Raw genomic sequence first — 230,686 nt, forward strand, 5'->3', positions numbered from 1 at the left:
ATGTCACCACAGGCATAAGCATCAACAACTTTCTGACGCAAGTCGAGAGAGTAGGCTTTCATAGCGACCAGTTATCAGTAGAATTGCTCTCTCCTAAGTGTACTGGACTGGACTGATAACCGCTATAACTATATATATTATTAAGAGCATAATTGTTGCAGAGCTTGTGGTTTAAGACTCCTATCCTACAGGTTATGCTTATATCGGCATTTACACCATAGCCATGACTACGTTCGCGGAGCGTTTGGAGGAGAAGATAGGCGTTACAGTGAGTCTAGGGCTGTTGAGGGACTTCAAAATTTATAATGAATTTTTGAGAAAAAACTAAAAACTAGACTAGGCAATAAATACAGATGATCCGACCGCGTAAGGTCTTTGCTCAACATTGGCTCAAAAGTGAAAAGGCGCTCGACGCAATTATTAAAGCAGCAGAGTGTACAGAAAACGATCGCTCCGCCAAAGGTGATCGCATCTTGGAAATTGGCCCCGGAACCGGGATTCTGACTCGTCGTTTATTACCCTTAGTGCAATCTCTGGTTGCAGTTGAAATAGACCGCGACTTATGCCATCTGTTGTCAAAGCAGCTTGGTAAGACTGAAAATTTTTTACTGCTACAAGGTGATTTTCTCACTCTAGATTTACCATCTTATCTGGCAGCCTTTCCAAATTTTCAAAAGCCTAATAAGGTAGTAGCCAACATTCCCTACAACATTACAGGGCCAATCATTGAGAAACTACTGGGTACGATCGCTAACCCCAACGCTGAACCATTTGACTCTATAGTGTTGCTGGTACAAAAAGAAGTCGCAGAAAGGTTGTATGCTAAACCAGGATCAAAAACCTTTGGGGCGTTGAGCGTGCGGGTACAGTATTTGGCTGAGTGTGAGTTAATCTGCACAGTTCCAGCGGCCGCATTCCATCCACCGCCAAAAGTCGATTCAGCAGTGGTGCGATTGCGCCCCCGAAAAATAGAAATACCAGCCCTTAATCCTCGACAGTTAGAGAATTTCTTAAAGTTGGGGTTTGGTTCCAAGCGCAAAATGTTACGAAATAATTTGCAATCAGTTATAGAACGCGATCGCCTGAGCCACTTACTGGAACAATTAAAAATAAATCCCCAAGCTAGAGCCGAAGACCTCGGTGTTCAGCAATGGGTAATTCTAGCAAACGAATTGGGAGTAGGGAGTAGGGAGTAGGGGACAAGGCAAATTTTTTCCCATTCTCGATTCCCCATTCCCCATTCTCCATTCCCCATTCCCAGAAAATGCATTCCTACAGCCTAATCGCCCCTGCCAAAATTAACTTATATCTGGAAATCATTGGCGATCGCCCCGATGGTTATCACGAGTTAGCCATGATACTTCAAAGTATTAGTCTTGCTGACCAAGTTGATGTGCGTTCCATTAGCACTGACAACATCCGTGTTCACTGCAACCACCCACAAGTACCAGCAGATAACAGTAATTTAGGATACCGGGCAGCAGAATTAATGGTGAGGCAATTTCCCGAAGCCTTTGCTAAATATGGGGGTGTGGAAATTACCGTTAATAAACAGATTCCTGTAGCTGCTGGGTTGGCTGGGGGTTCTACGAATGCAGCAGCTGTCTTGGTAGGAATAGATTTACTGTGGAAGTTGGGGCTAACTCAGTCCGAATTAGAGGAGTTGGGAGGTACACTTGGTTCAGATGTGCCGTTTTGTGTAGCGGGTGGAACTGCGATCGCAACAGGTAGAGGTGAGCAACTTTCTCCTCTGCCAAGTTTGGATAATATTTATATAGTGTTGGCAAAATACCGTAGCCTCGAAGTTTCCACCGCTTGGGCATACAAAACTTATCGAGAGCAGTTTGGTCATTCTTATATTAGAGATAGTAACAACTTGGCAGTGCGTGCTAATGCAGTTCATTCAGGAGCAATAGTAAAAGCTGTCGTAAATAAAGATGCGGGAGAAATTGCCCAAAAACTGCACAATGATTTAGAGCGCGTGGTATTGCCAGCCTATCCCCAAGTCTTGCAACTGCGAGAAGTTTTTGCAAATCAAGAAGGCGTTTTAGGAACAATGATGTCTGGCTCTGGGCCAACAGTATTTGCTCTTTTTGAGTCTCAACAGCAGGCAGAACTAGTTTTGCTGAAAGTGAGAGAATCAATTCTTGATGAGAACTTAGAATTGTTTGTAACTCGGACAATCACACATGGTATTAAAGTGGCATCGTCTGTTTAAATAATTTTTTTCGTTGATGAAGCATAGGGGATAGACAAGAATTATTCTTAATGGCCCAATCCAAAATCTAAAATACAAAATCGTATGAGTGACCAAAATTTAACGCCACAAACGGATACTAAAATACAGGCGGCAGCAAGTCCTTTACGCTGTTTAACTGGGGCGGCGATTTCTGGAGGAATGGGATATGCAATGTATTCGCTGATGATTGCGATCGCTACAAATTTTGCTACTAAACCTCTCCATTCAATTAATCCATTAGTAATTAGGATTTCTTCTGCTGTTAGGACTCTGGTTGTTGGTGTAGTTGCTCTGGGAAGCGGAATATTTGGTATAGTAGCAATTGGTTTATTGGCTTTGGGAGTGCAATTATTAGTACAGGAGTTGAGCAAGCGGAAAAGTAGTGAAAACTAATAATTTACTTTTAATGAGCAACTTAAAAACGCAAGTTTTTCTAACGGATCACGATTTTTAAGCAATTGTAGGTTCGCGCTTCTGAAAGGCTGAAGTCGAAAATAGCTTGTAGTTGGGGAACAGATAGAAAAATTGATTCAGAGTTAAACGATGAAGGTAATGATTAGGCGATTTGATAAGAGTTAGTAACGTACCAGTACCTTAAGAAAACTTACTTTTTTATCGGACAGCGATCGTTCTGAGCAAATCCTCTATAGTAGAGGATTTAGGTAAGATAATCATCTGCTCAAACTTACAGCTATTTTTTGATAAATAAACCACAATGATCAGTATATTTTTGTTTCCTGCACCTCTGCTTATTCTGCTTAAGCTTTTTGGAATTGGCATAGACGCATTCGCACAGCGTCTGTCTGCGACACGCTGCGCGAACGTAGAGAAGCGGCTTGTTGTCAGAGATCACTCCTTGAACAGCAGATGTTGTAATTTTGGTGTATGGTATAGCCCTCGACTTGAACAGATTTCGGGTTGACACTTTATAAACTGGCTCAATATTCACAAATTTATGTGGAATTGATACCAGCTACACTGAAGTTGATAGCAGCAACATCACTTATGAGCAAAATTATGAGCATAACCAAGAGATATTTTTTACCATTTATTTTTGTGACAATTGTTGTCAGCCTCAGCAGTTGTAGTTCTAACCCTACCGCTCGTAATATTGACAGTGGAACCCCATCCCTTACCACAACACCGACCAATAGGGCATCGTCTCAGACTCCCAGCCAAATTCCTAGCGTAGCTCAATTAAGAGAAAAATCTCCTAATCAGGAACTTCCTAAGGAAAATACGCCTTCCTCATCAACTCCTAAAACTGCCACTAGCAAAACTACTAACGTTACGATGTATACAAGTGATACCCAATGTCAAGAACTCATTCCACAAAAGGTTTCAGTACCAGCTGAGGAACCAGTAACAAATGTAGTGAGCAAAATTTTAGAAAAACGAGATACAAGCGACTTTAGTTTGTCTGGGTATCGTGTCAACATCAAAAATGGCATTGCTACAGTTGATTTGCGAATATCCCCTGATTCAAAGCGACAAATAGCTTCTCTTTCTAGTTGTGAACAGTTTGCTTTGTTTGGCAGTCTCCGGAAAACCCTAACAAGTAATGCTCAATGGAATATTAAAGAGGTTCGCTTCACCGAGCGAGGTGAAGACATTGTTCTTTAGTTAAAGATGGTAGTTAGTACCCTCATCAGCTAGCTAAAAGATTTCCCAATCTGAACAGCCACAGGACTTATGCATCAGTAATTGCCAAAACAGTGCATGTTTTAGTCAGTTTCAAACAGCTATAAATAGTGATATTATTGATTTTAGCCCTAAGTTTATGGCAGCAATTCGCGGGTGTAATTCAGTGGTAGAATGTCATCTTCCCATGGTGAACGTCGTGGGTTCGAGTCCCATCGCCCGCTTTTGTACATTCGCAGATTAAATGTCGGTGTTCGCAAATTAATGTCGTTTTTCGCAAATTAATGTCGTTCGGGCTATTTTTTAGAGTCAATTTAATTATGCTAGTTTTTCGCAAATTAATGTCGTATTAGATTGTGGTCTAATTGGCACACTAGCTTCTATATTAAACTGACTCACCAATATTCTGCTAAACCAAGTTTCAATGGGTAATTTTCTTACTCCGCTCTCAGCACTACCCTTACCCATTAAACATAATTATGATGAAGCAACTAATCAGTGAAAGTAACCGGTAGCATATTGTCTTTACAAGAAAATACTCATTTATTTCAACCTTCCATTAGCCACTATGGATTTTGACACTTTAGATGATTTCCAGAATAAAAATTACCACTCAACATCATTCCATCGTAGAGGAGAACGGCTGTTGGCTCTTCTAATCGGTAAATTCTTTCTTGTAAATCACCTTAGTATTGGGAAGATGACATTCCTTTCAACCCTCTTAGGCAACTTTTAGACGAGATGGTTCTTGAGCATCAATAGCTAGTACTAATTGGAACAGACGCAAATACTTTAAACCCACCCCTAGCCAGGATGGTTGTTGAAATTCAAGCAAACAAACTGCCCCAGCAAATTCCAAGGCTCTTTCAACCCACCCCTAGCCGGGATGGTTGTTGAAACTTTGCTAAACAAGATACCCTAATAACTTGGTCAACTTTCAACCCACCCCTAGCCGGGATGGTTGTTGAAACCCAAGCTTTTTTCAATGCTTGGAAGCTTTTGTAAAACTTTCAACCCACCCCTAGCCGGGATGGTTGTTGAAACTCTACCCGTCTAGAACCCTTGCTATAAAAGCTTTCCATACACATAATTTGGCAGGTCTGCTTAAAAAGTCTCGAATTGCAAATTAAAAAACTAAATGCATTGACATACTAGTTTCTTAAGGCAAGACTGGATAAGGGTTTCAAAGTTTTGGCGGGACTCCAGGGATTTTGCCCCCGCTTTGACACGCCAAAAAAATATTTGGAGGGTTCCCCCGACGAAGGGGGTGATTCAGTAGCCACCACTGTGGTAATCCACACCGTTATGAATAACGACTATGGCTAAAAGCCTTACTTCTTATTGCTGGGAGCGCACCTATCCTGTCTTGCGACAGCAGCATCAGAAGCGGGCAGCTACCAGGGTCAGAAAGCATGACGATCCTCCAACCGCCAAACTAACCCAGATTTTTCACAGTACATTGGCTCAAAGGAGCATGAACTGCGGCGCTGTTATAAAAATATTATATTTTCTAGGTTCGGATTAGTAAATTAAATTTAAGCGGCTTGACGTTCTTGGTAAGCAAAGACGGCTAAATTTCCCGCTTTTTCTTGTGGACTACCTTTGATTGGCTGTGTACCAATTTCAGTAGAAATTCCGACTTTTGCAGCTTGGGATTTAATACTCTCAATTAATCGACCGTAACTCCAGCGATGAATGCTTATGCGATATTCTTTGGCATATTTTTGTTGAGCTTCCTTGTAACCAGGACATTTCTTTTCTGCTCTGGATTGGATTTCGCTACTGATTTGCTCACGCATATCGCGGAGTTTTGGGATAACTATGCTATCTGCTTGATAGGTTTTGGCGATCGCAATAATTGCATCTGCTAATAATCTATCTATATATTGCCCTAACTCTGATTCACCAAAGGAGTTTGGCGCATTCTGTTTCTGAGCTTTGTGTCGTTCGTGAGATAGGCGTTGCTGTTGTTGTCGCTGACGATTGAGAAGATTGTAGTTTTCACCAAGTAGTTGTTTGACGCTGCGATAAGCTAGAACTTCATTTTTAACAACATCTACCACCGCTACTGTGACTGGCTTTTTTAGACCAAAACTAACGCTAACTAGGATTGAGGGTTGACCTTGATAATTAGGCTTGCTGGGGCGAGGGAAAGGGTTATTAATTCGATCTAGCGTGGATTGCTGACGAGTGATAAAAGCTTGCTGTTTATCTTTGAGGTCACCTTTCTGTTTTACCTTCGTTAAAGTGTTGGTAATTGTGGTGGCTTTCTCTTCAACCACCTGTTGAGTTCCTTCAGTAGTCCACATCCGAGTATCTAAAGAGCAGTAGAGATTTAGCTGATTTACTTTCCAGACTTCACCTTTTTCCTCACCTGGCAACCAAGCAAGCCTCCCTGAACGCAGAGTGAACAAACTGCTTGAATGTTGGTTTTTACTATTGCGTTTAATTTCTTGATCCTCTAAAAAGCGTTGAAAGTATTGCAAATGATGCTTATCACAGTAAATCTCAAAGGTCAGTTTTCCCAAGCCATTGAACCGAACAAAGAGACGACCTTTGTCATTTTTTAACCATGTCATATCTTCGTTAGATTCGTAAGCCACAGGAAAGGGGACATCAGCAGTTTTTCTTAAAAGTGCTGCTTGCCAAGCTTTTGCCTCTTTTTCATTTTGAGCTACATTAGCTGTAGCAATTTCTAAAGTTTCTAACCACTCTTCTCCTGTCAAATCTCTACCTTTCGGTATGCGGCTTTGAAGTTGGTCTTTTAATCGCTCAATTTCTATTTCCTTTTTGCGTCTATTTCTAGTAAATTCTTCTGGGTCTTCGTCGAGTTCATTGATTTTACACTTATTTTTGAGCAGATATGCGAGAGCGCAACGAGTAAGAGGGTCTTGTGTTGCTCCGTAAGTGTTTAAGAGAATTTGGAAAAGTGAAGATTTTTTGGACTTTGTAGATTTTTTAGTGTTTTTGCCCTTTTTCTGGTTGCTATTCTGCTCGGACTGGGGGGCAAATTTGGTAAGAATTTCGGTGGCTTTAGTACGAATTACGTTTAAGCTACATTGACTTTCTTGTTCGAGTTCTAGATCGCTTTTGAGCATTTTCAGCCAACGCTCTTTCCCTTCTATTTGGTACTTTCTGCGTTTTTGTAACGCAAACCAGGATTTATATACATAATCCACTAAAGCGATCGCATGGGGTGATGCTAAAGCTTATTGGGCAGCATTTCAACGGCAAATAGACAGGTTAGATGCAGATGATACCGCTACCAGCGTCACCCGCGAACTGTGGGTAGTTCCCTTGCTACGCAGTCTCGGATATAACCCTGTTTACACTGCTAAAGCCGAAGTCGTGGAGGGACAAACTTATGCAATTTCTCATCGTGCGGAATTAGGCGAAAACAAGCCACCTATCCACATTATTGGTTGTCGAATCAAGGTAGATCATCGTCCTCCCAGTGGCACACCCAGGTTATCAGCACACGCACTGGTGCAGGAGTATCTTAACAAGACGGAACATTTGTGGGCGATCGCAACCAATGGTTTTCGCTGGCGGTTACTGCGCGACTCTTCCTTGATGACTCGTCTTACCTACGTTGAATTTGACTTAGAACAGATTCTCAACGGTGAGAACTTTGCCGAATTTGGGCTATTTTATCGGTTGTTTCACCGTTCCCGCTTGCCTGAAGGTATGGATGATGCCGATAAGTGCTTGCTGGAATATTACCACCAAGAAGCACTGCAACAGGGCGGACGGGTACGCGACAGACTCCGAGATGGGGTAGAAAAAGCACTAATACAGCTAGGCACTGGTTTTCTACAACATCCCAGTAATGAAAACTTGCGGCAGAAGCTTGCTGCTGGTACAGAATTAACAGATATCGGATATTATCGCCAACTGTTGCGGTTGATTTATCGCCTGCTGTTTTTGATGGTGGCAGAGTCTCGTAATTTATTAATTGGTGAGGATGTAGAGAAAGCGCGAATCTACCGAGAATATTACAGCATTGAGCGACTGCGAGAGTTAGCCGAGCGTCCCCATTGGCGGCGGGAAGGCTTTCAAGATTTATGGCAGGGTTTGCGGGTTACATTCTTGCTATTTGATGAAAATTGGCGGGGAAAATATTTAGGATTATCACCATTAAATGGCGATTTATTTGGTTCGTACACTCTACCAGCTTTAGATGATTGTGCTATTGATAATCACGATTTGCTAGTAGCGATTCGGGAGTTATCATTATATAAAGATAAGGGGCAATTACGACGGGTAAATTATGCTGCCTTAGATGTAGAAGAACTGGGCAGCGTATATGAAAGTCTGCTTGATTTTCACCCAGAAATCTCTCCTAAAAATTACGAATTCAAATTAGTCTTTGGTAGTGAAAGGAAAACTACTGGTTCTTACTATACGCCACCGCAGTTAGTAGGACAACTGATAAAAACAGCTTTAGAACCTGTAATCGAAGAAAAACTTCGCAGTACGAAAGAAAAGCTTCGGAATGCAGAAAGCAATTACGAATTAGAAAAGGCACTTCTCGACCTCAAAATTGTAGACCCCGCCTGTGGTTCGGGTCATTTTCTCTTAGCCGCAGCACGTCGGGTAGGAAAGGAATTAGCTAAAATTCGTACTGGAGAAGCTGAACCAGGTAGTGAACCTTTAAAGTTAGCGATTAGAGATGTTATTCAAAATTGCATTTATGGGGTGGATTTAAACCCCTTAGCTGTTGATTTGTGCAAAGTAGCCTTATGGATTGAAGGTTTTTCTCGCGGCTTCCCTCTTAACTTTTTAGACCACAGGATTAAGTGTGGTAATTCCCTTGTGGGAGTGATGGATTTGAGTTGTTTGAATGAAGGAATACCTGATGAAGCGTTTAAGGCGGTAACTGGCGATGATAAAAAACTATCTACACAGCTTAAGAAACGGAATAAAAACGAACGAGAGAAAACAGGACAACTATCAATTGGTGAGAAGTTAGAAACTGATAGCGTAGATTATGCAGAAATGTGGCGACAGTTGGGGGTAATTCCTGAAACCACGCCACAACAAGTTAAAGATAAGCAAAAGCAATATAAAGAAAATCTGCAAGAATCTAGTTGGTGGTTGAAACATTCTGCTTGCAATTTATGGACAGCAGCGTTTTTTATGTCGCTAACTGAGCATCATTTGCAGTTATTACCTACGACCGAAGCATTAAACCGTTTAAAGCGTGAAAAAGTAGAAAAAATTCGTAAATCAGAGGATAATTACGAATTGCGAATTACGAATTACGAATTAAGTAAGGTTGTAAATGCAGCGAATAAGTTAGCTGAAGAAAAACACTTTTTTCACTGGTGTTTAGAGTTTCCTGAAGTATTTGAACAAGGTGGATTTAATTGTGTATTGGGTAATCCACCTTGGGAACGGATTAAGTTACAAGAGAAAGAATTTTTTGCTTTTCAAAGTACAGAAATTGCTAACGCTATAAATAAAGCGGCGCGGGAGAAGTTGATTAAGGAATTACCTAAGAAAAATCCTGAGTTAGCACAAGCTTTTGAAGATGCGAAACATGATGCTGAGGCGCAGAGTAAGTTTATTAGAGAGTCGGCTAGGTTTCCTTTAACTGCGGTGGGAGACATCAATACTTATGCTATTTTTGCAGAGACTACGAAAAAGTTGATTGCATCTAATGGGAGAATTGGGGTTATTGTACCCATTGGTATTGCTACTGATGACACAACTAAAAACTATTTCAGTAATTTAATTAAATCTCAGTCTTTAGCGAGCCTAACAGGTTTTGAAAATGAAGCTTTCATTTTCCCGTCAGTACATCACGCTTTTAAATTCTGTACTTTAGCAGTTACAGGAGGGGATGTAAAAGTTAGAAAAGCAGATTTTACCTTTTTCTGCCGTTACTTTGCCGATACGAATAAACAGCAACGTCATTTTAATTTATCCTCGGCAGAAATTGCCTTAATTAATCCCAATACTTTTACTTGTCCTATTTTCCGCACTCGTGCTGATGCAGAATTAACTACGAAAATTTATCAGCTTGTTCCTGTTTTAGAAAATGAGGCAACTGGGAATAATCCTTGGGATATTTCGTTTATGGCTATGTTTCACATGGCAAATGATAGCAGTTTATTTAAAAACGAACCAGGTGAAGGTTTAGTTCCGCTTTATGAAGCTAAAATGTTTCATCAGTTTGATCATCGTTACTCAACTTATGAAGGTGCAACACAAGCTAACCTAAATGCAGGCATTTTACCTCAAATACCAGATGAAATCAAACAAAACCCAACTTTTACTATTAAAGCTCGTTACTGGGTGAGTCAAATTGAGGTAGAAAATCGACTAGCTGATAAATGGAATAAAGATTGGCTTTTAGGTTTTAGAGATATTACAAATTCTACAAGTGAAAGGACTTCTATCTTTAGCTTCTTACCGAAAGTAGGTATTGGTAATAAAGCACCCTTACTTATATCAAATAAATTTGAAGCGAGATTTGTATCCTGTTTTTATGCTTCTATCAATAGTCTAGTTTTTGATTTTGTAACTCGTCAAAAATTAGGTGGAACAACAATGAACTTTTTCATCGTCAAACAACTCCCCGTTCTTCCCCCAGAATTATACACCCCAGAAGATATCAAATTTATTAGCGATCGCGTACTCGCATTAGTTTACACTGCCTGGGATATGCAACCCTTCGCCAAAGATATGGGATACGACGGCGAACCCTTCATTTGGAACCCCAACAGACGCGCATTATTAAGAGCAGAATTAGACGCATATTACGCCAAACTCTACGGACTCACCCGTGATGAACTGCGATATATCCTCGACCCTGCTGATGTCTACGGCGCAGACTTCCCCAGCGAAACATTCCGCGTGTTGAAGAATAACGAAATTAAGCAATTTGGTGAATACCGTACACAAAGGTTAGTGCTAGAAGCATGGGATAGAATGTTTAAATAATTCGTAATTCGTAATTATGAAAACAGATACAATTTTCTATGAGATATTTAAAGAATTACCCAATATCTTCTTTGAAATTATTGGTAAGCCAGATATTAGCACCAATACTTACGAGTTTACCGCACCAGAAATTAAGCAAACAAGCTTCCGATTAGATGGATTATTTTCTCCCTTAAAAGAATTCCCTAATCAACCACTGTACTTTGTAGAGATTCAGTTTTACAAAGATGAAGAATTTTATGACCGACTATTTACAAGTATTTTTCTTTACTTTACACAATATCAGCCACCTAACCCTGACTGGTTTGCAATAGTTATCTATGACAAACGCAGCAATGAACGTAGCTATCCCCAACGTTATCGTTCCTTGCTAGAACCTCATCTACGTCGCTTTTACCTAGATGAACTTGACGACGCACCAGATGATTCTCTGGGAATAGGAATTGTACGCTTAGTTATAGAGAGTGAAAACAAAGCCGGAGAATTGGCCAAAAACCTAATTGACAAAGCTAAAGAGGAATTGACAGACACTCTTATTCAAAGAAAAGTTCTAGAATTTATAGAGACAATCGTAGTCTACAAGTTTCCTAACTTAAGCCGCGAGGAGATAGAAACCATGCTGAACTTAAACATACTTAAAGAAACTAGAGTTTATCAAGAAGCAAAAGCAGAAGGTAGAGAAGAAGGTAAGGAAGAAGGAAAACTAGAAACCAAATTGAAAATGATACCGATTTTCCTCGAACTAGGATTAACTGTTCAAGAAATTGCTGAACGTTTAGAACTAGATATGGAGGAAGTAAGGAAAGTTTTGGAAGAGATGTAAAAATATCAATACGTATTTTGTTATTTCTCGTGTCTATAACGGGAAATATAGTAGATAGGGTGCGTTAGTTCATTAACGCACCCTATCTACTAAAATCTAGAATCAAATTTTATGAAAATTACTATAAAGCTACAAGAATTATTACAGCAACCTGAAAATGCGATTTTATCTATTAGCAATTTATTAGGTCAAAAATTAGCATTCCTAGATTGTACAGGAGTGATAGCTGTTACGCCAGAACAATTAACTTTGCTATTTACAAGTATCCGTCAAAATTGGGATATACAAGAAATTGCAGAAATTTTTGACTTTTCTACTATTACTCAAACTTTTAATTACCAACTTCAAGAATGGATTGACCAACGCTTAGGTCGAACAACTCATCAAGTACCAGTAAAGAGTAATTCATCCTCTCTCACCAATTCTCAATTTCTTGATATATTTAATTTCCGCAACGAAGTAATTGGCGACTACCGCCGCTATATTGAAAGCTTCCTCAAAATCCGCGACGAAAAAGTTAAAGCATTTGTCGATAATGAGTTAGAAAAAGGTCAACTCTGGACTGACCCTTTAGTGCAACTTAACCCTAAATATCGTCCTGGCGCATCTGTCACTACATTAGTACAGCAACGTGTTCTCCATCCAGACTCTACACGCTACTTCTCACAAGATGGTGAAGCTTTTACCTTCCACCACCACCAAAAAGAAGCCTTTGAAACAGCACAACGTCAAGAACCCTACGTTGTCACCACAGGAACGGGTTCGGGTAAAAGCCTAACTTATGTTGTACCCATCATTGATGATTTGCTACACCATCCTGAAATCAAAGGAGTTAGGGCTATTTTGGTTTATCCCATGAATGCCCTAATTAATTCTCAGGAAGAAGAATTAAGAAAATTTCTCAAACAAGTCCCTAACACCCATATTCGCGTTGAAAAGTACACTGGGCAAGAAAAACTAGAAAAGAAAACCGAAATTCAAAACAACCCGCCCCAAATCTTGCTCACAAATTACGTGATGCTAGAGTTAATGCTGTCTCGCACACACGAAGATAAATTAGTAGCATCCCCCGATTTAAAATTTCTCATATTAGATGAACTGCATACTTACAGAGGACGGCAAGGTGCAGATGTCGCCATCTTAATTCGCAAACTTCGGCAACGCTGCGGCCAGAAACTTCTGTGTATTGGCACTAGCGCCACCATGTCTTCGGAAGGTTCCCGCCAGCAACGCCGTCAGGTAGTCGCAGATGTTGCTAGTAAATTATTCGGTGTAGAAATTCAACCAAGCAACGTCATCGATGAAACTTTAGAACGTTCTATCAAAAGTGCTGCACCCACCACAGAAAAATTGCAGGAAAGCATTATTCAAGGTTTACCCCCAAAGTCCGAACAAACCTTAGACGCTTTTAAACAGCATTCCCTTAGCCACTGGGTAGAGATGAACTTTGGTTTAGAAGACAAACAAGGACATCTCGTCCGTCGCACACCCATCACTCTAGAAACAGGTGCAAATCAACTCGCAAATGAAACCCAACTCAACGAGGAAACTTGCTTAAATATCCTCAAACAGATATTTCTTTGGGGAAGCAAAACAAAGGGGTTAGCATTCCGTCTGCATCAGTTTATTTCCCAAGGGGGTAGTGTTTACGCCACGATTGAAAATCGAGACAAACGACTTCTCACTCTAGAAGGCCAGTACACAACCACCGAAAACCGCCTGCTTTATCCCCTCGTCTTTTGTCGGGAATGCGGACAAGACTATTATGTAGTACGCTACGATTCTGAAAAAGATATTGTACTGCCCCAATTACCCACAGCCTTAGATAGTCTTGAGAATGAAGATATCAAGGAAGGCTACCTAACCCTTGATGAACCCGGACTTTGGGATAAAGAAGATGAAGAGAGACTTCCTGACTCATGGTTTAAAGAAACTAAAAGGCAAGGGCGTATTCCCGAAAAAAAATATGCACCTTTTATTCCCCACAAACTGCAAGTTCTACCCAACGGTAAAGTCATAAACTCTGTATTACAGGGAACTACCTGTTGGTTTATTCCTAAACCCTTTCTTACTTGTCTCCACTGCGGTGTATTGTACGACCAAAAGAAAAACGAATTTACCAAACTCTCTCGTCTAAGTAGTGAAGGACGCAGTACCGCAACTACTCTACTTTGTCTTTCTACCGTCAGTCGCCTCAAGCAAGTTTTCACTGGCGAGAAAGCCAAAGCCGCAAAAATCCTCAGCTTTACTGATAACCGTCAGGATGCTTCATTACAGGCAGGACATTTCAATGATTTTGTCCAAACCAGTTTCTTACGGGCAGCTTTGAATAGTGCTATTCAAGAAAATGAAAAGTTAACTCACAAAGCACTTGCAGCGGAAGTTGTCAAAAAAATGGGTTTATCTCAAGCAGATTATGCAATTCAAATTGCAGAATTTGGCATTGGTAAACGCAAAAATGAAGAAGCTTTTAGCAATTTAATTGAATATCGGCTATACGAAGATTTACGTCGCGGTTGGCGAATTGTTCAACCTAATCTAGAAGGATGCGGTTTATTAACTATAGAATACGCTGAACTATTAGCAACTTGTGAAAATACTCAACTCTGGCAAAAATACCGCCATCCAATTTTACTGCAAGCTTCACCTGCACAAAAATATTTTGTAATCAAAACCTTTCTTGACCACTTGCGAAAAAAACTGGTAATTGATGCGGAAATTCTCCAAAAAAATGGCATAGAACAACTGAAGAAGGAAGTATCTCAAGCATTAAAAGACCCTTGGACTATTGATACTTTTGAATATTTACACGAAGCTTTTTGGGCAAGCCTCAGTCCGACGGAGAAAAAAGGTAAATCAAGAACAATTAGACTGACATTTCGTGGTGAAATCGGGCGCTTTCTGCGTTCTAATTGGGCATGGAATTGGTTGCAAAAACCATTACCAGGGTCAGATTATAACGAATTAATTAATGCTCTAGTCAATGCTTTAGCAGATGCAGGTTACTTACACAAGAACGAAGAAGAAGTCCAACTAAAAATTAATTCAATGGTCTGGGTCGCCTCAAAATTAAGTGAAATTCCCGCCGACCCTCTAATCTCGCGTCGCTTGCAGGGTAGCGAAAGAAATACTTCTGTAAATCAATTTTTTCAAGACTTCTACCAAACTAACGCTCATCAAATTAAAGCACTAGAAGGGCGAGAACATACCGGACAGGTAAAAAACGAAAACCGCCAGAAACGAGAAGACGCATTCCGTCATGGCAAATTAGCAGCTTTATTTTGTTCCCCGACAATGGAATTGGGGATAGATATTTCCGACCTCAGCGTTGTCCATCTGCGGAATGTTCCCCCCAGTCCAGCCAACTACGCCCAACGCAGTGGTCGCGCCGGCAGAAGTGGACAGGAAGCTTTAGTAATTACTTATGCCTCCATTGGTAGCGGTCACGACCAATATTTCTTTAAACGTCAAAGTCAAATGGTTGCTGGTGTCGTCGCCCCACCTAAATTAGAACTAGCAAACCAGGATTTAATTAAATCTCATGTGTATTCAATTTGGCTGGCACACACTGGCTTATATCTGGAAAATTCCATGAACCAAATTCTGGAGTTAGATTCGCCGGACTGTCCGCTAAAAGAAGATGTAAGTCAGGGAATCACTATGAGTCAGGAAAAATTAGCCAAATGTCTGGCAGCTACAAAACTGATTTTATCTGATACTTTCTGCCAAAACGATCTGAACAAAACTTCTTGGTATTCTGAAAATTGGTTACATTTTACCCTAGAAAATGCACATAATGCCTTTGATCAAGCGTGCGATCGCTGGCGTAGACTATACAAAGACGCAGTTGAACAATTAGAGAAAGCCCGCGACAGCACAAGTCGTTATACCAGAGGCTATGCGACTCAAGAAGAACGGGATATCGCTAAAGCCCAAGAAAAAGAGGCACTGCGACAAATTGACCTGTTAGTGGGACAAGTGCAAGGTAAAAGCAATAATCAGTTTGAATTTTACCCCTATCGTTACTTTGCTGCCGAGGGATTTTTACCTGGGTTTAACTTCCCCCGCTTACCAGTTCGGGCATTTATTCCCACAGAAGAAAGTGGCGAATTTATTTCCCGCCTCCGCAGCGTGGCTTTGAGAGAATTTGCCCCTGGTAATGTTATTTACTACGAGGGTAGTAAATTTATGGTGGCTAAAACCAAAATGCCTGTTAGTGGTGCTGACTATCAACGGGCAAATGTTTGCTTTAAATGTGGTTATTTCCATGAAGGGGCAGCCAGTAACCGCGATACCTGTGAGAACTGTGGGGCAAAACTTGTCGATAGTAACAATAATAAGGCTTTACTTACTCGCTTATTATCAATGGAAACTGCGATCGCCTGGAGACGAGAACGCATTACCTGCGATGAAGAAGAACGCCTGAAATACGGTTACAACATCACCACCCATTTCCGTTACGACCAGCAAAAACGCCAATCAGCAACGGTACAGACTGCCGATGGTACAGAATTATTACGTTTAACCTATGGCGCTACAGCAGACATCTGGCATATTAATCGCGGATTGAATAAGAAAAAAAGCGAGGAACGAGGATTTAAACTCGATATCAAAACTGGTATTTGGGGCGATGCCAAAAATGACTCAGCAAAAGATAGCATTCATGCCGACGTTAATTTAATGGTGAAAAACACCTGCAATATTCTGGTTGTTGAACCATTAAGTGTACCCACAGACGAAAGAGAAGCTTTTATTGCCACCCTGCAATATGTCTTGGAAACTGCCATCCAAGCAGTGTACAAATTAGAAGCCGATGAACTCGACTCCGAACGCCTGGGAGACGGAAAATATTTGCTGTTCTGGGAGGCTACGGAAGGCGGTGCAGGTGTCCTTTCTCAACTATTAGAAAAACCTGATTCTTTTCAAAAAATAGCCGATGCAGCTTTAGATATTTGCCATTTCAAAGAAATTAAAGATAGCTGTGTCCAAGCTTGCTATGAATGCTTACTTTCTTACCGCAACCAGTTCGACCATGCTTTGATAAATCGCCATCTCATCAAACCCTTACTTGACGAACTGCAAAAAAGTACAGTGCAGATAGAAGGAATATGTCGTGATGAACAGTATCAACAATTACTGCAACAAACAGACCCTAATTCCGAATTTGAACGGGTAGTTTTACATGAAATTTATCACGGTGGATATAAATTACCCGATACTGCACAGGAATTGATTCCAGAGTCAAACTGTAAGCCAGATTTTCTTTATAAAGAAAATTGCATTGCTGTTTTCTGCGACGGTTCAGTTCATGACAGCCCTGAAAAACGCAACCAAGACCAAATAGAACGGGATAATCTCAAGCACAATACCAGTTACCATATCCTTACTCTACGGCATGATGAAGATTGGCGAATAGAGTTGACAAAACTAGCAAGTTTGTGAATTTTAGAGTGCAATCTTACTTCCAAAATTAGAACTTAAGCATCAATCAGTAACTAAATTTTTTGCTGATTGTGCATAAGTTTTTTTCATTATAATCACTCATTTAAATATTACTCGCCATTGTTGTTACAACCTCATAAATGGGAATACTTAGAGTAGTGTATAAATGAGAATCTTATGTTTAATAAATCAAAGGAATCTTTACCGCTAGCAAAAGTCAAGCGGGATTTAGCAGACAATTGCGAACAGCAGAGACTCATAGCTTTAGAACAAGCACTAACTTTGGGTCATTGGAATTTACATACAGGTCAATTACTGCATCCGCTAAAAGGTTGTGCTGAATCAAGATTAAGCCACATATCAATTTTTCCCCTTCAAGTACAGCTTGAGTGTGGTCAGTGCCAAACCTTTAGTATCAAAGGAATCGACCAAAATGGTTTAGACATTAGTGTTCAAGAATTATCATGGCAGGCAGAGGGAGGCAATATTGATAACAGTGGCTTATTTATAGCAGGTAAAGAAGAGGGAGAATTTACAGTTAGAACTACAGCAGGAAGCTTCCAAACCTCTGCATCAGTTACTATTATCGAACCTGCCAAATTGACACAATTAATTATTACACCTCAAAAAATAAAGCTGGAGTGTGGTCAAGTTCAAGCTTTCAATATCAGAGGGTTAGATCAACGAGGTTCAGAAATTGGTGTAGAAAAATTATTGTGGCAAGCTACAGGTGGCACTATTGATGATCATGGAACTTTCCATGCTGGACAAAATCCTGGGGAATTTGCAATTACAGCAAATTTAGAAGCAGTCAAAACCTCTGTTTCAATCACACTAATTGAACCAGCCAAACTCAAAACATTAATTATTTTTCCTTTAAAACCCACATTGACGTTCGGTGAGAGTTTGCACTTTACTATCAAAGGTGTGGATCAGTATGGTAGTGATATCAAGCTTGAAGAAGTAACTTGGAGTGCAACAGGCAGCACAATTTTTCCTGACGGTAGATTACAAGCAAGTTATCAAGAGCAAGAAATTACTGTCACTGCCAGTGTTGGAGAGATTAGCACCTCTACAATAATTAATGTCATTGAACCTGCGAGATTAACTACACTCGTCATTTCTCCCCAAAAAGTTGAAATGAAGCCTGGGGAACACCAACACTTTAGCATTCAAGGTTTAGATCAACGGGGTAATGCGATCGCAACTGAGAAAATAGGTTGGAACGGCACAGGTGGAAAAATTGACCAAGATGGGAATTTTATAGTTAATCAAAATGCCAAGGGTGAGTTTAGCATATCAGCTTGTGCAATTGAAAAAAATGTAAGTGCTTCTGCCAGAGTTGTTGTACCTGTAGTTTTACAACGCCTAGAAATTTTTCCCAAGGACATACAAATTGAACCTAATGAAATCCAAACCTTTACTGCCAAAGGATTTAACCAGGAAGGAGATGAAATTGGCATAGGAAGAGTTGATTGGCAATCTACAACTGGAGGATTGATTGATGATGATGGTATGTTCATTGGTAGTTACGACATAGATACAGTTGACATCATTGCTACTGTTGGAGATGTCCGCGATGTAGCTTGTGTAGGCTTGCTTCCAGTTCTGAGAAGTTTAGAAATTGAGCCACAAAGAACGCAACTTAAACCGAATGAACAGCTTAATTTAAGGGTTAGGGGATTTGACCAATTTAGAAATGAAGTAAAAATTCAAAACATCCACTGGCAAACAACAGACGGCAAGATTTACCCAGATGGAACTTTTGTAGCAGTTGACAGAGATGCAAATATTACAGTAAGTGCAACGGTAGGAAATATTAAAGGTACAGCCCATTTTAAAGTCATTGAACCTTCGAGGCTAACTGAAGTGGTCATTTCTCCACAGCAAGTTGTGATGAATCCTGGAGAATGGCAGCATTTTGAGGTAATGGGTCTGGATCAGCGCGGAGATGCGATCGCTATCAGTGGAATAAATTGGGAAGCAACAGGCGGCACAATTGATCGAGATGCTTATTACTTTACTGACAGCAGCCAAAAAGGTCAATTTACCATTACTGCCACTATTGGAAGATTCAGTGTCTCTGCTTATGTCAGTGTTCCTCCAGTATTAAGGCGATTAGAAATCTTTCCTCCTCAAATACAGCTAGAACCTGAAGAAAATAAAACTTTTACGGTCATTGGATTTGACCAACAAGATAGTCAGATAGCACTTGAAAAAGTAGATTGGAAATCAACCAAAGGAGGTTCAATTAGCCGTGATGGATTGTTCCAAGGCGGTTATAGCCAACGAGAGGTTACTGTTACTGCCTCAGTTGGCAATATTCGGAAATTAGCTTATGTTACTTTACTAGCAATCTTAAGAAGATTGCATATTTCTCCACCTGCTGTACACCTCAAACCTAATGAAAGCCAAACTTTCACCGTCATTGGTTTTGATCAGTTTGGTGATGAGATTGACCCCGGAGCAATTCTTTGGGAAGCATCTGGGGGAGATATTGACCAAAATGGTAATTTTATTGTTGATTTTAATGCTAAAGGCCAGTTTTTAGTAACTGCAACCTCTCGTTTAACCCCTAAGTTAACCAAAAAGTCAAGAACGTTGCTCTTTAACGTTGGAATTTCGAGTAAGATTTTGTCTTATTTTCTCCGTTTTTGGGCACAGGTTCAAGATGAATTTATTACTGAGTCAAATACCGAAGATACATCTGAAGTTAGCAGCACGATTACAGAAACAGAAATAGACAACTTCGAGCTAGAGTTACAAACTTGGATAACCAAGACTCTTATAAAACTAGCTTCTCGTCTTTTTAGATTTATTAGTAGTTTATGTTTAAACCAAGCAACAGCTAATCTAAGCGCTTCAGCAGAAATTACAGTTTTACCTGTTTTAAGACGATTAGAAATTTATCCTGCTAAAGCACATGTAAGACCCTATGAAAATATTAATTTTACTGTTAAAGGTTTAGACCAACACTGCTATGAGATAGAGGTTAATAATGTAAATTGGAAAGCAACAGAAGGTAATATTAACTTGCATGGTACTTTGTCTATAAATGAAAAATGCACTAACGTTACTATTACTGCCACTGCTGAAAAAATTAATAGTATTGCTTATGTTAATGTAGTAAAAACACTACAAAATATCTCAAGCCAAGACTCTCCTACAATAGCAGATGTAAAACTTGGAAAATCCTTAGATATCAAAATTCTTACTCCTATTCAAAGAATTAATCCTAATTCAAAGAATACATTTGTTCCAAATAAAACTTTAGAAGTAACTCTATAGGAAGAAATATCTAACGCAGAATCAGGAGAATTAGATTTTGGCTATAAAGATAGATACGAACGTAAATATGAATTGTCTTCTCGGCATAACTATATTGATAATTCCTATAGAAATTGGGGAAAATCTTCTTGGTTTTACCGCAGTCAACTGTACTATGATGGATTTACTATCAATGAATTTAGTGGCGATTATAATGATTATTTAAGTTACCAAGATCAAATTAGCTATATAGAGTTTTTAATGTAAAAATATAATCTACATCCGGCTGATATTTCAAAAACTCATCAGGCTAACAATCCGATGGTTTGCAAATGCCGTTTAACCATAGTGCTTCTGACGTTTCGCCATTTTTGCAAAAGGCAGGGAACAATGAGTGCATTGCCCTACCTCCCAATCGGCAGGGATTGGAAATGGTGTCCCACAGTTAGTGCATTTTGTTAACAAACCTAACTGGTGGCGATCGCACTTCATTTTCTTCTTAAACTGCCACTCAATGCGGTGACAAGGAACTTCTGCATAGCAAGCACCACATAACCGAATTGGTCTAGGTTTCATAGTTACACCGTTGGGTGGCAGCATCTCATATAACCTCTCGACCTCCACACCAATCAGCTTACTTAAAGCTTTTAATTCCTCAAGACTCGGAAAGGGATTGAAATAAAACTTCTCCCATCGCGTTGTGATAGCACCAAGACCAGCAATTTTTCCTAAAGAATATCCTGAAGGAAGACTGTTAGCCTTAAATCGGCGCAAGCGTCCCAGATAATGACTGATGCTTTCATTTGGGTATGGCTCAACATAGCCCAACCTTGGCAGAATGTCATAATCTTCATTTATTGCTATTTCTGTTTTCTGGGGGAATGTATTTTCTGCCATACCGACTAGCGATTTTTTCTAAAATGCCTTGATCAACTTTGCCAAAGCCATTCTTGAGTGAATGTAAAACTGCCTTAGTGAGTATTTTGACTAGCAGTCCTATCCGCGCACCTGTACTTTCAGCTAGAATCTCGAATATAGGACTGCAAGATAAATTAGAAGCTTCAGGCAGAGCCAGAATATCGAATTCAATTGTACTTAGTGTTTTCTTAAAATCATCGTATTCTAGGCGGTCAAACTCATACAGTGTTGGAAAGCTAGTCAACAAATCAAAATCGGCCAAGATTTTATCTAGCTCCTGTCCTCCAACTAAGACGACAGGAACATGACATTCGTCAAAAAGTTGCTTGAGGTCTAGCAGTGCTTCTCTTTGGAGATTTTCAGCATTGTCAATAATGACCTGTTCTATCCCAAATAATTCAAGACTACCAGCCAATCTTGGACGTAAATCTACCCGTTTACCTGTTGGTGCTGCGTGGTTAATATCCTTAAGAATTTGCGAAAATAGACGCTTGGAACTTGATGCTGACCAAGCTCTTACATACGAAAGTTTTTTCCTATCCTCTTCCCGATAGTGACGAGACGCTCGACTTTTCCCTACATCTCTGGGGCCAATTACTCGACCGCATTGTTTCAGTATCCGCAACTCATCTAACCATCTGAAATATTCTGAAGCACGATCAGTTGGTATGAAGCAATTATTGAATATCTCTTCAACTTCAACGGCTTTAGCAAGTTGAGCATTTAAATCTAGCTCCGGAGCTAAGGCTTCAACGGAGGACTGAATAGCAAGTTGCGATCGCGCCATAAATTACCAAATCTTTTTCAAATGTTGTTTACGGTTAGGGACAAGCAGCTTGTGTCTCTCCTGCTCTTGAGTGTCAACTTGACCAGATAGTTCTGGTTGCAATTCTGTTGTCTGAAGCTGTATTTCTTCCCTTGAAACTCTCTCTGGCAAGAGTTCCAGTTTTTCATCTCTCTTTGAAGAAACATTAGCTCTACTTTTCCTCAGTTCAACAACATTTGAGGTTTTCTTGGAAGCTGAACGTAGACGCTTTTGTTCTGAGCGTCTTTTTTCCTTTTTGTCTTCTTTACGTTCCTCTACAAGTTCCTTCCGTTTACCTAATGCTAATAAGGCATCATAGTTAAAATGCTCTTTACGAGCTTGACTTCGCTCTTTATTCAAGGCTTTCAATTCTTCTATACTCAAATCATGGGTATCCATGTTGACGGCATGAGCATAGCCCAAAAAATCTTCTAAATTATCATTAGTTTCGCAACTGTAGATATATAAAGTCAGGATATGGTCTGGATCATATCTAAGCGTTACAAATTCACCTCTATATGCATTGAGTGATTCTCCTCGATAAATCAGGTTCTCAAACTGTATAGATCCATGCGCTTGAACAACTCGTTGCGCTTCTTTCATCAAACAGATATCTAATTCTCGCTCATCCAAAGGTTCAGGTAGTTTTCTTCCCATTCCTGTAAACCAGCGCTCAAATCTTGTTTCGCGGGGATCTTTGGGATATGGTTCGTGGTTATAAATCTCACAAAAGAAACTAGCTAGGATCTTGTCTATATCTTGTATTGTCAAACACGCTTCTTTCTCTGCATTTTTGGGGCGTTCCTGAACATTTGCCCCTGTATAACCAGGTAAATCTTTGAGAACTTGAGTATTAATAGTTTTAAAAATGCGTTCTACAATACCGCCTTCGGGAGGGCGATCACGTAGTTCACATTGAAATCCTAGTTTTTTACCAATAGCTTTAAGATGTTTTGAGCGAAAATCTTTTCCACCATCAGTAAAAAAATATTGAAGAGGAGTCCCGCATATTTCCCAAACTTTATTTAACTTATAATCATCAGGATAGCTTTTGGGCAAAATAGCGTGTCTTAAAGCTAAAGCCACCTCTGTAGAACCTGGTTGTTTGATCCATAAGCGGAAACCAACAATACAGCTTGAATAAGTATCTACAATAGTGGTTAGCCAAGGACGGTCAGACAATAAATTACCATCACTATCAACTATGCAAATATCCAGCTTAGTATGGTCGCATTGAATAATTTGGTTACTAAAGTCAGCCTTCAGTAGCTGTCCATCTCGTGTTACAACTGTCATCCAAGATCCCGAACCCGGATTTCTGACTTTTGTCTTCTGTTTATGTTGTGCGATTAAAGGATCTAAAATCCTATAAACAGTAGCTTGATGAGGATAATCTCCTGGTTTCAGCTTAAGGTCAACGATCGCGTGTCGCTTTACTTCGCGAACTATAGATGCTGGTGAAATTGGATGTTTGTTTTTAATACTTTCTTCATAAATTGTTTTGATAAATTCTTGCCAGTCTTCGCTGACTCGATGTTTTCCCTTATCTGAGCGTTGTATTCCTGCTGATTCTGATAACTTGTCATCCTGGTATTGCTTGAGGAGGCGTTCCACCTGACGAGTAGAAATACTAAGAGTATTTGCAACAGCCTGCTTTCTCTGAGACTTAATCGTGCGATTCGGTGATTCAGCAAGCCACTGGATCAGATTAAATGTCAGTTTATGCCTATCTGATGTTTCCAGAATAATTTGGGATGGATCTACAACAAAATTACTCTTGTCAAGAAAAATAGCATCTGGAGCTTGCGTTAATTCTTCCGTGAATTCAAATTGTTTGTCTGCCATTGGAGTGAAAAACACTCATGAATAATTAAGGTACTAATGTACCATTAATTGGCTAAGAATGCGACATACAATTTGATAAATGTCTAAATCTTAACAAACGACATTTAATTTGAGAATCTAGGATTTACGACATAGAAAATGCGAATTAAGCAAATTTATTTTTTTGTCATTAAATAGTCTATAATCCTTACCGAGTAAAGGTTTCAGGTATTTAGATGCGGTTGCGACACTATCTGCGAATTGCGACATATAATTTGCGAAAGTACAATCGCAGCCTTGCTTTGGTTAATCTCAGCATCTGTACCCATCCCTTGGCGGTTCGGATTTTGGACACTGGGAATCATTATTGATTTTGCTACACCCTTAACAGTACGTAAGTTTCAGATCGAGTTACTTCCCCACGCCTCCCACTTACCAGAACGTTTCGGGCTGTTTACCATTATTGTTTTGGGTGAAGCAATCATTGCAGTGGTCAACGGTGTTTCTGAGCAGAAATGGGACACTCTAACTGTAATTTCTGGCGTGTTTGGTCTAATTATCGCCTTTAGCTGGTGGTGGGTCTATTTTGATAACTTGGGTGGTAAACCTATTGAGATGGCGCGGACTCATGGAAAAGTTGGTCTTGTCTATATCTGGCTCTACACCCATTTACCGCTAGTGATTGGGATTGCTGCTGCTGGAGTCGGCGTAGAACAAATTTTATTGAGTAAGCAAACTTTAGCATTACCCGATTCCCAGCGATGGCTCATCTGTGGTTCAGTAGCATTATGCTCTCTAGCTGTCAGTATTCTCCACAGATTTGGGGTGATCCGTTATTGCAAAATCCGTTCCCAGTATCGACTTGGAAGTGCAGTCCTGTTCCTAGCGATCGCTATCTTTGGCAAAGGTTTGTTACCTGTTGCAGTCATTGGCCTTGTAGCTGTAGTTTCTGCTGTCCAAGTCGTTCAAGATTTATATCAGAGTCGCCCTACTACCCGCTTGGTTGACCCTCAAATCTAGCTCATAGCGTAGTAGTAGCCCATATATGTGCGCTACTACTATGTATCTACGCAATATAAACATGAGGATTTATCTGTAAAGCATCTATCCTATGGAGGATTTTAAACAAAATATCAATAAATATTCATATAGTTATTTAAAGATTATGTAATCTCAGTATTCAAACATGACGTTGTAAGGCTGATAACTCAACACATTACCGTCTATCGGAGGTGACACAACCAAAAAAGGAATGTCATCATTAGGAGATGTACCTTTGGGCAGTGAAGTCAAGTAGACGAAATATTTATTAATATTATTAATAGGAAGTGTAAATTTAGCGTCAGGAGTCAGAAAAAATTCTTCATGGCAGGTATTTCGCATCAATCATCAAATTTTTCACCAATAGAACAGAAGATAATGAAAGACAAAGAACCATCAGACTCTAAGGAATTCGTCGGAAATCTCAAGAATGGAATCTGGCTGTTTGGCTTGTCATCCTGGGTATTCGGCATTACTGATCGCAGTATTGCTTCATTTGCGGATGGCTATCTATCTGCTTTGGATTTGACGCAAATATTCACAGCCGCTACGTTCTTTGTGGCGTGGCTATTTTTGAAACCGGCATCTAGAGTTTAAGAGCGGCGACTGGTTGAATATCGGGTCACTTTTAACGCTAGTCATGTCAAGATTCGGAAACTTATCTCCAGTAACAATATGGGGAATTTTTCTTCTTCGCAAATTTCGTAAGAGAGGCAGAGATTTTCACCAAAAAATTGCTTGACTCCCAGACTTAAAAATCCATCTGGCACGTAGGCGTAGCCCGTCGTAGACATTGCTGGTATATTCGGGTCATACTAAACTGCTATATCAGCCCCGAAAACCAGTCCATTCGATCTGCCCATGACATAGCTAGTAAGGCTTTAAGCAAACTAGGGTGATTTTTTTTACCATGCAGACTTATTAAATTGTAGCTAGATTGGATCTTTTTCCTTTTGAAGTCAGAGTTCTAGCTTTTTTATTTTGGTGTATCTAAAAAAATTTTCTAATTTTCCGGAATTGATTATGCTCAGGTGGTAGTCTCTATCAGACAAGCGATTTATACTGAAACTCTATAACGAAACCTTCGGGGTATATAACCCCATATTAAAAGCCCAGTCTTCATGACCGGGCTTTTTTGACAATTACGAGTTAGAAATTATTTTTAACTCCTAACTACTGATTAAATTAGGCAAAGGCAGCAGTTGTCACATCGTTATTCGACAGAATTTCTTGCAACTCTTCAGCGTCTACCGTTTCTTTATCAACTAGCATTTGCGCTATCTGATCTAAAATGTGGCGGTTGCCGATTAACACTTCTTTAGCGCGTGTATAGGCTACATCCACAAGTTTACGGACTTCTTCATCAATGGCGGCGGCGGTTTCTTCAGAGAAATCACGCTCTGACATGATATCTCGTCCGAGGAACATGTTACCTTGTTGACGACCAAGAGCAACAGGGCCTAAGCGATCGCTCATCCCAAATCTGGTGATCATCTGACGCGCAACCCGTGCTACTTGTTGGAGGTCATTAGAAGCACCAGTGGTAACTTCTTCTTCACCAAAGATTAATTCTTCTGCAATTCGACCACCCAAAGCCACAGCCATCTGATTTTCCAGATAAGCGCGGCTGTATAAACCTGTGTCCATCCGGTCTTCGCTGGGGGTAAACCAAGTTAAACCACCTGCACGACCACGAGGAATGATGCTAATCTTTTGCACAGGATCGTAGTCTGGCATTAAAGCACCAACTAAGGCATGACCAGCTTCGTGATATGCTACCAAGGTTTTGCGCTTTTCGCTCATTACCCGGTCTTTCTTCTCTGGGCCAGCTAATACGCGATCAATAGCATCGTTGATTTCATCCATCGAAATCTCAGTCAAATTCCGGCGGGCTGCCAGAATTGCGGCTTCATTCAGCAGGTTGGATAAATCTGCGCCAGTAAATCCAGGGGTACGACGGGCGATTTTATCCAAATCCACATCTTTTGCCAAGGTCTTGCCACGGGCGTGAACCTTGAGAATTTCGCTACGTCCGGCATAGTCGGGACGGTCTACCACAACTTGACGGTCAAAGCGACCAGGACGCAATAGGGCTGCATCTAGAACATCAGGACGGTTGGTAGCAGCAATAATGATGATGCCAGTATTACCTTCAAAGCCGTCCATTTCTGTGAGCAACTGGTTGAGGGTTTGTTCCCGCTCATCGTTACCACCACCTAAACCTGCACCACGTTGACGACCTACGGCGTCAATTTCATCGATGAAGACGATACAAGGAGCATTGGTCTTAGCTTGTTCAAATAAATCGCGGACGCGGGATGCACCCACACCTACGAACATTTCGACAAATTCTGAACCGGAGATTGAGAAGAAGGGTACACCTGCTTCACCAGCTACGGCACGAGCTAGGAGGGTTTTACCTGTACCAGGAGGGCCAACTAACAGTACACCTTTAGGAATTTTTGCACCAACGGCAGTAAAGCGATCAGCGTTTTTCAGAAAGTCTACAACTTCGTTTAATTCCAACTTGGCTTGGTCAATACCAGCTACATCGCCAAATGTCACCTGAGTTTGTGGTTCCATTTGGACTCTAGCTTTGGATTTGCCAAAGTTCATCGCTTGGCTACCTGGGCCACTTTGAGCGCGACGTAGCAAGAAGAATAAGCCAACCAAAAGCAATACAGGGAAAAATAAGCTGCTCAGTGCCTTAAACCAAAATCCTTCGTCGGTTTGGGGCAAAACAGAAATATCAACGCCTTTAGAAGTCAGAGTATTAATCAAGTCTGGATCGTTGACTAAGGTAACAATCCGTTTAGCTGGGTCATATTTGGGTGTAACCAGTGCTGTAGAGCGGTCTGCACTCAAACTGACTTTTTCTACTCTGCCTTGCTGAACTTCTTGAATAAAGCGACTATATCGCCATGTCTCTCTGCTTTGGGGTTGTTTGTCAAAAAATGCTGTTCCCAGCGCAATGACGACAATAAACAGCAGCGCGTACAGCCCTGCATTTCTCCATCTTTTATTCACTAAGGTCTATCCTCCGGTATTTTTCGCGCGGTCGCCTAGCGTCTCTGATCACAAAGGTGATTATTAAGAATTATGTTAACTTATCTTAAGATATAACAAATTTGGCGTGGCTGTCATGCTAAAAAAAGCTCCCTTATTAGCTGAAAACTTTGATGGTAGGGATTATATTGTAGCGACCCTGAAGGCTGATGAACGGTATGAATGGGAATAATTTCTACCACACTATTAGTGTAGGCGATCGCTTCAAAGCCCTGCACTAACTCCAGGCTCCAAGGTTCTTCCTGCACTGGCATCTGGTGGTTTTGCAACCAGTTTACAAGTTGCGATCGCACAATTCCCGGCAAAATTCCGGCCTTTATTGGTGGCGTATACCAACTGCGATCGCGCCATCCCCAAAGGTTGCCTGTGCTAGTTTCTAGCCAATTTCCTTGAGCATCAACTAATATTGCTTCTTGAGCATCTAAACTAGTTTTTGCTAACCAAGCACTCAAATAGTTTCCAGTTTTATGAGAGGGGAGAGAACGATAAAATTCCGAACTTGCAACAGCGCAGTATATACCATTATTTTGTTTTTCTGTCAAATCTTGTGGTAATAATCTGCCAGTTATCCACTCCCGTCCATCGGGAAAGAGGGTAATTCTGAGAACGGGGAAGTGTCTGAGGAGAATTTGAGCGCCTTGGCGTAGACGCTTCCAATCTGGTTGCTGCCAATTAAAAGATTGTACTGAGAAAAGTAAGCGATCGCAGTGTGCTTGCCAATTAGTTAAATTACTATCTAGCGAGTTCTGATAAACCCGCAATGTTGTAAAAACAGTCGCCCCATAAAGTAAGCCCGGATCATTAATGTTTAACTCTAGGGTTTGGGAGTGAATTAATTTACCGTCATACCAAAAAATATTATTTGTCACAACCAGATTGCTTCGTCGCTACAACTCTATTGAAAAGTGATGACTTGTAATGTTCATACGCTGCATGAGGTAAAACCTGTGGGCTGCAAATCGCTGAACACCAGAATCAAGACTCAGGTATTTACACTCATGATTTCTTGCATATTCAATTAGCCACTGAAATAACTGTTGACCATAGCTATGTGACCGATTAAACTCATCAACGACTAAATCATCAATGTATAAAAACTTTCCCAATGCTAAACAACTAGAAATGCGAAATCCAGCCACTGCCAGAGTCTGCTCCTCTATTTTTAAGAATGCAAGTTGATATCTTTCTTTCATTTGATATCGAACTTGTTCTAGAAACTTATCTTGCTCAAGTTGAGGGCGCAACTGGGAAATAACAGGAAAACACCCTAATATTTGAAAGTCAGATTCTGCCAATTGTATTGACATCAGTGTTAACCTGCTCAATCATGTGTGAAAAATTTGAACCCTATTGGGCGAATATAATTTGCTACTACACTTGCACCAATCCGTCAGTCCCTTCCCTACGGGATGCTGCGCGAACGGTGAAGTCAAAATTCAAAATTCAAAAGTCATAACTAATAATTTAATCTTTGGGGGGAAATACAATTTTATGATTACCTTCAGGAATTGTAATTACTTTTCCTCCCAAAGCTTCGATTTCCCTAATTGCGCGTTTCTGAGTTCTTTCATCAACGTGATTATTTAAAACCATTGCCCAAGTGGAAATTTGAGCATATTTACTATTAGGATTTCGACCCAGAAATTCAGCAGTTTTTTGGGAAGTATTAGCGATCATCTGACTCTCTTCATCTGAAAACTTACTAGCCCAGTTTGCCGCCGTTGCAAAAGACTGTTCGGCAGCTTTAGCGTTGCCTAAAAATAATAACTCATCAACTCCTTTATAACGCCATATATAATAAGACTTTTCGGGAACCGAGGGAGATAGGGATTTTAAGCCTTTCTCTGATAGTGCGATCGCACGTTCTGGCATAGCAGCATACAATGAAGTACTGATAGAAAGACTGCGATACGCTGCTAAAAATCGTGGGTCACGTTCTAGGATGATTTCAAAATACTCTGGACTTAAACTGTAACCTGTTTTATCTCGAACTTCATCATCTCCGAAATATTGGAGAAAATTGAGATATACCAAATCTGCAATGAAATTATTATAACCAAAAGTAGGCGTTTTTTTGAGAAAATTAAGACGGATATTTTCAGACTGTATTTCTTTTTTTAAAGTTTCTAAAGACGCAGATTGCTTGGTATTTATTAGTTTTTGCAATTGGGGGAATTGAATCAAGCCAACTCCTAAAATACACATACAAATTACAAAAGGTGTAGCAATGGCTTTACGCGACAACAACATATTTTTCTTGTCTTCCCAGGCATAAGCAACTCATTGTATACAATATACTTCTTGTAAAATTACTCAGCCATATAATCACAGGAGAACATACATCAAGGCACTACCCTACCCTTTAAAAGACCAAGTAAGAGTAAACAAGCCTATCTTTCCTCAAGAAAAACCGAAAACAGGTAAATCAGCAAACTCCGCATAAGATTTAGTAATATATTATACTTGATTTTAATAAGTGATATAGCGCAGAATTTACACTTACTTATTCGGAGCATCTAGTAAATTATTTTCTTTTTTGAGATGAAATTAGTTTCTAGAAATTCTGCTTTGCTTTTCTTGAGCAACAAGTTCTGGTTCTTGCGTTAATTTTATGGTAAAAATCAAAATAGCTTTTAAATTATTGAAGCATGAAACTCTTTATAGACAATAATTTTCAGAGTTTTAGATATGTTGAAATATGGGAAACGATATAGTTGTATTTATAAAATGCAAAAGTTTTAGCGATAATTATGAAATTTGCCGTAGCTCAAATTCTTAATCTTCCAGAGATGAAAGTGTTGGATTTTCAAGAAGTTGAAGGAGTAGGAATAATTATAACGATTAGGTTTATTGATGTTAATGCCTTATTATTGCCGTTTATGTCGCTGATCACACCAAAACTTGGCGAGTAAATTTTAAGTTTTATAGGGCCCCGAGTTGGGAAACTCATCATACGTGGGTTACTGTAATGATGAGTATTTAACAATTCAAAATTTAAAAATAATTTTTCACGTAAGTGTATAAATTTTATTTTTACTGTTTAAAAATTTGCTAACACTGTTGAGCGATCGCTCAATTTTATTGAGTATTTATCACTAATATTTGCACTGCTAAATCCGGTAGCGCTAATTTTTTGTTAGTACACAAACAAGCTTGTCGAGAATGAATAAGTTTAGTGATCGCACGCAGTACTTATTCGCTGAAACCCTGCCAGAGTAGCAGCCTTGATGCAGGAGGTCTATTTTACTGAGTATAAAAAATATTAAAGAAGTTTAATTAATCTATCATAAGCTTAGTATTTTCTGGACTTTGTAAAAAATTGTAACAATAACTAATGCTTCGCGTAAAACTCACGGTCTGAACCCGATATAAAACTATAGCTATGTTGGTGTTTCATATATGGTCAACCATGATTTACAGATGTTCATAGGGAGTTCATCAAGTTAAAAATGCTTTTGATAGTTCAAACACTCACTTTTTTCTGCAACATTACTGCTAGATAAAATTAGCTCTGTCTTAATCGAGTAAAAATAGTTCTGTCATCGGCAAAGGTCTCTTGCAACAATCCCGGATGGTACGGCTGAGGACAAGGGCATTGCGATCGGAAACAAGGTTGCCCAGCAGATACTGAATAACCGGAAAAATGATGGTTCAAGTACTGCACAAGTGCCATACACGCCGGGAACTGGCTTTGGGGATTGGAAGCCAACTTTTAGCGATGGTGAAACAACAAATAATACTACTAATTTTGCACCAGCATTATTGCCCCAGTGGGGTCTAGTAACTCCCTTTGCTATAGACAGTGTTATCCTGTTTCGTCCGGATACTTTCCCTGAGTATGGTAGCCCTCGCTATACAAGAAATTTTAATCAAGTTAAGGCGCTTGGCGCTGAAAACAGCACTGTTCGCACCGCAGATCAGACAGAAATTGCCCAATTTTGGGCTTACGATCACGGCGATACTTTCAGGCCACCAGGTCAGTTGAACGAACTTGCACAAGAAGTAGCATTGGCTCAAAACAATACTCTGGAGGAGAATGCCCGTTTATTTGCGTTGCTGAACATTGCCCAAGCTGATGCGGGTATTGTTGGGTGGGATGCAAAGTACGTCTATGAGCAATTGCGCCCAATTACTGCAATCCGCAATGCCGATCAAGACAATAATCCAAATACGATTGCCGATCCTAATTGGGAACCTCTACTAGATACCCCACCATTTCCAGATTACATATCTGGGCATTCTGTATTTAGCGGTGCATCTGCCGAAATTCTGAAACTTTTCTACGGCGCTGATAACATCAGTTTTGACATTCCTTCACAAGAATTACCTGGCGTTGCTCGCTATTACGGTAGCTTTTCACAGGCAGCCCAAGAGGATACTGATAGTCGGCTTTATGGTGGCGTCCATATCGAAACGGCGACTATAGACGGGGTGCAAGTGGGTAGAAATATCGGCAGCTTCGTGTTTAATAACTTTTTGACTCCGGTTTAAATATACTCACAGAATTTTAGATTTTAAATTTTGGATTTTGGATTAAAGATTCAAAATCCAAAATTTAAAAAGGTCTGAGAGCAAGTGAATTTAAACACGAGAATGAATCTGCCAACATTGCCTAGCGATCGCCCAATCTTCTTGAGTATGAATAACTAATACCCGTACTGCTGAATCGGGTGTGGCAATATCCTCATCAACAGGCTGCTGCTGATTTTTTTCAAGGTCAAGTTTCAGTCCTATAAATCCAAAAGCTTCACAGGCGGCTTGGCGAATTTCCGCAGAGTGTTCACCTACGCCTGCTGTGAACACTAAAGCATCTAATCCGCCCAAACTGGTAAGCATTGCACCGATACTAGAACGTAGGCGATGTACGTAGATATCCCACGCTAGTTGAGCGCGGGAATTGCCTTGAGCGTTGGCATTGCCCGTCGTAGACATCGCTTCTCTTACCTCACGCATATCGCTAGATACACCTGAAATTCCCTTTAACCCAGAAGCTTTATTTAATATATGATCCAACTTTTCGACGGAATAATTGCAGTAACGCAACAGATAAATCAGAATCCCTGGATCAACTGAACCAGAACGACTACCCATCATCAATCCTTCTAGGGGCGTGAATCCCATTGTGGTATCAATGCTGCGACCGTTTTTAATTGCCGCCAAAGAGCAGCCATTGCCCAGATGACAGGTAATTAACCGCTCAGGGGGAACATCTTGACCGAGAATTTGGGCAGCACGTTGAGAACAGTATTGGTGACTGATACCATGAAACCCATAGCGACGAATTCCTTGTTCTACCCACTCATAAGGACCGGGATAGATTGCTGCTGCATCGGGTAGGGTGGCATGAAATCCGGTATCAAAGACAGCTATTTGGGTGACATCTTTTAAGATTTTTTCAATTGCTTCTATGCCTGATAAAGCGGCTGGATTATGTGCTGGAGCTAGGTTAGATGAACGAGCGATCGCCTGTTTAACATCCTCATTAATTACCACACTATCTCGATAATCCTCTCCACCATGTACTATCCGATGCCCCACCACATCAATTTCTGACAACTGATCAATTACCTTGGTATCACCATCACTAAGTGTATTGAGCATATAGGTGAGGTGTGCCTGTGGAGAATCACCAGAGATTGATTCTTGTAGTGTTGCACCCGTACCAGTTTTCACATCAATTTCTGCCACACCGCGATCTTGAGTCCAGTTGATTTTCCCTTCCCAAAGGGGTTGGGCTGCTTGGGTAAAGAAAGCCTCATCTGCAATCTCATACAAACAACTCTTTTGGCTGCTCGATCCGGCATTCAGCACCAATATTTTCATATAACAACATAAATATATGACCTCATTTGATCATGTCAGCAAGTGTAACCTTATGCTTCTACCTTCCCTATAGGCATAATAATATGTCGCAAAGGTGCGCTTCCATCGCTAAAATTTTTTTGAATCATTTTTTAAAGCGATCGCTCACAGATTTTCTACGAGGCAGCTACCTCCTGATTAGCGGCACATTTTCAGCCAGAAGACTTTGATATTCTTTTTCGGAGGTGTCTAATACTCATTAGATTCAAGGTTTTGTTTCATCTCAATACCAACACCACGAGCAGCCGGATCTGAACTTTGTAGCAGTGTACTTGAAACATTCTGCTGCTCAACTTGGCTTCGGTTTTGACTAAGCTTATACTTACCTTCCAAGCGTGTAACAGTTATTTCAAATCCTACAATGCCATTCATCATACCTTCACGAAATCCCTCAGATAAACTGTGCCAATGCGATTTGTAGTTAGCTTCGTAGGTATCTATCATATCGTTTATCATTTGGTTCATTGATTCTGGAGATTCATTGAGCATGATGACTTTGGGAATACCATACGCGTGAACGGCAATATAGTTCCACGTTGGTACACTCTCATACTTTTCATACAAGGTAGGAGAAATGTAAGCGTGCGCTCCGGTGAAGATAACAAGTAACTCAGTCCCAAGAGCTTGCGATTGAGGATTTTGCTTTGCCAGATGACCAATTAATTTAACAGCATCCCCTTGCATTACAATGACGAGAGGAACATGTGAAGCATAAGGTACACCGTCTATAATCGATACCAACGTAGCGAAACTATTGGCTCTCATAAAGGCGATCAATTTATCAACATTATCTTCTTGAAAAGCAATTGGTCTATACATGGCGACTTAAGGTTATTATCAACTCATAAAAATCCTCTAGCTCTCATTCGTATAGCAAGCGGAGAATGCTCAACTCTCACTCCCTCTTTTGTCAATTCGGCAAACCATCAACCCGCATCAAATCCAATTCTCGTTCAAATATTTCATCAATTGGCAACATTTGACCATCAATAGTCATAAATTCATGGTCTTTTGTTGCCCGAATCAATGAACCATCTTCCAAACAATACTCAAACACCTCTTGTTGTCCGCGATCATGCCACTGTGCTATAGGTTGGGTGTAAATATTTCCATTATTATCAACGCTGTACACAGTACATTCAATGCGTTTTTCTACAATCTCTCCAATGGGCAACAATCCATATTCTACTGTCAATATTTCCGTGTCATAGCTTAGACAATATTCAGCAAACTTCAACATTTGCTCAAATAATTCATCCGCAACTTTTTTCTGTACACCATTTTTAGCTGCGCCATCCACGAATTTCTCTCGCTGCTTTTGCATCTCAGAAACTTTCTTTTTACCCATCGCCCGACGTAGCAAATCAGCTTGTCCTAAAGAATACCCAGCCATATCCTGAGCAATTTTCATGATTTGCTCTTGATAGACCATAATTCCATAGGTTTCGTCTAATATGGGTTCTAAAATGGTGTGTTGATAATCAATCTTTTCTCGACCGTGTTTGCGGTTAATAAACTTAGGAATCAGCCCTGCATCTAATGGTCCCGGTCGATAGAGTGCCAAAATTGAAGAAATATCTTCTATATTAGAAGGCTTCAAATCTCGCACAATCTGACGCATTCCAGAAGATTCTAATTGAAATATTCCTTCTAACTCACCGGCTTCTAATAATTCATAAGTTTTTTGGACATCTTTAGGTAGACTGCTATGTTCACCTTTAGCTAATATCTTCTGGGCTTTTCTTTCCTGGCGGGGAATTTCATCAGGATCAACCCGATATCCTCTGGTTTCTTGAATCAAATCAACGGTCTTTTGAATTAGCGTTAGGTTCCGTAAACCCAGAAAATCCATTTTCAACAAACCCATTGATTCCAAGTCTTCCATGAAATATTGGGTAATTACGGAACCATCATTATTCTTTTGTAGTGGCACAATCTCATCAAGTGGATCGGCAGAAATCACCACACCTGCTGCATGAACACCAAAGGTTTTGTTAGTTCCTTCAATTCGCATCGCCATATCAAGCCAATGGCGAACATGGGGTTCTTTATCATATTTCTCTTTAAACTGCGGTTCTGGAGTTTTATCGGAAACCATCACCTTGAGTTTAGTTGGTTTCCCCCGCACTACAGGAATTAATTTCGCCATTTTGTCAGCTTCCCCATAAGGAATATTTAATACTCTGGCGACATCTTTCAAAACGGCTTTAGAAGTTAGGCGGTTAAAAGTAATAATTTGGGCAACTCTATCTGCACCATATTTCTCAGTTACATATTCAATAACTTTATCCCGTTGTTCAATACAAAAATCCGTATCAATATCAGGCATGGATTTCCGCTCTGGGTTCAAAAAGCGCTCAAATAGTAGCCCATGATGCACAGGGTCTATATTAGTAATTCGCATCGCATAAGCAACTAATGAACCAGCCGCAGAACCGCGGCCTGGCCCTACAGGAATGTTATTATCTCTAGCAAATTTGATGTAGTCCCATACAACTAAAAAGTATTTGGAAAAACCCATCTGCTGAATCATTTTCAGTTCGTATTCCAATCTTTCTTTATAGACGGAATCAACTTCCTGACGAGATTTGCGATTTAAACGTTCTAAAAGTCCACTCCATGCAACATCTTCGGCGTAAGTGTCAGCAGTATGACCAGAGGGGATCGGGGGAGTAGGAATTTGTGGCTCACCCATAATATGGTAAGGCTCGACTTTATCGGCTACTTCTTCAGTGGTAGCGATCGCTTCGACAATTACATCATCCGGCAAATGGTCACGAAATAGCTGCTGCATCTCCTCACCAGATTTGAGATACTCTGTGCCGCTATAACGCATCCGCTTATCTTCAATAATTAGTTTGCCAGTTTGAATACATAGCAACGCATCGTGGGCTTCAACGTCAAAACAAGAGATAAAATGCGAATCATTGGTAGCAACAATTTTAATCTCTAGTTCCCGCGCAATTTTGACGATTTCAACATTCACAATCCGGTCTTCTTGGGAACCGTGGTCTTGAATTTCTAGATAATAATCATCACCAAATACATCTTTATACCATTGGGCAACTTTCCGGGCTGCATCTGGTCTATTACTGAGAATCGCTTGGGGAATTTCTCCACCCAAACAAGCGCTGGTGACAATCAAGCCTTCATGATATTGTTTTAGTAAATCTTTATTAATACAAGGACGAGAAAAAATTCCTTTGCCTTGAACACCTTTAAGGTGAGAAATTGTGGTTAATTTGACTAAATTTTTGTAACCTTTAGTATTTTTAGCTAAAACGACTTGGTGATATTTGGGACGGCGTTCTTGTTTTTCAATATCGCCGTTAATGATATACATTTCATTGCCGATAATCGGCTTAATATTTTGACTACGGCAGATTTTGATTAGTTCAACAGCTCCATACATGACACCATGATCGGTAAGAGCGATCGCTTTCATTCCCAGTGCGATCGCTTGATCTACCAACTCTGGTAGCTGACTTGCCCCATCGAGTAGACTGTAGTCACTATGAATATGTAAAGGCACAAAGGACATAAGCATCTCCAACCACAAACCAAGATATCTTTAGGGGCCTACCTTGTGGTGTACCCTTCTGAGCTAGATTTTGCAAACCAACGGAATCTTAGATTAACAGTTTTTACCTAAAATTAAAGCTGTTCTTTTTCCGAAATTATCACTGTCATAAGTGTTGTTTTAATAGTTACAGCAGTTCATCAGCATCTAACTAATGAGTCAAACAGAGAGTACTACTTCGGCTAAAACCAAAGCTAGCCCTTGGTGGCAGCGTATCCCTCTCACATTGCAAATTCTCATCGCCCTAGTAGCCGCAGTCAGCGTTGGAATTGCTCTTGGTGCGGGGAATCCCAATCCAAGCAATGCTACCTTAATCAACAATTTAGCAATTCCGGCCGAGTTAGTGCTAAAAGCTCTCCGCGCCCTAGCTACGCCCCTGATTTTGGTAGCGGTGCTGCACACCTTAATGACTACGAATATCCCTGGTACAGCTGGACGGCGGTTGGCAGTACTACTTTTAACTAACACTACTGTAGCTATTTTAATCGGGCTTCTCGTAGCAAATGTGCTGCGTCCGGGCACTTGGGGCAATGTAGCCACCTCAACAACTACAGAAATAACTACTCAAAGTCTTGATCCTTGGGGAATACTCAAAGATGCTGTACCGGAAGCTGTTCTGAAGCCATTAGTTGATAATAATGTAATTCAACTAATTGTGATTGCCCTGAGTTTTGGCATCGTTCTGCGGGGATTAAAATCTGAACAAATTGCCCAAGGTAAGAACGCATACCAGCCGATAGAGGATGTCATCGGGATTTTGTTTGAAGCGGTAGTCGGTGTCCTCAACTGGGTAATTGCCTTAGTACCTTTCGCAGTCTTTGGGATTGTTGCTAAAACAGTTGCTCTGCAAGGATTTGCACCGTTTAAATCTTTGGGCGCATTTATCGTGGCGGTGCTGTTAGCACTGGCATTGCAGGCGTGCTACTATCTCACCAGAGTAAAATTTGGTTCTTGGGTACACCCGCTAAAATTCCTAGCTGGTGGTTCTGATGCTTTTTTGGCAGCTTTCTCAACTTCTTCCTCTGCGGCGGCAATGCCTATAACCTTTGAGGTTTTGCAAACAAAAGTCGGTTTAAGAGAATCTTCTGCTGCCTTGGGGTCATTAGTAGGGGCAAATTTCAATAATGATGGCACTGCCCTCTATGAAGCAATGTCTGCGTTGTATATTTCCCAACTGATTGGGCAACATCTAAGTCTGGGGCAGCAGTTAATTGTCATCCTTACCTCAATTTTTGCATCTGTAGGTGCGGCGAATATTCCCAATGCTGGACTGGTAACGATGACACTGGTGTTCACTTCTGTAGGCTTACCTACTCAATACATTGCTTTGCTAGTTACTATCGACTGGTTTCTGGATCGCTGCCGCACCGCAATTAATGTTATGGGAGATATGACTGTCAGTGCTTTACTTGATGGCAAAAAGCCTCGTTCTATAGACGAGGCTTAGTTTTACGGCTTTTGAGGTATCTAATGCTGTTGAGGCCCTTTGGCATCACATTCTTTAGCCCAGCAGCGTTCTAGAAGTCGAAGATGCCAGATCAATGCAAAGCGTTGAGGATTCAATATTAACTTTGTATCCTGACTAAATAAAGGCTGATTTAGATACTGCCAAAGGGGAAATTGAATTTTGGTGTGTTTTGGATTTGGAGTCATAAGAACAACAAATATTATAAAAGTTTAGTGCTGAGAGTTGGCATTTTGTTTAACAATTGCCTGATGCTGTTTTTCTAGTTAAAGGCTACACTGTGTTTTTGCAGTTGTCCTGGTGACAATTGCGGAATTTCACTAAGTAAATTTATGTTGTTTCCGCTTTAATACTGAAATTGCACACACTATTTTTCTGATTTCCCATCCCGTGACAAGTCATACCATTTCACAACATTCGTGGTACAGCGTTGATTAAAAGCGTACAAATCTATGCCCCTACAGTCAATTCATCTGTTACAAAGATTTTTAGAAGCGATCGCATTGCCATCCAGAATCTTAACTCGGTAGCTTGTTAATAAATCGGGTAGTGTGGCGTTAAGGTGTCGAATTATAGCTTATAAAAGACTTGTAATTTGTGTTACTAACTGTGAATTTATAGTCAATTTGCTCATCAGGTTAGTTCAATTGATTATTTTTTTATTTAGAAGTCCCTTATCCCACCGTTACCACCCGCCGAATTTCGTCGCTGCGAAACCCGATCGCCATTGGACGACGTACCCCCAAAAGTGCTACCACGTCGTACAATTCCAGTACTACCCCTTCCATTCGCAGGGAATGGACAATATCGCCACTTCTCAGATCAATCACTAGTAACCCACAGCGAGGCTCAACGTTTTTCTGTTGCAATTTATCGTCTAGGGGCAAGCCGCTAAAAGTCTTGTTATGCCTGGGTTGAGAAATTCCCACAACTGCAAAGTCGCCATGAAATGCACAACCGCGCAGATATCCCGGACAAAAAGCCACTGCCTCAAACACTCCCCGCTTTAAATCGACAAAGCCAAACTCTCCCGCGCCTGAGTTGAGCAGCCAGAGTTTTTCCTGATGCCAGCGTGGGGAATGGGGCATAGACAACCCCTGCAACACGATTTCATTGCTTTCTACGTCAATGACACAGCCACCATTTGCCCGATGCTCCCGCCAGCCTTCTGCTATATCTGACTGGCTGACGACAGTAACATATTTAGGTTTTCCTTGCTGCATTGCCAACCCATTCAGGTGACATCGATCTTCCGCCGCTAGTTTGCTGATAAAGGTTGGCTGCCACAGAGGAAGGAAACTGTGGGTTTCGCTGACTGTTGCCAAACAACTAAATAAGGTATTGACAAATACTAATTTTTGTGGAGCTAAATCTTTTTCTTCTGCTCTACTCAAAGCAATGTCGTGAATATCCAAATCTCCCGTCACATAACTCATCTGGGGCAGATAAAGAGCATCGTAGCCTTGGTGGTTTTGTCCGGGTTGGATGATGTTTTCAAATCGCCACAGTTGATACAGGGAACTCATGTAGAGGCTGTTGCCATTGGTATACAAACCCATGCACCGCTCAAAGCTACGTTCAAATACAGATAATTTGCCGTTTGGTTGCAAGCCGATGAAAAATAATTTCCCCGCTTGATAGGTTGTGAAGGACAAACTCAGGTTTTGCTCATACAGCCAAGAGGTAAACTGGCGAGAAGCATTGATTTCTAGAGATGGTTTGTTAATGTTGCTGTCATTAGGATTCACTTAGTTTTGACTCCTTGATAACTCTGGTGTTCGATAAGTGATAATTTCGCCGCAGGGCACGGATGCTCCTATTCTTGGACGTAAGCTAGGCAATACAACAGCAACAGCGTTTCTGTCATCTGCTTTGAGCGATCGCACTCGACACATTTCCTAGCCAGTGGTTCCTCATTTCAGAAATCTACCAGAGTATTCTCGGAGTCCTTTTAAAACATCCTTTTAAAACAATAGATGGTTTTGTAATATAAAAGTATATCGTGTGTAATCTAAAACTTAAAACTTCCAATATCTGTCTAAAGATAGATGGCTTAGTGCAGCTTTGCGTAAAATTGTAGCGTTTTTAATGCAAGGGGACACATTGCCATTGTCAGCCGATGCATTGGCATTGTCAGTCGATGCATTGGCATTGTCAGCCGATGCATTGGCATTGCAGGGTATTGCCAAATTTAATTTGCTACGAATTAATAAAATGCTGTACTTAGTCAATAACTAAAATTCTCTTGGGCGGACTCTGCATCTTGACAAAAAAAATGAGATGGACATCTTGTCCATCCCACAATAAAAAAGAGAATTTTTGTCATAAAACGCTTTGCCTTGCGTATATAGCGGTTCTCGTGAAATACAGACCTAACCCCCAGCCCCTTCCCTGCAAAGGAAGGGGAGTGAGCATCAAAGCCTCTCTCCTTTTAGGAGAGAGGTTGGAGAGAGGTCAAAATGTATTGCATCCAAACGAAAAGCGCTATATTTAAGCTAAAGCGCTTCCCCTAAGTTAAATGTCTCACTATTTAATAATGAGTGCCGGTTTTGCGATGGTTAATGGCAGTCACAGCATCAGGCTTGAGTAATTTACCTTCATCTACAGTTGCATACACAACCCAATGGTCGCCACATTCCATACGTTGGTTGACTGAGCATTCCAAATATGCTAAAGCATCGGTGAGGACGGTACAACCGTTATCTGCAACTGCTGTACTAAAGTTGGCAAATCGATCTTCTCCAGGTGCAAAAGATTTACGAAAATGCTTCATGTAATCTTGATGATTGCCTTCAGGTAGAATATTTAAGGCAAACTTACCGCCTGGATACATCAAAGATTCGATCGCTCGGTCTTTGGCGATCGCAACAGTTAGTCCAGGTGGGTTAAAGGTGGCTTGAGAAACCCAAGCGCCTAACATTGCGGTAGACACTTCTCCAAGTTTCGCTGTCACCACGCAGACGGAACCAACAATCCGACCAACAGCCTGTTCTACTGGAGTAGCGGCTTGTTGTGGTACGCGTACCTTTTTAGCCTTTTTCAGTGCTTGGGCAAAGTCTGTGCCTAATTCTTCACAAAACTTGAGAGTGACATCATCAGGTTTAAACTTCACCTTCAGGGTGTCAAAGCCAAAGCGATATCCAGCATCCCGGAGTTTACCTTCAATTAAGTCAAAGGCTTCGCCACTCCAGCCGTAGGAACCAAAAACCCCAGCGAGTTTGCTATTGTCACCGCTTGATAGCACAATACCTAAAGCTGTATGAATGGGAGTTGGCGCATGACCACCGATGGTAGGAGAACCAATGATAAAACCCTCTGACTGTGCTAGGTTGATACGAATTTCATCAGGAGTAGCAAATTCGCAGTTAATCGATTTGACTGCAACTCCACCTTTAGTTAATCCCAGAGCGATCGCTTGTGCTAAAGTCGCTGTATTGCCGTAAGCTGAAGCGTAAAGTAAGGCTACAGAAATCTCGCGATCGTTGTGAGAACGGCTCCACTCTGCATAAGCTTTAGTGAGTTCGATTAAGCTGGTGCGTACCAAGGGCCCGTGACCCACAGCATACATTCTCACCTGCAAATCTGAGATTTTCTCCAAAGCTGCTTGCACATGAGGAATTTGGGGAGCCATCAGGCAGTTAAAGTAGTAACGTTGGTCTTCTTTAAGCGCTTCCCAGTTATCATCAAACAGTTCATCACCACAGAGATGAGTTGCAAATAACTTATCTGTGTAGAGAATTTGGGTTTGCTGATCGTAGGTACAAAGCCCTTCCGGCCAACGCGGACTGGGAGTGGGCAAGAATTTTAAAACATGACCCTTGCCTAAATCCAGAGTTTCTTTCCCCCGCATCACCAAGACTTTCAAATCATGATCTAAGAAAGCAGCACGCAAATTGTTCGCACCGGGAAGAGAACAGACAAAAGTTACCTGTGGTGCCAGTTCTAAAATTGCTTTGAGGGTTGCAACTCGATTGGGACTAAAATGACCCAGGATTATATAATCCAAACTTTGCAAATCTAAAGTCTGCCGCAATGCCTCTAAATAAATTTCGGTAAAGCTTTCTGGCGGTGGATCAAGAAGTGCGGTTTTATCAGCTTCAATTAAATAGCAATTAGAGGTAGTACCTCTTTCAAGTGCGTATTCAATTTCAAACCGCAGACGTGACCAACTACGTGCTTTGATCGCCTTAGTATTTGTAGCAATTGGTAAAACTTGGACGTCGCGTGGCTTGGAATTGGTCATAGCTGTTGGGTAAAGTTAGGGAACAGGGAATAGGGAATAGGTTATAGGTATGGATCATAGGAAACAGGGGATAGTTTTCTTTTCTGTCCCCTGTCACCTGTTACTTTTTCACTCTTTCTTAGTAGTAATTACCTACTTTGCGATGGCGAACGGCTGTCAATCCATCGTTTTTGGAGACACGGCCTTCTTGAACGGTGCAATATAAAATCCAGTGGTCGCTGCATTCCATGCTGCTCTGTATTTCACATTCCATGTATGCCAGAGCATCTGCCAGAATCGGGGAACCGTTTTTCGCGGTTTGAGTTTTTACCCCAGCAAAGCGATCAGCACCAGGATGCAAGCGCTTGAGGAAGTGCTTTTTAAGTTCTTGATAATTGCCTTCTTCCAAAACGTTGAGGACGAAGCGATCGCCTATTTGCATTAAGGAATCAATGGCGCGGTCTTTAGCAACGGCAATTGTTAATCCCAAAGGTTGCAAACTCGCTTGCGTTACCCAGGATGCCAGCATTGCACTTGAGGCATTATCTTTTTTAGTAGTGACTATATACAGTCCACTGCTAATCCGACCCAGCGCCTTTTCCATGTTGACATCAAGAGACTTGATTTGCTTGATGTTGCGATCGCGCACCAGCAATTGTCCGATGTCTTTACCCGCTTCTTCACACAACTGGAATGTTGATGCGCTGGGAACTTCTTTAATCCGAATGGGTGGGAAAGCTTCTTTGATGCCAGAGTTGATAAATTGTCTGCGGAGTGTATCAATGGGTTCATCATCCCCACCATAACATTCAAACAGCCCAATCAATTGCTTGTTCTTGGCGACAGCTAGCACCGAACTGATACCAGCTTGAGCTGCGGCAGAAGTAGTCGGAGGCATACCAATAATAATGCCAGCTGCTCTCCCGGCTAGTTCTTGAATTTCTTGGCTCTCAGCAGTACTTAGATCCAGTACTTCTACGCCAATGCCTGTTTTCAGTATACCTTCGGCAATTGCGTGACCAAGGCGTTCGCCATATCCGTAATCTGAAACAAAAAACAAGCCGACGGTTGTTTCTGCTTTAGCTTGCTTTTGGCTCCAATTTTCGTAGCACCCGGTTAGAACATCTAAATGGTGGTATAATAGTGGACCGTGACCGTTGGCAATAATATTAATCTTCCCAAGATCGCCCATGCGCTTCATCGCATTCAGCAGCGAACGAGCGTTAGGGCCCATTAAGCAGTCGTAGTAAAATCTAAAGTCAGCTTCGATCGCTTCTAAATCTTCATCGAAGGTGCGATCGTCACAAAAATGCATCCCAAAAGCATCACAGGTATAGAGAATTTGGGTTTTGCGGTCAAAGCTAAAGATTGTATCCGGCCAGTGCAGGTTAGGCGCACTCACGAATTCCATTTCGTGTCCTTTACCAATATCTATGCGATCGCCAGTTTTGACAACTCGCTTAGAAAATGGATCGTGTACCAAGCCTTCTAAAAACTGAAGCGCAACTTTTGAGGCTAAAACGGTAGCTCTAGGAGCTAACTGAAGAACATCTTCCACCAAGCCGCTATGGTCTGGCTCTGTGTGGCTGACAATTATGTAATCAATTGTTTTAGGGTTAACAAGACCTTTTAGAGTCTCTAAATACAGATCGCGAAACTTCTGGTGAGAAGTATCAATCAAAACTGTTTGTTCACCCCTAATTAGATATGAATTGTAGGTTGTGCCGTTTTGCAGTCCGAATTCGATATCGAAGCGATCGCGATCCCAATCAAGAGAGCGAATCGCTGTTGTGTTAGGAGCAATTTCTACAGTTTGTATAGTTAACCGATGCTGAACGTTCTCTGCGATCGCTACCATTATTCGTCTCCGAGCGCAAATTAACAGGTTTTTCTTCTGCCTCCTATTGTCCCTATTATTTTTTGTTTAAGTTGTAATAAATATCAGTTTTTGAAAAATTTAACTTGTATCAATTATTGCTGTTTTTCAGCAATAATTATGACTCAAAAAATCTACTAATTATTATTTTATTCTTCAGACTTTACTGAGTATTTGATTTTGCTATTTATTTGATTTTATCCTAATTAAAAAACATTCGTTTTTATTATATTAAAAAATAATAAGAACATACCCATAACTTTTATTGTAACCTTTTTTTTGAGATGACGTATGGATACTAAGGAGATAACAGCGTTTACAAGTATATTTTCTAATTGTGGTATAAAATATTTATATGTTGCAAAATAGAGGTATTAAAAGAATAGATTTAGATGTTGATCATCAAAAGTTACTTTTTTAAACCCCTCTATTATTAAGTAGGAAAAGTAGGAAAAGTAGGAAAGGTAGGAAAAGTGGGAAAAGTAGGAAAAGTAGCAAAGGCAAGATAAGTTCTGTTTTCACTTCGCATCGAATAATCTGTCAGCACTGTTTTTTATAATGGATATCGCATAGATTTTTTTTCTCAACTAAAATATCTTCATGGGAAATATAAACTTTATGTAAAGAGGAGAAAACAAATATTTTTATGGAGATAACCAAGACAAATCCCCAGATACGAGTATGAGAAAAAGGAACTAAGCTTGTATACCTTTTTCTGGGCATTCAAATGCAAACTAGCGTAAAAATCATTTTTAAAGTTTCGATAAATCTCTCTAACCATACGAATAATCTAATAAATTTAATGATACAGTCCTTTATCATGGACTTTAAACATTAATCAGGACAACACCAATAAATTCTTATTGTCATAACTGAAAGCTACAGCTTTTAGCTATCTAATAAATTTACCTATGCAGGTTAATGGTGTCATTTATGATTTACCTAACTTTTTATAAAAATCCATTCTTGATGAAAAATTGCAAACTTTGATAGTGTTCTCAAGCCAATACTTCTCACGTAGCAGACTTTTAAACGCCGACATCCTTAATACTTATAGTTCAGCTTTTTCAGGGTGCTATTAAATACGTAAGTAAGTAATTAAGTGTACAGGCGTGAATAGACATAAAAAAATCGCAAAAATTGACTGTGTAAAAGGTTATTGTTTATGGGATGCCGATTAAAAGTCTTTCTAACTGAAGAACAAAAGCTGACTTTAGAAGAGTTAAGAAAAGCTAAAGATGTTCCTCAACGTACTAAGGATCGTGCTCAAGTCTTACTGCTGAATACTCGCGGCTTAAAAAATGAGCAAATTGCTAAAGGCTTGAACTGGGCGATTTCAACAGTACGTCAAACCCTTCATCGCTGGGAAAAGATGGGTTTAGCAGGTTTGTGGGATGCTCCTGGTCGAGGAGGAAAACCTCGATATTCGGAATCAGACTTGGCTTATCTAGAAAATTGTTTAGCTCAAGAGTCACAGACTTATAACTCTAAACAATTAGCAAATAAACTCGCATCTGAGCGTCAAGTAAACTTGAGCGCAGATAGATTACGACGGGTACTTAAAAAAAGAGGAAGGAGGTTTGGAAGCGCACGCAAACAACCCCAAGAACAGAATAATTAACCTGAGTTAGATAAACCTCTCCCTGTCTAACTTTCATTCAAATCTGTCCCTCTCGCCCATCGGAAAGGGACATTTTGCGTAATAACACAGGAGTTAGAATACAGAATTCAGAATTGGTGGATACTCTACCCATAAAGGCATAGATTAAGTGAGGCGAAAATTTTTAATGCTAGTTTCGCCCACACAACGGCTTGCTCAGTGCATCGCTAGGGGCGAAACCGCGTAGCGGGACGTTCGCGGTAGCGTCTCGTAGAGAAGCACAGTTTTAAACCAATATTCAGACGCTCTCTACGAGACGCTGGACAAAGGCGGAACCCAAGCGTACAAAATTCATACTGAATTCTGACTGGAGGCGGAGCGTCTCCGGCTCCGCTCCTGAGTTCTAAATTCTTCTTATAAAACAAAATCCACCTAAACATTAAACTGTTTGGTGGACTTGTTATTTATTGTTAGTGGATCCGAGCAGAGTCGAACTGCTGTCCAAATTGGGTATTAACCCCCCGCTCATTCACAGGTTTAGCCTTTCTGACCCTCAAGGCGGGAATCGTTCATTATCCCGAACGTAGGATGCTCTGATTTAATCTTAGCTAGCAAGCCAACCAGAGAACGCTTACTAGAGCATCCGTTGGGGTTTGGTCTTCAGTCCTTAACGGAGTCAAACTAAAGACGCTCGAACCTATAAGAGGTTTTTAGGCAGCTGCTACTAGAGCAGGCTTACGAGCAAAGCTAACGATGTTATTCGCATTTACTTTTTGTTTGAGCCTTTGATTTCCGAGAGGAGACTCACTCTCGACCTGAATCACAGAGCAGCGTTCGCCAACCTGTCGAAACCGTGACGGACCCATGCGCTTCATAATTCAATTATAATACGCAATTTTGGAAATGTGTTGCTGACAATAATTTTTGGTTTATGCCAGTACTGCTGAGAAACACAGGGTATCTTTATATGAAGTTGGCTCTAGACCATCAGTATAGTTGGCACACAGGATAATGTCTTTGTAGCCATTTTCCCGCAAACACATAATAAACTCGTCACGTCCAAACCAATGTAGAGGAACATTTTGTAATTCTGTAGCAACAAGTTTGCCCTCTTTCCACTTCTCGTAGCGAATCACAGTCGTATTCAGTTGATTTAGCCAGTCTATCCGAGATGTGAATTGTAAAAGGATTGTTGATCCATCAAGGCAGTTGATTGGCGAGCGCTGCTTAACAAGATTCTCTGTTTTAAAATCTTCAATAGGCAACTCTAAATCAATAAAGATTCGCCCTTGTGGTTCCAGATGTCGAGCAAAAGCTTGCAATGCAGCCACAGCCGCAGTTCGCTTTTCTAGCAACATAAACGAGCCAAACGAAACTGCAATCGCATTATATCTACCAGAAATGTCAAGATTTTCTACACAACCTTGATGCAAAACAGGATTTAAATTCCTGTCAGTACAGTGCTTTCGACAAGCAGCAAGCATATCTGGTGAAGTATCAATACCCTCAATATTGATACCAGCTTCTAGCAGTGGAATGAGTAATCGTCCCGTTCCCACCATCGCCTCCAAAATTCTGCGACCAATTGATGAAAGATGTTTGATGTAGTATGGAATATCTGGGTAATCTTGACCAATGGGCTTAGTTATTTCATAAACCTCAGTACATAAGGGCCCGTATGCCGTTAATGTCATCTATAAAAGTCTCAAATACTAAAAATAGCCAATTGCTAATCTTAAAATAATTAGCAATTGACTATATATTACAAGGCACTACAAATAAATAATTAGCTATACCCTAAGTTAGTGCTTCAGCACCACCAACAACTTCTAGGAGTTCCTGGGTAATTGCAGCTTGTCGGGCTTTGTTGTAAGACAGCGTAAGGGTGTTAATCAATTCACCAGCATTTTCACTAGCATTACTCATGGCTGTCATCCGGGCTGCTAGTTCACTAGCTGCCGATTCTTGCAGCGCTCGTAATAGCTGGTTACTCAGATACAGAGGCAACAAAGAATCGAGAATCTGCACTGGATCTTGCTCGAAAATCATGTCAGGAGCCAACGGGCGGACTTGGCTAGCCACTTTCTCCCGTTCGACTTCAAATTTACCGCCACGGGTTGTCAAGCGGAAAATTTCATCATCGGCTGCTTCTAGACCTTGCGGATCCAGGGGCAGTAAGGTTTGTATCACAGGACGGGAGCTAACCAATGAAAGGAATCTGGTGTAGATTAATTCGATGCGGTCTACTTCTTCGGAAAGGAACAAGGAAAGTAGTTGGTCGGCAATCTGATTGGCTTCTGCTGCGGTGGGAATTTGCTCTAAGCCGCTATAGGTAGCATCAATAGGCTGATCGCGGCGTTGAAAGTACTGCGTAGATTTACGTCCGACTAACACAAATTGATAGTTTAAACCTTCTGCTTTGATTTCTTTGGCACGGTTTTCTGCACGACGGATAACGTTATTATTGTAGCCGCCGCATAGACCGCGATCGCCTGAAATTACCAACAGCCCAACTGACTTAACTTCTCTTTTTCTCAGCAGTGGCAGGTTTGCTTCTTCAAAGCGCAGACGGCTTTGCAAACCATACAATACTTGTGCCAAGCGATCAGCAAAGGGGCGAGTCGCTAGCACTTGTTCTTGCGCCCGGCGCACTCTAGCCGCAGCTACGAGACGCATGGCTTCTGTAATTTTTTTGGTGTTTTTGACCGACTGAATGCGATCGCGTATTGCTTTTAGATTGGGCATATTCTTGAGTTAGGAGTTAGGAGCTAGGAGTTAGGAGTTAAGAGCTAGGAGTATTTCATTAACTTTTAACTCTTAACTCTTCACTCCTCACTTTAATTACGCTGCTGCTTTGAAGGTCTTTTTATATTCGCTAAGTGCTTCCTTCAAGGCAGCTTCTTCTGCATCACCTAGTGCTTTGGAGGCTTGTACTCCTTGGGCATACTCGGTTTTACCAGTCTTTAAGTACTCCCGCAGACCTTGAGTAAAGGTTGTGACTTTATCTACAGGAACGTCATCCAAGTAACCATTGATACCAGCGTAGAGAATTGCTACTTGCTCGTATACCGAGAGTGGCGAATTTTGTGGCTGCTTGAGAAGTTCGCGTAACCGTTGACCCCGTGCTAGCTGGTCTTGAGTAGCTTTATCCAAGTCAGAAGCAAATTGAGCGAAGGCTTGCAGGTCGTCAAATTGGGCTAGTTCCAATTTAATCTTACCGGCAACTTTTTTCATTGCCTTGGTTTGAGCCGCAGAACCCACGCGGGATACAGAAATACCAGGGTTCACAGCCGGACGGATACCAGCGTTGAACAAGTCAGAAGATAGGAATATCTGACCATCGGTAATGGAAATTACGTTGGTGGGGATGTATGCTGAAACGTCACCAGCTTGGGTTTCGATAATTGGTAGGGCGGTCATACTGCCTTTACCTAATTCATCACTGAGCTTGGCGGCTCTTTCTAACAAACGAGAGTGAATGTAGAATACATCTCCAGGGTAAGCTTCGCGTCCGGGTGGACGACGCAGCAGTAGTGACATTTGACGATAAGCTTGGGCTTGCTTGGAAAGGTCATCGTAAATTACCAGGGTAGCTTTACCTTTGTACATGAAGTACTCAGCAATAGTTGCGCCTGTGTAAGGAGCTAGGTATTGCAGGGTTGCTGGTTCACTGGCACTAGCAAAGACAACGACGGTGTAATCCATCGCGCCTTTTTCTTGCAATGTCTGCACCACGTTAGCTACAGTGGAAGCTTTTTGACCGATCGCAACGTATACACAAACTACATCTTCTTCTTTCTGGTTGATGATTGTGTCAATCGCGATCGCAGTTTTGCCGGTTTGACGGTCGCCAATAATCAATTCCCGTTGACCACGACCGATGGGAATCATTGAGTCAATAGCTGTGATACCCGTTTGCATCGGTTCGTGTACAGACCGACGAGCAATGATACCGGGTGCTGGAGATTCAATCAAACGGCTGTCTGAAGTCTTGATGTCTCCCTTACCATCAATGGGACGACCCAAAGCGTCTACAACTCGTCCAATTAAGGCTTCTCCTACGGGTACTTGGGCAATTCTACCAGTAGCGGTTACAGAGCTACCTTCTTGAATTTCTAGCCCTTCACCCATGAGTACCGCGCCCACATTGTCTTCTTCTAAGTTCTGGGCGATGCCAATTGTACCATCTTCAAATTCCAAAAGTTCCCCAGACATAGCCTTTTCCAGACCATAAATCCGGGCAATACCGTCACCTACTTGTAGGACAGTACCAACGTTAGCAACTTTGACCTCTTGATCGTATTGCTCGATTTGTTGTTGGATAATGCTGCTAATTTCGTCAGGTCTAATTGATATGCTCATGTGTCTATCTTGTTTGCTTTCGAGACGGGAAAATTCAATAGTTAGGAGTGATGAGTTAAGAGTGATGAGTTAAGAGCGATGAGTTAAAAAAGCAAAGGTTAAAAGTTAAAAGTCAAAATAAATTATTGTTTACTTAACTCTTAACTCCTAACTTTTAACTCCTAACTCCTAACTTCTAACTCCTAACCTTCTAGCTATTAGTTAAGCGCAATGAAAGGCGACGCAACTGACCCCGGATACTGGCATCAATTACTTGCGAGCCTACTTTAATGATCACACCACCAATTAACTCGCTGTCTACCTTGCTTTCTAGTTCTACCTGGCGAGCATTACTGATGGCAATGACTTTTTGGATGATTGCCTGCTGTTGAGCTTCTGTGAGGGGAACGGCTGAAATTACTTCCGCTAATACGGTTTGATTCAGCTGCCGCAACAGCGCCAGATATTGTTGAAAAATAGATTCCAAGAATGCGATGCGGCGTTTGTCTACTAGTATCAACAAAAAGTTGCGTAAGTAGGGGTTAGAGCCTTCACCGAGTATTTGTTTGATGAGAGCTTTTTTGTTCTCAGCCTGAATAAACGGGTTGCTGAAGAAGTTGTGTAGCTGTTTGTCTGCTCTGAGCAGTCCCAGGAAAGTACGCGCATCTTCCCCGAACTCTTCTGTCAAATTTTTCGATTGCGCTATTGACAAAAGTGCCTGTGCGTAAGGTTGGGCTACTTCGGCTGCCGCTACCTGACTTGTCATACATTGCCTCCCAGTTGTGCGATGCTGCGGTCAATTAAACTTTGTTGAGCATCGTCGGCAATCCCGCCTTTAAGTTGCGATTCGACTTTTTGCAATGCTAGTGTAGCAACTCGTTGCCGTAGTTGAGCGATCGCTCGATCAGTTTCGGTGTTTAAATCTGCTGCTGCTGTTTGTTTCAAGCGCTCTACGTCTTGCCCTGCCTTCGCTAACAAGGCTTCTTTCGCTTTTTGGGCATTTTCTACGGCAGATTGGCGGATGCGTTCTGCCTCTGCCTGAGATTGCTTCAACTGCTCTTGCGCTTGGGAAAGGGCAGTCTTTGCCTCTTTTAAGCGCCCTTCTGCTTCCTGAATTGCGGTGGCAATATTGGATTGTCGCTCATTCAGGATATTGCTTAAAACTTTACGTCCGAAGTAGAATAATATGCCAATCAGAATCGCTAGATTGATCAGATTGGTTTCAAAAATGTCTAGGTTTAGACCGAAACCACCTTCTGCTGCGCCTTCTGCCAATTCAGAGTGAACAGCGTTCGCTGCTGCGGCAAGTAATAAGAATGTCCCCATGATACCCATTTACAAGTGCGCTGCTCGCTTGCTAATACGTTGTATTTTTCCCAAGGGAAGGAAGTTTAAGTATCTTTTCCCTGTAAGGAAATTAAGTATCTTTCCCCAGAAGGGAAAAAGTGCCTTTATTTGACACTTAAATTTTGCGCTCTGGACTAGGGCCCAGTTGCGCGTATGCTTTCACAGAGCCAGTCTAGTTAGCTTATCTAACTGGAGTTGGCCCCAATAGTTTTTCTAGAATCTGCCTGCTTAGAGCATCAACTTGTTGCTCTAAGGTGCCAAAAGCTTCTTGCTTTTGTTGTTCTATTTCAACAGAAGCTTGTTCTCTTTGAGACTGAGCTTCTTTTTGGGCCTCTGCGATTTTCTCGGCAGTAATTTTCTTAGCTTCAAGTTGAGCTGCTTCTACGGTAGCTTGCGATTGTCTGCGAGCGTCTGCGAGTTGTTGCTCATATTCGGTAGCCAAGCGCTCGGCTTTAGCCAAGCTCTCCCGCGCTTCAAGGGTATTCGTTCGGATATAACTATCGCGATCGTCTAGTACCTTGGTCAGTGGCTTATAGAAAATTGCATTCAGCAAAGCTGCCAATAGCAGGAATTGCAATGCCATGAAGGGCAAGGTAGCATCGAAATCAAACATTTGTCTCCTCTTTGGCTGGAGTAGCAGTTTTCATGGCTAGCACCATCATCCAACCTTTCATATTTTAGAGACCCATAGCCAACAAGGGTCAACTGAACATTATAACTATTGAGATACCCAAAACATTTCGATTGTAGAGGCGTGATGATTCACGTCTCCACACTCGCAAAAATTTTCAGGTATTAGCCGAAAGGATTAGCAAACAGCAATACCAGGGCAATTACTAGACCATAGATAGTCAAGGATTCCATGAATGCCAAGGTTAATAGCAGAGTACCGCGAATTTTTCCTTCTGCTTCAGGTTGACGAGCAATACCTTCTACTGCTTGTCCAGCAGCGTTTCCTTGACCAATACCAGGGCCAATTGCAGCTAAACCAATCGCTAAAGCAGCAGCGAGAACTGAAGCAGCCTGAACTAATGGATCCATGTTGATTTTCCTTGCTTTGATTACAAAACTAACAGACATTACGTTAACAATTAGAAACGTGGTTTTCACGCTGCACCGGGTTCTTTAAGATCGCGCTTTGCGATGTTTTGAGCGAATATGCTCTTGGAACTGTGCTATCAACTGAGAAGTTTAATGCTCCTCATGTTCATCTCCGCCATGTCCCTCCATTGCCTCATGAATGTATGCTCCGGCTAGGGTGGCGAAAACCAGAGCTTGAATGGCACTGGTAAATAAACCCAAGGCCATTACAGGCAGAGGTACAAATAGAGGAACTAGCAGCACCAGCACCGCTACTACCAATTCATCCGCCAAAATATTACCAAATAGCCGGAAGCTTAGGGAGAGGGGCTTGGTGAAATCTTCTAGGATTGCGATCGGCAACAAAACAGGTGTTGGCTCTATATATTTCTTAAAGTAGCCTAAACCCCGTTTGCTAAAACCTGCGTAAAAGTACGCTAAGGAGGTCAGCAATGCCAACGCAACAGTCGTATTGATGTCATTGGTGGGAGCTGCCAATTCGCCCGAAGGTAGCCTGATGAGCTTCCAGGGAATTAGTGCACCTGACCAGTTCGATACGAAAATAAACAAGAACAGTGTGCCAATAAATGGCACCCAAGGGCGGTACTCTTTCTCACCAAGTTGGTTTTTTGCCAAATCACGAATAAATTCTAAGGCATATTCCATCAAATTCTGGATGCCCTTGGGAATTCTTTGTGCGTTGCGAGTAGCAGCTATTGAAGCCACTACTAGAATACTAATCACAAACCATGAGGTGAGAAAAACTTGCCCATGAATTTTAAGATTGCCCAACTGCCAGTAGAAATGATGACCTACTTCTAATGCGGCGAGGGGAAAAGAATTAAGGGCGTTTAAGACACTAAGCATTTGCATTCTTCAAGCATTTTCCCCAACGAGCGAGGATGGGATTACTATCTTTGTGAGCCTGACTTTTTAAGAATCAGGAATGAACGCAATTTGCACCATATAGACGAGGAGCGTGGCTTTATAAGTTAGAAATCCCAAAAAAATGGGCAGAATCTGTAGCTCACGCCATTGAGTTGCCACGATCATCACTCCAATAAACAGAGCAAAACGAGTTTTGCTCAGACTGGTTTTCTGACTACCAAGCTGCTCAACGTCTCTAGCCAACATTTTTAAGTAAACCACACCTGTACACGCCCCAATTAAATAATTTAGGGCAATGTTTAAGGAATAAAAAATCCACACAGAGATAAAAATAACCCCCGTCAAGACAAGCGTGATTACCAACAATCGCTGGAAGAGTTGATGGAACTCTTGCATGGAGTTACCTGATTCTGTGTCTCCAGAACCAGTTTTAGCATCTTGTTGCGTTGTCGGAGTGGGCGCAATTGATTCGTCTGACAAGCTCACGGGACTTGAAACCAGTACAGTTAAATATGATGACTGCACATTCAGTCAGCTGAATCATATCACGATCCGGTAACAATACTTTAGGAAAAAACAATTAACTTCTTGGCAACGTTACACATTCAGTAAGGTCGCGCTCACAGAAGCGAGAGAGCGGCTGATCGTGTGAGGGAGCGTGTGGGTGAATAATCAATAAATGTTGCCTGAAAATTCAAAATTTCTTCCAATTCCAGTTTTTTGAGTGAATAATTATCCTCCAAAGTTTGAATTAAGTTGGTGTCAATAAAATCAACTGGTGCTTGAGGAGCGTATGAACGTACCGCAAATCAGAAATCGTAGAGTAGCGGCAAGTCATTAAAGATCGCACCACTGCTGAATTCCAGAAAGTTCCAACTTTTGGGATGATACAATACCCTGTTTCTTAGGCACTTTCTTAATTTACATTAATTTGCCAGAAGTGGTGATGGGCGATCGCTCCTCACGACGAGTATAAATTGACAAATCTTAACTTCGTATTTAAGTGAAGTGTAATCAAGCAGGTGTCAATAAAATCAGCTGCTGCTGAAGAAGCGTTCTCACCCCATCCAAACCCAGTTGCACACCTGCTAAAATCTCTGCCACTGTTAAATTAGCATCACATTTTTGCATAAATTCAAACTCTGGTACAGATAAATTAACAATCTGGTAATCGTAATTAAAGAAACATTGACTGGGAAATCCTTCAATACAAGGATTAAGTTCGGGAATCGCTGCCAGTAAGGCGTTATCGTCTGACCAGTCGGACTTAATTAAAGGAGGACGACCGAGGAAAAACTCGTAATGAGTTACTTCTGGATCTAGTAATTCTATCAGGCGGTAAAGCTGGCGTTGGCTTTGCCCGCCGCAGGCATCGCTCAATTGTTTTGCCCGTTCTAGTAACTCTGGTGCTTTGCCTAAAAGTCTCTCCAAATGCCAGAAACTCGGATTTGAGAAACCAATAAACTCCAATCCCGAAGCATCAATTAATTCAAATAGCGTCTCTATGTTGTAGTCAATTTCTTGGGGATGAACGTACATATCAGCAAAGTTTTCATCCTTGTGATTTTCTAATGACCAACGTTGTTTGTCGTATTTGACAAGTCGGTTATTTTCTGGTAGTGAAGCAAATATTTGTCGTCCTACTTGGACACCATCGCGGTAGTCGCCTTTTTTGTCACCTTGAAGAAGTGCGATCGCTTTTTGCATAAGTTGAATTTCCCAGCGTCCCAACTCTCCATAGACAAAAATGTGCATCAAGCCGCCTGGGGCTAACTTTTTCGCCAAAGCTCGAATACCGCCAATTGGATCGGAGGTATGATGCAAAACACCAACACAATTAATTAGATCAAACTCACCCGGTAACTGTTCCACATCAAACAAGCTGAGGTGATGAAATTCAACGCGGGTAGCCCCAGAACGCTGACAACGTTCTTTTGCTACAGCTAAAGCGCCAGTACTGAGATCAATTCCCACAACTGAAGCTTGAGGATTGAGGTGAACCAAGTACTCTGTACTTACACCAGTACCGCAACCTGCATCTAAAATCCGAATATCTTGCCTTTGGGGTTTTTGACCTGTGCAGAAGTTATGAGCGGCTAGCCAATTCCAGCGCCAGTTGTAGCCTGGAGGTGGTTCATCCAACAAGGCTTCTGGCGGAAAGGGGTAGGTATTGTAGAGTTTGGCAACAGCAGCACTAACAGTTTGGGAATCGGACATGATGAGGAATAACGCAGCATTTCTGAGTTTAGCGGATAGTGGATGATTAGGGCAAAGATTACTATTGCTTATTTTCTACTACTTATCCAACAGCAAAGTCAGTAAATTCGCGTTTATAAGGAGCATGAAATCCTAATACAATATCTTCTTTAGGTACACCAGCAGCAATTAATTCATTAGCGATACCGATTTCTGTACCATCTCTTTGTATCCAAATTTTTTTGTCTTTGATATCAACATGAATGATGACTCCATAAATTCTACGTTGTTCTTTCCAGCCAATATTTAAGACTTGATAATGATGCCGTTCTGCATCAAATAACAATTGAACATCTGTGCCATTAGCCACATCATTAGCTGAATGATTACTTAAAATCTCTTGAATGATTTGAGAGTAATTTATTCCTTCCATAAAACAATGTCCTGACTTAAGGAATTAAATATTAAAAGTTTAATTTGATATTCTTTTAAAGAATTTTAAACAAATTGACGTGAGAAAAAGTCTTGATATGTATCTTGGCTAATAGCTAGATATAAAATACGTTCTGGTTCTTCTTTTTTTTATGCTAGCCAATAATTCAAGGTTTGACCTAAAGCGAGATGAAATTCCTTTACTTCAGATGCACCTAGAAAGGATTTTATTTCTACGACTATTTTTTGACCTTGTTTTTGTGCTGCCAATAGTCTTTCTGCTCCTAAATCCACAAAAAATTCAATATCATCAACTTTCAGATGCAATGGATCATGAGTAATCATCCAACCATCTTTTTCTAAAGCAGTGCGGACATATTGATGGAATATATCTTTAGAAGGCATAGGAAAATGGATAGGTATCGTAGAGTTTGGCAACAGCAGCGCTAACGGTTTGGGAGTCTGATAATTCAGGAGCAATATTGCAGCAATTCTGAGTTTAGCGAATGCTGGACACTTCAGGTAGACAAATAATTGCGTAGGCGCAGCCCGTCGTAGACATCGCCATCAGCCCATATATTTTAAGTAGGGAAGCCGTTTCAGTAAAAACACTAGTGTTTAAGTATTTATTAGCTAATAAAATTTAATTGTAATTTTGTATAAAAATTTACTTACCCAGGAGCATTAAATGGCTGTAGGAATGCCAGAATTCGTTGAAAATCCAGAAAATCGTTGCCCTGTAATTCTGTTACTCGATACTTCTGGCTCGATGTCAGGTCAGCCTATCCAAGAGTTAAATCAAGGGCTTGCTGCTTTCAAAGCAGATGTACTCAAAGATTCCCAAGCATCGCTGAGTGTGGAAGTGTCCATGATTACATTTGGTCCTATAGTTAAACTCACGCAAGACTTTGTGACGATTGACCAATTTACACCGCCTACATTAGAAGTAGATGGTGTTACCCCAATGGGTGGGGCGATTGAGTATGCCTTGGATTTTCTAGAGAACCGGAAACAGACTTATAAAGACAACGGTATTCTTTATTATCGCCCTTGGGTGTTTTTGATTACAGACGGGGCGCCAACTGACTCCTGGCAATCAGCCGCGCAAAGATTGAGACAAGCAGAAGCACAAAGCCGACTGTCATTTTTTGCGGTTGGTGTAAAGGATGCTGATATGAATATCCTCAAACAAATTTCTCCTCCTGAACGTCCACCAGTTACGCTAAACGGCTTAGATTTTCGTGATATGTTTGTCTGGCTTTCTGCTTCGATGAAACGGGTTTCTAGTGGCAAAGTTGGGCAAGCTGTAGCTTTACCGACTATGGGATGGGGTCAAATTACCAGTTAGAGGAAATTTTGTGAATTGGAAAGCTGTTGCACGTTCTGCAATTGGAACAAGTCATCAAAAACAGGGGATAGGTTGTCAAGATTATGGGGATTATCGCATCTTTGATGATGTGATTGTAGGTGCTGTTGCTGATGGTGCTGGTAGTGCTAAATATTCTGATGTTGGTTCTCGGTTAGCGGTAGAAACAGTACTCAAATGCTTTTCTGATATTAATGAATTTCCTGATAAACAAGAAGAATTCGAGCAAGGTTTTTCTCAACCACTTTGTAAAGAAGAAGCTCAGAAAGTATTTGCTAAGATTGTGAATCAAATTATTACGGAATTACAGAAGCAAGCAGATGAAGGAGATTATTCTGTCAATGATTTAGCTTGTACTTTGTTGGTTTTCGTGGCAACCCCTGACTGGGTTGCAGCTATGCAAATTGGGGATGGATTTATTGTAATGCGTTCCCAAGAGTCAGAATATCAACTGTTGTTTCAGCCAGATAAAGGTGAGTTTGCTAATGAAACAACTTTTATCACCTCAACAAATGTATTAAAAGAAATGCAGGTAAAGGTCATTCCCGAAAAACAAGAGTTTATTTGTGCTTCCACTGATGGACTAGAAAAAGTAGCAATTCGCTTGAGTGACTGGCAACCCTTCTCGCCTTTCTTTAAACCTTTGGAGGAATACTTGCACGAACCTGTTAATCAAAAGGATGAAGATAAATATCTGATGGAATTTCTTAACTCTGAACGACTAAATTCTCGCACTGATGATGATAAAACCTTACTTTTGTGCTTGTTTGATGAGAGTAAAATTCAATGACACTTCTCACCTGTACCAGGACGGGACAATCGATTACTCTGCTGGGTGAACCTAAAATTAGTGGTGAAGCGAAGGTTTGGCAAATAAATTGCAATGGGTACTTAGCAAAAATTTACCACTCGCCAACTCCTGAGCATGTGCAAAAGTTGGCGGTAATGATAGCGCACCAACCCAAAGAGCCAAACTCTCATCTCAATCATATTTCTTTTGCTTGGCCTAAGTCGGTACTGAAAGATGCTCAGGCTAATTGCGTGGGCTTTTTAATGCCGGAAATTAAGGAAGGAAAAGAACTTATTGATGTTTACAACCTCAAGCGCCGTAAGACTTTGAAACTTGATGTTGATTGGCGTTTTCTCCACACAACGGCGCTGAATATCGCCTCAATTATTGAAGCAATTCACATTTCTGGCTATGTTTTGGGTGACATCAAACCGCAAAATATTCTTGTCAACGATCGCGCCTTACCTTCTATTATTGATACTGACTCCTTTCAGGTTCGGAATCCGAAAAATAATAAGGTTTATCGTTGTCTAGTTGGTTCAGAGGGCTTTACACCACCGGAACTGATTGATAAAGATTTTTCTAGCATTGATCAAACAGAAATACACGATCGCTTCCGGTTAGCAGTGATTATCTATCAGTTGTTGTTTGGTGGTGAAAGTCCTTTTGCGGGAAAGTGGACAGGTACGGGCGAAACTCCAGAAACTAATGAACTTATCCGTCAGGGTTTATGGCTGTATGCACCAAACCGTTTGATTCAACCTGTAGAAAGGACAATTACTCTTGAGATTGTTCACCCAGAAGTTCAGCGATGTTTTCTCAGATGCTTTAACGATGGTTATAAAAATTCTGACTTGCGCCCAACTGCTGGGGATTGGGTAAAGGCGCTCAGACTTGCTGTTAATGAGTTAACTATCTGTGGAAAGGTAGACAGCCACTACTACAGCCAAACTTATGGTAAGTGTTATTGGTGCGATCGTTCTACAAAACTTGGTATTGATATATTTCCTGGCTTTGCTAGACCAAAACAACAATCTGCTTTTGCTGTATCAACATCACAACCTAAAGTTTTTGCCGCAGATAAGATTATAGAAAATGTCCCAATAGTAGGGCAAATCCATACTCTCCAAGGGCATTCCAACTCTGTTAATTCCTTAGCTTTCAGCCCAGATGGCAAAATCCTTGCCAGTGGGAGTTATGACAATACTATCAAACTCTGGGATATCGGCACCGGAAGAGAAATTTACACCCTTCAGGGGCATTCCAACTCTGTTAATTCCATAGCTTTCAGTCCAGATGGCAAAATCCTTGCAAGTGGGAGTGATGACAAGACTATCAAACTCTGGGATGTGACAACAAGAGGGCAAATCCTTACTATCCAGGCGCATCGCGACTCGGTTCGTTCGGTTGCCTTCAGCCCAGATGGCAAAACCCTTGCCAGTGGGAGTTCTGACAACACTATCAAACTATGGGATATGAGAACAAAAGGTCAAATCCGCACTCTACAAGCGCATTCCGAGTGGGTTCGTTCAGTTGCCTTCAGTCCAGATGGCAAAACCCTTGCCAGTGGGAGTAATGACAAGACTATCAAATTGTGGGATGTCACCACAGGAGGGCAAATCCGCACTCTCCAGGGGCATTTTCACTGGGTTGTTTCGGTTGCCTTCAGCCCAGATGGCAAACTCGTTGCCAGTGGGAGTTGTGACAAGACTATCAAACTGTGGGATATCACCACAGGAGGGCAAATCTGCACTACTCAAGGGCATTCCTACTCGGTTGTTTCGGCTGCCTTCAGCCCAGACGGCAGAATAATTGCCAGTGTGAGTTATGGTGGCATTCAACTATGGGATGTAGGCACGGCAAGAGAAATCTACACCCTTAAGGGGCATTCCGACTGGGTTCGTTCCCTAGCTTTGAGTCCAGATGGCAAAATCCTTGCCAGTGGCAGTAATGACAAGACTATCAATATTTGGCAGCTTGCATCATCAACCAATACAGTTAATTCATCACCAATTAAGCCAATTAAATCTCAAGTTTCGCAAACTAATCAGTCTGTAAATTCACCATTACGTAATAGGTATAATAAACAAAGTATTTTTCAAAGTGCCGTTGCCCAAAATACTTCTTCATCAGTAAATCCCACTTCTGCAAGAAACCAGACAAGTAATAAATCGGTAAACAATACATCTCTAAAATCATCTACCACAGATCCAATTATTCCTATTTTGTCAATATTAGGTTCAATAGTGTTACGTTATCTTATTCCATCTAGTTTAATTTGGTGGGTATTAGGAGCCTTTTTTATTATATTTATAATAGGAATAATTATCACATCTATAAAGAAATAAGCGCTATTCAAAAAGTAAAAAGACTAGGAAAAAATAAATGTATAACCGATTTAACATGGTGTACGGCTGAGAATTACGTCATATTTATTGTATGATCATGCTGATATCTTTGCTCAAGTTGAAACGACATAGTACCAAATAGCATTGGATATTTTAAATTCCGCTAAAGAATACGCGGAAGCTAATAATATAACTCTGAATTTTTTAACTATAATCAAATAAGTCAATTTCGCCTTGAGACAAATTTAGATATAGTTCAATACAGTTGAGTTAAGCATTTCTTCCTTCTGTTCCTTTCGGTCTTTGGCGTTTTCTTGGAAAAGTTGGCTTTGACAATAGAGTTTTAGCCTTAACTGAATCGTATTGAGATATAGTCCAATCTTCTAAACGCAAATTAGGGACTTTTTCAAAATCTTTCCAATTGCGGGTTACTAAAATCCCATTTACTGACAGCTTCTTTAGTTACACCAGAGCCTTTAAAATCTGGTAAGCCTAGCACTGTCGCACTAACTCCGCCATCTTGTTGATTTTCAATCAGCACATCATAATTTAACTTGGGTACAGTATTGTTAGGATAAGTTTTTACAGTTAAATTCATAATATTTTCAAGCTGGAAGTTTTATATTGATTATAACTGCTGACCTACTTACTACTAATCTTTAGTTTGTACGTGTTAGCGTAACGTTTCCTAGAGAGGCTCAAACTCTCAAAGTAGCACGTTTTGTGCTGGCTAAAAACCTTTATGAATTTACCTGCCTTACTTATATATATGCTTTGATTTTTATCATATTGTCTTTTGCGATCGCACCAATGATTTACAATCAATCAGAGTTTAATTTACGCTGTGAATGGGGGGTACAAGGAGTTGCTCAACTCGCTCCTATCAGTGATGTAATCGTAATAGTTGACGTTCTCTCTTTTTCTACCTGCGTGGAAATTGTCACAAATAACGGTGCGATAATTTTTACCTACGCATATAAAGACGAATCAGCCATAGATTATGCCAAGTCAGTACAAGCAGAGTTAGCAAGCCATAGACAACGTTGGACAACAAATGGATATTCTCTTTCGCCAAAATCGGTGACTCAGATTCCTGCTGGAACTAGACTAGTTTTACCGTCACCTAATGGTTCTTTTCTGACTTTACATATAGGGAATACACCAACTTTGGCTGGTTGCTTGCGAAATTGCCAAGCTGTAGCGCAGTTTGCTCAAAAGTATGGTGATAAAATCGCTGTGATTCCTGCTGGTGAAAGGTGGAAAGAAGATGGTAGCCTCCGCCCTGCATTTGAAGATTTAATTGGTGCTGGGGCAATCCTCAGTTATTTACGTGGCAGTTTATCACCAGAAGCCGAAGTCGCTGTGACAACATTTCAAGCTTTCCGGCAGGGTTTGCTGGGTTACTTGAAAAAATGCAGTTCTGGTAAAGAGTTGATTGCAAAAGGTTTTGAGTCAGATGTTGAATTATCAGCCACCTTTAACATTAGTGATTGTGTACTTTTATTGGGTGATAATGCCTATGTGAATTCCAGAGTACAAGGTTAATTATCAAGATGCCATACTTAGATGTCTTTGCCTTACAAAGTTACTCTTCTGTTTTTCCCAAGCAATGGTTGTGTTGATGATCTCGTCTAAATCATTGTGTTTTGGTTGCCAACCCAAAACCCTATGGATTTTATCAGCACAAGCTGCAACACAGGCAGGATCGCCTGGACGACGTGGTGCGGCAATAACGGGAAAATCTACACCAGAAATAGCCTTGACTCTTTCAATAACTTGTCGCACACTGTATCCTTGCCCATAACCGCAGTTGAAAATTTGGCTTTCACCTCTTTTTTCTAAGTAATCCAAAGCATCTAAGTGAGCAGTCGCTAAATCTTCAACGTGGATATAGTCTCGGATTGCGGTTCCATCAGGTGTAGAAAAATCAGTACCAAAAATTCGTACTTCTGGTTTGCGCTTGAGTGCCGCATCACAAGCAGCCCGAATCAAGTGGGTGGCATTCGGTGACATTTGCCCCAATAGTCCACTTGGTTCAGAACCTGCTACATTAAAGTAACGTAGTATTACGTAGTTTAGTGAAGATACTGCTGCATAGTCCTGGATCAGCCACTCACTCATCAACTTGGAACGTCCGTAAGGATTAATGGGCTGTGTAGGGTTCAACTCAGTAACGAGATTTTCTTCGACTTCTCCATAGACTGCGGCTGTGCTGGAAAAAATGAACTTGTTAACACCCATAACGCTACAGCAGCGTAGCAAATTTAAGGTGTTGCGGGTGTTGTTTGCGTAGTAGTCGAGGGGATGAGCTACTGATTCTGGAACAATCAGACTAGCGGCAAAGTGTAAGACGGCGCTGAATTCATGCTGGGCAAAAACTTGATAAAGATGCTCAGTGTCTACTAAATCGCCAATAATTAGTTTTCCGTGTAGTACAGATGCTCGTGAACCTGTAGAGCAGTTGTCGTAAACTACGACATCATAACCAGCCTCTCCCAGTTGACGAACTACATGGGAGCCAATGTAACCGGCACCACCAGTTACCAATATTTTATTTTTCATTTCTTTTTCCTTATCTACCTTTACCTAACAAGACAACTCGAATGGTTTTGAAGGCGATCGCTAAATCCAACCAAATGGAATAATTCTTGATGTAATACAGATCGTAAGAAAGCTTTTCGTAAGCATCTTCAATAGATGCTCCATAGGGATACATAACCTGTGCCCAGCCTGTAATTCCAGGTTTGACCAGATAGCGTACTTCATAGTAGGGAATGGCCTCTTTGAGTTTGACATCAAATTCTGGTCGTTCTGGACGAGGCCCAATCAGACTCATTTCACCTTGTAAAACGTTCCATATTTGGGGTAGTTCGTCAATACGCAACAAACGTAGCCAGTATCCAACTCTGGTGATCCGTGGATCGCGTTGACTTGCCCACTGTGCCCCCAACTTTTCCGCATCCTGATACATGGAGCGAAATTTGTAAACTCTAAATGGTTTACCGTACAACCCACTTCGCTGCTGACTGTACAAAACTGGGCCAGGGCTATCTAATCTAATTACTAATGCAACCAACAACAGAAGTGGTGCAACTAACACTAGTAAAAAGAGGATCAATATGAGATCGACAACTCGCTTCAGTTTCATACTGAAGTAACCAGGCATTAGGTTAAAACCATCGCTAAAAGCCAACCATTTATCTTGTAGCAGCGATGAAGGTAGTTTATACCAAAATGTTTGGTATACATCGGGCAATGTGTAAACCGGAATGCCTCGCAACCGCATCTGCATTAACTGTTGTGTTTCAGATGTGGAAAAATTTATCTGCGTTGTAGCTATGACCCCAGACCACGATTCTTGACTCCATTGCGATAAATCGCTCAAATTTCCCTGATAACTCAGATTGCTTTTTGGCAAGTCTATAGTTTTTTGATTTTCCTCTGCTAGAACAGTCAATTTCCCTAAAGGATTAAGTACCAGCAGTTTTTGTGCAAATTTAATCGCATTATCCCCTGCACCTAATATTAACCAACGACTTTTCAGAGCGTGCGATCGCACCCATTTCAGTGCAACTACACGTAATATTACTGCCCAGATAGTAAAGGTTCCCACGCTAGGTAAGAAAATACTCCGCCATGATACCGGGTTATGTTTGCCAATACCTGACAAGTAAATGAGGGCAGATATGAAAAATGCGATCGCAATGTTACAAACAATAATTCGAGCAGGCGCTCTTAAACCTGCAATTTGCCGATCTGGATGGTAAGCATCTGCTAAATAAAATGCTGCAAGTATCATGCAAACAAATGCATAAGGCAACGGATTTAGCCAATGTAAGGGTTGATCTAAACGCAACCATTGTGCGATCGCTAAACAAATAAGCAACCCAAAAATATCCCCTAATAAGAGCAATATCGGTAGCCTGCGTACTACATTTGGCAACCTAGTACTGGCAGAGGAACTTACATAACTTGTAAGAGTCATTGATTTTTCTAATTCTTCAGTATGTTGGTATTAATTTCTTTGTTAAAACCAGCAAAATCTTCAAAGACGGTAATCTTAAAGACTAGTTGTATTGTGTCAAAGCATACATAAATATTTTTTTTGTAATGCTCTGCTTTCAAAAAAATTGAGTATTCGCTATTACCAACTGGCAGGGTAACTGCCAGTGCATTTTCGTACTATGTTTACAGTACATGTTATTTATTTTGGCTGTAGAAGCTAGACTACAGATTTAAATTTGTTTCTTTTATATTTGCATTATGTCATGAATGTAGTCAATATGAACTAGAAATTTAAATTAATTATCAGCATAGATTTACTTTCAAACTATGTATCTACAGAGCGATAAAATAATGCCAGAAGATTTATTTAATCTGGTCAATTACTGCTAATAACCTGATATTGCATTGATTACAGCATGTGACGATACTGTATAAAAATATTCTTTAACCCAAGTAGGTCAGCGTGAATATTTGTAGTTGGAATAAGGCAAAATGTAAGAGCCAGGAAGCAGTAAATACTAGAGTTTTAAGCTAAATTAGTTTTTTTTACATAGTTTGGTTTTATTGTGTCAACTTACTTGTTATAGGTGACCTTTTTCTAAGTTCTAGTTGCTTTAATAACACGAGTACACATTTACATATCTTGGGTATTAATGCTTAAATAAAAACAATAGGGAGCATCCCAGTTTTTATTCTCCCCAAAAAGGTAAATAAAAGATGAGAACGTAAAGGAATAAGCCACGGGATCGTGTTAACAGGAGGCGTCATGACTGAAGAAGAAAACCAACTTTTAATTGAACACGCTCGTGCGATGCCTGCGGCGGGCTACGCCTACGCTAAAATACTCTACAAAGACGCTCCAATGGAGGAACTGATAAGCTTAGGGAAAATTGAACAATGCTCCCAAACAATACCCTTAAATCTGAGACTACAATAAAACTAAAAATTATTTATCTTGAATACTTACAATTTTATATACAAGCACATGAAGCTGGATAAAAGTTCAAGTTTTCTTGGATTAAAATACTTATCAAAGTAATATTAAGATTCAGATAGAAATATTAAAAATACCTTGACATCTAGATAATGTTTCTGAGATAAATCTAACAAAGATGTAAAAAAAAATTAAATAGAAAAAACACATAATATGGTAAATTTTTATACATTATTAAAAAATCCTTAAGTATATAAGTTTGTCAAAATAACTATCTTGGGCTACCAAATTTGATTGTGAAGCACAATTAGTAAGTATTTTAAGTATTTGCAATATATTCCATGCCCTCTAACCAAGAAGACCAAAACTCCTTAGATTTGCAACAATACTCGCTGATTCTGAAAAGGCGTTGGCTAGTCATCGCTGCGGTAACTGCCTCTATTTTTGGACTGTCAGCTTTAATTGCCATCAGACAAAAACCAATTTATGAAGCAGAAGGCAAGTTGCTTTTCAGTAAAACTGACCGCGTGTCTTCGCTGACAAATCCTTCGGCACAAGTTGGAGAGTTAAACGGTGTGACTCAACTAAGTAGCCCATTGGATACAGAAGCAGAGATAATTCGCTCCAATCCAATAGTTAGGAAAACCATTATTAGCCTAAGTCTGACAGATAAGAAAGGAACACCTCTAAAAATAGATGAGTTTCTCAAAAAGCTTAAGGTTAAAAGTATCCGAGGTACAGATATTTTGGCGATTTCTTACAGCAGTAGCGATCCAAAAGAAGCCGCAGTTGTTGTGAATTCGGTGATGAAATATTACCTCGCAAACAATATTAGTGTTAATCAAGCTCAGGCAAGGGCTGCAAAGAGATTTTTGAGTAACCAATTGCCTGAGGTAGAGGTAAGGGTGGTTAGAGCAGAGGCAGCTTTGCGTAAGTTTAAAGAAGAAAACAAGATAGTTGCCTTAGACCAAGAAGCTACCACAGGTGTGGAAAGGCTCAATGATTTATCTAACCAGATAACTCAAGCTCAGTCAAACTTGGTAGATGCCAAGACTCGCTCCCAACTTCTGCAACGTCAATTGAAATTGAATTCGCTGCAAGCCGTGGATATGGGCAATTTAAGTCAATCAAAAGCTGTGCAGGAGGTGCTAACAGAATATCAGAAAGTGGAAAGCGAGTTAGGGGTAGCACAGACTCGCTATACAAACCAACATCCAACGATCACTGATTTGACGGCAAAAGCAGCAGCTCTCAAAAAACAGTTAGCAATGCGAGTTTCGGAAAACGCAGGCAGCGAAAAATCTGTACCAACGCAAAATTTACAGATGGGGGAACTCAAGCAGACTCTAACTGCTCAGTTGGTACAGTCGGATGTGGAACGTTCAGCATTAGCCAATCGAATTAAGGTTTTGCAGGATGCATACACAATCTTCCAAAAAAGGTTAGGTGTCTTACCCAAATTGCAAGAAAAACAGCAACAGCTAGAGCGACAGTTGCAAGTAGCACGAGGAACTTATGAAGAACTACTGAAGCGATCGCAACAGGTGGATGTCGTTGTCAATCAAAATGTCGGTAATGCACAGGTGGTATCTATGGCTTTACTTCCTGACAAAGCAGCTAACAAAATTACACTCTACCTTGCGCTGGGTGGATTTTTGGGAATTTTGCTAGGGGTAGGGATAGCTTTAACGTTGGAAGCTATGGATCGATCGCTGAAAACTATTGAACAAGCTCAACAGCTATTTGATTATCCCTTGCTCGGTACAATTCCTGACTTGGATCAAAAATTTAAAGGTGGTGAGGCAGAGTCTTTATTAGAACTGCCAATGAAAGACAATTCTTACTCGGCAGTAAATTCAGCCTTTGAGATGCTTCAGACAAACTTGGATTTTACCGTTTTTGATAAACCGCTAAAAGTAATTGCTGTGGTTAGTTCAACTCCAGGTGAAGGCAGGTCATTTGTGGCATCTAACCTCGCAGTAGCCAAGGCACACATGGGACGCAAAGTGTTGTTGGTAGATGCGGATATGCGTCACTCCTGCCAACAAGAAATCTGGAAATTATCTAACTTGGTAGGACTGAGTAATATTTTAGTCGGTGAAGCAGAGTTTCCCCGCACTACCCAAGAAGTAATGATTAACTTAGATGTGCTAACTGTTGGGACAATTCCGCCTAATCCGGCAGCACTATTAGACTCGCAGCAGATGTCTTTATTGATCCAAGAGGCAATTCAAAACTATGACTGTGTAATTATTGATACTCCAGCACTGAGTTTGTTTGGTGATGCCTTGATATTAAGCAAGATGGTGGATGGGATATTACTAGTTGTACGTCCAGGAGTGCTTGATTTAGCCGTTGCCACGACTGCAAAGACGATGTTAAAGCAAGCGCGATCGGCCGTTTTGGGAATGGTGGTGAATGGAGTTACTGCTGATAGTGGTTATATTTACTACAGTCAGAAGGGTTATTACGACAAAAATAGCAGCGATGCCTACGACGGCAAGCTACGCAATGGCAAGGGCGAAGTGAAGTTGCCTAATATACACATTTCCTAATCGTCTGATAACGGCTTGTTTCAATTGTCTTAATATTTTCATATAAAGTAATTGTATTAAACGAGAATATTTTTAGTGAAAAACAGCTTACTTAAAAATGGTTTTTATAACTCAGTAGCAGGATTAATCAGAATTGGACTAGGTATACTAATTATCCCCGTATTAATTCGCATACTTGGAATTGAAGAGTATGGGTTATGGACTCTAGCTTCTGCGATAGTGGTAATGGTTACTTTAGCAGAAGCAGGTCTTTCGACAGCCACAACTGTATTTGTCTCCCAGGACTTAGGAAAAAAAGATATCGATGGTCTGTCGCAAACCTTGACCATAACTTTTGGGGCAATGCTGATATTAGCAACTTTGGCAGCAGTTGCTCTTTGGATGGGTGCTGAAGCGATTATTATTTTATTTCCTAAATTGGGGCAGTTACAACACTTAAAAATTATACAGGCTATCCAAATTGGTGGGTTAGTAGTAGCAGCGCGATTGCTGCAACAAATCTTGGTTGGTGTGGAACAAGCTCATCAGCGTTATGACTTGATGAATGTGGTGAATACAATGCAGTGTGTGCTACTGAGTGTGGGAATGTTGGTAGTAGCAACGCTTGGGGGTCGCACAGTTGAGTTAATGCAGTGGCAGGCTTTAACAAGTGTAGTGAGTTTATTGAGTCATATTTGGATCGTGCGATCGCTACTTAAAGATATAAACCTTGGCTTGAGTTGGAATCAAGAAAAGGCAATGGCGGTAGGAGGCTACAGCTTAATGATGTGGGTGAATACATTAGGAAGTACGCTTTTTAGTCGAGGCGATCGGTTAATTGTCGGCAGCTTGCTAGGTACTCAGATGGTTGGGGTGTATGCAGCAATTACTGATGTGACTGCACAAATCAACTCATTTTCCGCATTACCTGTACAGCCTTTACTCCCAAGTTTAAGCAATCTAATAGAATATCAGGACATTAATCGGCATCAACTAAAACAGCAAGTTAAACAGGCTACCCAAATTAATGGGCTGGTTGCTTTAGGAATGGGAGCTAGTTTAATTACCCTTTCTCCATTAATTGTCAGGATATTCTTTTCACAGCAAACTACAAGCGAATACATAACTTTATTTTGCATTGCCACAGCAATTTATGCATTTTATTCATGTCATGCAGTTGGTTACTACTCTTTGTTAGCAACAAAGGCAGTTAAGACTTGTGCTTTGATTCAGTTATTAGGTAGCTTATCTTCACTATTACTAATCGCTTTTGGTGCATATAATTTTGGCTTAATCGGAGCAATTTTAGGAAATTCTGGATATTTAACAACGTTCCTAGTCACTGTATTTGGCATGAAGCGTTTATCGATTCCGGCTTATTTTTGGTTCAAATGGTTGTTATTTCCACTCTCCTGGTTTTCTTTAGTTCTTTTTATGCATTTCATCCTTCCTAATAATTACATCGCCCAATCACTAATGTTTTTAATCCAAAACATGATTCTCTTATTCTGGTTAGCAAAAACTCATAAAGATACAGTCTCTGTGCTGCTAAGTCGGTATGCAACTAGCAAAAGATGACATTTGATAACTAAACAATTTATTTAATTGAGGCAATTATCAACCAATGAATATTATAATTCGCACTTACAACAATGCCAAGTTACTAGATCACGTTCTGACGAACCTTTCTTTACAAAAAGTGACTTTCAATCATAAATGGACAGTTTTTCCTATATATGCGATCGAAGAGTGCTTCGATCTATAAGTAATCGTACAGAATTAATTACATAAATAAATAACACAAATAGATTATTGTAATCCATCCTTACAAGAGGCAAAAGTTAAATGACTTTAGAACGTGGAATAAGTGTTATTATTTGTTGCTATAATTCAGCATCTCGTATTCAAAAAACCCTCAGACATCTTGCTATACAAGACATTGGTGGTAAGTTTGAATGCGAAATTATCGTCGTCAATAACGCTAGCACCGATGAACTGGAAGAAGTTGTTGATCGGGTCTGGAATGAAAGTGGCAAACCATATCCTCTAAAAATTGTTTTTGAGAAAACTCCTGGTTTAGCATTTGCTCGTAAATGTGGAGTTCAAGAAGCAAAATACTCTTACGGTCTCTTCTGCGATGACGACAATTGGCTTGCACCAGATTATCTGTCACGAGTTTTTCAGACTTTTGAAAGCAACGACAAAATTGGTGTAGTTGGGGGAGGTAGCACGCCTGTTTTTGATACCACAGCACCACCTTGGTTCTATACAAATTGCGGGCGTTATGCGGTCGGAATTCAGGGTGAAAATAGTGGAGATATCACACATAGAGTGTATGTGTGGGGTGCTGGAATGGGATTTCGCACTTGGCTGTTAAAAGAAATCTTTGAGTCAGGTCTTAATCCATTGGTTAGTGACAGAAAACAAGATATTCTCACTTCAGGAGGTGATGGCGAAATCAGCGTGTGGTTTATATTTGCTGGATACCGTCTTTGGTATGAGCAAGCACTTATTTTTCAACATTACATTCCCCAGTCAAGATTAACCTCGTCTTATTATGAAAAAAGACTCTCGGACACTAAGACTGATATGATGTGGCCTACTTACCGTGATTACGTTATCTTTAAATATGGCGTATTCAATGATCCTCGAAAGAAAAAGCTTGCGGGAACTTTTTCTATTCTCAGAAGGATGAAGGCAATGGTTAGATTATTTGGCTATGCATCCTCTATCTCCTCAGTCAGGAAATTTGAGAAGTTGATTAGACAATTCGTACTTCAAAATTAGGAAGTTAAATTGTAACCGTTCACTGGGGAAGCAAAAATGTCCGAAATGAAATCATACGGAATCAATACGAAAACTTTATGTAAATTATCATGTATCAAAATGATAACTCTAAGTTGTTAAGAAAGATTCAAAGGCAAAATTATTTTCACAAGTTATTCAAATCTTTAGAGCCAATAAGTAAAGCCTTTTTCTTATTCGGTTTTGCTTTATGGTTGCTTTGCCCCATTTTAGGAATCATTCCATTATTATTATTTTGCCAAATCAATGTTTCTAGAAATACTAAACCTTTAAATTTTTTAAGTCTTAATTCTTTTTGTCTGGTATTAGTCTTCCTGACACTTGTAACCTCTGCATCAACACACGTTATCTATGCTGACCTAGAAGCATATATTAATATTTATACTGCTCTTGGTAATATGTCTTTCATTGAATATATGAATTCAATGAAAATAGAACCGATATCTTTTTTAATTCCTAATGTCATCAAATATTTATTAGGAGATAATGAACAGTATTTTATCTTGACTCAATCTTTAACTATGAATTTGGCATATATGCTACTTGCTAGTATATTTATGCCCTCTTACTATCCAACAATTATTCTACTAAATGTTACATCTGTTTCGTATTTCTCACATATGTTTCTAATGCGACAATTTTACTCCTTTATATTTGTAATACCTTTAGTCTATACCCCTTCTTTAACTCTAAAATGTGTATTACTTATACTGGGACTGTATACTCATTCAAGTTCTGTAATTATCTGTATTCCTGTAATACTATTCCATGCTCTACAAATTTCATTTAGATTTCAAAACTTAAATTACAATCTTATTAATTTATTTATAGCATTAAAAAATAAAATATCTAAATTATTAAAAAATAAATATGTTTTTACAAGCATATTTTTGCTTTTAACAATACTTTTATATTTTGTTTATTTCAATTTGATAAATAGTAGCTTCATAAATGAATTAGCTCCCAATCTTAGTACACGAGTTGACAGGTATTCTTCTAACAACCTCGACGATGTAATTGGAATTGATGGAGAAGGTCTGTTTAGGTCTCTTATTTTGGATATATTTTTTATCTCGGCTTCAGTTATAATGCTTGATTTGAAAGAAGCCAGTTTCTCTTGTTATTTATGGTGTGTTGTCTTTATCTCGTCTATTTTATATTTAACTGCTTTCTTTTATTTTGAATTACCAATGTTCGGTCGATTAATTTACCTGCTTAGAGGATTGTCAGGATTTTTCTATACAATTCCATTAGAATCAGGAAAATTAAATAATAAATTTAATTTTTTCTCTGCTATTGTATTATTAGCCATTTTTTTGAAAATATTATATTTTGTCTATGCTATTTATTTGAACTCTATTGAAGATAGATCACCAATATGGTTTGGAACACCACTTTACTCAAACATATTTAATTATATAGATTATCTGTATAATTTATTTTAAAGATAACCTTTAATGCAAAATAATGATATATAAGCACGTATTTTTCTATATGAATTGATTATCCTAGGCAAACATGTATGAAATTAGTATTTAGCTATTATTTATTCTCAAAACATCAGGTGAAATGTTACATATGCAAAAAGTAGTAATCATTGGTTGGTTCAAGTTTCCATTTGGAAGTGCAGCAGCATCAAGATTGAGAACTTTGTCTCAAGGACTGCTAGAAAGTAGCTTTAAAGTACATGTTATTACTACTGCTCGTATTCCTTTACGCCATGAAGACCTAACAAATACAGGTGAACTATTTTGGCAAGGAATCCAGTATGAATCTCAAAATCAGCACTACGATTATCCCGACACAAAAAAATCACTTTTTCAACTAGTTCGGAAATACTTGCGAGACTTGCGAGCTATTTTTAATAGTTGGATACGGGTTTATAACTTGATCCGGCATGGGAAAATTGACAGTATACTTATTTATGGAAGAAGTGCAATATCTTACTTCCCGGTGGTGATACTTGCACGTATTTACGGTGTTTCTCTATTCTACGATATGGTTGAATGGTTCCCGCCCACAACATTTCAGGGTGGGCTTATAAATCCTCTTTTTTATGATGACTTGTTGGGGCGCTATTTACCATTTTTAGGTTGTCAAGGTGTAATAGCTATTAGCACTTATATTTCAGAAAAGTACACTCATGCCCATATTCCCTGCTTTATTCTTCCTAGTATTTTTGATTATTCTCTAAGTCTGAACATCAAGTTTCCAGAGATAGAAATTACAGATAAACACTTTGTTGTGCTTTATGCAGGTACGTGTAAAGTTGGAGATGGATTTGAAAGGCTATTAGATGCGGTCAAAATAGCCTTTTCTCAGGGATGTCCTATCCGTTTAGATGTTCTGGGAACAGATGGGTTATCTGGTCATGCTGCAAAACAACGGCAGATTTGTGAACAAGATGAAATTTTAGTTTCTTGTGTGCGTTTTCTGGGTAGAGTACCAGATGAGGAATATCTTTCCACACTCGTATCTGCCCATTGCTTAGTATTACCACGCCCTGAGTCCCAAATTGTAAAAGCTGCTTTTCCCACTCGACTTCCTGAGTTTCTTGCAACGGGGCGTCCAGTTTTAACTACCAATGTTCCAGATGTCCCACGATATCTTGATGCTGGAATTCATGCAGAAATCGTAGCTGGAGACACATCAAATGCTCTAGCCTCTGGACTTCTAAGATTATGGCAAGATCCAGAACGTGCATTACGCATTGGACTTGCTGGTCAAAACCGAGGTTGTCAGGTTTTTGATTACCGTCACTATATGACAAAGTTATCTGAATTCATTCTTAATAAGAAATTTACACAAGAATAAATTCTCTAGTCTTTACTTCTCCTGGAAAAAAAAGATTTATGACAATGCCAATAATTCTCTACATAGTATCTATATTACCTCGTGGTGGTCCAGCACAACAACTGCTTTATATCACCAAGCATATTGACCGAAGTCAGTTTCAGCCTCAAATCCTAACTCTTTCTCCAGAGCCACAAAAAACTATGCTCAGTGATTTTCAAGACTTAGATATTCCTGTGCGAAGCCTTAAAATATCACGATTAACTAGTTTGTTTTGGGGAAAAAGTCATTTACAGAAAGCCATTCAAGAAATAAAACCAGCACTAATACATACCCAAGGTATTCGTGCTGATGTTCTAGCATTGGGGTTGATAGATAAGCTACCAATAGTCACTACAGCACGTAATGCTCCTTATGCTGACTATCCAACCCTATATGGAAAAGTAAAAGGTAGTCTGATGGCTTGGAGTCATGTTCGTACGCTACGTCAATTACCACAAGTTGTTGCATGTGGGACTAATTTAAGTCAGGACTTGGCAAAATATCGTATTAGAACTCAAACTATTTCTAATGGAGTAGATACAGATAGTTTTTCCCCAACCATCTCAAATCAAGAGCGCGCATCTTTAAGACAAACCTTGGGATTAACTCCATCATCAATAGTATTTGTAACAGTTGGTTCTTTGATACCGCGCAAAGATCCCCTTCTGATTATTGATGCTTTTCGTCGTGCTAGATTGCAAAATGCCGTTCTAGTGATTCTAGGTACAGGTTCACTAGAAGAAGCATGTAAACAAGCCTTACTAAAAGCGTCACCGATACTGGACGTTCGTCTGCAAGGTCAGCTATCTGATGTGCGTCCGTGGCTTTGTTGTGCAGATGCTTTAATTTCTGCTGCTTGGTCTGAAGGTCTCCCCAATTCGGTTCTTGAGGGAATGTCCTGTGGTCTTCCTGTGTTACTTTCAGATATTCCTCCTCATCGGGAGATTATTGGAAAAGCATCTCCTTCTTGTGGGAAGCTATTTCCACCAGGTAATGTTGAGGAATTATCAAGCCTATTGAAATCGTTTTCCAGTGATTTATTTGCTCCTAACATATGCCGTCAGACAGTAATACAATCTTTTAGCGCAAAAGCTATGGCAAGTGCCTACCAGTCTCTTTACGAGAAAATATTAATGGATAATTAGGAGCAGTACTAATTAATTCCAAATTTATTGAAAAAGCAGGTGATTATCGTGAATGTAAATGCAGATGTTACTGTAGGTATTCCGTTTTACAAAGGTAGTAATATTGCACATCTTCGCATTGCAATTGACTCTATTTTATCTCAAACTCTAATACCAAAAGAAATTCACCTAATTCAAGATGGTGCAGTTCCAAAAAAATTAGAAGAAACTGTTAACGCATATACAGCGAACTATCCTCAGGTAAAACACCTCTTAATTTCTCAAAACATGGGTTTAGCTCATGCACTTAATATATCCATATTGAACTCTTCATCTAAGTATTATGCAAGAATGGACTCTGATGATATTACAGATCCAGACCGATTAAGTAAACAAATAGATTTTTTAGAAAGTAACTTAGATATTGATATCTTGGGTACTTGGGCTTTTGTATTTGAGGATGAATTTCCAAGCGAAAATTGCTCAATCAGGATCATGCCTGTACGTAATAAGGAAATACATGAACTGTTTCATTATCAAAATCCATTGATACATCCATCTGTGATGTTTAGACGCAGTGTTTTTGCTAAAACAGGACTTTACAACATCGAATTTCGTTCTGAATGTGATTTAGAATTGTGGGCAAGAGCGTTGAAATTGGGAGTTGGTATCTCGAATTTATCTGAGCCTTTACTCTACTATAGAAATACAGGCGTTATTGCTAGACGGTCTGCGGCTTTAGGACAACAAATTAAAGCACGATATCGATACAACACTCTGTCGCCAAAATTAAATATTCTCAAAGTAATGTCTTTGGTATTTCGCGTTCTTCCCCATAAGATGCAAGTATGGGGATACAAAAAACTTAAAAAACAGAGCAGTCCTCAAAAACACGATCATGAGTTGTTAGTTGAAAGTAAGATAAAATATTGATAATTAACTATATTCATGGCTATAGCGAGCAATTATCATCAGAAAAATCTGGAAATACTAGTATTTCGTAATTAGTATTGTATAAATTAAAACTAGGAGATTTAAAGATGCATTCAGCTACTAATCAGAAAGGAAAGAATTCTGTAATTTCGCTAGAATTCAATGAACTATGCCCTTCTTTAATGGAACGTTTTATTAAAGAAGGAAAGCTACCTAACTTCCAGCGACTCTATGAACAATCGGAAGTTTATACAACCGATGCAGAAGAAAAACCACCATTTCTAGAACCTTGGATTCAATGGGTGACAGTACATTCTGGTCTTCCTTACAGTGAACATCAGGTTTTTCGTCTTGATGAAGGACACAACCTAAACTCAAAACGTATCTGGGATATTGTTTCAGAAGCAGGATTAAAAGTTTGGGTTTGTGGCAGCATGAATGCGAACTATAACTCTCCATTAAATGGATATATTATGCCAGATTTTTGGAGTACAAAAGTAACTCCTAATTCTGCTGAATTATTACCATACTTTCGATTTGTTCAAAAACAAGTTCAAGAACACACAAATGATTCTGCTCCTTTCAGCCGTGGAGATTATTTAAGATTTCTGGGCTTTATGAATAGTCATGGACTTTCATTAGATACCATTGCTGCTATTATCCAACAACTGATTCGTGAGAAAATCACAAAAAGGTATCGCTGGCAACGTGCAACTATTGCAGACAAGCTCCAATTAGATTTATTCCGCTCATACTATCAAAAGTTTAAACCACATTTTTCAACTTTTTTTATTAATAGTACAGCTCATTTTCAACATATGTACTGGCGGAATTTTGAGCAAGATAAATTTCCAGTAAAACCGTCAGAAAAAGAACAGCTAGAATATGAAAAAGCCATTTTATTGGGCTATCAACAAATGGATAAGTTGATAGCTAGTTTTTTAACTTTAGTAGATAGCCATACGACTTTAATGTTTTCAACAGCGTTAAGTCAACAGCCTTGCTTGACTTATGAAAATTCTGGAGGAAAACGCTTATATCGACCGCGCAAATTTGAAAATGTATTAGAATTTGCAGAGGTGAATAGTAAGTATGTTTGTTCTCCTGTAATGGCTGAAGAGTTTTACATTCGTTTTGAAAATGAGCAGGATGCAACTGAGGCTGAACAAAAACTCTTAGCTTTACAAGTTAATCAGCGTCCGATGATGCGATTAAAGCGCAATGGCAAAGATGTTTTTGGTGGCTGTGGAATTTTTGACCAACTCTCAAACGATGCAATTTTGAGTATTGCTAATAGCGAAAAATCAATACCATTTTTTAAAATTTTCTATCAAATAGAAGATATTAAAAGTGGTATGCATCATCCCGATGGTATTTTATGGATTCGCAAACCAAGCTGTCAGCATTCGATTCATAAGGATAAAGTTTCTCTGCTTTCTATAGCTCCAAGTATTTTAGAATTATTAGACATTCCTAAACCAGATTTTATGAGGGGAACTGCACTAGTTTAAAAACAGAGGTTAATAAGTAGCAAGGACTAATTAAATTGCAAACCATGTAGTTTGGGTTGAGGCACAAACACTACATTTACATGGGTTACGCGATCACCAACTCATCCGAAACTTATCCTATTTGATACAGCCGAACTTCATAAGGATTTAAAAGAGTACTGAAACTTGCCTCAGTGGATAGGTTAGTAATAGTTTTTTTATTAAAAGTAACTATTTTACCAGCTAACTTATGAGTAAGTTTTACTGTGAAATTTATCTGAGTGTGATTGTGATTAACAGCTATCATTAAATATTTTTTAGTATTAGGAATAGGGAATAATTTAACTTCTATATCTGAGTTGTTTACTTGTACTGGATTGCTTAAATCTTCTCCTCTAACGATTGCAGGAATGTAGTTTCGGAATTCTTGAATAGTAGGATACAAAACTGACTCATTCCAGGAACTTGAAGAAAGGTAGTGTATCCAAAATAGCAGCCCATCAGCCCCTGTAAGGACTGATAAATAAAACATATAGCGAAATTCTAGCTTTGTTGGTAATCGTTTTTTGGACTGCTTTTCGCTATAAGCTTGTACTACGTTCCAAAACTTTTTATTTTTTACATTAGCTAGAGAAATAACTTTATAGAGTGCTTGTCGGTAAGATGATACCCATTGGAATTCTGTAACTCCCTCTTCGCAAGGATAACGATCCCACATCAGTATATCCATTGCATCGGTGTAGGGTTCAATTTTTTTTATGTCGCCAAAAACTAACGCCACTGGCTTTGATTTATCTTCTTTTTTAATAGCTTTGTATACCTCTTTTAACAAATTTGGAGAAAGTGGCGTAGGTTTTTTTATCTCTGGTTCATCATAAAGATACCAACCATAGACGGAGGGATGATTTTTATAAGTACGAATAAAGTCTTTCACTCCTGAGATATTTTCTGATTCTATTAAAGGACGAGAAATCTCAACCAGAACCTTTACTCCTGCTTTTTTAGAAGCATCCAAAAATGCCTGGATTTTTGCCTTGCTCTCTTTTTGAACATAGGGCATTAATAAGTCAATTCCTCTAGAAGATACTTTGATTGGTACATTAATATTGTTAATATTGTCATACCAGCCTAATAAGAAGGGTAAATTTCGTTTACGAGTAGGGGTTGAATATTGTTTTTGAGCCAAACTAAACAGTATAGGACTAGTAGTAGCTGCCGCAAAACCAGTAATTAAACTTATAAGTTTACGCCGATTTATCATCTAACAATATCAAAATAAAATTACAAGCAATGAAATCAGGCTATTTCATTCTCAGAAGTAGCGATTGATGATATTATAACCCTGAATCGAAGCAATCTACAATCGCGTACTAGCAGACAAAGTTAAAAAAAAAGATAAGATTATGAGTTCTATTCTGATTACAGGTGTAGCCGGTTTCATTGGTTTTTACCTCTGCCAAAAACTGCTATCTCAAGGCGATAAAGTTATCGGCTTAGATAACTTAAACGACTATTATGATGTTAAACTAAAATGCGATCGGCTTCAGCAACTACAGGAAAATGAGAACTTTAGCTTTTATAAATTAAATTTAGCAGATCGAGAAGGCATAGCTAAATTATTTAGAGATCATCAGTTTGATATTGTAGTCAACCTAGCTGCTCAAGCAGGTGTGCGCTACTCCATTAAAAATCCCCATGCTTACACAGACAGCAATCTAAGCGGTTTCATTAATATTTTGGAAGGTTGCCGTCATTTCCAAGTCAAACATTTAGTATTTGCTTCTTCAAGTTCCGTATACGGAGCCAATACCAAGATCCCCTTTTCTGTAAACGACAATGTTGATCGCCCCATCAGCCTCTATGCCGCCACAAAAAAAGCTAATGAACTGATGGCATACACCTATAGTCATCTGTATTGCCTTCCAGCTACAGGACTACGCTTTTTTACGGTGTATGGACCTTGGGGCCGTCCTGATATGGCTTACTATTCCTTTACAAAATCCATCTTGGCAGGTGAACCAATTAACGTGTTCAATTATGGCAAGATGCAACGAGACTTTACTTACATCGACGATATTATTGAAGGTGTGGTGAGAGTTATTGATAAAATCCCTACACCAGATTTAGATGCGAGGATTCCTCCTTACAAAATCTATAACATCGGCAACAATCAACCCGTAGAACTACTACACTTTATTGAAGTGCTAGAAAGTCATTTGGGTAAAAAAGCACAGAAAAACTTTTTGCCAATGCAGCCGGGTGACGTTCCAATCACATATGCCGATGTTGATGATCTCGTTCGAGATGTCGGGTTCAGACCGAGTACACCAATTGAAGTAGGATTAGATAAATTTACATCGTGGTTCAAATCTTACTATGGCATTTAGTGCTTGGTAGACAAAATCATAGCTTTTCAAGACGCGGATTAAAACTAGCTCCGGTTTTCCCAGTCACAACCCACAAAATTGATCGCCCACAATCTCGCAACACCCGCACCAAGGTTTCTGACTTGTCTGCTTGCGAAGGAACCTCCACAGGTGTAACTGCAACCCCGTGACTACCGAGAACGATCGCGGCGATCGCTCTTGCCCTTGTCATGTGATAATTGGATGTAATTAGATAAATATGCTGTAACTTCTGCCTGACAAAATTTTCTACCAAAGTTGTAAAATTAGTCACAGTATCGGTTGCTCTAGCATCTAAGTGTAACCGCTGATTTGGAACGTCAAATTGTTGGAAAATACGGCGATTAACATCTAGATTCCAAGCATAATCAGAAACCCAAATATCTACATTAGTGTGAGATTGCCAAAATCGGGCAGCAAACTCCATTCTTTCGGAAGCACCCCCTAAGACTAAAATAGCCTGGGGTATTGGGGCTTGATGGAGTGCAACAGCTATTCTTACAGGAATAATATTAGCGAAGAAAAAGGCGATCGCAAAAACGATCATTACCAATATTTTTTGGGTATTGAAACTCAAAAGTATGCTGCTACTGCTACCTACTACGAAACCAGGAATCAAGCTGAGAAATTTACGTCGCCCCTTCGGCATAAAATGTCAAATTTAAAAACAGGGTTAATTAAATGTCGCATTGATTAGTTTGACAATATTTGGCATTATCTATAAATCCCTGCAACTTATTCAAGGGAATTATCTGCAATGCTGACCCACCCTGCACCTCAGCAGCGATGTAAGCAAACTTTTGTCCGCGATAATACTGGTCACGTCCAACTTTGCTGATATATCGGGACTTCTGGAAATCATTAGCAATATTAGAATTATAAATATTTTGTAACAATTTCACCGCATTGGCATTTTTTGTGGTGAATTTGAGGCGTTTATCACCACTAACGGTTATGCCTTCTTTAGTCACTGTCCCATTTTGAGAAGTGACATCAGCATAAAAGTATAATTTTCCCTTTGTACCCTCGTAGCCGTGGGCTTCGCTGTTGTATCTCAGGGTTGGTAGTTGAGGTCTGGTCTTTGCCCACTTCACAACGGTGCTGATGTTTTGTTCTGGAAGCGCATTTGCCGGAGTCACAGCCAAAATAACTGCGATCGCAGACAGTGTAGCATTGAATAAATAGTTAAATTTACAACTTTTGCTCATAGTATTTTCCCTATATAAAATGTTGATAGCTAAAGCTTAATTCAACGGAATTTAAGAATTATTTCCCGTTAGCGTTATTTATGAATATTTAGCTGTCAGTAGCAAAAACAACTTAACATCGGCTAATGGCTACTGTCCACCGACATTACCGTAGGCAATTTGATTTCAACTAAAATTTTGTATAAGTTGTAATAATCATAGGGTAGACACAGCCACAAACTTCAAAGTAGAGGTTCGCGGCATCAGTAGACCATAGCTAACCTATTACCTGGTTACAAAACTTAGATTTTGTCTCAGCCAAACAAGAGTATGTACTCTTAAGACTGGATGTATCTAAGCTACGGTTCTACACAGTTCTTAATAAACCAGCTTTGAGAACGCAAAACGTTCTAATCTAAAAGCTAACCGGGTTAATTTACTGGCAGTTTTGCAGGCACTACTCTCAAGCTGATAAAGCACAGACGCACCGATGTGTCAAGCCTCAAAGCGACCCAGACTTAACACATAAATGATTATGATGGGAGTTTTACAAATCCGATGAGTGTTAAGGCAAGTGGTGGAAGCTCAGTTGCGCGTCCGCAACTATATCAAACCCTAGCTGTAGCGACAATTACCCAAGCCGAGCAGCAAGACCGCTTTTTGGGAAATGGTGAATTAGATGAACTGGCAAGCTATTTTGCATCTGGTGCAAAGCGTCTAGAAATTTCTCAGACGCTAACGGATAATGCCGAGATTATTGTATCTCGCGCTGCCAACCGGATTTTTGTCGGTGGTTCGCCAATGGCTTTTTTAGAAAAGCCTAGAGAAATAGAAATAGTACCTGTTAGTGCTGGTGCTAATGTTCAGCAAGGGATGCAACTGGGAACTGTAACCTACGTTGAAAGTCGTGGTGGGTTCCTAGAAAATTTACGCTCAATATTTAACTCATCCCCCAGTGGTCCGACACCTCCGGGTTTCAGACCAATTAACATTGCTCGATATGGCCCAAGCAACATGGCCAAGAGCTTGCGGGATTTATCCTGGTTCTTGCGCTACGCTACTTATGCGATTGTTGCTGGCGACCCCAACATCATAGCGGTGAACACACGGGGTTTGCGGGAAATAATTGAAAATGCCTGCTCTGGTGAAGCAACGCTGGTAGCTTTGCAAGAAATCAAAGCCGGGTCACTTTCCTTTTTCCGCAAAGATCCTGAGGCTACAGAAATTGTGTCTCAGTACATGGATGTTTTGCTAACAGAATTCAAAGCAGCCACACCTTCAAATAAAGTCCGCCAACGCCCCTCTAGCGACCAGCAAGGGTTGGAACTGCCGCAAATTTACTTTAATGCGGCAGAACGGCGTCCCAAGTTTGTGATGAAAACTGGGTTGTCAAGTAGCGAAAAAAATGAGGTAATCAAGGCTGCATATCGGCAAATTTTTGAGCGCGATATTACCCGTGCTTATAACTTGTCCATATCTGACCTAGAATCCAAGGTGAAAAATGGCGACATCTCCATGAAGGAGTTTGTCCGTCGTCTAGCTAAATCTCCCCTTTACCAAAAACAGTTTTACCAGCCTTTTATTAACAGCCGAGTCATTGAACTAGCTTTCCGTCACATTTTGGGACGGGGTCCAAGTAGCCGCGAAGAAGTACAAAAATACTTCTCGATTGTTTCTAACGGTGGTCTGCCAGCCTTAGTAGATGCCTTAGTAGATTCTGCTGAATACAGCGACTATTTTGGCGAAGAAACAGTACCTTACCTCCGGGGTCTGGGTCAAGAGGCACAAGAATGTCGTAACTGGGGACCGCAGCAAGACCTGTTTAACTACAGTGCGCCTTTCCGCAAGATACCTCAGTTCCTCACCACATTTGCTGCTTACGAACAACCACTACCAGACCAACATCCCTATGGTTCTGGAAATGACCCCTTGGAAATTCAGTTTGGGGCGATTTTCCCGAAAGAAACTCGCAACCCCAGCACCAGTCCGGCTCCTTTTGGCAAGGATACCAAACGCATCCTGATTCACCAAGGGGCAGGGATTAATAACCAAAATAGTAATCCCAGAGCGCGGGGTGAAGCTCCTGGTACTCTTGGGCCTAAGGTGTTCAAGTTAGATCAACTGCCTGGTACTAGAGGTAAAAAGGCTGCCAAAAATTCTAGTGTCAAATTCTCCGAAAGCTCTACGCAAGCAGTGATTAAAGCTGCTTACCTGCAAGTTTTCGGTCGCGATCTTTACGAAGGTCAGCGTCCGAAAGTATTGGAAATCAAGCTGGAAAACGGCGACATCTCTGTACGGGAGTTTATCCGTGCTTTGGCTAAGTCGGATGTATTCCGTAATCTGTACTGGACATCGCTCTATGTTTGTAAAGCGATCGAGTATATTCACCGCCGCTTGTTGGGTCGTCCGACTTATGGTCGTCAAGAAATCAACAAGTACTTTGACATCGCTTCTAAACAGGGCTTTTACGCCATCGTTGATGCCATTATTGACAGCGTAGAATACACTGAAGCATTTGGTGAAGATACAATTCCTTACGAACGGTATTTGACTCCTGGTGGAGTATCAGGGCGGCAATTGCGCGTTGGTAGCATTCGTGAAGATGTTGCGGCGAAAGTTCAGAAGGAAGTAACGCCGACCTTTGTAACATTGGGTAGAGTCACAGAACAACGGTCAGAGCCAGATATTCAGTTCCGCATTAACCAAGGTGTCAGCAACCAACGGGAACAAACCAAAATCTTCAAGCTGGTGGCGAATATCAGTGACAAAGTTGCAGTGCAAACTTTGATCAGTGCTGCGTATCGTCAAATTTTTGAGCGGGATGTTGCACCCTACATCGCCAAAAACGAATTTACAAAATGGGAAAGCAAGCTGGGGAATGGCGAAATTAGTGTGAAGGAATTTATTGAAGGTTTGGGTTATTCTAACCTCTACCTGAAAGAGTTCTACACACCTTACCCCAACACCAAGGTGATTGAGTTGGGAACCAAACATTTCTTGGGACGTGCGCCACTAGACCAGGCAGAAATCCGCAAGTATAACCAGATTTTGGCTACTCAAGGTATTCGTGCCTTTATTGCTGCTTTGGTAAATAGTGTGGAATATAACCAGGTATTTGGTGAAGATACGGTGCCTTACCGTCGCTTCCCGACCCTACCTGCGGCAAACTTCCCGAATACGGAGAAACTGTACAACCAGCTTACCAAGCAAAACGATGACGTAGTTGTACCGAGCTTTAAGCCAGTGCAACCGCGTGTAGGAGTTAGCAACGATACTCCGCTTTTGGTGCAGGCGATCGCAGATATAGCAGCGCAAACAAATGGTAAGCCCTCATTTGCTGAACTGGGTCGTTCTTACAACGATGGTAGCGGACAACCTGTGGAAGTGGCTGTGCGTAAACATGCACGCATTTACCGTCTAACTGAAACCACAAACCAAGACGAAAGACAACAGGCAATCAACGCCATTTACCGTCAAGTGTTGGATGTATTTAGCGGTGAAGTGCCTGATAATTTCCGCCGTAGTGACCTAGAGGGCAAACTCCAAAATGGTGAAATTTCCGTCCGGGAGTTTGTGCGTCAACTAGCTAGTTCCGAAATCTATCGCCAGCGCTTTTTATCACCTTATCCTCATGCCAAGGTGGTTGAGTTCCTCTTGCGTCACCTATTGGGGCGTACACCCGCAGATCAGGAAGAAATTCGCCAGTATAACAATCTGCTAGTTGATGGTGGTTTGTCGGCTGCTGTAGAAGCAATAATCGATAGCCCAGAATATAGCCGCTACTTCGGTGAAGATGTTGTACCTTACAACCGCTTCCTATCCAGTAGGTAAATACCCCGGTAGTGTACAAGTGGCTGAATAGGGAATAGGGAATAGGGTACAGATTATTAACTGCCCTCTGCTCCCTTCCCCCTGCCCCCTTTGTAACCTTTCGTAATATTGCTCTCAGATTAGGGCTAAAACCCGAGATTCTGAAAGACAATATTACAAAGTGTTAAGAGCAGTAATAAATGCTCAACAGAATGCCGGAAAATGTTTTGCGGAAGGTAACTGAGTTTCAAAGCTTGTTTACTTGTGTTGACTCAAAAAAACTCGTAATTTATTAGCCGTAACAGTTATTAAACTGTTGTATCTAAAAGAACGAGAAAAGAAACTCAGTGAACCGAATTTAAGTCGCACTAGTTTAATCAAATCCTGCTTTCATTCGTATTTGGAGGAATCCATTAATGAGTATCGTCACGAAAGCTATCGTGAATGCTGATGCAGAAGCTCGCTACCTCAGCCCTGGTGAATTGGATCGGATCAAATCCTTTGTTGCTAGTGGTGAGCGCCGTGTGCGGATTGCTCAAGTTTTGACAGAAAATCGCGAACGTTTGGTTAAGCAAGCTGGCGATCAACTGTTCCAAAAGCGTCCTGATGTTGTGTCTCCTGGTGGTAACGCTTACGGTCAAGAATTGACTGCTACTTGTCTGCGTGACCTAGATTATTACCTCCGCCTCGTTACCTACGGTATCGTTGCTGGTGATGTTACCCCCATCGAAGAAATTGGTGTTATCGGTGTCCGTGAAATGTACAAGTCTTTAGGAACTCCTATCGATGGTGTTGCTGAGGGTATTCGTGGACTGAAGAATGTAGCTACTACATTGATGTCTGGTGATGATGCTGCTGAAGCTGGTAGTTACTTCGACTACTTAGTTGGTGCCCTGCTATAAGGTGATGCTGTTTCTCTGCCGAAACAGAAGTATTGCAATACGGTTGGAAATAAGGAATTAACAACATGGCTCAAGACGCAATTACCGCTGTAATTAACTCCGCAGACGTTCAAGGTAAATACTTAGACTCTTCTGCTTTACAAAAGCTAAAAGGCTACTTCGCCACTGGCGAACTGCGAGTACGTGCTGCTAGCACCATCAGCGCTAACGCTGCTGCGATCGTTAAAGAAGCTGTAGCAAAATCTTTGCTATACTCTGACATCACCCGTCCCGGCGGCAACATGTATACCACCCGCCGCTATGCTGCTTGCATCCGTGATTTGGACTACTACCTCCGCTATGCCACCTACGCTATGTTAGCTGGCGATCCTTCCATTTTGGATGAGCGTGTATTAAATGGCTTGAAGGAAACCTACAACTCTTTAGGAGTTCCCGTTGGTGCTACCGTGCAAGCTATCCAAGCAATCAAGGAAGTAACCGCTAGTTTGGTTGGTTCTGATGCTGGTAAGGAAATGGGTGTTTACTTAGACTATATCTCTTCTGGCTTAAGCTAAGAATTAGTTTGCGCTTAAGAATTTAGGTGCGACTTTATTAAGGTCTGGAAATCAGCCGTGAGTGCTAGAACGTTATATTGCTTATCTTGGTAAATTATCACTGATGAGTGTTAGTGGTCTAGTATTGATGTTTGATTTCCAGCCTTTGAATAATTAAAAGATTTGCACTCAACATTTTGAGATAAAAAAAGTTTTCACAAAGTTTACAGGAGATTTTCAAAACATGTCCCGTTTGTTTAAAATTACTGCTCTAGTTCCCAGTCAAACCAGAATTCGTACCCAACGCGAACTCCAAAATACTTATTTTACTAAGCTAGTTCCTTATGAGAACTGGTTCCGCGAACAGCAACGCATTCAAAAAGCAGGCGGCACAATCATCAAGGTAGAACTGGCAACTGGTAAGCAAGGTACTAATGCTGGCTTGTCGTAATTACTGTAGATAAAACATTATTTTAGAGAATTGGTAAGAGGTCAGTAAAGACCTCTTTTTTTTGCTGCTTGTATTTTTGAAAATTAAAGTAGCAAAATACTGGGGAAAACGAATAAGTGAAAATACGGTTGTAATAATGAGTATTTTTAGTATTAAAATGCGAACAGTTTTCCCAATTTTTTGGGCTTTTAAAGCTGTAATAAAACATTTGAAGGTTTAACTACAGAAAATCTTGTGATTTAAATAACCCTTTAGGGAATCAGTTGTCAAGTTTCACTAAAATTCACAAAGCAAAATTAGGTACAGTCATGAGGAGCCTTCCATGTACGGATTAGTAAATAAAGCAATTCAAGACATGGTATGCAGTCGCTTTGGCGAAGAGACTTGGAAAGAAATTAAGCACAAAGCAGAGGTGGACATAGATGTTTTTCTCAATATGGAAGGCTATCCCGATGACATCACCCACAAGCTCATCAAAGCTGCTAGTGTCGTTCTGAGTTTATCTACCCAACAAATTATGCAAGCTTTTGGAGAATTCTGGGTTCATTACACAGCCCAAGAAGGCTACGGCGAAATGATGGATATGAGTGGAGATACACTACCTGAATTTTTAGAAAACCTTGATAATCTTCATGCTCGTGTGGGAGTTAGCTTTCCCAACCTCCAGCCCCCATCATTTGAGTGTACTGATATGAAAGAAAATTCTTTGAGCTTACATTATCGCTCTGACAGAGAAGGGCTAACGCCAATGATTCTTGGACTAGTTCAGGGATTGGGAAACAGGTTTGATACAGAAGTTGATATTACTCAAACCCAGAATCGGGATGAGGGTGCTGAACATGATGAATTTTTAGTGATTTATAAACCAAATTGAGTGTAGCATGGCTTCTCCTCACCTTACGCTTTCGTCAGAGCTTCTGGCGAAAGCTTTTCCCTTCCACTTTGCCTTTAGCCGTAATCGAGAAATTGTACAAGCTGGTGATGTCTTAGGGCGCATTAGTCCTGAACCACTAGTTGGTAAATTGATTGAGCAGCATTTCCAAATAAATCGTCCAAAAATTTTGGTTGATTTTGATGCTATTAGTAAACAGTCTCGTGCACTGTTTATTTTAGAGTTTCTCCACAATGGAATGCAGCTCAAGGGTCAGATGATGTATCAACCAGAGCAGGAAGTTATATTTTTTCTAGGTTCTCCCTGGATTACAGATACAATTAGTCTGGCTCCTCTGGGTCTTAAACTCAAAGACTTTGCGATTCACGACCCGATTGTTGATTTCCTATTTCTGCTGCAAGCCCAGAACACCGCTTTGGCTGATGCTAGAAACTTAACAAGCGAACTTAAACAGCAAAGGGCAGAACTACGGAGTGCATTGCAAATCAAGGAGAATCTAACGGCAATTGCTGAGGCTCAGGCTAAAAAATTGGAAAAATCTCTCCAGGAGCTACAGCAAACTCAAGCCCAACTAGTTCAGGCTGAGAAAATGTCTAGTTTGGGACAGTTAGTTGCTGGAATTGCTCACGAAATTAACAACCCGGTTAACTTTATTTACGGGAATTTAAAATATGCAAAAGTTTATACACAGTCTCTGTTAAAACTTGTGCATCTTTACCAGCAGTTTTATGCTAATCCTGTATTAGAAATTCAAGAATATACTGAGGAAATTGAGTTAGACTTTTTACTAAATGATTTACCCAAAATCCTAAGTTCGATGCAAGTAGGAGCTGAAAGGATCTCTGAAATTGTCTTGTCTCTTCGGAATTTCTCTCGTCTTGATGAAGCGGAGAAGAAAACTGTTGATATTCACCAGGGACTGGATAGTACTTTGCTGATTTTACAGAATCGGTTTAAGAATAACATTGATCATCCTGGGATCAAAGTGGTCAAAAATTATGGAAACTTGCCTTTAGTCGATTGCTACGCTGGCCAACTCAATCAAGTATTCATGAATATTATCAGTAATGCCATCGATGCGCTCGAAAACTATAACGATAAACGAACGATCGCAGATATTCACGCTAATCCTAATAAAATTACAATTACTACGCAAATCATCGAAACGAAGTGTGTTATCCGAATTGCTGATAATGGGTCAGGAATGACAGAAGTAGTTAAGGAACGATTATTTGACCCATTTTTTACAACTAAGCCTGTAGGCAAGGGTACAGGATTAGGCTTATCAATTAGTTATCAAATTGTAGTTGAAAAACATAGGGGAACACTGAGATGTATATCAGAACCTGGACAAGGAACTGAGTTTTGGATTGAAATTCCCTTGTCTATAGACACAGAAGCAGTTAATTGCCTTAAATCATTAAGTCTTATGAATTATCAGGATTCAGCAATGCTTACAGTGAGGGAGTAAAACTCACCACTTTATTATTTTGACTCTCCGAACTTCTGAACTAAAGAAGCTTTAGATTCAGGATAACTCTAAATTACCATTTAAATTACTGTATCTGATGTATAAAATCGTGCTTTTTAATTTTAAATGCAGCGATCGCAAAAATTGATCGAGCGGTGTATTGAAGTTTACTATTTTAAGATTTATGGTTGTAAAGCTTACTTATGAGTTATAAATTATGATTTAGAGCTAATTTGTAAACTCAAGGAAAGTACTCGTCTCGTAAGGATTTCAGGAATTTAATTCAATAAAGTACTGATTAGCTGAAACTCAGACCTAGTAATGAGTTGAGTACTTTTAAGATTTTCTTTACGAATCAGCTCTTATGACTTTTACTGTTAACTCCTAATTTCTAACTTTTTACCTGTACTGCTCGTGAATCTACGCCGCCTGATTCCAATTTTTGATATTTCAGTCTCCAACTGGGCATTAGAAGCGCGGCTGTTGCGCTGGTTAACGTTGATTTGGCTGTTCGTCGGCTTGATCATGCTATTTTCAGCATCCTATCCTGTCGCTGATGGCAATCATGATGATGGGTTGTACTACTTTAAGCGTCAACTGCTTTGGGTCTTAGTTTCCTTAATCGGATTCAATATTATTGTTAATTTGCCATTGCAGAAAATTTTGGGAGTATCCCATTGGTTTTTATTACTGTTTTTGACGTTAATTTTCATTACACTGATCCCAGGATTGGGAAAAAAGGCTTTTGACGCAGCGCGTTGGATTGCGATCGGACCCATTCCGATTCAACCCTCAGAATTAATTAAACCTTTTTTGGTGCTGCAAAGTGCGCGGCTTTTTGGTCAGTGGGAACGAATCAGTTGGCGGGTTCGCTTGGCTTGGTTGGGTATTTTCGGTCTAGTACTTTTAGGAATTCTTGCTCAACCTAACTTGAGTACAACAGCACTTTGCGGTATGACTATTTGGCTAATTGCTTTAGCAGCTGGTTTACCTTACAAGTACCTGGGAGGAACAGCAATTGGCGGAGTGATGTTGGCACTACTTAGTATTAGCATCAAAGAGTATCAGCGTAAGCGGGTGATGTCATTCCTCAATCCTTGGGCGGATGCCACAGGAGATGGCTACCAGTTGGTGCAAAGCTTACTAGCTGTGGGTTCTGGTAAAACTTGGGGAGCTGGATTTGGGCTTTCTCAACAAAAGCTGTTTTATTTACCCATTCAGGATACTGATTTTATTTTTGCGGTGTTCGCTGAAGAGTTTGGCTTTGTTGGGAGTATGGTATTGTTGGCACTTTTAGCTACATTCGCCACTCTTGGATTAATCGTGGCGCTGAAGGCTAAAAACACAGTACATCGATTGGTGGCGATCGGCGTGACGATTTTGATGGTAGGACAATCATTGCTTCATATTGGTGTTGCTACAGGTTCTCTACCGACTACTGGCTTACCTTTCCCCATGTTTAGTTATGGTGGTAATTCCATGATTGCTAGCTTAATAGCTGCTGGGTTGCTGATTCGGGTAGCACGTGAGAGTAGCGAAGCTGAGGTAGTATCGTTGCAAAAACCCTTGTTGGAAAATGGCCGCAGACGCCGGGGTTTTCATAAAAATAGAAATTAAGCTAACCAAAACGGCGTTGCAGGAATTAAATAGATTATAGAAGACCTAAAACAGTTATGAGTTGTGTCAAAGTTTACCAGTTACATACTTCATACCTTGACCGATATGAAGGCTAAAAAACGCAAGAATATATCTTGATACAATTAGGAAATATGACCATTGATTCGAGCAATTTAAAGACTTGATATCTACACAAGTTATATCAAAAGTAACCTATCCTGTCGAAGAATATTTAACGCTTTTGAATACTTACTCGGCACACATAAAATTAGATCAAGAAAAGAAAGAGTTTTTATTTTTGGGATTGAGACATTGCATAGAAAAGTTCTGAATTCTTCTTCAATGCTTTACAAAAACGTCAACTTGCTAGATGATAGCAACGAAAGGGAAAATAATTAGTAAATATACAGTATTTTTAGATAGTATTTTTAGCTATCGGTAGTTGTGTGAAAATCCTGTAATTACGCAGCTAGAGTCGGTTTGAGTTTCCCTCATTACCTTAGCTCGAAGTAAAGAAATGGCAACACTAAATATCTCACACTTCCAAGTAAATTCTGCAACTTCCACTTCCTATGTTCATAGTTTAGTTTTCATCGACATGGCGGTTGAAGACTATAGCTATTTGGTCAATGGCGTCCTTGATAATGCCCAAGTGTTCGTCCTTGACTCGACACAGGACGGTGTTGAACAAATTACAGAAATTCTAGCGAGTTGCAATCGTCCGAATTTAACTAATATTCATATTGTGTGCCACGGTGCCCCAGGTTGCTTACAATTGGGCAACACCCATTTAGGACTGGATACCCTCGACAAATACAGCCAGCAACTGCAACTATGGCAAAAGATATTTTCAATCTCTGGCAAGAGTAATAATCTTTGGAACTTACTCATCTATGGTTGCAATGTGGCTTTAGGTGATGCAGGGACAGAATTTGTAGACAAATTGCACCAACTTACCAAAGCAAATATTGCCGCTTCTCGTCAGCGAATTGGCAATGCAGCATTAGGTGGTAACTGGGAGTTAGAAGTCCGCACCACTGAAATGGAAGCGAGTCTAGCATTTGCAGAAACGACACGCCAAGCTTACGCAGGGGTACTGGCGACATTTACGGTGAATAATACTGGGGACACAGATGATGGCGATCGCAATAACGGCATTACAACACTCCGGGAGGCAATCAACTTAGCCAATGCTACTGCTGGGGATGATGCGATCGCTTTTGGAGGAATATTCAAAGATACCACCCCAGATACCATTACCCTTACCTCTGGACAACTGACGATTACGGATGATCTAAGCATCTTGGGGACTGGGACATCTAATGTGACTGTGAGTGGAAATAATGCCTCTACAGTATTCGAGATATCGGGCCTAGGAACAGGTGTCAATATTAATGGACTGGCGATCGCTAGCGGCAGTATTAAGGTTAATAGAACTTCCATCCTCAACCTAGCAAAAAGCAGTGTGTCTGGTAATACAGCAGGAAGTGCCATCTCTAATAGCGGTATCCTCAATCTTGCCAACACCAGCGTCTTTGGCAATAAGCAAGGCGGTATCTATAACGGTGGTACTCTCAGCCTAACGGGAAGCAGTGTTTATGGAAATACCTGGGAAAGTAGCAGTGTTTCTGCCAATAACAATAATCTGGGAGGCGGCATTTATAATGACGCTTCTGAGGGTAAAACTGGTACTCTCAGCCTAATTAACAGCAGTGTCTCTGGCAATACGGCAAACTTCGGCGGTGGTATCTATAGTGGTGGTACTTTCAAGCTGACCAATAGCACTGTCTCTGGTAATACAGCATTACAGGATGGCGGTGGCATTTATAACGCAGGTGTAGATTATGATGCCGGATCAGCTATTCTAGTTAACACCACCATCTCTGGCAATACAGCGTTAAATGATGGCGGTGGGATATACAATGGCTTTGCTTACGTGAGTGGCAACAGGCTGACCCTAATCAACAGCACAATTAATAACAACACAGCCGACTCAGATGCTGATGGTACTGGTAATGGCGGAGGTGTTTTTAGTTTTTCTGGTGAGAGCAAGGTTAGTAACACCATTATTGCAGGCAACTCGGATAAGTCCACCTCCGGTGATATACACCCCGATGTAAGTGGTGGGCTGATTGACTCCGACAATAACCTGATTGGTAATAATACTGGTAGCACTGCCTTTACCACCAGCACCCTGGTTGGCACAAGTGCTAGCCCCATTGACCCCAAACTTGGATTGCTGCAAAATAACGGTGGTGCAACCTTTACCCAGGCGTTACTTGCGAATAGCCCCGCTATTGATGCTGGCAATAATTCTCTAGTTCCTATTGGTGTCATCACTGACCAACGCAGCGCTGGATTTAACCGAATATTCAACGGTGTTATTGATATTGGTGCTTACGAAGTGCAGTCCCTTATCACCCCGCCACCTGTTAATACTGGCACATTTGTGGTGACTAATACCAACGATTCTGGATCGGGATCATTACGGCAGGCTATCCTCAATGCCAATGCGACCGTTGGGGCAGATACAATTACCTTTGCAGGCGTGTTCACCGATGCTACCCCAGATATTATCACCCTGACCTCTGGCAAATTAACTATCACCAATGATATTAACATTTTGGGGACTGGGGCATCTAACCTCATTGTGAGTGGGAATAATTCATCAGGCGTGTTCGAGATATCGGGTTCTGGGACAGATGCCAACATTGATGACTTAAAGATTGCTAATGCTAATGATCCCTTAGGCAGTATTTTGCTCAATAGCAATACCAGCCTCAGCCTGACTAACAGTACTATCTCTGATAATAGAGGGGAGGTAGGCGGCATATTTAACAGAGGCACTCTCAGCCTAACGGGAAGCACTGTCTCTGGCAATAGCGGATCATCTTTAGGCGGCGGCATCTTTAACAAAGGCAACCTGAGTTTAACTAACAGCACTGTCTCTAAAAATGGTGCAAACGTCGGTTTCAACACTGCCTATGGCGGCGGCATATTCAACACAGGCAAAGTCAGTATAAAGAACAGCACCGTTTCTAATAATACTGCATTCGCTAGCGGTCTAAATCGGGGAGGCCCTGACCCCTACCCATCCTACGGCGGCGGCATTTATAACTCAGGCACTATCGATATCACTAGCAGCACTGTCTCTGGTAATGGTGCGGCAGACGGTGGTGGCATTTATAACTCAGGTACTTTTAGCCTAATTAACAGCACTGTCTCTGATAATACTGTATATTACACTGGCGGCGGCATCTTAAACAGTGGCACTCTCACCCTCACCAATGACACTATTACCAATAACATAGCAGAGGGCTTTAGCTATAACGGTGTTATTGGTAATGGTGGGGGTGTTGTCAGTAGTGGCGGCACTGTTATCGTTGGCGATACCATCATTGCAGGCAACTCCTACACAGTCGAGCCTGGTGATCCCCGCGATACCGGTTTTTCCCGCGACGTTGGCGGCAACTTCACCGACGCTGGTAATAACCTAATTGGCGATCGCACTGCTAGCACTGGCTTTACTACCAGCACCCTCGTTGGCACCAGAACCAACCCCATTGATCCAAGACTCAGCCCCCTGCAAAATAATGGTGGTGTAACATTTACTAATGCCTTACTTGCGGATAGTCCCGCCATTAACGCTGGGAATAATGCTTTGATTCCAGCAGGTATCACCACTGACCAACGCGGTGTTGGATTTAACAGAATATCTAAGGGTAAAATTGATATTGGTGCATTAGAGTTTAACGGGCTGAATGGAACCAATGGCGTTGATAATTTAGTAGGCAAGAACTACGGTGACATAATTAACGCTCAAGCCGGGAACGATACTATTACTGGTAATCAAGGGAACGACATCCTAACTGGTGGCGGCAGCAAAGATAAATTTGTTTACAACTTAGGTGACGGTGTTGATACCATTACTGATTTCGGTGGGTTAGATAAAGCCTCAAATCCATCAGCAGCAATCATTGCCGAAGTGGATACCCTCAAATTTCAAGGTGCTGGATTAACAGCCCGAAATCTGCTACTAACCCAGAATAGTAACAATCTGGAAATCACCTTTGAAGGAGTGACTGATGACAAAGTTATCCTGCAAAACTTTCCTCTGGAAAACCTAGAGAACGTATCGGCAGTGGGCAATATCTTGTTTAATGGGCAAACCAGCATTAGTGAAAGTTTTGATGTCTTCGATGCCAACTCCGCTATCTTCAACAAGAACACAGTCACCTTTCTTAATGACCTGAACAACAATCTCACTGCCTTCGACAACTCAGCAGATATTATTAATGGTCAGGGGGGTAATGACCGCATCGACGGCTTGAGTGGTAACGACCTATTACGGGGTGGTGAAGGTAATGATACCCTGCTTGGTGGTGTTGGTAATGACACCCTGGTTGCTAGTCTAGGTAATGATAGCCTCATCGGCGGTGCTGGTAATGACATTTTCCTTGGTGGTGGAGGTTCCGATACCTTGACTGGCGGTAGCGGTAATGACCAGTTCATCTACCAAACGTTAAGCGATTCCAATACTACAATCAGTGACTTTAATCAGAGCCAGGATAAGTTAGTCTTCACTGACCTGTTTAAGAATCGGGGCTACAGTAGCAGCAATCCCATCGGTGATGGCAACTTACAATTTGTGCAATCGGGTACTTCTACACTAGTTCAAGTCCTTATTTCTTATAATCCTAGTTATTCTTTTTTTAACACCTTCGCAACTTTGGATAATTTCACCGCGACAAATCTGGTAGTCGGTAGTAACGTCATCGTCTAGCGCTAAATTCTAGTCTGTAGCCATTGTCTTCAAAGTCAAGGGATATTGACATTTGGTGAAAAAGAACGTAGAGACGTAGCATTGCTACGTCTCTACAAGGGTTCTGGGTAAAGCATAATTAATTTGTGCAGATATCACTGCTTAATTTTGGATTTTAGATTTTACAGACATCTAAAATCCAAAATCTATACTCTTAAAGTTGCCGCACTAATGGCTGACCATCTTTGACTTCACCAATCAAAACTAAATCGACACAGTTAACGAAAATACCATTTTCCAGAACACCGGGAATGTTATTCAGTGTCTTCTCTAGGCTGACTGGATCTTCAATAGAGTCAAATCTGACATCCAACACAAAATTGCCTTGATCGGTAATCACTGGGCCAGCTTTTTTTACACCCATGCGGAGTTCTGGTTTACCACCGAGTTTTTTGATGGCATTAGTTACAGGAGTAATTGCCATTGGAATCACTTCCACGGGTACAGCGAAAGTAGAACCCAAGCGTTCTACTAACTTACCACTATCTACCACAACGATAAACTGTTCTGCCAGGTAGTCTACGACTTTTTCGCGGGTATGTGCTGCACCACCGCCTTTAATTAAATTCTTCTGCGGATCGACTTCATCTGCGCCATCAATGGCAATATCGATGTGGTCAATAGCATCCAAGGTCGCAAGAGGTACACCGTATTGCTTCGCCAGTACTTCTGACTGAAATGATGTAGGTATACCAATGATATCTTTAAGTTCACCAGACTTGAGGCGATCGCCCAAAAACTGAATCGTATATGCTGTTGTTGACCCCGTACCCAACCCCACAATAGAACCCGACTTTACTAAGGCGGCGGCGGCTTTGCCAACTTCTTGCTTCATCAACTTTACGGGATCTGCTGCTGCGGTCATTGCCAAAACTCCTGAAAAACTGACTATAGTCCATAGTAGTGGGCAGATAACCTCAAAAGATGAAAGGTAAAAAACAAGTTTTTGCTAATCTTTACTTGCTTAATTAGGGAATTATAAAAAATAAAACATCCTGGTCTCCGGAACAATGGAGATGACTAATGTAAATATAAGTATATTAATATACTAAATAAATGAGAAATTTACAGTACACTGATCCTACTTTTGAACAACTTTTCGCTAAGATTGACCCGGAAGTAGCAAATACCTTTACGGTGGAGCAATTAGAAGCGATAAAAAGGGGTTTGGCCTCTTGTGCTAGGAAACGTCATTCTTTAGACATAAGAGTTTCAGTACCAATTCCCGGATTAAGGTTTTATCTGGTGTTGCTAGCAGGTTCAGAACGTCGCTCTAAAGTACGTTTACGCTCTGAAAGAGGTTTATATCCTTTTTGGACTCCTGCCAATATTTTGTTCCTCATAGGGTTTCTAATAATTCTATCGATTTGTAGCTACACTATATTTTCTTCTGCATTGTCTTCACTTACTCCCACATCTAGCTCCTATTACCCTACTTCAATTCCTTGGATTGACGATAAATCAGAATGTGAACACACTGGTAGAATTTGGAATCATGGGAAGTGCTGGGATTTTGAACAAAGTCCTAATTTTTAAAATTTATAGCCACACTTTACGTAGCTAGAGCAACATTGCCCAGCCTAAATTCGTCACTAGCTGAGTTACAGGTTATTAAAAACACCAAATTTTGAGTAAGCCTCAGTAACGTAGTTTTTTAAATTCACTTACCAGTTAAAAGCGGTTATCATGATGCGTCAGCTTTCAATTACTTTATCTTTAGTAGCACTACTACAAAATTTACCAGCAATTGCTCAGGTCCCAGTGCCAGAAAATACTTCTGGAGTCCCATCTGATGCCATTCAACAGGTAACTGCAATCAAATGGATGACAAACTATTCTGATGGCAAGTTTTATCCAGAAAGGTTACTGAGTAGGGGCGAATTAGCGTCAATTATGGTGAAAGCATTTGGGCTAAATAAGAGACAAGCTGTTAGCAAAGAAAATTTAACTATTCCAGATGTTCCTCGTTCTCATTGGGCATTTAATGATATACAGACAGTCTTAAAAACTGACATCATGAAAGGCTATCGGGGCAATGAATTCTTCCCTAACCAAAAGGTGACAAAGGCTGAAGCTCTTGCTATTTTCGCCCAGGCTTATGGTGTATTTCAGTTTCCCGATGACGCTGTGAATGATATTCTGGCTTCATATCCAGATGAAAAGTCTATCCCAACTTGGGCTAGAAAGGCGATCGCTACAGTAGCTACTGAAGGATTTCTCAATACAGATGCTCAAGGCAATATTTCCCCATTAAAACCTGTAACCCGTGGAGATATGGCTTATGTATTGAGTAAATATTTACAACGACAACAGCAACAACCCGAAACACCAGAAGTTCCAATTATTCCAAATAGCCCACAAACACCTTAGCTAGACTTTATCCAGCCAAGGTGCTTAAATTCACCTTTGACCTGAACCTCTATACCTGTCTCGAATTTGGCGAAGATATAAGGAATTAGACTGTGTTGGTTGCTGCAACACATAATTAGATTGTGGTGGTTGCGTCGGTTGCTGCAACCCATAATTAGATTGTGGTGGTTGCGTCGGTTGCTGCAACCCATAATTCCCATAAGTAGATTGTGGTGGTTGCATCGGTTGCTGCAACCCATAATTCCCATATCCTACAGGATTTGTGGGGGTGACAACGCCTTGATTTGGAATCTGGCTAGAGTAAGGTGCAATATTACTTGGTACTGCATACGTGCCTGGGGACGTTACTGGTGCTACATTAGGCACTACCTGACCGTTATTTAAATTATTGTAGGGATTTTGCTGCAAGTTCGTACCCGTTGATGTATAACCTGTACCAGTATTTAACCCATTACTAGGCACTACCTGACCGTTATTTAAATTATTGTAGGGACTTTGCGGTAAGTTCGTACCCGTTGAGGTGTAGCCTGTCCCAGTAGTTAACCCAGCACTTGGTAGAGAATTTTGACTGGGTAAGCTGTTAATGGGTGGCATCAAAGTTGTTCCTGGCTCAGAGGATCGGCCCAAGCCATTTGTCTGAGTTGCAGCCCCATTGAAACTAGAATATTGCTGGTTTGTCGATTGGTTGAGTCCTGCTTGCACAGGGCTGGTGGAGACAGAAATTTGATTCTTGTTGGTTTGATTTGTGAATCCAATACCCAGACTAGAAGGTGTTTCGCCCCCTGTTGGTTCAGACGCCGTATTTAAAGGCTTAAGACCTAAAAACTGGTTATTATTATCACCCGTCCCAGCCCGTAATAAATTTTCTGTTTGTACAACAAAGGGATTTTTCACGACTGGGGAGATGTCGGGATTAACGCCTAGACCAGGATTTAATTTGGTATTATTAGCAGACTTTTGTTTGTTAATTACATCCTCTAAAGAGTTTTGACTATTTTTTGCTTCAGTATTTTCCTTGGGGTTATTTGGCGTTACTGAAGGAGTTGCTTGGTTAAAGTCATTAAATAAAACTGGCAGATTATCGATATCTGCTGCAACGGCTTTGTTTTCTTCTGACAGCGAGGAATCAGTAGGCTCTTGTGAGGCGACTTGACTTTTTTGCTTATAAACGAAAATATCTGGGTTTGACCAGTATTCCCAAGTTACTAGACCGACTACAGATAAAAAAATTGCAGTCCCCCAAAAACTAGGTCGCCCTAGATTCCATAACCTGGCTTTGAGATAGCGTAAGTAGGCGGGAGGATAATGACGATTTGGCATGGAATTAATAATTGAAATTTACTCGAAATCTGTAAAACTTGATGGAAGCTGAAAGTGTTGGTGTTTAATTATTTTGTTTTTCTCAACAGCAATATCTCAACTGAAGTTGGATAGTAATTTTATCCTAACTTCTCCATCAGTTATTAGTCAGTACCAACAGATATGTAGTAGTCAAAAATTTACTTTTTAGCGGCTGGAGTCCTTTTGCAAGATTTTTTAGAAAGTTATGGCAATTTATGCTTATTTTTGGGTATCGGTCACATTGGATAACATCAGGAGTTTACAACTGGTCTAATTTATTGTTGTAGCTGGACAAAAGTTCAACTTTTTTATTTTCTAGTTAGCAAATTAAACTGTGTGCTGCAATGCTTCGATACGCCTTTGAAGGCACTGGGCTGCACCGTACTATTAACCAGGAGACTACAGCAATGATGAAAGCTGAAGATATCATGACCAAAGATGTAGTTACCATTCGCGGTTCGGCGACTGTTGCTGAAGCAGTGGGGCTGATGAAGGAAAAAAAATTGCGGGCGCTGGTTGTGGATCATCGCCATGAAAATGATGCTTATGGCATTGTCACAGAAACGGATATTGTTTATAAGGTAACAGCCTACGGTAAAGACCCAAAGCAAGTGCGGGTTTACGAAATTATGAGCAAGCCTTGCATTGTGGTCAATCCTGATTTGGGTGTGGAATATGTAGCACGGTTATTTGCTAACACTGGTATTCATCGAGCGCCTGTGATTCAAGGCAAGCTGTTGGGTATCATTTCGATTACCGACATTTTGACCAAAAGCGACTTTGTGGAAGCACCAAAAGCCCTATTGCTGGAGGAGAGAATTCAAAAAGCCATTGAGCAGTCTCGGGCTATTTGCACCGAACAAGGTGCTTATTCTAAAGGCTGTGCAGCCGCCTGGGATGAGGTAGAAGAACTTCAAGCAGAAGCCGCTCATCAGAAAGCTGAGGGTATGGTATCAGCCAAAGTCTGTTTTGAAGAATATTGTAAGGAAAACCCAAATGCACCAGAATGTCGAAATTATCATCCGTAATTGAAGTGTGGGGATGAAGAGGAATTGGAAAGAGGCATGGGGCAGGGAGCAGAGGGGGAAGAGTAATTTTTTATTACTTCCCCTTGCCCCTGCCCACTCCTTCTTCATTTCCCCCTACTCTTTGCTATGTCGATTTAACGTTTGGCAACTCGCATCAATAAAAATAGACCTATTCCCAGAAAAAGAAAGTTGGGCAACCAAGCCCCTATAAAGGGAGAAAGGGCACCTGCTTGCGCGATCGCACCACTAATAAAGAAAATTAAGTAGTACGAAAAAATAACTACGACACTAATCCCAAAGCTGGTACCTCTTCCAGTTCGTTGGGGTATGCTTCCCATTACTGCACCTACTAAGCCAAAAACTACACATACAAAAGGTAAGGAGATTTTTTGTTGAATCCGCACTTCGAGTTTACGGATTTTTTGGCGATCGCCACCGAGAAGTTCTACTTGTAGTTGATCTAGTGCTTCAACAATATTCATCTCACCATAGTCTCGACTTTTTTCTGCCAGACTTAATGGCGTGCGCGGTAGTTGCAGTTGCTGGTGTTCAAATCTAACGATGTTGCGATAAGAGCGATCGGCAGCGACAAAATATATAGTACCGTTGTAAAAATCCCAGACATTTTGAGAAGGATTCCACTGGGCGGTTTCTGATACCACAATTTGATTCAGATTTTTTGTTGAACGGTCTATAATCGTCAAACCTGACATCCGCTTACCGTCAAATTGGTCGGCGTAAAACAAGCGTGTCAATATCCTATTTTTAGAGCCATCCGGTTGTGTAACATCCTGGTATTCAGGATAGAAAATATTTTGCTGTTTTAAAGTTGGCTTATCTGATTTAAGGGCATTATCCAAAGTCATCGCCGCTTGGTAATTTGCTGCTGGTGCAATTTGTTCGTTAAACACAAATGTCATTCCTGTAACCACAAGACTCAACAGCACAGCAGTTAGCACTAGCCGATAGACACTCACCCCACAACTACGCAGGGCAATTAGTTCGCTCTCGCTAGAAAGACGACTGTAAGTCATCAAAGTAGCCAGCAGCGTAGACATGGGGAAGGCTAAAACGATAAAGTTAGGAAACTTTAACAAAAAAACCTGAATGGCAATGTCTATTGGTAGCCCAGATTCTACAATTTTTCTGACTAAATCAAATACAGCATCGATGGTAACGCCAATTGATGAAAAAGCTCCGACACCAAAGAAAAACGGCGCTAACAATTCGCTAGCAAGGTAACGATCCATGATCGTAAAAGGCAGCAGCGAATAGAAGTTGTAGAAAGACGTAAGTTTCTTTGATATCATGACTAGCTTGAAAAGTTCAATGTTAGCAACCCTGGCAAAATAAATGATATCTATATTTAGGATTAAAAATTAATTTTAAATACCCGAAAATTAACTAATAAATTTATGTTTAAAATTTTAAAATAGCCTTTTAAATTATTAACTAAATAATGATTAATTTAGACTTGAAAATTATTACCTAAATAGTATTGTCGCACCAGGGGGTTGCCGTAAAGTTCGTCAGCAGCGCCAAAAGCGAGAATTTGTCCCTCGCGCATTATATAGGCGCGATCGGTGATGGCCAGAGTTTCACGGACATTATGATCTGTAATTAAGATTCCCATGCCGCGATCGCGCAGTTGTGCGACAATTTGCTGAATTTCTGAGACTGCGATCGGATCAACTCCCGCAAATGGTTCATCTAAAAGTAAAAATTTTGGTCCTTCTTGTCCAGCAGCTAAAGACCTTGCTAATTCCGTCCGCCGTCGCTCACCACCAGAAAGTTGAATTCCTTTGCTATTGGCTAATTTTTCCAAGCGAAACTCCCGCAGTAAAGTTGTGAGTCGTCTTGACCACTCCCATCGTGGCACATTCGTTTGCTCTAACACCAACAGAATATTATCCTCTACTGAGAGTTGGCGAAAAACACTTGGTTCTTGTGCTAAATAGCCAATACCCAGCCGCGCCCTTTTGTGCATTGGCATTTCTGTAACGTCTAGATTACCCAGCCAGACTTTTCCTTGATTGGGTTTTTCTAAACCCGTGGCAATGTAAAATGTCGTTGTTTTACCAGCCCCATTGGGGCCTAGTAAACCAACGATTTCGCCCTGAGCAACAGAAAGATTGACACGATTGACAATTATTCGTTTGCCGTAAGATTTGTGGATATTCTCTAAAACAATTTTCACGCTGGAGCCGCCCTTTGTTGGTAGTAAATGCTAATTAGAAGGCTTCAAAGGTGGCGTTTTTGGCGCAGGTGTCGCAGTTTGTCCATCATTATCTGATTCTTGGATCATGTAGATAGACTCTACTTGACGGTTGGATTGGGGTAAGGCAACAAATCGCCCTTGGTCGATTAAATAGGTTACCTTCTCCGCTCGGATACTGTTACCGCCCTGTTGCAAAATATAGACGTTGCCACTGAAATCAATTCGGCGTTCCTTACTAAAGTACTGTGCTTGGGCAGATGTTGCTTGAATCTGGCGAGATGGATATAACATTTGCACATTACCGCGAGCAGTAATTACTTGGTTTTTCGCGTCATATTCTTGCACATCAGCGCGGATAGTGAGGGGCCGATTGTCTCTAGATGTTTGCGCGGTAGCGGTTTGCACTTGAATAGGGAAAACAAAAGCGCCCAAGAGTGCTACTGGCAGCATTAAAGCTAATCCAAAGCGACGTATCTGGGATATGGGCAATTGATAACAGGGCATCATAGCAATTGGGGATTCAGGATTTCAGCTTGCATTCTAATTATCTCAAGTACTTTATCCAGATATGAAATATACAATCTGGAGTGATTTCCGATAACTACTGGCTGAAGTACGTGACGCTACCCCCAACCTCAAGGTTTCAGCAAATTGACATCTGAGTGAAAATAACGTAAGTACGGCGTTGCTGAATTGAAGTATCAATCTGGATGTAGAGACGTAGCAGTGCTACGTCTCTATAAGGATTTTGGTATTACGCAAAATCATTTTCATACATGGAATCAGTACAACGCCGTAGGTACAATACCCTGCCTTAAGCCGTTTTGCGTCTACATGAATTGTGCCTACTGAGCATTTCGGGCAACGCACAATTAATTACTAGATGTCTAATCACTAGACAGCACAATTCTAGGCAAAGATAAGACTTGATTTTCACCCAAATCACCAGATGTAATCAAGTCTTGCCCTATTTGTTGTAATGTCGTTAATAACACTGCGCTCTGACTCAATAGCTCATCTACGTCAACGCCACTGTAGCTGGATGGGTAACGGCGGAGGCGATTGCTACCTTCTCCCAACAGAATTACTGCACCTCGCCAGTTGCGATTCTCCAAATGATACAGCGCCACAGAAATTTGGAGAATGCCTTGATAAAAGGTTTTTTCCGGTTCGCCAGCTTCAATCCACAAAGCCTCTAAAGTGTCATGACAGGCGTAAAACTGTCCAGAATTGAACTGTTCTACGCCTTGCCAAAACTCTTGGGGGATGGTTTCGCTCATCCCATGCTGTCTCGTACTTCTTTAATTGTTTCGAGAGAGATGTCTTGTTTCTCTCCAGCAAACTCGTTGTCAGGGGTGAGAAATAACATGCAATGGCACTCTTTGCGTTCTCTCATTGGCACACAGGGGCAATTCCAATATGTTGCGTGAACCTCAGCCTCTTTATCTTCGTAATGGCGACAGGGACATAAGGGCGCACCTAGATCGTCTTTATGTTTGGCTAGTCCTTCAATCACAACTGCGGTAACAGAGGGCTCAGAACAGAAGTATGTTCCAGTCCGCTTGGCGTATTGTTCGGAAAAATGCCGCATTGCCTCTAGGCTTTTATCGCTGGATTTTGTGTTATGTTCTGATGTGATCATGTCGCTCATAATTTAAATATTTCTTTGCATTGTACCTCAGCCTCACTAGGGGATTACGAGTGTATTTCCCTAACCTTACCCGTTTAAGTTATTTTACCTTTGCTCAAAGCTTGATATGTCTGGTGGGCTGGGATCAGAGAAAATCTAATAAATCAGAGAGATAACTTGCGTGAGGACTGGGGAGTAGGGGGAGCAGAGGAAGCAGGGGAAGCAGAGGAAGAAGAACTATTGATAATTGACCAATGCCCAATTCTCAATTCCCAATGCTCTAGCAGTTATTGAAATTTATAAACGTAATGTTTTTTGTAGCTGGGGTTGCAGTGGGCGTAGCCCGTCGGAGACATCACTTTGCAAAACTATACCAGGGTGTTCCCAATTGATTACCTCTTGTTCTCCTGGTGAGGAAATATTTGGCCACAAAACCCAGCGACTGCCTTGAGGAAGAGTCGCAAGGCTCAGGGGGTTTTGAGTTAACCAAATCAAGGGATAGCTTTTAGGAACTTCTGAACTGGCATCTTCTAATGCTCTGGTTGCTGCTAAGGTTTCTAAAACATAGACATCGCCTTTAATTAAATCTGTCGATGCTGTCCACAGTTGCACCTGTAATTGCTGTTGCTGTGCATAAAAATACAGCGAAGCTGCGGCAATTACTGCTTGTTCAAAGTTTTCTTCTTCCCAATTGCTAGCACTGTCAAGGGCAATAACTATTTCTTGTCCACCTGTGACCATTTCTAACTCCCGCACTCTTAATTCTCCATAGCGGGCGCTAGTGCGCCAGTGAATCAGACGGGTGGGATCTCCGATGCGGTAAGGACGGAGCGATCGCACCAGCCCTGTTGTCGCTGTCTGCAAGGGTCTACCACGAGGATCGCCCCTTTTGCTCTCTTCTTGCCCCATTTCGTCTATTAGGGGGCAGGTAGCCAAGGGTAACACTGTGGGATAGACGATCGCAGTAGCAGCACAATCACGCTGACGGCGACACCAGAACAATCCCAAAGGCGCACCAGAACCTAGTTCGACTGTGTGCCAGCGATAAACGCCTCGGCGCTGGGTAGGGTGATAATATACCCAACGGTAACTACCTTGGCTAGGAATTGTCTCGATTGCCTTTTGTACTGGTTTCCCTAAGACGAAGGGTAATATATCCTCAACTTGCAATAAGCTTACAGGCTGCTGTGTTTGATTGCGGATTTCTAATTCTACAGTCAGATCGTCGCCTGCTGACACAGGTTGAATGGGACGGCGGGTGATGGATAGATTTGTGAGCGATCGCTGCGGTAAGATGGCTGCTACACCCAAAAGGGCAAAACTGATGCCGCTAATGGCGTAGAGCCAACCAGCCATCGTATTGATACCTGCGCCAAAAAAGCAAATAGCCGTTGCTGCTAGTACCCAACCGCCATAAGCAGGGGCACTGGCACGGGTTTCTAACCAATTAGTGATGGGTTTGATGATTTTCATGTTTCTTTTTTAACCCAACACCACCCTAACTTCACAGTGTCTTGGGGGTTCGCCAAAAAAGCTTTTAATTGGATTCCTCAAAAAGAGATGGAAAATTACGACGACCACTTACAATCCGTAGAATTTCGATACCATCATCTAATACTCTATACTTTTTCGTTCAGTTAGAGTTTATTCAAGAAACACAGTAAGTCAAATTTTACGTTGTAACCAAGCAAAGACTTCATTAACAGAGAGCGTCAAATTCAAATCTTCTAACACTGGTAATATATCTTGTCCCGCTAACAAATCTGGTAAAGAATCAGGCTGATAAACTAAAATACAGCGTTCACTTGGATCAATCAACCATCCTAGCTGACTGCCATTTCTCAAACAGTGTAAAATATTGCCAGTTACTTTCGTTTGACTTTGAGCAGGCGAAATAATTTCGATGACCCAAGCGGGTGCGAAATCAATGCCGTTGCTAATAATATCACCGCTCTCATCCAGTGGTATTTGATTGCTAGAGATAACAACCACATCAGGAACTACTGAACGATTGCCGCAGGTACAGCGTAATTCAGGAAAGGCTTCGTAGTTACTGCTCAAGGCATCAATCACTGCAACTAAACGTTTTTGCAATAAGCTGTGTTTAGCCCCTTCCATAGGTTTCTGAATTACCTCTCCGTTAATATATTCCCAAGCTGGTGACTCTTCAATGTATGGAAGTTTTAAGAACTCTTCTAGAGTCGTGCTTTCTGGAACTGTAATTTTTCCTTGCGTCAACCCAATATTTTTCATAATGTGGAGTCACTGAGGAATTGTCTGCACAAATTAACAATTTATATCTATTTTGGTGGTTTGCATCTATAAATTTATAATTGTATATGATTAGATGATGTAATCTAAGTAGAAGATAAAAAATATGACAATTACTACCAACTTAAAACAACTCTATGAAACCGATGAGAATTTATGGTTAGAAAAAACTGTTGAATTATTAAAACAGAAACAGTTTAACCAACTTGATTTAGAAAACTTAATTGAGGAATTAATCAGTTTGGGGAAAAGAGATTTAGCTAAAGCCAAAAGTCTTTTAAGGCAAATTATTATACATATATTATTACTTCAATATTGGCAGGTGGAATATGAAAGAAACTCTCGTCATTGGATTGGAGAAATTAAAACCTTTAGATATGACTTAAATAACCATTTAACGACGAATTTAATAAACAAGTTACAGGATGATTTAGAGAATATTTATCAAAGTGCGGTTGATTTTGTGAAAATTAAAACCGATTTAACTATTTTTCTAGAAAAGTGTCCTTACACTCTTGTAGAATTATTAGATGACAATTATTTACCTTAAATATATCAGTCTTATCTGATTTTTGTGAAATTAAAGCAGTACCAAGAGGTAATGTTTACGACGGGCTACGCCTACGCACTGTAAATCTATACTGCTAATTGGCAATCGCTTTCTGTAAGAATGCCTACTGACTTTAATTGCCTTAGCTAAATCAAGTAAAGCATTAGCATCAACCTTGGCAATTTTGCAGATTAATTTATAAGCTAAATTGAATTCTTTTTCTCTTCTCTCCTTCTCTTTTGGACTCAAAATTACTTCATCAAGTGATGAAATAATTGACTTGATTGATGTAACTGCTTCATGATCAATTTCTTCCTTATTTTCATTCCCATAAACACGAACTTTGGTAATCAATTCTGGATTGTCACTAAAAACATCAAGTGCATCTACTATTTTGCTTCTTTGTTCTCGATCCAGAAGTTCAAATTTTGTACCACCTAAATAATTTTCTTGACCCAACTGAACTAATTTTTTAATGGGAACGCTTGAAGGAAGAGCAATACTAGACTCAATTCTAAATGTTTTAGGAAGTAATTTGTATAACTCAATGACCTGTTTTTCATTAATTGGATATGGTGTATACTCTCCTTTTTCAGGTAAATAAATCGTTAAACTATCAACATTATTGCGAAATATGAAAAAATTCTCAATAATAGTATTCCGATGAATTTCTGGGATAATTTTTCTTAAGCTGTCTTGTTCAGGCTTCTTGAGATCAGCCCATTCAGAACCAAAATCAGGATATTTTAATTCATTGTGTTTAACTGTGAAAAAAGGAGAATAGCGGCAGAAATCACTCCGCTCAATATCTTTGCCGGATATAGCCTTTTCAATAGCACTTAACAAGTGAGATTTTCCAGATTCATTTGCACCAACAATTGTTGTAATTTTGGGATCAATGGAAACTTGAATATATGGGTAATAAGTATCACCTATCATTTCCCAATGTTTAGGTTTTCTATTCTCTTGTTTTCTCAGGAAGTCGTCATTGAAGGATTTATAGAAGCGAATGAAGACTGTCTTGAGATGCATAGGGTAAAATTTGATAGTACTATTGTGCTATTTGCGTAGCTTACTAAGTTATAACAGTTGTCATTACGTAATCAAGAAAAATTCAATAGATCAGGCTGTTGCATCACGCATCTGATCCAATCTAAATAACAAAATAAAAAGCCCACACCAGTGGGCTTTCTAAATCAATTAAGTTATTGCTTTACTTAGCGTTTCGCCAACTTCTTCGACATTTTCCGCAGACGAATAGATTGGGGTGTAACTTCCACCAATTCATCGGCGGCGATGTATTCCAAAGCACGCTCTAGGCTCATGTCTATCGGTGCTTGCAACTGAACCAATTCATCGCCACCAGCAGCCCGGTGGTTGGTTAACTGCTTGGTCTTACAAATATTTAGTTCCAAATCTTGAGAACGAGTGTGTTCTCCCACAATCATGCCTCTGTAAACCTTTGTGCCGGGAGTAATAAAGAATGCTCCTCTATCTTCAGCATTTCTCATGGCGTAGAACGTAGAAACACCTTCTTCAAAGGAGATTAAAACGCCTTTGTTACGGGCTTCAATATCACCACTAATTGGACGGTAGTCTAAGAAGCTGTGGTTCATGATGCCTTCACCACGAGTCATCCGCATGAATTCACCCCGGAAACCAATCAATCCACGGGCGGGAATGACAAACTCTAACTGGGTGCGATCGCCACTACCTGGTTGCATATCTTGCATTTCGCCTTTGCGTTGTCCCAGGCGTTCAATACAACTACCCACACCATCAGCAGGAATGTCTAACACCAAGAGTTCAAAAGGTTCGCAAGGTTGACCGTTGATTTCGCGGTAAATTACCTGTGGCTGAGATACCTGAAACTCGAACCCTTCCCGACGCATGGTTTCAATTAAGATACCCAGGTGGAGTTCTCCACGACCGGAAACGAGGAATTTATCTGGAGAATCGGTTTCTTCGACACGCAAAGCAACGTTGGTTTCAAGTTCGCGGAATAGGCGATCGCGTATTTGTCTTGATGTCACCAACTTGCCTTCTTGACCAGCAAAGGGCGAATCATTTACCCAGAAGGCCATTTGCAAGGTTGGTTCATCCACTTTAATTAGTGGTAAAGCTTGCGGTTGATTGGGGTCAGTAATTGTCTCCCCAATATAAGCATCAGCGAAACCAGCCACCGCCACAATATAACCTGCGGTTGCTTCTTCCATCTCTACGCGCTTCAGTCCATCAAAGCCCATCAACTTGGTAATTTTGCCCTTGACAATAGTACCATCTTCTGTTACTAAAGCAGCTTGTTGTCCTGAGCGGATAGTACCGTTGTGAATTCTGCCAATCACAATCCGTCCCAGATATTCAGAATAATCTAGGGTTGTAACTTGCAATTGCAGAGGCTTATTGCTGTCGCCTACTGGTGGTGGAACGTGTTGCAGAATCGCGTTAAACAGGGGTTGCATATCTACCGATTCTGCTTCTAAGCTTTCCTTAGCAAAACCTCCCATACCGGAGGCAAACAGATAGGTAAAATCACACTGGTCTTCATCTGCCCCTAATTCCAAGAACAGATCCAATACTTTATCAACAGCAACGTGGGGGTCAGTTTGACCACGATCAATTTTGTTGATGATAACAATGGGGCGTAGCCCTTTTTCTAAAGCTTTTTTCAGAACGAAGCGCGTTTGGGGCATGGGGCCTTCGTTGGCATCGACAATCAGAAGACATCCGTCAACCATGCCGAGTACGCGTTCAACTTCGCCGCCAAAGTCAGCGTGTCCAGGAGTATCAACAATATTGATTAGTGTATCTTTGTAGCGAACCGCCGTATTTTTGGACAGGATAGTAATACCCCGTTCCCGTTCTAGGGCGTTGGAGTCCATAACGCAATCCGGAACGTCTTCGCCTTCGCGGAAAATGCCGGATTGTTTGAGGAGTGCGTCAACCAGGGTGGTTTTGCCGTGGTCAACGTGGGCGATAATGGCGACGTTGCGAATTGGGAGCGTCATAGAAGCTTTTAGTGAACTCTAGAGAGGGTTTATTAGATTTACATTTGAATGCTAGGCTGTTTTAACAGAATTGGGGATAATCAGCAAATTCTGTAAAGAACCTTTAACAATTCTAGCGTAATCGTCACAATAGCGGTGAGGTTTGTCAAGGCTGCATAAGACAGAAAGTTAGGCAGCCTGAATCATGGGCTTAATGTTGAATTATTTACTCGATCAACTTAGAAAACTTAACTCAGGTAGTTGAAGAGTGGGTAAATGCCTAGTTAAAACTTCTAAGATATATCTTCTTCTGTAAATTAGTTTAACTTGTGCCATAATTGACACCAGCATTTTGGATTTTTAAATAATGGCTGCAATTGCAGAGTGGGAAATACACAATTGAAAAATAATTAGGTGAAGGTGGTTTTGCTATTACTTATCTCGCCAAAGATAATCACGGGCGGTACATTCTTATACTAATAATTTCCAATATTTATTTCTGGAAAATACAATTATTTGCTGATTATTTTTTACTTTTTTTTGATGTTATCAAATTGAAGAATATCAAAAAAAGTAAAGATTATCTATCTCAGGATATAGTTTAGATTTAAATATTATCTATCTAAAAGTATAAGAGCAGAAATTGTAACGAAAATTTTTGTTTCTCTACCCAGAGTTGTGAGCGTGATCGCTCAAAAGAAAGATGAAATCTCCTTAACCCCTATGTCAAAGTTATATAAAGTAATAATTATGAACACTTTGCCGAGGAGAACACGGATGGTAACTACTTTAGATGATACGAAACGCAATGCTATTGCTGTAAAATTGGCAAGTATCAAAGCACTTCAACAGTTGCTTATCGAAAATGAGCAATCGCTTTTGACCCAAGGGCTTGATGCTGAGATTGGCGATCGCATCCGCAATTTCCTTAAGGATGACGAAAAAAATCTTGGCATTCTAGAAACTGTAATTGGTCAGTATGGGATTCAGGCTGAACCCAAAAAAAATGTTACAGAATTCATTGAAAAAGCTCGTGAATTGTTCAAAGGTTCTGAGTTAAGCCTGTATGAAAAAGTATCTCAGCATGAATTGCTGAAACACCAAGTAGTAATGAGTGGCTTGATTGTTCATAAGGCTGCTCAAAAAGTTGGTGCTGATGTTTTGTTAGCGATTGGGCCCTTGAATACCATTAATTTTGAGAACCGCGCTCACCAAGAACAACTCAAAGGTATTCTGGAAATTCTGGGTGTTCGTGAATTAACTGGACAAGATGCAGATCAAGGAATTTGGGCGCGTGTTCAAGACGCTATGGCTGCGGTAAGTGGTGTAGTAGGTAGTGCTGTTACCCAAACCAGTGATAAAAGCGATCTGAACATCCAAGATGTTATCCGTCTGGATCACAACAAGGTAAATACCCTATTTACCGAACTCCTGCAAAGCGACAATCCCCAGAAGATTCAAGAGTACTTTGGTCAAATTTACAAGGATCTAACTGCTCACGCTGAAGCTGAAGAGGAAGTAGTCTACCCAAGAGTACGTCCTTTCTATGGTCAAGATAACACCCAAGAATTGTTTGACGAGCAAGCTGAGATGAAGCGGGTGTTAGATCAAATTAAAGCTATCAGCCCTTCTTCATCTGAATTCAAAGATCAAGTTACAAAGCTTATGGAAGCTGTTGGCGACCATATTCGTCAAGAAGAAAGCACAATGTTTGCTGCTATTCGTAACAATTTGAGCACCGATCAAAGTGAGCAACTGGCTACTGAATTCAAAGCCGCTAAGACCAGAATTCAAGAGAAATTAGGCGTTGTTAGCGAATCGAATGTGTAGAATGCTTTGGAGCTTTCTATATCCCCTAAAAAAGGTTAGTTAAACAAAAACTCCCAGTGCTGATGTGCTGGGAGTTTTTGTTTAAAAATTTTGCTGACAGTTTTGCTGACAGTATTTATAAGCGGTATATGCCATAGTTACAACGCCAGTGATAATAGCAGATTCATCAACTTCAAACTGGGGATGGTGTAAGGGGTGGTTAATAATTCTTTCTTTATAGCCGACACCCAAGCGAAACATGGAACCAGGGACGTGTTCCAAATACATAGAAAAATCTTCAGCACCAAGGGAAGGTTCAGGTAAGACTTGAACGCGATCGCTACTCCAAGCTTCTTCTGCGGCTGATTGTAACAATTGCGTTAGGGTATAATCATTTTGGACACTGGGTACACCCTGGCGATAATTGACTTGATATTTTGCCCCATAGGTATGGCAAACATTAGATACAATGTTTTCAATCCAGTTCGGCAGCTTGGCACGGGTTTCGGGATGGAGCGATCGCACGGTTCCCAATAACTGCACTTTATCAGCAATTATATTCGGCGCTCTGCCACCATTAATCTTACCTATGCTCAATACTACAGGACGCAAGGGATTCTGCGTCCGGCTGATGGCTTGTTGCATTGCAGTAATCACTTGGCAAGCTATCCAAATCGCATCAATCGCCTCATGGGGACGCGCCCCGTGCCCAGATTCTCCCATAATCAGAATCTCTAAATCATCAGCTGCGGCTGTTAATGCCCCGTAACGCACGCCAATAGATCCTGCGGGTATAGAAGGGAAAACATGAACCCCTAATACAGCTGAAACATTTTCCATCGCCCCATCTTTCACCATCCAGCTTGCTCCTTGAGCAATTTCCTCAGCTGGCTGAAATAAAAATCGCACTTTCCCACCCAACTCTTCAGCGATTTGGGATAATATCATTGCCGTTCCTAAGCCCACGGTGGTATGGACATCGTGACCGCAGGCGTGCATAATACCATCTGCACGAGAGGCATATTCTAAATTAGTGCCCTCTTGAATTGGCAAGGCATCCATATCGGTGCGAATTGCCAATAAATGGTCATTTTCGCTAGTGCCTTGCAGTTCTCCAATAACACCCGTTTTGCCAACTCCTTCTTGTACGTGCAGACCACTGGAAGATAAAACACCAGCCACAAAAGCTGCTGTTTGGTACTCTTGGCCGCTGAGTTCTGGGTGAGAGTGGATGTGGCGGCGAATTTCAATTAAGCGAGGCGCTAGTTTTGCTGCTAAGTCTTTAATACGGGTAAGCATCAATTTAATTAATCTGTAGGCTTTTTTTCCATGATAAAGAACTGTTAACAAACAAAATGCTTTTGCTATACAAGGATGAGTCAAGGAAAAAGCCGAGGGATAGGGAAGGATAATGCAGATAAGCGAGAAATAATCAATGCCTCACTCCGTACTCCCCATTCCCTACTCCCAGTTTATTTTGAATAACAGGTTGTGCCTCGAGTATTTTCGGGTTTAAACTCGTTACATTCTCTAGGATTCTGACGCTCTAACGACCAGCCATAAGGTTTGTCGGATGTAACAACACCATTAGCCATAGTTGTTAGTCGGAAGTTAGCCCCCCGAAAATTGGTAAACTGCAATTTGGCGTCTTTTAAGTTTGCTGCTTCCAAATTGGCGCTTATGAAACCGGCATTAGACAGATCGGCATTTTCCAGAGATGCTGATTTTAAATTTGCACCTGTTAACGAAGCACCACTGAGATTGACCGAATTCAAAAGCGCACCTTCTAAATTTGCACCAGTAAGATCGGCATTCGTAAGATTAGCTTCAGATAATGTAGCACCACTCAAGTCAGCCCCTCGCAAATTTGCTCCAGTTAGATTCAGTTTAGTTAGGTCAGCACCACTCAAATTACATCTAGGACAGGCACTTGTTACCTTCAGCTGATCCAAATCTAGCTGATTTAATGCAAGGGCTTGCTCTGCAAACCCAAAACAAGCTAACAGGGCAACGGTAGCAACAATCTTGAGTTTCATATTTTTTAGAGATATCCACAAAAATGACAAGTAACGTATATTGCGTATTGCCATAGTTACATATCTTTTTACAGATATCCACAAAAATGACAAGTGACGCATATTGCGTACTGTCATACTTACATATACTGCCTCCCTAAAGAACAACAGGGATGAAGCATTGATTAAGAAGGTGTAAAAATACTATAAATTCTGATGGTAAGACTACTCAAACTGAAATATAGGCTATAGAATCAAGTCGTAAGGAACTATACCGAATCTCTTATAGACTACCATATATGTGATCCCCCTAGCTCGATGAAAAACACGACTAGGGGGATCTTGTTTTTGAGCATTGGATTAACAGGAAAAGCAGAGGGGAGAAGGGATTTATAACCAATACGCCTGGTGGTTACTGTAAATTGGCTCATTTTTGACGGGTGTCGCGAAATTAGACCTCTAGCACTGCTTGGAGTGTGGCTGATAGCGAGACTCTGGCGTTCTTATAAGTTAAAGGATCGAGTATCTCAACGTCATTTCCAGGTTTGTCAGCCAGTTTGAAGAGTGCAGTTTGAGCCTGATTGATGCGTTGCTGTTGACCAGAGATGGCAACTAATGTAATAACAGAGAGTAAAGAAGACTGAACAAAGGTTTTAGTCCACTTGAGTGGACAGTACCTCTAATCCGCTAAAATTTATTTCTGGGTGGGCGATGATACTAATTGAGAATGCTGCAAAATCTCAGTTTTTGCGGTCTTTTATATTATTGTTTCTTGTAGCTGCAAATGGCTGTTGACTAGGGCAATAAGCTGTTAAAATTTGATTGCATTTACAGCCAATTGATTTATTTTCGTTTTTGTTACTCTTATAGGAAAAATAGTTCTCTTCAAAAAGAGTAGCATATTGTACAAAAAACTTGGACTTGCATAGCAGTATTAAGTTGTCTGAAAAAGTTTAGACAAAATGCCAGCATTCCAGAAAATTGATTGCTATATTAGATTAAATAACTATTCTGGCAAGGATTTAAAAGCTGTGCGGGATGATTTACAGGGCTTGGAAATTAGTCAGGATGAACTGCAAAAGCTGACTAATTTACCTGTCAATGATCAACTTTTAATCATTACAAATCCTCTAAAAAAGTTAGTAAAAATATACATCCAAAAAATTAAAAGCTCGGAAGGAGCAACTGTAATTTTTATTGGGTTTGCTACGTTTGTTTTTACTTATCTTTTATTTGATATATTTATAAAAATATTTGTAGCATGGATAACAATCCCATCCTGGACATTATTAATTATCTTAGGTATTTGGATTGGTGGTTTTACACAAACTATATTATATTTAATATGGAAAAGTAGAAGTAAAATTGTCAAATATCACATGACAAATTCTCTGCAAATCCTGTTAAACGATGTTGAAAGATATAATACTGTTATTAGAGCAATAGATATTAATGACCAAATAGAAGAAGCTGGTAATCCAGAAGTGCTTATAAAGGAAAGAGAGAATGTTATTGAAGCGCTAAAACTCACTAAATCAGATTTAGTTCGTGCTTTGAAGACAGAAAGAATTTTGAGGGAAAATAAGAGTTTTATCCTTAGTAATACAGAGCTATTCGTCAACAATTTAGCAACTTTAACAGCCATGCAAGTAAATGAACAGGCTACTGAGCATGGAAGATTACTCAATGAAGCATTACAGATTGCATTAGATGTGCAACACGAAATGAAAAGATTACAGACTCAGCGTTAAAACCAATATTTAGGGCAAACGTGTGTAAAAGAAGTGAGTTGGAGAATGGGTAAATGCTCTTTATAAGCCCATAGACGCTGCTAGGCGGGTTAGCTTACAATTTACTCGCAAGACATCCTCAATGGCTTTTTACATAATCTTTCCCACAGTTGCGATCGCCGGTCTAACATAAAGAATATCAAGAAAGCGATCCTTTATCGGCATGGACTGGAAAGAAGTCAGAGGCAACTGGGTAATCATTCCCCGAAATCCCATAGGTATCATCCATTTTTTAGGAGGTGCATTTGTCGCCACTGCACCGCACATCACTTATCGCTGGTTACTCGAACAATTGGCAAGTAAAGGTTATGTTGTAATTGCTACGCCTTTCGTCAACACCTTGGATCATACCGCGATCGCAAAATCTGTGCTGCTAAACTTTGACCGCACCCTCGAACGTTTACACGATTCTGGGGCATTACGCAAGCTTTACTACCCCATTTATGGCATTGGGCACAGTATGGGCTGTAAACTTCACTTGCTGATTGGTAGTCTCTTTAAAGTAGAACGCGCAGGCAATATTTTAATATCCTTCAACAACTACGCCGCTAAAGAAGCTATCCCCTTAGTAGAACAGTTCAATTCTACTTTTGCGATTGAGTTTACCCCCTCACCATTGGAAACCAACCAGCTTGTCCAAGAGCGTTACGACATTAGGCGCAATTTATTAATAAAATTTAGCAATGACACCATTGACCAATCCGCAGCTTTAAGCAAAATCTTGCAAGAACGCTTTGATCAGATGGTGACAATACAAACGTTACCAGGAACTCATACAACACCTCTAGGTCAAGACATTAAATGGCAAACGGGAACATCTTTCACCCCCTTTGATGCCTTAGGGCAATGGTTCAAACAAGAAGCATACCGCGACTTGAACCAGCTAAAAAATACTATCCTCTTGTGGGTGAATCCTCTTGCACCCCCATAATCTTTTATGACTATTGAAAAGTCATGAATTCGACAGAAAATATAAATGAGTTAGTAGTATTAATATACATATACTACTAACTCATGAGCCCATAAACTATTTTTATTTTCTATTTTTAGAGCAATAGCAATAATTTATTAATTAGTGTCTACTAAAATTTTTTATGTTTCAAATATTAATAATTGATGATGATTATTCAATAAGAACACTTCTGAAAAGGATGCTGGAAAAGCAGGGTTATCAGATAGTTACTGCCAGTAGCGGTGAAGAAGGGATAGAAAAGGCACTGGCTTATCGTCCAGCACTAATTATTTGTGATTGGATCATGCCGGGGTTAACTGGTCTAGAAGTCTGCCAACATATTAAGCAAGATCCTAAATTTTCCACTACATTCTTTATTTTATTAACATCTTTAGATTCGGTTGCCGATTGCGTCAAAGGTCTAGATGCTGGCGCTGATGATTTTATTTCTAAACCTATCGAGCATAATGAATTACAAGCACGCGTAAGAGCGGGATTACGTCTGCATCAGTTGAGTAGAGATTTGCAGGCTCAAAAGTTGCTTTTAGAATCAGAAATGTCAGAAGCCGCAGAATATGTGCGATCGCTACTGCCTTTTTCCATGACTGAACCCTTCAATATAAATTTCCGATTCATTCCCTCACGGCAACTCGGCGGTGACTGTTTCGATTACTATTGGCTCGATGATGATTGTCTGGCAATTTACTTACTTGATACTGCCGGACATGGACTCAAAGCTACTCTTCCCTCTGTTTCAGTGCTGAATCTGCTGCGTTCTCGTGCGCTCAAAGGCCTAAATTATTATCAACCTAGCGATGTGTTGAAGGCTTTGAATGATACCTTTCAAATGAATTATCAAAATGACAAATACTTTACGATTTGGTATGGAGTTTACAACCGAACTAACGGCCAGTTAATTTATGCTAGTGCAGGTCATCCACCAGCAGTTTTAGTAACTGGCACGTCTCCAAGAAAATCTGAAGTTCAACTATTAAAAACCACTGGTATGCCAGTTGGGATGTTTCCAGAAGCAAAATATGTTGATGGATTTTGCAATATTGAAAAATTCAGTACTCTTTATATTTTTAGTGATGGTGCTTATGAAATCACTAAATCAGATGGCACACTTTGGAGTTTGGATGCTTTTATTCAGCTACTAGTTAGCTTACAAAATCCGGTTGATTGCCAACTCGATCAGGTATTGAGTTATTTAATCGCTCTAAACTCCAAAGATGCTTTTGATGATGATTTATCTATCTTGCAAATTAAGTTTGATCAATTAAGTTTTGGAGACTAAAACCTGATTAAATGCGTCTTGACTAGGAAATATTTCAAATACTTTATCCATATTAGTCAGTTCAAATAAAATCCTGACTTGCTCATTAATTGAGCATAGAACAAGCTTACTATCTGCTGCCCGCAAGGTTTTAAAAGCTAATACTAAAGCCCCCAAACCGGAACTATCCATAAATGTTACATCTTGAAAATCAACTAACACAATTTTTGTACCCAATTTTAAACTTTCAGTAATATTTTGTCGAAAAGCTTGTGAAGTTGTGGCGTTTAAATTTCCAGCGAGCTTAATAATTTTCACTTGTTCTATCATAATTATGTCATGCTGATTTGTGTAAATGATGCTTTGATTTTGATATTATATACCCATCAGAGAAAATTAAAGATGCTTACAAGGAAAAATCATAATTTGCTGCTGAATATTTATTGATAAGTGATACTAGAAGAATAAGTAAGGATAAACTATAAACATTTTTATCTTATTGTTAATCAAAAACTAATTTTTATTTAACTAAATATTGCCTGATTACTAGCAAATGACTAACTAAGAATAACGGATATACATCTTCTCTTTAGAGGTTAATATTGAACTATAAGTAAAAATTCCAGCTTTCCGGATAATTTGCTAAAGATTTTTGCAAAACTGAAATTTGTTCAATAAACATTATCAAAATAGCCTGTAAAGGTAGGCTTCGTTTATGTAACCCAGACTTCCAGTCTGAGGGAATTAATGGGCAACTTTGTATGATAATAATTAGCATTTACATTTATTTATGTCCGATTACTTACATAATTGCAATAATTCCTGTCTAGATGAAGAAACTTTAGCAAAAAAACTTGGTTTTAGCAGCCATACGGTTCAAATAAGCGGTTTTGTAGCTCAGGCGGGGAGGCGGCTACCTGGCTTTAGACACGAGGGAATTACGCCAACAAATATAAGCCTTTAAAGCTTTGAGAGCATTCGAGGAAGGTGAAAATTTTCCTTCTAGCTCTCTCTAAGAGGACTTACTTTAGCTCGATAAAGCAGCTTCTCACCTTGAAGGTAGCCAGTATAGCGTACCTTGACTAATTCTCCAGGTTGTGCAGTTCCCTCCATCAATTGGTGCCGTTGGGGATCATAAGGTAATTCTGCCCCCACGGGTGCGATCGCTTCTACCCCCCACGCCTCTAAAAGCTTTTCTAAAGGTTTTTGCACCAACGGTACTATTTTGACTGCTGCTAGCTGGGGATTCTCCTGCGCTTTCTGTGCTGCGGTTGGCCATTGCAATAATAAAGACTCCAGCAGTTGCAAACTCGACTGCTGGAGTTCTTGTAGTAATAGTTCTCGCTGTTGTTCTAATTGAAGTTGCGATCGCTGGTACTCTTTTCTTAAATCTGCAATTTCTTCTAATAACTCCTGAGTAGGCGCTGCTTTCTCTGAAAAGAATTCTACGGTTGAAAAAGTTGCGATTAATTCATTCAATGAAATTTGTAGTACTGGCGACAGCTTAAGCAGTACATCTACCCGCATCTGCTTTAGCTTTCCTTGGCGTAACCGCAAAAGTTGACGCTCTGAGACACGAGCAGCACGACTCAGGGCTTTGAAACTAGGAATCCCTACCTGTTGCATTAAATCTTGCAACTTTTGGGAATTGGGCATTGGGAATTGGGCATTGGGCATTGGGAATTGGGAATTAGGCATTGGGCATTGAAAAGAGGCAGAGGGGCGGGGGGCAGGGGGCAGAAGGCAAATTCTTCTCCCTTGCTCCCTGCTCTCTGCCCCCTGCTTCTTCCCCATTCCCCAATACTATTCTTCCAGTAAACTTCTCAACATCCAAGCTGTTTTTTCGTGTACTTGCATCCGTTGAGTTAATAAATCGGCCGTAGGTTCGTCATTAACTTCCTCCAACACAGGGAAAATAGACCGTGCAGTTCGGACTACGGCTTCTTGTCCTTCCACTAATAAAGCGATCATTTCCACAGCTTTCGGAACGCCAGGAGTTTCTGGAATCGAACTCAGTTTGGCATATTCGCTGTAAGTTCCTGGCGCAGGATAGCCAAGCGCTCTAATCCTCTCGGCAATTAAATCAACTGCTAAAGCTAATTCTGTATACTGTGTCTCAAACATCAAATGCAATGTTTGGAACATCGGCCCCGTTACATTCCAATGGAAGTTATGAGTTTTCAGATAAAGTGTATAAGTGTCAGCCAACAAGCGAGATAAACCCTCGGCAATTTTAGCCCTACTCGCCTCGTCAATGCCTATATTTACATTTTTGACTGTTACTTTGGATGACATAATTTTCTCCTAATTAGGTTATATGTTATTGGGGATTGGAAATTGGGGATTGGAAATTGGGATTGGCCATTGGGCAAAGAGAAAATTCTTCTTTCTTGCTCCCTGCTCCCCACTCCCCATTCCCATTCTCTATGCCAAGTGCATCTTTAAAACGCTGCGGGGTGCTTTACGAACTCTGGCTAAAACGGTTTCTTTGCCTAAACGCTGGCAAGCCTCATACCGATGGCAACCAGAAAAGCCATAATATTGTCCATCTACTTCTAAGACATCTATAGGTTCTTGCTGCCCAATCTCCGCAATCGATTCCATTAAGGCTTGCACTTTATTTGGATCGTTTGCACGAGGCAATGGCCGTTTTATCTGATTTAATGGAATTTCTTGGACTCTAACCATAAAGAGTTTATCCAACTAGTTCTGTTTTGTGTCTCTAAATAAATCATAGTCATTATGACTACGCTTTGCAACTAATTTGGCAAAACTGCTAATGGTATCATTGGAGCACTCATGCGACAAAAAAACCGCACTACAAAGCAATCGGAAAATCAGCTCCAACACCGCATTAAGGGGCAGAAGACAATCGATTCCTCGCTATCGCAACTCTTGGAAATGCTGCGCCTAGCTTGCTTCCCCGTAGGGGTTCGCTATCAGGTAGCCATGAAATTTTCGCTCTGGCGTTTTTCCCACACTGTGCTGACCACATTTTGTCTATTGGGACTAACTGCTGCATCAGCGCCTGAGAGTAACATTCAGGGTATGGAACTGAAAATTGGGATTGTGCAGCGATTTGGCTCACAACCCACAGCCAAGCTGCAACTAGAACCTACAAAAGGCGATCGCTTAAAGCTAAAATTTCTTGCAGGCAACAAGCAGCAAACCTTGGTTACCAAGAATCCTGTAAAGCTGGAAACAGTCATGCAAGCTTTACCCCAGCCAACAGTTGAGGAAGTGGTAGTTTTAGGCACTTATCGCACCTTTGAAACTGCGGAAGACAGTGCTAATAAATGGCGTTCTCAAGGAATGGAAGTAGAAATAGCCCAGCCTGAACGCTGGCAGGTTTGGGCAAAACGCGATGTTTATAGCACTCCTTTACTACGAAGGTTGCTATTGCAGAACATCCAAGCTTCTACTAAAGAAAAAGTATATCTTGATACTAAAGTTTTAAAACAAGTACCGCGAGTTAGTTGGGTGGTGGATGGTAAGCGCTATAGCCCAAATGATTTGGAAATCAGTACTGATAAAAACTTGATTCGGGTGAATAAAAGCGAAAAACAAGAATTTGCTCGTCTTTATGCTGGGCGAATGAATTTGCAGCCAAATGCTTATGGCACATACACTTTAGTTAACCAAGTTCCTTTAGAAACTTATTTGCGTGGGGTTGTGCCTTACGAAATAGGCACAGATGCACCAACAGCTGCGCTAGAAGCCCAGGCAATTCTGGCTCGGACTTATGCTTTAAGAAATTTACGCAGGTTTGCAGCAGATAACTATCAGTTGTGTGCTGATACTCACTGCCAAGTTTATTATGGCCTGAATGGAGCAGCCGCCAAAACAGATAAAGCGATCGCCTCAACCAGGGGTAAGGTAGTAACCTATAAAAACGAACTAGTAGATGCCCTTTATTCTTCTACTACTGGTGGCGTTACCGCCTCCTTCAGCGATGTCTGGAATGGTGACGATCGTCCCTATCTGCGCCCTGTACTGGATGCTGCAACTAATTTTTGGGACTTGTCTAAGCAGAGTTTAGCAGATGAAAATAACTTCCAAAAATTTATTAATACGCAAGAAGGATTTAATGAAAGCAAGTGGGATATGTTTCGTTGGCATAAGGAAACCCCTTTAAAGGATATTACCAAGGACTTGCAGAAATTTTTGCAGGTGAAAAAGAGTCCTTATGCCAAATTTAAGACAATTCAGGCTATGGCAGTAGTGAAGCGAAGCCAGAGTGGGCGTATCCTTGAACTTGCCGTTAAAACTGACAATAGTAACTTTGTTCTCCACAAAGACGAAGTTCGTAGTGCCTTTGCTGCTCCTAGAAGTACTCTATTTTACATAGAACCCCTGAATAAAGGAAAACCCGATCTGTGGGGATACGCTTTTATTGGTGGTGGATTAGGACATGGAGTCGGCTTGAGTCAAACTGGCGCTCAAAATTTAGCTAAATTAGGTTGGTCAAGTCCAAAAATTCTCCAATTCTACTATCCTGGTACTCAGATTCAAATTTTCAGCAAAGAGACTAAACTTTAAGCTAATCAGAAAATTCCATACTTAAACCAGTTCGCAATGGGCTACGCCCCGGTAGGCTAACGCAATTACATTTTCTGACGGAGATTTATACCTCTACACTTTCACACGCTGCTTGATAGAAGCAGGGGGACTAAACCCTTAACTAGGTTAAAAAATCAAGCAGGAACAAAAAATTTACTGTGTTCCTGCCCAACACGAAATCAGGCTTTTTGTCAAAGTCGCTTTATAGACACGGCATTAAAAGGGCGTTGACACTAGATGTGATGCTTCTATTTTTTCAACATCACTAATTGCAAGAGGTTTATTGTTGAGGGGCTTAAGTCTTAGTAGAGTTCTTCTTCTTTGTGAGTTTCAATTGTCACGTCAGAGGTTGGGTAAGCGACACAGGTCAGTACATATCCAGCTTGTATTTGATCGTCATCTAAGAATGACTGGTCACTCTGATCAACAGTACCCGTTACCAGTTTACCTGCACAGGTGGAGCAAGCACCAGCGCGGCAAGAGTAAGGTAGGTCAAGACCTTGTTCTTCAGCAGCGTCTAGAATATATTCATCATCAGGAACGTCAATTGTTGTGTTAAGTCCTTCAGCCTCGTTGATTAGTGTCACTTTATAGGTTGGCATTGACTAATCCTCTGTTTTGCAAACGGTAGTATAAGTTATGTTTAGGCAAAGATCACGGCTGTTCTGTGGGATTAGCCGTTGGTTCAAATTTGCTTCAATTCTGATACTACGAGAAAAATTAAACTATGTAACTGGAAATTGAACCCGATTAGTAATGAAATTTAGTTGCTTAATCCTGATAAGTTTTATTTATATTATTTCCGGCACTAGTCAGGCTGTAATTAGAAAAAGTTATATTAATAGATAAAAAATATGAATATGATTAATGCAACCTATATTTAGTATTTCTTGTCAACGCGTAAGTCTTAAAGACGTTGGCTGCGCCATCGCTTCATTCTTTTGTGGTTATAGTTTTGAAAACATGCCCTAGTACGAATGTTGTAGAGTCTAAACTGGTGAAGTCATTTGATTCCAGATGTTGAGAGAATCTCACCACTAAAAGCGTGAAAGAATCAAAAACAGAACTAGTGAGGATCATGTATAATTCAGAAGCAGCTTTGGAAAAAGCAAAAGTGCGTGTAGGTTTGGTAGGTACCGGGTATGCGGCAAAGTTTCGATCTGAGGCATTGCTCCATAATGAGGGAATGCGATCGCAGTTAATCGCAGCTGTTGGTCATACCGCAGAAACAACAGAAACCTTTGCTAAAGAGTACCAGATTGAAGCGTTAAGTTCTTGGCAAGAGTTAGTAGAGCGTGAAGATATAGACTTAGTGGTGATCTGCACTATCAACCGAGATCATGGTGCGATCGCTCGTGCAGCACTGAGTAGCGGCAAACATGTAGTTGTAGAATATCCTCTTTCGTTAGATGTAGTCGAAGCAGAAGAACTGATTGCCTTAGCCAAAGCACAACAAAAACTCCTGCACGTTGAACACCTAGAACTTTTGGGTGGTTTGCATCAAGCTTTGAAGCAAAACTTAGCCAAAATTGGTGAAGTTTTTTTTGTTCGCTACAGCACCATCAATCCCCAGAATCCTGCGCCCCGCAAATGGACTTATAACCACGAGTTGTTCGGTTTTCCCTTAATGGGAGCGCTGTCTCGCTTCCATCGTCTCACCGATTTATTTGGTAAAGTATTTACTGTTAACTGTCACCAGCGATATTGGGAAATAGAACCGGAATATTACCAAACCTGTTTCTGCACTAGTGAACTGTGCTTTGATAGTGGACTTTTAGCCCAAGTAGTGTATGGCAAAGGCGAAAGTATTTGGCAATCAGAACGCAAGTTTGAAGTTCACGGTGAAAAAGGTGGTTTAATTTTTGATGGCGACACTGGAATATTCATCCAGCCAGGGGAAACAACATCTATAGAGGTTGGACCTCGCCGGGGTTTGTTCGCCAAAGACACCACTATGGTGTTAGACCATCTTTTTGATGGCACTCCTTTGTACGTTACCCCAGAGGAGAGCTTGTATACCCTAAAGGTTGCTGATGCTGCACAAAGAGCTGCAAAGACAGGGTTAACTATGTTTATGAAAGATATCTAGATAAAAGTTAATGAAAACCGAACTAATTGTTATTTTATCCCAACGAGAATTAGACAAAATGCGTCAAGCTGGGCGTTTAGCAGCTAAACTTCTCCAGCATCTCGAACCGTTCGTGAAGCCAGGAGTTAGCACTCTTGAACTCAATGATGAAGCCGAACGTTGGACGCAAGCGCAGGGAGCAAAAAGCGCACCCCTTGGTTATAAGGGCTATCCTAAATCAATTTGCACCAGTGTAAATGAGGTAATTTGTCACGGCATTCCCAATGCCAAGGAAATTCTCAAAGATGGTGACATTATTAATATTGATGTAACGCCGATTGTTGAGGGTTATCACGGCGATACATCTAAGACATTCTTTGTCGGTACTCCTTCCCCAAAAACGAGAAAATTAGTAGAGGTGACAGAAGAGTGTTTGCGCTTGGGTATTGCTGAAGTAAAACCTGGGGCACGCATTGGCGATATTGGTGCAGCTATTCAAGAGTATGCTGAAGGACAAGGCTTTTCTGTAGTGCGAGATTTCGTTGGACACGGTATCAGTAACGTTTTTCACACTGCACCAGATGTTCCCCACTATGGTACACGCGGTAAGGGTAAGCGCCTCAGACCAGGGATGGTTTTTACTATTGAGCCAATGATTAACGAAGGTACTTACGAAGTCGAGGTTCTGGGCGATAAATGGACTGCTGTCACGCGCGATCGCAAGCTTTCTGCCCAATGTGAGCATACCTTAGCTGTAACTGAAGATGGCGTTGAAATCCTCACCCTACCTGAAGCTCCTGGCGATTAGAAATCGCGGCTATACAAAGGTTCGCGTAGCGTCTCGAACAGAAGTCCACCTCCGTGGACTAAGAGAAAATCAAAGGTTTTGTCTGTAAGGATAAATCTTTATGGTTTCAGCCACTATTAATACAAGTAATCTTAGCTTTGAGGCATTCGTTGCTGGCTATCTGGATGATGTACGCTACGAGTTAATCGACGGAGAACTAATCGACTTAGAACTCACTGGACTTCATGAACAGGTAGCTGGGTTAATTAATCGTAAGCTCAACGTAGTAATTGATCTGCTCAACTTGCCTTGGTTTATTCCTATGAAATGCCTGATTAAACCATTAGGTCAAAATTCAGCCTTTAGACCCAATGTTGTGATTTGTGAAACTCCATGTTTTAAACTGTTTCCTTTGCGCCTTTAGAGGAAACCAAATTCATACGTTTAATTAGCAACGTCGTTTTCTGATGGGGAAGTGATGAGGTAATTTTTTTACCCTCTAAGTTCAGGAGAAACTCATTAATGGCAGATATAACTCGTAACGGTACTAATGGCCCTGACACTCTAATTTACTCTAAGGAAAATGAATTTCTAGGAGATGATTTTCTTGCGAGTAGTTATTACGATCAAGTTTACATAAACGGATTAGACGGTGACGACATTATCGGCAGCGTTTCTTTTAGCAGCTTTATTATCAATGGCGGTGCTGGGAACGATACTATTTATGGGAATATTGGCTTCGATGTCATTCAAGGAGATGATGTCGATGGCGTTGCAGGCAACGATTACCTCTATGGGAAAGAGGACACTGATGGTCTGTTTGGCCTTGGTGGCAATGATTTACTCAATGGGGGTGCTGGCACCGATACTCTCTATGGAGGCGATGGCAACGATGTTTTCCAGTTCGACTCAGTTTCAGATAGTCAACCTGGTTTGTTACGTGATATTATCAAAGATTTTGTTGGAAACGGTAACTTACCAGGAGATCGAATCGATCTATCTAGCATAGACGCTTACACCACCATAAAAGGCGACCAAGCCTTCACTTACATTGGAACTCGCGCATTCACCGCAGCAGGTCAGATCCGTTATTTTGGAGGTATTGTCCAAGGTAACATTGATAGTAATCTAGCGGCTAATTTCGAGATTAAGCTTGAAGGATCACCACTACTAGTGGCAAGCGATATTATGGTTTAATAGACTTGTTGCAAAATTCCTTAACACCCCCACTTCTAAAAGCAAATTCTTGAGAGTGGGGTTCTTATTTTTGATTTCTGCAAGAAGTGAACACAAGTATATGGGAATAGAGTAAAATCCGATTCCAATCCTTACGATAACCGTAAAGGTAATTGCTTATCTAGTCTTATAATTATCTTCCCAACTTATTAGGAATACCTTCACAACCACCAGGAATAGTCCCTCTAGTTTTCTCACCACCCCAAGTGCAACAGTAGTTACGTGCAGACTCAGACATGCGCTGTACATTGGTGAAATCGGCATTTTCCACCACAGCGCCTGTGTGTTCGCCGGTTTGATAATTTGGTGGTTGAGTGCGACTACGGGGTGATGCTTTATCTACTACACCATAGAATAGGCGAATCCCATTGATGTCAGCACCACTGAGATTAGCATTATATAAAATAGTACGGGAGAGGTTAGCTTTTACTAAATCGCAATCGCTCAGGTTAGCGCGGACAAGATTAGCTTCGCTCAGGTCAGTCCAACGTAAATCAGTACCAGAAAGGTCTGCTGCGGCTAGCGTTACCCCTAAATCGATGACACGCACACCTTCTAGGCGGTCTTCTGCATATCCGCCACTGCCATCGAGAATGGCTCGACCTAATAGCCGATCGCGTTGTAAGGGTGAAAGCAACTTGGAACGTGAGAGAAAGCGGAGAATTTTTGCTTTACCACTGCCATCGACACTACTTAAAATTGCCGCAGTGCGTCCTTCGGCGATCGCTCTTTCTTGGGGCCAATCTTCTAATAATCCTTCTTGATCTAATACTAAGTCTGAAACGCCTTGAAAATAGGAATCAATTGTCTGCTGCTGGGTAATTATGTTTTGCTGAACTGTTAGCAGGTTTTGCTGAATTGTCAAGTCTTTGGAAATCACATATTGTCGCCACGCCACGTAAACGGCGATGACGGCGATCAGAATTTGCCCCAAAGCGCCAAACCATTCTGCGAGGGTTCCAGCAATGTCCCAGTTAATCTGGCGTCCCAAAATAAGCAAGCGATCGCCCACACCTGTAAACTTGATCAAGCCGATGATCGCTACTATTAGTCCCAAAATGGCAACAAACAGAGTGCGTTCTTGGGCTGAAAACCACTCGTATAATGCTTTTTGCAACCAAGGCAATAATATCGCTAGGGATAAGAGCAAAGTTATCAGCGTTCCGATAATGCCGACGATCCAGTTATTGAGGATAACTCCAATGAAGGTGATGGCGATCGCTATTAAAGTAACTAGCAATGCCCTCGGCTTAACTAAAAATTGCTTGGTAGTAGGTTGCTGAAAGTCAGAACGGGCTTGTTGGAGAGGAGTTGTATATTGTGGAGATTTCAAAGATGCGATCGCTGCTAGGGCTTGTTGTGTGGCTAGTACTTCTGAGCTTAGGTTCTTCTCAGTTGCACTCCCGTCAAAGTCATCCGGCTGCAAGTCGTTTTCGGGGATTGGTTCTGGGGTTGGTAGATTAGAGGAATTAGATTCAATCGTCATGTTTTCTATTTTGCCCCAGCAGATTCAGTTCAACATCTGTTTTATCAGAAATTGCACTAAATCAAAAATATTCATGTACCTGAGAAAGGCTAAATTTAGTAGTTTTCAATAGCATCAAGTAGACACAATTTTTAGAGTCACAACATTTAAATAGAAGCTGGCACTGGCAAGCATTTTTTGATCCCCTTTGTCCCGTATGCCCTCTGCCTTATGTTTGGTCTACAGTTTGAATTGTCAGCATTTGAGGGGGTGTAGCATCAGGTGGGTAGATAAAATCCACTTGTACTAGTCGCTGCTGGCCAGGGGATATTTTTAATTGAGCAAGCGGTTCTCCCATCTGTCCCCGTTGTTGAACTAAATGCCAGTATTGGGTTCTAGGTAAGCCATTATCGTCATTGTAGCGAATACGAACTGTGCCTCGAAAAAAGACGGATGGTTGGGGTGGTGAAAAAAAGCGAAGCCCTGGTTTACTTAACTGATCTTCTTTGATAGGCGTTTGGAAAAGCACTTTTATAGTTTGCGGCTTATCCGTATTGTTGATTAATGGTAGAGAGATGTTGTATTCAATGCCGTAGTTGCCGTGAGCTTCGTAAGCAGTACCAGGATAACGCGCCACTAATTTAGCCGTTTGGTTTTGTCCAGTACCCATTTTGCCTGCCAGAAGGGTACTTAAACCGTAGGAAAAAGCTTGTCCTGATTCGGGAATTGTCAGATATGAACTATTCTCGTTGGTAACTTGTACTTGCCAACGAGAGCCAACAGCTACCCCCGCTACTCGTCCGTAAATTTCTTTCGCCCCTGCAAGGTGATTGGGAGGACTGGGGGCAGGTTCACGAGGCCCAGCAAAATCACCATTTTCTAACAAATTCTCCCATTCTTTTAAAGTGGGCGCTCGTTCACTACCATCGGGATTGAATTTGGCAAACATGGCTAGATTCGCCATATAAACTGGACTATCACTATACAAACGCAATAAAGTAGAACGTCCATTCAATGGCGGGGTCAAAGAACGCACTGGAATGGGATGATTCATTAACATGCGGCTTTGTTTTGGTGGAATTACCAACTGGGCTGGCCATCCTGACTGCCGTCTGACTCGCAGCATATCATTCATCACGCGATCGCCTGGCCCTGCATAAATATTTCCCGAATTATTTTCTTGCATGGCGGGAAGTTTGATAAAAGGTGCATCAGGTTGACTAACATAACTAGCTGCTTGCAATATATTGACAGTTGCAGAGCGATCGCTTGGATTGTAAACAATCACCCCCAAATAAAGAGTCCGCAAATCATTTGGAGTCTCAATCGCTCTAGCAATATGGTGAGAAAATAAATCAAACCTTCCCTGAAATGGAAAGTTCAAGTGGGCGCTGGGCACTTTTTTGCCTTGAGGAGGAAATGTAGACAGCAGAATTCCTTCACTCTGAACTACTTCTGGATTATTACTGTTAAATACTGGTACTTCATCAAGATGTCCTGTTAAAGGTCTTGTTTGTTGGGGAATGAAGATTTCCTGTGGTGTAGGTGCAGGAGAAGGCGATGCTTGAGCCAAAAACAAATAGGAAAGAAAATTAAGCATTTATTCAAAAAGCAATTTATCGCTGAAGTTAAGAATACAGCATACCTAAATTGTCCTGACAGCGATGTCTACGACGGGCTACGCCAACGCTAGACCTGTTGCTCACCTGACTTTAACAGCCTGGAGCGATCGCTTTATTATGCTTACTCCTTCGAGGTGAATGAGTATTCTTCTAAGGACAATACTCTGCAATGCCAACGCATCGGCTAACAATGCCAACGCATCGGCTAACAATGCCAACGCATCGGCTAACAATGCCAACGCATCTACTAACAATGCCAACGCATCTACTAACAACGCCAACGCATCGGCTGACAATGCCAACGCATCTACTAACAATGCCAACGCATCCCCTTGCATTAAAAACGCTACAATTTTACGCAAAGCTGTACTAAGCTGTCGCGCCTACAAGTTGCACTTTTTGGACACCGTAATTCTTGATAAATCAAGAATGCTTTGGAGAAGTAAAGACGCGACAGCTTATCAAATGATAAAAATATATTGTGGGGTAGGCATCTTGCCCGCCCTGATTAATGAGCGTGCAGGATGTCCACCCCACAAAATTGATTAATGTATTTATCGTAATTTCCAGTCCTTTGCACGCAATTAAGGTGCAAGGGCATTACCCCGAATTAGACTACCAATGGTTTTGGCAGTAATTTTCAGTTGGGTGATGGGATTAGCTGGGACAACCGTCTTATACAGATAGCTATCGAATGTTAGCCGTTGTACATCAAGGTCATCACACATTTCCACAAACGCTTCGCGGGTGGCGTTGGAACGATAGAACACGGTTTGCAGAATGTCCAGCACCTTGTAAGTGAGTCCGTATCTTTTATCCCAACGCTTCAGGTAAACCTTCAGGTCGCCTTCTGTAGGAATACGGCTACCACTGTTAGATGTTTCTACAATGGTTTCGGCACACATCCGCCCAGATTTAGCGGCAAAATAAATACCTTCACCAGAAGACTTAGTAACGTAACCAGCAGCATCTCCCACTAAAGCGATGCGACCAACAACACGACGGGGACGGGGATGTTCAGGAATGGGGTGCGCTTCGACTTTGATGATTTTACCGCCTGCCAATTTCTCGGAAGCACGGGCGCGGATACCAGCTTGTAACTGTTTGATGCTGGCTTTATTGATGTGCATCGTACCAGTACCGACAGCTACGTGGTCATGTTTGGGGAAAACCCAAGCGTAGAAATCGGTAGAAACGTCATCACCGACATACATTTCGGCGAGGTCGTTGTAGTAGGCCATTTTGTCTTCGGGTAAGCGAATCCGCTCTTGGAAAGCGATCGCATAATTGTAATCCCCAGCGTCCATTTCTTTAGCAACGCGAGAATTAGCCCCATCTGCCCCAATAATTAAATCCACCTTCAGAGTTTTGGCAATACCCTGTGATATACCATCTGTGTGGTCAATGTAATGGATGGTATAGGGATCAGTATTGTTTCCTGGTATATCAAGTTTATGAACAGTAGCATTAATTAAATTTGCGCCGACTTTTGCCGCGCGATCGCGCAAAAAGCCATCCAGCACTTCCCGACGGCACATTCCTATATATTCATCTTCATTTATCAGATTAATATCAACCTCACGATTGGAAGGCGAAATCATTTTCATCTTCCGTACCCGGCGATCGATAATCTCTGGTGGTAAGTCAAATTCACTCACCATACATAGAGGAATTGCACCCCCACAAGGCTTTGCATTGTCTAGCTTCCGCTCAAACAGGTAGGTTTCAATCCCAGAGGCTGCCAGTGTTTCTGCGGCAGATGAACCAGCAGGGCCTGACCCAATAACAGCAACCCGTAGTGTCAAAGGTCTTTCTCCCAATCTTCACATTTACCGAGAGCATACTACCATGGTCTTTCTAGTGATTTGGCGCTTTTCCTCCAGGTTCCTGCACAAATGCAATATTCCTTAATGTTTCGATACGAAATAGGGATTGTGGATTGGATATTGAAATTGGGAAGAATGAAGAATATTGCCTAGTCTTTAGCCCCCAGTATGCAGCATTCTTTATTTGATTCTCTTAGCAGACAAGTCAGCGTTGGCGCAATTAGTGGCTATCAAAAGCATATTTCCCCATATAAAGGCTTTGTTTGCGCTCACCGCTTGTTATATGTCCGTGAATCTTGCTCTGGCTACTTCAAGCGGGTAGTTGCCAAGGAAGGGTCAAAAGCAGCTTTTGTTAATTCCCGTGAAAGATTTCAAGCTTACAAGCAAGCTAACCAAATTTTGCGAGCGCAAACCGAGAACTCGGAAGAATCTACCCAAAAGGAATCAGACACGCAGCAACGACAACAAGCATTTGGTAAAGTTGCTCAAAAATCCTCATTTATTAGCAGCAATAATACTTACTGTTTTGATTGTGCCGATTTGGGCTGCAATTGTGCCAATCTGGTTAGCATGACTCCTGATTGTGGTTCCCCGGATTGTGGTTCCCTAGATTGTAGTTGTGCTGACTGTAGCTTCCTCGATTGCGGCAGTTGTAGTAGCTAAAATCTTGGCTAAATCTTATTATCTCTAACTAACGACATATGCTATATGTAAGACACAGTAATCCTAGCAGGAAACTGTAGATTTAGTTGTAGAGGTACAGCCGCAGTGGGTATAGTAGTTGAGAATGTCTCTAAACAATTCGGGAGTTTCAAGGCAGTTGATCAGGTCAGCCTGGAAATTAAGAGTGGTTCGCTAGTTGCGTTGCTCGGCCCATCAGGATCAGGTAAATCTACGCTACTACGGTTAATTTCAGGTTTAGAAATGCCAGATAGCGGCAAAATCCTGCTTACCGGTAAGGACGCTACATACCAAAGCGTGCAACAGCGCAATATTGGCTTTGTGTTTCAGCACTATGCCCTATTTAAGCATCTAACTGTCAAGCAAAATATTGCCTTTGGCTTAGAAATTCGTAAGGCACAGCCAAAGAAAATTAAGGGGCGAGTAGAACAGTTACTAGAATTGGTGCAATTGAATGGATTAGGCGATCGCTATCCATCACAACTTTCTGGTGGTCAAAGACAACGGGTAGCATTGGCAAGGGCACTGGCAGTAGAACCTGAAGTATTACTGCTAGATGAACCCTTTGGCGCACTTGATGCTAAAGTCCGCAAAGACTTACGGGCATGGTTACGCCGCCTCCATGATGAGGTTCATGTTACCACAGTTTTTGTCACCCACGACCAAGAAGAAGCAATGGAAGTCTCCGATGAAGTTGTGGTGATGAATAAAGGGCGTGTGGAACAGGTAGGAACACCAGCAGAAATTTATGATAATCCTGCCACCGCATTTGTGATGAGCTTCATAGGCCCGGTGAATGTGTTACCCAGCAACTCCAAGATTTTTCAAAGTAGCGGATTTGATGCGCCACACCCACAAGTATTTTTGCGTCCACAAGATGTGATTTTGGAAAAGGTTTCTAACGGTTCTACTACACCTGCGACTGTGAGCCGTTTGATACATTTGGGTTGGGAAATTCAGGTAGAATTAACTTTCGATGATGGGCAAGTGGTGATGGCGCATTTAACACGCGATCGCTTCAACCAATTAGAATTAGAACCGAAACAACGGGTGTATGTAAAGCCAAAGGATGCCAAGTCCTTCCCTCTGTCTTATTCAATTTAGTTGGCAGTGCGGAAGTATTTATGCTTGCTGCTTTAGTCCGCAGCAGAAAAACGTTGCCAGAATATTTGCCAAATCCACCAGTAACCAGTGTAATCAGAGATAGATTGGACAAAAATGTACAAAAGCACCAGCCCAGTATCATACTGAGGCTGGTGCGCTGGCTTTTCACGGATTTTTTGTGAGAGGATGTTTGAAAAGTCCTCTTCTCGGTATCAAAAGTTTTAGATCCCTCTAAATCTCCCGATAAATTGGGAGACTTTGATTCCAGTTCCCCCCTTTTTAAGGGGGGTTAGGGGGGATCTAAAACTGCCTAAAGTCACAGCGAAACACTTTTCAAACAACCTCTGAGGACTAATTTAATCCTCTAACATTCGACTTTCTACATGGCACCGCTATATCTGCTCCTACTAGCAAGGAGTCAAATTAAACCTAATTCTATAAATTCCATTGAATCCAATTTGAGTTCGCTGCCCCGCAGCTACATTTGTAGCACGCGCTATCAAAGTTGTGTTGATACCGAAAACCGAATTCACTCGGCTAGCACACGCGTCTACTGTATCTCCTGTAATAGCTACATCTTTTACCCATCCACCTGAAGAGCCAGACGGGAAGTTTGCGTTTAGATCATTCGTAGATGGAATTACTTTCCCTTGAAACACTGGTCTAACCCTTAGAGCAGCAGTACCCCCCTGAGGCACATTTGTAAAACCAGAATACCTCAGGTTAATGGGCTGAACTTTGTAGCCTCTAGGTATATTAAGCCCAATTCTGAGATTGCAAGATTGTGATACAACTCTAGGAGATACAGCTGTAGCCTGAAATCGAGGGAAAGTTACAGACAGAGTATTTCCTACCAAACTTACTAGGGCATTTCCCGACGGGCAGCCATTTCCGAAAACAGTTACTGGAACACTTTCAAACTGAAATGCTGGTGTTTGAGCCTGTGCCTCAGATAAACCCACAACATTTAAACTCAGTAGCGTCAAACTGGAAATAAGAGCAGTTAAAACTTTCATATCTTTCATCTCAAATAAGGAGAGCTTCTCAGGTTTGTTGTCAATAACTATGTCTCAAGACACAGAGTCAAAAATTTCTTCAGAGGGATTGAAAGAAATCTTTCGATAAGTTGGTAAAGCAGCTTTACAAAGATCAGGTTTTGGGAAAAATTAAATGCAAAACTAACTATGCATTAAAAAAACCTAACAAGGATTAAAAGCAAACTTGATTTGGAACAATACAGGGCCGATTTCTGTATCTATTTTATCAATTCGGATTTTGGTTTCTTGATTAGTAGGTATATCTCTAGCTCTTGCCGTCAGATTTGTATTAATACCAAAAATCGAATTTACTGGGTTTTGACATGCATTTATTGTCCCTAATACAATATTTACATCTTTACTCCAAGTAGCTGATAAACCAGGCGCAAACGTTGCATTTGGATCATTAATAGTTTGAAGTTCTTGACCTTGAAAGAGTATTTTCACGTTCAGGTTAGCACTGCCTCCTGTAGGCACATCTGCAAAGCCAAGATACTTGACTTGAATCGGCTGAACGTTCAATCCAGAAGGTACATTAAGACCGATCCGCAGATTACAGGATGCTGATACAACCTTAGGAAGTGAAGCTTTAGCTTCAAACTCAGAAATTGTTATCGAAAGAGTATCTGCATCCAAAATTCCCTTTGCTGTTCCGTTTGGGCAGCCATTTCCGAAAAGAGTTACTGGAACTTCTTGAAGCTCAAATCCTGGTGTTTGAGCCTGTACCTGAGATAAACCCACAAGATTTAAACTCAGTAGCGTCAAACTGGAAATCATACCAGTTAAAACTTTCATCTAATAACTCCGCGAAAATCTGTAATCTCCTATGAATATTACATAGAATGTCAATCTCCTAATATACTTCTAGACATAAAAACTTTACCTGGCAAACTCTTTAAGTTTTGGGCATTTCTACGAATCATTAAATGTATGGAATACGCTCTGGTTAAAAAAGACAAAAACATGATGAAATAATCAATTTCTGACTTGGAAATTGTTTACCAGTATATTTCACTTATCAGAAAATAATTCAGGAGTCAGGACTTAGAATTCAGAATTGAATTCTGCACGAAAAATCAGATAACGCAGAGGTAGCGAGTCTACCAGCGAATGAATAAGTGAGTTTAAGACCCTAACTAAATCCTCTTCTTTGGAGACGCACTCGCGTTCGATTTAGTGTTGAACAATAAAATGGCGGAACTGAACTCCCCACTAATTGATTCTGACTCCTGAATTCTTACTTCTGAATTTTTCTTTAATTAAGAATTGCCCTCACAAAAAGAAGTTTTACAAACATTATACCATCAAACTATCAAAGGAAAATATATTTTACCTATCCAAAGACATATTTTTTGCAAATTGTGATTTCGTTAGATTTCTCAGCTACTTTGGCTTGACCTAACTATTGATCAAGACAGAAAGTCAAAGATTTATTCAGAGCGATTGGAAGAAACCTTTCAAAAAGTTGGTAAAGCAGCTTTACAAACAGCAGCTTTTGTAAAACATTAAATGCAAAACTGACTATACATTTAAAAAACCTAACAAGGATTAAAATCAAACTTGATTTGGAACAATACATCACCGATTGTTGTCTCGATTGGATCAATTCGGATTTGAGTTTCTTGATTTGCAGGTATATTTCTAGCGTTTGCCCTCAGAGTTGAATTGATACCAAAAACTGAATTCACTGCTCTGCTACATGCATTTATTGTGCGTGATTTAATATCTACAATTATGATTCCAGTATCTGAGAAGCCAGGCATAAAAGTTCTGTTTGGATTCTCGATAGGTTGAACTACTTCACCTGGAAAGACTACTTTAACGCTCGCGTCACCACTGCCTCCTCTAGGCACATCTTTAAAGACAAAATACTTGAGTTGAATCGGCTGAACGTTAAATCCAGAAGGTACATTCAGACCGATCCGGAAATTGCAGGATTTTGATACAACATTAGGGCGTGAAGCTTTAGCTTCAAGCGCAGAAAATGTTATTGAAAGAGTATCTCCATTCAAAACTCCCTGTATTGTGTTCGACGATGGGCAACCAGTCCCCGAAAAACTTACTGGAACATTTTGATTAAATATAAGTCCTGTTGTTTGAGCCTGTACCTGAGATAAACCCACAACATTTAAACTCAGTAGCGTCAAACTGGAAATCAGACCAGTTAAAGTTTTCATCTAACAACTCCGCAAAAATATGTGATCTTCTGTGAATATTAGATGCAATGTCAAACTCCTAAGATACTTCTAGACAAATATATTTTACCTATCCAAAGACAGATGTTTTGCAAATTGTGATTTACTTAGATTTATCAGCTACTTTGACTTAAGCTAACTATTTATCAAGACAGAGACTCAAAGGTTTCTTCAGAGCAATTGGAAGAAATATTTTGAAAAGTTGGTAAAGCAGCTTTTCAGGGAGCAGATTTTGGGAAAAATTAAATGCAAAAATTCTATGCATTTAAAAAACCTAACAAGGATTAAAAGCAAGCGTGATGTCTAGTGTATCAATTCGAATTTTAGTTTGTTGACCTAGAGGTATATTTGTAACTCTAGGCGTCAGAGCGAGAGCGGAATTGATACCAAAAACCGAACTCACTGGGTTCTTACATGCATTTATTGGGTTTAATACAAGACCTAAGTCTTTGCTCCAAACATCTAAAAAGCCAGCCGGAAACGTTCGGCTTGGATTATTGGTAGTTGCAACTTCTCTACCTTGAAAGAGTATTTTCACGTTCAGGTCAGCACTACCACCATTAGGCACATCTGCAAAGCCCGTATACTTGATGCTAATCGGCTGAAGGTTAAATCCAGAAGGCACAATCAGACCGCTCCGCAGATTGCATGATGCAACATTACGTGAAGGTTTAGCTTCAAATTCAGAAAATGTTATTGAAAGGGTATCTCTATTGAAAACTGCCTGGAATGTGCCCTGCGGGCAACCATTTCCTGTAAAAGTTACTGGAACATTTTGAAACTCAAATCCTTGTGTTTGAGCCTGTACCTGAGATAAACCCACAACATTTAAACTCAGTAATGTCAAACTGGAAATCAGACCAGTTAAAATTTTCATCTAATAACTCCGCAAAAATGTGTAATCTTCTGTGAATATTAGAGGATGTTGAAAAAGGATTTTTTGTAATATCAAAGCCTCAAAAACTTTTGTGAAAAACTAAATGCAAAACTGACTATACATTTAAAAAACCTAACAACGCTTAAAAGCAAACTTTATTTGGAACAATACATCTTTGATTGTTGTGTCGATTGTATTAATTCGGATTTGGGTTTCTTGATTTGCAGGTATACCTCTAGCTCTTGCAGTCAGAGTTGAATTGATACCAAAAACCGAACTGACTGGTCTACTACATGCATTTATTGTGTTTGCTATAATATCTATATTTTTGTTCCAAGTATCTGAAAAGCCAGCCGGAAACGTTTGGTTTGGATTATTGATAGTTTCAACACCTGCACCTTGAAATGATATTTCAACCCTCAGATCAGCACTGCCTCCTGTAGGCACATCTGCAAAGCCAAGATACCTGACGCTAATCGGCTGAACGTTAAATCCAGAAGGTATATCAAGACCGAACCGCAGATTGCAGGATGCTGATACAACTTTAGGAGATGAAGCTTTAGCTTCAAACCGAGAAAATGTTACTGAAGCAGTATCTCCATTCAAAACTAGCTGTGCTGTTCCGTTTGGGCAACCATTTCCGAAAAAAGTTCCACCAATTTGTTGAAACTTAAATCCTGTTGGTGTTTGAGCCTGTACCTGAGATAAACCCACAACATTTAAACTCAGTAGCGTCAAACTGGAAATTAGACCAGTTAAAATTTTCATCTAATAACTCCGCAAAAATGTGTAATTTCCTGTGGATATTAGCTGCAATGTCAAATTCCTAAAATACTTCTACAAAAACAAATTTTACCTAGTAGCCTTTTCCAGGTTTGAGGATTTATAGCTGTTCTTAATTGTCTGCAATACGCTCAGCTTAAGGGAGACAGAAATAGAATAAAATAATCAATTTCTGACTCAGAAATTATTTATCAACGTATTTCACTTATCAGAAAATAATTCAGGAGTCAGGATTTAGAATTCAAAATTGAATTCTATATAACTGAGGAACAGCGCACCCGTAGCGAGTCTACAGGTCATGAAAAAATGGATTTAAGACCCCATTAAATCTTCTCTTTTGGAGACGCACTCGCCTTCGATTTAGTAGTCAACAATAAAATAACGGGACTTAACCCCCCAGTATTTGATTCTGACTCCTGAATTCTTACTTCTGAATTCTGCTTCAATTCCGAATCGCCCTCATAATAAGCCTTGATAAAATTCAAAATCACAGAAAAATATATTTTACCTATGCAAAGACTGACGTTTTACAAACTGTGATTTCGTTAAATTTTCAGCTACTTTGACTTGACTTAACTATTTATCAAGACAGAGATTCAAAGATTTATTGAGAGCGATTGGAAGAAATCTTTCGATATAGTTGGTAAAACAGCTTTATAGGAAGTAGCTTTTAGGAAAAATTAAATGCAAAACTAACTATGCATTTAAAAAACCTAACAAGGATTATACTCAAACTTGATTTCGAACAATACAGGGCCGATTGTTGTGTCGATTGTATCAATTCGGATTTGGGTTTCTTGACCTGAAGGTATATTTGTACCTCTTGCCGTCAGAGTTGAATTGATACCAAAAACTGAACTCACTGGGTTCTTACATGCATTTATTGGATTTAATGTAATACCTACATTTTTGTTCCAGACATCTGAGAAGCCAGACTTAAACGTTTGGTTTGGATTATTGTCAGGTGGAACTTCTCTACCTTGAAAGAATATTTTCACATTCAGATCAGCACTGCCTGCTGTAGGCACATCTGCAAAGCCAGAATAGTTAACGCTAACCGGTTGAACGTTAAATCCAGAAGGTACACTCAGACCGATCCGCAGATTGCAGGATTTTGAAATAACCTTAGGACGTGGAGCTTTAGCTTCAAATTCAGAAAATGTTATTGAAAGGGTATCTCCATTGAAAACTGCCTGTACTGTTTTCGCCGATGGACAGCCAGTTCCCGAAAAACTTACTGGAACATTTTGAATTTCAAGTCCTTGAGCCTGTACCTGAGATAAACCCACAACATTCAAACTCAGTAGCGTCAAGCTGGAAATCAGACCAGTTAAAATTTTCATACTTTTAGACTCCGCGAAAACATGTAATTTCCTGTACAAATTAGCTGCAACTTAAAATTCCCTGAGATCCTTCTACACAATTGAATTTTATCCAACAGCCTGTTGGGGACTTATAGCAGTTCTTAATTGTCTGCAATACGCTTTGGTTAAAGCAGAGAGAAATAGGATACAATAATCGATTTCTGGCTCTGAAATTATATTATCAGCGTATTTCATTTATTTAAGAATTGCCATTTGGTTGCCAATACTATTTTTAACAACAGATAACCAAAGATTTCTTCAGAGCAATTGGAAGAAATCTTTGGATAAGTTTGGTAAAGCAACTTTAGAGGATGTTTTAAAACGGTATTTTGCTCTCATGATAAAGCACGGTGAAGCATCTCAGTATATGGCTGAAATCGTATTTTTTTCGTCGCACTTGATCTAAGACAGAATGGTAAAACTATAATACCTTCTGGAACTTTTAAAACATCCTCTTAGAGGCATCAGCTTTTGTGAAAAATTAAATGCAGATTCTGCATTTAAAAATCTAGCAAGGATTAAAAGCAAACTTGATTTTGAATAATACAGGACCGATTGTTGTGTCGATTGTATCAATTCGGATTTGGGTTTCTTTATTTGCAGTTACATTTGTAGCTCTTGCCGTCAGATTTGTATTGATACCAAAAATTGAACTCACTGGCTTCTTACATGCATTTATTGTACCTAATGTAATACCTACATTTTTGTCCCAGACATCTGAGAAGCCAGCGTTAAACGTTGCGTTTGGATTGTTGTTAGTTGGAACTATTTTACCTTGAAATAGTATTCTAACGTTCAGGTTAGCACTGCCTCCTGTAGGCACATCTGCAAAGCCAAGATACTGGACGTTAATCGGCTGAACATTCAATCCAGAAGGTACATTAAGACCAATCCGTAGATTGCAGGATGCGGATACAACCTTAGAAGGTAAAGCTTTAGCTTCAAACTTAGAAAATGTTACTGAAAGAGTATCTCCCTCCAAAAATCCCACTGCTGTTTTCGCCGGGCAACCATTTCCGAAAAGAGTTACTGGAACTGGTGTTGTATCTGGAAAAGTAAGTCCTGGTGGTGTTTGAGCCTGCACCTGAGATAAACCGACAACATTTAAACTCAGTAGTGTCAAGCTGGAAATCAGACCAGTTAGAATTTTCATATTTTTCGACTCCGCAAAGACGTGTAATTTCTGGACATGAGCTGCGACTTAAAATTCCTAAGATACTTCTACGCAAAGGAATTTTACCCAGCAGCCTGTTTGAGGTTTGGGGACTTTTAGCAGTTATTAAATATGTGCAATACGCTCTGTTAAAGCATACAGAAGCATGATAAAACAATCAATTTCTAGTTTGGAAATTAATTACTTATCACCGTATTTCACTTATCAGACAAGAATTCAGGAGTTAAAATTGCCAATCTAGAATTTAATTCTGTACAACTGGGGTAGCTACCCTACGAGCGGATGAATAAATGGTTTAAGGCGGCGACTAAATTGCTCGCGTAGCGTCTCCAAAGGAGAAGATTTAATGGTCAACTACAAATAGGCGGGTCTTAATCCCCCACTAATTGATTTTGACTCCTGAATTCTGACTTCTGAATTTTTCCATTGACAATTGCTCTTTAACAAGCCTCAATAAAATAATAAGTCCTCTGAGAAACATTTTATATCTATCTAAAGGAATAGATAAAGTAAATTTTAACAAATTATTACGTAAAAGTACTTAGGTATGTAGCAGTGAGACAGCGCTCTTGGTAGGGCTTATCTGAGCAGCTACTTGCTGTACTTAGGGAGGCCCCAAGTAGATGAGGTAGTGGGTTCCAGGGGTTGCCCCCGTTGTAGCAACTGCTCTCACATGGCGTCAGCCGAACTCGGTAGGGAACTAGACGCCCTTACGTAACTAACGCAAGGCTTACGAGCATCAGTGCTTGTCCTCAGACATTGCTATTACCTAAGATCCTTTCAACAGCTATTTGGCGTCGTTCAAGGTAAACTAATCTTTTAAAATCTGGATTTCATCAAGTTGATTAATCACCACATCTGCACCTCGGACGTTATCCGACTTACCCACCCAAGTGATACCAATACAACCTGCGGCTTTAGCATCACGCGCCATTTGCATATCACCGATGGAATCACCCACCATCAATGTAGTGCCTGGTTGGACTCCCAAAGCTTGGCAAGCTTGCAAAAATAGCACTGGATCTGGTTTACTTGGCCCCTCATCTACTCCCATTTCCAACTCGATATAATCATTTAATTGGTGATTCTCTACAAAGTTATGTACTTCATCACTTGTTGCTGCGGAGAGGATACCAAGTTTCAAACCCCCTTTCCGTAGGTATTTCAACAAGTCTAAGCTACCCACAAACAGGGGTGAAGGAGTTTTTTCAATGTATTTTTCCGCTTCATCCAAAACTTGACGGGCTATTTTTAAGGATTCAAACCATCCTCTACCTGTTTCGGCAATATATGCCGCAGCCGCAACTTCTGTTTCACGGCGACTCGCTACCGATATCAAACCCGCCGGATCGAGAATATTCCCATTGATGCCAAATGCCATTAGTAGCGGTTCCCCAATACCGGGAACTTGAGCGTCTATCAACCTGGCTGCTCTTTGTGCAAGCGATCGCAAATACGTTTCTGAATCTTCTAGAGTACCGTTTTTGTCAAACAAAATTGCCTGGATATTATCAAAAGTGATGTTTCTACATTTAATAGTTGCCACAATATTTCATTCCATTTATTTAGTTAAAAGTGAAGAGTTATGAGTTATTATACTTAACTCCTAACCGTTACCAATTTTCCACATAAAAAAAGAGGGAAAAACCCTCTTTATATAATTATTTAATACTCTTACTTAAAAAGAAGTAAAACTATAAATGTATTATTCTTCAATAGCTGCTGGAATTCCCTCTTCAGTTTCCGCGGCTGCTGGAATTTCTTCTTCAGTTTCCGTGGCTGCTGGAATTTCTTCTTCAAGTTCTGCTGCCGGTGGAATATCTTCGTCAAGTTCCGCTGCTGGTGGAATATCTCCGTCAAGTTCCGCTGCTGGTGGAATATCTTCGTCAAGTTCCGCTGCTGGTGGAATATCTTCATCAAGTTCCACTGCTGGTGGAATATCTTCTTCTGCTACAACTTCCGCAGGTGTAGCAGCCGCAGCAGTAGCACCTTGTTGCTTGGCTAACAGTTGCTCACGATACTTAGCAGCCATTTCTTCTGCTTTATCGTAGACCAAATCCCGGTTTTTAATCATGTCGCCGGGTTCGGGTTCTAGCTGCTTGGTAGATAGGGAAATGCGACCCCTTTCTGCATCCAAGTCAATGATCATAACTTTTACTTCATCATTGACATTGAACACGCTATGAGGTGTATCAATATGTTCGTGGGAAATCTCAGAAATGTGCAGTAGACCACTGACGCCGCCAATGTCGATGAAAGCACCGTAGGGCTTGATGCCACGAACTGTACCAATTACTACTTCACCGACTTCTAGGCGGTTCATCTTACGTTCAACCAACGCCCGACGGTGAGATAGAACTAAGCGGTTACGTTCTTCGTCCACCTCTAGGAATTTCAATGGCAAATCTTCGCCAACCAATTCTTCTTTAGGTTTGCGGGTACTGATATGGGAGCCGGGGATAAAGCCACGTAATCCCTCAATCCGTACCAATGCTCCACCGCGATTGGTTGCAAATACGCCAGAACGGACAGTAGCATCTTCTGCTTGCAGCTGCCGCACGCGCTCCCAAGCCCGCATATACTCAATACGGCGAATGGAAAGGGTTAATTGACCATCTTCGTTTTCATCGGTAAGGATGAAAAATTCGCGCGTTTCATTTGACTGTAAGACTTCTTCCGGGCTATCCACCCGGTTAATAGACATTTCTTGTATAGGAATATATGCTGCGGTTTTAGCACCAATGTCAATCAGAGCGCCGCGCGGCTCTATACTGAAAACTGTTCCTGGTACAACATCACCAGGGCTAAAATGATAATCGTATTTGTCAAGTAGAGCAGCGAAATCTTCGTGAGTGAATCCAATTTCTGTAGCGGTTAAATTCTGATTGACCATGCTGATTTGTTCCTGGTTCTAGTCTCCGTAAAGGTTGTGCGACAAGGGCAATGTGCTATGCAAACAGTTTTATGGCAGCTTACATTAACATCCATTTTCATCCTAGCGCAGAAAAGCTAGTATTAACACATATCTACTCCCAAGATTGGAAATTATATCACAATCTAAAAATGATTGGTCATTTACTTAGTAGTTAGAACCAAAAAAGGACAGATACAATAATATCCGTTGCTACTAGGGATCGTAGCAACGGATACTAAGATTAAATCCGCTTAAAGGTCTGGTATATAGGATCTACTTATCTTTTGGTTTCTCAAAACGAGGTGGTTCACGAAATGCGATCGCAAAAAAGAGAGTACCTATACACAGAGTAAAAATCAAGATGTACGCAACGCTTTCCATATTACGATTTCCTGCCTATAGAGCCAGTAATTAAACTTTTTAGTGCTGAGTCAGAGCCTTAACTCATAACTCAGCACTGAAATTAGAGAGCTTCCTTCCGGCGGGTTGACTTGTCACCCACTTTCTGGAATAGACCCCACTCAACTTGCTCTTCTAGATCGGCATCAACACCAGCAAATACGTCTCGGTAGATTGTCCGAGAGCCATGCCAGAGATGACCAAAGAAGAACAAGAGAGCAAATACTGCATGTCCAAAGGTAAACCAACCTCTAGGACTGGTGCGGAATACACCATCAGAGTTCAAGGTTTCCCGGTCAAATTCAAAAATTTCACCGCCTTGAGCTTTACGGGCATACTTCTTCACATCAGCTGGTTCTGTAAAGGTTTTACCATTGAGATCGCCACCATAGAAGCTGACAGTGACACCAGTTTGCTCGAAGCTATACTTAGATTCTGCCCGGCGGAAGGGAATGTCAGCGCGGACAATTCCATCTGCATCGGTCAAAATCACTGGGAAGGTTTCAAAGAAGTTGGGGAGACGACGCACTTTCAATTCGCGTCCTTCAGAATCTTTGAATACGGCGTGACCTTGCCAAGATTGAGCAATGCCATCACCCTTAACCATCGGCCCTGTACGGAATAGACCGCCTTTAGCGGGGCTATTACCGACGTAATCATAGAAAGCCAGCTTTTCGGGAATCTGCGACCAAGCTTGTTCAAGGGTTGCACCTTGGGCAACACTTGTTTGGACGCGCTGCTGAATTTCTTGACCGAAGTAGCCCTGATCCCATTGATAGCGGGTTGGGCCAAACAATTCGATGGGAGTGGCGGCGTTACCGTACCACATAGTACCAGCAACAACGAAAGCAGCAAAGAAAACTGCTGCAATACTGCTAGAAAGTACTGTTTCAATGTTACCCATCCGTAGGGCTTTGTAGAGCCGTTCGGGAGGTCTAACTGTGAGGTGGAATAAGCCTGCAATAATACCAACAACGCCAGCAGCAATGTGGTGAGCCACAATACCACCAGGGTTATATGGGTTAAAACCGTCTGGGCCCCATTCTGGTGCGACTGCTTGCGCGGCTCCAGTTATACCGTAGGGGTCAGTAACCCACATGCCTGGGCCAAATAGTCCGGTGAGGTGAAAAGCACCAAATCCAAAACAAAGTAGACCAGATAAGAACAGGTGAATGCCAAACATTTTTGGCAAATCTAGGGCAGGTTCACCAGTGCGGGGATCTCTAAAGAGTTCCAAATCCCAGTAAACCCAGTGCCAAACGGCAGCTAAGAACAAAAGACCGGAAAGACCGATGTGAGCCGCAGCAACGCCTTCAAATGACCAGAAGCCAGGATCGGTTGCTGGGCCACCAGTAACGTTCCAACCACCCCAAGATTGGGTAACGCCCAAACGTGACATGAAGGGTAGAACGAACATCCCTTGACGCCACATGGGATTGAGAACCGGATCGCTAGGGTCAAAAACAGCCAGTTCGTAGAGTGCCATCGAACCAGCCCAGCCTGCTACTAAGGCTGTGTGCATTAAGTGTACAGAAATCAGCCGTCCTGGATCATTCAGAACGACTGTATGTACTCGGTACCAGGGTAGTCCCATCGACTACGCTCCTCCTCGATGAGTTAGTTTACAAAGCAATTTTCTTACTGAGATTCTGAGAAACGAAATTCGCCACTCAGAAAACTCTCTCTTGTTTTTTGTTATTGCCATAGCCAGAACCTTACCACAGCTTAGTCTTATAAGTTAGACAGTGTGGGTGCTTTGGCAATGCTTACTCGCTTCGGGAGGTTTACCTTGTAGGGTAGCCACCGCCAAGCAAAAAATGAGAATGTTTTAAAAAGTGTAACTATTGATGGAATTGTTTGCAAGCGTGTAAATTGATGCGATCGCGTAGCATGTCCAAGTTTTTTCGCTACCAATCGCTGTCGGGGATTAAATTTTCTTATCTTTTCTTTATGAGGGGAGTGGGGGAACAAGAGGAGGGGACAAGAATAATTATGTTGTTATGTTACTTGGCTTATTCCCTACTCCCTACTTCCCACTATCTACTGAACCACCAATTGGATGTTTTGTAGTTGACATTTCGTCTCAGCCGTACCCAGGCGTTCAATTACCTGTTCAGCGCTCATCAGACGCTTGAGTACTACTTGGCCTATGGTCTGACTCGCAATTTCTGGTGTTGTTGGCTTCACTTCCACGGTTAAAACGGCTTCTTCAACTCGATAAAGCCATAGCAATTCGTTTTGTTCGACTAAACAAATATTCATTCGCTGAATATCTGGTTGGCGTCGCCATGCGGTTATTTGCCAGAGTCCATCAGATGCCCAGACTCTCGCAACTGCCCATCCCTCAGATAGAAAGAAATATTTCACGCTCTTAGTCTCACTATTAGACTTTCAATCTGCTGTTTACAATATCGCGATCACTTTCTTCGCTGATGTATAAACACTCTTATTTGCTAAGTAAAACCATGTAGCCGTTTTCTACGAAAAACAACTCCACAGTTATCTGTACCCAAGTAGCAACAGGCAAAGTTTTAATGTACACTACTTGACTTACGGTCAAAGCTTAACAAATATATTCACTAGTAATTATGAATTTACGACAAATTTAGGAAATGTTTAAAATTTTAATTAAATAAAAATCTTTCATTATTTAACGAATGCTAAAGTTTATTTTTTTGTTAATAATTTTTTGTAACAAATAGTGCGTAGGCGTAGCCCGTTGTAGACATCGCACAGTAATAAACTTAACTATAGCAATTGTAGCTAAGTTGTGAAAATTAACGAACCGCCTTTCCTTCGGAACGCTACGCGAACGCGCAGCCTCTCGTAGAGAAGAGCGCCAAAAAAATAAAGAGAAGCTTTCACAAATGATTTAGGACTGCTATATATTCGCATACTTAGCAACAGGTATAGGACTCATATTTGATTTTTGAACAAAACTCAGTACACCTTTATTCCTTCTTCCTAGTCCCCAGTCCCCAGTCCCCAGTCCCTTACCTCTACGAGTGATTCAGAAATGAAATCGGATTGCTATATTGCTGTAACTAATTGTAAAAATCAAGCACAATAGCCACAAATATAGTAAGATTGCTGACCGCTGAGATCAAATATTTTATTGCTATGACCTGGTTTTCCTTGTCCGTGAAACGGTGGGGTCGGATTACACAATTCCTATCTTTGTTCTGTCTATGTTTATTTTTAGTTGTTAGTTGCGCTCCTCGTCCACAGGTAACTACGCCACCATCAGGTTCTGTAAATAGTCCTACAGGTGATGGTCGTATTACTATAGGTACAACAGCAAAGCCGAGAACCCTTGATCCGGCTGATGCTTATGAGTTAGCATCCTTAGGTTTGGTGTTTAATATGAGCGATCGCCTCTACACCTACGAACCAGGAAGCACGGACATTAAGCCGCAGCTAGCTACAGCGTTACCTAAAGTTAGCCAAGATGCCTTAACTTATACCATTCCCTTACGTCAGGGAGTAATTTTTCACGATGGGACTCCCTTCAATGCCCAAGCAATGGCGTTTACCATCAACCGCTTTATTCAAAATAAAGGAAAACCATCATTCTTACTAGGTGATGTAGTAGATTCGGTAAAAACTACAGGCGAGTATGAGTTAACCTTTAAGCTGAAAAAGCCCTTTGCAGCGTTTCCTTCATTGCTGGCGTTTCCTGGGGTGTGTGCAGTTTCACCGAAAGCTTACGAACTTGGTGCTGGTAAATTTAAGCCGAATATTTTTGTGGGGACTGGTCCTTACAAATTAGGACAGTATGGTACTGATTCAATCCGATTTGATGTGTTTGATAAGTATTGGGGAGAAAAACCAGTTAACAAGGGTGTTAACCTGCAAATTCAAACTAGTCCGGTTAATTTGTTTAATGCTTTCCGTACAGGCGCAATCGATGTAGCTTATCTATCGTTACAACCAGATCAAAATCGTAGCTTGGAAGAAGGTGGTAAAAAAGGGGATTGGCAAGCGATCGCGGCTGAGGGTAGTGTAGTAAGTTATCTGGTATTAAACCGGAATCAGCAGCCTTTAGATAAATTAGAAGTAAGACAAGCGATCGCGTCAATAATTGACCGTCCCCTGTTAAATGAACGGGCGTTACTTGGTCAAGCAGATCCGCTCTACAGCATGATTCCGACGACATTTAATGTTTCCCAGCCATTATTTAAAGATAAATATGGTGATGCTAACTTTGATCAAGCTAAAAAATTGTTAACTACTGCTGGTTTTTCTAAAGAGAATCCGGCAAAAGTACAAATTTGGTATCCTTCTAGTTCACCTACTCGTAGTTTGGCAGCACAGACGCTCAAATCTCTTGTTGATGCCAAAATGGATGGAATACTGCAATTTGAAGTCACCCAAGCGGAAGGGCCAGCCTTCTTTAAAGATATTTCCAAAGGTTTATATCCAGGAGCTTTACTTGATTGGTATCCAGACTTTTTAGATCCAGATAATTACGTCCAGCCGTTTTTGACTTGTGATAAAGGTTCAGTTGCTAAAGGATGCGAAGATGGAGCCAGTCAAACTCAGGGTTCGTTTTACTATAGCGAAGCCATGAATAAACTGATTGATCAGCAACGCAAAGAACTAAATCCCGAATCGCGTCAGAAAATTTTTGCAGAAATTCAAACGCAAGTAGCTACTGATGTACCTTATGTTCCTTTATGGCAAAGTAAAGACTATGTATTTGCCCGAAATGGCGTGAACAGCGTACAACTTAACCCTACCCAAATTCTGGTTTACCAGACAATTAAAAAGTAGTCATTAGTCATTAGTCATTAGTCATTAATAATAACTGTTGACCATTGACTTTTGACTCTTAAGTAAAATGTTTCACGTTCAATATATATCTAGTTAATAGCTAAGATAGTTCCAAAAGCTGCATTTATAATTTTGAATTGCTTATGTCTCGTTCTAAAGCTTTACAATATTACATTGTTTCTCGGTTGCTTCTCGCGCCACTTCAGCTATTAACGATTATCACCATTGTATTTCTCTTACTAAGAGCAACACCAGGAGATCCAGCCGATGCAATTCTTGGTGGACGTGCGCCAGAAGCTGCTAAAGAAGAATTGCGAAAACAACTAGGCTTAAATCTTCCTCTGTGGCTACAGTACCTCAATTATTTGGGAAGCATACTACGTTTTGATCTGGGAACGTCTTTAATGAGTCGAGGACAAAATGTTTGGGACATAATTGGACAATATTTCCCAGCGACGGTGGAGTTAGCAGTATGTAGTATGGCGGTTGCACTCATCGTTGGAATTGCGGTTGGGACTCTTTCAGCTTCTCGTCCTGGTACATATTTTGATGTTGGTGGGCGCTTATTTGGTATCATTACTTACGCACTCCCCATGTTTTGGGCGGGAATGCTTTTACAGTTGATTTTCTCAGTCCAACTGGGTTGGTTTCCCAATTCCAACCGCTTTCCGCCTAATCTTCCGGCTCCGACTACTGTCACTGGATTGTATACAATTGATAGCTTACTCGGTGGAAATTTCACTCAGTTTTTCACATCTTTGCACCATCTTGCCCTACCGAGTCTCACATTAGGAATTTTACTCAGTGGGATTTTTGAGCGAATTGTAAGAGTGAATTTAAAGCAAACCTTGCAAGCAGATTATGTAGAAGCCGCTAGAGCCAGAGGTATTGGTGAAAACAAGATTTTAGCCTCCCATGCTTTAAAGAATGCGCTAATTCCAGTAATTACAGTCTTGGGATTAACCTTTGCTTCTCTGTTAGGTGGAGCGATTTTGACAGAGGTAACATTTTCTTGGCCTGGGTTAGCCAATCGATTGTATCAAGCGATCGCTGATCGCGATTATCCCACAGTCCAGGGAGTGCTAGTATTTTTTGGTGCGATCGTTGTTAGTGCTAGCATTTTAATTGATATTTTAAACGCTTATGTAGATCCGCGAATTCGGTATTAAAAAATCTTATGATGAGTGGATTTGCCAAATTTTATTTCCCCTAATTATCACAATTTCGGTTAGTTCAGTTTTCTGTTTGACTACTACCCCTACGCCTACGTTCTTGTAATTGAAGGTGACGGCATGAACCAGATATGGCAAATTCAGTTGCTACTGACACTCCTTGTCTGCCATTAGATGCGGGTTTTAATTTCCAGTTACGCGCTTGTCTCAAAGTTTCTTCATCCAAGTTACGGTTTCCACTAGAGCGGATAAGGCGCACATTTGTGACATTGCCTTGAGCATCAGTATCTACAGCTATTTGTACTCTGCCTTCTATACGTTTTCCTCTTGCTGACTCTGGATACTTACTACGGCATTCTTGGCAAACTGCACGACTATTACCTAGAGTGTTAATTTTTGGGGGTATTGGCACTGTTGCTACTGTTGAACGGTTTTCTGGTTGATTTCCAGTCTTTAAATCGAGAGCAGTGTTAGAGCCAGAGCCACTAAGGTTATTTGATGGCACTACATTACCGCTAAGGGTGCTGCTCTGGCTGGCTCTAGAATCTCTTACCATACTCAAACACTGTGTTAATTTTTTCTGAGGAGATTCTACTGTCGGAAACTGTTGAGTTTGCATCTTAACTGGCTTAAGTTGTTTAACTTGCTTAGACTTCTCACTTGCTTTTATAAAATGGCCTATATCTGAGAACAGTACGGGAATATGCAACACTAGCGAATTCATTGTACTGTAAGCAAAAAAAACGACAGCAATGCTAGAAAAGCTCATCATCTAAGTCACCCAATTATTAGCGCAAATTACTATAGCAATTAGAAATGATTTGTAAGAGAGAAAAAAGCTGAAAAGCTATAAATACGTACTTTTGATCACCGTATTTTCTCACAATTAAATTCGGATTACTATAGTTAAATGATATTGTAAATTTTTTGACAAACCTATCTTCTCAAACTACGAGGATCAAGTGCATCTCTCAGCCCATCACCGAGTAAGTTGAATGCTAACACTGTAAGAATAATCAGCACAGCAGGCGGCCAAATTAACCAAGGTTGCAGTACTAAAATTGAAGCATTGCTAGCCAGAGAAAGCATATTTCCCCAAGAAGGGTCTGGTTGTTGTATTCCCAAGCCGATGAGACTCAGTATTGCTTCTGCACCAATAAAGCTGGGAATTGCAAGAGTAGCAGAGATAATTACATAACTAGCCGTTTGCGGCAAAACGTGGCGGAGGATAATATAAAGTGGGTTCGCGCCCATCGCGCGTGCCGCTTGGACAAATTCTCGCTCTTTAATTGATAGTACCTGTCCTCGAATCACCCGTGCTAAACCAGCCCAGCTAATAACCGAAGTAATCACCACAATCAGCAAAAAACGCTGGGTACTGCTTAAACCAGGTGGTAAGACTGCTCCCAAAGTTACCAAAAGATAAATACTAGGGAAAGTCATTAGCACTTCTGCCAAGCGCATAATGACGCTATCAGTCACACCGCCTAAATAGCCGGAAATTCCCCCGATGATCAAACCGAGGGGGTAGGTAATGATAATGCCAAAAATTCCGATAAACATACTGATGCGACCGCCATGCAGTAGGCGACTGAATTGGTCGCGGCTTTGGTCATCAGTGCCCAAGATGTTGAAGTTTGCCCCAGTTGTTGTGCCAAATAAATGCCAATTTAAGGGAATACCAGGAAAGATTGTGACCTCATCCCACTTTGGGGGTAAGGGCAAACTCATCTGCAACAATCGGTATTCTGGCCCAGAGACAAATAGACGCAGGGGTGATGGCTTTGTTAAGTCTACAATGAGTTCGCGATCGCCTGTTTCTAAATTCGTGTCTCCCTGAGTCGTCGGGTAAATATACGGCCCGATAAACTGCCCTGACTTAGAAACCCAATGTATCTTAGTTGGTGGCAGCAATGAACCATTGGGCTGTGAAGCATAGGGGTCATAAGGAGCCACGAAATCTGCTGCAATTACTGCTATGTAGAAAACTAACAGCAAAATTGCCCCAAATCGTGCCAAAGGATTTTTCTTGAGTCGTCGCCACCAATCCATAGTAGTTAGGAGTTATAAATTAGGATTTATGAGTTATTAAACTTTTATCTTAATTCATAACTCCTGTACAAACGCGATTAATCGCGTCTCTCTAATTCCCAACTCCTAATTTTTCTAAATACCGTTGCTGTTCTTCCTGTTGTTTTTCATGTTCCACAACAAACACGTTTGAGTAGAGATTAGCCAGAATTTGTTTTCCCTGTTGTGTCAGTGATAGATAATGCAGTCCCTCTTGGATATAGGGATAGACGCCATTCCAGTAAAACTTAGCATAGTTATTACGTAAATCAGCAGGGGTTTTATAGCCTAAAACTTTATTTACTCCAGTTTCTTCAAACTCGTAAAATAAAGAAGTAATTTTCTTCAGATAACGTGGGTCGCTTAGTTGACCAATCAAATCAGCAGCACGGACTAATCCTGCAAAACACCTTGTATCTTGATGATCTTCTGCCGCAGGCACGGGAAATCGAGTCAATTCAATATTGCTCTTAATTGCCTCAGCATCTATTAACTTGTGACCTCCAAAACGTTCATCAATAAAAAGCTTGGCTCTATCAACATGATATGGCGTCAGACTGGCATCAGAAGCACCAGGAGCTACAGAAATCATTTTGCCATTTTTACCTGTGGAATATAAGTTTGCTGTCTCTCGGTCTTGTCGGCAAACTCCCTTAACGTAGCCAATATCATGAGACACCAAGGAAATGATACAATGCAGCCAGTCTTCACTGGAAACACCACCTTCCCTAATGTGTTTGCCACGTAAGATTTCTTGCCCCACCAGGGTTACAAGGACTGTGTGTTCAACATTGTGATAAAGAGCATCGCTATTGGCAATGTTTTCTAAAGCCATGTTACCAGCCCAGGCGATAATGTCCTGATAATCATTTTTGAAGCAGCCGTAGGTGCGACGGTAGCCTTCTCGAATTTCATTTACAAAGGCATCAATTAAAATTTCAGTGGCATTAAACATATCTGGTTACTCTGGTAAATACCAATTATTTATTGATTTGATTTCAAAATTCCATAATCAGGCTCGCCCTTGCTGGGATTTAACCTCACTTTTATTCATTTCTCCTTCTAAAAGAGAGGCTTAAAAAGCTGACTATTTCATCGCTCCCCCTTCGGAGGGAGGCTGGGTAGGAGAGGTTCGTCAAACTCACATGAATTTAAGACAATATATTTTGCTCCTTTGTAACTCATGTGTAGCTGCGGACGCTAGCTTGTCCTATCCCTAAATTGCATAGTAGAGAATGGTTTCCTGATGACACAAAGGCTTCAGAGGAATTATCGATGCCGGACAAAAATATTTATTTGATATAACTTTATACATAAAAGGCTGGATTTTAAATTAGATAAATCTAGATTCGCTTTACTAGTTTTTCATATCTAACCATTGGTTGACGGTGATCTAAATACATATATTGTGTGACCTTGAGTAACTAGATGAGATAAAATAATTTTTGTATCATAATTTACATAAGTTTGTTTAAGCTTTTTTGGCTAGTAATTACTTTTAGAAGGCTTGTTTTATTTATACATTGATATATAAAAGACATTTACTATGAAATGCGTCATAGTTGATATGAAGTAAATAAACTTCAAGTTTTCTTAAGAAAATACCAAGATTGGTATGCGTAGACAGAAAGTGGAGGTAGGACTGTGAGCGATGATAGTGTTTCAGAAGTCGAGGTGAATAAACCTGTAACATCTGAAGATGCTAGCTTTTTGAGCAAATCGGATCAAAAACCAACCAGGGCATGGTTGAAACCATTATTTTTAGGTGCTGGTTTAGGAATTGTGATCGCCTTTGGTGGGATGGGTATATTAAGTCGTCTTTCACCTCGTCAACCAAGCGCGGTAGCGGATAAAAAAGTTAACCCAGCAATGACAGTTACCATCGCCACAGTAGAAACCGCCCGTGTTTTCCGTACCCTCAAAACTACTGGAACTGTTGCAGCACGCGATTTAATTCCAGTTTTACCGCAGACAAACGGCTTACAAATTAAAAGCATCCCCGAAGATGTAAAAGAAGGGACTTTTGTCAAAAAAGGTCAGGTATTGGCGGTGTTGGATGGTTCTATATTGCAAAGCCAAATTAGCCAAGCCAAAGCAGATGTGGAATCAAAACAAGCAGATGTGGAATCAAAACAAGCAGATTTCGCAGCCAAGCAGGCAGATTTGGCATCAAATAAAGCCATAGTCCAGCAAAAAAAAGCAGATTTAGCTCAAGCTAAGGCGAAGTTAGAAGAAGCAACCAAGAATTATCAGCGCTATCAACAACTCGCTGACTCTGGGACCATTAGTAAGCAAGAACTCGATACTCGTTCTTACGCTGTGAAAACTGCTGTAGAAGTTGTGAATCTGTCCCAAGAAAATGTGCGTAGTGCCCAAGCTAATATCGGCAGCGCCCAAGCTAATATTGGTAACGCCCAAGCTATCATCAACAAAGCCAAAGCCGATGTCAAGAGTAGTGCTGCTAGGGTGCAACAACTACAAACTCAGTTGGGACAAACTGTGGTGCGATCGCCCGTTGCTGGAGTAATAGCTGAGAAACTTGCCAGAATAGGCGATGTGACTGGTGTACCGCCGCAAACCCAGGTGGGAACTGTGATTGGTGGCACACAAAAGCTATTTTCGATTATCCGAGATGAGAAGTTAGAACTTCAAGCGAAAGTACCCGAAATTCAACTAAATCAAGTGAAAATTGGGGCATCTGTGCAAATTACTTCTGATGTCGATCAGCGCATGCGATCGCAAGGACGAGTCAGAGAGATACAGCCACAGGTAAACGATCAAAGGCGGGAGGCTACAGTCAAAATTGACTTACCGCCAACAACTTTACTTAAACCAGGGATGTTTGCTAGTGCTTCAATTACTACTAACTCAGGGATGAAGATAGTAGTACCGCAAAAAGCAGTGCAATCTCAAGCAGACTCAAGTGTAATTGTATTCACCTTATCGAGTGGAGATATAGTCCGCAGCCAAAAAGTAGAATTAGGAGATCCTGCCAATGACGATAAAGTGGAAATTAAAAGCGGGTTGCAATTAGGCGATCGCGTCATAGTGGATGGTGCAGGATATCTCAAAGATGGTGATAAGGTTCGAGTGGCAATTTGAAGGGAAGGGGGAATGGGGAGAAATAACCAATGACAAATGACCAATGACAAATGCAAAATCTAAAATTTAAAATTTCCCAATGTCTTTTAATATTTCAGCTTGGTCGATTAAAAAACCCGTTCCCACAATAGTTTTATTTTTAATATTGACAGTTGTAGGTTGGTTCTCCTTCATATCCTTGGGGATTGATACTAACCCAAATATTGATGTGCCGACAGTTTCGATAAAAGTCACCCAACCGGGTGCAGGCCCAGCCGAACTAGAATCTCAAGTGACGAAAAAAATTGAAGATGCCGTCGCGGGGTTGGGCAATATCGATTATATGATTTCCACCGTCAGCGATGGGAATTCTAACACGACAATCAATTTTGTTTTGGGTACAGATAGCGATCGCGCCACCAATGATGTTCGGAATGCGATCGCTCAAATTCGCCAAGATTTACCCCAAGATATCAACGATCCAATTGTGGAACGTCTGGAATTTTCCGGCGGCCCGGTGATTACTTACGCAGTTAAATCAGATCGGCGTTCTGTAGAAGAATTAAGCAATATTGTCGATCAAACCATTAGCCGCGCCTTATTGGGAGTCCGTGGTGTAGCACAAATTCAGCGCGTGGGTGGAGTTGACCGAGAAATTCGGATTAATCTTAATCCAAACCGCTTACAATCTTTGGGTATTACCGCCACCCAGGTAAACGACCAAATCCGTGCTTTGAACATTAACTTACCTGGGGGACGCGCCGAAGTCGGTGGTAGCGAACAAAGTATCCGCACTTTAGGGAGTGCCGCCAGTGTGGATATGTTGAAAACCTACGAAATCCTCTTACCACAAGGCGGTTCCGTACCCTTATCCACCTTGGGAAGCGTAGAAGATAAATTTGGCGATGTGCGTCAAGCCGCCCGCTTGAATAATCAACCTGTGGTAGCTTTCCAAGTATTGCGTAGTACTGGCAGCGTTCTGGTGACTGTGGAACAAGGAGTGAAAGCAGCAGTTAAAGAACTGGAAAAAACCCTTCCCGCAGATGTCAAACTGGATTTAATTTTTACTAGAGCCGATATTGTTCGCCAATCCTACCAAAGCACCATTGATGAATTGATTCAAGCTTCGGTGCTGGCGGTCATCGTTATTTTAGTATTTTTGCGGGACTGGCGAGCAACATTAATTACGGCTGTTGCCTTACCTTTGTCAATAATTCCCACCTTCGCAGTGCAGCAAGCCCTTGGTTACACCCTCAACAACATGACTTTGTTGGCATTAGCACTGGCGGTGGGCAACTTGGTAGATGATGCCGTTGTGGAAATTGAAAACATGGAACGGCACATGGCTATGGGCAAGTCAGCTTGGGAAGCCTCTTTTGACTCTTCTGATGAAGTAGGATTAGCGGTAATAGCAAGTTCAGCGACAATTATTGCGGTGTTTCTGCCCGTTGCCTTTATGGGTGGGATTCCAGGGCAGTTTTTCCAACCATTTGGTGTAACCGTTGCCGTTTCCACAATTTTCTCAACTCTAGTAGCGCGGATGGTTACGCCCATGATGGGGGCATATCTTTTAAAGGAGAACGAAGGGAGTGGGGGAACAGGGAGAACAATAAAATTCTTCAATTTTAAATTTACACTTCCAGGTAGCGGGAACGGAAGTAGAAAACCTATCACTGAAAAGCGTCGGGGTTTTCAACCTTATAGATCGCTCCTAGAGTGGGCGTTACGCCATAGATTGACAACAATGGCGATCGCTTTAGCTTTCTTCATTGCGAGTCTAACGCTGCTTCCCTTGATTCCCAAGGGTTTCGTGGATGATGGCGATTTTGGAATTTCCAACGTATCTATAGAATTACCTCCTGGTTCCACATTAGAAGACGTTAATAAGGTAGTCACACAAGCCACTAACCTCATCCGGCAAAACCCAGTAGTTGAACGTGTACTCGCAACCGAAGAAATCAATTCTGCAAGTCTTGCGATTAATCTCAAACCTAGAGAAGAACGAAATATTTCCCAAAAACAGTTTGAAGAACAAGTACGCCCTTCCTTTGAGCAAATACCAGGAGCTAGAATTAGTTTTCAAAGTCAGTCACCAGGTGACAGTAACAAAGGTTTATCAATTGTCCTCAGAAGTGAAAATCCCGAAGCGTTAAATCAAGCTGCTAATGCCCTAGAAAAGCAGATGCGATCGCTAGCCGGATTAGTGGAAGTGTCTTCTACTGCGAGTTTGGTTAAACCAGAGATTTTGGTAATTCCTAACCCGCAACGGGCAGCAGATTTAGGGGTGACAGTGCAAGCGATCGCTCGGACTGCTTCTCTTGCTACCATCGGCGACAATGAGGCCAACTTGGCGAAATTTAATTTAAGCGATCGCCAAATTCCCATTCGTGTGCAAATCGATCCAACAGCGCGGGCTGACATCAACACAATCACAAATCTGCAAGTCCCCAGTCAAAATGGTAGATTGATTCCCCTCATCGCAGTTGCAGACATCCGTTTTGGGAGTGGACCTGCAACCATCAACCGTTACGATCGCGCCCGTCAAGTTGCCGTAGAAGCCAATTTGCAAGGGATTTCTTTGGGAGAAGCAGTAGAAACAATCAACAAACTACCTGTGATGCAAAACTTACCGCCAGGGGTAGTACAGCAACCATCCGGTAGCGCCAAAATTATGCAAGATATTTTCGGGCGCTTTGGCGGTGCATTAGGGCTGGCATTAATGTGTATCTATGCAATTCTGGTGCTGTTGTATAACAACTTCCTGCATCCGTTGTCGATTATGGCAGCGTTGCCCTTTTGTTTAGGCGGCGCACTGGTAGCCTTAATGGTTGCTCAAAAACCCTTGGGAATATATGCCTTGATTGGTGTCGTGTTGCTGTTGGGAATTGTCACCAAAAACTCCATTCTGTTAGTGGACTATACAATCATCAACATGCAGGAAGGTAAAACCCAACGTCAGGCACTTGTCGAATCGGGTGTGTCACGTCTGCGTCCGATTTTAATGACTTCTTTGGCAACGATCGCAGGGACTCTGCCTTTAGCATTAGGAATTGGTGCGGGTTCTGAAGTTCGCCAACCAATGGGAATTGCCATCATGGGCGGTTTCACAACTTCCACCCTGCTGACACTAGTGGTAGTGCCAGTGATATTTAGCTACATTGACAACTTCCAAACTTGGATTATGGATAGATTGCGCTATGGCTTTGGTAAGAAACCATCGCGTTAATAATAAAAATAATAAAGACGCGATAAATCGCCGTCTCTACAATCAAATCGTATTGCTTCCGCCCCTGTGCCTCTTGTGCGATCGCATTTACCAATGGGAATCATAACAAACAGATTCACCTAGAGTAAATAACCAATGGCTTACCAAAACATTACCGCTTCCCTTTCCGCAGCAGATATCCAAGAAATTAAAGCAGCCTTTGCGACTATTGAAGCAAAGTTACCCTTTCTCGTGACTCTGAGTGCAGAAGAACGACGCAACTTATTTAAGATGGGCGATAAAAGACTAGCTTTTGTCAACAATAGCCTGATTGCTGCCCAATCTAACCGAGACATTTTACCAGCCAGCTTTGATTTAGACGAATTTGTGCGGGATTATCAACTAGCTGCTAACCTCACCGAAGTTTTGATTGGACTGCGACAACTGACAGAACAGGTAGATGATACCCTGATGGCAGTCGGTAGCGAAGCAATGGGTAGCAGTTTGACAGTTTATGATTATGTGAAGACTGCTGCTAAGAAAACTCCAGGTTTAAAAACTATTGCTGAACAGTTAGGCGAACGGTTTAAAGCTATAAAAAGTAAACCGGCAAAACCTGCATCTAATTCATAGGTGTAAACATTGCCAGATCCTCATGTAGAGACGCGATTTATCGCGTCTAAAAAACTGGCATGTTAGAGAGACGGGATAAATCGCCATCTTTACAGAGAATATACTCGTCAATTATTCCTTGACAGACTAATATTTTCGATTTGTGTGTACACTGTAGCTCCGACTCGGAGAGGGACGGACTTAAACTTTAGTTTAAGGCAGCAAGAGGTTTATCAAATTTACGTCAAATGAGTCTTTGATACTCGTAAATGAACCTCAGAGCTTCGTGAATGAACCTCAAAGCTTCGTCGATGAACCTCAGAGCTTCGTCGATGAACCTCAGAGCTTCGTGAATGAACCTCAAAGCTTCGTCGATGAACCTCAGAGCTTCGTCGATGAACCTCAGAGCTTCGTGAATGAACCTCAAAGCACCGTCGATGAACCTCAAAGCATCGTCGATGAACCTCAAAGCTTCGTTAATGAGTCTTTAATACCCGTCCACAAGCATTAGAGGCTCTAAATCAGGAATTAGGAATTGCAAGCTTGGTATTATACCGATAGCCGCGGTAATCTGCCGCCTTGCCCTGATTTATGCTCATAACTCCCCGCCACACTAACAAGCTCTCCGTCTTTTTCCTTTTTTGTTTCACCCTACTCCTAACTTTCTTCCTCTCTCTACCTTGGGTAAACGCCAAAGAAACCCCCAAACGCAAACCCCAAGATTGGCAGATTAACGGTATATCAGCAGCCCTTGATGATGGACATGACCAAGTTAAGATATATGCTCTGGATAAATTAGTTGAATATGATCTGAAAGATTTAAAATCCCTGGTGAAGAAACCAGAGGATATTGCCGAAAAAGCTGCCAAAATCCTCAAGGATGAAAAGGTGGACGCCGACGTTCGTTCAAGTGCGGCATCGGCATTGGGCAACTTGGGAAACGCCGCAGCCAAGTATCTCCCTGACATCCTCAATATCCTCAAGGATGAAAAGGTGGACGCCTACGTTCGTTCAGGTGCGGCATCGGCATTGGTTTTTCAAAGCCAGAAACACCATCATCGCTCACATTGCCTTTTGGCTTGCCCTCATTTTTGCCTACCCCAAATTTCCTCAAGTCCAAGCCATCTTCTTCTGGAACCCTTGGGTACGCCGGATTCTCGGCGTCGGCTATGTCGGCTTTCTCCTCACCTGGTTTCCCCCCTTCCGGCGCAAATTATTTGAACCCTTCAAACCTTCCCTATTAGCCGATGCCGGGTTAGATAATTTTTATGACCAATCATACTTCCCAGAATCTAAAGTCAAAGTTCCCCCATCTGGAGACATCCAGCCAATTACCGCAGCCTTACCCAGTATTCAAGGACAAATTATCTTAGAAGGAGATTCCGGCTTAGGCAAGTCGATGTTTCTCCGTCATCTCTTGCAAAACTCCCAGCGCATAGTCGTTTATCTCCCCGCCCAAAAGTGTCATAAAGGCGTAATTGAAGCCATCCAAGACAAGCTACACGGACAAGCCCAAGATGCCGGCTTCCTGAAAAACCTCATTTACAGTGGCGCGATAGATATCTGCATCGACGGACTCAACGAAGTCACCGCCGAAACCCGCGCCAAAATCTGCCAGTTTGTCGAAAGCTATTTCCGGGGCAACATTATCATGACAACCCAGCCCCTAGAGTGGACACCCCCCTCAACAGCCAAAACCTACTACTTGCAGCCCCTTGAGCAACAACAAATTCAAGAGTTTTTGATCTCCCGTCAGCCGCGACTCCCCAAAGATGCCAAAATTCAAGGTGCTGATTACGAAAAAGCCTGCACCAATTATTTAAAAGAAGTCCTCAATAACCAGCAAGCCAAAGAAGAGTTAGATGGTGTCCGCCGAATTCTTTCCAATCCAATGGATCTAACTGTGGTAGCACTGATGTTATCACAAGGTAAACAGCCAAACTTATTTCGCCTGCAAGAACAGCAATACAACCTGATGGCGGCAGAATACCAGCAAGAATGGAAACAAGAATTTCCGCTCAAAAGATTTTCCGCCGCCGTCTACCAAATGCGACTCGAAGACAAACAAGCCTTACCCGCCGATGAATTTCATCAAGTTGCCAAGTCTTTAGAAGACGAAAAATACAAAATGGTAGTCAGCCGTCAGTGGCAAGATGAAAAAGGCGAAGCGAAGAAAGAATGGTACTTCCGCCACGATAAAATCATGGATTTCTTCTTAGTGCAAAACTTTCTGGGCGAAACTGATACAGCCGAAGGACTATTAGTTGATAGAATGGGCGATCCGCGTTTTCGTGGTGTTTATTTCTTGCTAGCAACGTTACTTCCTTTAGATGCAGCCAAAGAACTGCGAGAAAAATTGATTCAATACGCCGCCGACACCAAAGACAACACGGTAAGTAATACTTTTGTGCAGTTGTTGAGAACTAGATAAGTGGGGGATTGGGCAATAATAAAAGAACCCCACCCCTCAACCCCTCCCCGATGCCTTGGGCTACCGTGTACACACAAATCGAATTACCCCCCTTAATCCCCCCTTATAAAGGGGGGAAACACGAATCTAGTTCCCTCCCCTTGTAAAGGGGAGGGTTAGGGTGGGGTAAGGTTATATTAACTTCGCTGTGGAGAAGATTGTTTCTGTTTTGAAACACCACGCTGAGAGTTTAAAAATGGGGGAATGGGACAGTCTAGCGTCATTGCGATCGCTCTTAGTAAATCTGCTTCTGATTGTGTAACTTTATTATCCAAAAGTACCGTGTGGGCGCAGGTATCAACAATAGCTTGCTTCAGTTTGGGACTGGCAAGACGGAGGCGCTCAATACTCTTCTTAAGTTCAGTGAAATTACAGGTTAGTGGCATGTCTGGTTTCTCTTGCTCTCCGGCTTTGGGAAGTCGAAAAACTCCAGAACGAAAAGCATAGGCGATGTCTTCGGTGGAGGCATCGGGTTGGGAGTATCCAATGCGGGCAATGACGGACAATACTAATAAACTATCTGGCCAAATCTCTTCTATAGAGGTAAATTCGACTGTTGTCGCAGATGTGGGATTTATACTAGGTTGGAGGCGATGCCACAGGATTAACTGCAACACAAAATGCCATAGTGATAAACTTCGGGTAGCTACAACTAAACCGTGGACGCATTTGCACAACCTTTGGCATTCTTTGGCAGAGTTTTGACGCAATACGGGTACTGCTAAATCTACAAGTGGCAAGCGAATTCTGGGATCTAACTGGCTAATTTCGCTGCTCAATTCTAGGGCTTTTTCTACCAACTCAGCAGGCTGCACCTCGCGTAACCAAGCAATTTGACGTTGTTGGATATCGATATTTTCAGTATCTAACGCTAGCGCAAAAGCGATCGCCATTGCACTTTCCTGCTCCCGCACACCCAAGCGCAGAGATTCCGGTAACTGCGATAACAGCGCTTGAGCATGGGCAAGATGCTCTGGTGTGACGCTTCCCACCTGGTTTACAACCTGTTCTGGTGTGGGGCCAGAACCACCAGCAAAGCCCATTGTTAAGGATTCCTGGGAGGGGGAACGCACCTGATTGCGAGATGGCATTGCTGGTAAATTGCTGACGTTCAAACCCCCAACGCGGCGAATACGTTCTGCTAAGGGTGGGTGGCTAGAAAACATATTTTCCCAGAAAGAGGCGTTGAGGGCGTTGCCAAAAAACATGTGGCTAGCGGCTTCTGCACCCGGCGCAATCAAACGTGAATCCATCCGTTCGAGTTTTTGGAAGGCTCCGATAAGTCCATTGGGGTTGCGAGTGAACTGTACAGCCGAAGCATCGGCAAGAAATTCCCGTTGGCGAGAGACTGCGGCTTTAATCAAGCGTCCGCAAAGTAAGCCAATACCGCCAATTGCCATCAGTGCTAAACCAAGAGCCCAGATAGGTAAACCCTTGCCTTCCTTGTCTGAACGGAAGTTACCACGAATGCGCCACAACAATTCCCCGGTTATGTAAATGAACAAAATCCCGTGGAGTAGTCCCACCAAACGCAAATTCAGCCGCATATCTCCATTGAGAATATGACTGAATTCGTGGCCGATGACTCCTTGTAGCTCATCTCGGTTCAGGTGTTCCAAAGTTCCACGGGTAACTCCAATTACAGCATCATTGGGCGTAAATCCGGCAGCAAAGGCATTAATCCCGGTTTCCCTCTCCAAAAGATAAACTTTTGGGACAGAAATACCAGAAGCGATCGCCATTTCCTCGACAATATTTAATAGTTGTCGCCCTTGTTCATCGGCTGTATCTGGTAGCAGGAGTCTTCCCCCCAACTCTTGGGCAATTACGCTTTTGCCCTCACGCAGATAGGCAATTTTGTACAGACTTCCGATTGCGATCGCACTTATTGTAATCCCAGCCACGTAAAGAAATATCCCTGGATGCCACCAAACACGGGGAGCCATGCCAAACAGAAATAAAGTGGCAATATAAATCGCCATAATCATAACTGCGATCGACAGGGAAAATAACCCAATTAATTGTTGCGTGTTTTGGCGTGCCCGATCCTGATGTTCAAAGAAATTCATAGACACCTAAAAAGACACGCGTGGAGCATTTCTAATTTCTGGAGTAGCTTCGGGGAGCAATTCTGCAACAGTAAAGTTAAAAGTATTGGCCACAAGGTTGCTGGGGAAAGATTCGCTCTTGGTGTTGTAAAGTGTCACCGCGTCATTAAAAGCCTGACGGGCAAAAGCAATCCGGTTTTCAGTGGAAGATAATTCTTCCATAACCTGAGTCATGGCGCGATCGGCTTTCAATTCAGGATAAGATTCTGAAAGTACCAATAAAGATGAGTCTACTTGTAGCAAGTTGGCTTCGTCGTCTGTAAAATTAATTACGCAAATCTACTAATGTAAAATTTTTTAAATAACCGCAGAGGTGCAGAGAACGCAGAGAGAAATAATTTCTTCAAATTGTTTGTGAATATCATTTCTCCTTTCTTTGTGTACTCTGCGTCTCTGTGGTTGATTAAAAATTGTAACCAGATAAGTCACCTATGAATCTGAATAAATAGGGAATAACCACTGACAGCAAAAATAAAAAGGATAGCGGCAGGAAAAATTACTACATCTCTAACAATAAATAAAATCCAATCTTTTCTTAGTTCTTGTTTAAACTTGAGTTCTCGCAGTTTACGCTCAAGTTCTACATCTTCTTGTGACTGCAAATTGTCAGGTGACAGAATTAGTGGGTTGTCGCCTTTGCTGGCAATTATTTTTGATAAATCTGTTTTATCTGTCATGCTATTTAGATACCAATAATTTCAGCTTCAAGATTTTGGTTATCATCTGCAATCTCGTTTTACCGATAGATTGCATCATCGATTGTGGCTCGGAAAAACTCGCCCTCTGACTCAAACCGCTTAGTGCCGAAGTACCATCCAATTCGCAGACGAGTCGGAATAGTGTAGCCAGAGAATGTGCCTTCTTCCTCCATAATTCCACCGAAGTCCATATAATGAAACTCAGAGCCATCAAGTTTATTCCAGCGCGGCAGCTTGAAGGTCTTGAGCCGACCCGTTTGATCGATAGTGAAATCTAGTTCTGCTCTCTCGCCTTGCACTACAAAACTGGAATGTAAATGTGATGAATCCGTTGTTGTCCATGACACATCATCACTACAAAATACAGATGGCAAACAGATTGACTCAGACTGAAGACGACCAACAGCAGACCGTGTAATATCGGAACCCGAAGCTATCATCACAGGGAACAATCCTAAAAGTTTCCATTGCATTGCACCTACACCGTCTATAATTCGATCCGATCCCACAATTGGCAAACCATTCATCCATGCCGTAGCGCTCCAAATCAGCCCATGCTTCCAGCAAATGACTTGCTCTGCTTTGAATGGAATCCAACTTTTCAATTTGATTTCGCCGTGCATTTGCAATCGAACCGCAGATGCGATCGCCGTTCCAGGAGCGATCGCGTGTTCGAGATATCGTTTTGCTGCTTCTGGCAAATGAGCGAATTCGTCTGAATGAAATACACGATCGTTAGATGTCGCTGAATCCCATAGCGTATTAAGAGAAATCTGTTTAGCCATCATTACACCAGTATTTTTAATTCAGAATTTGATAGATTGTGATGATAAAAATAATTATGAAAATAGATGTATAGATTGATTTAGTATATTTGGCTAACCAACTTGGAAGATAAATATCAAAATTGTCCTTTTTGGAATTTGAATATTTTCGGGCAAGCAGATTTAATGGCAGTGTAATTTAAAGGTTAGTAGGGTTAGCCCTTCTAGAAATACAAATCCATAACCAATCCAGAGCCAGAAATCGAGCTTATTTGCGATTGCGGCATAAAGCATATAGAAAATCACAAAGTTGAAGAATACCCAGATCAACGTGTGAATGACTTTAATCAGCGTCAATTTTGTTTTATTTTCCATATTGGTTTTAGTGTGACAGATGGTTGTTTTATTTTCTGAATAAATTGATTGAATATGATATAAAACTTAACGCTCGATGTATGAGGGAAACTTTATTGATCATTGCCGTATGCACTTTGAGCAAGTCAAAATCTTTAGATAGCTGAGAATAAGTTTCATCACAGTGTCAAGCTTATGCTGGCTCGTTCGGTATTATGAAGTGCAATTTGCCACAAGCAAAGCTACGCGATCGCTCTATCTTGTAAAGAATGCCAAAGCTGTTATGACTCGTATTATGCTAGTCGTCTAGTCGTCTAAAGATTTACTTTATAAATGGTCTCAAAGGCGCACAATATTATTACCTTAAATATTGCCAGTCGGTTACGTTCTCAATTGCGGGGTGGGGCTTGCGATGTCTTTATGTCAGATATGAAAGTCAAGTTAAGCGCTGCTAATCAAAATCAGACGATATTTTATTATCCTGATGTAGTAGTTACTTGTAGCTCTGAGGATCGAGATAACTATTTTGTGAATTATTCTTGTGTGATTTTTGAAGTGTTGTCACCAAGTACCGAGGTAAGCGATCGCCGCGAAAAGCTGGTTAATTAACAGACTATTGGTAGTTTACAGGAATATGTTTTAGTTTCGCAAGATGAGATAAAAGTGGAAGTTTATCATCAAGATTTGCCAGGGAATTGGACAAAGGATATTTTGGGAATTGAGGATAAGTTGGTTTTAAATTCGGTCAATTTATGGCTAACGATGACAGATATCTATGAGAATATTTTTTGATTTTGGCAATCGCTACCTACATCTCAACGCGTAATGTCTGCGACGGGCTACGCCTACGCTAAACCTGTGTAATTCATTTTGAGACTGATTCAGTGATTCGTTATAATATTAGACGATAAACTTTGCTAAAGAGGGGAAATGCATGACTAGCCGCGAGCAGCTTATCCAAGAACTTGCAGAGGTTCCAGATGAGTTAATTAAAGTAATGTTAGATTTTTTGCATCGGGTTCAGGTAACGCGTAGTCATCATCCTCTAGCAAAATTTGCTGGTATTTTGAGTGATGATGAGGCGGCTAATTTACAGGAAGCAATTCAAGCTGATTGTCGTCAGGTTGATTTAAATGAGTGGTGAGATTGCATTAGATACTTCTGTTGCAATACGTTTTTTGAATGGTGATCCTGATGTTGTTTCAAGGGCGTTGGCGTTACCAGAAATATTTTTGTCGGTGGTAGTAGCGGGAGAGTTACTATTTGGGGCTGAGAAATCGACTTGACCGTTGAAAAATCTTCTTCGATATTTGGAGTTTATGGAAGTTTGTACGGTTGTGCCTGTGGAAAAGAGAACGGCAGTTATCTATGCTCAGACTCGTTCGGCTTTTAAGCGCAAAGGACGACCAATTCCTATGAATGATGTTTAGATTGCAGCGCATTGTCTGGAACATGGTTGGGTGCTTGTGACCGATGATTCAGATTTTGATTATGTGGATGGATTGCTTATAGAGCATTGGTAATGATGGCTATTATGTTTTGCGATCGCCTTTTCCCGTCATCTGAGCGCGATCGCTTAAGTCTGCAATATTCAACAGCGATCGCCTATCACCACAGATAAGTAAGTCGGTGCTAATATTTCAAAGTCTTTGATTTGATGAAAATTGAACTAGCGATCGCTATTCATCAATCAATATTTAAACCTAACCTACAGCAAACTCAGTATCAGAACGCACTCTAGCAGGTTGAAAACCCAAAATTAATAAAAGCTAAGTTAAAAAAGGTTTGATAAACAAAATGAGGTACTGCTAAATATAAAATTCGCTCTGGATCTTCATTTTCTAAAGCATATCGATAATCTAAAAACTGTCCATGCGCCAAATGAAAATCAGAAATCCTTGAGGGACTAATAAAACTTTTCACCTCAACCGCAATTTTCTCATTTCCCCTTTGAGCAGCGATCATCTGTTCCGCCCCAATGTCTATATACATTTCAACTCCACCTATACGCAATTCGTATGGATCGTGAGTATTTGCCATCCGTCTTTTTCAAGAGCGCGTTTAATTTGCTCGTGATACAAATCTTTTGCCATATTATGGGTTGCGTTGAGGAACTTGAGCGATCGCTAATAAATTACGGCACTAGAACATTTTAGCTAAAATTTGACGGACTCAAAACCTTCAGCGTGGTTGCCATGTACGAAAAACCTATGCTGTATGTATAGCATTCGCTATCGTACCAATTACAAGATTGCGATCGCGGCGTTCTTGGGCTTGGAGCAATGCCTCTTGCACCGAAGGCACTAGCCGTTTTAACCGTTGCTAAAGTACATAGTCTGTAGCTCCCCGCTTGAGCGTTTTGATCGCTAATTCTTCACCCAAGTTGCCAGAGACAAAAATAAATGAAATATCAGGACGAAGGTACCAGGCAATTTCCAGTGCCGAGATCCCATCGAATTCTCGCAATGTATAATTTGCTAGAATCAGGTCAAACTCATGAGTTTCCAAAGTTGCAACAAAGCTAGAACGAGTTTCTACCCGCAGCACTTCACAGTCAATATTACCATTTAGCAGTATGGCTTGAATTGCCTTTGCATTGACTGGGTTGTCTTCGAGCAAGAGAAACCGGAGTTTTATCATTAAGCGCCCAGAAAGCTACTGATTACTACTTTTTACAAAGTTTTTATAAAGCGCATGAACGAATGCCAAGTGATGGTATCGAACGATGTCGGGTCTAGTAAGTAATTGTACAGAAAAATTTACACATGAGTTCTTGACTAGATAAGGATTTCAGGTCAAAATTATGTAATTAATTTTGTCTTTACTATCTTTTGGCATCTCGGTAAGTCTAGATTAGCTATACCCCTATGCCCCATGTTTTTGTATGTAATTTTAGCTGGATTTCTGGAAAAGACATGATGCCAGATGTAGAAAACTTCAGATATTACTTGAAGCTAAAAAAGCTCAAGAGGGAGCGAAAATAGAATTATGGTATTAGTTAAAGAGATAACAGTAGGTAGTACAATCGCAGTTCGTGGATTAGATTTGCAGTTGTTTTGGCAATTAAATCAATTAGTTCCTAATTCATTAGTCAGTATTTCCGACTTAAATATTAATAAAGGTGAAGGGCTTTTCCCTTACTGCCAGCTTCCTGCGCGGAATGCCTTAAAAGCAGCATTGATAGCTTACGCAAAACCTTTGACTATTAATAGTGCCTATCGTTCTGTCATTGCCCAAGCAATGCTTTATAGCCAAAAGCAGAGGGGATTAATTAATAATCTAGTAGGATATCCAGGAAAATCAGACCATCAAAAGGGTGGGTCTTTAGACATAGAAGAGTGGGCAAAAGTGAAATCTTTAATGACCAGTCATGGATGGAAATGGACTTATGGCGACAGAGATCCAATGCACTTTGATTGCACATCTAATGAAATTAGAGATATTCGCCCCAATTCAATCAAAGCTTTCCAAAAGCTGTGGAACAAGGCAAATCCAAATAAACAGATTGCTGAAGATGGAGATTTAGGGGATAAAACCTTAGATTGTATTTATAATTCTCCTGCTGAAGGATTTTCAAACGTGGAATATCCTAGAGTTTTAAAGCTGACAAGCCCATTACAACAAGGAAAAGATGTAGGCAAAATACAATTAGCTCTTAGAAAAGCTAATATTCAATTACAACAAGCCAACCAGGTATTTGACCAAGCTACAGAACAAGCTGTAAAAGCTTTTCAACAGTCAAAAGGGTTGTCCCCCGATGGTGTAGTAGGCGAAGAAACTAGGAGCCTTTTACAGTTAAACTAATAGTCGGTAAACTTTCAATGAAATGTGCAATGGGTATCTATTAAAACCTCTAGCTATCTACCTCTCTTTATTGAGAAGTAGATTAAGCTAATCGCCATTCATTTTTCCAGAATGATTCCCAAGAATTATATAGCTCTAGCTATCTAGTACCTTCCAAAAATTTATTATTTAACTTCTTCATTCCAGATACCTACCTTCTCAAATTCTGCATAAGCAAGCTTCAGAAAGTTTACTACTCTCTGTCTTCCTATAATTCCAAATTCTTTATTCTCTCTGGCTTCAGCAAAGGTCATTCTGTTTTGGTCTATTATGTTTCTTTCTTTATATGCTAGTTTCGGGAAATCTATAACAATAATTTTATATTTTTTGATTAGTTTCTGTATATTCACATCTGAATCTACATGTTCCCAATCATCACACAGCCCTAAATTGCGTATCAGAATATGAGGTATTTTTTCCCCGTAGCTATTCACTGACTGTCCAAACAGGTTAAGACTATCATATCCTCCTGTAGAGACAAACCATTTGCAAAAAGTCACTCCCTCAGAATTCCCTAGTTCAATTAACTGATTTCTTTCTATCCAGTCATAGACTGCTCTATGTGATTGTGCTGCCAAATTCACAACTACTGGCTTATTTGTCGCCATCTCAAATATTCTATCTGCCTTATCAGCCTGCCGCTCATTCTCGCTAAACACTGCATACTGACATATTCCCTTATAGACTCCTGCCACATCTGGATTTGATCTATCTGTTTCTACTGGTACAAACGGGATTTTCTTATCCAGAAAGTACTGAATCATTGTCCTAGTTACCAGAGACTTCCCTACTCCACCCTTTTCACCATCTACCAAATGAATCGTCGGCATAACACCCACCTCTAATACTGATTAAACTCACTCAATATATCTGAACTAGGCTTAGAAGTTTTTGGCGTTTGTCGCCTAGTAGTTTTAGCAGTTTTCTGAGAATTCTTACCCCCTTTTGACAATGATTGCTTCTCTTGTGACTCCTCTGTTAATTGACCTACATCTTTCGGAGCATTTTGAGAGTCCTCTGTTACTCCTATAATTGCTGGTGTTACCGATGATTCTGTTGAAGTCTGAGTCGAATCTTCAGGATATAAAACTTGTTTTGGTTTAGCCCTTCGCTGACGAGAACGCTTTTCTTTTTCAATCTCAGTTAAATATTGCTTAAGTGTCGCTGCGGAAACTTTTATTTCTTGCTTCTCCAGTAGCTGCGATAGGTCTTGATAACTATAGCCTTTCTTCAGTGCCGATTGAAGTTGTTCACGCAGAAAGTAAATACTCTCTCGCAGGGATAATTCCTCTTTAGCCTTCTCTTCTAGCTTCTCTAATTCTCCCAGTGTGGTTTGGAGTTTATCAATTGGAATCTTCTGCCCTGGAGTTGTGCGTACCATTTTTGATGATGACTGAACTGAAAATTTCATTAATCTTATCACCACATGTTCTTGTGTGGGTGATAACCACATACACATTAATGAAACTAAGCTCTCGCCCCAGAGCGATCGCATCTAATGCGGCAAGGAATTTTGGCTTGGGTATTGGGAAATCATAGCGCAGAAAGATTTAAATCATTGTGGGAGGGAAGTTTGCTGTTGGGAGTGCTATTTTTACGAACTATACGCAAAAACAGCAACTGATTCGTAAACTTCGCATAGCAACACTAAAACCTTTAACATTCGGCTTTGTTGTAGCAGCAGTATTGTGCAACTATGATCGGGTGATGTCTACAAAGGGCTGCGCCTACGCCCAAACTTCTAATCCTCAAACGTTACTGCCTGGCCGGGTAGAAGATACCCCTGGCATTCCCTTACCTTCGGATGTACTACCCGATCAGCCAACTCTAGGATGACAAAATCATAATTGTCACAGTTGATGAACAAGATATCCAATCAGTTGGTAAATGGCCAATTCCGGACTGGTCATTAGCACAATTAGTAGAAAAATCCAGGCGCAACAATCCCGCGCCATCGGTTTGGATCTCTATCGGGATTTACCGGAAGGCAGTGGATACGATCAACTTGTAAAAGTCTAACGAGGCTAAATCATCCGACTAATTTACCTGTAACCCTTATTCTATCGCTGAACAATTACAATACTTCATACCACTTGTGCTTAGATTTGTTAAATTTAAGTCTTACTTTATCACCTTGCCCACTGAGAAATCTATCGCTTTGGCATTGAATAGTAGCAGAATTTTCAGGTAGTTTGACTTTCTTGTTGATAGTTCCACCTGTAACTATGTAGAGACGTAGCACTGCTACGTCTCTACAAGGATTTTGGTATCATGCAAAATCATTTTCATACATGGAATCAGCAACGCCAAATGCGGCAAAGACTATTTGCAGATTTAAATAATTTAAATTTCAAATCTGCATAGACAGATGCAAACCTCTAATGGTTATGGCAAATATGCAACACAAGCTTGAGGCGAAAGCAGCATGATCTGAATTTTGGAGAGAGGAAGCGATCGCCTCCTCTTTTTTGCGTATTTAATCGATTATGCTAGATAGAGAACTTTTTTTATAGCGTCGGCTAATTACCAAGCTTGCTCCTATTAAACCCACAAAAATTAAACTTGTAGTCGCCGTTGGTTCTGGAACTTCTTGAGCAGTTTGCAAGGTGAAATTCAGTTTAGCTAAACCTTGAGAAGGGGTTCCAGGGGGATTAAGTTTGTCTTGTTGGGTAAAAGTGATTGTGCCTGTAGCATTTTGGAATAACCCTATTCCCCCAGAGATGGTAATAGTACCACCACCTTTGATAATGCCTTCCGCAAAATTTATTTCAGCGCTGTCACTCGCTTTACCAAATAATTCATTAGCACCGCCATAATACCTGTCAGAAAATGCAAGTTCTCCTTCTAAACCAAACACGCTTGGATCTGAGTTAAAGGTATATTTATTAATTGATGGGTTTTCAATAGGCTCAAGTTTCCCATAGGTATTACTAAGAAATAAATCTAACCCATAAGGAGCCGATTTGGTACTTTCACCTTTGATAGTTGCTCTAACAATTCCTAAGTCTGGTCTGAAGGTTGGGTCAATAGTGACAAATGTATTGTAGTCAGCACTAAACGTATAATTATTATAATTACTTTGTGCTTTCGCACTTTGCATATTTAAGCCTAAACTAACTATAGTCAAGGTCGCAGGAATCAGCCAGCCTATAGGTGAACCAAACATACTTGTCCTTTTTTGATTAAAATAACAAAATTACCTAACCTAATGTAGGAATTCGGTTGAAATTAAAATCCCCTTGATAAATAGTTGTTGATGTTAACTAAACATTTTTTGATGTTAGTTAAACTAAGGTTTTTAAACCTATAATTTTTTATTTTAAATTCATTTATTTCCAATTTTAATGATTTATTTTTTGGTATTAAATGAATTATTTTTAGATCCAACTGCACAAAATACAACAGAATTCAGAATTCATATTAAGTCCAGTTAATCACTTATAATTACCGCATCTGTGCAAAAATCGGAAAAGCCTCTTTCCCCCTGCGGACTAAATGATAAGCCTTTAGCCGGACACGATATCAGGAGTCAGAATCGGCTACACCCTACACCCCACCTAACGGAACTCAAACATTTTTAAGAGAGAAACAAGCCTCAAACCTATGCAGGATAAGGTAAATACACCAAATCCTCAAAAATAGCCTAAACCGAGATATATCAAAAAACTAAGCAAATCGATGTCAATGTCCTTCTGTATATGGATTTAAGGCTCTTTTTTAGTTAATTTTGTCTAAGTCCCGTGATCGAATACTGGTCAGAAAACTTTTTGTGAATTTCTGCGAAAAACTTGAACTTGAGTTTGATAACTAGATAATAAGCTCTAATGATCTAGGTATTAAGCATCAAGTTATGGATTCGGGTATTAGAAATTTAAACAGTCAGAGACATCTCTAGACTACTTCTGCAAGTATTTCACCAGGAGATTTTCTATGACAAATGTCCACACGGTAAGTAATCTAAACCAACAACTCCAGCATCTCGTTGCCGAAGCTTGTTCGCATCCAGCAAAAAGTTTGATGCGGCGGCAAAAACTTAGTGAGATAGTTAGAGTTGTAATGAAATCGGGCAAACTCTGGAAAGAGAATACAGCTTATTATAATGATGCTCTGCAACAAACTTGGTTATATTTTTGCCGGAACCCAGAGCAGTATAATCCTCAAAGTTGCAGTGTGATCACCTGGCTCGACAATTGTCTCAAGTGGCGACTGCAAGATTTTCGCTCTAGAGAAGCCCAAATTCAAGCTAAGACTATTCCCCTATCTAGCTTGGAAACTGAAAATACAACCGGAGCAATCGAAAACTTGCCAGCAGCAGCTGATATTCCACCAATTTTGGAAGAAACTTACCAATGGGCTTCTACAGATCCAGACAATGACTTAGCTAGGACTCATGTTAAAGGACGCCCTGAGATAACCTGCCAAATATTAATCCTGCGACGCCTACCTCCAGAAACCCCCTGGAAAAACATTGCGAAGGAATTCAATTTACCTCCATCAACTGCGCCCAACTTCTATAAACGTGAATGCTTACCTCGCTTACGAAATTTTGCTCTCAGGCAAGGGTATCACGAAATTTGAAATTAAGGCAGAGATATCTAAAGTAGGAAACTATCTATAAAATGGAAGGAAACTTATGATTCATAGCACTAAAAACTTAATAGAAAAATCTATTCCGGTAGCTATTACCCAAGCAGCACTCAAGATAGCAGGCTTTTTTGCTGATGAACAGGTAACACCAGAAAAGAAAAACCAGGTATTTCTTAATACTTTGGCTGTATGTGCGGTAAATGATTACATGGAAATAATGAACATTGCCACAGACCCAAGGACCAGCGATAGTTGGAATTGTGCCATGCGCTATTATGCAGATGTGGCAGACCTGAAGTTGAGTGGATTGGGTTACTTAGAATGTCGCCCTGCAAGTCCTGGTAATCTCTGCTATATTCCACCAGAAGTCCCGGATGATAGAATCGGCGTAGTTGTAGTTGAGCTAGATATAGAACATCAACAAGCAACTCTAATCGGGTTTGCTAAAACAGTAAAAGCTGGTGAACTTTTATTTGATGAGTTACAGACTATTGAGGATTTACTTGCATATATTGATTCACTTGAAAGCAACGCCACGGAAGTCAAGTTGGGTTACTGGTTACAGAATATAATTGATGCAAGTTGGCAGCCGATAGAAAAAATTTTAGCATCAAAAACACCACAATTAGCTTTTCGTTATCGGGACGGAGTGACGCGGGGTAAGCTGATTGACATCGGGATAGAACTTCCGGGACAATCGCTGGCATTAGTTGTTACACTCACACCAAAAAATTCCATAGAAATCCAACTGAAATTGCAGGTGCATCCATCCAATGAGCAAGCTTACTTACCTAACAATCTCATCGTTAAAGTGTTAGATGAGAAAGGCACTAATGTTATGGAAGCCCACGCTAGAAGTGGCAGTACTCATGTCACACTAGAGTTTAATGCTCAAACAGGAGAACATTTTAGCGTTAACTTAGAACTGGGAAATACTAATATTATTGAAAATTTTGTTATTTAAGCAAATACATTGGTTGATTTCTACCCATGCAGAAGTTGGTTGTGTTAAAGCTAGATGGTGATTTGAGCCAGGGGGTAAAAGTCACACTCGAAATTGGGGCAGAAGGCGATCGCGCCAGTATAGAAGTTCAAGGCTATCTGACTCCAAAACCAGAGATCATTGCAGATTATGAGCTTTGGCGAATAACCTATCGCAGTTTATCAAATTTTCGCCTTACACCTGTGAACATTCATGTCGGAAGTTCTCTTAATGAGCATCTTAAAAAATGCCGCGAGTTAAACGAAAAGTTAAGTCAGCAAATGAATAGTTGGCTCAACTGTAACTCATTTCGCCCACTCAAAGAGAAATTACTTAAGCAGCTAACATTAGATGATACAGTTCGCGTACTAATCAAAACGAGTGATATCTGGCTACGTCGTCTCCCGTGGAATTTATGGGATTTTTTTGAGGATTACTCTCAAGCAGAAGTTGCCTTAAGCGCACCAGAGTATGAATATCTAGCAAAATCAAAGACAAGTACTATTGGAGAGAAGGTAAAAATCTTAGCAATTCTGGGTAATAGTGAGGGAATCTTAATTGATAAAGATCGAGAGCTATTGGAGATGTTACCAGATGCAGAAACAACTTTTTTGGTTGAACCACAGCGCAACCAGTTAAATGAACAAATTTGGGAGCAAGACTGGGACATCTTATTTTTTGCAGGTCATAGTGAGAGCCTTGAGGATGGTAAGAGCGGCAATATTTATATTAATAAAACAGATTGCTTGACAATTGATGAGCTAAAGTATGGTCTTTTGAAAGCTGTCAGCAAAGGGTTGCAGTTAGCGATTTTTAATTCTTGTGATGGACTAGGACTAGCACATCAATTAGAAGACTTGCACATCCCACAAATTATCGTTATGCGGGAGGCAGTGCAAGACTTAGTAGCACAAGAATTTTTAAAAAATTTCCTCAAAAAATTTTCCAGTGGTGAGTCTATGTACTTAGCAGTACGAGAATCAAGGGAAAAATTACACGGCATTGAAGATAAATATCCTTGTGCAGTTTCCTTACCTGTAATTTGTCAAAATCCAGCAGCAGTCCCACCGACTTGGAAAGATTTTTTGAGAAATCCCCAACCAGAAATTAGCAAGCCTCAAATAAATAAATATAGAATTCAAGCACAGTTACGGTGGCGTAGTATTAAAGTAATACTGTTATCAAGTTTGGTTATTACTGGTTTGGTAATGGGGGTGCGATCGCTTGGGTTATTGCAACCATCAGAATTAAAAGCTTTCGACCACATGATGGGGCTACGTTGGGAGGAAAAACCAGATTCGCGTTTTCTGATTGTCACTATTGATGAAGCGGATATTCAGTATCAGAATCGCATGAATATGAATATGCGATGGTCACTTTCAGACCAAGCACTTGCACAATTATTAAAAAAACTAGATCAGTATCAGCCAAGCACTATTGGCTTAGACATCTATCGTGATTTCCCTGTAGACTCTAATAGTGCAGATTTAGCAACTAGGCTACAACAAGATAAACGCCTTTTTACTGTATGCAAAGTTTCTGCGGCTCTTGATGGTGCGCCAGAAGGCACTCTTCCACCGCCTGGAGTTCCAGAAGAACGCCAAAGCTTTAGTGATTTTGTTGCAGATGATAATGACATAGCCCGCCGTCAGCTTTTGCATTTAACACCTCCTTTAACATCTCTCTGTGCGGCAGAATATGCTTTTAGCCTCCAAATTGCGCTTCATTATTTGGAGGCTAAAGGTATCAAATCATATATCAACTCACAAGGTAACTTGCAGATAGGCGACGTTGTATTTAAGCAATTAAAATCTCATACTAGCGGCTACCAAGGAATCGATGCATCGGGTTATCAAGTGCTAGCAAATTACCGTTCGCTTTCTTCTCCTCAAAATATTGCTCAACAAGTATCTCTCAGAGATATTCTTAACAATAAAATTAATTCGGAATTAGTCGAGTTATTGAAGGGGCGGATTATTTTAATTGGTGTTACTGCTCCAACTACTACTGATTACTGGAAAACTCCTTATAGTGCTAAAGCAGAGTCAAATCAAAAGCTGATACCAGGGGTATTTGTCCAAGCTCACATGAGCAGCCAGATTCTCAGTGCTGTTTTAGATCATCGACCTCTGCTTTGGTGGTGGCCGACTTGGGTTGAAGCACTCTGGGTATGGGGATGGTCATTATTAGGAGGAATTTTAGCATGGTATATTCGGCATCCTATACGTCTGGGAGCAACTGGGGTAATAATGCTATTTTCATTATTTACTATATGTTTTGGGATTTTTACTCAGGCAGGGTGGATACCACTTATTCCACCAGCATTGGCATTAATATTTACACAAGTAGCGGTTGTGTCTAGAGATATTCGTAATCAATAATTTTCGCAAAAAACTTTTTATATATTTACATTGATAATGTTATTATATCAGTATTAACACGCTAAAAACCTCAGAATAACACCATGTAAAATTGTAAAGAAATATATAACTTCTGATTCCCAACCTAGTAATATTATGTCTGCTTAAAGACTAATCATTAAGACTGTAGGAGGCAGGAGCAGTTAAAAATAGGGTTTTCCGATTGTTGCATAGATGTGATAACCCTAACTTATTAACTTGACATAATATGAAGAATATTTACAATTCTTTGCTTACCTCAAAATTATATATTTGAGTGGAAATTACATCAAGCATTTTATAGTTTATATCTATTTACTAGTACATCAAGTTTAAATTGATGGATAAGCAATTGCACTACCTCTGATCAAGATGAACACCTTAGTGTCAATAAAGCTGAAAGTAATATTAATAATGCTTACTTGTTGATATTAGTTTAGGCGTAATTATTTATTGTACAGCCTGAAGATAAGTGTAATAAATGTATTTTTTATACAATAAGTGCTTGGGCATCGCTTTAATCATTGGGAAACAAACCAAACAAGAAACTTTAATTATTCGCTTACGCACAGCTCAGTTTTTTTGTCAAGATCAATTTAGATAAACTTACTTTCCGCAATCTTATATCTTTCTAGTGTAGTTAAAATTAGTAAATTATTGCAATGTCTTTCATAATCACGGTAAACGTATTCCAATAATAAAACCCCTTTAGTTTGGGCATTTTATGGTTTCGGCTAGTTTAAATCAATATCCTTACACATTAAGGGTATCCAAAATTACGTGTGTTTGCCCTGCTTTTATAGCTGTTTATTTTCTATTAGTGACGTTTATATTACTTTTGTCAAAGGAGTATATTGTTGATGAAACTTACTTACATTATGACATTAGTACTTCTTGGATTGGTAAGTTCCCCCACAAGGGTTTCGGCACAGGTAGATCAATTACTTAACCAATCCTTTGTTAATACACCTAGCCAGTCTAACCGTCCAAAATTTCCAGATAACGGCGCACCTATTGGACGTCGTAAAGGAGGTACAAGCCGTGATGGTTGCACTCCCTTGAACACGCCAATTACTGCTTTAGTTCCTGGTGAAGAAATTGCAGATGAATCAAAATCTTTTTTGGCATTCACAATTTCTGAATATCCAACTTTTTGGGTTTTTGTACCGGAATTACCAAAGAATGCTGTTCTTGGAGAATTTTTACTTCAAGATGAAAATGATAAAAACATCTACAAGACATCTTTATCACTACCACCAAAGGCTAGTGTTGTTGGTATTAAGTTACCACATAATTCAGAATCTGCTCTAAAAATAAATCAAAAATATCAGTGGTATTTTAAAGTTTTCTGTGGCAATTCGCAGCAAATATCAGAGTATTTTTATGTGAAAGCATGGATACAGCGTGTGCCGTTAAATTCTGATCTTGAAATTCAATTGAAAAGCACACAATCAAGAGAATATGCTACTTATGCTCTTAACCAAATTTGGCAAGATGCTTTAACTAATTTAGCTACTCTGCGTCGTTCTGATCCCAAGTCAAACATTTTTACAGAGGATTGGACGCTTTTGTTAAAAGATGTTGGTTTGGCAGAATTTGCAACAGCACCGATTGTAGAACTTGAGAGTGACGAAAAAGCCATCACTCAATCAAATTAGTATAGTAAATATGGCTAAATTGCCAGTATTATTGCGTATGCTACAATCCTATTTAAGATTTTTGAAATTTTTCTTGCTGCTATTTGGAACAGCCATACTGTGCATTTTTAGTTCACCTGCTTTAGCAACTTTTTCTCACATCAGCCTAAATATTCCACAAACTAAGATTCAAAACTCACCTGCCTTAGCTCAAACCTTAGTAGAACAGGGTAAAGCTTTGTATGAGGCGGGTTTATTTACTGAAGCACTTCAGGTTTTAGAACAAGCTGCTATTGGCTTCTACAACACAGGAGACAAACTTAACCAAGCTATAGCCTTAAGCAATCTTGCCTTAATTTATCAACAGCTTGGCAAACAGACACAAGCAGAACTTGCAATTAGCCAAAGTCTCAATCTGTTAAAGAATTTAGATAGCTCAAAAGAGCGTGCTGCAATTACAGCGCAATCTTTAGATGTACAAGGAAAATTACAATTAGCGCAAGGACAAACTGAAATTGCGTTGTCCACTTGGCAAAAAGCTGCTGATATATATGAGCAAATAGGCGATAGGGCGACATTAACTCGTAATCTGATTAACTCTGCTCAAGCTATGCAGGCTTTAGGGCTTTATCGCCAAGCAGAAAAAACTTTAACAGAAGTTCAACAAAACCTTACTACTCTTCCAGATTCATCGCTCAAAGTTGCTGGACTAGATAGCCTTGGCAATGTCCTACGAGTTATTGGTGATTTCAATGAATCACGAAAAGTTTTAGAGCAAAGTTTAACTCTAGCAACAGCTATAAAATCTCCAATAGCTATAGGTGATACCTTCCTCAGTTTAGGTAATACAGCCTTTGCCGAAGCAAAAACTCAACATGAGGTAGGGAATACAGACCTTGCTCAACAAGAATTTCAAGCTGCTTTAAACTTTTATCAGCAAGCGGCTATAAATGCGTTAGGTAGTACGCGTATTCAAGCACAGCTAAATCAACTTAACCTACTTCTAGAATTTTTCTCTAAAAAAGAAGCCGCAAATACGTTTAAACAAGCTTTATTCTTGTCTGAGCAAATTCTGGCTGAAATTAATAAATTGGTTCCTAGCCGAAACTCAGTATACGCTCGGATTCAATTCGCTTCTATTTTAATGGATTTAACACAGAAAACCAATGCACCTATTTTATCAAATTTAAATATTGCCCAACTCTTGTCTACCGCGATACAGGAGGCCCAAAGCCTAAAAGACCAGCAAGCCCAATCTTATGCTCTTGGAACTTTGGGTCGTCTGTATGAAAAGAATAAGCAGTTAGGTGATGCTCTAGAACTAACAACAAAAGCTTTATTTATTGCTCAAAGTATTGATGCATCAGACATTCTCTATCAGTGGCAATGGCAGCAAGGACGTTTACTCAAGCAACAAGGAAATCTCAATGCTGCACTCAAGGCTTATGATACAGCTTATAAAACTTTAGAATCTCTTCGCGGTGATTTAGTTGCTAGTAATTTAGATGTTCAGTTTTCTTTTCGAGAAAGTATAGAACCTATCTATCGAGAGTTAGTTGAATTACAGTTACTCACAGAGAATACTCAAGGGGATCAACAGAGTAGTCAATACAATCTTAAACAGGCACGTAAAGTCATTGAGTCGCTCCAACTTGCAGAACTGAATAACTTTTTTCGTTCACCTTGTTTAGAACCAATTGTAGAGATAGACAAAGTGGTGGAGCAGGATAAAAAGGCAGCAGTTATCTATTCAGTTATTTTACCCGATCGTTTCGATATTATCCTTACCTTGCCTAATCAACAATTACAGCACTATACCACTAAGATACCTCAAGAAAAAGTAGAGAGTACTGTTACTTCATTACGTAAATCTTTAACAGATGTCGCGGGTACTTATGAAGTGAAAGAACAGTCCCAAAAAATATATGACTGGTTAATTAGACCAGCCGAAGCTGAATTAGTTAAAAGTGGCATCACTACTTTAGTTTTTGTATTGGATGGGGAATTAAGAAATATTCCGATGGGGGTTCTTTACGACCCGCAGCAAAATAAATATCTCATGGAGAAATATGCGCTCGCTTTAACTCCTGGTTTACAATTGTTTAATCCTAAACCCTTGCAAAAAGTACAGTTAAATGCTTTAACTGCCGGAGTGGGAGAAGCACGTTCTATAGGAGGTCAGAAATTTTCAGCCCTGAAAAATGTAGCACGGGAACTCAAAGAAATTCAAACTGAGGTTCCTAGAAGTGAAGAACTGTTAAATCAGCAGTTTCTCGATAGCAACTTGCTAAAACAATTGCTTGCAACTCCATTTTCTATCATTCACTTAGCAACTCACGGTGAGTTTAGTTCAGATCCGGAAAGAACTTTTCTTCTCACCTGGAATAAGCTACTGAAAGTTAAAGAATTTGATACTCTATTACGAGTTAGCGATAGAAATAGGTCTGGTAAGATCGAGTTACTTGTCTTGAGCGCTTGCAAAACTGCTGTTGGGGATCAGCGAGCTGCTTTAGGATTAGCTGGCATAGCTGTACGAGCAGGCGCACGCAGTACGCTAGCAAGTTTATGGTCAGTGGATGACCAATGGACTGCTAAACTTATGAGCGAGTTTTATCGAAACCTAAATACTGGGATCAGCAAAGCCCAAGCACTCCAGCGTGCTCAATTAAGTGTATTTGCTAAACAAAAAAGCCCTTATTTCTGGGCACCTTATGTTCTAGTAGGAAATTGGCTTTGAGATACACAATTAAGCCTATTTACTTCTGAGCTTGATAATTACTGCAAGGTACAGCCTTCTGCCATGAACTACGGCCCCCAGCAGGTACATTAGCTATAAGTACCACCTCTCCCTTTTCGTTTACCACCAATCCATTTGCTTCTACAATACGTTCTGGTGTGGTAGTAACTGGATTAGTAGTAACAGGTGGATTGCTGCTATTGCTGCTTGGTTTGAGCGCCACCCAACCGATTTCTACAGTGCCGTTCGGCAGAACATCTTTAGTGGGATTAGGAGGTAAACCGCCTCTTCCGGTGATAGTAAAGCTGCTTTGAGCATAACCTGGACTATCGCAGACTTGAGCTACTTCAGTTGCTACAGCTATTGTGGGTAGCTCAACTAAGCCACTGTTGGGGTCGATACCAGGTGTATTAAGTTCTACTGAACCGTTGAATGGAGGACTTGCTCCTGTAGCAGTGATGTCGCTTTCTGAAGTTGGTGTATTCCGACTGCGAATCCCAAAGATTCCTTGAGCGCTGATTTTGACTGCTCCACCACGAAAGTCAACAGAATTGGCACTAATATCACTATTTTCTTCAGGAATAGCAATGATGAAGCCATTTAGTGCATCAATACCGATATTACCGCCAGGAATACCAAGGCCTTTGGCATTGGTAGTAATAGAACTTTGATTACGTAGTAACAATGAGAGCGATCGCGTAAAGGATCGCGCAAAGATATTTCCGCCGCCTCCTGTAGTGTCAGCAGTGATTTTGGCAGCGTTATTGAGATATATCGAGTTAGCGTTAAGTTTTAAATTGCCCGCAGCCCCTGAGCCTGTACTACTTACAGTTATTTTTGCTCCATCTTGAACTGCCAAATTTTCTGTCGTCAGTGTTGAGTCACCGCCTGCTCCTTGTCCTGTGGTTTCAGCCGAAATCACTGAGCCGTTACCAGTAATATTAATAGATTCAGGAGCATTGATACTTAGAGTTCCTCCCTCACCATTACCAGAGCTAGCAGCCGATACCGTTGCTCCTCCAGTGATATTTACAGCTAAGGTTTGCTCATTGTTATTGGGTTGAATTGTCAAGTTCCCGCCTGGTGCATTTCCTGTCGTCCCAGCTTCTAAACTGCTGCCGTCTGTCAAGTTCAATTGTCTAGCTTCCACGGTCAGATTACCACCACTACCTTCGGGGTTAGTAGAATTAGCCGCGGCTGAAACGCGCATTCCATTGCTGATAGTTAGTTTTTCAGTGTTAAGAAGCACATCTCCGGCTCGTCCACTACCAGCACCTTCGGATGTCACCGCTAAGATCCCATTACCACTGAGGGTGATTGACTCAGGAGCATTGACACTTAGGGTTCCTCCTTTACCACTACCAGAGGTGGATGCTGATATCTGCGCTTGCTCAAAGAAGTTAACCGTCAAGGTTTGTCCGTTCAAAGGTTGAAGCGTCAAGTTTCCGGCTGCGCCTGTACTGCTTGTCTGAGCAAAAACACCACTAGTGGAACCAGATAACTGTATTTCTGGAATATTTAGTGTGATGTCACCTGCTTGTCCACTACCAAAGGTAGATGTACGCAGTTGCCCATCATTTAAAACACTTAAGGTATTAGCGCTAAGAGTGATGTCACCTGTATCCCCCTGCCCAGAAGTACTGGCTGTCAGTGCAGCACCATCGGTGATACTTAGGGAGTTCGTGTTAACTGTTATATCGCCACTCTTTCCATCCTTCTGCCCTTCCTTTGCAGCCCCAGAAATTATACCGCTCGGATATGGACGATCTTTTACGAAGTCATAGACTAAAGCTCCAGCAAATCCAAAATCTCGTATTTGAGAGGCGGACAACCCTTGTTTTGAAGTGCCAACAAGTTCTACTGAATCAGAGGCGGTAATGGTCAATTCGCCTGCCTTTCCAGAGCTAGAAGTACCCGCCGAGATAATTCCTCCATTGCTGACTATCAGTTTCTTAGTAGTAATAGCTAATTTGCCAGAATTTCCAGGCCCCTGTGTTCCAGAAGACAAAATGCTAGGAATATTATCTGATGAAGTGCCACTAAGTTCTACTAACTCAGTAGCGTTCACAGTCAATTCTCCTCCTGGCATTTCGCCACCAGTACCACTTGTCACCCATGCACCATCACTGACAATTAATTTTTTAGTATCAATAGTCAAGTTGCCCCCTGCTCCGTAACCGGCAGTTTCATTACGCAATCCACTAGGAACCTTACTTGTTGTAGTCAACAAATATGGGGGAGAATCATTAGCTGAGGTACCACTAAGTTCTATCAAGTCTGCCTTCACGGTTAAATTTCCTCCATGTCCTGTGCTTGTAGTACCTGCCGATACCACTGCCCCATTAGATACAATTAACCGCCCAGTTTCAATGCTCAGGTTTCCGGCATTTCCACCTGGAATAGGTAGAAAAGAGCTTACGAAAGGAGAAACATTAGGAAGATTCTGGGCATCAAGGGAAGCGGAAAACAAGCCAATAGGAACAGGAACAGAAACAGGAATATTTATAGTAAAAAAGCCTAAAAAATCAATAGGAATATCGATGTCAATGTCAATCGTACCGTTTGATGAGGAACTGCCAGTTAGTTCTATTGAGTCAGAGGCTTTTACAATCAGATCCCCAGCTTTCCCACTAGAAATAGTAGCAGTGGCTATTACTCCATCTTGAATAATCAATTTCCCTGTATCCACGAGCAAATCTCCACCATTTCCAGAACCAAAAACGGCGTTGTAGATAGAGCTATTTTCGATTCTCAGTGTTCCTTTGGCGCTGAGGGTGACATCTCCTGCTTGGGCGTCATCGGCTCCTGCAAGTGGGCTAATACCCGCACGTATGCTACTTCTCCCCAAAACGTCTATATTCTCAGCATTGATGGCAATACTACCGCCACCACCAGAAGCGACATTAACTTCAGCGCCATTGGTAAGCGACACATTTGCTCGTGCTACATTCTCTGGAAAATTTAAGCTGAAATTGTTGCTATTGGCATTAAGAGCAACTGTCCCCTCTCCTGCTAAACCTCCTAACTCCACTTGTCCACCAAGGGCATTTAATGAGCCACCATCCACGTTGACATCGCCTCCAACTGCCAGCAAACTACGATTATTATTAACACTTAAACTAGCTGAGTTATTTTGGATCGGCGCAGCAACAATTTGATTGAATAGAAGAGCCGAAGGGTTGACTACGAGTAGTTCAGGATTATTCGGAGTAGAAGCACTAAAAAAACCTTGATTGTCAAACCCAATTGCATTAGCTGTAGTCGCTACAAAAGAACCACCTATATCCAGTGAAGCGTTGCGTCCAAAAATAATCCCGTTAGGATTGATCAGAAATAGGTTAGCTATACCATTAGCTTTTATTAACCCTTCAATCTCAGACCTTGAATTACCTGTTACTCTGCTAATAATGTTCTGAATCTCATTACCGTTGTTGAAGAAAGCAGTATTCCCAGCAGGCACAGAGAATTCCTTAAAGCTATGGAATAAGTTAGTGCCTGCTTGTGTACCGCCAGTAATGTTGAAGGTGTTACCGTCTGGTGTGACGTTGGAATTAATCGGTAGAGTGCTATCCGGGGCGATTTGAGCGATCGCACATTTTCCAGACAAAGCGCTGACACTCATCGCAATACCTAGCACTGCACCCCAATAAGTTAAATGCCAACTACCAGACATTACAAGCCTCCACAAGTATCACTAACACTAAACTTTAGTTAAGCATGTATCAAGTTAATCAATGTCTATTACTTAATAATCAGAAATAAGACATACTCAATCATGCTGTTTAGCGCTGTTAAAGTTTGAGTAAGCAGTGTCTGGATGAAAAATTGCTTTATTCCCCAATTCTTAGCCGTACTTCATTGGGGTAACTATAAAATCAAAAAGTTAAATTTTAAGAGAGATTAGAAGACGATCGCAACCATGTAAATTTAGTCATTTTAGTGAATGACAGACTTCAATACAACATTTGTCTTTTAACAAGAGCATGGCCAGATTGAACATCAAACCAGTGAATATCCTCAGGGGGCAATGCTAGTGTAATATCTTCGCCACTCCAATTTTGGTCTGTTGGCAACAAAGCACGTACCGTAATCGCTCCGGTTTGTGAACCCTCAACCCTAACACTAACCAAATAGTGCATACCTAAGTTTTCCACTAAAAACACTCGCCCTTGGATAGTTTGGGTATCACCTGGTTGAGCAATACGGACATTTTCTGGGCGGATTCCCAGAACAATCTGCGGTGGTACTGTTGGTATATTAGGGAGAAGCACTTGGAAGTTGCCCACGATCGCATATTGTCCCCTACAAGGTAAAGTCAGCAAATTCATTTGCGGGCTACCAACAAATCCAGCCACAAATAGATTCGCTGGATGGTTATAAATGCGGTCAGGCGGGTCAAGCTGCTGGACATAGCCATCGTTGAGCAATGCAACTTTCGTGGAGAGCGTCATCGCTTCGGTTTGGTCGTGGGTGACGTAGACAACTGGCACTTTTTGTGCTGCAAAAATTTGCTTGATATCGGCTCGGACTCTTTCTCGCAGTAGTGCATCCAGGTTACTTAAAGGTTCATCTAGCAGGTATACATCAGCATTACGCACCAAAGCACGACCGACAGCAACCCTCTGGCGTTGACCTCCAGACATTTGTCCAGGCTTGCGGTTCATTAACTCTGCTAATCCTAAAACTTCTGCCACTTCTGCGACTCGCTGTTTAATTTCTGTAGGTGGTACTTTTTTCAGCTTGAGTCCAGAAGCGAGGTTTTCGTACACTGTCATGTGGGGATAGAGTGCATAGCTTTGAAATACCATTGCAATGTTGCGATCGCTTGCTCGTTTATAGGTGACATCCACCTCCCCAATCTTGATTTGACCGCGAGTCGGTTCTTCAAGACCCGCAATCATTCTTAGGACGGTAGATTTGCCACAGCCAGAAGGGCCAAGTAAAGTGAGAAACTCATGGTTATCTACAGTTAAACTAACGTCTTTGACAGGGATAACTTTAGGATTATAGGTTTTATTCAAGTTTGTGAGTTCGAGTTTAGCCATTTTGATTTTTATCCTTTGACAGCACCAGCAGTAAGACCTTGGACAATCCGGCGCTGGAAAAATAAAACTAGTAAAATCAGGGGTAACGTCCCCACAACAGTTGCAGCAGCGATTGGCCCGTAGGGAATTTCATATATTGTCGCACCACCCAACTGAGCAGCAGCAACGGGAATTGTCTTCAACTCTTCACGAGTCATAAACGTCAGAGCGAAAATAAACTCGTTCCAAGCAAAAATAAAGGTGAGGATTCCAGTAGTCACCAAGGCGGGAAGGGTCATGGGCAACACGATTTGCCATAGTAGTTGAAAGGTGTTGTAGCCATCGACCCTAGCGGAATCTTCCAAATCTTTTGGCAATTGTTGAAAAAAGCTTCTAAGTACTAAAATTGTTAGCGGCAAATTGATGGCAGTATAGGGTATAATCAGCGCCAGATAATTATTGCCCAATCTCAGCGCTTGGATAATTTCTAATAGTCCTAAGAACAATAGAATTCCAGGAAATAAGGTAACAATTAGAACGCTAGCGAGGATAGCTCTTTCACCCCAAGGGCGTAACCGTGCGAGGGCATAAGCCGCAGGTGCGCCGATCGCTAAAGATACAGCTGTAGAAGTAATCGATACAAAAGCACTGTTGAAGATGTAACGCCAAAATGGACGACGGGTGAATAACTCAATGTAGTGATTGAAAGTAAATCGTGTGGGAAAATAGACAGTAGGAACGGCAGCAATATCCTCATTCACTTTAAACGAGGTCAGTAATTGCCATAAAGCTGGGGATAAGCTGAATACCACCACTAATACAACTATTATGGGCAGCAAGATTTTTTTAAGAGAAAACTTGGTTTCTCCTTTTCGTTTTGGAGTCGTTGGCACTACTTGTGGAGTTACACTCATGGGTTAAATGGCTCCTGATGTTTTGGCACGGTATCTGTTAAGTAAGAAACTAGCGATCGCTACCGCAGCAATCAATATTAAAAATGTCACTACTACAAGGGCTGCTCCATAACCAAAATCTAAGTAGCGCATCACCGTAGAATAAATATACAATGACACCACTTCAGTAGCACCACCAGGCCCACCTCCAGTCATCACAGCAATCAAGTCGAAAATCCCAAAAGCTTGAGCAAACCGAAATAGCACTGCAATTAAGATTTGTGGCAGCAGTAGTGGCAGGGTAATATTGCGGAAGCTTTGCCAAGCAGTTGCCCCATCGACCGAGTAAGCTTCATAGAGGTCTTGTGATATCGATTGCAACCCAGCTAGCAACAGGATACTGATAAACGGCGTAGTTTTCCAAACATCAGCAAAAACCACTGCTATCATCGCCAGCGTTGGATCTCCTAACCAATTAATCCCAGTCTCAATCAGCCCCAACCGCCGCAGAATATCGTTCACAACCCCAAACTGGTCGTTAAAAATCCAAGACCACGCCAGACCAATCAGAGCAGTAGGCAAAGCCCAAGGTATTATCGCGCTTGTACGCACTATACCCCGCCCAAAAAACGCCTGGTTGAGAACTAGGGCAACCCCCAGTCCTAGCAGTAGTTCTGAGATTACTGATGCTGTTGTGAACACGGTCGTCGCCCACAAACTCTGCCAGAAACGGCCATCCCCCGCCATCCGCACATAATTGTCCAAACCAGAGAATACGGGTTGTAGCTCTGTTCCCAAATTTCTAGTAAATACGCTTAACCAAAATGCTCGTAAAATTGGGTAGGCAAATACAAACAACAACAACAGCAATGCTGGTGTTAGTAATATCCATGCTGTCTGTTGTTCTCGATTTCTTAGTGTATGTAAATTAGTCATCTGTCATTTGTCATTGGTCATAAGGCATTGAGAATTGGACATTGAGGATTTTGAACTCCGTTAATGAGCCTTTGAACTCCGTTAATGAGCCTTTGAACTCCGTTAATGAGTGTTTGAACTCCGTTAATGAACCTTTGAACTCCGTTAATGAACCTTTGAACTCCGTTAATGAACCTTTGAGGTGGATGAATGAGTATCCGACGTGGATGAACAAGTCTTTAAGCCAATGCTTTAACTTCTAACTCCCCCTGCCCCCTGCCCCCTGCCCCCTGCCCCCTGCTCCCTGCTCCCTGCCCCCTGCTCCCTGCCCCCCTGCCCCAAGAGTCGCCGCGTTTCAGCAGCAGCAGCTTGCATTGCTCGTTCAGAATTCATGCGACCAGATAACGCGGCACTGAGATAACGCTGCAAAATATCTGATGTCTGAGCATATTGGGCGATTGGCGGACGTAAAACTGCATTGTCCACGACTTCCAATAATTGCGGATAGTGGGGGTATTTAGCAACAATCTCTGGGTCTGTAAATAAATCTCGGCGACTTGGCACATAGCCTGCACTGAAAATAAATCGGCGCTGTGCTTCCCGACTGGTAAAATACTGAATTGCTTTCCAAGCTTCTTCAGGATGTTGAGAAGATTTAGCAATTCCTAAACCCCAGCCCCCTAAACAAGCCGCTCCCGTCTTACCAGGAGCATGAACCATCGGTTTAATTGCTATTTTGCCCCGGATTGGCGAATTTTCTGCCTGAGCTAAAGGCCACGCATAGGGCCAACTGCGTAAAAACGCTACTTGACCACTTTGAAACAACCGCCGGGTATCTTCTTCTTGGTAAGTTGTGACTCCAGGAGGAGAAACGCCCTCCTTAACGGTACTACGCAGAAACTCAATGGCTCGTAATGTTTCTGGTCGATCTAGTCCAACTTCCAGGGTGTCGGGATTAACCCAGAAGCCACCAAAGCCATCAAGGACTTCCACAAACATCGCCACAAGTCCTTCATATTGGCGACCCTGCCAAACATAGCCCCAATTCACCTGCTTTTTCTTCTGCAAGACTTGGGAAATTCGGATCAAATCATCAAAGGTTTCTGGCGGTTGCAATCCTGCTTGTTTGATTAAATCTTCCCGGTAGTAGAGCATTCCCACGTCGGAACGCACTGGAATGCGGTACAGCTTGTCTTGGTAACGTCCCCCTTCTACATCCTGCGATGAAAATGCTTCCAGCTCCTGTTTAGAAATGCGATCGCCTAGCGGTAACAACCATCCAGCAGCAGCAAACTTGGATGTCCAGATCACATCCATATTGATTAGGTCATAAGGGGATTCACCTAAGATAAAAGATGAGGTATACAGGTCTTCGAGCAAATTTGTGGCATTCGGCCCTTCAACCAGGTTAATGCGAATACCTGGGTTCTCAGCTTCGAAGTCTTTAATCAAACCCTGCCTCCAAGGTTCGGCATCAGGAGCAGTCATTAACAGATTGAGGGTAACTGGTTGCTGTGAGAGTGCTACCCAACTGAACAATATGATGCTCAACAGAGTTGCTAGGAAAACCCCTATATGTAAATAACTCTGTTTTTGGATAAATTTTTGTAACTTGTTTATTGGGTTTCGGTGCAACATTATAAATGTAGCGATCGCTAGTGGTAATTATTCATAAATAAAAGCATAGATTATCTGAAAAAAGATTGTTTTATATTATTCTTTATCAAAATTATTGAGTAATGAACAAGCAAGTCAATAAACTTAATATCAAGCTGATCGCTCTTTTTAAATTTTATTATTTCATCGAAAAATAAAAACTGGGATACACCCAGTAACTCTCTCAAATCTGGAGTTCATCGCTGCCTTCAGTAACACTTTTTTCTTTGTCATGTCTTAACAAGCATATTTTGTGGGCATTATAAGGGAACTCCAAAAAATAAATTATCCCAATTTCTGGACTCAACACGACTAGTTTCTCCCCCCTGCCCCCTGTCCTAAATGCGATGGGATATTTTGTTAGTTGGAAGTCCCTAATCCCAAGCCAAATACATCAGCTAGCAGCCATAAAACTTTTTGGCAGCAAGTTTTATCATTTACAACTATGTATCGACCTAGGGCAGATAATTTTAGACGTTATTTCTTTGTTTCTCGATATAGTTTGTATACTGAGTTGATTTTAGGATGCCTACAGATTCAATCGGGAGTAATCTGTAGTGTAAGTATTTGGACATTATCAGAAGCTAAGTTACAAGCTGCCCAGGCACATCAGACTTGGAAATCACCTTCAGAATTGACCGAGGGAGTCACCAAATTCAGGAGGCAAGAGGAAACGCTTAAAATACCTCCCTATCGATTAAAGCCAACACCTATTTTGATGGCGGCACCCGAAAACTTCAATCCTGATTTGCAATTACCGCCAGCGCTACGCGAACCACCGCAGAATTCTAGCCCACCAACAACTTCTACCGAACCAAGAAAGCTGGATGCAGTTTTGGAAAGTATTTATACGGACTATCGCTATGACACAGATAACTTCGACCAAACTAATTTATTCTTTGAACCAAGGATTCAGTTTCAATTGAATAATGGCAATAAAATATTTATCAAGACAGGTTTTAACTTCTTTGAGCAACGTGGTGTTGAATCAGTTACTAATTTTCCCTTGCAAGTTGGATGGCAGGGAAAAATTGGGGAAACGACTCTGCAAACAGCAGCTGGAGTCGATGTGTTCAATCGTTTACCAACTGTTATTAATCTCAATGCTAAGGTAGAGGTTCCCATTTCACGGCCACGAGTTTCGTCATCCGGTCAATTGCTATCGGCAGTAGTGCTATCAGGTAATTTAGAACAAGGGCCTTATAAATCTAATGCCCGAACTTTAGACAATCAAATTACTGCTTGGCGATTTGGGCCTGATTTATATTGGCAGATTGACCGTAACACCAGCTTGTTTTCATCATTACGTTTGGGCAGTTATAACGATGGTAATGCTGAGGTGCAGTCATTTAGTAAGCTAGAGCGCAAGTTTGGACAGTTTTCTCTGGCAGCTAACTTATTCAATTGGAGTTTTGATCGCAACTTAGAACGCACAAGTGGCTATTTTTCTCCACCAGATTTTCTAGTTTACAACGCTGAGGTGGCTTGGGAAGGAGATATTTCTAATTTCTTACGCTGTCGCCTCGCTGCCAACTTAGGACAGCAGCGACTTCAAGGAGAATTTGACAACGCCCATACCTATCAAACGCGCTGTACAGTAAAGCTTTCACCAAATATAGAGACAGATCTTGGCTATAGCTTTAGCAATGTCCGAAATCAAGAAACAGGGGGAAGTGCCTACGGTGGTAATTCCTTGACAGGGCAGTTGCGGGTCAAATTTTAGGAGGCAGGAGGTAAACCCTATAAATAATCTAAAATCTAAAATCCAAAATCTAAAATCCACAATGGTATGAGACTTAAGAATGAAAGCACCATTACCTGATAACGAAACACAGCGAATCGAATCTCTTTTGGAGTATAAAATCCTCGATACTCCTTCGGAAGCTGCCTTTGACGACCTTACCCGTTTAGCCTCATATATTTGTGGAACTCCCATTGCCTTAATCAGTTTAGTTGATAGCGATCGCCAGTGGTTCAAGTCAAAAGTTGGTTTGGATGTGCTACAAACACCTCGAAATCAGGCATTATGCGCCCATGCTATTATGCAACCTGAAGTTTTTATTGTGCCTGATACCACAGAAGATGAAAGGTTTGCTACAAATCCGCTAGTCTCTTCTGACCCGAACATTCGGTTTTATGCTGGTGTACCACTAATTAATCCTGAAGGATATGCCCTAGGAACACTTTGTGTAATTGACCGTGTACCAAGAAACCTCTCTTTAGAACAAGTTGAAGCATTACGAATTTTAGGTCGTCAGGTAATCAAGCAACTAGAAATGCGGCGCACTTTAACAAGTTTAGTATTGGTAAGTGATACACGCAAACAGGTACAGAAGGGACACAAACAATTTTTTAAAAGAGTTGCGGTCGGGTTTGGGTTAGCATCGACAATTTTAGTTTTGATTGGGGTGATTTCTTATAAAAACACACAGATATTGATTAATACTAATAATCAGGTTCAAACAACCCAAGAGAAAATCAATAAACTAGAAGAATTACTGTCCGAGATGAAGGATGCTGAGACTGGACAACGCGGTTATATTCTTACTGGACAAGAAAGTTATTTAGAACCTTATCAAGCAGTAATTACAAACATCGATCAAAAAATTGCAGAATTAAAAGATTTAATTGCAGATCAACCAAGCCAAAAAAAGCAGTTTGCAACCCTTGAATATCTGATAGCTGCAAAACTTGCCATCCTCAAGAAGACTATATACCTACGTCAAAATCAGGGATTCGAGGCGGCGTTGCAGGTAATTCAGACAAATCACGGAAAACATCTCATGGATGATATCCGCAAGATCATTTATGAGATAAATAATCAGGATAGAGGGTTGCTTAAACAGCAGTCACAAGCTGCAAAAGCCAGTGCTAAAAATACGTTTTTGACACTTGCCTTCGCTATTTCTCTAGGGTTCCTGATTATGGCTATAGTTTACTACTTAATTTCTCGTGAGGTCAGAGAGCGTAAATTAACAGAGGAAACACTAAACACAGAACGCAACTTTATCTCAGCAGTCCTTGATACAGCCAGCGCTTTGGTAATAGTTCTTAACACACAAGGGCAAATCGTTCGCTTCAACCAAGCTTGTGAACAAACCACTGGTTACTCATTTGATGAGGTGAGAGGAAGGCATTTTTGGAACCTGTTTTTACTTGCTGAAGAGCTAGGGCCAGTTAAAGCAGTTTTTGATCAGTTGGAATTTGGTGAAGGGCCGCAAAAATACGAAAACTATTGGATAACTAAAGATGGCAGTCGGCGGCTCATTGCCTGGGTTAACACTACTTTACAAGACTATAAAGGCCGCGTTGAATACATTGTTGCTACAGGTATTGACATCAGTGATGTCTCCGAGGAGCTTCGTTTACGTAAACGAACTGAACAACATTTGAAAGCAGAGTATGCTACAACACGCGTCTTAGCAGAGTCAACTACAATCAACGAAGCCATGCCCCAAATTCTGCAAGGAATCTGCGAAAGTTTGGGATGGAATTTAAGTGAATTTTGGATAGTAGATCAGCAAGTAAATCTACTGTCATTGCTAAATTCATGGTATAAAACATCCTACAAAATGCAAGAATTTGACATCTTAAGTCGGCAGACTACGTTTGCACCAGGAATTGGGCTGCCTGGTCGTGTCTGGACAAGTGTCGAACCTGTTTGGATCGCTGATGTTGTTGAAGAACAGCATTTCGTCCGCTCTCAAATCGCTGCCCAAGCAGACCTGCACGGAGCTTTCGGTTTTCCGATCCGTAGTGGTAAAAAAATTATTGGTGTCATTACCTGCTTTAGCCATGAAATTCAGCGACCTGACCCAGATTTGGCAACAGTCATGAATTCTATTGGTGAGCAAGTAGGGCAGTTTATTGAGCGTAAGCAAGCAGAAGAAGAACTTCAACGCCAAAACTTGCGATCGCAACTATTTACTGAAATCACCCTCAAAATTCGTCAGTCTTTGCAAATCAAAGAAATTCTTCAAATCACTGTTACGGAGGTACAAAAAATCCTCCATAGCGATCGAGTTTTGATTTATCAACCTTTGGCAGATGGATCTGGAGCCACCATCGTTGAGGCAGTAGTTTCTGGCTGGCTGGCAATCAAAGACAAAGAGCTAGCCGATGCTTACTTTCAAGCAGAATATACACAACAGTACTATCTACAGCAGTATCGTCAAAAACTAAATCTGGAGTTTACTGACTTAGATATGGCTGAACTCCAAAAAAGCCACATAGAATTACTGCAACAATTTGGAGTCAAGTCCAATTTAGTCATACCCATTCTTGTCAAAGAAGAAATTTGCGGTTTGCTGATTGTCCATCAATGCGGCAGTTCCCGCCAATGGTCTAGCTTTGAAACTCATCTTTTACGACAAATAGCCGATCAAGTAGGTATTGCCTTAGCCCAAGCCCAAATGTTAAACGCAGAAACTCAACAGCGACGAGAACTCGAAATTGCCCGTCATCAAGCTGAATTAGCTTCTAAAACCAAAAGTGCCTTTTTGGCGAACATGAGCCATGAAATCCGAACTCCGATGAATGCTGTGTTGGGCATGACAGGCTTAATGTTAGAAACTCCTTTAAACTCGGAGCAACGCGATTTTATTGAAACAATCCGTATTAGTGGAGACGCCCTCTTAAGCCTAATCAACGAAATTTTGGATCTATCCAAACTTGAGGCTGGGGAAATGGCACTAGAAACTCTAGACTTTGACTTATCTACCTGTATAGAAGAGGTGTTAGAATTATTGGCTCCTCCAGCCCATAATAAGGGATTAGAAATTGCCGCGTTAATCTATCCCAATGTCCCCACCCATCTGCAAGGCGATGCTGGCCGCCTCCGGCAAATTCTTATGAACCTGATTAGCAATGCGATCAAGTTCACCAGTAATGGAGAGGTAGTACTACGAGCAGAATTGCGTTCGCAAAACTCTACTACAGCCACCATCTATTTTGCCATCACAGATACGGGTCTTGGCATTACCTCTGAAGACCAATGCAAACTCTTTACGCCATTTACCCAAGTAGATGCTTCCACCACCCGCAAATATGGCGGCACAGGTTTGGGATTAGCCATCTGCAAGCAACTGGTGAGCTTAATGGGAGGAGAAATTGGCGTAGAAAGTCGGTTGGGCAAAGGATCTAAGTTTTGGTTTGAAGTAACTTTTGCCAAACAACTTCACCCTATTTCCTCAGAAAGCGAAGGCGAACTTTTGACTAATCGGCGCTTGTTAGTAGTGGATAATAATACTACTAATCGTAAAATTATCTACCATCAAGCTACTCGTTGGGGAATGATTGTAGATCAGGCTGCTTCGGCTGCTAGTGCCCTCAGAGCTATTCAGGAGGCTGCCAAGCAGAAAATTCTATATGACGTTGCTGTGATTGATATGCAGATGCCAGAAATAGATGGCATGACTTTAGGAGAGCAAATTAAGGCAAATTCAGCGATCGCTAGTTTACCTTTAATTATGCTTACCTCTACTTATCAACGAGATGAAATCCAAAAGGCGCTAAAAATAGGATTTACAGCTTATTTATCCAAGCCTGTTAAGCCGTCCCGACTCCTCGATTCCATCATGACTATTTTAGGAACGCAGATGGAACAAAAGGAGTCAGAATGGGCTACGCCCCGCTTTGCTAACAAGAGTCAGGAGTTAAAAGTTAAAAATTACGAAAACAAGAGCAACTATTATTCTCCTAGCCCTAACTTCCTCAAACTTAGAATTCTTCTAGCTGAAGATAATTTGGTAAATCAGAAAGTTGCCCTGAAGCAACTCCAAAGCCTGGGTTATAGCGCTGATGTCGTTGGTAATGGAAAAGAGGTATTGCAGCTATTAGAAAAAATTCCCTACGATTTAATTCTGATGGATTGCCAAATGCCAGTTCTTGACGGTTTAGAAACCACAAAAGAAATTCATCGTTGGCAAGAAAGTAGCTTTGTCAGTGGTCGTCGTCCTGTAGTAATTGCGATGACAGCTAATGCCATGAAAGAAGATCAACAAATGTGTCTAGATGCCGGAATGGACGACTATCTAAGTAAGCCAGTAATTAAACAAAAATTGGCTGCGGCGCTAGAGCGTTGGGGAGGCGCGATATTTAGAGAAAAAGAAACAGATGCTTTGGAACAGACAGTTTCTACAACAGATGTAGATTCATTTGACCTCCCAATTGATTGGAAACGCTTGCATCAACTCTCAGAAAACAACCTAGAATTTGAATTGGAACTACTACAATTATTTGTTGAAGATATTCAACCTCATCTAGAGGTAATTAAAATAGCGCTCGCTGATTATGATTTTGAGCAAGTAGCGCTCCGAACCCATCAAATTAAAGGTTCTAGTGCCAATATTGGAGCTATAACTATGCATCTAGCCGCAGAAAAGCTAGAACGACTAGCTTACAATAAAGAACGTCGAGGTACTACTAACTTAATCTCAGAGTTAGAAGAGTTTGTTCAACGCATCCAAGAATTTTTAAGCAGGACTCTTAATTCCTAACTTTTGCCTGCTGACTGAAGAGTCAGGGGCTTTAATAATATTTACTAATAAATAAACAGTAACGATGATCTACTGTCGGCTCATAACTCAACTTGTCGGCAATGGCGGACATGATTTTTAAACCACGACCGCGCTCTTGCTCATTCTCCTCAAATTCAGATATTTTTTGCAGTTGCTGCTCTAAGTCAAAGGGTTCACCTTGAGACCAAATACGAATTTCTATGTATTCATCTAATCGTACAGCTTCTATTTCAATAGGAGTTTCAATAGGTAAATTTCTGTGAGCATGTTCAACAATGTTAGTAAAGCCTTCCATCATCAGAGTTTGACATTGCCACCAAATTGTTTTATCGGGGATAGCTGGTTGATTCATCTGCTCGAACCAAGACAATACTTTAGGTGAGGCTGTCAAGTCTGTGTTGACTTTTAGATAAATTTTATTTTTCACTTCTTGACCAATAAATATTTTGAAACGATCATATTCGATAATGAATTTATTTAATTTGAGTATTTTCACTATACATTTAAAACTAAATTTAATATAAGTTTAATGAAAGTAATTAATTACTTTTTATTCTACTTAGCTAAATTTAATTTATGTTTAAAATTCTGGTTATTGATGATGACCCTATAGTGCGAACAGTACTGAAAAAAACACTCCAAAATCAGGGTTATGATATTAGTGTCGCCAAAAATGGCGAGGAAGGAATTACACAAGCACAATTACTACATCCTGCTCTGATTATCTGTGACTGGATGATGTCTCAATTAGATGGGTTAGAAGTGTGCCGTCGAATTAGGGCAGATCCAGAATTAGCAACTACTTTTTTTATTCTATTGACTGCTAGGGGAGCAGCTCGAGGAGAGGAGGAAGATAGAGTTAAGGGACTTGATGCTGGAGCAGACGAGTTTGTTTCTAAACCAATAGAGATGAATGAATTGAAAGCACGGGTGAGAGCAGGGCTAAGATTACACCAGGTAAATCAGGACTTACAAAGTCAAAAAAAAGCTTTGGAGACACTAAATCAAGATTTACAAACCCAAAAGCAAATTTTGGAAGCAGAATTGTCAGAGGCTGCTGACTATGTGCGATCGCTTTTACCCTCACCACTTGTAGGAGCAGTAACTACAGAAAATCTGTTTATTCCCTCAGCACAGCTTGGGGGAGATTGCTTTGACCATCATTGGATCGACGAGGATAATTTGGCAATTTATTTGTTGGATGTATCAGGACACGGCGTAGGTTCAGCCCTCCTATCTGTATCCGTGCTGAATGTTTTGCGATCGCAATCTCTACCGAACACTAATTTTTGTCAACCCAGCGAAGTCCTAAAAGCCCTCAATCACGCTTTCCAAATGAAAAATCACGGTGAGAAATACTTCACAATTTGGTATGGAGTTTATCACCGCCTTAAACGTCAACTCATTTATGCTAACGCCGGACATCCACCAGCTTTACTGTTGTCTAATACTTCAACAACAAGTATCCAAGTTGAACAGTTAACTTCTTTAGATTTACCAATTGGCTTTTTACCTGATGTCCAATTTGAGGATGCTGTTTTTGATATTGAAGAAAACAGCACTTTATACATTTTTAGTGATGGCGCTTATGAAATTAATCAGTCAGACGGCGAAATTTGGGGTATTGATGCTTTCATTGAACTAATAACGAAATATAGCCTGAAAGATACGTGTAACCTCAAGGAATTATTAGCAAATATTCTCACTTTAAATGCTCAAGACAATCTTGATGATGACTTATCTTTAGTAAAAGTTAACTTTAGTTAGGACAGTCAAATGTGAAGGGAGCATCCCAAATGTGCAATTTATATCAAACCCAGGTTGTAAATTGTCATTGTGATCGCAAGGTATTCGAGTGTTCGCGAAGCGTCTTGAAGACAAGCAATCCCATATCTTGCGATTGCTTTACTAGTACGGCACGGCGTAAAGAGAGCAACCACTTAAAATCCCTAAAGAGCTTATTCCATAATACTTTTGACTTTTGACTTTTGACTTCCGCCTTGTGGTATTAGGCTGTCGCTTTGTACCTTGGGGAACGCCAGGGGCGAACGCAATAAAAAACATGTTCTTGCAAAATTGAGATGCTCCCAACTCCCAATAGTCAAATTTTGTATTGTCTACCAGCTTGCTCTATTGGCAATACTTTCTGCTTGAATTCATCGCGGTCAGCAAAGACTTGAAAAATTCTATTCATTTTAGTCAGTTCAAACAACATCCTGACTTGATCGCTGATAGAACAGACAAAAAGTTTACTATCAGCATTCCGTACCATTTGCGTTGCTGATACTAAAGCGCCTAAACCAGAGCTATCGATAAAGTTTACTTGTTTCATGTCAAGCAACAAAATATCGGCTCCATTTGCCAGAATGCCGCTAATTTGACGACGCAGTTCATTACCTCTAATCCCATCTATAATTCCAGATAGTTCTAGGACTGTTACATTTAGTTGCATGGTTTATTTCCTGATTATTTATTTCCTTTTAAAACTATATATATATTGGCATTTAGTTAATGGAAATGGCAATAGATATAGTAGTTGCTACCCAGTCGGATATCTCATTAAAAATATCCAAAGTTTTCTACTAACTATGAACAGACAACTGTAGCTATATAACAGTTTATTGCTTGCGTTTCATTTTCAATACTAGTGCGATCCTTGCCAGCACACCAAGAACAATATTAGGTTCTGGGACTGAAACCTCATTAGCCACATTTCCTGTTTTTTTGATTTCTAGCAATATATTTCCAGTATTGTCACTATAGAATTAACCGTAGAGAATGCTCCTAATCCTACTAGACTAAAAACCATTAAAGCACCCAGAAATTTTTTCATGTACTTGAATTGATTGCATGTAAATCTATCTTAAGCAATAAAATAAATTTTATGTATAAATCTACACAAAAAAAGCAATAAATTTTATTTTGAAAAAATACAGTATTTTAATTTAGAAAAATCAAACTATTTTTTACCTAAGTTAGGAGTTATTTCTCCCTTATCCTTTTACCCTCCTTACTCCCTGCTCCCTTGCCTCTTTTTCAACTCTCAATTAATTCGCCACGATTTTACACAAAGCTGTACTTAGGACTCTTTTGGAGGCTGCCAAATAGATGCGTGGATAATAGCCCACAAAAGTAACAAGTTATAGATAGCCCATGTACTATTTAGTAAGTGAACTAAAGGATTATTTAGATGACCAATCGCAAAGCGGTAAAGACTCGACAATATTCCTAAACTAGTGAGGGTAAAGACAACCAACTGTGGCCAAACGAGCCGGAGATAAATCCCGGATTGACGTTGCTTAGGTGTTACTTGAAAATTTATTTTTTGTCCTGTGAATACACTCCATACAGCTTGGATTAATAAGGGGAATAAAGCGATCGCATATTGTTCCGAACGCCAAACTTCCCTAGCTGGAATGCCCCAAGTAGCTGCTAGGAAAGTCAGACGGTTGATAACAAAAGCTGGGAAAAAGTGTATGGCAAAGTCAGCTCCGTAGCTTTTAACTGGAATCATGTCCGTAAAAAAATAGATAATTGGACAAGAAAGAAAAACTAGAGTTGCAAAACCAGAGAAATAACTATACATCGTCTGAAAATATTGCAACCTCTGCCAAAACATTAGCCCTGATTTTGTCAGTGGATTTTCTCTTACTAGTACTTGAATAGTTCCTTGTGCCCAGCGTAACCTCTGTTTAAGAGTAGAACTCAAGTCATCTGGCGCTAAACCTTCTGCCAAAAGTTCATTGTGATAAATAGATTTCCAGCCAGCGCTATGCAGACGCATAGCTGTATTCATATCTTCGGTAATGCTATTACTCGATACCCCACCAATTAAATCAAATTCATCTAAACGTTTTTCATCTTTGGCAAAATCATCAGCAAAATTTTGCAGTCCTACGCTAACTAATGCCTCACGCCTTAGTATCGCATTTGTGCCCGTATAGAAGGCAGCGTTCATGCCATCTTTACCTTGTTGAAGTGGCCCATAAAAGAAATTTGCTCGATGTCCAAAAGGATCGCCTGGAGGAATATTGTAAAAATCCTGGCGAGTTTGTACAAAAGCAATTTTATTCTCGTCGTATTTTCCTGTTGAAAGATTATAAGTGTAGAAATAAGGTACAACTCGCTTGAGAAAATTTGGCTTGGGAATGTGGTCGGCATCTAGAGTAACAATAAAATTCCCTGCCGTTTCTCCAGAAAAAATTGCGTAATTGATGTTGCCTGCTTTGGCATGATGCGCTACACCAGGCTTCTTGGGACGAGCAATGTAGCGAAACCGGGAGAGTTCCACAAGTTCCAGTTCTTTTTTGCGAATAGCTGCTTCTAAGGCTTTTCGTTCGCTAGTTAAGCGATCGCGTAGCGTCTTTGCAGGAGAATCGCTTATACTTTGATGCTGTGGAGGTAACCAAAGAATAAACTGTCGTAAACTTTGCACAAATTCGGTAGCAAATTGATTAACCACCGATTCTGATGATTGTAGCCACTGTTCAGCAGCTTGAGTATTAGGTGTGAAATTTTCTAGTTGCTTCAGACGCTCCAACAAGCTAGAGTGTTCTGCATCAATTCGATTCGCTTCTCGTTGTAGTTGTGGTGACTGCAAATCCTCAATACACAATCTTTCTGTCATAGCTCGTATATCAGCCGAGTTACCGTCATCGAGTACATAAACGCATAACTTGGTTGGCGGATAATCTATTGCTAGAGCAGCTTTGGCAGTTTCTTCTACAATTTCCGGCGGCTCGTTGTAGCAGGTGATAAATACATCCACTGTTGGCCAATCTGATCTGGGTATAGATGGGATCATCTGGTCGAGAGACTTAACCTGTCGCACCAAAGGACGCCACAACCCCAGGGCAAACGCATCTAAAGTATAAGAATCCTTTAATAGCAAGGGTTTCAGCGTTTTTAAATTTAGCCTATTTTTTCGTCAAGATCCTTATCCAGCAGGGGTTTCAGAAATGCCGTGCGTTCGCCCTGGCCACAACCCAATCACAAACATTACGCCGCCGAAATAGCTATAAATTTCTGCTATCAGCAAAGGAATCGAGATCCAGAGCGCATCAAAATTGATGGAATGGGTAATGCGCCATTGCAAATACCAGATCCCAAAAATTAAATTTATTTCTGCCAGGTAGCGAAACAACAGCGTTCTTTTTTTAAGTGATGAGCGACTGTTACCGGAAAAGTTTGAAGAATTATCGACAAGAGCAACTGAAGTCATGTTAGTACCAGGAATTAAAAATTAAGGATTAAAAATTAAATATTTAATTACTTTAAGTTTTAATTTTTAATTTCCGAAGGGTCAAGCACTAGTGGATGTCTGCCTCTAGCTTGGTAAAGCAAACTTTCTAAAATGCTCGCATTCGTATTCACGTCAACTGAAGCATTAACACCTAGTTTAGAATTTTCATATCGTCCTGAAAAATAGCCGCGATTTTTATCGGATAAATTTTGAGCGAAGTCTCGCAGTTTTTTCGTGTAAGGTTCATCTGGCATGAGTGAAAACCAAGAAAATGCCGCTTTTGTACTGATAAACCGCAATTGAGGATAGGCTTTTCCTCTGGTGTTCACAGCTTGCCAAGATTGGCCATTGGAGTAGACGCTGTAATACAGAAAGTAAGGGGAACGATCTAAGGAGTCTTCATTTACAGCAGTTAAAATTCCAGTGCGTTTAAACCGTTGCTGTTGCACTTTAAAAAGGTTTTGCACTTGAGTTTTAACAGCATCATTCCAACCCATTTCTAAACCCCAGAGTAAATAAGGGTCATTCGTCAGGTAGTTAGTAGCTCCAGAGTTTTTGAAATTACGCTCGTCAATTTGCAGTTTAATTCCATCTATTTGAACCGTTTTTACTGGTGGATTGGAAAGAGCATTTGCAGCTTGAATATTCCACAGCTTTAAACTGTGAGCAGCGTATTGCTCGTAGCCTAATCGCCCTTCTTGCACTTCGAGAAGTTTGCCTGCTCTGGGGATAGCACCATTTAACCAACCATTTTTGACAAGTTTCGATATATGCCAACGAGCAACAATGCGATTGATATGCTCGCTATATTCTGGATAATGCGATCGCATAACATGCAATCCTAATAAAAATCGCGCCATATCCAAAGCTGACCAACCACTTGTACCCTTGCTATCGGGGGTGTCATTGAGTCGGCGCATTTCAGCAGTATGGGTGCTATAAGCTTTGTTGGGCAAACCAGTTGCAGGTAGCGGCAGTTTTTCTAACGTCTGTAGCAATGTGTTCATGCGCTTTTGGAAAACATCTTGCGGCAATAGCCCTAACTGGTAAGCCGCATGAATTCCTAGTAAGGCGCTACCTTGATCCCACCAAGTTGTCCACGGCAAGTTATCTACCGAATTTACTAAACCTGTTTGAGGATTCCAGTTACGCTCAAAATATTTCCAAGCCCGCCCCGCAGCAATTTTATCCGCTTCTTGAGTTAATCGTGGGAAAGAAGTTGTGGGCGTTGGAGTAGCGGGTTTTTCTGGCGTAGTGGTTGGTTTTGGTTTTAGTGGCGTGACTATCGGAGCAACCGATTCTGGAACGTTTGGTGGCGTTGGTGTTTGGACATCAGGATTAAAGTTATTAGGGGCAGCAATGATTATAGATGGCGTAGGAGAACACTGCCACGTCGCCAGACTTGGACAAAGCAGGGGTTGTTGATTTGCTGTTGCGTACAAAACTGATTGCAAAATCATGCTTTTGATGCCGCTTGTTGTCATTTATATTTTCTTTGCCAACTCAGCAGGCGATAAATAGCCGAAAGCCGGATTATTTACCGCGTTTTTATAACCAGCAGATTTGCCGCTATTGCTGTTGATTGCCCAATCACATTCCTTATTAATATTGAAATAAAGAATAGCTCTTACACCCATCCCAGCTAGCTGAGTGTAAGAGTCTCGTAACCATTGGTCTTTGGCAGTGTTTTGTAAACTATTTTGCGTATTACTCGTACTAGCTGTTTGAGCGATGAAAATCGGCTTACTGCCAGCCATAACCTTCATCCGCTTGATATATGGTTCAAAAACTTCTTTTGGGCTACTCCAGTGAGGCATCAGCGATCGCCATTAAATTTTTACTCGCAAAGATGCTTCCTAGTAAAATTAGCATCATCAGCGCCAGTCGTACCTTGTTCATAGATTTAAAGGAGTAACCAGGGATTTTGAATCGAGATGTCTGTTGATCGTGCAAGCTACTAACTGCATCATATACAAGTATTCCCAAATACAACTGATTAATAACAAACACGACTTTGTAATTAATCAGTTGTATTTCAATCAAGATGTAATAAGATTTCGCAAAATAGCCGGTCAAAAAGTTGTATGACTTTTAATGCCGATTAGCTTACTTTGTTGTAAGTGGAGCTGCTTCAGGTATGGGAAGACGTTCTTACTTTGTAATTTTTGTATCCCTTACTAACTTAGTATTTTCACTACCTGAAAGCCAGTAACTTCCAGTACTATCAGAAATTAACTTGGCTCGTTGTTTTGCAGTGTTGGGTAAACCTCGCCCTGAATCTCCCTTTGTAATTTCTTGCCACCAAGGAGATTTCATGCTGGTAGCTGGACGAATTAGGGGTTGTCCATTCATGACTTTGTACAGCAAGGATTGCAAAATCATACTGTTGGTGCTGCTGGTGAAACCAACTGCCGTTTTACCTGTGGCTTCATAGAAACCTTCATAAAATCCGACTAATGGATTGTATAAGTCAGTCGTTCCTTGCAGTAACTCTTGACTGTACTTATTTTCTGGAAGCAGGGCATGATACGCAAAAGCGACTGCTGTACTTACCAATCGCCCTTTTGGTACAGTTTGCCCGTCATCACTTAAGGCCACCCAAGACTCACCCCGCCCAGTAATTGTGCTGTGGACAGTATAAGGTTTACGATCAATTAAGGTGGTGGCTGAGGCTGTGAGAGTTCCAGTGCGATGGTAACGTTCAGCTTGCGCCTGAAAAATTGGTTCAAAGAGCGATCGCATTTGTGGATCTAGTCCAAACTCCAGTGCATAGAGTAAGAATGGATTGCTAACTGTGTATTGGTTTTTAGATTTAGTATCCGTGCGACGACGTTGGATTGGAACTTTCACACCCGCTACTGAGGCAGTTTGATATTCACCCCCAACAGCAGAACCATCAACATTAAATCCCCATAATTGAAAAGCACGAGCGGCATATTCTTCATAACCCAAGCGGGTTTCAGGATTGACGCGGGTATGCGATCGCCCATCTTCCTCTTTGGTGGTTGTAGCACTGGAAAGAATACCCTCACGTACCACACGCAAGTATGACCAATCCAGCACAATTTTATCTACGGCAGCCGTATACTCTGGATGACAAGTTTTTAAGTTGTAAAGCGCTGCCAGTATTCTGCCTAAATCTAAAGCTGACCAGCCGTTGCCTTCTGGAACTGGATTTCCACCATAATCTACTGATTGAAGCGATCTGGTATCATAACCCCGACTCGGCAATTCTCCTCCAAACAATGGTAACTTTGTCAAGGCTGCTAAAAGATGTCGGGTGCGCTGGTCAAATTCTTTAGGAGTAATTATATCGAGCGATCGCGCTGCATGGAGTGCTGCGAGATAATCTCCTAAGCCCCAGAGGGTTGCACCTTTGAAATCACTACGATCGTCTATCAGCCCACTCTTGGAGTGATAATTCGCTTGAAAGTATCGCCAAGCCGCCTCTGCATAACGCCGTTCAATTACTGACAGTGGTCGATCTAATTTGAGGTTAGATGAGGAATTGGGACTATCCACTGGTGGAATGGGTGCAACAGCCACTTCTGTAGGTTTAGAAGTATCCGCAGGGGTTGGGGTAGGAGTTGTAACAGGAGAATTCGGTTGATTTGCGGTAGGAGTTGTAACAGTAGAATCTGGTTGATTTGAGGCTGTTGCAGGAGAAGCATTTTCGCTGGGCTTGCCAGTAGATACAGTTACAGAACTAGAAGCAATTAAAGGGTGATTTCCCTTAGCTTTGTAGTATAAAATCTCCAAAATTAGCCCATTAGTATTACCTGTCAAAGCTTTATTGGGTTGTTTTGATTCTTCATAGATACCAGCATAGTAACCACTATCATCAGGACTGCGGAGATCCTTGACAGCATCAAAAACTTTTTGAGCATAAGCATTATCTGGAAAAAGATAGCGCCAACCAAAAGCAGCTTTGGTGCTGATGCTGCGAAACTGGGGATAAGGTTGATTGGCATCGGTGATTGTAGCCCAGTTTGCACCGTTAGCGTAGACGGTATTGTAGAGAAAATAAGGTGCTTGATCAATATTATCTTCTGTGACAGCAGTCAACTGCCCCGTGGTATCATAACGCCGTTTTTGCACATCTAAAACCCTGGCAGCAAAATCAGCTAACTCACCTTGCAAGCCAAACTCAATCCCATCAAGGATATAAGATTCACTAACAACGTAATTATTAGCGTTGGTGCTTTGAAAGTCACGGGTATCAACGGGAATTTGGACACCGTTAATTTCAACTAACTTGAACGGCTCAAAAGTAATAGCTTTTGGTGCAGAGAAACCCCAAAGTTGATAACCCCTTGCGCCATATTCTTCGTAGCCGAGCCGTCCTTCTTGCACCAATAATGTTGTGTTGTCTGGGAGAACAGTAGCGCCAAAAAGTTGTCCATCTTTGAGCGATCGCCCTACCTGCCACTTTGCTACAATTCCTTTTAGCCAGTCATTATATTGAGGGTGACAGGTGCGGATAACATCAAATGCAGCAAGTATTCGCCCGACATCCAAAGCAGACCAACCAAGACCTCGCTCGAGTGGGTTATTGCCATAATCAACCATTTGTGCATTGGCTGCGTTATAGACTTTATTAGGCAAAGTATCTTCAAATAACTTTAAGCTGTTGAGAGTTGTCAAAAACTTGTTGAGGCGTGAATCAAAATCTGCTTGGTCAGTAAGATTTAACCAGCGTGCAGCATTCAACGCCATCAGGTAATTCCCCATATCCCAGAGTGTACCAGAAGGATAACCGCCAGTAGAATTAGTAAATCCCGTTGCTGGCTGATAATTTTTGACAAAATACTGCCAAGCAGCACGAGCATAAGTTTGTTCTTCAGGAGTAAGCGGGGCTGTAATATTGCTACAGCTACTGGAATTTTGGGATAAAACTGGTGTCGGGATATAAAACAACAATTGCAGAAATGTCCCAATTAGGAACAATGCAATCCATCTCAACAGCTTTTGTTGACGGGGTTTGGATATCATAATGCAAAGAAGGAGTTAGGAGCGTCATAAGTGACAAATTTTTCGTTTTTGTCAGTATAATCACGCACTAACCAGTGAAATTCTTGCGCCGCTTTGATCCGATATTCCGTTGGATGGGTATGCTTGAGCAGTACTGCGAAGTAGGTGACGAGTGCGAACACAAAATTTTCCGGATCTAAGAAAATTGCAAACTCAGTCTAACCAAAGAAATAAAAAATTGACAAAAAAATGCTTAGGATGTTATTTTATTCACGTATTGAAACTCCAAAACCCTCAAAAATTTCTAAAGAGCGAATCGCAATACACTCGACTGATGCGATCGCTCTGTTGTGATATCCCTCTTCTGCCACTCTCCAAGAAATTTTGCCATTTCTGAATTCTAGAGCTTTTGTATACGAAGCGATGGCTTTGCCCGGCGCAGGCATCGCAAAATTTTTTCTAATAAATACAACAACCAAGTTTTTGTAATAGGATAGCCTGTATTGGTTGATTGATAAAGCTTCTAGAGATTTCCCTCCCCGCTAGTGACAGAAGAGGGATATCAAAAGACACAACTAAATAGTGATAAAAGTGGAAGGTTGAGCCGAAAGTATACTTGCAGTGACATTATCCAACTTCGCCAATACTTGATTGTCAGAACTATCCATAATGAAGGTTTGACTTCCTTGTTGCTGTATCAACAATTGACCGAACTTGAGACTACCTGACAACGCAAGCTTATCCTTACCTATTTCAAAGTCAGTAATGGAGTCGGTGCCCTCACCTAAAGCCAACACAAAGGTGTCAGCGCCATAACCCCCTGTAAGTACATCTTTGCCTGCCCCCCCATAAAGCCAGTCATTGCCTGCGCCCCCTAATAGTTGGTCATTGCCGATACCACCAAATAGCGTATCGTTTCCGTCGCCTCCGGAAAGTTGGTCATTTCCTAGATTACCTACGATAGTGTCTTGACCCCCCAACCCATAAATCTTGTTGGCTGGGGCATTGCCTTTTAGGTACTCAGAGCTATTAGTGCCATTAAGAAGAGAAATTTTGTTAGTAATAGAAGTCTTATTGGTCGCGGCTTCGTATACACCAGCATCAATCAATACACTGCCGATGCCATCGCCATCTAGGGGAGTATTCTTAGTGATGCTATTGAAGGCATTGGAACCAGCATCGATGGCAGGACTTCCAGGTTTGAGCCTAAAGTCATGATTCACCGCATCAACGAACAATGGGTCAATGCCTACAATGTTGTTTTTGCCTGTTCCTTTGAATGCCCCATTGCAAGCAAGATTATTATTGAATGAAATATTGCTGGAGTTATGTATTGAGGTGACTGAGTTCCCAGTTTTGGAATAAAAGATGTTGCGATCCATTGACCCAAGCCACTAACTGTTTGTTATCAAACGATTTGTTGCCTCGAACAATTATCCGGTAGTCTTTAATATTGTTATCAAAGTTCCACAACTCTAGAAAAGTAATACCCTGACAGCCAAAGGGTGAGTACCAAGCATTGCCAGATACTACATTATTTTCAACCACAATATAGTCAGCTTGATTTGCTGAAATTCCTCCACCAGGGAAGTTGGTTACGGTATTGTTTCTGATAATTACGTGGTGCGAACGCTTGTTTGTCCCTTTGATATAACTAACTGTAATCCCGTTCCCGGAAGTGGCCGGGTTATTTGTATTTTCTTTTTGCTCAAGTGCGTACTCTAAGGTAATCTCATCCCTTGCGCCAATGAGTGTCAGTCCCTCAATTACTATATAAGACGAACCTGTAATTGATACTGCATTCCAATTATTTTTGTGAGCTTCCAATATTGGTTTATGCCCAGGGCAGGCAGCGAACGTGATTGGCGCAGTAGCACTTCCATGCTTATCTGTAATACTCAGAATGCTAGTGTACTTGTTCGTGTATATACCATCCATTATATAGACGGTATCACCTGCAACTACTAAGTCTACTGCTTTTTGAAGTGTGCGGAATGCTGCTGCTTCACTCGCACCATCAGCTTTATCATTACCTATTCCAGAAACATAATACAAAGTCATTTGTTTTTAAGGGAGTAAGAATACTGTTGTACTCCCTAATCAATAATTCCTAGTGCTACTCCTCCAACAATTGCAGGGCTATTAGCTTTTAAACTAAAATCACCACTCCAAGGGCTTGTGAATAGCGGGTTAAGTCCAGTGATGTTATCAACGGCTTCATTTTTAGGTGTGATACCGTTATAAAAAAGATTGCCTTCAATTTCAAATCCAGTGGAATTCCAAGTACCAACTAGTGGCTGTCCACCTTTCCCAAAAAGAATATTCCCTTCAGCATTAGTATCATCAGAACCACTGATAACAAGTTCGGGCATTTTGATAACTTGTCCATTTTGATAAAGAGTGTTGTTTAGTACATCAACCTCACTATCAGCTTTGAAAATTTGAATACCTGAACCCCCATTCTTGTAAACTAAATTGTCTTCAATCAAGATTCCACCATCGTACTTGTTAGCCTTGGAATCACTACCTGTATAGCCACGGTCAATCATTATTCCGTGTCCTTCTGTAATCTTCCCCACGTTAACCCAAGGAACCAATTGTTTGTTATCAAAAACAGTATTATTTTTGATAACTACCTTAGTCTCAGTATTGTTGTCGGAATCCCACAGGTGCAGCATCGATATACCTTGGGTTCCAAAGGGGGAATACCAGCCATTTCCAGAGACAGTGTTATTTTCTATATTGATATAGTCTGATTCAATTGCTGATATACCACTCCCAGGAAACTTACTCACATTATTACCATCAATTGTGATGTGATGTGATCTATCCTTGCTTCCGTCTACATTGCGGTAGGTAATATTAATCCCATTCCCAGAAGTAGCGGGATTATTCAAGTTTGTTTTTTCGCTTAATGCCTGAGATAGTGTGATTTTATCTCGCGCACCTTTTAAAGTCAGCCCTTCAATCTCAATATAAGATGAGCCGGTAATAGCGATCGCATTCCAGTTATGACTACCTGCCGCTAAAACTGGTTTATGTCCTTCTAGCGCTTTAAAGACAATCGGCTTATCTGCTGTACCATTTTTATTATCAAGGCTAAGGATGTTTGGGTACTTGTTAGTGTAAGTACCATTCATGACGTAGACGGTATCACCTGCCTGCACCAAGTCTCCAGCTTTTTGGAGGGTGCCAAATGCAGCTCCTTCCTTCAAGCCATTATTTTTATCATTGCCTGTTCCAGAAACGTAGTATGTTTTGCCAGCCATGAGATTAACTCCGAATATTTGTAAAGTGAATTGGTAGTACGTTCTCAGCAATAAACTATGTTGCTAAGTAGTTATTTGAATGGATGATTTATCTAGTTTTTAAGACAGTCGCAGTTGTGCGATGGCGTACCCGTCCGCCGTAGGCGATCGCGACTTAGAATCGCATCGTTTGTAGAAAACTGTTATAAAAATGAAAATTTTTATCCTATTAACCTTTGATGGTTAAAGTAGGGATGTCGATACCGTCAATCGTTAGTGTTTAATTGAAAGTGATCGGACAATTTGCACGCAGACAAGGCAGCGCAAAGCCGGAGACTTTTCCTGTCATCTCTGCGCTTGTTGAGCGTTCAAAGTTGAATTGGTTGAAACTTTAGTAGGTTTACCCCTTAACTTAAGGGAACTAATGTAACAACTTAGTCGAACCTGTTGTAAGCGGTGTAACTGAGCCTGGTGAACTCATGTATTAAAACTAACCTTTACACAAGGGATATAAATCAGTAAATATTCTGAATGTAGTTATTTTTTTTACAACAAAGGCAAAAATTTTATGGAGATGTCGTGGTGGAGTCCTGTTAATTTCCAGAGTGATATGGGAGTGGAGAGGGTTTTGTGCAAGGATTTGATGAAGTTTATCTAAAAATTTTTAAAGAAGCGATGCTTCCCGCAATGTAGGACACAAAGAAAGAAATAAGAAGCCAAGAAAATTTGGCGTAGCCTCACAAAGAAATGGTATGAGAATTCGCCAGTGGTGCTTGGACAAAGAAATCAATCACAGACCGACCTTGACGGCGACAAGTCTGCACCACCGTCAACAAATTAGTAGTGTGTTGAAACCGCTCCATTGAACGGGAACCACCACTAACCTTACGTTTGTTTTGTCATAGCCAGTCCGTTGTGAGCGTTCGGCTTGATTATTATCAGGAGGGACTTCAGGGTAGTCAAGAAAATACCACCATTGAGAAGCTTTATCACGCAAAGAACGTAAAAGGTGGCTAGGTGTATCCTTGTTTGTAGGGAAGGGATTGGAGGCTAGGTCTCTATTAAACTCAACTGAGAACCGCTATAGCCTCAAATTAATACCTCCGCGAACTAATCCACGATGCATCCCTCAAAAGAGAGAGATAGGAGCCTAAACCCTGTTATAAAATAGACATATAAGGATTCGGGGGACCATTTAACTGGTCATAAACGCCTATAGAAACTATTTTTGGAAATCTCCAAGGTTTAAAGTCCAGCCAGATGAAGCAACTACAGCGACTGTATCACCAGCGTATACCTGGCGATCGCATCACCACGTCCGAGTTTTCCCAGCGTCTGGCAGCAATAAGTACAGAAGTCAATCAGCCTGTGTGCGCCTACATCAACCGTCGCGGACAAGTGATTCGCGTCGGGGTAGGTACACCGCGTCAAACACAAATACCACCTCTAGAATTGCCCCGTTACGGAGCAGAACGACTCAGTGGTATTCGTTGCATCGCCACCCATCTCAAGCCAGAACCGCCAAATGAGGCGGCACTCACGGCTATGGCACTGCAACGCTTAGATGCCCTAGTAGTGCTAAACATTACTGGAACAGGATTTACACGACGGGGAGGTGGTGCGACTGGGTATGTCAAAGAAGCTTATCTAGCTCATCTGATACCCCAAGAGTCTCGCACGCTGATTACTAGTCCTGCTGCTTTCAAAGTAGAAGAGAGCCAAATTCAATCCCCAAGCTGGAGTATATCGCCACCTCTGGGCTTGGATGATCTGGCAGAACAGGATTTAGTAGACTTGGTAGAAAATCTGGAAGCGGAATTCCAACGCGAATTTGTCGCCCAGGAAGTAGATTCTGACCACGATCGCGTGCTAATTGTAGGGCTAATGACCAGTGAGATAACCCCCCTACAATTCCAAGACACCCTAGTGGAATTGGCGCGTTTAGTTGATACAGCTGGGGGAAATGTATTACAGACAATACGACAAAAGCGATCGCGCATTCATCCCCAGACAGTAGTTGGCGAAGGTAAGGTGCAAGAAATTGCCCTAACTGCCCAAACACTAGGAGTCAACCTCGTTGTCTTCAACCGTGATCTCTCACCCTCCCAAGTCCGTAACTTAGAAATGCAAATTGGTATCCGGGTGGTTGACCGCACCGAAGTAATTTTGGATATCTTTGCCCAACGGGCTCAATCCCGTGCTGGTAAATTACAAGTAGAACTAGCACAGTTAGAATACATGCAGCCGCGACTGGCTGGTAGAGGTCGCACCATGTCCCGATTGGGTGGTGGTATCGGAACTCGTGGCCCTGGTGAAACCAAACTGGAAACTGAACGCCGTGCCATTGGGCAGCGCATTTCTCGACTACAAAAAGAAGTAGACCAGTTGCAGGCACATCGTTCGCGGTTACGACAGCGACGACAGCATGAAGAAGTTCCCTCAGTGGCTTTGGTTGGATATACCAACGCTGGCAAGTCTACTTTGCTGAATGCTCTCACAAATGCAGAAGTTTATACAGCCGACCAGCTATTTGCCACTCTCGATCCTACTACCCGCCGCCTGGTAATTCCTCATGGCGAAGCTGATAAACCCCAAGAAATTCTGATTACAGATACAGTAGGGTTCATACACGAATTGCCTGCATCTTTAATGGATGCCTTCCGCGCCACTTTGGAGGAAGTCACAGAAGCTGATGCCCTACTACATTTGGTGGATTTGTCTCACCCAGCTTGGTTGCGTCATATTCGCTCAGTTAGAGAAATCTTGGCGCAAATGCCAATAACTCCTGGCCCAGCGTTAGTTATTTTTAACAAGATTGATCAAGCCAATAGTGAGACACTAGCTTTAGCTAGAGAAGAATTTCCCCTAGCGGTGTTTATTTCTGCTAGTCAGCGTTTAGGATTAGAAACGTTACGGCAGCGTCTTGCCAAGCTGATTGAATATGCCGTTGACTGTAGTTAAAACTTGAGTTGCGAATTCAGTGCCAACATCTTAGATATTAGTGTTCTAAATTTTTAACTTTGGGGAAGGCGATTTCGCCTTCCCTTCTTCGTTTAATCTAAAATCTCCTGCTATGAGTGGAAAACCATCAGCTTTTATTGTGAAGCGAATTACCAATCTTCCATATAAATTAATTGATTAAATAAAAAATTTTGAAAAATAGAAGCTTAATTAATCGAGCTGATTATACATACTTTAAGTTCAAAGCCTTTTTAAGTGTAAATACTGGAAATACCTAAAAACTTGTTAAAAAATACATTGTTTCTTTCCAGCTTAAAGTTTTAGTTAACCTTAATGCATAACGTAGACAAGCAATGGTTTCTTATGCCAATTTATACATGAGTAATTATCAATAAAAAAGTTCTCTTAAGACGTTTTAAATGCCTTAAATAGAAAGCAAAGGAGTTTCAAGCAAGTGTCTCAACTATATTCCAAGAAGATAGTAGGTTATGCGGCCTACTGTATATCAACATTAGCTGTGGTTATTTCGCAGATGCCAAGAGCAGATGCAGCCTCCATGACTTTCTCAGCCACAGGTACTAACCCAATATCAGGTGGAAGCAGTACAGTCCTTTCGGCAAAAGCTGTCTTTGATAATTCAATTGCAGGTCAGTTTCAACTGACCCTTACTAATACAGGCCCAGGTGCATCCGCCCCTTCTGATGTTCTAACAGGAATCTTCTGGGATTATGCTGGATCTCCCTTAACAAACTTAACCTTGTCTTCAGCCAAAGCTCCAACTGTAATCAAGAATAATCTAACTACCGGAACTAATGTCGATCTTACCAAAGTGGTACAAGGAAAAAATACAAGTGTTGAATGGGGTTTTGCTAAGACTACCGCTAGTACTGGACTTGGTGGCGCTGCTGGCGTAGCTAACCCAGTAACTCAGCACTACGGTATTGGTACAGCTGGTTTTGGCATATCACCTGGTTTCGGCCTTTCAGGTGGACAGCAATTCAATTACGGTATTATTACTGGTTACGATAGTGCAAATCCAGCAGTAAGTGGGGGGACTTTTGTAAAGAACTCTGCCACATTCGTTTTCTCAGGGCTACCTACTGGCTTTGATTTAACAAAGATTCAGAATATTCGTTTTCAGTATGGTACTGCTTTAAATGAGCCTAGTACTTATTATATTGCTCCACCAGCTCCACCTAAAAGAGTACCTGAGTCTAGTGCAACAGTTGCTCTTGGTTTATTTGCTCTAGGTGCGCTGAGGGTTGCCAAGAAAAAGCCTCTAGTCTCAGCTTAAATGAGAACTTGAGTACTAACTGACAACTGAGTTACGCTTTATAAGCAATTCTCACAATTAGATAATAGTCACCCTGTTTTTTAACAAAACTGGTATAAACATAATATTTTAGTCAAGAATCCAGACTTTATCTCTTGACTAATTTTTTTATATAAACCAGGTTAGCGCCTTCTAAGGATAAAGACAAACCAAGATAAGGTGTCTAGAGTCAGTGGCAAAGTTCTAAAATTAAAAAGTATTAAATCAATTTGAGAACATTATGGCTGCCAAAGTAGAAATTTACACTTGGAGGACTTGCCCCTTTTGCATTCGTGCCAAAAGTTTGCTGAAGAACAAAGGGGTTGAATTTATCGAGTACAGCATTGATGGAGATGAGGCAGCCAGAAATAAAATGGCTCAAAGAGCAAATGGACGGCGCTCCGTACCTCAAATTTTCATCAATGATGATCATGTTGGTGGTTGTGATGATATCCACGCTTTAGACAGTCAAGGCAAGCTAGATGAGCTACTAACTTCTAGCAAGAGCGTATAGATTGAGAAAATATTGCTAGAAGCTAGCGACAAGCCGCTACACACGGCAGTCGCCACAACTCTAGAGAGCTACGCACTGCCTTGTTTACAGGCTTTTTTCTCATAAAAGCCATATCTGTCCACAAGACTTTATCCACCAGTTTCCACTCAGCAGTACATATATACGTCAATTGGTGAGAGCATCAAGAGATAATAATTGAATAACCATTTAATTTCTTGGTGATTGAGGTATAAAGGGTGAAACTGGCTTTTATCATTGATCCCATCCATCTGCTTGACCCGTGTCATGATACCAGTGTTGCGCTAATTGAAGCAGCGCAAATCCTGGGACACGAAGTTTGGGTGACTCAGGCAAATTTGCTGAGTATGGTGGAGAGCAAAGCTTGGGCTGTCCTACAGCGAGTCGAACTTGTACCAGTACAGTTGGTGAAGGGACGCTGGGTAGCGGCGAATCCTTGGTATAAGTTGAGCGATTCCTGCTTAACTTCTTTAGAGACAATGGACGCCGTATTTATGCGGACAGATCCACCTGTCAATGATTCCTACCTCTATGCCACGTACATTCTGGATTACATTGACCAAAATAAAACCCTGTTGATTAACAGTCCTAGCGGCATTCGAGGGGCAAATGAAAAAATGTACGCCCTCCAGTTTACTAAAGCGATTCCAGAAACCATTGTCAGTGCTGATAAGCAGTTTATCCGGCAATTTGTCGAAGCAAAGGGAGCTGCGGTTCTTAAACCACTGGGTAACAAAGCTGGCGAAGGTATTTTGTTTTTGCAATCAGGCGATCGCAATTTTAACTCTATTGTCGAACTCAGTACCCTCCAAGGTCGAGTGCCTGTAATGGTGCAAACCTATTTACCGGAGGCAAAAGAAGGAGATAAGCGAATTATCCTACTCAATGGGGAACCAATTGGTGCGCTCAATCGCCTCTCTAGCGGAACTGATTTTCGCAATAACATGGCTACTGGTGGCACAGTAGCTCAAACCGAAATTACCCCAAGAGAGTATGAAATTTGTACTCAAGTAGCCGAACGGTTACGCCAAGACGGCTTAATTTTTGTAGGTATTGATGTTATTGGTGGCTACTTAACTGAAGTTAACGTCACTAGTCCTACTGGAATTCGTGAGATTGATCGCCTAGATGGTACTCACCTTGGTCATCAGGTTATTCAATGGCTTGAACAGACAGTAGAAAGCAAAAAATAATTTAAATTTATTTTTGCTTCGAGTTTTGGGGGTTTGTAGTAAGCACGCTTTGTGCTTACTACATCAGTTTATTTGTTCCAAAAGCATAGCTGGACATGTGAGCCACCAGACTCCTGCCCAAGTTAATTTTATTTGTATAAAGTAGCGTTAACAAGTTTTTACCCATTAGCAAGATTGGGGATGGCAACAGATTGCTTACCCCTGCTCTTAGTAAAACACTGGAACTAGCAGATTTTCTACAGCACTCAGCCTAACCTGAGACTGCTAATTTAATCTAAAACCTCAAATCCAAAATCTTTTAATTCCGTGGTGTACGTCGGTTTCTCAGAAAATCAGGTATATCTAATCCTGGTTTTTCTTTCGGTTCTGGAATTGGAGTTGGACTTGGAGTTGAAGTTGGAGCTGAGGTTGGGGGATTAACAGCTGGTTGCTGTGTTGTTGGTCGCTTCGAGGTATTAGGTGCTACTCGAACGTTAGCCACGCTTTGTTGTACCGCAGCTTGCACTTCACCTGTAAAGCCGGTGGCAATTACAGTAATTCTTACCTCACCTTGGAGTCTGTCATCAATTACAGCACCAAAAATAATATTAGCGTTGGGATCAACTACTTCATAAATTGCTTCTGCGGCTGCATTCACTTCATGCAAAGTGAGGTCAGTACCACCAGTAATATTAAAGACTACCCCTCTGGCACCTTCAATAGAACATTCTAGTAATGGTGAAGAAATAGCTGCGATCGCAGCTTCTCTGGCTCTAGATTTTCCAGAGCTAACGCCAATTCCCATCAATGCCGATCCCGCATCTGCCATCACAGCTCGGACATCAGCAAAGTCAACGTTTACCAAACCGGGGATCGTGATGATATCAGAAATACCTTGCACCCCTTGACGCAGTACATCATCTGCATAACGAAAAGCTTCTTGCACAGGTGTTTGTTCGGGGATCACTTCCAGCAGTTTGTTGTTGGGGATAATGATCAGTGTATCTACCCTACTTTTTAGTCCTTCAATACCTTGTTCCGCTTGGCTGGTACGGCGACGTCCCTCAAAGACAAATGGACGTGTGACTACACCAACAGTGAGAGCGCCCATTTCCTTTGCTACTTCTGCCACTATCGGCGCTGCACCTGTCCCAGTACCACCCCCCATACCAGCAGTGATAAATACTAGGTCTGCACCCTCTAAAGCTGTAGCAATTTCGTCTCGTGATTCCTCTGCTGCCTTTTGACCAATGGCAGGATTACCACCTGCTCCTAAACCCCGTGTTAGCTTCTGTCCAATTTGTAATCTACTGGGAGCGCCAGCTAAGGTAAGAGCTTGGGCATCAGTGTTAATTGACCAAAACTCTACACCAGAGACATCAGATTCGATCATGCGGTTAACGGCATTCCCACCGCCACCACCTACACCAATCACTTTAATGTTGGCAACCCGGCCAGGAACAATCTCGCCAATTCGGCTATTTTCCGTAGAAATCTTCTTATTATCGTGATTTTGTCCGAAGTTCAACCCAGAGTTATTAAAGGGATTGGTCGAGTTAACTGCCAGAGAAAACCCCGGTTGTCCCGTAGATTGGGAATTTTTATAGTTAAGTCCTTGGTTATTATCAAGTGTCATTGGATTTGTCAAAGGGTAGATAAACGACTTTTTCAGGTGTTATTCACCTAAGAGTCAACTTTAGTTTGACAGTGCCACAATACTAGGGCACTGTTCTTTATTGTTTTCACTACTGCCAAGCCTAACAGAATTGGCGGTATGAAAATTTGCTATGGGATGAGCCTTCAAGGCAACCGATCGCACAGCCAATTCTAGAGAAGTATACCTACATTTATCTAAAAGTGATCTGTATAACTTCAACCATACATTAATCGTTTCATTATCCTCAGCAGAGCGCAGAACTTGTAAAGACACACTACAGCGCATCTTATCTACCTCAATAATATTGTTAATAGATTTCACCATTGGAGATAGCTGCAACTTTAGACACAAAATTTACCTTATACTTACTTATCCCTAAGGTTGAAGTAAGCAATAATTTACTTTGTCAGACTATACCTGATTAATTTGTTGTTTGGGGGTCTTAATGGAGACTTTGTTCGAGCAATAGTCTATCTTACGAGAACCCTTACTAGTGTGGTCAACAAATCAAGATTTTTCCAGAGGTTTTGTAACCCAATAGGAATTACAGCACAGAATAGTCTAAACTGATTGCCCAGAAGCAATGCTTACGCAACTTTGGGCGACATTTTCCTTTACAGATTGAAACTTCGGTAAACTGTCTTTGGAATAGAAGGCGTTTTGCACGCCATAGCCCATCATTAGATTGTCGAACATCTTGCACCCTACTATTAGGTGCTAGGGGTCATAATTGAGAGTGTTTTACTCGTAATAGAGATTTTAGGATTTATCTTCTCATTTTAATTAGAAGTTAATGCCGATTTTCGTGCAGTTTGCTCGAAAACTGAAAATAATAAATTTATTTATCAGCATAAAGCTTCTTAATTTACTAGGAGCTATCAATACATTAAACATTCTAGTACTGCAAGGCAGAAGTCAAAAGTCACGCATTCAAAAGAATTGTATTCTAGGCTTTTGCGCCATTTGAAATGCTATGTTTATTTACGCCATGCTGTACTAGATGTTTTTAGGGGTTTTGGAAGTTAATTTTTGTTCTTTTTGGTTCATCTGTACTATTGGAAATTCGGGATTTTTCAGATCAATATACTCCATTTGGCCGGAATTTAGTTTTGCTGCTAAATGACGCATTTGGGCGAGTACTTTAATTTGTTCAGACAGTTGGGGGCCTGGAACGCCGAGATGCACATTTCCTAGTTCTGTTTTCAAAATTAAATTCGCTGGATTCTGGCAATCAATTTCCATCACCTTTATAGGACTTTGGCTTACAGCTTGATGAAGTTGAGTCCAGTAGAGACAGTATTGTTTGGGCAATCCAATTACTCTGAGATTGGGTAATTTCTTAGTAGGATTCAGTGATGTGTATTTTTCTAAAGGCATCCAGGCCCCGCTTGCATCTAGTAAGCCGATTGTGACTTTTTTGTTGCCAGGGCCTTGATTTTGCCCACTTGGTGTTTGAGTCACGGCTACAGGAACTCGTTCTTGGATTTCAATGTTTAATCCAGGAGGAAACAAGCGGCGTCTAACGATCGCTTCGGCAATAGTTGGTTGTTTCTTCAAAGAGTTAGCGATCGCTGCCGGTTCAATCCGCCACAAAGATTGGGGGTAAGATAGCACCAACAGTGATTGAGTTGTCTCATCTGACAGGGACTGATTGCCTGATTTGATCGCTACTTGTTTAGGACTTTTTAGCACCCACACTGGTTGGACTGCCACCCACAGTAATCCAACCGCCAAACCGGTAATGGCAAAAGTTCGCCAAATAGCTTGAATAATTCTCATCTGCCTCTGCCGACGTAATTTCTTACGACGCTGGGCTAGATCGGTGCGGGAAACTGATATTATGCCAGCCATTCAAACCCCTTTCTACTTACAATCCAAATTCCTTGACGCCCTTGTATCATTATTAATCTCAGTAAACACTGCCAGCATCTATTAGCCGCTCTCCTCAAGACTTTTTTTTATTTTTAGTAACACTTTACAGTAACTACATAACGAACGTGGCGCTAGCCATCCTTTCGATTAAAGTTTCCGGTGTCCATTCTTAACTTACTGTTGTCTTTTCGACAAGGGATCGTCAAATATCTTGTCTCTAAAGATTACAAAAGGTTAATTTAGATATTTATAATCTTGTAGCCTTGACAAAGAAAACATTAAATGATAAGCCAATATCATTAATCTCTGTATAGATTGCTATAATTCATACCAGTCCTTATCATTAGCAATCCAAACTGGGAACTATATGATGTAGTAGCTTTTTTTACTGATTAACTCAAGCCTACAAGGTTTGTACTAGGTCAAATAAAAGCTACAGATTGTCAAAAACTCAATAGCAGGTGTAAAAAGGACAGATATGCTTAAGGTTACTAGAATCAACTAAATCTCTACCATACTACTGACAGCGATCTGTTACAATTGCTGTCTTTTGCAAGATACTACCAACTTGCGAAGTAATTGTGTGCCTACATATAGGCTAGAGATTTTTGGTATAAAAAATACAAGTTAACTGCTTCTACACACACATCTACACACACATCAACATACACCTCTAGGTACATGAAAACGACATTAAATTTGTCACGTTTTTATAAAGCATGTAATCCAAGCTACACGCTTAACATAAGTAACGTGCTAGATCGCCAGTATTATATAGATTTTGCTGATGTTCGTGGTTGCAAGATTGTCGAAGAATTGCAGCGGACTATCATTCGGATTTCTCCCGATGAGCCAACCTGCCAGTTATTTACGGGTCACATTGGCTGCGGGAAGTCAACGGAATTGCAGCGCCTCAAGACAGAACTAGAATTAGCGGGATTTCATGTAGTTTACTTTGAGTCCAGTCAAGACTTAGATATGGCGGATATTGATATCAGCGATATTTTGCTGAGTGTAGCCCGTCAAGTCAGTGCCAGTTTAGAAGGCATTAACATCAAATTCAAACCTGGTTACTTTAGCAATTTGTTTAAAGAAGTAGGCGATTTTTTGCAAAGCCCCATAGAGCTTTCGGGACAAGCAGAGTTATCGTTGGGTATTGCCAAAATTACCGCTAAAACCAAAGATAGCACCCAGACGCGGAATCAACTAAGGCAATATCTGGAACCACGTACCAATAGTATTTTGCAAGCGATTAACGAAGAAATTCTAGAAAAAGCTGTTGAACAGCTAAAGCTACGGGGTCAAAAAGGATTGGTAGTAATTGTAGATAATTTGGATCGAGTGGATATGCGTCCCTTAGCATCGGGGCGATCGCAACCAGAATATCTCTTTATCGACCGAGGCGAACAGCTACGCCGACTCAAATGCCACCTAGTTTATACAATTCCCTTAACGTTAATTTTCTCCAATGAGTATGAGACATTGAAAAATCGTTTGGGGGGAGGAATTGCGCCAAAAGTACTACCAATGGTATTGGTACGCCAAAGAGATGGCAGTGATTACGAACCAGGGATGTCACTAGTCCGCCAATTAGTTTTAGCAAGAGCTTTTCCAGAAGTTCCTTTGAATCAAAGGCTTTTATTAATTACAGAATTATTCGATCACCCCCAAACTTTGGATCGTATATGTCGCGTTAGTGGTGGTCACATTCGTAATTTATTAGGTTTACTTTATAGCTGCCTACAACGAGAAGATCCACCTTTTTCTAGGGACTGCTTAGAAGCCGTGATTAAGGACTACCGCGATGATTTGCTATTAGCTATTGATGAATCCCAGTGGGAGTTATTGTTTGAAGTAGTGCAGCAGCAGAGAGTTAAAGGTGAGTCTGATTATCAAAGCTTACTAAGAAGCATGTATCTGTTTGAATATCGTGATCCTCTGGGGCGATGGTTTGGCATTAGTCCAGCCCTAGCAGAAACAGAAAAAGTTTTAGCTTGGCAACGAAAAAGTAACAGTACTACGTGAGTCATTAGTCGTTAGTCCTTTGTCATTTGTCATTGGACTAATAACTAATGCCCAATTTTCCATTCCCCATTGCCCATGTTCAATAAACCATGACTACTAATAAGCAGCTACACATCTACACAAAAGAAAATCAGCATACTTTGCAAAGACTGATTAGAGCGATCGCACTTTCCGAAGGACAATTTGCCCTAATTTTAGTTCGGTGTAACTATGGGCAATTACGTGAGCAAATGTTAGAAAATATTCGCTCTATTAGCAAAGACATCTACATCAGAGAAATGGTTCTCAATCCATCAATTACTTCCTTACATAATACAATAATCTCAGAACTATCTTTAGATAATCCTGCTGTCCTTACAGATTCTTTGCCATCAGGTGTAATGGTTTTTGGTATTGAGTCAAATACCGGCCTAGAAAACTTACTTACAGGCATCAACCAAGCGCGAGATATATATGCCGCGACTTTTCCATTTCCAGTGGTGTTGTGGCTACAAGATGATGTGGCATCATTGCTTTCAAGATTAGCGCCTGATTTTAAAAGCTGGGCTGCAACCACGATTAAATTTGAAATGACAAAAGCAGATTTAATTGCTTTGATCCAACAAGAGACAGAATCTCTATTTGCTAAAGTTTTAGAAGCAGGTGCCGAAATATTTTTATCTAACGCCTCCCTAGATTTAGATCCTAAATCTCAACACCGCCACGAAATAGAATCAGCCCGTAATGATTTGCTGCGCCTGTACGGCGTTAAATTAGCAGCAGGATTAGAAGCTAGTTTAGAATTTGTTATAGGGCGAGATAAATACGCCAACGATCAAATTAATGGTGCTTTAGCCAATTATCAAAAAAGCCTAGCATTGTGGCAGCAAGAAACCACAAGAGTAGCAGAGTGGGAAAGTAATTCTTCTTTACCCCTCTCATCTTTACTCAAGCAAGCAATAGTAATATTCCATCTGGGGCTGTGTTATCACCGAATGGCAGACTTACATCAAAATAGTAATAGTAGCTATTGCGAACATGCTCTGTCGTGGTTTAAACAATGCCTAAAAATATTGAAGGAGGTACAAAGAGAAGACTTAGTTGCTAAATTTATTTTGCCTGCTTGTGAAATGCTGCAACGCTTACAAGCCTGGGATGACTTAAAAGAATTAGCTCAAGAGTCATTACATCTACATAAAACCTATGGAAGCCCTGCACAAATTGCTCAAGATTATGGCTTTTTGGCAAATGTGGCAGCTTCTGAGTCGAATTGGATACTGGCTCATGAATTAGCGAATACAGCACTTTCTATATCCGAAGAAGTAACACAAGCTTCTCTGCAAGATGCTTTGCGAAGACGACGACAAGAAAGTTGGTATCTTCTCTTGCTAGCACGTACACAGAGGCATCTCGGTGAGCCAGAGGAGGCTATCAATAATCTGGAATGGGCGAGGGTAGTTTGTGAGCTACAACATGAGCCATCTCTTTATTTAGAGATTTTAGAGGAACTGCGATCGCTTTACTTTTTTGAGCGTCATGACTATACAGAAGCCTTTAAACTCAAGCAAGAAAAAATACAAATAGAACATCAGTATGGGTTTCGTGCCTTCATTGGGGCAAGCCAATTACAGCCGCAACACTGTAGAATTAACCCAGCATTGGAATCTCAAAAAATACCGTTTATTTCTGAGGGAGTTGCCCAAGAAATATCTGCTTCTGGACGACAGCAAGATGTCAATCGTTTAATTGAAAGAATCACTCGTGCAGACTACAAGCTCACAGTAATTTATGGCCCATCTGGTGTAGGTAAAAGTTCAACTCTCAAAGCTGGTTTAGTCCCAGCGCTCAAAGGTAAAGTTATCGGTGAACGCATTCCTATACCAATCGTTTTGTCTGTTTACACTGATTGGCTCACAGTCTTGATTAGCAGTCTAAATCAAGTGCTGGCATCCACAGGAATATCGGTTAATCTTGACTCTACACCCACTATACTCCTAGAAAAAATTCGGTTAGCAGCCGAGCGTAATTATACAATAATTATTATCTTAGACCAGTTTGAAGAATTTTTCTTTATTAGTAATCTCCCCACTGAAAGAATAGAATTTTACCAATTTTTTAGTGAATGTTTAAATATTTCTTATGTCAAAATTATCCTGTCATTAAGAGAAGATTATCTACATCATTTATTAGAATTTGAACGGTGGAGCCAAAAAAATAGTATTGGTCTATATGATTTAGGCATAATTAATAAAAATATTCTCGATAAGGATATTCGTTACTATCTCGGAAAATTCTCTAGCCAGGATGCTAAAGCCATAATTCATAGTCTTACTCAGCGTTCACATTCTGAACTAAGTGATGAATTAATTAACAGATTAGTTCAGGATTTAACAGGAGAACTAGACGAAGTACATCCAATTGAATTGCAAATAGTTGGCGCTCAACTACAAATAGAAAACATTACCACACTCGGACAATATAAACTTTGTGGCGGCTCTGCGAAATTGGTAGAACGCTGGCTTGGGGAGGTTATTAAAGATTGTGGTCAGGAGAATGAAGAGTTAACTTGGAAACTATTATTTGAGTTAACTGATGAAAAGGGCACGCGACCGTTAAAAACTAAAGCTGATTTAGCGGCTGCATTAGTTAATAATCATGATATAGATACAATATCAAGCTTTGACATAGTTGGGGAACTGATTTTAGAAATATTGGTGGGTTCAGGTTTGGTGTTGCGAGTTAGAGAAGAGTTAGGCGATCGCTACCAGCTAGTTCACGATTATTTAGTTGAACCAATCCGCCAAAAGAACAATTATGGTATGCTCGCGGAATTAGAAAAAATCAAACTTGAAAAAACCAAAGCTGAAGTCGCCCAACAACTTAGTCAAAAGCAACTCAATTTGGTATTGCAACGGCGACTGCGGGAAGCACGAATAGCAGGCGCAGTGCTGGCAATTATGGGGGGAACAATAGCAGGATTATGGTGGCAAGCCGACTTGCAAAAAAGAGCGGCAGTCCGCCAAACTTTACGAGCTGAACGCAGTGAGAGCAACTTGAACATTAGTGCGATCGCTGCTGCTAGTGAAGCTTTATTTGCCTCTAATAAAGAATTTGATGCTTTATTAGAAAGTTTGCGGGCTTGGAGAGGACTTAAACAGGCTGATGTCGTGCAGCCAGATACCCGAATGCGGGTGGTGACAGCCTTGCAACAGGCAGTTTATGGGGTAACAGAGGTTAACCGCCTGGAAGGGCACACTGATGTTGTCTGGGGACTAGCTTTCAGTCCAGATGGTCAGTTACTAGCATCAGGCAGCCTAGATAAAACTGTGAAACTTTGGCGTCCTGACGGAACCTTACTCCAAACCCTTAAAGGTCACACTGATGCTGTCAACTGTGTAAGTTTTAGCCCTGATGGTCAAACCCTAGCCTCCGCCAGCCTTGATAAAACAGTGCAAATCTGGCACAAAAACTCGGTTACAGGTGGATTTGACACCAAGCCATATAAAACCTTGAAAGGATATGGAGATGGGGTTTATAGCGTTAATTTTAGTCCTGATGGTGAATTGTTAGCTACTGGTAGTAAGGATAAAACCGTAAAACTCTGGCGCAAAGACGGAAGCTTAGTAAAAATACTGAGAGGACATCAAGGGCCAGTTAACTGGGTAAACTTCAGCCCTGATGGTCAGTTCATCGTCTCATCCAGCGACGACAAGACATTGAAAATCTGGCGACGCGACGGTAGCCTTGTCACAACTTTGCAGGGACATCAGAAAGCTGTGACTGTAGCTGTTTTCAGCCCAGATGGTAAATTGTTGGCGTCAACAGGTCTAGATAAGACAGTGAAGCTTTGGCGGCGGGAAAGTAACAGCACTAAAGACGGTTTTGACTTTCGTCTTTATAAAACTTTACGGCAGCATCCTAAGGCTGTGTGGAGTTTGAGTTTTAGTTCCGATAGTCAAAAGTTAGCTTCTGCAGGTGAAGACAAAACCATAAACCTCTGGAGTACCAATGGTACTTTACTCAAAACCTTCAAAGGACACAGCGATTATGTTGTCAGTTTAGCTTTTAGTCCAAATAACGAATTGCTGGCCTCAGGAAGTTACGACAAAAGTGTGAAACTATGGAGTTTAGATGCCCCAACACCGTCTATTCTTCAAGGGCATCGGAAGCGAGTTTTAAGCGTTGCTTGGAGTCCCAACGGTCAGATGTTAGCTTCTGGTAGTCGCGATCGCACTGTAAAACTTTGGCAACGATACACCAGTAGTGGCGAGGTCAAAACCCGACTTTATAAAACTTTAGTGGGGCATACAAATCAAGTTACTAGTGTCAGTTTTGACCCTAAAGGTGAAATGGTGGCCTCAGGAAGTTTTGACAAAACAGTAAAACTTTGGCGGCTTGACGGTACTTTAATCATGACTCTCCACGGGCATAGCGATAGTGTGATGAGCGTGAATTTCAGTCCTGATGGTCAGTTTTTGGCATCAGCTAGCAAAGATAAAACAGTGAAACTTTGGAACCGTGAGGGCAAGTTACTCAAAACCTTAGTGGGGCATCAGGATTCGGTAAATAGCGTCAACTTTAGCCATGATAGTCAGGTTTTAGCCTCTGCCAGTGATGACCAAACTGTTAAACTTTGGCAACGAGATGGTACGTTGTTAAAAACTTTCTCGCCCTTTGACAGCTGGGTGACAGGTGTCAGCTTTAGTCCGACTGACGAGTTACTGGCTTCTGCTAGTTGGGATAACACTGTGAAAGTGTGGCGACGGGATGGAACGTTATTAAAAACCTTATTAAAGGGGTACAGTGATAGCGTCAATGCCGTTACTTTTAGTCCCAATGGCGAATTGCTCGCCGCCGCCAGTTGGGACAGTACAGTGAAACTCTGGAGCCGTGATGGCAAATTAATTAAAAGTCTCAATGGGCATCGTGCTGGGGTATTTAGTGTCAGTTTTAGCCCAGATGGTCAAACACTAGCATCAGCGAGTGATGACAACACGATAATCTTGTGGAATTTAAATCTTGACGACCTACTTGTTCGTGGTTGCGACTGGATGGGCAATTACCTCAAACACAATCCCAATCTAGAGGAGCGCGATCGCCTTCTTTGTAATGGTATAACCACTAAAAACCTTTTTTAATTACGAATTACTTTAGCGTTAACGATAGTATAGAATGAGCGTCCCTAAGAGCATCATTACGAATTAGCTTGAAGCCTCAATGAGCAACCGCTCTTGGTTTAGCGGTTGATGAGGCGATCAAAGTTGTTAATTCAGAGCTAGAAATTTATTTTAAGATCATCAGCTGCATGAGCGATCGCTCTCCAAAACTTCATGATTATTTTCTGCGGGAGCCTCTTGTGGCAAATTTGCTAAAAAGGCTTGTAGTCTCATGCGCTCAATATAAGGCCAGCCTCCCTCAGACTCAATATCTTTCAGTAGTGAGTAGAGTTGGCGACGGTTAACGGGCAAACTCTCTTGAAAAACCCCGTCTCGAATCTCTCGGTGTAAATGCTCCAATTCCCTAAGCATTGCCAAAAGAGCTACACTATCGCCTTGATAATCTTGAACTGCATCATACACCACAGTTGCGATCGCTTGCAGTTTACAGGATAACTCTCCTGATTCAAGATTTTTATTATTGTCCATGCCATCCTTTCCGTATAAATGAGGTCAACTCAAATTTACCGGAGATTTTTAATTTTCCCTAGTTTGCCAATGGTTCATCTAGAAAATCCTGCCCCCTGCCCCCTGCCCCCTGCCCCCTGCCTCTTGATCAGGGGTGAATATAACTAGATTTGTATCTTTATCAAAAGCAATTGCGATCGCCCATCAAAGAGCGTAGTAACCTTTACCATAGCTTCCACGCCAGCTAGATGCGATCAAAATGAGACTTTCTTGAATTTTGAGTACTTTGATTTTTGAGTTAAAAAAAATCGTATGATCTGGCTGATTTACCCATCAAACAATGGGCTGTATGTAGTGGCGTCACATACATGATACAAAAAGACTTAGGCGACGCCGCTTTTGCTATATGCAAGAGCAAAGTGCAAAGCAGTGACACGTTTAAGTACGTTTAGCAGAGAAAAGTTTGAGTGGCGACTGCCAACCTATATGCCCGGACACTTGTTTCAACTCAAGAATCAGAGCAATGCAGTGTCCGATAAAGGATGGCTTCTCGTCAAAGATCAAAGCTTCGATGCAGTTTTACAACTTAGATATTAATTTTTGAGATTGAGGTTGACCATGAGGTATCGCGCTTTAATTGTTGCATTCTTGGCTTTGTGCCTGGGGCTAATAACTGCTTGTAGTGATGCTCCTGCTACTAGTAGTAGAGATGTACTCACTTACGATCAAATTCGCGGCACTGGCTTGGCGAATAAATGCCCCCAACTAGCAGAAACAAGCCGTGGCTCCATTCCCATTGATTCTAGCCAGTCTTATGCCATCAAAGAACTTTGCTTAGAACCAACTAGCTTCTTCATCAAAGAAGAACCTGCTAATAAACGCCAACAAGCAGAATTTGTTGCTGGCAAATTGTTGACCAGATATACTTCCACCATTGACCAGGTGCAAGGCAACCTAAAAATCAACCCAGATAATAGCCTTACCTTTGAGGAAACTGATGGTCTTGACTTCCAAGCTATCACTGTGCAACTTCCTGGTGGTGAGCGAGTACCTTTCCTCTTCACCATCAAAGACTTGGTTGCTCAAACCCAACCCAGTTTGAGCAGCATTAACACCTCTACGGACTTTGAAGGCACTTTCAAAGTTCCTTCCTATCGTGGTGCTGCTTTCCTAGATCCAAAGGGTCGTGGTGTCGTCAGCGGCTATGATAATGCCGTGGCTCTCCCCGCTCAATCGGATGATGAAGAACTTACCCGCACTAACGTCAAGCGTGCTGAAAATCTTAATGGCAAGATTTCTTTGCGAATCGCTAAAATCGATAGCTCTAGTGGTGAGATTGCTGGTACTTTCGAGAGCGAACAGCCATCTGATACAGATTTAGGTGCTGGCGAACCTAAAGAAGTTAAGATTCGCGGTCTATTTTTTGCACGGGTTGAACCTACTCGTGGCTAAACTCTCTAGAGTTAGGTAACTGACTGGCATTCAGAACTACAATTCTGTAAGCATCAGGTTTCATAACAAAAGTTAACTTTTTTGCCCCCATTTTCAGGGCTGTTTCATTCCTATAAAAGCATTACAGCAACGAAAAGAGACAAAGGTTCAAGGGGAGACAAGAGAAAAATTCTTCCTTCCCTTGTTCCCAGCTTTTCAAGAGGCTTTTAAAGAATGAAACAGCCCTGCCTTTTTTTAGGCGTTTTTCACAAAGAGGGGGAAACTTTAAATACAACAAAGGACGAGATGCCTTTTGTTGTATCTTTTTGGGTAAATTTACGTATTATTTTCTGCAAATTATTAGTAATTTTTAATTATTGGATGAATTTTAGTTTAATGAACACGTAATTTTACTGTAAATCAAACTTTTGCTTATTCAACAAAATTGCGGCTACTGTTGTTTTGTTTATAGAAATTAGCTTCAGCATTAATTAATTAAAGTTAAGTACAATCTCGGTTTTATATTTGGTAACTAATTTTATACTTTATTTCTATGTAGTCCTAAAAACAGCTACAGCTCATACCGATTTTGCTTATTTAAACTTTGCTCGATTGTCAAGCAAGTCTATGGAATTTTCTTTAGAAAAACGTTGTTATCTACCAGAGAATTTGCTAAGGCATATAGCACGACATTATCTTTGATATCGTGCGATCGCAGCTGAGTTTAAAACAGAGAAATTAATTGTTGATTTACTTAATGAACAAGGTGCTATGCCTACCACAACCACCAATGAACTGAAACATGAAATTTGGCAGTTGTTGCGAGAATATCAGCAATCTCCATCAGGAAATATTCGCAATAAGCTGGTAAAACTCAATATTGGACTTGTAAGAAAAGAAGCTCACTACTGGACGAATCAATGTCATGAAACCTACGATGATTTGCTCCAGGTTGGATCTTTGGGTTTAATCAGGGCGATTGAAAAATTTGAACTTTCCAAGGGACATGCCTTTAGTTCCTATGCACTTCCCTATATTCGGGGTGAAATTCAACACTATCTCCGAGATAAAGGTGTCACCGTGCGAATTCCTCGCAAGTGGTTAGCACTGCAACAGCAAGCAATAGGAGTGTCACGTTCTTGGCGTGAAAAGCATAATCGCCAACCAACAGACTCAGAATTAGCAACAGCGCTGGAAATTTCTCCAAACGAATGGCAAGAAATTAAATTAGCATGGATAAATCGCGCTCCCTTGAGTCTTGATGTGCCAATCCAAGATGGAGAAGAAGGCTCTACCTGTTTGGGAGAATTAGTTCCAGATCCTAATTATCGCAGCTTTCAACTAGTACAAGAAGACCAACTTCGCTTGCAACAAGCATTGGTTCAGCTAGAACAACGCACCCGTGATGTGTTGGAATGTGTGTTTTTACAGGATTTAACCCAAAAACAAGTTGCAGAACATTTGGGAATTAGTGTAGTAACAGTTTCCCGTAGAGTTAAGAAAGGTCTGGATTTGATGAAACAGCTTATGGGTGTGGCAGAAGATTGACTGCAAATAAACACCAAGCCGCAGTTATGCTGAGTAAGCAGTGCTAAAAATAACCCTTAAAATTTAAAAAGTTAGGTTATAAAGAGAACATACTTTGCCTTTGATACAAATTTTAGGCATGTTGATTT

The 230,686-nt window shown here is 41.0% G+C and carries 177 protein-coding genes, 1 tRNA gene, 1 other RNA gene, 7 pseudogenes and 1 CRISPR repeat array; of the genes and pseudogenes, 82 read left to right on the forward strand and 104 right to left on the reverse strand.

From position 1 onward, the window contains the following. The first annotated feature begins 353 nt into the window (after window positions 1-353). From rsmA to LC608_RS05515, 5 genes are all read left to right on the forward strand, one after another. Window positions 354-1,196 (forward strand): 16S rRNA (adenine(1518)-N(6)/adenine(1519)-N(6))-dimethyltransferase RsmA, encoded by an 843-nt coding sequence (gene rsmA, locus LC608_RS05495; RefSeq protein ID WP_229552580.1) that lies wholly within the window; start codon window positions 354-356, stop codon window positions 1,194-1,196. Window positions 1,197-1,264: 68 nt separating this feature from the next. Beyond that, a complete protein-coding gene (gene ispE / locus LC608_RS05500) occupies window positions 1,265-2,218 on the forward strand; it encodes a 4-(cytidine 5'-diphospho)-2-C-methyl-D-erythritol kinase (RefSeq protein ID WP_229552581.1) in 954 nt (317 codons plus the stop codon). Window positions 2,219-2,302: 84 nt separating this feature from the next. Beyond that, window positions 2,303-2,632 carry a DUF3082 domain-containing protein gene (locus LC608_RS05505; RefSeq protein WP_229552582.1) on the forward strand — a complete coding sequence of 110 codons (330 nt, stop codon included), beginning with the start codon at window positions 2,303-2,305 and terminating at the stop codon, window positions 2,630-2,632. Window positions 2,633-3,244: 612 nt separating this feature from the next. Beyond that, window positions 3,245-3,862, forward strand: coding sequence for a GerMN domain-containing protein (locus tag LC608_RS05510; RefSeq protein ID WP_229552919.1), 618 nt, complete (start codon window positions 3,245-3,247; stop codon window positions 3,860-3,862). A 170-nt stretch (window positions 3,863-4,032) separates the two neighbouring features. Next, window positions 4,033-4,104: transfer RNA gene (locus LC608_RS05515), tRNA-Gly, on the forward strand. Between the two features lie 565 nt (window positions 4,105-4,669). Then, window positions 4,670-4,924: a CRISPR direct-repeat array (repeat unit 37 nt; unit sequence CTTTCAACCCACCCCTAGCCGGGATGGTTGTTGAAAC). A 491-nt stretch (window positions 4,925-5,415) separates the two neighbouring features. On the opposite strand, the gene cas12k is transcribed toward LC608_RS05515, so the two are convergent. Further along, window positions 5,416-7,059, reverse strand: coding sequence for a type V CRISPR-associated protein Cas12k (cas12k, locus tag LC608_RS05520; protein WP_229552583.1), 1,644 nt, complete (start codon window positions 7,057-7,059; stop codon window positions 5,416-5,418). 118 nt (window positions 7,060-7,177) lie between these two features. On the opposite strand from cas12k, the gene LC608_RS05525 reads away from it, so the two are divergent. The 4 genes from LC608_RS05525 to LC608_RS05540 all read left to right on the forward strand — a co-directional run bounded on the left by LC608_RS05525 (window position 7,178) and on the right by LC608_RS05540 (window position 20,381). Next, window positions 7,178-10,828: an Eco57I restriction-modification methylase domain-containing protein gene (locus LC608_RS05525; RefSeq protein WP_229552584.1), complete on the forward strand. Its 3,651-nt coding sequence runs from the start codon at window positions 7,178-7,180 to the stop codon at window positions 10,826-10,828. A gap of 16 nt (window positions 10,829-10,844) precedes the next feature. Beyond that, window positions 10,845-11,651: an Rpn family recombination-promoting nuclease/putative transposase gene (locus LC608_RS05530; protein ID WP_229552585.1), complete on the forward strand. Its 807-nt coding sequence runs from the start codon at window positions 10,845-10,847 to the stop codon at window positions 11,649-11,651. 111 nt (window positions 11,652-11,762) lie between these two features. Further along, window positions 11,763-17,093 carry a DEAD/DEAH box helicase gene (locus LC608_RS05535; protein WP_229552586.1) on the forward strand — a complete coding sequence of 1,777 codons (5,331 nt, stop codon included), beginning with the start codon at window positions 11,763-11,765 and terminating at the stop codon, window positions 17,091-17,093. Window positions 17,094-17,270: 177 nt separating this feature from the next. Continuing rightward, window positions 17,271-20,381 carry a hypothetical protein gene (locus LC608_RS05540; protein ID WP_229552587.1) on the forward strand — a complete coding sequence of 1,037 codons (3,111 nt, stop codon included), beginning with the start codon at window positions 17,271-17,273 and terminating at the stop codon, window positions 20,379-20,381. 318 nt (window positions 20,382-20,699) lie between these two features. Here LC608_RS05540 and LC608_RS05545 read toward each other — a convergent pair whose 3' ends face one another. The 3 genes from LC608_RS05545 to LC608_RS05555 are packed head-to-tail and all read right to left on the reverse strand — an operon-like array spanning window position 20,700 to window position 23,928. Beyond that, window positions 20,700-21,257, reverse strand: a complete 558-nt coding sequence (locus LC608_RS05545; RefSeq protein ID WP_229552588.1) for a TniQ family protein — start codon at window positions 21,255-21,257, stop codon at window positions 20,700-20,702. After that, entirely contained in the window at window positions 21,211-22,065 is an 855-nt protein-coding gene (locus LC608_RS05550; protein WP_229552589.1) for an AAA family ATPase, read from the reverse strand. The genes LC608_RS05545 and LC608_RS05550 overlap by 47 nt, the downstream gene beginning before the upstream one ends. A 3-nt stretch (window positions 22,066-22,068) precedes the next feature. Continuing rightward, on the reverse strand, window positions 22,069-23,928 hold the full coding sequence (locus tag LC608_RS05555) for a Mu transposase C-terminal domain-containing protein (RefSeq protein WP_229552590.1): 1,860 nt from the start codon (window positions 23,926-23,928) through the stop codon (window positions 22,069-22,071). Window positions 23,929-24,192: 264 nt separating this feature from the next. Between LC608_RS05555 and LC608_RS05560 the strand changes: the two are divergent. Next, window positions 24,193-24,927, forward strand: a pseudogene (locus LC608_RS05560) (low temperature requirement protein A); the annotation flags it as partial. Window positions 24,928-25,080: 153 nt separating this feature from the next. Here LC608_RS05560 and LC608_RS05565 read toward each other — a convergent pair. Continuing rightward, window positions 25,081-25,290: a hypothetical protein gene (locus tag LC608_RS05565; protein ID WP_229552591.1), complete on the reverse strand. Its 210-nt coding sequence runs from the start codon at window positions 25,288-25,290 to the stop codon at window positions 25,081-25,083. 36 nt (window positions 25,291-25,326) lie between these two features. On the opposite strand from LC608_RS05565, the gene LC608_RS05570 reads away from it, so the two are divergent. Further along, window positions 25,327-25,545 carry a hypothetical protein gene (locus LC608_RS05570; RefSeq protein WP_229552592.1) on the forward strand — a complete coding sequence of 73 codons (219 nt, stop codon included), beginning with the start codon at window positions 25,327-25,329 and terminating at the stop codon, window positions 25,543-25,545. A 588-nt stretch (window positions 25,546-26,133) separates the two neighbouring features. On the opposite strand, the gene ftsH3 is transcribed toward LC608_RS05570, so the two are convergent. From ftsH3 to LC608_RS05590, 4 genes are all read right to left on the reverse strand, one after another. Next, entirely contained in the window at window positions 26,134-27,975 is a 1,842-nt protein-coding gene (ftsH3, locus tag LC608_RS05575) for an ATP-dependent zinc metalloprotease FtsH3 (RefSeq protein WP_229552593.1), read from the reverse strand. A 113-nt stretch (window positions 27,976-28,088) separates the two neighbouring features. After that, window positions 28,089-28,883, reverse strand: coding sequence for an aminotransferase class IV (locus LC608_RS05580; RefSeq protein ID WP_229552594.1), 795 nt, complete (start codon window positions 28,881-28,883; stop codon window positions 28,089-28,091). Between the two features lie 18 nt (window positions 28,884-28,901). Further along, window positions 28,902-29,321 (reverse strand): GNAT family N-acetyltransferase, encoded by a 420-nt coding sequence (locus tag LC608_RS05585; protein ID WP_229552595.1) that lies wholly within the window; start codon window positions 29,319-29,321, stop codon window positions 28,902-28,904. A 157-nt stretch (window positions 29,322-29,478) separates the two neighbouring features. Continuing rightward, window positions 29,479-30,264 (reverse strand): hypothetical protein, encoded by a 786-nt coding sequence (locus LC608_RS05590; protein ID WP_229552596.1) that lies wholly within the window; start codon window positions 30,262-30,264, stop codon window positions 29,479-29,481. A gap of 500 nt (window positions 30,265-30,764) precedes the next feature. On the opposite strand from LC608_RS05590, the gene LC608_RS05595 reads away from it, so the two are divergent. Together LC608_RS05595 and LC608_RS37205 are read left to right on the forward strand one after the other, a co-directional pair. Beyond that, window positions 30,765-30,926 (forward strand): hypothetical protein, encoded by a 162-nt coding sequence (locus tag LC608_RS05595; protein WP_229552933.1) that lies wholly within the window; start codon window positions 30,765-30,767, stop codon window positions 30,924-30,926. A 754-nt stretch (window positions 30,927-31,680) separates the two neighbouring features. Continuing rightward, the gene (locus LC608_RS37205) at window positions 31,681-32,505 is read left to right on the forward strand and encodes a vanadium-dependent haloperoxidase (RefSeq protein WP_229552597.1); all 825 of its coding nucleotides are present in this window, start codon (window positions 31,681-31,683) and stop codon (window positions 32,503-32,505) included. 90 nt (window positions 32,506-32,595) lie between these two features. Here the strand turns inward: LC608_RS37205 and LC608_RS05605 are convergent, their stop codons facing one another. The 3 genes from LC608_RS05605 to LC608_RS05615 form a co-directional block, all read right to left on the reverse strand. Continuing rightward, window positions 32,596-33,837, reverse strand: coding sequence for an acetate kinase (locus LC608_RS05605; protein ID WP_229552598.1), 1,242 nt, complete (start codon window positions 33,835-33,837; stop codon window positions 32,596-32,598). Between the two features lie 228 nt (window positions 33,838-34,065). Then, window positions 34,066-34,695, reverse strand: coding sequence for an FMN-binding negative transcriptional regulator (locus LC608_RS05610; RefSeq protein WP_229552599.1), 630 nt, complete (start codon window positions 34,693-34,695; stop codon window positions 34,066-34,068). Between the two features lie 91 nt (window positions 34,696-34,786). Further along, a complete protein-coding gene (locus LC608_RS05615; RefSeq protein ID WP_229552600.1) occupies window positions 34,787-37,417 on the reverse strand; it encodes a DNA polymerase III subunit alpha in 2,631 nt (876 codons plus the stop codon). A 193-nt stretch (window positions 37,418-37,610) separates the two neighbouring features. On the opposite strand from LC608_RS05615, the gene LC608_RS05620 reads away from it, so the two are divergent. Then, window positions 37,611-38,903 carry a dicarboxylate/amino acid:cation symporter gene (locus LC608_RS05620; protein WP_229552601.1) on the forward strand — a complete coding sequence of 431 codons (1,293 nt, stop codon included), beginning with the start codon at window positions 37,611-37,613 and terminating at the stop codon, window positions 38,901-38,903. A gap of 20 nt (window positions 38,904-38,923) precedes the next feature. Here the strand turns inward: LC608_RS05620 and LC608_RS05625 are convergent, their stop codons facing one another. Beyond that, complete coding sequence (locus LC608_RS05625; protein WP_229552602.1) at window positions 38,924-39,109, reverse strand: hypothetical protein; 186 nt, start codon at window positions 39,107-39,109, stop codon at window positions 38,924-38,926. Between the two features lie 486 nt (window positions 39,110-39,595). After that, window positions 39,596-40,669, reverse strand: coding sequence for a TIGR03032 family protein (locus LC608_RS05630; RefSeq protein WP_229552603.1), 1,074 nt, complete (start codon window positions 40,667-40,669; stop codon window positions 39,596-39,598). Between the two features lie 340 nt (window positions 40,670-41,009). Here LC608_RS05630 and LC608_RS05635 point away from each other — a divergent pair, with 340 nt between their 5' ends. Then, window positions 41,010-41,159, forward strand: coding sequence for a hypothetical protein (locus tag LC608_RS05635; RefSeq protein ID WP_229552604.1), 150 nt, complete (start codon window positions 41,010-41,012; stop codon window positions 41,157-41,159). A 292-nt stretch (window positions 41,160-41,451) separates the two neighbouring features. Here LC608_RS05635 and LC608_RS05640 read toward each other — a convergent pair whose 3' ends face one another. Both LC608_RS05640 and LC608_RS05645 read right to left on the reverse strand, forming a co-directional pair. Further along, complete coding sequence (locus tag LC608_RS05640; protein ID WP_229552605.1) at window positions 41,452-43,164, reverse strand: diflavin flavoprotein; 1,713 nt, start codon at window positions 43,162-43,164, stop codon at window positions 41,452-41,454. 118 nt (window positions 43,165-43,282) lie between these two features. Continuing rightward, entirely contained in the window at window positions 43,283-45,001 is a 1,719-nt protein-coding gene (locus LC608_RS05645; RefSeq protein WP_229552606.1) for a diflavin flavoprotein, read from the reverse strand. 1,183 nt (window positions 45,002-46,184) lie between these two features. Here LC608_RS05645 and LC608_RS05650 point away from each other — a divergent pair. After that, window positions 46,185-46,640 carry a helix-turn-helix domain-containing protein gene (locus LC608_RS05650; RefSeq protein WP_229552607.1) on the forward strand — a complete coding sequence of 152 codons (456 nt, stop codon included), beginning with the start codon at window positions 46,185-46,187 and terminating at the stop codon, window positions 46,638-46,640. 450 nt (window positions 46,641-47,090) lie between these two features. Here the strand turns inward: LC608_RS05650 and ssrA are convergent. From ssrA to LC608_RS05715, 13 genes and pseudogenes are all read right to left on the reverse strand, one after another. Further along, window positions 47,091-47,483: a transfer-messenger RNA gene (gene ssrA, locus LC608_RS05655) on the reverse strand. A gap of 65 nt (window positions 47,484-47,548) precedes the next feature. Next, a complete protein-coding gene (locus LC608_RS05660) occupies window positions 47,549-48,313 on the reverse strand; it encodes a bifunctional 2-polyprenyl-6-hydroxyphenol methylase/3-demethylubiquinol 3-O-methyltransferase UbiG (RefSeq protein ID WP_229552608.1) in 765 nt (254 codons plus the stop codon). A gap of 103 nt (window positions 48,314-48,416) precedes the next feature. Beyond that, the gene (locus LC608_RS05665) at window positions 48,417-49,364 is read right to left on the reverse strand and encodes a F0F1 ATP synthase subunit gamma (RefSeq protein ID WP_229552609.1); all 948 of its coding nucleotides are present in this window, start codon (window positions 49,362-49,364) and stop codon (window positions 48,417-48,419) included. Between the two features lie 96 nt (window positions 49,365-49,460). Further along, window positions 49,461-50,981, reverse strand: coding sequence for a F0F1 ATP synthase subunit alpha (gene atpA / locus LC608_RS05670; protein ID WP_229552610.1), 1,521 nt, complete (start codon window positions 50,979-50,981; stop codon window positions 49,461-49,463). Window positions 50,982-51,171: 190 nt separating this feature from the next. Next, window positions 51,172-51,726 (reverse strand): ATP synthase F1 subunit delta, encoded by a 555-nt coding sequence (atpH, locus tag LC608_RS05675; protein WP_229552611.1) that lies wholly within the window; start codon window positions 51,724-51,726, stop codon window positions 51,172-51,174. After that, complete coding sequence (locus tag LC608_RS05680; protein ID WP_229552612.1) at window positions 51,723-52,295, reverse strand: F0F1 ATP synthase subunit B; 573 nt, start codon at window positions 52,293-52,295, stop codon at window positions 51,723-51,725. Before LC608_RS05680 ends, atpH begins: the two co-directional genes overlap by 4 nt. A gap of 193 nt (window positions 52,296-52,488) precedes the next feature. Next, on the reverse strand, window positions 52,489-52,920 hold the full coding sequence (locus LC608_RS05685) for a F0F1 ATP synthase subunit B' (RefSeq protein ID WP_229552613.1): 432 nt from the start codon (window positions 52,918-52,920) through the stop codon (window positions 52,489-52,491). 182 nt (window positions 52,921-53,102) lie between these two features. Next, window positions 53,103-53,348, reverse strand: a complete 246-nt coding sequence (gene atpE / locus LC608_RS05690; RefSeq protein ID WP_012411162.1) for an ATP synthase F0 subunit C — start codon at window positions 53,346-53,348, stop codon at window positions 53,103-53,105. Window positions 53,349-53,498: 150 nt separating this feature from the next. Next, a complete protein-coding gene (gene atpB, locus LC608_RS05695) occupies window positions 53,499-54,260 on the reverse strand; it encodes a F0F1 ATP synthase subunit A (RefSeq protein ID WP_229552614.1) in 762 nt (253 codons plus the stop codon). A 60-nt stretch (window positions 54,261-54,320) separates the two neighbouring features. Next, window positions 54,321-54,761 (reverse strand): ATP synthase subunit I, encoded by a 441-nt coding sequence (locus LC608_RS05700; RefSeq protein WP_229552920.1) that lies wholly within the window; start codon window positions 54,759-54,761, stop codon window positions 54,321-54,323. Window positions 54,762-55,289: 528 nt separating this feature from the next. Continuing rightward, the gene (locus tag LC608_RS05705) at window positions 55,290-56,492 is read right to left on the reverse strand and encodes a class I SAM-dependent methyltransferase (protein ID WP_229552615.1); all 1,203 of its coding nucleotides are present in this window, start codon (window positions 56,490-56,492) and stop codon (window positions 55,290-55,292) included. A gap of 82 nt (window positions 56,493-56,574) precedes the next feature. Then, window positions 56,575-56,904 carry a XisI protein gene (locus LC608_RS05710; RefSeq protein WP_229552616.1) on the reverse strand — a complete coding sequence of 110 codons (330 nt, stop codon included), beginning with the start codon at window positions 56,902-56,904 and terminating at the stop codon, window positions 56,575-56,577. Next, window positions 56,892-57,308: pseudogene (locus tag LC608_RS05715) on the reverse strand (XisH family protein). Before LC608_RS05715 ends, LC608_RS05710 begins: the two are co-directional and overlap by 13 nt. Before the next feature lie 283 nt (window positions 57,309-57,591). On the opposite strand from LC608_RS05715, the gene LC608_RS05720 reads away from it, so the two are divergent. From LC608_RS05720 to LC608_RS05730, 3 genes are read left to right on the forward strand one after another with little or no spacing between them, the layout of a single operon-like run. Then, window positions 57,592-58,251 carry a VWA domain-containing protein gene (locus LC608_RS05720; RefSeq protein ID WP_229552617.1) on the forward strand — a complete coding sequence of 220 codons (660 nt, stop codon included), beginning with the start codon at window positions 57,592-57,594 and terminating at the stop codon, window positions 58,249-58,251. A gap of 10 nt (window positions 58,252-58,261) precedes the next feature. After that, window positions 58,262-59,059: a PP2C family serine/threonine-protein phosphatase gene (locus LC608_RS05725; RefSeq protein WP_229552618.1), complete on the forward strand. Its 798-nt coding sequence runs from the start codon at window positions 58,262-58,264 to the stop codon at window positions 59,057-59,059. Then, window positions 59,056-61,407, forward strand: coding sequence for a hypothetical protein (locus LC608_RS05730; RefSeq protein ID WP_229552619.1), 2,352 nt, complete (start codon window positions 59,056-59,058; stop codon window positions 61,405-61,407). Before LC608_RS05725 ends, LC608_RS05730 begins: the two co-directional genes overlap by 4 nt. Window positions 61,408-61,813: 406 nt before the next feature. Here LC608_RS05730 and LC608_RS05735 read toward each other — a convergent pair whose 3' ends face one another. Beyond that, window positions 61,814-62,005 (reverse strand): hypothetical protein, encoded by a 192-nt coding sequence (locus tag LC608_RS05735; RefSeq protein WP_229552620.1) that lies wholly within the window; start codon window positions 62,003-62,005, stop codon window positions 61,814-61,816. 125 nt (window positions 62,006-62,130) lie between these two features. On the opposite strand from LC608_RS05735, the gene LC608_RS05740 reads away from it, so the two are divergent. Beyond that, window positions 62,131-62,952 (forward strand): 2-phosphosulfolactate phosphatase, encoded by an 822-nt coding sequence (locus tag LC608_RS05740; RefSeq protein ID WP_229552621.1) that lies wholly within the window; start codon window positions 62,131-62,133, stop codon window positions 62,950-62,952. A gap of 3 nt (window positions 62,953-62,955) precedes the next feature. Here LC608_RS05740 and galE read toward each other — a convergent pair whose 3' ends face one another. Together galE and LC608_RS05750 are read right to left on the reverse strand one after the other, a co-directional pair. Further along, the gene (galE, locus tag LC608_RS05745; protein WP_229552622.1) at window positions 62,956-63,969 is read right to left on the reverse strand and encodes a UDP-glucose 4-epimerase GalE; all 1,014 of its coding nucleotides are present in this window, start codon (window positions 63,967-63,969) and stop codon (window positions 62,956-62,958) included. Between the two features lie 10 nt (window positions 63,970-63,979). Next, the gene (locus LC608_RS05750; RefSeq protein ID WP_229552623.1) at window positions 63,980-65,392 is read right to left on the reverse strand and encodes a sugar transferase; all 1,413 of its coding nucleotides are present in this window, start codon (window positions 65,390-65,392) and stop codon (window positions 63,980-63,982) included. 786 nt (window positions 65,393-66,178) lie between these two features. Here LC608_RS05750 and LC608_RS05755 point away from each other — a divergent pair. From LC608_RS05755 to LC608_RS05795, 9 genes are all read left to right on the forward strand, one after another. Then, window positions 66,179-66,349, forward strand: coding sequence for a hypothetical protein (locus LC608_RS05755; protein ID WP_229552624.1), 171 nt, complete (start codon window positions 66,179-66,181; stop codon window positions 66,347-66,349). Between the two features lie 338 nt (window positions 66,350-66,687). Further along, window positions 66,688-68,901 (forward strand): polysaccharide biosynthesis tyrosine autokinase, encoded by a 2,214-nt coding sequence (locus LC608_RS05760; RefSeq protein ID WP_229552625.1) that lies wholly within the window; start codon window positions 66,688-66,690, stop codon window positions 68,899-68,901. 75 nt (window positions 68,902-68,976) lie between these two features. After that, complete coding sequence (locus LC608_RS05765; protein ID WP_229552626.1) at window positions 68,977-70,458, forward strand: lipopolysaccharide biosynthesis protein; 1,482 nt, start codon at window positions 68,977-68,979, stop codon at window positions 70,456-70,458. A 267-nt stretch (window positions 70,459-70,725) separates the two neighbouring features. Beyond that, window positions 70,726-71,667 carry a glycosyltransferase gene (locus tag LC608_RS05770; RefSeq protein WP_229552627.1) on the forward strand — a complete coding sequence of 314 codons (942 nt, stop codon included), beginning with the start codon at window positions 70,726-70,728 and terminating at the stop codon, window positions 71,665-71,667. Between the two features lie 89 nt (window positions 71,668-71,756). Continuing rightward, on the forward strand, window positions 71,757-73,130 hold the full coding sequence (locus tag LC608_RS05775; protein WP_229552628.1) for a hypothetical protein: 1,374 nt from the start codon (window positions 71,757-71,759) through the stop codon (window positions 73,128-73,130). A 133-nt stretch (window positions 73,131-73,263) separates the two neighbouring features. Beyond that, entirely contained in the window at window positions 73,264-74,499 is a 1,236-nt protein-coding gene (locus LC608_RS05780) for a glycosyltransferase (RefSeq protein WP_229552629.1), read from the forward strand. Window positions 74,500-74,537: 38 nt separating this feature from the next. Then, window positions 74,538-75,665, forward strand: a complete 1,128-nt coding sequence (locus LC608_RS05785) for a glycosyltransferase family 4 protein (RefSeq protein ID WP_229552630.1) — start codon at window positions 74,538-74,540, stop codon at window positions 75,663-75,665. A gap of 48 nt (window positions 75,666-75,713) precedes the next feature. Beyond that, window positions 75,714-76,577 carry a glycosyltransferase gene (locus LC608_RS05790; RefSeq protein WP_229552631.1) on the forward strand — a complete coding sequence of 288 codons (864 nt, stop codon included), beginning with the start codon at window positions 75,714-75,716 and terminating at the stop codon, window positions 76,575-76,577. A 107-nt stretch (window positions 76,578-76,684) separates the two neighbouring features. Further along, window positions 76,685-78,088 (forward strand): hypothetical protein, encoded by a 1,404-nt coding sequence (locus LC608_RS05795; RefSeq protein WP_229552632.1) that lies wholly within the window; start codon window positions 76,685-76,687, stop codon window positions 78,086-78,088. Window positions 78,089-78,200: 112 nt separating this feature from the next. Here LC608_RS05795 and LC608_RS05800 read toward each other — a convergent pair whose 3' ends face one another. Continuing rightward, window positions 78,201-79,328: a glycoside hydrolase family 2 TIM barrel-domain containing protein gene (locus tag LC608_RS05800; RefSeq protein WP_229552633.1), complete on the reverse strand. Its 1,128-nt coding sequence runs from the start codon at window positions 79,326-79,328 to the stop codon at window positions 78,201-78,203. 142 nt (window positions 79,329-79,470) lie between these two features. Between LC608_RS05800 and LC608_RS05805 the strand changes: the two genes are divergently transcribed. Beyond that, window positions 79,471-80,454, forward strand: coding sequence for an NAD-dependent epimerase (locus LC608_RS05805; RefSeq protein WP_229552634.1), 984 nt, complete (start codon window positions 79,471-79,473; stop codon window positions 80,452-80,454). 16 nt (window positions 80,455-80,470) lie between these two features. On the opposite strand, the gene LC608_RS05810 is transcribed toward LC608_RS05805, so the two are convergent. Beyond that, window positions 80,471-81,121, reverse strand: coding sequence for a YdcF family protein (locus LC608_RS05810; protein ID WP_229552635.1), 651 nt, complete (start codon window positions 81,119-81,121; stop codon window positions 80,471-80,473). A 28-nt stretch (window positions 81,122-81,149) separates the two neighbouring features. Then, window positions 81,150-81,680: a hypothetical protein gene (locus LC608_RS05815; protein WP_229552636.1), complete on the reverse strand. Its 531-nt coding sequence runs from the start codon at window positions 81,678-81,680 to the stop codon at window positions 81,150-81,152. 537 nt (window positions 81,681-82,217) lie between these two features. On the opposite strand from LC608_RS05815, the pseudogene LC608_RS05820 reads away from it, so the two are divergent. The 8 genes and pseudogenes from LC608_RS05820 to LC608_RS05855 form a co-directional block, all read left to right on the forward strand. Continuing rightward, a pseudogene (locus LC608_RS05820) lies at window positions 82,218-85,515 on the forward strand (phycobilisome rod-core linker polypeptide); the annotation flags it as partial. Between the two features lie 370 nt (window positions 85,516-85,885). Next, entirely contained in the window at window positions 85,886-86,371 is a 486-nt protein-coding gene (gene apcA / locus LC608_RS05825) for an allophycocyanin subunit alpha (RefSeq protein ID WP_100899350.1), read from the forward strand. Window positions 86,372-86,436: 65 nt separating this feature from the next. After that, window positions 86,437-86,925 carry an allophycocyanin subunit beta gene (gene apcB / locus LC608_RS05830; RefSeq protein ID WP_100899351.1) on the forward strand — a complete coding sequence of 163 codons (489 nt, stop codon included), beginning with the start codon at window positions 86,437-86,439 and terminating at the stop codon, window positions 86,923-86,925. A 223-nt stretch (window positions 86,926-87,148) separates the two neighbouring features. After that, window positions 87,149-87,355, forward strand: coding sequence for a phycobilisome linker polypeptide (locus LC608_RS05835; RefSeq protein WP_190729938.1), 207 nt, complete (start codon window positions 87,149-87,151; stop codon window positions 87,353-87,355). A 322-nt stretch (window positions 87,356-87,677) separates the two neighbouring features. Next, a complete protein-coding gene (locus tag LC608_RS05840) occupies window positions 87,678-88,229 on the forward strand; it encodes a heme NO-binding domain-containing protein (RefSeq protein ID WP_229552637.1) in 552 nt (183 codons plus the stop codon). 7 nt (window positions 88,230-88,236) lie between these two features. Beyond that, a complete protein-coding gene (locus LC608_RS05845) occupies window positions 88,237-89,718 on the forward strand; it encodes a sensor histidine kinase (RefSeq protein WP_229552638.1) in 1,482 nt (493 codons plus the stop codon). A gap of 414 nt (window positions 89,719-90,132) precedes the next feature. Next, complete coding sequence (locus tag LC608_RS05850; RefSeq protein WP_229552639.1) at window positions 90,133-91,335, forward strand: FtsW/RodA/SpoVE family cell cycle protein; 1,203 nt, start codon at window positions 90,133-90,135, stop codon at window positions 91,333-91,335. A 517-nt stretch (window positions 91,336-91,852) separates the two neighbouring features. Further along, on the forward strand, window positions 91,853-96,118 hold the full coding sequence (locus LC608_RS05855; RefSeq protein ID WP_229552640.1) for a DUF4347 domain-containing protein: 4,266 nt from the start codon (window positions 91,853-91,855) through the stop codon (window positions 96,116-96,118). A 193-nt stretch (window positions 96,119-96,311) separates the two neighbouring features. On the opposite strand, the gene rpiA is transcribed toward LC608_RS05855, so the two are convergent. Next, window positions 96,312-97,022 (reverse strand): ribose-5-phosphate isomerase RpiA, encoded by a 711-nt coding sequence (rpiA, locus tag LC608_RS05860; protein ID WP_152589876.1) that lies wholly within the window; start codon window positions 97,020-97,022, stop codon window positions 96,312-96,314. A 191-nt stretch (window positions 97,023-97,213) separates the two neighbouring features. Here rpiA and LC608_RS05865 point away from each other — a divergent pair, with 191 nt between their 5' ends. Then, the gene (locus LC608_RS05865; RefSeq protein WP_229552641.1) at window positions 97,214-97,693 is read left to right on the forward strand and encodes a hypothetical protein; all 480 of its coding nucleotides are present in this window, start codon (window positions 97,214-97,216) and stop codon (window positions 97,691-97,693) included. Window positions 97,694-97,846: 153 nt separating this feature from the next. Further along, window positions 97,847-98,527, forward strand: a complete 681-nt coding sequence (locus LC608_RS05870; RefSeq protein WP_229552921.1) for an S-layer homology domain-containing protein — start codon at window positions 97,847-97,849, stop codon at window positions 98,525-98,527. Between the two features lie 30 nt (window positions 98,528-98,557). On the opposite strand, the gene LC608_RS05875 is transcribed toward LC608_RS05870, so the two are convergent. Next, window positions 98,558-99,847: a hypothetical protein gene (locus tag LC608_RS05875; RefSeq protein ID WP_229552642.1), complete on the reverse strand. Its 1,290-nt coding sequence runs from the start codon at window positions 99,845-99,847 to the stop codon at window positions 98,558-98,560. A 428-nt stretch (window positions 99,848-100,275) separates the two neighbouring features. On the opposite strand from LC608_RS05875, the gene LC608_RS05880 reads away from it, so the two are divergent. Continuing rightward, the gene (locus LC608_RS05880; protein ID WP_229552922.1) at window positions 100,276-100,896 is read left to right on the forward strand and encodes a CBS domain-containing protein; all 621 of its coding nucleotides are present in this window, start codon (window positions 100,276-100,278) and stop codon (window positions 100,894-100,896) included. Between the two features lie 134 nt (window positions 100,897-101,030). Here the strand turns inward: LC608_RS05880 and LC608_RS05885 are convergent, their stop codons facing one another. From LC608_RS05885 to LC608_RS05915, 7 genes are all read right to left on the reverse strand, one after another. Beyond that, entirely contained in the window at window positions 101,031-102,146 is a 1,116-nt protein-coding gene (locus tag LC608_RS05885) for an LptF/LptG family permease (protein ID WP_229552643.1), read from the reverse strand. Window positions 102,147-102,364: 218 nt separating this feature from the next. Further along, complete coding sequence (gene lptB / locus LC608_RS05890; protein WP_229552644.1) at window positions 102,365-103,093, reverse strand: LPS export ABC transporter ATP-binding protein; 729 nt, start codon at window positions 103,091-103,093, stop codon at window positions 102,365-102,367. Window positions 103,094-103,123: 30 nt separating this feature from the next. Further along, window positions 103,124-103,621, reverse strand: coding sequence for an LptA/OstA family protein (locus LC608_RS05895; protein WP_229552645.1), 498 nt, complete (start codon window positions 103,619-103,621; stop codon window positions 103,124-103,126). Window positions 103,622-104,001: 380 nt separating this feature from the next. Next, window positions 104,002-104,394, reverse strand: coding sequence for a DUF309 domain-containing protein (locus tag LC608_RS05900; protein WP_229552646.1), 393 nt, complete (start codon window positions 104,392-104,394; stop codon window positions 104,002-104,004). Beyond that, window positions 104,391-104,756 (reverse strand): ferredoxin thioredoxin reductase catalytic beta subunit, encoded by a 366-nt coding sequence (locus LC608_RS05905; RefSeq protein WP_100899363.1) that lies wholly within the window; start codon window positions 104,754-104,756, stop codon window positions 104,391-104,393. Before LC608_RS05905 ends, LC608_RS05900 begins: the two co-directional genes overlap by 4 nt. A gap of 285 nt (window positions 104,757-105,041) precedes the next feature. Beyond that, window positions 105,042-106,217 carry a DUF58 domain-containing protein gene (locus LC608_RS05910; RefSeq protein WP_229552647.1) on the reverse strand — a complete coding sequence of 392 codons (1,176 nt, stop codon included), beginning with the start codon at window positions 106,215-106,217 and terminating at the stop codon, window positions 105,042-105,044. 192 nt (window positions 106,218-106,409) lie between these two features. Then, window positions 106,410-106,997 (reverse strand): Uma2 family endonuclease, encoded by a 588-nt coding sequence (locus tag LC608_RS05915; RefSeq protein WP_229552648.1) that lies wholly within the window; start codon window positions 106,995-106,997, stop codon window positions 106,410-106,412. A gap of 124 nt (window positions 106,998-107,121) precedes the next feature. Here LC608_RS05915 and LC608_RS05920 point away from each other — a divergent pair, with 124 nt between their 5' ends. Beyond that, the gene (locus LC608_RS05920) at window positions 107,122-107,565 is read left to right on the forward strand and encodes a DUF29 domain-containing protein (RefSeq protein ID WP_229552649.1); all 444 of its coding nucleotides are present in this window, start codon (window positions 107,122-107,124) and stop codon (window positions 107,563-107,565) included. 30 nt (window positions 107,566-107,595) lie between these two features. On the opposite strand, the gene LC608_RS05925 is transcribed toward LC608_RS05920, so the two are convergent. Further along, window positions 107,596-108,504, reverse strand: coding sequence for an ATP-binding protein (locus tag LC608_RS05925; protein ID WP_229552650.1), 909 nt, complete (start codon window positions 108,502-108,504; stop codon window positions 107,596-107,598). 278 nt (window positions 108,505-108,782) lie between these two features. Then, the gene (typA, locus tag LC608_RS05930; RefSeq protein ID WP_229552651.1) at window positions 108,783-110,573 is read right to left on the reverse strand and encodes a translational GTPase TypA; all 1,791 of its coding nucleotides are present in this window, start codon (window positions 110,571-110,573) and stop codon (window positions 108,783-108,785) included. Between the two features lie 756 nt (window positions 110,574-111,329). Between typA and LC608_RS05935 the strand changes: the two genes are divergently transcribed. Next, window positions 111,330-112,382, forward strand: coding sequence for a hemerythrin domain-containing protein (locus tag LC608_RS05935; RefSeq protein WP_229552652.1), 1,053 nt, complete (start codon window positions 111,330-111,332; stop codon window positions 112,380-112,382). Between the two features lie 81 nt (window positions 112,383-112,463). Here LC608_RS05935 and LC608_RS05940 read toward each other — a convergent pair whose 3' ends face one another. Further along, window positions 112,464-113,660: a M20 family metallopeptidase gene (locus LC608_RS05940; protein WP_229552653.1), complete on the reverse strand. Its 1,197-nt coding sequence runs from the start codon at window positions 113,658-113,660 to the stop codon at window positions 112,464-112,466. Between the two features lie 173 nt (window positions 113,661-113,833). Then, the gene (locus LC608_RS05945) at window positions 113,834-114,397 is read right to left on the reverse strand and encodes a pentapeptide repeat-containing protein (protein ID WP_229552923.1); all 564 of its coding nucleotides are present in this window, start codon (window positions 114,395-114,397) and stop codon (window positions 113,834-113,836) included. 1,010 nt (window positions 114,398-115,407) lie between these two features. On the opposite strand from LC608_RS05945, the gene LC608_RS05950 reads away from it, so the two are divergent. From LC608_RS05950 to LC608_RS05960, 3 genes are all read left to right on the forward strand, one after another. After that, window positions 115,408-116,127: a hypothetical protein gene (locus LC608_RS05950; RefSeq protein ID WP_229552924.1), complete on the forward strand. Its 720-nt coding sequence runs from the start codon at window positions 115,408-115,410 to the stop codon at window positions 116,125-116,127. Between the two features lie 202 nt (window positions 116,128-116,329). Then, window positions 116,330-117,097 carry a DUF1350 family protein gene (locus LC608_RS05955; protein ID WP_229552654.1) on the forward strand — a complete coding sequence of 256 codons (768 nt, stop codon included), beginning with the start codon at window positions 116,330-116,332 and terminating at the stop codon, window positions 117,095-117,097. A gap of 163 nt (window positions 117,098-117,260) precedes the next feature. After that, a complete protein-coding gene (locus LC608_RS05960; protein ID WP_229552655.1) occupies window positions 117,261-118,415 on the forward strand; it encodes a PP2C family protein-serine/threonine phosphatase in 1,155 nt (384 codons plus the stop codon). Here the strand turns inward: LC608_RS05960 and LC608_RS05965 are convergent. The 4 genes from LC608_RS05965 to LC608_RS05980 all read right to left on the reverse strand — a co-directional run bounded on the left by LC608_RS05965 (window position 118,398) and on the right by LC608_RS05980 (window position 121,082). Beyond that, window positions 118,398-118,724, reverse strand: a complete 327-nt coding sequence (locus LC608_RS05965) for an STAS domain-containing protein (RefSeq protein WP_229552656.1) — start codon at window positions 118,722-118,724, stop codon at window positions 118,398-118,400. The genes LC608_RS05960 and LC608_RS05965 overlap by 18 nt on opposite strands. Before the next feature lie 672 nt (window positions 118,725-119,396). Continuing rightward, a complete protein-coding gene (grpE, locus tag LC608_RS05970) occupies window positions 119,397-120,092 on the reverse strand; it encodes a nucleotide exchange factor GrpE (RefSeq protein ID WP_374108376.1) in 696 nt (231 codons plus the stop codon). 105 nt (window positions 120,093-120,197) lie between these two features. Continuing rightward, window positions 120,198-120,689, reverse strand: a complete 492-nt coding sequence (locus LC608_RS05975; protein WP_229552657.1) for a Dps family protein — start codon at window positions 120,687-120,689, stop codon at window positions 120,198-120,200. Window positions 120,690-120,818: 129 nt separating this feature from the next. Then, window positions 120,819-121,082: a ParB N-terminal domain-containing protein gene (locus LC608_RS05980; protein ID WP_012410090.1), complete on the reverse strand. Its 264-nt coding sequence runs from the start codon at window positions 121,080-121,082 to the stop codon at window positions 120,819-120,821. Between the two features lie 111 nt (window positions 121,083-121,193). On the opposite strand from LC608_RS05980, the gene LC608_RS05985 reads away from it, so the two are divergent. Then, window positions 121,194-122,933, forward strand: a complete 1,740-nt coding sequence (locus tag LC608_RS05985; protein ID WP_374108377.1) for a SpoIID/LytB domain-containing protein — start codon at window positions 121,194-121,196, stop codon at window positions 122,931-122,933. 323 nt (window positions 122,934-123,256) lie between these two features. Here the strand turns inward: LC608_RS05985 and LC608_RS05990 are convergent, their stop codons facing one another. Further along, entirely contained in the window at window positions 123,257-123,556 is a 300-nt protein-coding gene (locus LC608_RS05990) for a ferredoxin (protein ID WP_229552658.1), read from the reverse strand. A gap of 476 nt (window positions 123,557-124,032) precedes the next feature. Here LC608_RS05990 and LC608_RS05995 point away from each other — a divergent pair, with 476 nt between their 5' ends. From LC608_RS05995 to LC608_RS06010, 4 genes are all read left to right on the forward strand, one after another. Continuing rightward, a complete protein-coding gene (locus tag LC608_RS05995; protein ID WP_229552659.1) occupies window positions 124,033-125,043 on the forward strand; it encodes a Gfo/Idh/MocA family protein in 1,011 nt (336 codons plus the stop codon). A gap of 10 nt (window positions 125,044-125,053) precedes the next feature. Beyond that, window positions 125,054-125,830, forward strand: coding sequence for a type I methionyl aminopeptidase (gene map, locus LC608_RS06000; RefSeq protein ID WP_229552660.1), 777 nt, complete (start codon window positions 125,054-125,056; stop codon window positions 125,828-125,830). Between the two features lie 100 nt (window positions 125,831-125,930). After that, entirely contained in the window at window positions 125,931-126,233 is a 303-nt protein-coding gene (locus LC608_RS06005) for a Uma2 family endonuclease (RefSeq protein ID WP_229552661.1), read from the forward strand. Window positions 126,234-126,331: 98 nt separating this feature from the next. Further along, window positions 126,332-127,006, forward strand: coding sequence for a calcium-binding protein (locus tag LC608_RS06010; protein WP_229552662.1), 675 nt, complete (start codon window positions 126,332-126,334; stop codon window positions 127,004-127,006). A 172-nt stretch (window positions 127,007-127,178) separates the two neighbouring features. Here LC608_RS06010 and LC608_RS06015 read toward each other — a convergent pair whose 3' ends face one another. The 4 genes from LC608_RS06015 to chlP all read right to left on the reverse strand — a co-directional run bounded on the left by LC608_RS06015 (window position 127,179) and on the right by chlP (window position 131,937). Continuing rightward, entirely contained in the window at window positions 127,179-128,531 is a 1,353-nt protein-coding gene (locus LC608_RS06015) for a pentapeptide repeat-containing protein (protein WP_229552663.1), read from the reverse strand. A 208-nt stretch (window positions 128,532-128,739) separates the two neighbouring features. Then, window positions 128,740-130,110: a DUF3370 domain-containing protein gene (locus tag LC608_RS06020; RefSeq protein WP_229552664.1), complete on the reverse strand. Its 1,371-nt coding sequence runs from the start codon at window positions 130,108-130,110 to the stop codon at window positions 128,740-128,742. A gap of 102 nt (window positions 130,111-130,212) precedes the next feature. Further along, complete coding sequence (locus LC608_RS06025; protein ID WP_229552665.1) at window positions 130,213-130,494, reverse strand: hypothetical protein; 282 nt, start codon at window positions 130,492-130,494, stop codon at window positions 130,213-130,215. Window positions 130,495-130,716: 222 nt separating this feature from the next. Continuing rightward, on the reverse strand, window positions 130,717-131,937 hold the full coding sequence (gene chlP, locus LC608_RS06030; RefSeq protein ID WP_229552666.1) for a geranylgeranyl reductase: 1,221 nt from the start codon (window positions 131,935-131,937) through the stop codon (window positions 130,717-130,719). A gap of 189 nt (window positions 131,938-132,126) precedes the next feature. On the opposite strand from chlP, the gene yidD reads away from it, so the two are divergent. Both yidD and LC608_RS06040 read left to right on the forward strand, forming a co-directional pair. Then, on the forward strand, window positions 132,127-132,621 hold the full coding sequence (gene yidD, locus LC608_RS06035) for a membrane protein insertion efficiency factor YidD (protein WP_229552667.1): 495 nt from the start codon (window positions 132,127-132,129) through the stop codon (window positions 132,619-132,621). Window positions 132,622-132,726: 105 nt separating this feature from the next. Continuing rightward, a complete protein-coding gene (locus LC608_RS06040; protein ID WP_229552668.1) occupies window positions 132,727-133,743 on the forward strand; it encodes a sulfate/molybdate ABC transporter ATP-binding protein in 1,017 nt (338 codons plus the stop codon). Window positions 133,744-134,150: 407 nt separating this feature from the next. Here LC608_RS06040 and LC608_RS06045 read toward each other — a convergent pair whose 3' ends face one another. The 12 genes from LC608_RS06045 to LC608_RS06100 form a co-directional block, all read right to left on the reverse strand. Beyond that, window positions 134,151-134,759: a DUF4360 domain-containing protein gene (locus LC608_RS06045; protein WP_229552669.1), complete on the reverse strand. Its 609-nt coding sequence runs from the start codon at window positions 134,757-134,759 to the stop codon at window positions 134,151-134,153. Between the two features lie 183 nt (window positions 134,760-134,942). Next, window positions 134,943-135,575, reverse strand: coding sequence for a DUF4360 domain-containing protein (locus LC608_RS06050; RefSeq protein ID WP_229552670.1), 633 nt, complete (start codon window positions 135,573-135,575; stop codon window positions 134,943-134,945). A 743-nt stretch (window positions 135,576-136,318) separates the two neighbouring features. After that, the gene (locus LC608_RS06055; RefSeq protein WP_229552671.1) at window positions 136,319-136,957 is read right to left on the reverse strand and encodes a DUF4360 domain-containing protein; all 639 of its coding nucleotides are present in this window, start codon (window positions 136,955-136,957) and stop codon (window positions 136,319-136,321) included. Between the two features lie 292 nt (window positions 136,958-137,249). After that, window positions 137,250-137,852, reverse strand: a complete 603-nt coding sequence (locus LC608_RS06060) for a DUF4360 domain-containing protein (protein ID WP_229552672.1) — start codon at window positions 137,850-137,852, stop codon at window positions 137,250-137,252. Window positions 137,853-137,984: 132 nt separating this feature from the next. Further along, on the reverse strand, window positions 137,985-138,620 hold the full coding sequence (locus LC608_RS06065) for a DUF4360 domain-containing protein (protein WP_229552673.1): 636 nt from the start codon (window positions 138,618-138,620) through the stop codon (window positions 137,985-137,987). Between the two features lie 728 nt (window positions 138,621-139,348). Then, on the reverse strand, window positions 139,349-139,978 hold the full coding sequence (locus LC608_RS06070) for a DUF4360 domain-containing protein (RefSeq protein WP_229552674.1): 630 nt from the start codon (window positions 139,976-139,978) through the stop codon (window positions 139,349-139,351). A gap of 529 nt (window positions 139,979-140,507) precedes the next feature. Then, on the reverse strand, window positions 140,508-141,152 hold the full coding sequence (locus LC608_RS06075; protein ID WP_229552675.1) for a DUF4360 domain-containing protein: 645 nt from the start codon (window positions 141,150-141,152) through the stop codon (window positions 140,508-140,510). Between the two features lie 832 nt (window positions 141,153-141,984). Next, window positions 141,985-142,719, reverse strand: a complete 735-nt coding sequence (locus tag LC608_RS06080; RefSeq protein WP_229552676.1) for an HAD family hydrolase — start codon at window positions 142,717-142,719, stop codon at window positions 141,985-141,987. A gap of 159 nt (window positions 142,720-142,878) precedes the next feature. Continuing rightward, entirely contained in the window at window positions 142,879-144,066 is a 1,188-nt protein-coding gene (locus tag LC608_RS06085; protein ID WP_229552677.1) for a 30S ribosomal protein S1, read from the reverse strand. Window positions 144,067-144,360: 294 nt separating this feature from the next. After that, window positions 144,361-144,468, reverse strand: a complete 108-nt coding sequence (locus LC608_RS06090; RefSeq protein WP_084227385.1) for a photosystem II reaction center protein T — start codon at window positions 144,466-144,468, stop codon at window positions 144,361-144,363. A gap of 82 nt (window positions 144,469-144,550) precedes the next feature. Then, complete coding sequence (gene psbB, locus LC608_RS06095) at window positions 144,551-146,080, reverse strand: photosystem II chlorophyll-binding protein CP47 (protein WP_229552678.1); 1,530 nt, start codon at window positions 146,078-146,080, stop codon at window positions 144,551-144,553. A 446-nt stretch (window positions 146,081-146,526) separates the two neighbouring features. After that, complete coding sequence (locus LC608_RS06100) at window positions 146,527-146,853, reverse strand: hypothetical protein (RefSeq protein WP_229552679.1); 327 nt, start codon at window positions 146,851-146,853, stop codon at window positions 146,527-146,529. 753 nt (window positions 146,854-147,606) lie between these two features. Here LC608_RS06100 and LC608_RS06105 point away from each other — a divergent pair. Together LC608_RS06105 and LC608_RS06110 are read left to right on the forward strand one after the other, a co-directional pair. Beyond that, on the forward strand, window positions 147,607-149,259 hold the full coding sequence (locus LC608_RS06105) for an ABC transporter substrate-binding protein (RefSeq protein ID WP_229552680.1): 1,653 nt from the start codon (window positions 147,607-147,609) through the stop codon (window positions 149,257-149,259). A gap of 143 nt (window positions 149,260-149,402) precedes the next feature. Continuing rightward, window positions 149,403-150,428 carry an ABC transporter permease gene (locus LC608_RS06110; protein WP_118169532.1) on the forward strand — a complete coding sequence of 342 codons (1,026 nt, stop codon included), beginning with the start codon at window positions 149,403-149,405 and terminating at the stop codon, window positions 150,426-150,428. A 64-nt stretch (window positions 150,429-150,492) separates the two neighbouring features. Here the strand turns inward: LC608_RS06110 and LC608_RS06115 are convergent, their stop codons facing one another. From LC608_RS06115 to LC608_RS06125, 3 genes are all read right to left on the reverse strand, one after another. Continuing rightward, a complete protein-coding gene (locus LC608_RS06115; protein WP_229552681.1) occupies window positions 150,493-151,203 on the reverse strand; it encodes an energy transducer TonB in 711 nt (236 codons plus the stop codon). A gap of 164 nt (window positions 151,204-151,367) precedes the next feature. Further along, entirely contained in the window at window positions 151,368-152,483 is a 1,116-nt protein-coding gene (locus LC608_RS06120; protein WP_229552682.1) for an ABC transporter permease, read from the reverse strand. Window positions 152,484-152,574: 91 nt separating this feature from the next. Next, entirely contained in the window at window positions 152,575-153,456 is an 882-nt protein-coding gene (locus LC608_RS06125; protein WP_109009623.1) for an Npun_R2479 family HD domain-containing metalloprotein, read from the reverse strand. A 689-nt stretch (window positions 153,457-154,145) separates the two neighbouring features. Here LC608_RS06125 and LC608_RS06130 point away from each other — a divergent pair. The 5 genes and pseudogenes from LC608_RS06130 to LC608_RS37475 all read left to right on the forward strand — a co-directional run. Then, window positions 154,146-155,603, forward strand: coding sequence for an efflux RND transporter periplasmic adaptor subunit (locus LC608_RS06130; protein WP_229552683.1), 1,458 nt, complete (start codon window positions 154,146-154,148; stop codon window positions 155,601-155,603). A 79-nt stretch (window positions 155,604-155,682) separates the two neighbouring features. Further along, the gene (locus LC608_RS06135; protein ID WP_229552684.1) at window positions 155,683-158,808 is read left to right on the forward strand and encodes an efflux RND transporter permease subunit; all 3,126 of its coding nucleotides are present in this window, start codon (window positions 155,683-155,685) and stop codon (window positions 158,806-158,808) included. A gap of 135 nt (window positions 158,809-158,943) precedes the next feature. Next, complete coding sequence (locus tag LC608_RS06140; RefSeq protein WP_229552685.1) at window positions 158,944-159,420, forward strand: hypothetical protein; 477 nt, start codon at window positions 158,944-158,946, stop codon at window positions 159,418-159,420. Window positions 159,421-159,685: 265 nt separating this feature from the next. Next, window positions 159,686-159,910, forward strand: coding sequence for a hypothetical protein (locus tag LC608_RS06145; protein ID WP_229552686.1), 225 nt, complete (start codon window positions 159,686-159,688; stop codon window positions 159,908-159,910). 516 nt (window positions 159,911-160,426) lie between these two features. After that, window positions 160,427-161,830, forward strand: a pseudogene (locus LC608_RS37475) (NACHT domain-containing NTPase); the annotation flags it as partial. 176 nt (window positions 161,831-162,006) lie between these two features. Here the strand turns inward: LC608_RS37475 and LC608_RS06155 are convergent. From LC608_RS06155 to LC608_RS06170, 4 genes are all read right to left on the reverse strand, one after another. After that, entirely contained in the window at window positions 162,007-163,938 is a 1,932-nt protein-coding gene (locus tag LC608_RS06155; protein WP_229552688.1) for a M48 family metallopeptidase, read from the reverse strand. A 6-nt stretch (window positions 163,939-163,944) separates the two neighbouring features. Then, a complete protein-coding gene (locus LC608_RS06160; RefSeq protein ID WP_308189839.1) occupies window positions 163,945-164,256 on the reverse strand; it encodes a LemA family protein in 312 nt (103 codons plus the stop codon). Window positions 164,257-164,402: 146 nt separating this feature from the next. After that, complete coding sequence (locus LC608_RS06165) at window positions 164,403-164,654, reverse strand: hypothetical protein (RefSeq protein ID WP_229552690.1); 252 nt, start codon at window positions 164,652-164,654, stop codon at window positions 164,403-164,405. Window positions 164,655-164,713: 59 nt separating this feature from the next. Then, window positions 164,714-165,463, reverse strand: a complete 750-nt coding sequence (locus tag LC608_RS06170) for a DUF6544 family protein (protein ID WP_229552691.1) — start codon at window positions 165,461-165,463, stop codon at window positions 164,714-164,716. Window positions 165,464-166,126: 663 nt separating this feature from the next. On the opposite strand from LC608_RS06170, the gene LC608_RS37210 reads away from it, so the two are divergent. The 3 genes from LC608_RS37210 to LC608_RS06185 all read left to right on the forward strand — a co-directional run bounded on the left by LC608_RS37210 (window position 166,127) and on the right by LC608_RS06185 (window position 167,079). Next, window positions 166,127-166,402, forward strand: a complete 276-nt coding sequence (locus tag LC608_RS37210; protein ID WP_308189836.1) for a Uma2 family endonuclease — start codon at window positions 166,127-166,129, stop codon at window positions 166,400-166,402. Window positions 166,403-166,727: 325 nt separating this feature from the next. Then, a complete protein-coding gene (locus tag LC608_RS06180; protein WP_229552692.1) occupies window positions 166,728-166,937 on the forward strand; it encodes a hypothetical protein in 210 nt (69 codons plus the stop codon). Then, a complete protein-coding gene (locus LC608_RS06185) occupies window positions 166,927-167,079 on the forward strand; it encodes a PIN domain-containing protein (RefSeq protein WP_229552693.1) in 153 nt (50 codons plus the stop codon). Before LC608_RS06180 ends, LC608_RS06185 begins: the two co-directional genes overlap by 11 nt. Window positions 167,080-167,530: 451 nt before the next feature. Here LC608_RS06185 and LC608_RS06190 read toward each other — a convergent pair. Together LC608_RS06190 and LC608_RS06195 are read right to left on the reverse strand one after the other, a co-directional pair. Then, window positions 167,531-167,886, reverse strand: a pseudogene (locus LC608_RS06190) (XisH family protein). A 229-nt stretch (window positions 167,887-168,115) separates the two neighbouring features. Next, window positions 168,116-168,433, reverse strand: a complete 318-nt coding sequence (locus LC608_RS06195; protein ID WP_229552695.1) for a response regulator — start codon at window positions 168,431-168,433, stop codon at window positions 168,116-168,118. Window positions 168,434-168,781: 348 nt separating this feature from the next. On the opposite strand from LC608_RS06195, the gene LC608_RS06200 reads away from it, so the two are divergent. Continuing rightward, window positions 168,782-169,597: a peptidoglycan-binding protein gene (locus LC608_RS06200; protein WP_229552696.1), complete on the forward strand. Its 816-nt coding sequence runs from the start codon at window positions 168,782-168,784 to the stop codon at window positions 169,595-169,597. Window positions 169,598-169,761: 164 nt separating this feature from the next. Here the strand turns inward: LC608_RS06200 and LC608_RS06205 are convergent, their stop codons facing one another. Together LC608_RS06205 and LC608_RS06210 are read right to left on the reverse strand one after the other, a co-directional pair. Next, complete coding sequence (locus tag LC608_RS06205) at window positions 169,762-170,466, reverse strand: mobilization protein (RefSeq protein ID WP_229552697.1); 705 nt, start codon at window positions 170,464-170,466, stop codon at window positions 169,762-169,764. 11 nt (window positions 170,467-170,477) lie between these two features. Further along, window positions 170,478-171,047: a hypothetical protein gene (locus LC608_RS06210; protein WP_229552698.1), complete on the reverse strand. Its 570-nt coding sequence runs from the start codon at window positions 171,045-171,047 to the stop codon at window positions 170,478-170,480. 149 nt (window positions 171,048-171,196) lie between these two features. On the opposite strand from LC608_RS06210, the gene LC608_RS06215 reads away from it, so the two are divergent. Both LC608_RS06215 and LC608_RS06220 read left to right on the forward strand, forming a co-directional pair. Then, window positions 171,197-171,472, forward strand: a complete 276-nt coding sequence (locus LC608_RS06215; RefSeq protein WP_229552699.1) for a hypothetical protein — start codon at window positions 171,197-171,199, stop codon at window positions 171,470-171,472. Continuing rightward, window positions 171,471-171,652, forward strand: a pseudogene (locus tag LC608_RS06220) (CHASE2 domain-containing protein); the annotation flags it as partial. The gene LC608_RS06215 and the pseudogene LC608_RS06220, both read left to right, overlap by 2 nt. Before the next feature lie 460 nt (window positions 171,653-172,112). Here the strand turns inward: LC608_RS06220 and LC608_RS06225 are convergent. Then, on the reverse strand, window positions 172,113-172,802 hold the full coding sequence (locus LC608_RS06225; protein WP_229552700.1) for a hypothetical protein: 690 nt from the start codon (window positions 172,800-172,802) through the stop codon (window positions 172,113-172,115). Between the two features lie 764 nt (window positions 172,803-173,566). Between LC608_RS06225 and LC608_RS06230 the strand changes: the two genes are divergently transcribed. The 5 genes from LC608_RS06230 (at window position 173,567) to LC608_RS06250 (ending at window position 181,978) form a co-directional block, all read left to right on the forward strand. Continuing rightward, window positions 173,567-174,214 carry a sigma-70 family RNA polymerase sigma factor gene (locus LC608_RS06230; RefSeq protein WP_229552701.1) on the forward strand — a complete coding sequence of 216 codons (648 nt, stop codon included), beginning with the start codon at window positions 173,567-173,569 and terminating at the stop codon, window positions 174,212-174,214. Between the two features lie 55 nt (window positions 174,215-174,269). Beyond that, entirely contained in the window at window positions 174,270-175,187 is a 918-nt protein-coding gene (locus LC608_RS06235; protein WP_229552702.1) for a DUF1822 family protein, read from the forward strand. A gap of 26 nt (window positions 175,188-175,213) precedes the next feature. Next, on the forward strand, window positions 175,214-177,586 hold the full coding sequence (locus tag LC608_RS06240) for a CHASE2 domain-containing protein (RefSeq protein WP_229552703.1): 2,373 nt from the start codon (window positions 175,214-175,216) through the stop codon (window positions 177,584-177,586). A gap of 878 nt (window positions 177,587-178,464) precedes the next feature. Then, window positions 178,465-179,262: a DUF928 domain-containing protein gene (locus LC608_RS06245; RefSeq protein WP_229552704.1), complete on the forward strand. Its 798-nt coding sequence runs from the start codon at window positions 178,465-178,467 to the stop codon at window positions 179,260-179,262. A 37-nt stretch (window positions 179,263-179,299) separates the two neighbouring features. Beyond that, window positions 179,300-181,978, forward strand: coding sequence for a CHAT domain-containing protein (locus tag LC608_RS06250; protein WP_229552705.1), 2,679 nt, complete (start codon window positions 179,300-179,302; stop codon window positions 181,976-181,978). Window positions 181,979-181,997: 19 nt separating this feature from the next. On the opposite strand, the gene LC608_RS06255 is transcribed toward LC608_RS06250, so the two are convergent. The 5 genes from LC608_RS06255 to LC608_RS06275 all read right to left on the reverse strand — a co-directional run bounded on the left by LC608_RS06255 (window position 181,998) and on the right by LC608_RS06275 (window position 190,448). Beyond that, entirely contained in the window at window positions 181,998-185,651 is a 3,654-nt protein-coding gene (locus tag LC608_RS06255) for a filamentous hemagglutinin N-terminal domain-containing protein (RefSeq protein ID WP_229552706.1), read from the reverse strand. 280 nt (window positions 185,652-185,931) lie between these two features. Next, window positions 185,932-187,023, reverse strand: a complete 1,092-nt coding sequence (locus tag LC608_RS06260; RefSeq protein WP_229552707.1) for an ABC transporter ATP-binding protein — start codon at window positions 187,021-187,023, stop codon at window positions 185,932-185,934. Window positions 187,024-187,031: 8 nt separating this feature from the next. Next, complete coding sequence (locus LC608_RS06265) at window positions 187,032-187,916, reverse strand: carbohydrate ABC transporter permease (RefSeq protein ID WP_229552708.1); 885 nt, start codon at window positions 187,914-187,916, stop codon at window positions 187,032-187,034. 3 nt (window positions 187,917-187,919) lie between these two features. Next, on the reverse strand, window positions 187,920-188,831 hold the full coding sequence (locus tag LC608_RS06270; RefSeq protein ID WP_229552709.1) for a carbohydrate ABC transporter permease: 912 nt from the start codon (window positions 188,829-188,831) through the stop codon (window positions 187,920-187,922). Window positions 188,832-189,062: 231 nt separating this feature from the next. After that, the gene (locus tag LC608_RS06275; protein WP_229552710.1) at window positions 189,063-190,448 is read right to left on the reverse strand and encodes an ABC transporter substrate-binding protein; all 1,386 of its coding nucleotides are present in this window, start codon (window positions 190,446-190,448) and stop codon (window positions 189,063-189,065) included. A 463-nt stretch (window positions 190,449-190,911) separates the two neighbouring features. Here LC608_RS06275 and LC608_RS06280 point away from each other — a divergent pair, with 463 nt between their 5' ends. Together LC608_RS06280 and LC608_RS06285 are read left to right on the forward strand one after the other, a co-directional pair. Next, a complete protein-coding gene (locus LC608_RS06280; protein ID WP_229552711.1) occupies window positions 190,912-192,189 on the forward strand; it encodes a hypothetical protein in 1,278 nt (425 codons plus the stop codon). Between the two features lie 79 nt (window positions 192,190-192,268). Continuing rightward, window positions 192,269-196,963 carry a response regulator gene (locus LC608_RS06285; protein ID WP_229552712.1) on the forward strand — a complete coding sequence of 1,565 codons (4,695 nt, stop codon included), beginning with the start codon at window positions 192,269-192,271 and terminating at the stop codon, window positions 196,961-196,963. A 31-nt stretch (window positions 196,964-196,994) separates the two neighbouring features. Here LC608_RS06285 and LC608_RS06290 read toward each other — a convergent pair whose 3' ends face one another. Beyond that, window positions 196,995-197,411 (reverse strand): anti-sigma regulatory factor, encoded by a 417-nt coding sequence (locus LC608_RS06290; protein WP_229552713.1) that lies wholly within the window; start codon window positions 197,409-197,411, stop codon window positions 196,995-196,997. Between the two features lie 149 nt (window positions 197,412-197,560). Here LC608_RS06290 and LC608_RS06295 point away from each other — a divergent pair, with 149 nt between their 5' ends. Further along, on the forward strand, window positions 197,561-198,751 hold the full coding sequence (locus LC608_RS06295; protein ID WP_229552714.1) for a SpoIIE family protein phosphatase: 1,191 nt from the start codon (window positions 197,561-197,563) through the stop codon (window positions 198,749-198,751). Window positions 198,752-199,085: 334 nt separating this feature from the next. Here the strand turns inward: LC608_RS06295 and LC608_RS06300 are convergent, their stop codons facing one another. From LC608_RS06300 to LC608_RS06360, 13 genes and pseudogenes are all read right to left on the reverse strand, one after another. Continuing rightward, window positions 199,086-199,436: an STAS domain-containing protein gene (locus LC608_RS06300; RefSeq protein ID WP_229552715.1), complete on the reverse strand. Its 351-nt coding sequence runs from the start codon at window positions 199,434-199,436 to the stop codon at window positions 199,086-199,088. 627 nt (window positions 199,437-200,063) lie between these two features. Then, window positions 200,064-201,875 (reverse strand): glycosyltransferase, encoded by a 1,812-nt coding sequence (locus tag LC608_RS06305; RefSeq protein ID WP_229552716.1) that lies wholly within the window; start codon window positions 201,873-201,875, stop codon window positions 200,064-200,066. Window positions 201,876-201,920: 45 nt separating this feature from the next. Beyond that, complete coding sequence (locus LC608_RS06310) at window positions 201,921-202,205, reverse strand: hypothetical protein (protein WP_229552717.1); 285 nt, start codon at window positions 202,203-202,205, stop codon at window positions 201,921-201,923. A 59-nt stretch (window positions 202,206-202,264) separates the two neighbouring features. Next, window positions 202,265-203,710 carry a DUF3131 domain-containing protein gene (locus LC608_RS06315; RefSeq protein WP_229552718.1) on the reverse strand — a complete coding sequence of 482 codons (1,446 nt, stop codon included), beginning with the start codon at window positions 203,708-203,710 and terminating at the stop codon, window positions 202,265-202,267. After that, window positions 203,711-204,043 carry a hypothetical protein gene (locus LC608_RS06320; RefSeq protein WP_229552719.1) on the reverse strand — a complete coding sequence of 111 codons (333 nt, stop codon included), beginning with the start codon at window positions 204,041-204,043 and terminating at the stop codon, window positions 203,711-203,713. Further along, window positions 204,027-204,236, reverse strand: coding sequence for a hypothetical protein (locus tag LC608_RS06325; RefSeq protein ID WP_229552720.1), 210 nt, complete (start codon window positions 204,234-204,236; stop codon window positions 204,027-204,029). The genes LC608_RS06320 and LC608_RS06325 overlap by 17 nt, the downstream gene beginning before the upstream one ends. 141 nt (window positions 204,237-204,377) lie before the next feature. Beyond that, window positions 204,378-207,218: a DUF3131 domain-containing protein gene (locus LC608_RS06330; protein WP_229552721.1), complete on the reverse strand. Its 2,841-nt coding sequence runs from the start codon at window positions 207,216-207,218 to the stop codon at window positions 204,378-204,380. Beyond that, on the reverse strand, window positions 207,215-207,379 hold the full coding sequence (locus tag LC608_RS06335; RefSeq protein WP_229552722.1) for a hypothetical protein: 165 nt from the start codon (window positions 207,377-207,379) through the stop codon (window positions 207,215-207,217). The genes LC608_RS06330 and LC608_RS06335 overlap by 4 nt, the downstream gene beginning before the upstream one ends. A gap of 84 nt (window positions 207,380-207,463) precedes the next feature. Beyond that, on the reverse strand, window positions 207,464-207,643 hold the full coding sequence (locus LC608_RS06340; RefSeq protein ID WP_229552723.1) for a hypothetical protein: 180 nt from the start codon (window positions 207,641-207,643) through the stop codon (window positions 207,464-207,466). Between the two features lie 129 nt (window positions 207,644-207,772). Then, entirely contained in the window at window positions 207,773-208,579 is an 807-nt protein-coding gene (locus tag LC608_RS06345; protein ID WP_229552724.1) for a calcium-binding protein, read from the reverse strand. Continuing rightward, on the reverse strand, window positions 208,524-209,258 hold the full coding sequence (locus LC608_RS06350) for a DUF1565 domain-containing protein (RefSeq protein WP_229552725.1): 735 nt from the start codon (window positions 209,256-209,258) through the stop codon (window positions 208,524-208,526). Before LC608_RS06350 ends, LC608_RS06345 begins: the two co-directional genes overlap by 56 nt. A 35-nt stretch (window positions 209,259-209,293) precedes the next feature. Continuing rightward, window positions 209,294-210,466 (reverse strand): right-handed parallel beta-helix repeat-containing protein, encoded by a 1,173-nt coding sequence (locus tag LC608_RS06355; protein WP_229552726.1) that lies wholly within the window; start codon window positions 210,464-210,466, stop codon window positions 209,294-209,296. A 716-nt stretch (window positions 210,467-211,182) separates the two neighbouring features. Next, window positions 211,183-211,466, reverse strand: a pseudogene (locus LC608_RS06360) (IS66 family transposase); the annotation flags it as partial. 239 nt (window positions 211,467-211,705) lie between these two features. Between LC608_RS06360 and hflX the strand changes: the two are divergent. From hflX to gshB, 4 genes are all read left to right on the forward strand, one after another. Then, entirely contained in the window at window positions 211,706-213,406 is a 1,701-nt protein-coding gene (gene hflX / locus LC608_RS06365; RefSeq protein ID WP_229552727.1) for a GTPase HflX, read from the forward strand. Between the two features lie 454 nt (window positions 213,407-213,860). Beyond that, a complete protein-coding gene (locus tag LC608_RS06370; RefSeq protein WP_229552728.1) occupies window positions 213,861-214,700 on the forward strand; it encodes an XDD4 family exosortase-dependent surface protein in 840 nt (279 codons plus the stop codon). Between the two features lie 259 nt (window positions 214,701-214,959). Further along, the gene (gene grxC / locus LC608_RS06375; RefSeq protein WP_229552729.1) at window positions 214,960-215,232 is read left to right on the forward strand and encodes a glutaredoxin 3; all 273 of its coding nucleotides are present in this window, start codon (window positions 214,960-214,962) and stop codon (window positions 215,230-215,232) included. A gap of 236 nt (window positions 215,233-215,468) precedes the next feature. Continuing rightward, the gene (gene gshB / locus LC608_RS06380) at window positions 215,469-216,443 is read left to right on the forward strand and encodes a glutathione synthase (protein WP_229552730.1); all 975 of its coding nucleotides are present in this window, start codon (window positions 215,469-215,471) and stop codon (window positions 216,441-216,443) included. Window positions 216,444-216,741: 298 nt separating this feature from the next. On the opposite strand, the gene ftsZ is transcribed toward gshB, so the two are convergent. From ftsZ to LC608_RS06395, 3 genes are all read right to left on the reverse strand, one after another. Further along, window positions 216,742-218,058 (reverse strand): cell division protein FtsZ, encoded by a 1,317-nt coding sequence (gene ftsZ / locus LC608_RS06385; RefSeq protein WP_229552731.1) that lies wholly within the window; start codon window positions 218,056-218,058, stop codon window positions 216,742-216,744. Window positions 218,059-218,118: 60 nt separating this feature from the next. After that, the gene (locus LC608_RS06390) at window positions 218,119-218,403 is read right to left on the reverse strand and encodes a hypothetical protein (RefSeq protein WP_229552732.1); all 285 of its coding nucleotides are present in this window, start codon (window positions 218,401-218,403) and stop codon (window positions 218,119-218,121) included. Between the two features lie 672 nt (window positions 218,404-219,075). Then, complete coding sequence (locus LC608_RS06395) at window positions 219,076-219,930, reverse strand: cell division protein FtsQ/DivIB (protein ID WP_229552733.1); 855 nt, start codon at window positions 219,928-219,930, stop codon at window positions 219,076-219,078. A gap of 702 nt (window positions 219,931-220,632) precedes the next feature. Between LC608_RS06395 and LC608_RS06400 the strand changes: the two genes are divergently transcribed. Further along, on the forward strand, window positions 220,633-221,976 hold the full coding sequence (locus LC608_RS06400) for a P-loop NTPase fold protein (RefSeq protein WP_229552734.1): 1,344 nt from the start codon (window positions 220,633-220,635) through the stop codon (window positions 221,974-221,976). An 89-nt stretch (window positions 221,977-222,065) separates the two neighbouring features. Next, window positions 222,066-227,093, forward strand: a complete 5,028-nt coding sequence (locus LC608_RS06405; RefSeq protein WP_229552735.1) for a hypothetical protein — start codon at window positions 222,066-222,068, stop codon at window positions 227,091-227,093. 159 nt (window positions 227,094-227,252) lie between these two features. On the opposite strand, the gene LC608_RS06410 is transcribed toward LC608_RS06405, so the two are convergent. Further along, window positions 227,253-227,600: a hypothetical protein gene (locus LC608_RS06410; RefSeq protein ID WP_229552736.1), complete on the reverse strand. Its 348-nt coding sequence runs from the start codon at window positions 227,598-227,600 to the stop codon at window positions 227,253-227,255. A gap of 597 nt (window positions 227,601-228,197) precedes the next feature. Between LC608_RS06410 and LC608_RS06415 the strand changes: the two genes are divergently transcribed. Beyond that, window positions 228,198-229,031 carry a photosystem II manganese-stabilizing polypeptide gene (locus tag LC608_RS06415; protein WP_229552737.1) on the forward strand — a complete coding sequence of 278 codons (834 nt, stop codon included), beginning with the start codon at window positions 228,198-228,200 and terminating at the stop codon, window positions 229,029-229,031. 750 nt (window positions 229,032-229,781) lie between these two features. After that, on the forward strand, window positions 229,782-230,558 hold the full coding sequence (locus LC608_RS06420) for an RNA polymerase sigma factor SigF (RefSeq protein WP_229552738.1): 777 nt from the start codon (window positions 229,782-229,784) through the stop codon (window positions 230,556-230,558). Window positions 230,559-230,686 lie beyond the last annotated feature (128 nt).

Source organism: Nostoc sp. XA010, from assembly GCF_020829625.1.
Classification (GTDB): Bacteria; Cyanobacteriota; Cyanobacteriia; order Cyanobacteriales; family Nostocaceae; genus Nostoc.

Coding starts and splice junctions, on each gene's coding strand:
- rsmA (WP_229552580.1), top strand. CDS start 354: ATGATCCGACCGCGTAAGGTCTTTGCTCAACATTGGCTCAAAAGTGAA.
- ispE (WP_229552581.1), top strand. CDS start 1,265: ATGCATTCCTACAGCCTAATCGCCCCTGCCAAAATTAACTTATATCTG.
- LC608_RS05505 (WP_229552582.1), top strand. CDS start 2,303: ATGAGTGACCAAAATTTAACGCCACAAACGGATACTAAAATACAGGCG.
- LC608_RS05510 (WP_229552919.1), top strand. CDS start 3,245: ATGAGCAAAATTATGAGCATAACCAAGAGATATTTTTTACCATTTATT.
- LC608_RS05530 (WP_229552585.1), top strand. CDS start 10,845: ATGAAAACAGATACAATTTTCTATGAGATATTTAAAGAATTACCCAAT.
- LC608_RS05535 (WP_229552586.1), top strand. CDS start 11,763: ATGAAAATTACTATAAAGCTACAAGAATTATTACAGCAACCTGAAAAT.
- LC608_RS05540 (WP_229552587.1), top strand. CDS start 17,271: ATGTTTAATAAATCAAAGGAATCTTTACCGCTAGCAAAAGTCAAGCGG.
- LC608_RS05545 (WP_229552588.1), bottom strand. CDS start 21,257: ATGGCAGAAAATACATTCCCCCAGAAAACAGAAATAGCAATAAATGAA.
- LC608_RS05550 (WP_229552589.1), bottom strand. CDS start 22,065: ATGGCGCGATCGCAACTTGCTATTCAGTCCTCCGTTGAAGCCTTAGCT.
- LC608_RS05555 (WP_229552590.1), bottom strand. CDS start 23,928: ATGGCAGACAAACAATTTGAATTCACGGAAGAATTAACGCAAGCTCCA.
- LC608_RS05565 (WP_229552591.1), bottom strand. CDS start 25,290: ATGCGAAATACCTGCCATGAAGAATTTTTTCTGACTCCTGACGCTAAA.
- LC608_RS05570 (WP_229552592.1), top strand. CDS start 25,327: ATGAAAGACAAAGAACCATCAGACTCTAAGGAATTCGTCGGAAATCTC.
- LC608_RS05585 (WP_229552595.1), bottom strand. CDS start 29,321: ATGTCAATACAATTGGCAGAATCTGACTTTCAAATATTAGGGTGTTTT.
- LC608_RS05590 (WP_229552596.1), bottom strand. CDS start 30,264: ATGTTGTTGTCGCGTAAAGCCATTGCTACACCTTTTGTAATTTGTATG.
- LC608_RS05595 (WP_229552933.1), top strand. CDS start 30,765: ATGAAATTTGCCGTAGCTCAAATTCTTAATCTTCCAGAGATGAAAGTG.
- LC608_RS05605 (WP_229552598.1), bottom strand. CDS start 33,837: ATGAAAATATTGGTGCTGAATGCCGGATCGAGCAGCCAAAAGAGTTGT.
- LC608_RS05610 (WP_229552599.1), bottom strand. CDS start 34,695: ATGTATAGACCAATTGCTTTTCAAGAAGATAATGTTGATAAATTGATC.
- LC608_RS05615 (WP_229552600.1), bottom strand. CDS start 37,417: ATGTCCTTTGTGCCTTTACATATTCATAGTGACTACAGTCTACTCGAT.
- LC608_RS05620 (WP_229552601.1), top strand. CDS start 37,611: ATGAGTCAAACAGAGAGTACTACTTCGGCTAAAACCAAAGCTAGCCCT.
- LC608_RS05625 (WP_229552602.1), bottom strand. CDS start 39,109: ATGACTCCAAATCCAAAACACACCAAAATTCAATTTCCCCTTTGGCAG.
- LC608_RS05635 (WP_229552604.1), top strand. CDS start 41,010: ATGCAAGGGGACACATTGCCATTGTCAGCCGATGCATTGGCATTGTCA.
- LC608_RS05640 (WP_229552605.1), bottom strand. CDS start 43,164: ATGACCAATTCCAAGCCACGCGACGTCCAAGTTTTACCAATTGCTACA.
- LC608_RS05645 (WP_229552606.1), bottom strand. CDS start 45,001: ATGGTAGCGATCGCAGAGAACGTTCAGCATCGGTTAACTATACAAACT.
- LC608_RS05650 (WP_229552607.1), top strand. CDS start 46,185: ATGGGATGCCGATTAAAAGTCTTTCTAACTGAAGAACAAAAGCTGACT.
- LC608_RS05660 (WP_229552608.1), bottom strand. CDS start 48,313: ATGACATTAACGGCATACGGGCCCTTATGTACTGAGGTTTATGAAATA.
- LC608_RS05665 (WP_229552609.1), bottom strand. CDS start 49,364: ATGCCCAATCTAAAAGCAATACGCGATCGCATTCAGTCGGTCAAAAAC.
- atpA (WP_229552610.1), bottom strand. CDS start 50,981: ATGAGCATATCAATTAGACCTGACGAAATTAGCAGCATTATCCAACAA.
- atpH (WP_229552611.1), bottom strand. CDS start 51,726: ATGACAAGTCAGGTAGCGGCAGCCGAAGTAGCCCAACCTTACGCACAG.
- LC608_RS05680 (WP_229552612.1), bottom strand. CDS start 52,295: ATGGGTATCATGGGGACATTCTTATTACTTGCCGCAGCAGCGAACGCT.
- LC608_RS05685 (WP_229552613.1), bottom strand. CDS start 52,920: ATGTTTGATTTCGATGCTACCTTGCCCTTCATGGCATTGCAATTCCTG.
- atpE (WP_012411162.1), bottom strand. CDS start 53,348: ATGGATCCATTAGTTCAGGCTGCTTCAGTTCTCGCTGCTGCTTTAGCG.
- atpB (WP_229552614.1), bottom strand. CDS start 54,260: ATGCAAATGCTTAGTGTCTTAAACGCCCTTAATTCTTTTCCCCTCGCC.
- LC608_RS05705 (WP_229552615.1), bottom strand. CDS start 56,492: ATGTCCGATTCCCAAACTGTTAGTGCTGCTGTTGCCAAACTCTACAAT.
- LC608_RS05710 (WP_229552616.1), bottom strand. CDS start 56,904: ATGGAAGGAATAAATTACTCTCAAATCATTCAAGAGATTTTAAGTAAT.
- LC608_RS05720 (WP_229552617.1), top strand. CDS start 57,592: ATGGCTGTAGGAATGCCAGAATTCGTTGAAAATCCAGAAAATCGTTGC.
- LC608_RS05730 (WP_229552619.1), top strand. CDS start 59,056: ATGACACTTCTCACCTGTACCAGGACGGGACAATCGATTACTCTGCTG.
- LC608_RS05735 (WP_229552620.1), bottom strand. CDS start 62,005: ATGAATTTAACTGTAAAAACTTATCCTAACAATACTGTACCCAAGTTA.
- galE (WP_229552622.1), bottom strand. CDS start 63,969: ATGAAAAATAAAATATTGGTAACTGGTGGTGCCGGTTACATTGGCTCC.
- LC608_RS05750 (WP_229552623.1), bottom strand. CDS start 65,392: ATGACTCTTACAAGTTATGTAAGTTCCTCTGCCAGTACTAGGTTGCCA.
- LC608_RS05755 (WP_229552624.1), top strand. CDS start 66,179: ATGACTGAAGAAGAAAACCAACTTTTAATTGAACACGCTCGTGCGATG.
- LC608_RS05760 (WP_229552625.1), top strand. CDS start 66,688: ATGCCCTCTAACCAAGAAGACCAAAACTCCTTAGATTTGCAACAATAC.
- LC608_RS05770 (WP_229552627.1), top strand. CDS start 70,726: ATGACTTTAGAACGTGGAATAAGTGTTATTATTTGTTGCTATAATTCA.
- LC608_RS05775 (WP_229552628.1), top strand. CDS start 71,757: ATGTATCAAAATGATAACTCTAAGTTGTTAAGAAAGATTCAAAGGCAA.
- LC608_RS05780 (WP_229552629.1), top strand. CDS start 73,264: ATGCAAAAAGTAGTAATCATTGGTTGGTTCAAGTTTCCATTTGGAAGT.
- LC608_RS05785 (WP_229552630.1), top strand. CDS start 74,538: ATGACAATGCCAATAATTCTCTACATAGTATCTATATTACCTCGTGGT.
- LC608_RS05795 (WP_229552632.1), top strand. CDS start 76,685: ATGCATTCAGCTACTAATCAGAAAGGAAAGAATTCTGTAATTTCGCTA.
- LC608_RS05800 (WP_229552633.1), bottom strand. CDS start 79,328: ATGATAAATCGGCGTAAACTTATAAGTTTAATTACTGGTTTTGCGGCA.
- LC608_RS05805 (WP_229552634.1), top strand. CDS start 79,471: ATGAGTTCTATTCTGATTACAGGTGTAGCCGGTTTCATTGGTTTTTAC.
- LC608_RS05810 (WP_229552635.1), bottom strand. CDS start 81,121: ATGCCGAAGGGGCGACGTAAATTTCTCAGCTTGATTCCTGGTTTCGTA.
- LC608_RS05815 (WP_229552636.1), bottom strand. CDS start 81,680: ATGAGCAAAAGTTGTAAATTTAACTATTTATTCAATGCTACACTGTCT.
- apcA (WP_100899350.1), top strand. CDS start 85,886: ATGAGTATCGTCACGAAAGCTATCGTGAATGCTGATGCAGAAGCTCGC.
- apcB (WP_100899351.1), top strand. CDS start 86,437: ATGGCTCAAGACGCAATTACCGCTGTAATTAACTCCGCAGACGTTCAA.
- LC608_RS05835 (WP_190729938.1), top strand. CDS start 87,149: ATGTCCCGTTTGTTTAAAATTACTGCTCTAGTTCCCAGTCAAACCAGA.
- LC608_RS05840 (WP_229552637.1), top strand. CDS start 87,678: ATGTACGGATTAGTAAATAAAGCAATTCAAGACATGGTATGCAGTCGC.
- LC608_RS05845 (WP_229552638.1), top strand. CDS start 88,237: ATGGCTTCTCCTCACCTTACGCTTTCGTCAGAGCTTCTGGCGAAAGCT.
- LC608_RS05855 (WP_229552640.1), top strand. CDS start 91,853: ATGGCAACACTAAATATCTCACACTTCCAAGTAAATTCTGCAACTTCC.
- rpiA (WP_152589876.1), bottom strand. CDS start 97,022: ATGACCGCAGCAGCAGATCCCGTAAAGTTGATGAAGCAAGAAGTTGGC.
- LC608_RS05865 (WP_229552641.1), top strand. CDS start 97,214: ATGAGAAATTTACAGTACACTGATCCTACTTTTGAACAACTTTTCGCT.
- LC608_RS05870 (WP_229552921.1), top strand. CDS start 97,847: ATGCGTCAGCTTTCAATTACTTTATCTTTAGTAGCACTACTACAAAAT.
- LC608_RS05875 (WP_229552642.1), bottom strand. CDS start 99,847: ATGCCAAATCGTCATTATCCTCCCGCCTACTTACGCTATCTCAAAGCC.
- LC608_RS05880 (WP_229552922.1), top strand. CDS start 100,276: ATGATGAAAGCTGAAGATATCATGACCAAAGATGTAGTTACCATTCGC.
- LC608_RS05885 (WP_229552643.1), bottom strand. CDS start 102,146: ATGGATCGTTACCTTGCTAGCGAATTGTTAGCGCCGTTTTTCTTTGGT.
- LC608_RS05895 (WP_229552645.1), bottom strand. CDS start 103,621: ATGATGCCCTGTTATCAATTGCCCATATCCCAGATACGTCGCTTTGGA.
- LC608_RS05900 (WP_229552646.1), bottom strand. CDS start 104,394: ATGAGCGAAACCATCCCCCAAGAGTTTTGGCAAGGCGTAGAACAGTTC.
- LC608_RS05905 (WP_100899363.1), bottom strand. CDS start 104,756: ATGATCACATCAGAACATAACACAAAATCCAGCGATAAAAGCCTAGAG.
- LC608_RS05910 (WP_229552647.1), bottom strand. CDS start 106,217: ATGAAAATCATCAAACCCATCACTAATTGGTTAGAAACCCGTGCCAGT.
- LC608_RS05915 (WP_229552648.1), bottom strand. CDS start 106,997: ATGAAAAATATTGGGTTGACGCAAGGAAAAATTACAGTTCCAGAAAGC.
- LC608_RS05920 (WP_229552649.1), top strand. CDS start 107,122: ATGACAATTACTACCAACTTAAAACAACTCTATGAAACCGATGAGAAT.
- LC608_RS05925 (WP_229552650.1), bottom strand. CDS start 108,504: ATGATAGGTGATACTTATTACCCATATATTCAAGTTTCCATTGATCCC.
- typA (WP_229552651.1), bottom strand. CDS start 110,573: ATGACGCTCCCAATTCGCAACGTCGCCATTATCGCCCACGTTGACCAC.
- LC608_RS05935 (WP_229552652.1), top strand. CDS start 111,330: ATGGTAACTACTTTAGATGATACGAAACGCAATGCTATTGCTGTAAAA.
- LC608_RS05940 (WP_229552653.1), bottom strand. CDS start 113,660: ATGCTTACCCGTATTAAAGACTTAGCAGCAAAACTAGCGCCTCGCTTA.
- LC608_RS05945 (WP_229552923.1), bottom strand. CDS start 114,397: ATGAAACTCAAGATTGTTGCTACCGTTGCCCTGTTAGCTTGTTTTGGG.
- LC608_RS05955 (WP_229552654.1), top strand. CDS start 116,330: ATGGACTGGAAAGAAGTCAGAGGCAACTGGGTAATCATTCCCCGAAAT.
- LC608_RS05960 (WP_229552655.1), top strand. CDS start 117,261: ATGTTTCAAATATTAATAATTGATGATGATTATTCAATAAGAACACTT.
- LC608_RS05965 (WP_229552656.1), bottom strand. CDS start 118,724: ATGATAGAACAAGTGAAAATTATTAAGCTCGCTGGAAATTTAAACGCC.
- grpE (WP_374108376.1), bottom strand. CDS start 120,092: ATGCCTAATTCCCAATTCCCAATGCCCAATGCCCAATTCCCAATGCCC.
- LC608_RS05975 (WP_229552657.1), bottom strand. CDS start 120,689: ATGTCATCCAAAGTAACAGTCAAAAATGTAAATATAGGCATTGACGAG.
- LC608_RS05980 (WP_012410090.1), bottom strand. CDS start 121,082: ATGGTTAGAGTCCAAGAAATTCCATTAAATCAGATAAAACGGCCATTG.
- LC608_RS05985 (WP_374108377.1), top strand. CDS start 121,194: ATGCGACAAAAAAACCGCACTACAAAGCAATCGGAAAATCAGCTCCAA.
- LC608_RS05990 (WP_229552658.1), bottom strand. CDS start 123,556: ATGCCAACCTATAAAGTGACACTAATCAACGAGGCTGAAGGACTTAAC.
- LC608_RS05995 (WP_229552659.1), top strand. CDS start 124,033: ATGTATAATTCAGAAGCAGCTTTGGAAAAAGCAAAAGTGCGTGTAGGT.
- map (WP_229552660.1), top strand. CDS start 125,054: ATGAAAACCGAACTAATTGTTATTTTATCCCAACGAGAATTAGACAAA.
- LC608_RS06005 (WP_229552661.1), top strand. CDS start 125,931: ATGGTTTCAGCCACTATTAATACAAGTAATCTTAGCTTTGAGGCATTC.
- LC608_RS06010 (WP_229552662.1), top strand. CDS start 126,332: ATGGCAGATATAACTCGTAACGGTACTAATGGCCCTGACACTCTAATT.
- LC608_RS06015 (WP_229552663.1), bottom strand. CDS start 128,531: ATGACGATTGAATCTAATTCCTCTAATCTACCAACCCCAGAACCAATC.
- LC608_RS06020 (WP_229552664.1), bottom strand. CDS start 130,110: ATGCTTAATTTTCTTTCCTATTTGTTTTTGGCTCAAGCATCGCCTTCT.
- yidD (WP_229552667.1), top strand. CDS start 132,127: ATGCAGCATTCTTTATTTGATTCTCTTAGCAGACAAGTCAGCGTTGGC.
- LC608_RS06045 (WP_229552669.1), bottom strand. CDS start 134,759: ATGAAAGTTTTAACTGCTCTTATTTCCAGTTTGACGCTACTGAGTTTA.
- LC608_RS06050 (WP_229552670.1), bottom strand. CDS start 135,575: ATGAAAGTTTTAACTGGTATGATTTCCAGTTTGACGCTACTGAGTTTA.
- LC608_RS06055 (WP_229552671.1), bottom strand. CDS start 136,957: ATGAAAACTTTAACTGGTCTGATTTCCAGTTTGACGCTACTGAGTTTA.
- LC608_RS06060 (WP_229552672.1), bottom strand. CDS start 137,852: ATGAAAATTTTAACTGGTCTGATTTCCAGTTTGACATTACTGAGTTTA.
- LC608_RS06065 (WP_229552673.1), bottom strand. CDS start 138,620: ATGAAAATTTTAACTGGTCTAATTTCCAGTTTGACGCTACTGAGTTTA.
- LC608_RS06070 (WP_229552674.1), bottom strand. CDS start 139,978: ATGAAAATTTTAACTGGTCTGATTTCCAGCTTGACGCTACTGAGTTTG.
- LC608_RS06075 (WP_229552675.1), bottom strand. CDS start 141,152: ATGAAAATTCTAACTGGTCTGATTTCCAGCTTGACACTACTGAGTTTA.
- LC608_RS06085 (WP_229552677.1), bottom strand. CDS start 144,066: ATGGTCAATCAGAATTTAACCGCTACAGAAATTGGATTCACTCACGAA.
- LC608_RS06090 (WP_084227385.1), bottom strand. CDS start 144,468: ATGGAAAGCGTTGCGTACATCTTGATTTTTACTCTGTGTATAGGTACT.
- psbB (WP_229552678.1), bottom strand. CDS start 146,080: ATGGGACTACCCTGGTACCGAGTACATACAGTCGTTCTGAATGATCCA.
- LC608_RS06105 (WP_229552680.1), top strand. CDS start 147,607: ATGACCTGGTTTTCCTTGTCCGTGAAACGGTGGGGTCGGATTACACAA.
- LC608_RS06110 (WP_118169532.1), top strand. CDS start 149,403: ATGTCTCGTTCTAAAGCTTTACAATATTACATTGTTTCTCGGTTGCTT.
- LC608_RS06115 (WP_229552681.1), bottom strand. CDS start 151,203: ATGATGAGCTTTTCTAGCATTGCTGTCGTTTTTTTTGCTTACAGTACA.
- LC608_RS06120 (WP_229552682.1), bottom strand. CDS start 152,483: ATGGATTGGTGGCGACGACTCAAGAAAAATCCTTTGGCACGATTTGGG.
- LC608_RS06125 (WP_109009623.1), bottom strand. CDS start 153,456: ATGTTTAATGCCACTGAAATTTTAATTGATGCCTTTGTAAATGAAATT.
- LC608_RS06135 (WP_229552684.1), top strand. CDS start 155,683: ATGTCTTTTAATATTTCAGCTTGGTCGATTAAAAAACCCGTTCCCACA.
- LC608_RS06140 (WP_229552685.1), top strand. CDS start 158,944: ATGGCTTACCAAAACATTACCGCTTCCCTTTCCGCAGCAGATATCCAA.
- LC608_RS06155 (WP_229552688.1), bottom strand. CDS start 163,938: ATGAATTTCTTTGAACATCAGGATCGGGCACGCCAAAACACGCAACAA.
- LC608_RS06165 (WP_229552690.1), bottom strand. CDS start 164,654: ATGACAGATAAAACAGATTTATCAAAAATAATTGCCAGCAAAGGCGAC.
- LC608_RS06170 (WP_229552691.1), bottom strand. CDS start 165,463: ATGATGGCTAAACAGATTTCTCTTAATACGCTATGGGATTCAGCGACA.
- LC608_RS37210 (WP_308189836.1), top strand. CDS start 166,127: ATGGTCTCAAAGGCGCACAATATTATTACCTTAAATATTGCCAGTCGG.
- LC608_RS06180 (WP_229552692.1), top strand. CDS start 166,728: ATGACTAGCCGCGAGCAGCTTATCCAAGAACTTGCAGAGGTTCCAGAT.
- LC608_RS06185 (WP_229552693.1), top strand. CDS start 166,927: ATGAGTGGTGAGATTGCATTAGATACTTCTGTTGCAATACGTTTTTTG.
- LC608_RS06195 (WP_229552695.1), bottom strand. CDS start 168,433: ATGATAAAACTCCGGTTTCTCTTGCTCGAAGACAACCCAGTCAATGCA.
- LC608_RS06200 (WP_229552696.1), top strand. CDS start 168,782: ATGGTATTAGTTAAAGAGATAACAGTAGGTAGTACAATCGCAGTTCGT.
- LC608_RS06205 (WP_229552697.1), bottom strand. CDS start 170,466: ATGCCGACGATTCATTTGGTAGATGGTGAAAAGGGTGGAGTAGGGAAG.
- LC608_RS06210 (WP_229552698.1), bottom strand. CDS start 171,047: ATGAAATTTTCAGTTCAGTCATCATCAAAAATGGTACGCACAACTCCA.
- LC608_RS06225 (WP_229552700.1), bottom strand. CDS start 172,802: ATGTTTGGTTCACCTATAGGCTGGCTGATTCCTGCGACCTTGACTATA.
- LC608_RS06230 (WP_229552701.1), top strand. CDS start 173,567: ATGACAAATGTCCACACGGTAAGTAATCTAAACCAACAACTCCAGCAT.
- LC608_RS06235 (WP_229552702.1), top strand. CDS start 174,270: ATGATTCATAGCACTAAAAACTTAATAGAAAAATCTATTCCGGTAGCT.
- LC608_RS06240 (WP_229552703.1), top strand. CDS start 175,214: ATGCAGAAGTTGGTTGTGTTAAAGCTAGATGGTGATTTGAGCCAGGGG.
- LC608_RS06245 (WP_229552704.1), top strand. CDS start 178,465: ATGAAACTTACTTACATTATGACATTAGTACTTCTTGGATTGGTAAGT.
- LC608_RS06250 (WP_229552705.1), top strand. CDS start 179,300: ATGCTACAATCCTATTTAAGATTTTTGAAATTTTTCTTGCTGCTATTT.
- LC608_RS06255 (WP_229552706.1), bottom strand. CDS start 185,651: ATGTCTGGTAGTTGGCATTTAACTTATTGGGGTGCAGTGCTAGGTATT.
- LC608_RS06260 (WP_229552707.1), bottom strand. CDS start 187,023: ATGGCTAAACTCGAACTCACAAACTTGAATAAAACCTATAATCCTAAA.
- LC608_RS06265 (WP_229552708.1), bottom strand. CDS start 187,916: ATGAGTGTAACTCCACAAGTAGTGCCAACGACTCCAAAACGAAAAGGA.
- LC608_RS06270 (WP_229552709.1), bottom strand. CDS start 188,831: ATGACTAATTTACATACACTAAGAAATCGAGAACAACAGACAGCATGG.
- LC608_RS06275 (WP_229552710.1), bottom strand. CDS start 190,448: ATGTTGCACCGAAACCCAATAAACAAGTTACAAAAATTTATCCAAAAA.
- LC608_RS06280 (WP_229552711.1), top strand. CDS start 190,912: ATGTATCGACCTAGGGCAGATAATTTTAGACGTTATTTCTTTGTTTCT.
- LC608_RS06285 (WP_229552712.1), top strand. CDS start 192,269: ATGAAAGCACCATTACCTGATAACGAAACACAGCGAATCGAATCTCTT.
- LC608_RS06295 (WP_229552714.1), top strand. CDS start 197,561: ATGTTTAAAATTCTGGTTATTGATGATGACCCTATAGTGCGAACAGTA.
- LC608_RS06300 (WP_229552715.1), bottom strand. CDS start 199,436: ATGCAACTAAATGTAACAGTCCTAGAACTATCTGGAATTATAGATGGG.
- LC608_RS06310 (WP_229552717.1), bottom strand. CDS start 202,205: ATGACTTCAGTTGCTCTTGTCGATAATTCTTCAAACTTTTCCGGTAAC.
- LC608_RS06315 (WP_229552718.1), bottom strand. CDS start 203,710: ATGACAACAAGCGGCATCAAAAGCATGATTTTGCAATCAGTTTTGTAC.
- LC608_RS06320 (WP_229552719.1), bottom strand. CDS start 204,043: ATGCCTCACTGGAGTAGCCCAAAAGAAGTTTTTGAACCATATATCAAG.
- LC608_RS06330 (WP_229552721.1), bottom strand. CDS start 207,218: ATGATATCCAAACCCCGTCAACAAAAGCTGTTGAGATGGATTGCATTG.
- LC608_RS06340 (WP_229552723.1), bottom strand. CDS start 207,643: ATGCCTGCGCCGGGCAAAGCCATCGCTTCGTATACAAAAGCTCTAGAA.
- LC608_RS06345 (WP_229552724.1), bottom strand. CDS start 208,579: ATGGATCGCAACATCTTTTATTCCAAAACTGGGAACTCAGTCACCTCA.
- LC608_RS06350 (WP_229552725.1), bottom strand. CDS start 209,258: ATGACTTTGTATTATGTTTCTGGAATAGGTAATGATAAAGCTGATGGT.
- LC608_RS06355 (WP_229552726.1), bottom strand. CDS start 210,466: ATGGCTGGCAAAACATACTACGTTTCTGGAACAGGCAATGATAAAAAT.
- hflX (WP_229552727.1), top strand. CDS start 211,706: ATGAAGCAACTACAGCGACTGTATCACCAGCGTATACCTGGCGATCGC.
- grxC (WP_229552729.1), top strand. CDS start 214,960: ATGGCTGCCAAAGTAGAAATTTACACTTGGAGGACTTGCCCCTTTTGC.
- ftsZ (WP_229552731.1), bottom strand. CDS start 218,058: ATGACACTTGATAATAACCAAGGACTTAACTATAAAAATTCCCAATCT.
- LC608_RS06390 (WP_229552732.1), bottom strand. CDS start 218,403: ATGGTGAAATCTATTAACAATATTATTGAGGTAGATAAGATGCGCTGT.
- LC608_RS06395 (WP_229552733.1), bottom strand. CDS start 219,930: ATGGCTGGCATAATATCAGTTTCCCGCACCGATCTAGCCCAGCGTCGT.
- LC608_RS06400 (WP_229552734.1), top strand. CDS start 220,633: ATGAAAACGACATTAAATTTGTCACGTTTTTATAAAGCATGTAATCCA.
- LC608_RS06405 (WP_229552735.1), top strand. CDS start 222,066: ATGACTACTAATAAGCAGCTACACATCTACACAAAAGAAAATCAGCAT.
- LC608_RS06410 (WP_229552736.1), bottom strand. CDS start 227,600: ATGGACAATAATAAAAATCTTGAATCAGGAGAGTTATCCTGTAAACTG.
- LC608_RS06415 (WP_229552737.1), top strand. CDS start 228,198: ATGAGGTATCGCGCTTTAATTGTTGCATTCTTGGCTTTGTGCCTGGGG.
- LC608_RS06420 (WP_229552738.1), top strand. CDS start 229,782: ATGCCTACCACAACCACCAATGAACTGAAACATGAAATTTGGCAGTTG.